This is a genomic window from Pseudomonas sp. R3-56 (assembly GCF_051132075.1).
GTDB lineage: Bacteria > Pseudomonadota > Gammaproteobacteria > Pseudomonadales > Pseudomonadaceae > Aquipseudomonas.
The window spans coordinates 2,445,887-2,676,572 of the sequence record NZ_CP071657.1 but is presented as its reverse complement, the minus strand read 5'-3'; the positions used below and the strand labels follow the sequence as shown (position 1 = coordinate 2,676,572).

Annotated in this window: 190 protein-coding genes, 3 tRNA genes and 3 pseudogenes (1 of these 196 only partly in view); 118 read left to right on the top strand and 78 right to left on the bottom strand. The window is 61.6% G+C overall.

Annotation, left to right across the window (positions count from 1 at the left end; genetic code table 11):
* Positions 1-221 precede the first annotated feature (221 nt).
* Together J3P96_RS12155 and J3P96_RS12150 are read left to right on the top strand one after the other, a co-directional pair.
* Positions 222-5,021 (top strand): dermonecrotic toxin domain-containing protein, encoded by a 4,800-nt coding sequence (locus J3P96_RS12155; RefSeq protein ID WP_434657380.1) that lies wholly within the window; start codon positions 222-224, stop codon positions 5,019-5,021.
* A 179-nt stretch (positions 5,022-5,200) separates the two neighbouring features.
* Positions 5,201-6,202, top strand: a complete 1,002-nt coding sequence (locus J3P96_RS12150) for a FecR family protein (RefSeq protein ID WP_434657377.1) — start codon at positions 5,201-5,203, stop codon at positions 6,200-6,202.
* 49 nt (positions 6,203-6,251) lie between these two features.
* On the opposite strand, the gene pvdQ is transcribed toward J3P96_RS12150, so the two are convergent.
* Positions 6,252-8,600, bottom strand: a complete 2,349-nt coding sequence (pvdQ, locus tag J3P96_RS12145; protein WP_434657375.1) for a bifunctional acylase PvdQ — start codon at positions 8,598-8,600, stop codon at positions 6,252-6,254.
* A gap of 215 nt (positions 8,601-8,815) precedes the next feature.
* Between pvdQ and J3P96_RS12140 the strand changes: the two genes are divergently transcribed.
* On the top strand, positions 8,816-9,196 hold the full coding sequence (locus J3P96_RS12140) for a fe2+ zn2+ uptake regulation protein (protein ID WP_434657373.1): 381 nt from the start codon (positions 8,816-8,818) through the stop codon (positions 9,194-9,196).
* Positions 9,197-9,203: 7 nt separating this feature from the next.
* Here J3P96_RS12140 and J3P96_RS12135 read toward each other — a convergent pair whose 3' ends face one another.
* Positions 9,204-9,392 (bottom strand): hypothetical protein, encoded by a 189-nt coding sequence (locus J3P96_RS12135; RefSeq protein WP_186631798.1) that lies wholly within the window; start codon positions 9,390-9,392, stop codon positions 9,204-9,206.
* Positions 9,393-9,638: 246 nt separating this feature from the next.
* On the opposite strand from J3P96_RS12135, the gene J3P96_RS12130 reads away from it, so the two are divergent.
* The 17 genes and pseudogenes from J3P96_RS12130 to J3P96_RS12050 all read left to right on the top strand — a co-directional run bounded on the left by J3P96_RS12130 (position 9,639) and on the right by J3P96_RS12050 (position 34,597).
* Positions 9,639-11,633, top strand: coding sequence for a methyl-accepting chemotaxis protein (locus J3P96_RS12130; protein WP_305500631.1), 1,995 nt, complete (start codon positions 9,639-9,641; stop codon positions 11,631-11,633).
* Between the two features lie 257 nt (positions 11,634-11,890).
* Complete coding sequence (locus J3P96_RS12125; RefSeq protein WP_434657370.1) at positions 11,891-12,337, top strand: DUF411 domain-containing protein; 447 nt, start codon at positions 11,891-11,893, stop codon at positions 12,335-12,337.
* On the top strand, positions 12,337-12,771 hold the full coding sequence (locus J3P96_RS12120; protein ID WP_434657368.1) for a YqaA family protein: 435 nt from the start codon (positions 12,337-12,339) through the stop codon (positions 12,769-12,771). Before J3P96_RS12125 ends, J3P96_RS12120 begins: the two co-directional genes overlap by 1 nt.
* A gap of 86 nt (positions 12,772-12,857) precedes the next feature.
* Positions 12,858-13,889 (top strand): alpha/beta fold hydrolase, encoded by a 1,032-nt coding sequence (locus J3P96_RS12115; protein ID WP_434657366.1) that lies wholly within the window; start codon positions 12,858-12,860, stop codon positions 13,887-13,889.
* Positions 13,890-13,901: 12 nt separating this feature from the next.
* Positions 13,902-14,864 (top strand): D-2-hydroxyacid dehydrogenase family protein, encoded by a 963-nt coding sequence (locus tag J3P96_RS12110; RefSeq protein WP_434657364.1) that lies wholly within the window; start codon positions 13,902-13,904, stop codon positions 14,862-14,864.
* A gap of 620 nt (positions 14,865-15,484) precedes the next feature.
* The gene (glgA, locus tag J3P96_RS12105) at positions 15,485-17,056 is read left to right on the top strand and encodes a glycogen synthase GlgA (protein ID WP_434657362.1); all 1,572 of its coding nucleotides are present in this window, start codon (positions 15,485-15,487) and stop codon (positions 17,054-17,056) included.
* A gap of 8 nt (positions 17,057-17,064) precedes the next feature.
* Positions 17,065-18,867, top strand: a complete 1,803-nt coding sequence (gene treZ, locus J3P96_RS12100; protein WP_434657360.1) for a malto-oligosyltrehalose trehalohydrolase — start codon at positions 17,065-17,067, stop codon at positions 18,865-18,867.
* The gene (malQ, locus tag J3P96_RS12095; protein ID WP_434573794.1) at positions 18,864-20,942 is read left to right on the top strand and encodes a 4-alpha-glucanotransferase; all 2,079 of its coding nucleotides are present in this window, start codon (positions 18,864-18,866) and stop codon (positions 20,940-20,942) included. The genes treZ and malQ overlap by 4 nt, the downstream gene beginning before the upstream one ends.
* Entirely contained in the window at positions 20,939-23,725 is a 2,787-nt protein-coding gene (locus J3P96_RS12090; RefSeq protein ID WP_434657358.1) for a malto-oligosyltrehalose synthase, read from the top strand. The genes malQ and J3P96_RS12090 overlap by 4 nt, the downstream gene beginning before the upstream one ends.
* Positions 23,726-23,745: 20 nt before the next feature.
* Positions 23,746-24,099, top strand: coding sequence for a DUF2934 domain-containing protein (locus J3P96_RS12085; protein WP_305500620.1), 354 nt, complete (start codon positions 23,746-23,748; stop codon positions 24,097-24,099).
* 146 nt (positions 24,100-24,245) lie between these two features.
* Positions 24,246-26,405 (top strand): glycogen debranching protein GlgX, encoded by a 2,160-nt coding sequence (glgX, locus tag J3P96_RS12080; RefSeq protein ID WP_434657356.1) that lies wholly within the window; start codon positions 24,246-24,248, stop codon positions 26,403-26,405.
* A 245-nt stretch (positions 26,406-26,650) separates the two neighbouring features.
* Complete coding sequence (locus J3P96_RS12075) at positions 26,651-27,415, top strand: PIG-L deacetylase family protein (RefSeq protein ID WP_434657354.1); 765 nt, start codon at positions 26,651-26,653, stop codon at positions 27,413-27,415.
* Positions 27,416-27,683: 268 nt separating this feature from the next.
* A complete protein-coding gene (locus tag J3P96_RS12070) occupies positions 27,684-27,827 on the top strand; it encodes a hypothetical protein (RefSeq protein WP_434657352.1) in 144 nt (47 codons plus the stop codon).
* Between the two features lie 367 nt (positions 27,828-28,194).
* On the top strand, positions 28,195-28,995 hold the full coding sequence (locus J3P96_RS12065) for an endonuclease/exonuclease/phosphatase family protein (protein WP_434657350.1): 801 nt from the start codon (positions 28,195-28,197) through the stop codon (positions 28,993-28,995).
* 165 nt (positions 28,996-29,160) lie between these two features.
* A complete protein-coding gene (locus J3P96_RS12060) occupies positions 29,161-31,584 on the top strand; it encodes an autotransporter outer membrane beta-barrel domain-containing protein (RefSeq protein ID WP_434657348.1) in 2,424 nt (807 codons plus the stop codon).
* Between the two features lie 292 nt (positions 31,585-31,876).
* Positions 31,877-32,776, top strand: a pseudogene (locus J3P96_RS12055) (autotransporter domain-containing protein).
* 195 nt (positions 32,777-32,971) lie between these two features.
* Complete coding sequence (locus J3P96_RS12050) at positions 32,972-34,597, top strand: NADP-dependent glyceraldehyde-3-phosphate dehydrogenase (RefSeq protein WP_434657346.1); 1,626 nt, start codon at positions 32,972-32,974, stop codon at positions 34,595-34,597.
* Between the two features lie 13 nt (positions 34,598-34,610).
* Here the strand turns inward: J3P96_RS12050 and J3P96_RS12045 are convergent, their stop codons facing one another.
* Positions 34,611-35,504 (bottom strand): DMT family transporter, encoded by an 894-nt coding sequence (locus tag J3P96_RS12045; protein ID WP_434573777.1) that lies wholly within the window; start codon positions 35,502-35,504, stop codon positions 34,611-34,613.
* 133 nt (positions 35,505-35,637) lie between these two features.
* On the opposite strand from J3P96_RS12045, the gene J3P96_RS12040 reads away from it, so the two are divergent.
* Entirely contained in the window at positions 35,638-36,075 is a 438-nt protein-coding gene (locus J3P96_RS12040) for an Lrp/AsnC family transcriptional regulator (protein WP_434600994.1), read from the top strand.
* Between the two features lie 213 nt (positions 36,076-36,288).
* On the opposite strand, the gene J3P96_RS12035 is transcribed toward J3P96_RS12040, so the two are convergent.
* Positions 36,289-36,960, bottom strand: a complete 672-nt coding sequence (locus J3P96_RS12035; protein ID WP_186609995.1) for a Bax inhibitor-1/YccA family protein — start codon at positions 36,958-36,960, stop codon at positions 36,289-36,291.
* 124 nt (positions 36,961-37,084) lie between these two features.
* On the opposite strand from J3P96_RS12035, the gene J3P96_RS12030 reads away from it, so the two are divergent.
* The 3 genes from J3P96_RS12030 to J3P96_RS12020 all read left to right on the top strand — a co-directional run bounded on the left by J3P96_RS12030 (position 37,085) and on the right by J3P96_RS12020 (position 40,113).
* Positions 37,085-37,172: transfer RNA gene (locus J3P96_RS12030), tRNA-Ser, on the top strand.
* Positions 37,173-37,294: 122 nt separating this feature from the next.
* A complete protein-coding gene (locus J3P96_RS12025) occupies positions 37,295-38,152 on the top strand; it encodes an SPFH domain-containing protein (RefSeq protein ID WP_305501228.1) in 858 nt (285 codons plus the stop codon).
* Between the two features lie 134 nt (positions 38,153-38,286).
* A complete protein-coding gene (locus J3P96_RS12020) occupies positions 38,287-40,113 on the top strand; it encodes a DAHL domain-containing protein (protein ID WP_434657343.1) in 1,827 nt (608 codons plus the stop codon).
* 58 nt (positions 40,114-40,171) lie between these two features.
* On the opposite strand, the gene J3P96_RS12015 is transcribed toward J3P96_RS12020, so the two are convergent.
* Together J3P96_RS12015 and J3P96_RS12010 are read right to left on the bottom strand one after the other, a co-directional pair.
* The gene (locus J3P96_RS12015) at positions 40,172-40,363 is read right to left on the bottom strand and encodes a DUF2188 domain-containing protein (protein ID WP_305500606.1); all 192 of its coding nucleotides are present in this window, start codon (positions 40,361-40,363) and stop codon (positions 40,172-40,174) included.
* A 102-nt stretch (positions 40,364-40,465) separates the two neighbouring features.
* Positions 40,466-41,365 carry a polysaccharide deacetylase family protein gene (locus tag J3P96_RS12010; protein ID WP_434657341.1) on the bottom strand — a complete coding sequence of 300 codons (900 nt, stop codon included), beginning with the start codon at positions 41,363-41,365 and terminating at the stop codon, positions 40,466-40,468.
* Positions 41,366-41,602: 237 nt separating this feature from the next.
* Between J3P96_RS12010 and J3P96_RS12005 the strand changes: the two genes are divergently transcribed.
* From J3P96_RS12005 to J3P96_RS11995, 3 genes are all read left to right on the top strand, one after another.
* Positions 41,603-41,857 carry a DUF6555 family protein gene (locus J3P96_RS12005; RefSeq protein ID WP_305500602.1) on the top strand — a complete coding sequence of 85 codons (255 nt, stop codon included), beginning with the start codon at positions 41,603-41,605 and terminating at the stop codon, positions 41,855-41,857.
* A 153-nt stretch (positions 41,858-42,010) separates the two neighbouring features.
* On the top strand, positions 42,011-42,241 hold the full coding sequence (locus J3P96_RS12000; protein ID WP_305500600.1) for a hypothetical protein: 231 nt from the start codon (positions 42,011-42,013) through the stop codon (positions 42,239-42,241).
* A 118-nt stretch (positions 42,242-42,359) separates the two neighbouring features.
* Positions 42,360-42,785 carry a hypothetical protein gene (locus tag J3P96_RS11995; RefSeq protein ID WP_434657339.1) on the top strand — a complete coding sequence of 142 codons (426 nt, stop codon included), beginning with the start codon at positions 42,360-42,362 and terminating at the stop codon, positions 42,783-42,785.
* 25 nt (positions 42,786-42,810) lie between these two features.
* On the opposite strand, the gene J3P96_RS11990 is transcribed toward J3P96_RS11995, so the two are convergent.
* Both J3P96_RS11990 and J3P96_RS11985 read right to left on the bottom strand, forming a co-directional pair.
* Positions 42,811-43,038, bottom strand: coding sequence for a PLD nuclease N-terminal domain-containing protein (locus J3P96_RS11990; RefSeq protein WP_434601000.1), 228 nt, complete (start codon positions 43,036-43,038; stop codon positions 42,811-42,813).
* A gap of 93 nt (positions 43,039-43,131) precedes the next feature.
* Complete coding sequence (locus tag J3P96_RS11985; protein ID WP_434630485.1) at positions 43,132-43,317, bottom strand: hypothetical protein; 186 nt, start codon at positions 43,315-43,317, stop codon at positions 43,132-43,134.
* 258 nt (positions 43,318-43,575) lie between these two features.
* Between J3P96_RS11985 and J3P96_RS11980 the strand changes: the two genes are divergently transcribed.
* Positions 43,576-43,938, top strand: a complete 363-nt coding sequence (locus J3P96_RS11980; protein WP_434657337.1) for an NUDIX hydrolase — start codon at positions 43,576-43,578, stop codon at positions 43,936-43,938.
* A gap of 42 nt (positions 43,939-43,980) precedes the next feature.
* Here J3P96_RS11980 and J3P96_RS11975 read toward each other — a convergent pair whose 3' ends face one another.
* The 4 genes from J3P96_RS11975 to J3P96_RS11960 all read right to left on the bottom strand — a co-directional run bounded on the left by J3P96_RS11975 (position 43,981) and on the right by J3P96_RS11960 (position 47,267).
* Positions 43,981-44,196, bottom strand: coding sequence for a hypothetical protein (locus J3P96_RS11975; protein WP_305500591.1), 216 nt, complete (start codon positions 44,194-44,196; stop codon positions 43,981-43,983).
* 930 nt (positions 44,197-45,126) lie between these two features.
* Positions 45,127-45,678, bottom strand: coding sequence for a hypothetical protein (locus J3P96_RS11970; protein ID WP_434657334.1), 552 nt, complete (start codon positions 45,676-45,678; stop codon positions 45,127-45,129).
* A gap of 235 nt (positions 45,679-45,913) precedes the next feature.
* Complete coding sequence (locus J3P96_RS11965; protein WP_434657331.1) at positions 45,914-46,120, bottom strand: hypothetical protein; 207 nt, start codon at positions 46,118-46,120, stop codon at positions 45,914-45,916.
* A gap of 1,060 nt (positions 46,121-47,180) precedes the next feature.
* Positions 47,181-47,267: transfer RNA gene (locus J3P96_RS11960), tRNA-Leu, on the bottom strand.
* Positions 47,268-48,203: 936 nt separating this feature from the next.
* On the opposite strand from J3P96_RS11960, the gene J3P96_RS11955 reads away from it, so the two are divergent.
* Positions 48,204-48,776, top strand: a complete 573-nt coding sequence (locus J3P96_RS11955; protein WP_434657328.1) for a hypothetical protein — start codon at positions 48,204-48,206, stop codon at positions 48,774-48,776.
* 142 nt (positions 48,777-48,918) lie between these two features.
* On the opposite strand, the gene J3P96_RS11950 is transcribed toward J3P96_RS11955, so the two are convergent.
* Positions 48,919-48,992: transfer RNA gene (locus tag J3P96_RS11950), tRNA-Cys, on the bottom strand.
* A gap of 341 nt (positions 48,993-49,333) precedes the next feature.
* Here J3P96_RS11950 and J3P96_RS11945 point away from each other — a divergent pair.
* The 10 genes from J3P96_RS11945 to J3P96_RS11900 all read left to right on the top strand — a co-directional run bounded on the left by J3P96_RS11945 (position 49,334) and on the right by J3P96_RS11900 (position 61,666).
* Positions 49,334-50,173, top strand: a complete 840-nt coding sequence (locus J3P96_RS11945; RefSeq protein ID WP_434657326.1) for an SRPBCC family protein — start codon at positions 49,334-49,336, stop codon at positions 50,171-50,173.
* Positions 50,173-51,345 carry a zinc-dependent alcohol dehydrogenase gene (locus J3P96_RS11940; protein WP_434657323.1) on the top strand — a complete coding sequence of 391 codons (1,173 nt, stop codon included), beginning with the start codon at positions 50,173-50,175 and terminating at the stop codon, positions 51,343-51,345. The genes J3P96_RS11945 and J3P96_RS11940 overlap by 1 nt, the downstream gene beginning before the upstream one ends.
* A gap of 243 nt (positions 51,346-51,588) precedes the next feature.
* Complete coding sequence (locus J3P96_RS11935) at positions 51,589-52,812, top strand: MFS transporter (protein ID WP_434657320.1); 1,224 nt, start codon at positions 51,589-51,591, stop codon at positions 52,810-52,812.
* A gap of 99 nt (positions 52,813-52,911) precedes the next feature.
* Positions 52,912-53,427 (top strand): sigma-70 family RNA polymerase sigma factor, encoded by a 516-nt coding sequence (locus tag J3P96_RS11930; protein WP_434657317.1) that lies wholly within the window; start codon positions 52,912-52,914, stop codon positions 53,425-53,427.
* A complete protein-coding gene (locus J3P96_RS11925; RefSeq protein WP_434657315.1) occupies positions 53,428-54,393 on the top strand; it encodes a FecR domain-containing protein in 966 nt (321 codons plus the stop codon). It begins immediately after the preceding gene.
* An 88-nt stretch (positions 54,394-54,481) separates the two neighbouring features.
* Positions 54,482-56,917, top strand: a complete 2,436-nt coding sequence (locus tag J3P96_RS11920; RefSeq protein ID WP_434657312.1) for a TonB-dependent siderophore receptor — start codon at positions 54,482-54,484, stop codon at positions 56,915-56,917.
* 62 nt (positions 56,918-56,979) lie between these two features.
* Entirely contained in the window at positions 56,980-58,152 is a 1,173-nt protein-coding gene (locus J3P96_RS11915) for an ABC transporter substrate-binding protein (RefSeq protein WP_434657309.1), read from the top strand.
* Positions 58,149-59,207: a FecCD family ABC transporter permease gene (locus J3P96_RS11910; RefSeq protein ID WP_434657306.1), complete on the top strand. Its 1,059-nt coding sequence runs from the start codon at positions 58,149-58,151 to the stop codon at positions 59,205-59,207. The genes J3P96_RS11915 and J3P96_RS11910 overlap by 4 nt, the downstream gene beginning before the upstream one ends.
* Positions 59,201-59,956, top strand: coding sequence for an ABC transporter ATP-binding protein (locus tag J3P96_RS11905; RefSeq protein ID WP_434657303.1), 756 nt, complete (start codon positions 59,201-59,203; stop codon positions 59,954-59,956). Before J3P96_RS11910 ends, J3P96_RS11905 begins: the two co-directional genes overlap by 7 nt.
* A gap of 930 nt (positions 59,957-60,886) precedes the next feature.
* Complete coding sequence (locus J3P96_RS11900) at positions 60,887-61,666, top strand: TSUP family transporter (protein WP_305500574.1); 780 nt, start codon at positions 60,887-60,889, stop codon at positions 61,664-61,666.
* Here J3P96_RS11900 and nudC read toward each other — a convergent pair.
* The 12 genes from nudC to J3P96_RS11840 all read right to left on the bottom strand — a co-directional run bounded on the left by nudC (position 61,634) and on the right by J3P96_RS11840 (position 78,279).
* Positions 61,634-62,464: an NAD(+) diphosphatase gene (nudC, locus tag J3P96_RS11895; protein ID WP_434657300.1), complete on the bottom strand. Its 831-nt coding sequence runs from the start codon at positions 62,462-62,464 to the stop codon at positions 61,634-61,636. The genes J3P96_RS11900 and nudC overlap by 33 nt on opposite strands.
* A gap of 6 nt (positions 62,465-62,470) precedes the next feature.
* The gene (locus J3P96_RS11890) at positions 62,471-63,283 is read right to left on the bottom strand and encodes a crotonase/enoyl-CoA hydratase family protein (protein WP_434601012.1); all 813 of its coding nucleotides are present in this window, start codon (positions 63,281-63,283) and stop codon (positions 62,471-62,473) included.
* Between the two features lie 254 nt (positions 63,284-63,537).
* Positions 63,538-65,019: an efflux transporter outer membrane subunit gene (locus J3P96_RS11885; protein ID WP_434657297.1), complete on the bottom strand. Its 1,482-nt coding sequence runs from the start codon at positions 65,017-65,019 to the stop codon at positions 63,538-63,540.
* On the bottom strand, positions 65,016-68,120 hold the full coding sequence (locus J3P96_RS11880; protein ID WP_434657294.1) for an efflux RND transporter permease subunit: 3,105 nt from the start codon (positions 68,118-68,120) through the stop codon (positions 65,016-65,018). The genes J3P96_RS11885 and J3P96_RS11880 overlap by 4 nt, the downstream gene beginning before the upstream one ends.
* 148 nt (positions 68,121-68,268) lie before the next feature.
* Positions 68,269-71,364: an MdtB/MuxB family multidrug efflux RND transporter permease subunit gene (locus J3P96_RS11875; protein ID WP_434657292.1), complete on the bottom strand. Its 3,096-nt coding sequence runs from the start codon at positions 71,362-71,364 to the stop codon at positions 68,269-68,271.
* On the bottom strand, positions 71,361-72,677 hold the full coding sequence (locus J3P96_RS11870) for an MdtA/MuxA family multidrug efflux RND transporter periplasmic adaptor subunit (protein WP_434657289.1): 1,317 nt from the start codon (positions 72,675-72,677) through the stop codon (positions 71,361-71,363). Before J3P96_RS11870 ends, J3P96_RS11875 begins: the two co-directional genes overlap by 4 nt.
* Before the next feature lie 204 nt (positions 72,678-72,881).
* Positions 72,882-73,382: a thiol peroxidase gene (gene tpx / locus J3P96_RS11865; RefSeq protein ID WP_434657287.1), complete on the bottom strand. Its 501-nt coding sequence runs from the start codon at positions 73,380-73,382 to the stop codon at positions 72,882-72,884.
* Between the two features lie 106 nt (positions 73,383-73,488).
* Positions 73,489-74,160 carry a DUF3313 domain-containing protein gene (locus J3P96_RS11860; RefSeq protein ID WP_305500564.1) on the bottom strand — a complete coding sequence of 224 codons (672 nt, stop codon included), beginning with the start codon at positions 74,158-74,160 and terminating at the stop codon, positions 73,489-73,491.
* A gap of 84 nt (positions 74,161-74,244) precedes the next feature.
* Complete coding sequence (locus tag J3P96_RS11855; protein ID WP_434657284.1) at positions 74,245-74,739, bottom strand: hypothetical protein; 495 nt, start codon at positions 74,737-74,739, stop codon at positions 74,245-74,247.
* Between the two features lie 382 nt (positions 74,740-75,121).
* Positions 75,122-75,919, bottom strand: coding sequence for a transglutaminase family protein (locus J3P96_RS11850; RefSeq protein ID WP_434601019.1), 798 nt, complete (start codon positions 75,917-75,919; stop codon positions 75,122-75,124).
* Positions 75,916-76,866, bottom strand: a complete 951-nt coding sequence (locus J3P96_RS11845) for an alpha-E domain-containing protein (RefSeq protein WP_305500558.1) — start codon at positions 76,864-76,866, stop codon at positions 75,916-75,918. The genes J3P96_RS11850 and J3P96_RS11845 overlap by 4 nt, the downstream gene beginning before the upstream one ends.
* Positions 76,867-76,869: 3 nt before the next feature.
* On the bottom strand, positions 76,870-78,279 hold the full coding sequence (locus J3P96_RS11840) for a circularly permuted type 2 ATP-grasp protein (RefSeq protein WP_434657282.1): 1,410 nt from the start codon (positions 78,277-78,279) through the stop codon (positions 76,870-76,872).
* 684 nt (positions 78,280-78,963) lie between these two features.
* On the opposite strand from J3P96_RS11840, the gene J3P96_RS11835 reads away from it, so the two are divergent.
* The 7 genes from J3P96_RS11835 to J3P96_RS11805 all read left to right on the top strand — a co-directional run bounded on the left by J3P96_RS11835 (position 78,964) and on the right by J3P96_RS11805 (position 84,362).
* Positions 78,964-79,554 carry an amino acid synthesis family protein gene (locus J3P96_RS11835; protein ID WP_305500555.1) on the top strand — a complete coding sequence of 197 codons (591 nt, stop codon included), beginning with the start codon at positions 78,964-78,966 and terminating at the stop codon, positions 79,552-79,554.
* A 45-nt stretch (positions 79,555-79,599) separates the two neighbouring features.
* Positions 79,600-80,433: an alpha/beta fold hydrolase gene (locus J3P96_RS11830; RefSeq protein ID WP_305500553.1), complete on the top strand. Its 834-nt coding sequence runs from the start codon at positions 79,600-79,602 to the stop codon at positions 80,431-80,433.
* Positions 80,430-81,911, top strand: coding sequence for an aldehyde dehydrogenase (locus J3P96_RS11825; protein WP_434657280.1), 1,482 nt, complete (start codon positions 80,430-80,432; stop codon positions 81,909-81,911). The genes J3P96_RS11830 and J3P96_RS11825 overlap by 4 nt, the downstream gene beginning before the upstream one ends.
* A 12-nt stretch (positions 81,912-81,923) precedes the next feature.
* The gene (locus J3P96_RS11820; RefSeq protein WP_305500551.1) at positions 81,924-82,409 is read left to right on the top strand and encodes a flavin reductase family protein; all 486 of its coding nucleotides are present in this window, start codon (positions 81,924-81,926) and stop codon (positions 82,407-82,409) included.
* A 168-nt stretch (positions 82,410-82,577) separates the two neighbouring features.
* Positions 82,578-82,982 carry a carboxymuconolactone decarboxylase family protein gene (locus tag J3P96_RS11815; protein ID WP_434657277.1) on the top strand — a complete coding sequence of 135 codons (405 nt, stop codon included), beginning with the start codon at positions 82,578-82,580 and terminating at the stop codon, positions 82,980-82,982.
* Positions 82,983-83,043: 61 nt separating this feature from the next.
* Positions 83,044-83,796 (top strand): GntR family transcriptional regulator, encoded by a 753-nt coding sequence (locus tag J3P96_RS11810; protein WP_305500548.1) that lies wholly within the window; start codon positions 83,044-83,046, stop codon positions 83,794-83,796.
* 2 nt (positions 83,797-83,798) lie between these two features.
* Entirely contained in the window at positions 83,799-84,362 is a 564-nt protein-coding gene (locus tag J3P96_RS11805; protein WP_434657275.1) for an NUDIX hydrolase, read from the top strand.
* A gap of 9 nt (positions 84,363-84,371) precedes the next feature.
* On the opposite strand, the gene J3P96_RS11800 is transcribed toward J3P96_RS11805, so the two are convergent.
* Positions 84,372-84,665: a DUF1330 domain-containing protein gene (locus J3P96_RS11800; RefSeq protein ID WP_434573716.1), complete on the bottom strand. Its 294-nt coding sequence runs from the start codon at positions 84,663-84,665 to the stop codon at positions 84,372-84,374.
* 82 nt (positions 84,666-84,747) lie between these two features.
* Here J3P96_RS11800 and ribBA point away from each other — a divergent pair, with 82 nt between their 5' ends.
* From ribBA to J3P96_RS11765, 7 genes are all read left to right on the top strand, one after another.
* Complete coding sequence (ribBA, locus tag J3P96_RS11795) at positions 84,748-85,857, top strand: bifunctional 3,4-dihydroxy-2-butanone-4-phosphate synthase/GTP cyclohydrolase II (RefSeq protein WP_434657272.1); 1,110 nt, start codon at positions 84,748-84,750, stop codon at positions 85,855-85,857.
* Positions 85,858-86,177: 320 nt separating this feature from the next.
* Complete coding sequence (locus tag J3P96_RS11790; protein WP_434657270.1) at positions 86,178-87,203, top strand: ABC transporter substrate-binding protein; 1,026 nt, start codon at positions 86,178-86,180, stop codon at positions 87,201-87,203.
* Positions 87,200-88,123 carry an ABC transporter permease gene (locus J3P96_RS11785; protein WP_434658153.1) on the top strand — a complete coding sequence of 308 codons (924 nt, stop codon included), beginning with the start codon at positions 87,200-87,202 and terminating at the stop codon, positions 88,121-88,123. The genes J3P96_RS11790 and J3P96_RS11785 overlap by 4 nt, the downstream gene beginning before the upstream one ends.
* A 6-nt stretch (positions 88,124-88,129) precedes the next feature.
* Positions 88,130-88,939 carry an ABC transporter permease gene (locus J3P96_RS11780; protein ID WP_003182131.1) on the top strand — a complete coding sequence of 270 codons (810 nt, stop codon included), beginning with the start codon at positions 88,130-88,132 and terminating at the stop codon, positions 88,937-88,939.
* Positions 88,940-88,956: 17 nt separating this feature from the next.
* On the top strand, positions 88,957-90,108 hold the full coding sequence (locus J3P96_RS11775; RefSeq protein ID WP_434657266.1) for an ABC transporter ATP-binding protein: 1,152 nt from the start codon (positions 88,957-88,959) through the stop codon (positions 90,106-90,108).
* Between the two features lie 40 nt (positions 90,109-90,148).
* Entirely contained in the window at positions 90,149-90,634 is a 486-nt protein-coding gene (locus J3P96_RS11770; protein WP_434657263.1) for a flavin reductase family protein, read from the top strand.
* Between the two features lie 30 nt (positions 90,635-90,664).
* Positions 90,665-91,708: an LLM class flavin-dependent oxidoreductase gene (locus J3P96_RS11765; RefSeq protein WP_434657260.1), complete on the top strand. Its 1,044-nt coding sequence runs from the start codon at positions 90,665-90,667 to the stop codon at positions 91,706-91,708.
* A 208-nt stretch (positions 91,709-91,916) separates the two neighbouring features.
* Here J3P96_RS11765 and J3P96_RS11760 read toward each other — a convergent pair whose 3' ends face one another.
* On the bottom strand, positions 91,917-93,965 hold the full coding sequence (locus J3P96_RS11760) for a TonB-dependent siderophore receptor (RefSeq protein WP_434657257.1): 2,049 nt from the start codon (positions 93,963-93,965) through the stop codon (positions 91,917-91,919).
* Between the two features lie 384 nt (positions 93,966-94,349).
* On the opposite strand from J3P96_RS11760, the gene J3P96_RS11755 reads away from it, so the two are divergent.
* Complete coding sequence (locus tag J3P96_RS11755) at positions 94,350-96,146, top strand: methyl-accepting chemotaxis protein (protein ID WP_434657255.1); 1,797 nt, start codon at positions 94,350-94,352, stop codon at positions 96,144-96,146.
* Between the two features lie 334 nt (positions 96,147-96,480).
* Here J3P96_RS11755 and J3P96_RS11750 read toward each other — a convergent pair whose 3' ends face one another.
* Together J3P96_RS11750 and J3P96_RS11745 are read right to left on the bottom strand one after the other, a co-directional pair.
* A complete protein-coding gene (locus tag J3P96_RS11750; RefSeq protein ID WP_003182142.1) occupies positions 96,481-96,678 on the bottom strand; it encodes a YbdD/YjiX family protein in 198 nt (65 codons plus the stop codon).
* Between the two features lie 15 nt (positions 96,679-96,693).
* Positions 96,694-98,754, bottom strand: coding sequence for a carbon starvation CstA family protein (locus J3P96_RS11745; RefSeq protein ID WP_434573701.1), 2,061 nt, complete (start codon positions 98,752-98,754; stop codon positions 96,694-96,696).
* A 254-nt stretch (positions 98,755-99,008) separates the two neighbouring features.
* On the opposite strand from J3P96_RS11745, the gene J3P96_RS11740 reads away from it, so the two are divergent.
* Together J3P96_RS11740 and J3P96_RS11735 are read left to right on the top strand one after the other, a co-directional pair.
* On the top strand, positions 99,009-100,370 hold the full coding sequence (locus J3P96_RS11740) for a cache domain-containing protein (protein WP_434601032.1): 1,362 nt from the start codon (positions 99,009-99,011) through the stop codon (positions 100,368-100,370).
* A gap of 31 nt (positions 100,371-100,401) precedes the next feature.
* Positions 100,402-101,034 (top strand): response regulator, encoded by a 633-nt coding sequence (locus J3P96_RS11735; protein WP_305500528.1) that lies wholly within the window; start codon positions 100,402-100,404, stop codon positions 101,032-101,034.
* Here J3P96_RS11735 and J3P96_RS11730 read toward each other — a convergent pair.
* Positions 101,031-102,251, bottom strand: coding sequence for an arabinose transporter (locus tag J3P96_RS11730; protein WP_434657252.1), 1,221 nt, complete (start codon positions 102,249-102,251; stop codon positions 101,031-101,033). The two genes, J3P96_RS11735 and J3P96_RS11730, sit on opposite strands and share 4 nt — an antisense overlap.
* A 141-nt stretch (positions 102,252-102,392) precedes the next feature.
* Between J3P96_RS11730 and J3P96_RS11725 the strand changes: the two genes are divergently transcribed.
* Together J3P96_RS11725 and J3P96_RS11720 are read left to right on the top strand one after the other, a co-directional pair.
* Positions 102,393-103,046 carry a TetR family transcriptional regulator gene (locus J3P96_RS11725; protein ID WP_434657250.1) on the top strand — a complete coding sequence of 218 codons (654 nt, stop codon included), beginning with the start codon at positions 102,393-102,395 and terminating at the stop codon, positions 103,044-103,046.
* An 88-nt stretch (positions 103,047-103,134) separates the two neighbouring features.
* The gene (locus J3P96_RS11720) at positions 103,135-103,926 is read left to right on the top strand and encodes a transporter substrate-binding domain-containing protein (protein WP_434657248.1); all 792 of its coding nucleotides are present in this window, start codon (positions 103,135-103,137) and stop codon (positions 103,924-103,926) included.
* A gap of 404 nt (positions 103,927-104,330) precedes the next feature.
* On the opposite strand, the gene J3P96_RS11715 is transcribed toward J3P96_RS11720, so the two are convergent.
* From J3P96_RS11715 to J3P96_RS11705, 3 genes are read right to left on the bottom strand one after another with little or no spacing between them, the layout of a single operon-like run.
* A complete protein-coding gene (locus J3P96_RS11715) occupies positions 104,331-105,350 on the bottom strand; it encodes a TRAP transporter substrate-binding protein (RefSeq protein ID WP_434657245.1) in 1,020 nt (339 codons plus the stop codon).
* Between the two features lie 56 nt (positions 105,351-105,406).
* Positions 105,407-106,687 (bottom strand): TRAP transporter large permease subunit, encoded by a 1,281-nt coding sequence (locus J3P96_RS11710; RefSeq protein ID WP_434601037.1) that lies wholly within the window; start codon positions 106,685-106,687, stop codon positions 105,407-105,409.
* Entirely contained in the window at positions 106,684-107,229 is a 546-nt protein-coding gene (locus J3P96_RS11705) for a TRAP transporter small permease (protein ID WP_434657242.1), read from the bottom strand. The genes J3P96_RS11710 and J3P96_RS11705 overlap by 4 nt, the downstream gene beginning before the upstream one ends.
* Positions 107,230-107,729: 500 nt before the next feature.
* Here J3P96_RS11705 and J3P96_RS11700 point away from each other — a divergent pair, with 500 nt between their 5' ends.
* Positions 107,730-107,945 (top strand): phage infection protein, encoded by a 216-nt coding sequence (locus tag J3P96_RS11700; RefSeq protein ID WP_434657240.1) that lies wholly within the window; start codon positions 107,730-107,732, stop codon positions 107,943-107,945.
* 169 nt (positions 107,946-108,114) lie between these two features.
* Here the strand turns inward: J3P96_RS11700 and hpaR (J3P96_RS11695) are convergent, their stop codons facing one another.
* A complete protein-coding gene (gene hpaR / locus J3P96_RS11695) occupies positions 108,115-108,537 on the bottom strand; it encodes a homoprotocatechuate degradation operon regulator HpaR (protein ID WP_305500516.1) in 423 nt (140 codons plus the stop codon).
* Between the two features lie 219 nt (positions 108,538-108,756).
* Positions 108,757-109,662 (bottom strand): 4-hydroxyphenylacetate catabolism regulatory protein HpaA, encoded by a 906-nt coding sequence (hpaA, locus tag J3P96_RS11690; protein ID WP_434657238.1) that lies wholly within the window; start codon positions 109,660-109,662, stop codon positions 108,757-108,759.
* A 184-nt stretch (positions 109,663-109,846) separates the two neighbouring features.
* Between hpaA and J3P96_RS11685 the strand changes: the two genes are divergently transcribed.
* The 8 genes from J3P96_RS11685 to hpaI all read left to right on the top strand — a co-directional run bounded on the left by J3P96_RS11685 (position 109,847) and on the right by hpaI (position 117,218).
* Positions 109,847-110,524, top strand: a complete 678-nt coding sequence (locus J3P96_RS11685) for a fumarylacetoacetate hydrolase family protein (RefSeq protein WP_434657235.1) — start codon at positions 109,847-109,849, stop codon at positions 110,522-110,524.
* A complete protein-coding gene (locus J3P96_RS11680; protein ID WP_434630390.1) occupies positions 110,521-111,291 on the top strand; it encodes a fumarylacetoacetate hydrolase family protein in 771 nt (256 codons plus the stop codon). Before J3P96_RS11685 ends, J3P96_RS11680 begins: the two co-directional genes overlap by 4 nt.
* Positions 111,292-111,296: 5 nt before the next feature.
* On the top strand, positions 111,297-112,757 hold the full coding sequence (hpaE, locus tag J3P96_RS11675; protein WP_434601046.1) for a 5-carboxymethyl-2-hydroxymuconate semialdehyde dehydrogenase: 1,461 nt from the start codon (positions 111,297-111,299) through the stop codon (positions 112,755-112,757).
* Positions 112,758-112,963: 206 nt separating this feature from the next.
* Entirely contained in the window at positions 112,964-113,821 is an 858-nt protein-coding gene (gene hpaD, locus J3P96_RS11670) for a 3,4-dihydroxyphenylacetate 2,3-dioxygenase (protein WP_434657232.1), read from the top strand.
* Positions 113,822-113,843: 22 nt separating this feature from the next.
* Complete coding sequence (locus J3P96_RS11665) at positions 113,844-114,236, top strand: 5-carboxymethyl-2-hydroxymuconate isomerase (protein ID WP_434657230.1); 393 nt, start codon at positions 113,844-113,846, stop codon at positions 114,234-114,236.
* Positions 114,237-114,278: 42 nt separating this feature from the next.
* Positions 114,279-115,592, top strand: a complete 1,314-nt coding sequence (locus tag J3P96_RS11660; protein WP_434657227.1) for an MFS transporter — start codon at positions 114,279-114,281, stop codon at positions 115,590-115,592.
* A gap of 11 nt (positions 115,593-115,603) precedes the next feature.
* The gene (gene hpaH, locus J3P96_RS11655; RefSeq protein WP_434657225.1) at positions 115,604-116,407 is read left to right on the top strand and encodes a 2-oxo-hept-4-ene-1,7-dioate hydratase; all 804 of its coding nucleotides are present in this window, start codon (positions 115,604-115,606) and stop codon (positions 116,405-116,407) included.
* A gap of 13 nt (positions 116,408-116,420) precedes the next feature.
* Positions 116,421-117,218: a 4-hydroxy-2-oxoheptanedioate aldolase gene (gene hpaI, locus J3P96_RS11650; RefSeq protein ID WP_434657223.1), complete on the top strand. Its 798-nt coding sequence runs from the start codon at positions 116,421-116,423 to the stop codon at positions 117,216-117,218.
* A 171-nt stretch (positions 117,219-117,389) separates the two neighbouring features.
* Here hpaI and hpaR (J3P96_RS11645) read toward each other — a convergent pair whose 3' ends face one another.
* A complete protein-coding gene (gene hpaR, locus J3P96_RS11645; RefSeq protein ID WP_305500497.1) occupies positions 117,390-117,812 on the bottom strand; it encodes a homoprotocatechuate degradation operon regulator HpaR in 423 nt (140 codons plus the stop codon).
* Between the two features lie 144 nt (positions 117,813-117,956).
* Positions 117,957-122,825: an NAD-glutamate dehydrogenase gene (locus J3P96_RS11640; protein WP_434657220.1), complete on the bottom strand. Its 4,869-nt coding sequence runs from the start codon at positions 122,823-122,825 to the stop codon at positions 117,957-117,959.
* A gap of 431 nt (positions 122,826-123,256) precedes the next feature.
* Here J3P96_RS11640 and J3P96_RS11635 point away from each other — a divergent pair, with 431 nt between their 5' ends.
* Positions 123,257-123,610, top strand: a complete 354-nt coding sequence (locus tag J3P96_RS11635) for a hypothetical protein (RefSeq protein WP_434630368.1) — start codon at positions 123,257-123,259, stop codon at positions 123,608-123,610.
* A 152-nt stretch (positions 123,611-123,762) separates the two neighbouring features.
* On the opposite strand, the gene J3P96_RS11630 is transcribed toward J3P96_RS11635, so the two are convergent.
* Positions 123,763-125,916, bottom strand: a complete 2,154-nt coding sequence (locus J3P96_RS11630) for a WG repeat-containing protein (RefSeq protein ID WP_434657219.1) — start codon at positions 125,914-125,916, stop codon at positions 123,763-123,765.
* 243 nt (positions 125,917-126,159) lie between these two features.
* Between J3P96_RS11630 and J3P96_RS11625 the strand changes: the two genes are divergently transcribed.
* The 16 genes from J3P96_RS11625 to J3P96_RS11550 all read left to right on the top strand — a co-directional run bounded on the left by J3P96_RS11625 (position 126,160) and on the right by J3P96_RS11550 (position 147,768).
* Positions 126,160-127,185, top strand: coding sequence for a LacI family DNA-binding transcriptional regulator (locus J3P96_RS11625; RefSeq protein ID WP_434657216.1), 1,026 nt, complete (start codon positions 126,160-126,162; stop codon positions 127,183-127,185).
* Positions 127,186-127,338: 153 nt separating this feature from the next.
* Complete coding sequence (locus tag J3P96_RS11620) at positions 127,339-128,121, top strand: sugar phosphate isomerase/epimerase family protein (RefSeq protein ID WP_434657212.1); 783 nt, start codon at positions 127,339-127,341, stop codon at positions 128,119-128,121.
* Positions 128,114-129,094 (top strand): sugar kinase, encoded by a 981-nt coding sequence (locus J3P96_RS11615; protein WP_434657209.1) that lies wholly within the window; start codon positions 128,114-128,116, stop codon positions 129,092-129,094. Before J3P96_RS11620 ends, J3P96_RS11615 begins: the two co-directional genes overlap by 8 nt.
* Before the next feature lie 83 nt (positions 129,095-129,177).
* Entirely contained in the window at positions 129,178-130,476 is a 1,299-nt protein-coding gene (locus J3P96_RS11610; protein ID WP_434657206.1) for an MFS transporter, read from the top strand.
* 12 nt (positions 130,477-130,488) lie between these two features.
* Positions 130,489-131,466, top strand: a complete 978-nt coding sequence (locus tag J3P96_RS11605) for a 2-hydroxyacid dehydrogenase (protein WP_434657204.1) — start codon at positions 130,489-130,491, stop codon at positions 131,464-131,466.
* A gap of 553 nt (positions 131,467-132,019) precedes the next feature.
* On the top strand, positions 132,020-133,189 hold the full coding sequence (locus J3P96_RS11600) for a YcaO-like family protein (RefSeq protein ID WP_434657202.1): 1,170 nt from the start codon (positions 132,020-132,022) through the stop codon (positions 133,187-133,189).
* 44 nt (positions 133,190-133,233) lie between these two features.
* Positions 133,234-134,940, top strand: a complete 1,707-nt coding sequence (locus J3P96_RS11595; protein ID WP_434657199.1) for an ATP-binding cassette domain-containing protein — start codon at positions 133,234-133,236, stop codon at positions 134,938-134,940.
* Between the two features lie 332 nt (positions 134,941-135,272).
* Positions 135,273-136,232 carry an AAA family ATPase gene (locus J3P96_RS11590; protein ID WP_039589986.1) on the top strand — a complete coding sequence of 320 codons (960 nt, stop codon included), beginning with the start codon at positions 135,273-135,275 and terminating at the stop codon, positions 136,230-136,232.
* Positions 136,233-136,241: 9 nt separating this feature from the next.
* The gene (locus tag J3P96_RS11585) at positions 136,242-137,186 is read left to right on the top strand and encodes a DUF58 domain-containing protein (RefSeq protein WP_434657197.1); all 945 of its coding nucleotides are present in this window, start codon (positions 136,242-136,244) and stop codon (positions 137,184-137,186) included.
* Positions 137,183-137,677: a DUF4381 domain-containing protein gene (locus tag J3P96_RS11580; protein ID WP_434657195.1), complete on the top strand. Its 495-nt coding sequence runs from the start codon at positions 137,183-137,185 to the stop codon at positions 137,675-137,677. The genes J3P96_RS11585 and J3P96_RS11580 overlap by 4 nt, the downstream gene beginning before the upstream one ends.
* Positions 137,670-138,749 (top strand): vWA domain-containing protein, encoded by a 1,080-nt coding sequence (locus J3P96_RS11575; RefSeq protein WP_434657193.1) that lies wholly within the window; start codon positions 137,670-137,672, stop codon positions 138,747-138,749. The genes J3P96_RS11580 and J3P96_RS11575 overlap by 8 nt, the downstream gene beginning before the upstream one ends.
* The gene (locus J3P96_RS11570; RefSeq protein ID WP_434657191.1) at positions 138,746-140,479 is read left to right on the top strand and encodes a tetratricopeptide repeat protein; all 1,734 of its coding nucleotides are present in this window, start codon (positions 138,746-138,748) and stop codon (positions 140,477-140,479) included. The genes J3P96_RS11575 and J3P96_RS11570 overlap by 4 nt, the downstream gene beginning before the upstream one ends.
* Entirely contained in the window at positions 140,476-142,113 is a 1,638-nt protein-coding gene (locus J3P96_RS11565; protein WP_434657189.1) for a BatD family protein, read from the top strand. The genes J3P96_RS11570 and J3P96_RS11565 overlap by 4 nt, the downstream gene beginning before the upstream one ends.
* Before the next feature lie 173 nt (positions 142,114-142,286).
* Positions 142,287-143,531 (top strand): exonuclease SbcCD subunit D C-terminal domain-containing protein, encoded by a 1,245-nt coding sequence (locus J3P96_RS11560; RefSeq protein ID WP_434657187.1) that lies wholly within the window; start codon positions 142,287-142,289, stop codon positions 143,529-143,531.
* Positions 143,528-147,169 (top strand): AAA family ATPase, encoded by a 3,642-nt coding sequence (locus J3P96_RS11555; protein WP_434657185.1) that lies wholly within the window; start codon positions 143,528-143,530, stop codon positions 147,167-147,169. Before J3P96_RS11560 ends, J3P96_RS11555 begins: the two co-directional genes overlap by 4 nt.
* The gene (locus J3P96_RS11550; RefSeq protein ID WP_434657183.1) at positions 147,166-147,768 is read left to right on the top strand and encodes a glutathione S-transferase; all 603 of its coding nucleotides are present in this window, start codon (positions 147,166-147,168) and stop codon (positions 147,766-147,768) included. Before J3P96_RS11555 ends, J3P96_RS11550 begins: the two co-directional genes overlap by 4 nt.
* A gap of 149 nt (positions 147,769-147,917) precedes the next feature.
* Here the strand turns inward: J3P96_RS11550 and J3P96_RS11545 are convergent, their stop codons facing one another.
* The 9 genes from J3P96_RS11545 to J3P96_RS11505 form a co-directional block, all read right to left on the bottom strand.
* On the bottom strand, positions 147,918-148,175 hold the full coding sequence (locus tag J3P96_RS11545) for a hypothetical protein (RefSeq protein ID WP_434657181.1): 258 nt from the start codon (positions 148,173-148,175) through the stop codon (positions 147,918-147,920).
* Positions 148,172-148,357: a hypothetical protein gene (locus tag J3P96_RS11540; protein WP_434573635.1), complete on the bottom strand. Its 186-nt coding sequence runs from the start codon at positions 148,355-148,357 to the stop codon at positions 148,172-148,174. The genes J3P96_RS11545 and J3P96_RS11540 overlap by 4 nt, the downstream gene beginning before the upstream one ends.
* 114 nt (positions 148,358-148,471) lie before the next feature.
* Positions 148,472-148,597: a hypothetical protein gene (locus tag J3P96_RS11535; RefSeq protein ID WP_305500469.1), complete on the bottom strand. Its 126-nt coding sequence runs from the start codon at positions 148,595-148,597 to the stop codon at positions 148,472-148,474.
* A 169-nt stretch (positions 148,598-148,766) separates the two neighbouring features.
* Positions 148,767-148,946 carry a hypothetical protein gene (locus J3P96_RS11530; RefSeq protein WP_018611529.1) on the bottom strand — a complete coding sequence of 60 codons (180 nt, stop codon included), beginning with the start codon at positions 148,944-148,946 and terminating at the stop codon, positions 148,767-148,769.
* Positions 148,947-149,102: 156 nt separating this feature from the next.
* Positions 149,103-150,278, bottom strand: coding sequence for a lactonase family protein (locus tag J3P96_RS11525; RefSeq protein WP_434657178.1), 1,176 nt, complete (start codon positions 150,276-150,278; stop codon positions 149,103-149,105).
* Positions 150,265-150,561, bottom strand: a complete 297-nt coding sequence (locus J3P96_RS11520) for a DUF5629 family protein (RefSeq protein WP_305500466.1) — start codon at positions 150,559-150,561, stop codon at positions 150,265-150,267. Before J3P96_RS11520 ends, J3P96_RS11525 begins: the two co-directional genes overlap by 14 nt.
* Positions 150,562-150,779: 218 nt before the next feature.
* On the bottom strand, positions 150,780-152,360 hold the full coding sequence (locus J3P96_RS11515; protein ID WP_434657176.1) for an aldehyde dehydrogenase (NADP(+)): 1,581 nt from the start codon (positions 152,358-152,360) through the stop codon (positions 150,780-150,782).
* A 13-nt stretch (positions 152,361-152,373) separates the two neighbouring features.
* Complete coding sequence (gene araD1, locus J3P96_RS11510) at positions 152,374-153,366, bottom strand: AraD1 family protein (RefSeq protein ID WP_434630327.1); 993 nt, start codon at positions 153,364-153,366, stop codon at positions 152,374-152,376.
* A gap of 204 nt (positions 153,367-153,570) precedes the next feature.
* On the bottom strand, positions 153,571-154,893 hold the full coding sequence (locus J3P96_RS11505; RefSeq protein WP_434573625.1) for an MFS transporter: 1,323 nt from the start codon (positions 154,891-154,893) through the stop codon (positions 153,571-153,573).
* A 193-nt stretch (positions 154,894-155,086) separates the two neighbouring features.
* On the opposite strand from J3P96_RS11505, the gene J3P96_RS11500 reads away from it, so the two are divergent.
* The 3 genes from J3P96_RS11500 to J3P96_RS11490 all read left to right on the top strand — a co-directional run bounded on the left by J3P96_RS11500 (position 155,087) and on the right by J3P96_RS11490 (position 162,570).
* The gene (locus tag J3P96_RS11500) at positions 155,087-156,823 is read left to right on the top strand and encodes an IlvD/Edd family dehydratase (RefSeq protein ID WP_181290491.1); all 1,737 of its coding nucleotides are present in this window, start codon (positions 155,087-155,089) and stop codon (positions 156,821-156,823) included.
* 203 nt (positions 156,824-157,026) lie between these two features.
* Positions 157,027-157,746, top strand: coding sequence for a FadR/GntR family transcriptional regulator (locus J3P96_RS11495; protein ID WP_434573623.1), 720 nt, complete (start codon positions 157,027-157,029; stop codon positions 157,744-157,746).
* A 150-nt stretch (positions 157,747-157,896) separates the two neighbouring features.
* The gene (locus tag J3P96_RS11490) at positions 157,897-162,570 is read left to right on the top strand and encodes a dermonecrotic toxin domain-containing protein (protein WP_434657174.1); all 4,674 of its coding nucleotides are present in this window, start codon (positions 157,897-157,899) and stop codon (positions 162,568-162,570) included.
* A gap of 84 nt (positions 162,571-162,654) precedes the next feature.
* On the opposite strand, the gene J3P96_RS11485 is transcribed toward J3P96_RS11490, so the two are convergent.
* From J3P96_RS11485 to J3P96_RS11450, 8 genes are all read right to left on the bottom strand, one after another.
* Positions 162,655-165,030, bottom strand: coding sequence for an efflux RND transporter permease subunit (locus J3P96_RS11485; RefSeq protein WP_434573619.1), 2,376 nt, complete (start codon positions 165,028-165,030; stop codon positions 162,655-162,657).
* A 43-nt stretch (positions 165,031-165,073) separates the two neighbouring features.
* A complete protein-coding gene (locus tag J3P96_RS11480) occupies positions 165,074-166,126 on the bottom strand; it encodes a WD40/YVTN/BNR-like repeat-containing protein (RefSeq protein WP_434657171.1) in 1,053 nt (350 codons plus the stop codon).
* Between the two features lie 358 nt (positions 166,127-166,484).
* Positions 166,485-169,142: an aminopeptidase N gene (pepN, locus tag J3P96_RS11475; protein ID WP_434657169.1), complete on the bottom strand. Its 2,658-nt coding sequence runs from the start codon at positions 169,140-169,142 to the stop codon at positions 166,485-166,487.
* Between the two features lie 13 nt (positions 169,143-169,155).
* Positions 169,156-169,986, bottom strand: a complete 831-nt coding sequence (locus tag J3P96_RS11470) for a DUF2797 domain-containing protein (protein ID WP_434601088.1) — start codon at positions 169,984-169,986, stop codon at positions 169,156-169,158.
* Entirely contained in the window at positions 169,983-170,243 is a 261-nt protein-coding gene (locus J3P96_RS11465; RefSeq protein WP_305500450.1) for a YeaC family protein, read from the bottom strand. The genes J3P96_RS11470 and J3P96_RS11465 overlap by 4 nt, the downstream gene beginning before the upstream one ends.
* A 45-nt stretch (positions 170,244-170,288) precedes the next feature.
* Positions 170,289-171,161 (bottom strand): rhomboid family intramembrane serine protease, encoded by an 873-nt coding sequence (locus tag J3P96_RS11460; RefSeq protein ID WP_434601090.1) that lies wholly within the window; start codon positions 171,159-171,161, stop codon positions 170,289-170,291.
* Entirely contained in the window at positions 171,158-172,132 is a 975-nt protein-coding gene (locus tag J3P96_RS11455; protein WP_434658150.1) for a metallophosphoesterase, read from the bottom strand. Before J3P96_RS11455 ends, J3P96_RS11460 begins: the two co-directional genes overlap by 4 nt.
* On the bottom strand, positions 172,129-173,019 hold the full coding sequence (locus tag J3P96_RS11450; RefSeq protein WP_003180647.1) for an NAD(+) kinase: 891 nt from the start codon (positions 173,017-173,019) through the stop codon (positions 172,129-172,131). Before J3P96_RS11450 ends, J3P96_RS11455 begins: the two co-directional genes overlap by 4 nt.
* A gap of 104 nt (positions 173,020-173,123) precedes the next feature.
* Between J3P96_RS11450 and J3P96_RS11445 the strand changes: the two genes are divergently transcribed.
* Positions 173,124-174,074 (top strand): DUF1853 family protein, encoded by a 951-nt coding sequence (locus J3P96_RS11445; RefSeq protein ID WP_434657166.1) that lies wholly within the window; start codon positions 173,124-173,126, stop codon positions 174,072-174,074.
* 122 nt (positions 174,075-174,196) lie between these two features.
* Here the strand turns inward: J3P96_RS11445 and J3P96_RS11440 are convergent, their stop codons facing one another.
* Both J3P96_RS11440 and J3P96_RS11435 read right to left on the bottom strand, forming a co-directional pair.
* Positions 174,197-175,480, bottom strand: a complete 1,284-nt coding sequence (locus J3P96_RS11440; protein ID WP_434657164.1) for an arsenic transporter — start codon at positions 175,478-175,480, stop codon at positions 174,197-174,199.
* 211 nt (positions 175,481-175,691) lie between these two features.
* The gene (locus J3P96_RS11435; RefSeq protein ID WP_305500446.1) at positions 175,692-176,249 is read right to left on the bottom strand and encodes an NADPH-dependent FMN reductase; all 558 of its coding nucleotides are present in this window, start codon (positions 176,247-176,249) and stop codon (positions 175,692-175,694) included.
* A 186-nt stretch (positions 176,250-176,435) separates the two neighbouring features.
* On the opposite strand from J3P96_RS11435, the gene J3P96_RS11430 reads away from it, so the two are divergent.
* Together J3P96_RS11430 and J3P96_RS11425 are read left to right on the top strand one after the other, a co-directional pair.
* Positions 176,436-176,696, top strand: a complete 261-nt coding sequence (locus J3P96_RS11430; RefSeq protein WP_434657161.1) for a hypothetical protein — start codon at positions 176,436-176,438, stop codon at positions 176,694-176,696.
* A gap of 85 nt (positions 176,697-176,781) precedes the next feature.
* Complete coding sequence (locus tag J3P96_RS11425; RefSeq protein ID WP_434657159.1) at positions 176,782-177,675, top strand: LysR substrate-binding domain-containing protein; 894 nt, start codon at positions 176,782-176,784, stop codon at positions 177,673-177,675.
* On the opposite strand, the gene J3P96_RS11420 is transcribed toward J3P96_RS11425, so the two are convergent.
* The 4 genes from J3P96_RS11420 to J3P96_RS11405 all read right to left on the bottom strand — a co-directional run bounded on the left by J3P96_RS11420 (position 177,641) and on the right by J3P96_RS11405 (position 180,666).
* Positions 177,641-178,255, bottom strand: coding sequence for a GNAT family N-acetyltransferase (locus tag J3P96_RS11420; RefSeq protein WP_434657157.1), 615 nt, complete (start codon positions 178,253-178,255; stop codon positions 177,641-177,643). The two genes, J3P96_RS11425 and J3P96_RS11420, sit on opposite strands and share 35 nt — an antisense overlap.
* Positions 178,256-178,513: 258 nt before the next feature.
* Entirely contained in the window at positions 178,514-179,275 is a 762-nt protein-coding gene (gene dnaQ / locus J3P96_RS11415) for a DNA polymerase III subunit epsilon (protein ID WP_434601099.1), read from the bottom strand.
* A gap of 87 nt (positions 179,276-179,362) precedes the next feature.
* Positions 179,363-179,815, bottom strand: a complete 453-nt coding sequence (gene rnhA, locus J3P96_RS11410) for a ribonuclease HI (RefSeq protein ID WP_030142629.1) — start codon at positions 179,813-179,815, stop codon at positions 179,363-179,365.
* 92 nt (positions 179,816-179,907) lie between these two features.
* Positions 179,908-180,666 (bottom strand): class I SAM-dependent methyltransferase, encoded by a 759-nt coding sequence (locus J3P96_RS11405; RefSeq protein WP_434573601.1) that lies wholly within the window; start codon positions 180,664-180,666, stop codon positions 179,908-179,910.
* A gap of 65 nt (positions 180,667-180,731) precedes the next feature.
* Here J3P96_RS11405 and gloB point away from each other — a divergent pair, with 65 nt between their 5' ends.
* From gloB to fabI, 8 genes are all read left to right on the top strand, one after another.
* Positions 180,732-181,499 carry a hydroxyacylglutathione hydrolase gene (gene gloB, locus J3P96_RS11400; protein WP_434657153.1) on the top strand — a complete coding sequence of 256 codons (768 nt, stop codon included), beginning with the start codon at positions 180,732-180,734 and terminating at the stop codon, positions 181,497-181,499.
* A 99-nt stretch (positions 181,500-181,598) separates the two neighbouring features.
* Positions 181,599-183,056, top strand: coding sequence for a transglycosylase SLT domain-containing protein (locus J3P96_RS11395; protein ID WP_434657150.1), 1,458 nt, complete (start codon positions 181,599-181,601; stop codon positions 183,054-183,056).
* A 279-nt stretch (positions 183,057-183,335) separates the two neighbouring features.
* Positions 183,336-185,168, top strand: coding sequence for an extracellular solute-binding protein (locus J3P96_RS11390; RefSeq protein WP_434657147.1), 1,833 nt, complete (start codon positions 183,336-183,338; stop codon positions 185,166-185,168).
* A complete protein-coding gene (locus tag J3P96_RS11385; RefSeq protein WP_434657144.1) occupies positions 185,165-187,018 on the top strand; it encodes an extracellular solute-binding protein in 1,854 nt (617 codons plus the stop codon). Before J3P96_RS11390 ends, J3P96_RS11385 begins: the two co-directional genes overlap by 4 nt.
* A gap of 4 nt (positions 187,019-187,022) precedes the next feature.
* Entirely contained in the window at positions 187,023-188,096 is a 1,074-nt protein-coding gene (locus J3P96_RS11380) for a microcin C ABC transporter permease YejB (protein WP_434657141.1), read from the top strand.
* A 1-nt stretch (position 188,097) separates the two neighbouring features.
* A complete protein-coding gene (locus tag J3P96_RS11375; RefSeq protein WP_305500432.1) occupies positions 188,098-189,117 on the top strand; it encodes an ABC transporter permease in 1,020 nt (339 codons plus the stop codon).
* 1 nt (position 189,118) lies between these two features.
* Positions 189,119-190,729: an ABC transporter ATP-binding protein gene (locus J3P96_RS11370; protein ID WP_434630296.1), complete on the top strand. Its 1,611-nt coding sequence runs from the start codon at positions 189,119-189,121 to the stop codon at positions 190,727-190,729.
* 19 nt (positions 190,730-190,748) lie between these two features.
* Positions 190,749-191,543, top strand: a complete 795-nt coding sequence (fabI, locus tag J3P96_RS11365; RefSeq protein WP_003202751.1) for an enoyl-ACP reductase FabI — start codon at positions 190,749-190,751, stop codon at positions 191,541-191,543.
* 54 nt (positions 191,544-191,597) lie between these two features.
* Here fabI and J3P96_RS11360 read toward each other — a convergent pair whose 3' ends face one another.
* From J3P96_RS11360 to J3P96_RS11350, 3 genes are all read right to left on the bottom strand, one after another.
* Complete coding sequence (locus J3P96_RS11360; protein WP_434657138.1) at positions 191,598-192,011, bottom strand: hypothetical protein; 414 nt, start codon at positions 192,009-192,011, stop codon at positions 191,598-191,600.
* A 6-nt stretch (positions 192,012-192,017) separates the two neighbouring features.
* The gene (locus tag J3P96_RS11355) at positions 192,018-192,842 is read right to left on the bottom strand and encodes a lipid II-degrading bacteriocin (protein WP_434657135.1); all 825 of its coding nucleotides are present in this window, start codon (positions 192,840-192,842) and stop codon (positions 192,018-192,020) included.
* Between the two features lie 550 nt (positions 192,843-193,392).
* Entirely contained in the window at positions 193,393-194,364 is a 972-nt protein-coding gene (locus tag J3P96_RS11350; RefSeq protein WP_434601111.1) for a sensor domain-containing diguanylate cyclase, read from the bottom strand.
* 119 nt (positions 194,365-194,483) lie between these two features.
* On the opposite strand from J3P96_RS11350, the gene J3P96_RS11345 reads away from it, so the two are divergent.
* Positions 194,484-195,308 (top strand): AraC family transcriptional regulator, encoded by an 825-nt coding sequence (locus J3P96_RS11345; protein WP_434630293.1) that lies wholly within the window; start codon positions 194,484-194,486, stop codon positions 195,306-195,308.
* Positions 195,309-195,355: 47 nt separating this feature from the next.
* Here the strand turns inward: J3P96_RS11345 and J3P96_RS11340 are convergent, their stop codons facing one another.
* Entirely contained in the window at positions 195,356-195,943 is a 588-nt protein-coding gene (locus tag J3P96_RS11340) for a LysE family translocator (RefSeq protein ID WP_434601113.1), read from the bottom strand.
* Positions 195,944-196,119: 176 nt separating this feature from the next.
* Here J3P96_RS11340 and J3P96_RS11335 point away from each other — a divergent pair, with 176 nt between their 5' ends.
* On the top strand, positions 196,120-197,574 hold the full coding sequence (locus tag J3P96_RS11335; RefSeq protein ID WP_434573580.1) for a TrkH family potassium uptake protein: 1,455 nt from the start codon (positions 196,120-196,122) through the stop codon (positions 197,572-197,574).
* Between the two features lie 80 nt (positions 197,575-197,654).
* Here J3P96_RS11335 and J3P96_RS11330 read toward each other — a convergent pair whose 3' ends face one another.
* Entirely contained in the window at positions 197,655-198,146 is a 492-nt protein-coding gene (locus J3P96_RS11330) for a hypothetical protein (RefSeq protein ID WP_434657131.1), read from the bottom strand.
* 144 nt (positions 198,147-198,290) lie between these two features.
* Here J3P96_RS11330 and J3P96_RS11325 point away from each other — a divergent pair, with 144 nt between their 5' ends.
* From J3P96_RS11325 to J3P96_RS11315, 3 genes are all read left to right on the top strand, one after another.
* On the top strand, positions 198,291-199,373 hold the full coding sequence (locus J3P96_RS11325) for a bifunctional transcriptional activator/DNA repair enzyme AdaA (protein ID WP_434657128.1): 1,083 nt from the start codon (positions 198,291-198,293) through the stop codon (positions 199,371-199,373).
* Between the two features lie 3 nt (positions 199,374-199,376).
* Complete coding sequence (locus tag J3P96_RS11320) at positions 199,377-199,991, top strand: DNA-3-methyladenine glycosylase family protein (protein ID WP_434657125.1); 615 nt, start codon at positions 199,377-199,379, stop codon at positions 199,989-199,991.
* 185 nt (positions 199,992-200,176) lie between these two features.
* Complete coding sequence (locus J3P96_RS11315; protein WP_434657123.1) at positions 200,177-200,665, top strand: GFA family protein; 489 nt, start codon at positions 200,177-200,179, stop codon at positions 200,663-200,665.
* 141 nt (positions 200,666-200,806) lie between these two features.
* Here J3P96_RS11315 and J3P96_RS11310 read toward each other — a convergent pair whose 3' ends face one another.
* Positions 200,807-201,412, bottom strand: a complete 606-nt coding sequence (locus J3P96_RS11310; RefSeq protein WP_434657121.1) for a tRNA-(ms[2]io[6]A)-hydroxylase — start codon at positions 201,410-201,412, stop codon at positions 200,807-200,809.
* 159 nt (positions 201,413-201,571) lie between these two features.
* Here J3P96_RS11310 and J3P96_RS11305 point away from each other — a divergent pair, with 159 nt between their 5' ends.
* Positions 201,572-202,435 carry a universal stress protein gene (locus J3P96_RS11305; RefSeq protein ID WP_434573569.1) on the top strand — a complete coding sequence of 288 codons (864 nt, stop codon included), beginning with the start codon at positions 201,572-201,574 and terminating at the stop codon, positions 202,433-202,435.
* Positions 202,436-202,626: 191 nt separating this feature from the next.
* Here the strand turns inward: J3P96_RS11305 and J3P96_RS11300 are convergent, their stop codons facing one another.
* The gene (locus J3P96_RS11300) at positions 202,627-203,097 is read right to left on the bottom strand and encodes a DUF1289 domain-containing protein (protein WP_434573568.1); all 471 of its coding nucleotides are present in this window, start codon (positions 203,095-203,097) and stop codon (positions 202,627-202,629) included.
* 407 nt (positions 203,098-203,504) lie between these two features.
* Between J3P96_RS11300 and acnB the strand changes: the two genes are divergently transcribed.
* Positions 203,505-206,105: a bifunctional aconitate hydratase 2/2-methylisocitrate dehydratase gene (acnB, locus tag J3P96_RS11295; protein ID WP_305501222.1), complete on the top strand. Its 2,601-nt coding sequence runs from the start codon at positions 203,505-203,507 to the stop codon at positions 206,103-206,105.
* Between the two features lie 127 nt (positions 206,106-206,232).
* On the opposite strand, the pseudogene J3P96_RS11290 reads toward acnB, so the two are convergent.
* Positions 206,233-207,510 (bottom strand): annotated as a pseudogene (locus J3P96_RS11290) (serine/threonine transporter); the annotation flags it as partial.
* A 383-nt stretch (positions 207,511-207,893) separates the two neighbouring features.
* Here J3P96_RS11290 and J3P96_RS11285 point away from each other — a divergent pair.
* The 4 genes from J3P96_RS11285 to J3P96_RS11270 all read left to right on the top strand — a co-directional run bounded on the left by J3P96_RS11285 (position 207,894) and on the right by J3P96_RS11270 (position 212,196).
* Positions 207,894-208,847, top strand: a complete 954-nt coding sequence (locus J3P96_RS11285; RefSeq protein WP_434657119.1) for a 2-hydroxyacid dehydrogenase — start codon at positions 207,894-207,896, stop codon at positions 208,845-208,847.
* A gap of 163 nt (positions 208,848-209,010) precedes the next feature.
* Entirely contained in the window at positions 209,011-210,078 is a 1,068-nt protein-coding gene (locus J3P96_RS11280) for a phosphotransferase family protein (protein ID WP_434573537.1), read from the top strand.
* A 24-nt stretch (positions 210,079-210,102) separates the two neighbouring features.
* On the top strand, positions 210,103-210,870 hold the full coding sequence (locus J3P96_RS11275) for an SDR family oxidoreductase (protein WP_003180553.1): 768 nt from the start codon (positions 210,103-210,105) through the stop codon (positions 210,868-210,870).
* Between the two features lie 210 nt (positions 210,871-211,080).
* Positions 211,081-212,196, top strand: coding sequence for a Gfo/Idh/MocA family protein (locus tag J3P96_RS11270; protein ID WP_434657116.1), 1,116 nt, complete (start codon positions 211,081-211,083; stop codon positions 212,194-212,196).
* A 159-nt stretch (positions 212,197-212,355) separates the two neighbouring features.
* Here the strand turns inward: J3P96_RS11270 and J3P96_RS11265 are convergent, their stop codons facing one another.
* Positions 212,356-213,807: an FAD/NAD(P)-binding protein gene (locus J3P96_RS11265; protein WP_434657113.1), complete on the bottom strand. Its 1,452-nt coding sequence runs from the start codon at positions 213,805-213,807 to the stop codon at positions 212,356-212,358.
* A gap of 19 nt (positions 213,808-213,826) precedes the next feature.
* Positions 213,827-214,390: a helix-turn-helix domain-containing protein gene (locus J3P96_RS11260; RefSeq protein ID WP_434657111.1), complete on the bottom strand. Its 564-nt coding sequence runs from the start codon at positions 214,388-214,390 to the stop codon at positions 213,827-213,829.
* Here J3P96_RS11260 and J3P96_RS11255 point away from each other — a divergent pair.
* From J3P96_RS11255 to J3P96_RS11225, 7 genes and pseudogenes are all read left to right on the top strand, one after another.
* Positions 214,385-215,414, top strand: a pseudogene (locus J3P96_RS11255) (DMT family transporter). The gene J3P96_RS11260 and the pseudogene J3P96_RS11255 overlap by 6 nt on opposite strands.
* A 329-nt stretch (positions 215,415-215,743) precedes the next feature.
* A complete protein-coding gene (locus J3P96_RS11250; RefSeq protein ID WP_434657109.1) occupies positions 215,744-218,668 on the top strand; it encodes a monovalent cation/H+ antiporter subunit A in 2,925 nt (974 codons plus the stop codon).
* Positions 218,668-219,012 carry a Na+/H+ antiporter subunit C gene (locus tag J3P96_RS11245; RefSeq protein ID WP_003202835.1) on the top strand — a complete coding sequence of 115 codons (345 nt, stop codon included), beginning with the start codon at positions 218,668-218,670 and terminating at the stop codon, positions 219,010-219,012. The genes J3P96_RS11250 and J3P96_RS11245 overlap by 1 nt, the downstream gene beginning before the upstream one ends.
* Complete coding sequence (locus J3P96_RS11240; protein ID WP_434657106.1) at positions 219,009-220,694, top strand: monovalent cation/H+ antiporter subunit D; 1,686 nt, start codon at positions 219,009-219,011, stop codon at positions 220,692-220,694. The genes J3P96_RS11245 and J3P96_RS11240 overlap by 4 nt, the downstream gene beginning before the upstream one ends.
* Positions 220,691-221,179: a Na+/H+ antiporter subunit E gene (locus J3P96_RS11235; protein ID WP_434657104.1), complete on the top strand. Its 489-nt coding sequence runs from the start codon at positions 220,691-220,693 to the stop codon at positions 221,177-221,179. The genes J3P96_RS11240 and J3P96_RS11235 overlap by 4 nt, the downstream gene beginning before the upstream one ends.
* A complete protein-coding gene (locus tag J3P96_RS11230; protein WP_186615355.1) occupies positions 221,176-221,454 on the top strand; it encodes a K+/H+ antiporter subunit F in 279 nt (92 codons plus the stop codon). The genes J3P96_RS11235 and J3P96_RS11230 overlap by 4 nt, the downstream gene beginning before the upstream one ends.
* Positions 221,451-221,804, top strand: a complete 354-nt coding sequence (locus J3P96_RS11225; protein ID WP_434657102.1) for a Na+/H+ antiporter subunit G — start codon at positions 221,451-221,453, stop codon at positions 221,802-221,804. The genes J3P96_RS11230 and J3P96_RS11225 overlap by 4 nt, the downstream gene beginning before the upstream one ends.
* Positions 221,805-221,966: 162 nt before the next feature.
* Here the strand turns inward: J3P96_RS11225 and J3P96_RS11220 are convergent, their stop codons facing one another.
* From J3P96_RS11220 to J3P96_RS11210, 3 genes are all read right to left on the bottom strand, one after another.
* A complete protein-coding gene (locus tag J3P96_RS11220) occupies positions 221,967-222,404 on the bottom strand; it encodes a DUF3995 domain-containing protein (protein ID WP_305500389.1) in 438 nt (145 codons plus the stop codon).
* Positions 222,405-222,542: 138 nt separating this feature from the next.
* On the bottom strand, positions 222,543-223,559 hold the full coding sequence (locus J3P96_RS11215) for an ABC transporter substrate-binding protein (RefSeq protein ID WP_434657099.1): 1,017 nt from the start codon (positions 223,557-223,559) through the stop codon (positions 222,543-222,545).
* Positions 223,560-223,747: 188 nt separating this feature from the next.
* Entirely contained in the window at positions 223,748-224,197 is a 450-nt protein-coding gene (locus J3P96_RS11210; protein ID WP_305500385.1) for a hypothetical protein, read from the bottom strand.
* Between the two features lie 778 nt (positions 224,198-224,975).
* Between J3P96_RS11210 and J3P96_RS11205 the strand changes: the two genes are divergently transcribed.
* Both J3P96_RS11205 and J3P96_RS11200 read left to right on the top strand, forming a co-directional pair.
* Positions 224,976-225,206: a hypothetical protein gene (locus J3P96_RS11205; protein WP_434630225.1), complete on the top strand. Its 231-nt coding sequence runs from the start codon at positions 224,976-224,978 to the stop codon at positions 225,204-225,206.
* A gap of 90 nt (positions 225,207-225,296) precedes the next feature.
* Positions 225,297-225,533, top strand: coding sequence for a DUF2789 family protein (locus J3P96_RS11200; protein ID WP_434573505.1), 237 nt, complete (start codon positions 225,297-225,299; stop codon positions 225,531-225,533).
* A 145-nt stretch (positions 225,534-225,678) separates the two neighbouring features.
* Here J3P96_RS11200 and J3P96_RS11195 read toward each other — a convergent pair whose 3' ends face one another.
* The 4 genes from J3P96_RS11195 to J3P96_RS11180 form a co-directional block, all read right to left on the bottom strand.
* A complete protein-coding gene (locus J3P96_RS11195; RefSeq protein ID WP_434657096.1) occupies positions 225,679-227,286 on the bottom strand; it encodes a methyl-accepting chemotaxis protein in 1,608 nt (535 codons plus the stop codon).
* A 173-nt stretch (positions 227,287-227,459) separates the two neighbouring features.
* Positions 227,460-227,864: a TraR/DksA family transcriptional regulator gene (locus tag J3P96_RS11190; protein ID WP_434557518.1), complete on the bottom strand. Its 405-nt coding sequence runs from the start codon at positions 227,862-227,864 to the stop codon at positions 227,460-227,462.
* A gap of 370 nt (positions 227,865-228,234) precedes the next feature.
* Positions 228,235-229,257, bottom strand: a complete 1,023-nt coding sequence (locus tag J3P96_RS11185; protein ID WP_003180516.1) for an ABC transporter permease — start codon at positions 229,255-229,257, stop codon at positions 228,235-228,237.
* A gap of 35 nt (positions 229,258-229,292) precedes the next feature.
* Positions 229,293-230,686 carry the 3' portion of a sugar ABC transporter ATP-binding protein gene (locus J3P96_RS11180; RefSeq protein ID WP_434630219.1) on the bottom strand. The gene runs 160 nt beyond the window's last position, so the window shows 1,394 of its 1,554 coding nt (coding positions 161-1,554); its start codon lies off the right edge, out of view — the gene reads right to left on this strand; its stop codon occupies positions 229,293-229,295.

Below are 230,686 nucleotides of genomic sequence, written 5' to 3'. Positions count from 1 at the left end.
GCTCCAGAATGATTATTGGAGGTAGCAACAGCGTGAAGAGGCGAGCTCGCTGATTACCGCTTCATGGCCGCCATGTCAACCGTGCAACGCCCGCGCCATGGTCCGACAGGCCTGCAGCTTGCGTGCGGTAACTATGTACCACCTTCGCCCGTTCTTCGTTGCCTACTCTGGCCCCTCACTGATGGCCGTATCGCCTTGAGGCGCCTGATCGAGAAGCAACGATGACTAGTGCAAACCCGCCCCTGCTATTTCCTGAAATATTCAAAGCCCGGCGCCTGAATGAATTGACCGCGCCCCACCGGTTGACCCAGGCAGATCTTGACTGGCTGCATCACGCTGCCCTGCCCAACTACACGCAACGCGGCGAGCAGTCACCCGCAATGACGATCGAAACAATTACCCTGGATGTCCAGGGCAAACCCTTTATCCCGCTCGCCGGTTGCCTGGTGCTCAGCGCGCAGGGCGATCACCCTGCGTTCCTCTATACACCGTACGGCGGCATTACAAAGTTCGATAGCCCGGAGACCCTCGAGCAAAAGCTTGATGAAATGCTGGCGACACCGCTGGAACGGGATGAGCTGTTTTGCCTCCTTTCGCTCTCCCAGCGCAACGAACTCTATGGAGCATCCTTTCAGAAAACCCGCCGAACAGTCTACGGAGATCCGCTCGAGACACGATTGGCATCGATCAGCAATGCCCAGGAAGTCAACGCCCAGGCAATGGTGCATGAGTTGCTCCAGGTTCCGTCGTTGGCAGCGATGCTTGACCAGATATTGCAGGAGCTGTTGGACAACTTCGATCATAAGCAGGCACGCGTCTCGCTCAGTCTCATCAAGGGCGCGGACGTCCCGTTACAGCAGTGGACCCGGAACATGCCACTGAGTGATGCAGTGCTGGTCTACTTCCATCATCAAGGCTGGCCTGACGGATACGAGGCGGCTTTCACTCACCCCTCCACCGAGGAATCGCCCGCAAACGCCTTGCACTGGCAAACCATGGTAAAGCTCACCGCAAGGAATCTGGTGCGCCACCTCACTGATCGTCTCGAGGCCTACTGGGACGCTGCGAGTGTCCTGAACATTTCACGGCGACAGTTTCTGTCCCGTGTCATCGACGACAAGCTACGGTCAGCGATCGTTATCGAACGCGAAAAAGGCCAACTGACAGAAGCACAAAGCAGCGAGCTGCATCGTCTGTTCCGGCCATCTCGCCACGACGAGAGGCTGATGTTCATCGAAACGATTCGCCTCTGGGAACATGAAACCCATAGCGTCGAACTGGCGGGCTCGTTGATGATCAGCGCGAATGGGCACTACCTTTACACCCCTGGCAAAGGCATTCAGCAAGTTGACCATCATCTGGGCTTCAGGGATACGTTGCTGGGCCCGCCCACCGCGGCCCCGCAAATGGACGCCCTTTATGGACTGCTGAGCCTTGAGGAACGCAACCGTCTTCTGCGCTTCGACGCTCCGCAGGTCTCCGGCAAGGAGGTGAGCTTGCCCGTAGCCGAGTCCCTGGGCCAGGCGATCATTGCCAAACAGCTGGACAATATTTATTTCGCACTGGAAATGTCCCGCCAGGGCGAGGTCGATATCCATGCGCTGTTGGACAAGGCGCTCGATATACGCACCCTGATCGACAACGGCCTGCTCGACCAGAAGGTCGACGGACACTGGGGCGCGCGCGCTGCGTTTTATGGAAACCTGCGCCCCTCCAATTTCATCGCCGATGTGCTGCACAGAAAGCTCAAGACCTATGACAGCGTGCAAAAAGCTTTCGATAGCGAGTTCACAGAGTTACCCCATTCAAGCGAATCGGAGCTCCTCGACAGTGAGCTGAGGAAGCTGCTTCCCAAGCTATGCAGCACTTTTTCCCTGGGCATCCGGGAGGAGGCTGAGCTGCGGCAGCTCAACGGGACGCTGTCGACCGACGCCCACAAGCTCATCAACAGCGTGTTTGCCTTCGACGCAAACTACCCCGACCGCGAACAACGCCCCAGCGTCAAAGGTTTCCGCCCGGACGTATATTCGCTGAAGTTGACCTGCACAACGGAAGGCGCCACGACCGCCGTTTCTCCGGCCAGTTGCTTCCTGCTGACCGAGCGTGGCGGGCTGGATACGCCTTTTTCCGGCATGGCAATCCTGTGGTTCCCCACTTGCGGACTCAAGGTTTTTCCGTCCGTCGCCCTTGCCAGCCAACAGTTGAATCAATACCTGTCCAACTCCCGGTCGCGTTTCGATGTGCTGACCAATCTCACGCCCACGCAACGCAATCCCCATGCCCGCTACCAGCTCGAGGCATTTGAACTGATCGAAGGCAATGTGCTGGTGAATCGGATGACTTCGTTCAGCGAACACTTTGCGGCCGAACACGCGTATTTGCGTGCATTACAGATAGGTGACTGGCGACTGACCGAACCGGCAATGCTCGAAAGCCTGAAAGCACTGTTGGACAAGGGCGCCGCTACCAACCTGCCAGTTGCCGAGCGCATCGCCCATGCCTACCGGTTCCAGCAAAAGCTTCCCGCCTGGTTGGGTGCCGCCTCGCTCGAGGACCAACGACAGCACATCGAACTGCTTGAACAATATCGAAACAGCGTAACCGAGGACAAAGACTACCTGGACGGCATAGAACCTCTACGTAACTACGTCGACAGAACCTTGAAGGCGCTGTTGGAAACACGTTTTCCCGATACGGGCCTTGACCCTGCCACACTGCTGATTTCGCCCCATCTTGCGCTGGCAGGCCCGGCAAGCAGCCTGACCGATTTCGCCCTGAATCATCTCGACAGTCGCCAGCGACCCGGCTTCACGATTTCGTCGGTGCTCTCGCAAAAACTACCCGACCACTTGAACGAAGCCGCTCTCAGGCAAATGTTGCTGTCGTTGGGTACGTCAACCCGCTACAGGGCGCATGTGCTGGACAAGCTGTCCGACAGCGCAGAGGGCATAGAGCAAAGGAAAAGTCGATTTTATCAACAACTACCCTGGCAACTGCTGCAACACGCCCACGCCAGATATCTGCAACAGAATCTCTCTTCGCTTGCCTTCAGCTTGATCAGCCAAGTGTTCGATATGCCGGACAGCATCGCCCGGCTGGAAGCAGACGGGGCCGAGGCAATCATCCGCCCGATGGAACTGATCAAGACGCAAGGCGCCGAAGCCGTCAAGGCTACCGGGCTCTATCTGATCGGGTCGAGTGTCGATGCAAAAGCCCCGCATATCCTGTATTCCCCTTACCACGAAGGGAATGTTTTCACCGAGTTCGAGAACGAAACGAAGGTCATCGCTGCATTCAATGCGCCAGGGGTGCTTCAGGACATGCTGATTCACCGGCTCCCCGAAAGCCAGCAAGCCACGTTCCGAAATCTGTTCGCGTCCACGGCAGGAAAACTCTCGGAGATAACCCTGGCTTCGAACCCGATTGCCAACCTGCTCGGTACGTTGTTCAACGACAACACCTCATTACTGGCAGGCATGCTGAAAACCCACACCGATGGCACACGCCAGTTCGACTGGCAAACCGTGGTGCATTTGTTCAGTACCGGCATCAAGGCCCTTGGCCGGGAACTGCCTGGCAAACTGGCGTTGATCGAGACTCTCAAAGACGCCTATGAGGATTTCAAGGCGTCTTCCGAGGATTTCCAGCAGGGCAATTGGGGGGCAGGCTTGCATGATTTCATCTGTGGCGCAGCGGAAATGGTCTCCCTGGGCTGGCTCAATCGGGACGATACCTTCGGTCTGCTCGATCCGGTGGGTCCCGCCGCCCTGCCTCGCCCCGCGGTAAAAGCATCTCACTGGCGGCATCTGACCAGCGCAGCGCGTACAGACCTGCAGCCATTCGAAGCCCTCAAGGTCAGCCTGGCCGACCTCAAGAAACACCCGTTCGATGGAACCTACGAAGCCCTGGCGTCCGGCAAGCACTACGCACCGGTGTTCGGCAAAGTCTTTCAGGTAGCAAAAGCTGCCCATGACTGGCGCATCACCCATGGCCACGCCGAGGGGCCAGTGCTCAAGCGCTCGTCTGAGTCCGGGCAGTGGTTGATCGATCCAGACTCGCGGCACATTCGCTACGGAAAAGTGATGTCAACCTTGACCGATATGCATAGCGACTTCAATGCGAAGGAAGTCATCAATATTGAAGCACGGGGTATGAAGCAGATACGCCGGATGTCCCCCTCCCGCGCGAACATGATCGAGCAAGCCCTGGAAACGGCACGGCATTACTCCCGCAACGCGCTGCAAAATCTTGAGCAGGTCAAAGGCGGCATGCCTGCCGGGTCCCGACTGGACACCTTCCTGACGACTTTTCTCGGCGTCAGGGTGATCGACGCGCGCCTTGTAGAAAAAATACACACCGCCATCGCCCCGATCTGCCAGACGCTGGCGGATCCGTTGTGGCTTCATAAAAACGGCAGTCGCATCGTTATCGGCATCGCCAAAAGCGCCAACTATGATGCGAGTGCCTTCGTATTCGAGGCCGGCAAGGGCGGCAGGATTTATCTCACCCAGGAGTTTTTCGCCATGGTGCCGCATTGGTACAACAGTGCCGTGCCCGATACATTCAATGTCGACGCGCACGCCCAAGGCTCAACCTTCATTCACGAACTGTCCCATCTGCTGTGCGACACACTGGATATCGTCTACCTGGGCGCCTACTTACCATTCCACGACCTCATTTCAACAGTGACTCAACTGGCACAAAAAAAAGCCGATGAACAAAAGGACCTGCAACTCAACGGTTTTTCGTGGACCACGCCGCGCGCACGCCTGTTCACGGATTGGGACCGTGCAACCCACTCGTTCAAGAGCCTCGACCTCCTGCCCAAGCACAAAGATACCGTCAGAAAAATCCTGCAAATCACCAGCACTGCAAATCTGGAGCAAGCCCGCGACGCATTTCTGGACCTGAACTCAGCGGATCGACGGATCGACGTCATGTTTAAAAATGCCGACTCTATAGCGCTGCTCATTTGTGAGCTGGGGCGACAATTGGATCCGCCTCCGGTGGCTACGCCATAGCATCATCGCTGGAACGCGTTTGATCTTTTTTTCACGCCGTTTGTGCGACGGTACGGCCATACGGGGCAACGCCCGATTTTATCACATGAAAAACAAGGGTATTTGATGCTTAATCGCCATGTCGGTTGTTCTCGGCAGCTGCCGTCGAAGGTTAGAATGCGGCAAACCAGGAACAGCCAATGACCGAACGAATACTCTCGGAAGCCGAATACGACGCCATCAGCGATGCGGCCGCGCATTGGTGCATGCGTTTGCACGCTGATGACTGCACCGATGCCGACCGATTGGCGTTCAAGCAATGGCATGACGCCGACCCTCTGCACGCTTTCGAATACCAGGCCATGCTGGAAATCTGGGGCGTGGCCGAGCATCTGCCGCGTGTCGAATCCGCGCCGACCCTGCCAGCCCGGCGGCCACGGCCGCGCTGGAGCCGTCTGGCTGTCGCCGCCGCGGTGATCGCGCTGGGCTTGCCCTTGGCCGCGATTACCAGTTGGAACATGGGGTGGCTGCCTGACTCGTACCAGCGCCTGGAAGCCGGCGCGAGCGTACGTCATGTCACGCTGGGCGATGGCAGCCAGGTGGAGCTCAATCTTGGCAGCGAACTGGTGTTCGCCAACTACAAGCATGAGCGTCGGGTCACGCTGAAAAAAGGCGAGGCGTTCTTCGATGTGAGTCACGACACCCGGCATCCTTTCGTCGTTCGGGCGGGCCAGGGCCAGGTGCGTGTGACAGGCACCCGTTTCAACGTGTGGATGTATCAGGACCAGGTTCGGGTCACATTGGTGGAAGGCTCGGTATGGGTGACCAGCAACATGAACGCCACTGCGGGCGGCTCGCAACTGTCACCGGGAATGCAGGCAAGCTACAAGGCGGGCGACTACCAGCCGCAGGTACGCGAGATCGAACCCGGCGACAGCTCCCTGGCCTGGCGCAACGGCAAGCTGGTGCTGAATGACCTGGCTCTTTCCGATGCATTGCCATTGATCAATCGCTACCTCGAACGTCCCGTCATGCTCGCCGACTATGCTACCGGCACCCTGCGTGTCGGCGGCATCTACAACCTCAACGAAGTGAAGAACCTCGTGCCCTCGCTGCCCAAGGTCCTGCCGATCTATCTGACCCAGAACCAGGACGGCAACCTGGTCCTCAATTCCATCGGTCATCATCCGGCCAAACATTAAAAAAGCCGCGCCCATTCGGGTCGCGGCTTTTCTTCACGACAAAGCTGCCTTACTGCGTCGCGACCCTGCCCGCCTCATCACGCTCGCGGATGACCTTGGCCTGGTAGTTCGGATCGGCCTTGATCTGCTGCTCGGTAAAGGGCAGCGTGCTCCACTGCCGCTTCGAGAATGCCTGGGTCTGGTCCGCCGAGTAAGGCGAGGCCGGGTCACTGGAAATGGAAAACGCCAGCAGTCCCTGGGCCTGCGGGCCGCTGCCATCGAATGTCACCGTTTGCAGATAGCTGGTGCCGCTGACCACTTCCCGCTTGCCGTTCGCCCCCGGCACACTCTGGATCGCGTTATAGATTCCAAGCTCCGCCGGGCCGCCGTGGATCGGCGTCTGCCGACCGCCCTGGCTGGCAACCTGGATGTCCCGCCAGCGGCTGTCCGCTGCCAGCCCTGCCGATTTCACCGACTCCCGTGAAGCCAGCATGGCCTGGCGCAGCGCCTCGGCCACCGCAGGCCGCTCGATTGCCAGGCCCCGCGGAGTGTGTTGCGGATCCTTCGGATCGAACGCGACGCGCCAGGTATCAGGCACGGCTTGCAGCGCCTTCATGATCTGCTGGAAATGCACGAAGCCGACGCCGCTGTCCAGGCTCGCCGTGCGATCCCAGGCCTTCAGGCGGGTGCATACTTCAGTCAGAGCGGCGGCATCAGCCTTCAGGTCCCCGGCGCAGAAGGCCAGCAGGTCCGGCATCAACTGTTCCGCCAGGTAAACCTGGTCGTCCATGACCATGCGCTGCAACTCATCCACTTGCACCGGCCCGTCTTTGCCCAACTGGCCCAGTCGATCCAGCGCGAAACGTGCGCGCAACCCCAGCGGTTGGTCCTGCTGGCTGATCAGTGGCGAATAACCGGACAAGGGCTGAGCGGGATTGACCATCCAGGCCGAATCGTTGGAGTTCTGCACGTAATCACGACGCGACAATTGCGGCAGTTTGTCGGCGGCATAGATGCCCTTTTGCGCGGCCTTGGGGTCCACGCTCCAGTTGCATTCGCTGCGCGAGCCATCCAGCACGATCAGTTTCAGCCCGGCCCTCGGATCACTGCACCGCGCCAGCTTGGCCGCGTCAACGTTGGGCACCACCGAAACGTTCATGTAGAGACTTTGTCCCTGGTCGTCCACCGCCAGGGTATTGACCCAGGGAATTCCGTGGATCCGCTGGACCGACGCCTGCAGATCCTTGAGCGTGACGGCCTGATTCATGGCGTACCACTGCGCCAGCACCCGATCGTTCTCCAGGTTCGCGTCCCGCAGGCTGTAGGCGAAGCGGTTGTCCCAGTCCAGCTTGCCAGGCCATTGCACAACCGGCCCGAATTGCGAGCCGTACACCACCCGCGAAACCGGCTTGACCTGCCCGTCGGCCTGCTTGACGTCCACCGTGACCACCTGTTGGCTCATCGGCACTGACTTGCCGTCCAGCAGATAGCGGGTCGGGTCCTTCGGGTCGAGCTGCAAGCGGTACAGGGTGAAATGCTTGGAGGTGTCGACGGTATGGGTCCAGGCCAGGTGCTGGCTGAAACCGATATTGATCATCGGCAAGCCGGGCAACGCGGCGCCCATGACATCCAGCTTGCCGGGAATGGTCAGGTGCATCTGATAAAAGCGCATGCCGCCCACCCAGGGAAAATGGGGATTGGCGAGTAACATGCCGCGACCGTTGAACGAACGTTCGCTGCCGATTGCCACGGCGTTGCTGCCGCGGTCGAGGGCGAAGCGCTGCTGGCGGGTCGCGGCGACTTCGAAGCCGGACATCGAGGTGTCGGCCTGTGTGGTCGCCTTGGGCGGCTGCGCGCCCGCCACGGCCTCGGCGAACTGGCCGACGCCACCTTCCACCAACAGGCGCCGGGTCAGTTTGACCAGGTCCAGCTCCGTGATTGGCCGCACCCATTCGCTGGCGCACTGTGCGGGCAGGCCCTGTGCCTTGCGCTCGGCCAGTGCGCGGTTGTAACCGGCCACGTAGCCTTCGACCAGTTGCTGCACCTGGGGCGTCTGGGCCTGCCAGAAACCGGATACGGCCTGAGGCGTGTTGAGCCAGCTGAAGAACAGGTCGCTGGCCCGGTTGGACCGCTGCTCCAGGGTGACCTGTTCGGGGCCGAAGTAACGCGAGCGCTGGCCGTTGACCGTCACGATCTCATTGGCCAGCAGGCAAAGATTATCCTGGGCATACGCGTACCCGATGCCGTAGCCCAATCCACGCTCATCCTGGGCGCGTATGTGCGGCACGCCAAAACTGGTGCGGCGAATCTCGACGGTGGCCTGCTCCACCTCTCCTCGCGCGCTGACAACGGTACTGACACCCAGGGCCATCCCCAGCAACGCACCCGCAAGGCAAAACCTCGATAACTGCCCGGACATTCTCACGCTCACTCCTGATCGAAAACCAATACGCCTCCCTTGGGAACGAACCGGATGAAAAAAATTTAACCGCAGACAGCCGCCTGACTGCGGGGCTTTGCTGATTTCCAGGCATTTTTTTCACATCGCCCCCTTCATGATTCGTCCTCCTCGTTCGTCTTATAGAGGAGAGCATTTCATGACCTTTTCTGATCAGGCTGTTAAGGAGTCTTTACATGCATAACGCACCAATGCCCATGGAGGGCAAGCCAGGATCGGCACGTGTGTCAATGAGCACCAACAACAACGTCTTCGCCAAACCAACGGAACGCGGCGGCAATGAGCACATCAGGCGCCTGCTCAAGAGCTACGGGCTGCGAACGAGCCTGATCCGCCTGAAGGTGATCGATGCACTGCTCAAGGCCGCCGAAGAGAATCGGCAGCTGGGGGTGCGGGGCGTGCATAGCCAGTTGCTGGGGCTGGACATTCCCTTGTCCTTCCTGAGTGTGCGCGAGGTGCTCAAGCGCCTGTGCAGCGAGGGGGTCGTCAGCCTCCATCCGGATAAAAGCTACAGCTTGCACCCGAGTGCGGTGGCCGTGCTCAACGCCAAGCAGTAGCCGAGGCTCAAGGCTTGACCTTGCGCCTCATCACCCCGTTGATCACCACCACGATGACCGCCACGGCAATAGCAATGTATTGAAACAGCTGCTCGCTGATCATGCCTTTACCTTGCATCCATGACAGCCCGAGCATGATTGCCAGGACAACGAGGACCACCAGGATCGAGTATTTCAAACGTTGCGAATGAGTCATTTGCCAATTTCCTGAATGTATTCGTGCTGTTTCCGCGCGCCTGCCAGGCTCTTGCCCGGTGCGATGACGAGGCCGCAAACGGATGCCCATGGTACAGCCGTCGGAGCGTTTTTGGCGCAGTTACGACGGGTCCTGAACCAACAAAGTGCGCCATGGAGTTCAAGACCGCTGGCGATAGGCCGATAAAGACAAGTACGTCCGTTCTACTTGTCTCTAGAAAGCCGCCATCGTGCAAGGAATCTCTACATGCCCGCATTCCGCACCATTCAAGCCCGCTATACGCTGTTCCTGGTTCTGTTCATCCTGGTGCTGTCCATCCTGACGGTGGTCGGTATCAGCTATCTGGTCGCGCCAAAGCTGCGCCAGACCGAGGAACAAGTGGCGCTGAACCGCATCGAAGAGGTCGCGGAACAGATCCAGGGCGAGCTGAACAAGGTGCAGGCGCAGCAGCGGAGCATCACCCAGACCATCCCGCTGCTCGACAGCGACGCCATCGACAAGGTATTGCCTGGCCTGGTGGATCAATACGGCGAATTGAAGGTGTTCGGCGGCGGGATCTGGCCACTGCCCAACCAGCGCGCCGAGGGTCGCAGCAAGTTCAGCACGTTCTGGCACCGCGACGCATCCGGCAAACTGGCGGTCAACACCTTCTGGAACAGCGACGCTGCGCCGAACTATTTCGAACAACCGTGGCACAAGGGCGGCATGGCCACCCCTCCCGGCAAATGCGCCTGGGCCGCTGCCTACAAGGACGACGCCAGCGCCGAGCCACGGACCAACTGCGCCATGGCGATCCAGAAGAACGGCGCGCCTTACGGCGTTTCCACCATTGACGTGACCCTGGGCTTTTTCAACGATCTGATCGCGCGCAAGGAAGCGGAACTGAGCGCCGAGATGCTGATCGTCGAAGCCGACGGCAAGATCATCAGCAACAGCTCGCGTATCAGCGGGCCGATCGTGCTGAAAAACATCAGCGAACTGGCGGCTACCTCGCCGTTCGCCGCCCAGGTCAAGGCAGGCCTGGCCAACCGTGACCAGCCGTTGCAACGACTCGAGTTCGACAACAAGGGTGAGGCCAGCACGTTTTTCATGCGCCCCATCGAAGGCTCCCCATGGTTCCTCGCCACTGCCCTGCCGACCCGCCTGATCACCGCCCAGCGTGACGACGTGTTGAGCACGCTGAGCCTGCTGCAGATTCCGCTGGTGATCCTGTTGGTGCTGATGCAGTTGTACGCCATCCGCCAACTGACCCACCGCATGAAGGTCCTCAAAGGCAATATCGACGCGCTGTCCACTGGTGATGCCGACCTGACCCGACGCATCACCATCCGTGCCGAAGACGAACTGGGCGCCATTGGCCATTCGGTCAACCGGTTCATCGCCTATCTGCAAGACATGATCGGCGAAGTCACCCAGGCCACCGGCGCCATGGCCTCGGGCCTGGACAGCCTGCAGCGGAGTTCGGCCCACACCAGCGAAATCCTGATGCGCCACGCCTCGGAAACCGACCAGACCGTGACAGCCATCACCGAGATGAGCTCCACCGCTGAAAGCGTGGCGCAAAACGCCGCCGAGACGGCAGCATTCACCCAGCGCGCCAATGAGCATGCCGATCGTTCGCGGGTCGTGGTCGGTGAAGCGTCCAACAGCGTCGTGGCGCTGATCGATGAAGTCGCCAGCGCCACGCGCAAAGTCGAAGACATGCAGCAAGACGCGCAACGCATCACCGAGATTCTCGGCGTGATCGGCGCCATCGCCGGGCAGACCAACCTGTTGGCCCTCAACGCCGCCATCGAAGCGGCCCGGGCCGGCGAGCAGGGCCGTGGCTTCGCGGTAGTCGCCGACGAAGTCCGCGCCCTCGCCGCCCGCACCCAGGCCAGCACCTCGGAAATCAATGAGATGCTGACCCGCCTGACCCAGGGCGTAACCTCGTCGGTCGCGGCCATGGAAAACACCCAGGCCAGTTGCCAATCGGCGGCCGACGCCACGTCCCGGGTCAACTCGGGCCTGGATGAAATGGCCGGCTCCGTCAGCCAGATCAACAGCCTGAGCACCCAGATCGCCACCGCCGCCGAACAGCAGAGCGCAGTGACCGAGGAAATCAACCGCAGCATGGTGCAGATCCGCCATATGGTCGAGGAACTGGTGGAAAGCGGCCTGGCCAGCCAGAACAACACCCGCCAGCTGCTGGAAGCCAACAGCCGGGTGAATGCGATCATGGGGCGGTTCAAGGTTCGTTGAATCTATCCCACCGTGGCGAGGGAGCTTGCTCCCGCTGGGCTTGCGCAGCAGCCCCTCTGGGCCTCGCCTCGGTGTGTCAGGCTGATCGAATAAAGCAAATTTGGGGCCGCTTCGCGGCCCAGCGGGAGCAAGCTCCCTCGCCACGAGAGTTGCGTTCCCGAGCTGACAATTCTGTAATCCGCGCCTCAGCCTCGTGTCAGCCGCTCGCCGCTACTCTGTTATCCTCCTTCCAAACTGTTCGCTACGAGACCATACACATGGCCCATCCCCTGCACCTGCTCGCCTTGAGTACCTTGCTCATTTCCGCCCTGGCCCAGGCCGCCGAACCGGCGACCATCGATGTGCACCGCGATGCCAATTGCGGTTGCTGCAAGAAGTGGATATCCCACTTGCAGGAGAACGGTTTCAAGGTCAACGACCATGTCGAGGCCGACATGAGCGCGGTCAAGCAACGCCTTGGCGTCGCGCCCAACCTGCGTTCCTGCCACACCGCCGAAATCAACGGTAAATTCGTCGAGGGCCACGTTCCGGCCGAACAGGTGCTGGCATTGAGCAAACGCGACGACCTGCTTGGCGTGGCCGCGCCCGGCATGCCGATGGGCTCGCCGGGCATGGAAATGGATGGCATGAGCGATGCTTACCAAGTGATCGGGCTGAAAAAAGACGGGACGCAAGCCGTGGTGGCGGACTATCCGGCCCATTGATGGGCGAAGCGTATATCGGGCTGTTCTTTGCAGCGTTTGGCGCGGCGACCCTGCTGCCGTTGCAATCCGAGGCCCTGCTGGTGGGCCTGCTACTCAGCGAACGTTACGCCATCTGGCTGCTGCTGGCGGTGGCAACCCTGGGCAACGTCCTCGGTTCGCTGGTGAACTGGTGGCTGGGCACACGCCTGGAACAGTTCAAGGATCGCCGCTGGTTTCCGGTCAGCCCGTCCCTTCTGGACAAGGCCCGTCGGCACTACCAGCGCTATGGCTACTGGTCGCTGCTGCTCAGTTGGCTGCCCATCATCGGCGATCCGCTGACTTTGGTCGCCGGCGTGATGGGTGAACCCTGGCGGCGCTTCCTGTTGATCGTGACGCTCGCCAAAGGCCTGCGTTATGGCGTGCTCACCTGGGCGACCCTCGGCTGGATGGGTTGAACGTTCCTGCGCTTGGGTTGCCTGTGGTTAATGTCGCCATAATCGAGCCGTTCCAGGATCGGCCGGTTGCCTCAAGGAGATTGCCCATGTCGCGTTTGACCGCCCGCTGGCTGCCCAGCCTGTTCCTCACCGCTGCCTTGCCAATGCTCGCCCAGGCCGCGAACCCACCTGAAGGCCCGGCCTATGGCCCGCAGCTTGAGGGTTTCGAGTACCCCTATACGCTCAAGCATTTTGCCTTGCAGTCCCAGGGTAAATCGCTGCAGATGGGCTATATGGACGTGCCCGCCCAAGGCAAGGCCAACGGCCGGACGGTGATGCTGATGCATGGCAAGAATTTCTGCGCCGCCACCTGGGGCGATTCGATCAAGGCGCTCAGTGACGCCGGTTACCGGGTCATCGCCCCGGACCAGATCGGTTTTTGCACGTCGAGCAAGCCGGACCATTACCAGTACAGTTTCCAGCAGTTGGCGATCAACACCCAGGCCCTGCTCAAGGCCCTCGGCGTACAGAAGGCCATCGTGCTGGGCCACTCCACCGGTGGCATGCTTGCCACCCGCTATGCCTTGCAGTTCCCCGACCAGGTCGAACGCCTGGCGATGGTCAACCCCATCGGTCTGGAGGACTGGAAAGCCCTTGGCGTGCCTTACCGCACCGTGGACCAATGGTACGAGCGCGAGCTGAAACTCAACGCCGAGGGCATTCGCAACTACGAGCGCAACACCTATTACGGCGGGCGCTGGAAACCGGAGTTCGAGCGTTGGGTCGACATGCTCGCCGGCTTGAACAAGGGTCCGGGACATACACAAGTAGCGTGGAATTCGGCGCTGATCTACGACATGATCTTCACCCAGCCGGTCTATTACGAGTTCAAGGACCTGAAGGTCCCCACGCTGCTGTTGATCGGGACCTCCGACACCACCGCCATCGGCAGTGACATTGCCCCACCGGCCGTGAAAGCCCGGCTGGGCCGTTACGAGGTGCTAGGCAAACAGGTCGCCGGACTGATCCCGCAGTCGACCCTGGTGGAATTCCCCAACCTGGGGCATGCGCCGCAAATGGAAGAGCCGGCGCGGTTCCACCAGGCGCTGCTCGGCTGGCTGGACAAACCCATTCCCTGATAGAGGTGTTCCATGGCGGTGCAAATAGCAGTCATCGACGATTGGCAAGACGTCGCCAGGGACGTGGTGGACTGGTCGGTGCTCGATAGCATTGGTGAAGTGACCTTCCTGCACGATTACCCCGCCGACCGCGACACCCTCACCGAGCGCCTGCAACGCTTCGACGTCATCTGCGTGATGCGCGAGCGCACCCGCTTCGACGAAGAACTGCTGCGCCGCCTGCCCAACCTGAAGCTGTTGCTGACCGGCGGCATGCGCAACGCCGCCCTCGACCTCAAGGCTGCCGCGACACTGGGCATCCAGGTCTGCGGCACCGAGAGCTACAAGCACGCTGCGCCGGAACTGACCTGGGCGCTGATCATGGCCCTGAGCCGCAATCTTGTACCGGAAGCCAACGCCCTGCGCGCCGGACTGTGGCAACAGGGCCTGGGCGGTGATTTGTACGGCAAGACCCTGGCGATCCTGGGCCTGGGCAGCATCGGCACGCGCGTGGCTCAGTTCGGCCAGGTGTTCGGCATGCGTGTGATCGCCTGGAGCGAAAACCTGACCGCCGAGCGAGCCGCCGCAGCCGGCGTGCAATACGTGAGCAAACAAGCGCTGTTCGAGCAGGCTGATATCCTCTCGATCCACCTGGTGCTCAGCGAGCGCAGCCGGGGCCTGGTGGACGCCCAGGCCCTGGGCTGGATGAAACCCGAGGCGCTGCTGGTCAATACCGCGCGCGGGCCGATTGTCGACGAGGCGGCCCTCATCGACGCACTCCGGCACAAACGCCTGGCAGGCGCCGCGCTGGACGTATTCGCCGAGGAACCGTTGCCGCCCGAGCACCCGTTCCGGACTCTCGACAACGTGTTGGCCACACCCCACGTGGGTTATGTGAGCCGGCAGAATTATCAGCAGTTCTACGGCCAGATGATCGAGGACCTGCAGGCCTGGGCGGCCGGCAAGCCGATCCGGATACTGACCGCGGCTTCGTGAAATTTTCCTGGTAGCCCCATGTGGGAGCGAGCCTGCTCGCGAAAGCGGTGTGTCAGTCGCGGATTTTGAGTCTGATCCACCGCTTTCGCGAGCAGGCTCGCTCCCACATTTGGGGCCGTCACCGCCATACTGAAGCCATCAAAACGCCTCCATCCAGCCCGCCCCCTTATGGTGCGGAGCGCTGTTGAACCGCGCACGCGATTGAACCATCGCGCCCTTCCTACACCCTGAATGTTTCAAACAACCTGCACTTCGTCGGTTCGTATTCCCCTGCTTCGTGTAAGACATTGCCGACAATCGACGTGATTGTCGGACAATTCGACGAACCGAACCGCAGCGCTCTAGCTTCTGACCTAGACTGCCTTTCCGTGGGGAAAACCGACCGGTCATCCGAAGGAAAAAAAGTCGAAACTTTTCACAACGGCGACAGGTCAGGTTAGAGGAAGGGCAACAACTGCTGGAGCATTCCTTGCAACGGCCCCCTCACCTGATTCGCTTCGCCGCATTGGGCAGCGCTTTGCTCTCCTTGCGTAGCGCTCGTGCGCCTGGCCGCAGGATTCGGCCAATGAAACAACAGCTCTGGCGCTTGCCGGAAACAGATCGAGAAATAGGAGTTATTTATGATCAGTGCTGCCTTGGAACCACAGCAAGTCCGCTCTCAATTACCGCCGGCGGCTGAATCGCCGACGGCACCGGTGCTGGCCACCGGAGGCAAGGCACTGCTCCCTGTCGTTCGACAGAACCCCAACCGCAAGAAGATCCTGTTCGTGACCTCGGAAATCGCCGACCTGGTCAAGACCGGTGGCCTGGGCGACGTTTCTTCCGCCCTGCCCCGGGCCATGGCCGGCCTGCATGATGTCCGGGTGCTGATCCCCGGGTATCCGCAAGTCATGAACAGCGGCAATCCGATCCATATCATCGGCGAACTGGGCGGCCACGCAGCGCTGCCGCCGTGCAAGATCGGCCGCATGGACATGGCCGACGGTCTGGTGATCTACGTCCTGATCTGTCCCGAACTGTATGCCCGCGAAGGCTCGCCCTACGGCGCCAACAATGGCCGCGACTGGCCGGACAACCACATCCGCTTCGCCCGCCTGGGCCTGGCCGCAGCCGACATCGCCGCCAACCTGGCACAGATCCACTGGTGCCCCGACCTGGTCCATGCCCACGACTGGCCGGCCGGCCTGGCCCCCGCCTATATGCACTGGCGCGGCCAACGTACCCCGACCCTGTTCACCATCCACAACCTGGCGTACCAGGGCGTGGTCAGCCTGGCTTCCTGCCCGGAGCTGGGCATCCCGGAGCACGCGCTGCAACAGGAAGGCATGGAGTTCTACGGCAAGCTGTCGTTCCTCAAGGCCGGCATGGCCTATTCCAGCCACATCACCACGGTCAGCGCTACCTACGCCCAGGAAATCACCACCCCGGCGTTCGGCTGCGGGCTTGACGGGTTCCTCGCCGCCAAAACCCAGCAAGGCCTGCTCAGCGGGATCCCCAACGGCATTGACGAAAGCTGGGATTCGGCGACCGACTCTCATCTCCAGCGCCAGTTCTCCATTGGCGACTGGGAAGGCAAGGCGGTCAACGCCGCCCACGTACGCAACCTGTTCGGCCTGGATGACACCACCGGCCCGCTGTTCGCCGTGGTATCTCGTTTGGTGTATCAGAAAGGCCTGGACCTGACCGAGGCCGTCGCCGAATTCATCGTCGAATCCGGCGGACAGATCGCGATCATTGGCCGCGGCGAACCGGAAGAAGAACAGGCCATGCGTGAACTGGCGCTGCGCTTCCCCGGCAAGATCGGCGTGCGCATCGGCTTCAACGAAACCGATGCCCGGCGGATGTTCGCCGGTAGCGATTTCCTGCTGATGCCATCGCGCTACGAACCGTGCGGCTTGAGCCAGATGTACGCCCAGCGCTTCGGCTCGCTGCCGGTGGCGCGCAATACCGGCGGCCTGGCGGACACCATCGAGGACGGCATCACCGGGTTCCTGTTCGACGAATCCACCGTGGAAAGCTACCAGCAGGCCCTGAGCCGGGCTTTCAAGGTATTCGAGTTTCCCGAGCTGCTCAATGCCATGCGTTGCCGGGCGATGTCAGCCCCCTTCAATTGGTCCAAGGCCGTAGAGCCCTATGCCGAACTTTATGAACAACTGGTAGCTAAATCGCTGGGAAAATCGGCCAGACAATGAGGTAACCGATGCCGTCAAGGACGCCTGATACCTGGACCCATGGCGCGGTCTTGCTCGATTCCGAGCACACCCGCTTCGCGCTATGGGCCCCGGATGCCTTTTACGTCAGTGTCGAACTCGACACTGGAGAATCCATACCGATGCTGCCCCAGGCCAACGGCTGGTTCATGATCCAGGCCCGTTGCCCCGCTGGCACTCGTTACCGCTTCAACATCGATGGCGAGCTGGAGGTGCCCGATCCAGCCTCCCGCGCCCAGGACGGTGATATCGATCGCCACAGCGTGGTGGTCGACCCCCACGCCTACCAATGGCGACACACCAACTGGTCCGGTCGCCCCTGGTACGACGCCGTCATTTACGAACTGCACGTTGGCGCCCTCGGAGGTTTCGAAGGCGTCGAACAACAATTGGCACGCCTGGCCGGGCTTGGCGTGACCGCCATCGAACTGATGCCCCTGGCGCAGTTTCCCGGCGATCGCAATTGGGGCTACGACGGTGTATTGCCCTACGCTCCCCATGCCTCCTATGGCACGCCGGACCAGCTCAAGCATCTGATCGACAGCGCCCACGGCCATGGCTTGGCGGTCATTATCGACGTGGTCTACAACCACTTCGGCCCCGATGGCAACTACCTGCACCGCTACGCCAAGGGTTTCTTTCGCGAAGACAAGCACACACCCTGGGGCGCGGCGATCGACTTCCGGCGCCGCGAGGTCCGCGACTTCTTCATCGAAAACGCACTGATGTGGTTGCTCGAATACCGTTTCGACGGCCTGCGCCTGGACGCCGTGCATGCGATCGAAGACCCGGACTTCCTCCAGGAGCTCGCCACCACGGTGCGCCAACAGGTCGACCCGACGCGCTACGTCTGGTTGACCGTCGAGAACGAACACAACCAGGCCAGCCTGCTGGAGCACGGCTACGACGCCCAGTGGAACGATGACGGGCACAACGCCTTGCACGTGCTGCTGACCGGCGAGACCGATGCCTATTACGCCGACTATGCCGAGCAGACCACGGAAAAGCTCGCGCGCTGCCTGAGCCAGGGGTTTGTTTTCCAGGGCCATACCAACCGCCACGGTGAATCCCGCGGCGAGGCCAGCGGTCACCTGCCGCCCAGCGCTTTCGTCTTGTTCCTGCAAAACCACGACCAGATCGGCAACCGGGCCTTGGGCGAGCGCCTGCACCAGCTGGCCCCGCCACAGGCGCTGCAAGCCGCAACCGCCTTGTTGCTGCTGTCACCGATGATCCCGCTGTTGTTCATGGGCGATGAAGTGGTCGCCGAACAACCGTTCCTGTTTTTCACCAGCCACCATGGCGAACTGGCGGAGTTGGTGCGCGAAGGTCGACGCAACGAGTTCAAGGCCTTTGCAGCCTTTGCCGACCCCGAGAAACGCGAACGGATTCCCGACCCGAACGCGGCCGGCACGTTCGACGCTTCACGGCCCAACCTGGAAGCCCATCAACCGGAACAACTGGCCAGCGAAACCCTGTATCGCCAGTTATTGAAGATCCGCCGTGAGGAAATCGTCCCGCGCCTGCCCGCCGCCCATGCCCTGGGCGCGGATGTGCTGGGCCATGGCGCCGTCAGCGCGCGCTGGCAGATGGGCGACGGCAGCGTGTTGCGCATCGACCTGAACCTCAGCGACAAGCCGGTCGAACACAGCGCACCGCAAGATGCGCAGATTCTTTTCGAACATCCACCGCAGGCCATGGGTCTGTTGCAACAAGGGGTGCTCACGCCCCACAGCGCGCTGGTCAGTCTGACGCAAGCGACAACCTTGCCCAATATCACTGGAGAGCGCCTATGAGCGATGCGCAACTGGAAATCCTCGCTGGCCGAGCGGGCCTGGCGGTGGACTGGATCGATGCCAATGGCCGTGCCCAGAAAGTTTCACCCGCGGTGTTGCGCTCGGTCCTCACCGGCCTGGGGCATCCCGCCGGCACTGCCCAGGAAATCGACGCCAGCCTGTTGCAGTTGCAGGAAGACCAACAGAACCACCGCCTGCCGCCGCTGCTTACCGCAGACGCAGGCGTGAATGTCGACCTGAGCCGCTATTTCGAACCCGCGACCCCGTGCGAGATCCAGCTTGAAGACGGCGCGACGCTGAATCTGAAACTTGACGCCGACGCGACGCTCCCGGGGATCGTCCCGGTGGGCTATCAGCAGGTCAGCATCCAGGGCCAGCATTTCACCCTGGCGGTGGCGCCCGCCCGTTGCTACAGCGTGGCGGATGCGGTGGACGACCCGATCCCCAGGGTCTGGGGCCTGAGCGCGCAACTCTATTCCCTGCGCCGCCCTGGCGATGGCGGCTTCGGCGACACCCAGGCCCTGGAAGAACTGGCCCGGGTGGCCGGCGAACGTGGTGCCGACGCCCTGGCCATCAGCCCGATGCATGCCATGTTCAGCAGCGATACCGGGCGCTACAGCCCTTATTCGCCCTCCAGCCGGCTTTTTCTCAACAGCCTGTACGCCGCGCCCGGCACCATCCTCGGCGAGCGTGCGTTGCGCACGGCCATCGACGCCACCGGCTTGACCAACCAGTTGCGCAGCCTCGAAGAGCAGCCGCTGATCGACTGGCCGGTGGCTGCCGAAGCCAAGCAGCGGGTTCTTCGCGCGCTGTACGACGGCTTCAGCCAGGGCGAACATCCGCTGCATGAGGATTTCAGCAGTTTCCGCCACAGCAGCGGCGAGGCCCTGGAAAACCATTGCCGCTTCGAAGCCCTCCAGGCCGATCGCGCCGCTCGGGGCGAAAGCCTTGACTGGCGCCAGTGGCCGCAAGAATGGCGCGATCCGCGCAGCGCCGCGCTGGCCCGTTTCGCCGAAGAGAACGCGGATGAAATCGGCTTCTACGCCTTCTGCCAATGGTTGATTGCCCGCTGCCTGGAGCGCGCCCAGAGCGCGGCGAAGTCCAGTGGCATGGGCATCGGCCTGATCGCCGATCTCGCCGTGGGCGCTGACGGCGCCGGCAGTCAGGCCTGGAGCCGCCAGGATGAATTGCTCGCCTCGCTCACCGTCGGCGCACCGCCGGACATTCTCAACCGCTCCGGACAGGGCTGGGGTATCTCGGCGTTCTCACCAGAGGGGCTGGTACGCAACGGTTTCCGCGCGTTCATAGAAATGTTGCGGGCCAATTTCGCCCACGCCGGCGGCTTGCGCATCGACCACATCATGGGTCTGCAACGATTGTGGGTGATCCCCAACGATGCCCCGCCCACCGATGGCGCCTACCTCTATTACCCGATCGATGATCTGCTGCGGCTGCTGGCCCTGGAATCCCATCGCCACCGGGCCATCGTGCTCGGCGAGGACCTTGGCACCGTGCCCGAAGGCCTGCGGGAAAAACTCGCGGCCCGCGCCATCCTCGGTATGCGCGTGCTGTTGTTCGAACAGGACAATACCCACTTCAAGCCGATCCTCGATTGGCCGGACGACGCCCTGGCCACCACCAGCACGCATGACCTGCCGACGCTGAACGGTTGGTGGCACGGTCACGACATCGACTGGAACGCCCGGCTGGACCTGATCGACTCCCACACCGAGATGGACTGGCGCCGGCACCGCCAACGCGAGCGTGACGGGTTACGCAATGCATTGAACCAGGACCCGCAGAATTTTCGCGAAGAACACCGCGAAACCGACCAGGTGCTGGACGCCAGCGTGCGCTTCCTCGGCCATACCCGCGCGCCGCTGGTGCTGTTGCCCCTGGAAGATGCCCTGGGTATCGATGAACAGGCCAACCTGCCCGGCACCACCGACACTCACCCCAACTGGCGGCGGCGCCTGGCTTTGGAAAGCCGCGCGCTGCTGGATGACCCGGACGCCGCACGGCGTCTGGAAATACTCGCCTGCGCGAGACTTCAGGCGAACGAGCGTGACCGATGAACCAGACACTGATCCAACCGCTGCAGGCCACCTTGCGCCTGCAATTTCATAAAGGCTTCACCCTCGACGATGCCGTAGCGCAAGTGCCGTATTTCGCAGCGCTGGGCATCAGCCACATCTATGCGTCTCCCCTGCTCAAGGCACGGGCCGGATCCATGCACGGCTACGACGTGGTCGACCCGACCCAGGTCAACCCGGAGCTGGGCGGAGAGGCTGCGCTCAAGCGCCTGGTCGCCACCTTGCGCGAGCACCGGATGGGCCTGATTCTCGACATCGTGTCCAACCACATGGCCGTTGGCGGCAACGACAACCCCTGGTGGCTGGACCTGCTGGAGTGGGGACGCTTGAGCCCTTATGGCGAATTCTTCGACATCCAGTGGCATTCCCCCGACCCGCTGATGGAAGGCCAGTTGCTGCTGCCATTCCTGGGCAGCGACTACGGTGTGGCGTTGCAGGAAGGCACGTTGAAACTGCGTTTTGATTCCGCGCAAGGCAGCTTCCATGTCGAGCATTACGAGCACCGCTTCCCCATCTGCCCGATGCAATACGGTGAGCTGCTCAAGCCTGCGGACGCTCTGGAGCCCGAGCAGATCGACGCGCTCAAGGCGCTGGCCGAGCGTTTCACCACGCTGAACTACCAGACCGACGCCCACTCCCTCGCCCGCCCGCTCCAGCAAGAGCTGCGCGATCTGGCCACGCAAACGAGCATCCTCAGCGCCATTGAGGACACCCTGCGCGGCTACGATTCCACCGAGCCCGCGGGTTTCGAGCGCCTGCACCAACTGCTCGAGCGCCAGAGCTACCGGCTCGCCAGCTGGCGCACGGCGGCGGACGATATCAACTGGCGACGCTTCTTTGATGTCAACGAACTGGGCGGCCTGCGGGTCGAGCGGCCGGCGGTGTTCGAGGCGACCCACGCCAAGATCTTCGAGCTGATCGCCGCAGGGCTGGTGGACGGCCTGCGGATCGACCACATCGACGGCCTGGCCGATCCTCGCGGTTACTGCCGCAAGCTGCGCCGTCGCGTCGACTCGCTCTCGCCCTCGCGGCACCTGCCGATTTTCGTCGAGAAAATCCTCGGCGACGGCGAAACCCTGCGCCGCGACTGGAACATCAATGGCAGCACCGGTTACGAATTCATGAACCAGATATCGCTGCTGCAGCACGACCCGGCCGGCGCCGAGCCCCTCGCCGAGTTCTGGAGCCGGCACAGTGAGCGCCCGGCGCACTTCATCGAAGAGGCCCGCCTGGCCCGCCAGCAGATTCTCAACGGCTCTCTTGCCGGAGATTTCGAAAGCGTCGCACAGGCCCTGCTGCAAGTCGCGCGGGACGATGTGATGACCCGCGACTTGACCCTGGGGGCGATTCGTCGGGCGTTGCAGGAGCTGATCGTGCATTTCCCGGTGTATCGCACATACATCAATCCTCTGGGGCGCTCCGCCGAGGACGAAGTGTTCTTCCAGAAAGCCCTGGAAGGCGCCCGGCAAACCCTGAGCGAAGCCGATTGGCCAGTGCTCGACTGCCTCGCCGACTGGCTCGGTGGCATGCCATGGCGCAAGCGGCCTCGCGGCAGTGAGCGCAAACGCCTGCGCCATGCCTGCGTACGCTTCCAGCAACTGACTTCGCCGGCAGCGGCCAAGGCTGTCGAGGACACCGCACTGTATCGCTCGGCGGTACTGCTTTCGCGCAATGACGTGGGCTACAACACCGAGCGCTTCAGTGCCCCGGCCGAGGAATTCCATGAAGCGTGCCGGGAACGGCTCGAACACTTTCCCGACAACCTCGTCACCACCGCGACCCACGACCACAAGCGCGGCGAAGACACCCGAGCCCGGCTGGCAGTGATCAGCGAACGCCCGGACTGGTACACGGCGTGCGTGGAGCAATGGCGCATCCTCTCGCCGTCGCTGCACAGCGACCCGGCGGCCCCATCGGCCGGTGATGAACTGATCCTCTACCAGGCCCTGCTCGGCAGCTGGCCGCTGGACCTCGACCTGCAGGACCCCAAAGCCTTGGCGGACTACAGCGAACGCCTCTGGCAATGGCAACGCAAGGCCCTGCGCGAAGCCAAGCTGCAAAGCAGTTGGGCGGCGGTCAACGATGCCTATGAGCAAGCCACCCAGATGTTCCTTGAGCGGTTGCTGCTGTGCGACGAGGGCCTGCCGTTGCGCAGCGCCATCGCCGAGGCGGTCCAGGCCATCGCTCCGGCGGGCGCCCTCAACAGTCTGGCGCAAACCTTGCTGCGCATGACCGTACCCGGCGTCCCGGACCTGTACCAGGGCAACGAGTTCTGGGATTTCAGCCTGGTGGATCCGGACAACCGTCGCCCGGTGGATTTTAATGCTCGCCGTGAGGCGGTACAGGGCGACAGCTCACCGGCGACGCTGGTACGCGACTGGCGCGACGGTCGGGTCAAGCAGGCACTGATAGCGCGGACGCTGGCCTTGCGCGCCGAATACCCGCAGCTGTTTCGCCAAGGCAGCTATCAACCGCTGCTGGTGCTTGGCGAACACGCCGGGAGGGTGTTGGCGTTCATGCGTGAATACCAGCAGCAGCGGGCGATTGTGGTGGTCCCGGTGCACGCCGCCCGCCTGCTGGAAAACGGTGCCTTGCCCCACGTGGCTGCATCGGACTGGGGCGATACCCGGGTGTCGTTACCGTTCGCCGCCGAGGATGGAAAACTGAAGGGACTTTTTGCAAGCGCAGCAGTCACACCCCAAAGGGAGCTGATGGTCAGCGCCGCGCTGGGGGATTTCCCGGTCAATGTCTTTATTGAATCTTGAGTTTAGTCAGGAGCACTGCGATGAGTACCGACGATAAACGCATTCGTGAATTTGCCTATCAGATCTGGGAGTCCGAGGGTAAGCCCGCCGGGCAGGAAAAACGTCACTGGGAAATGGCGCGCAAACTGGCTGAAGCCGAGGCACTGGCGCCTAGCAAGCCGCCAAAAGCAGCGAGCAAGACCGCCGCCAGCAAGACTGACGGCACCAAGCCGGCACCCGCCAAGAGCGCTGCGACCAAGACCGCTGCGAAGAACACCACACCCAAGGCCAAGCCTGCGGCCAAACCCTCCGCGGCGACTGCCGCAGTGGTCCCGCCCGCCGACAAGGCGGCCGCGAAGAAGCCACGAGCGGTGCGCAAACCACCGGCGGTCTGATCCAGCGAACTCATCGTTCTCAAGCCCGTGCTCCTTCCAGCGAAGGGGCCTGCTTGTGGCATGACGCTTTATCGTCTCGCCACAAGCGCAAGGCACGCAGTCCTGCGTGCGTCGCATCACCGAATCTGTCTTTTGCAGGAGCAACTATGACCCGTCCAAAAAACACCACGCCGCCGCCGGTTATCGAGGCTTCGCGGATTCGTGAAGGGCTGCCGTTTCCGCTTGGCGCGACCTGGGATGGCCTGGGGGTCAATTTTGCGTTGTTCTCAGCCAACGCCACCAAGGTCGAACTGTGTATTTTTGATGACACCGGCGAAGTCGAACTCGAACGCATCGAGTTGCCGGAGTACACCGACGAGATTTACCACGGCTATCTGCCCGATGCCCATCCGGGGCTGATCTACGGCTACCGTGTCTATGGCCCTTACGATCCGGAGAATGGCCACCGCTTCAACCCCAACAAGCTGCTCATCGATCCCTACGCGAAACAGCTGGTGGGAGAGCTGAAATGGTCCGAGGCCTTGTTCGGCTACACCATCGGTCACCCTGACGGCGACCTCAGTTTCGATGAACGCGACAGCGCCCCTTTCGTGCCCAAGTGCAAGGTTATCGACCCGGCCCACACCTGGGGCAACGACCATCGCGTCAGCGTGCCGTGGGACAAGACCATCCTCTACGAGACCCATGTGCGCGGCATCACCATGCGCCATCCCGCGGTGCCTGAGAACCTGCGTGGCACCTTCGGCGGCCTGATGGTCGACGATGTACTCGAACATATCCGCAAGCTGGGGGTTTCTTCGGTCGAACTGATGCCCGTCCATGCGTTCGTCAATGACCAGCACCTGCTGCACAAAGGCATGACCAATTACTGGGGCTACAACAGCATCGCCTTTTTCGCCCCGGACCCGCGTTACCTGGCCAGCGGCAAGATCGCCGAGTTCAAGGAAATGGTCGCGCACATGCACGAGGCCAATCTTGAAGTGATTCTCGACGTGGTCTACAACCACACCGCCGAGGGCAACGAACAGGGCCCGACCCTGTCCATGCGCGGGATCGACAATGCCTCGTACTACCGGCTCATGCCCGACGACAAGCGCTATTACATCAACGACTCGGGCACCGGCAACACCCTCGACCTGAGCCACCCGTGCGTGCTGCAGATGGTCACCGACTCCCTGCGCTACTGGGCCACGGAAATGCACGTCGATGGCTTCCGCTTCGACCTGGCGACGATCCTGGGTCGTTACCATGACGGTTTCGATGAGCGCCACAGCTTCCTCGTCGCCTGTCGCCAGGATCCGGTGCTGCGCCAGGTGAAACTGATCGCCGAGCCTTGGGATTGCGGGCCTGGAGGTTACCAGGTCGGAGGGTTCCCGCCGGGCTGGGTCGAATGGAACGACAAGTTCCGCGATACCGTGCGCGCCTTCTGGAAAGGCGACGACGGCCAACTCGCCGACTTCGCCAGCCGCATGACCGCTTCGGGCGAAATGTTCAACCAGCGCGGTCGACGCCCTTATGCCTCGGTGAACTTCGTCACCGCCCACGACGGTTTTACCTTGCACGACCTGGTGTCGTACAACGACAAGCACAACGAAGCCAACGACGAAAACAACCAGGACGGCAGCAACAACAACCTGTCCTGGAACCATGGCGTCGAAGGTCCGACGGATGATCCCGAGATCAACGCGCTGCGCCACCGGCAGATGCGTAACTTCTTCGCAACGCTGTTGCTCGCCCAAGGCACGCCGATGATCGTCGCGGGCGACGAGTTCGCCCGCACCCAGCATGGCAACAACAATGCCTATTGCCAGGACAGCGAGATCGGCTGGGTCAACTGGGACCTGAGCGAGGATGGCGCGGCGCTGCTCAAGTTCGTCAAGCGTCTGATCAAGCTGCGTCTGACTTACCCGATCCTGCGGCGCGGACGCTTCCTGGTGGGCAATTACAACGAGGACATCGGCGTCAAGGATGTCACCTGGTTGGCCCCGGATGGCAACGAGATGACCATTGAACACTGGCAGGACGGCCAGAACCGCTGCCTGGGCATGCTGATGGACGGGCGCGCCCAGGAAACCGGTATCCGCCGCAAGGGGGCCGACGCTACCTTGTTGCTGGTCGTCAACGCACACCATGACATCGTCAACTTCCGCTTGCCGGAAGTGCCGGAAGGCAGTTTCTGGACGTGCATGGTGGACACCAACCAGCCGACGGTGCGCGGCCAGGAGCGCTTCGATTTTGATGCCGAGTACTCCGTGACCGGCCGCTCGTTGCTGTTGTTCGAGCTGCAACGCGACGAAGAGGAATAAGACGGCAAATCGACAAAACCGCAGGGACGCGGTTTTTCTGGTCGCTCACACGACGCAGTTCGAATAAAAAAAAGCGGATCAGATACGCAATCTGACGCGACGAAACCGCCAGCATAGTCAATACTTCGCGTACGGCGGTTCCAGGACTCGGAGCGCCGCGAATCACAGTCAGCCCTGCGGGGCGACGCCGGGCAGTCGGTCCGGTGCATGACTGAACGATTGAACAGCACAAGGACGTAGCCTCTATGAAACCCGCCTCCCGCTTGCAAGGCCGGCAGCATCCCCAGATATGGAACAGCGCGCCGCAACTGGCCGACATTCCCATCATCAGCACCCAGACACTTATACCCGCCGGCTCCCGCGCGGTCATCCTTGCCCCGCACCCGGGCGACGAGGTCGGTGCCTGCGGCGGACTGCTCCAGTTGTTGAGCAACCTGGACCATCCCATGCTACTGATCTCCGTCACCGACGGCAGCCTCGGCCACCCGGGTTCGCCATTATGGAACGATGAGCGGCTGCGCACGTTCCGCCCCCACCCCCAGGAAAGCGTCGACGCCCTTCATCGCCTGGGTGTGCCGCCCAACGGCCTGCAATGGGTGCGCGGCGGCTTTCCAGAAAAGAGCCTGGCCGAGCACGAGGAGCCACTGGCTGCGTTCATCGGTCATCATCTTCGCCCCGGTGACGTGGTATTCAGCACTTGGCGCCAGGACGGCGACAGCGATCACGACACTGTCGGACGCGCCGGGGCCCAGGCAGTCGAAGCGATCGGCGCGGTGTTCAACGAACTGCCGGTATGGGCATGGCATTGGCACGTCCGCGAACAGAAGAGGATCCCCTGGCATCGAGCTCGCAAACTGCGTCTGGATGTCTGGACCACCGCTCGCAAGCGCCACGCCATGCATGCTTACTCCAGCCAGCTCAACGGTGAACCGGCCAGCGGTATCGCACCGCTGGTACCGCGGGTGATTCTCGACCGCATGGGCATGCCGTACGAAATTGTTTTCATCTGATCAGTTCCCAGTGTTCATGGGTTCGCGGCACACAATCTTGTGGGAGCGAGCTTGCTCGCGATGACGGGCTGACGGTTGGCAGGGATTGTTGGGTACATATCCTTTGCTGCGGTGATGGCCACTTAGGGTTCCGCCCTTACGGCGGCTCACTTTTGGAAGAGCGCCAAAAGTAAGCAAAAACGCTTTGCCCCACCACTCGGCACCTCGCCTGGGCTCGGTGTGCCCTCACTCCGGCATTGCTCCGTGGGCCCGCCGCGAAGGGCCATCCATGGCCCAGCGCGGCTATCCCGGCATCCATGCCGGGATGCCCACTGCGCAATGCCTGCGTTCGGCCAGCGTGGCTAACGGGGCGCCCCAGATCAAGATCAAGATCAAGATCAAGATCAAGGTCAAGGTCAAGGTCAAGGTCTAAAGCGATGCTCCGGATGGCGCAGCTCCACTGTGGGAGCGGGCCTGCCCGCGAAGAGGCCGGTCCATTCAGCATCTTCATCGCCTGAAACACCGCCATCGCGAGCAAGCCCGCTCCCACAGGATTTTGTGTTGTGCCTGGAGCTCCGGATGGCGCAGCTCCACTGTGGGAGCGAGCCTGCTCGCGAAGAGGCCAGTCCATTCAGCATCTTCATCGCCTGAAACACCGCCATCGCGAGCAGGCTCGCTCCCACAGGATTTTGTGTTGTGCCTGGGTGCTCCGGATGGCGCGGACTCCACATTCAACAATTCCGGAACTGCCGCAGCCGCCGTCAGTCGCATGAACACATATGTCTGATTCAGGAGCGAACGTGACTGGCGATTCCAACTGGCAGGCCGAGCAACCCGCGGCGGCGGATGCATCTGCGGCGGTTCATCGGCTGCAGGTCCTGACGGTCAATACGCATAAGGGGTTTACCGCCCTCAACCGCCGCTTCATCCTGCCCGAACTGCGCGAAGCGGTACGCAGCACGGGAGCCGACCTGGTATTTCTCCAGGAAGTGCTGGGTGAACACGACCGCCACGCGTCACGCTATGACAATTGGCCCCAGACCTCGCAGTACGAGTTCCTCGCCGACAGCATGTGGAGCGATTTCGCCTATGGCCGGAACGCGGTCTACCCCGACGGCCACCATGGCAATGCCCTGCTCTCAAAATATCCAATCCGCCAGTTCCGCAATCTCGACGTGTCCATCACCGGCCCGGAGCGGCGCGGGTTGCTGCACTGTGTACTGGACGTGCCAGGGCACGCCGAAGTCCATGGGATCTGCGTTCACCTGAGCCTGCTCGAAAGCCATCGCCAACTGCAGCTTCAATTGCTCTGCAAGCTACTCGATTCGCTGCCCGAAAACGCGCCCGTCATCATTGCGGGGGATTTTAATGACTGGCAGTTGCGCGGCAACATCACCCTCGCCCGCCGCCGCTACCTGCACGAAGCCTTCGAACACCACCATGGCCGCCCGGCCAGGACCTATCCGGCGCGTTTTCCCCTGCTGCGCCTGGACCGCATCTATCTGCGCAACGCCACCAGCCATGCTCCGCAGATTCTCGGCAACCGACCTTGGACACACTTGAGTGACCATTTGCCGCTGTCGGTAGAGGTGCACCTGTAGCCACGGTCACCGACGCTGACCTGTAAGATCTGACAGTAGCGACCCTCATCGTCCGTTGTTAGCGTGCCCCACATACAGCAAGCGTTGCCAGGCCCGTGAGCCTTCTGTAGAGCAACCGAGGCTGGATTGCGGCATGCCACGGATGCCGATGCTGAGGGAAAGCAGATGAGCTTGCGCAATCATGGCGTCAACCGGCTGTTCAATGCCTTGTGGCTGACTACACCGCTGTTGCTGGACGCATCGCCCGTCATGGCGGCATGCACCCTGACGCCGACGGCAGGCAATGACAGTTATGTCTGCGACAGCGGCACCAGCCCCGGATTGAGCGACCTGTCGGGAGATAACCGCCTGACGATGCCGGCCCATGGCAGCGGTGTGATCCAGGGAGACATCACCTTCGGCGCCGGAGCCGATTACGTCGAGGTCAATCCCGACGGCATCGTGGCAGGGGACGTGCGACAAGGCTCGGGCACCGATGATTTTGTCATGCGCGGCGGCAGCATCCAGTCACTGGCCCAGGGCGATGGGCTCGATACGTTCCTGATGACCGGCGGCACCATCGTCGGCGCGTTCGAAGACGGAGACCAAGCGACAATGACCGGCGGCACCATCGGCCGGGTCGACATGAAACTCGACGATAATATTTTCGACATGTCAGGTGGGCAGATTCTTGGCAATCTGGTGACCGGCTTTGGTCGGGACACCATTATAGTTAGTGCGGGACGCATCGGCGGAAACGTCAGTGTCAGTGGCGGTGACGACCGTATTGCCGTGAGCGGGGGCGAGATCGTCGGCGAGGTTCGAGCCAGTTTCGGTAATGACCAGTTGCAGTGGAGCGGCGGCCTCATCCGTTCCGCCATCCTGATGGGCGAAGGCAACGACACGGCGCTGTTGAGCAACCTGGATAAAACCCTGTTCGCCACCACACCCAGCCTGGATGGGGGGTTGGGCCAGGACACACTGGCTTTTGTGGCCAGCACGACCGGCGATGGCGCCCGTTACCTCAACTGGGAATCGGTCAGCCTCACCCAAGGCTCGCGCCTGGACTTGGGCGACACGCTGGTCTTGGGCGACGGTATCACCGGCACCGGCACGCTGAACATCGACGCAAGCAGCCTGTTGACGACCAGCCAGGGCAGCATTCGCCCGTTCACTGCTGGCCAGATGGCGACGCTTGAAAATGCCGGAACCATCGACCTCGGCGCAGGCAACACCCGCACCAGCGACACCCTTACCGTACAAGGCAACTACGTCGGCAATGGCGGCCAGTTGCGCCTGCAGACGCTGCTCGGTGCTGACGACTCGCCGAGCGACAAGCTGATAGTCAACGCCGGCACGCTCGGCGGCAGCACGGCCATCACCGTCACGAACATCGGCGGTGCAGGTGCCTTGACTGCCCGCGACGGCATCGAGCTGGTCCAGGCTCAGGGCGGCGCCGTCAGCGACAGCGGGGCTTTTTCACTGGCGCGTTCGGTGTCGGCCGGCGCGTTTGATTACCGTTTGTTCAAGGGCGGCGTGACCGGTAATGAAAACAGCTGGTATCTGCGCTCGACCGTGGTCGCCGGTCCGATCGCCGTGGCCAGCCCCACGCTGCCGGCCTTGCCCGTCGCCGTGCCGGGCGCAGCGCCCATTGCGCTGTACCGTCCGGAAGTACCCGTCTGGTCGGCGTTGCCTCCCGTCGCCGCCCAACTGACCCTGATGGCCCTGGGCACGTTCCATGATCGCCAGGGCGACCAACGCCTGCTGACGGAAACCGGCGCCTTCGGGGCCGGTTGGGGCCGAGTCTACGGCAAGGACCTCGATCAGACCTGGGCCGGCACGGTGACACCGAGGTTCGACGGCTCCATCAAGGGCTTCCAGGTGGGCAACGACCTTTACAGCGCGCCGGTCTTCGACGGCCAGACCCAGCGCATCGGTTTTTTCGTTGGCCATAGCGAATTGAACGGCAACGTCGACGGCTACAACCTGGGGTTCGAAGGGCGGCGCGCCGGCAAGGTTGAACTCGACGGCGACAGTTATGGCTTGTACTGGACGCTGACCGCTCCCTCCGGTGGTTACATCGACACGGTGGTCATGGGCACCCGGTTGAATGGGGACAACCGCTCCGAACGCGGACTCAAGCTGGATAATCGCGGGCATGCGCTGACCCTTTCGGCGGAAGCCGGCTACCCATTTGCCGTGGGCAGTGGCTGGGTCGTCGAGCCACAGGCACAGATCATCCATCAGAAAATCTCCCTGGACACCCAGGATGATGGGATTTCCAGAGTCGAATTCGATTCCGACAGCGCCTGGACCGGCCGGCTCGGTGCCCGTCTCAAGGGTCGCTACCTGATCAGCGACACGCCGGTAGAGCCGTACCTGAGGGCCAATGTCTGGCACACGTTTTCCGGCACCGACACGGTGACATTCGACGACGCCCAACGGATCGAGACCCAACAACGCAGCTCAACCGCCGACCTGGGCGCGGGCGTCATCGTCAGCCTTGCGCCTACGGTCAGCGCCTACGCCGGGGTGGACTACGGCAATAACCTCGACAGCAACCAGCAACGCAGCGTGGCCGGAAATGTCGGCGTGCGAATCAGTTGGTGATCGAAGATGGCGACTAATTGACGCCTGATAAGAGTCAAAAATAACCAACTGTAATCAGCCATTTACTGGCCACTGATTTCAGCGTGCCACTGGTCGGCCATTTTCTTGACGCACCCGCATCAGTCCTCTTGACTACAACGTACTACCCCCGGAAACACAGTCAGGGGCAGGCCTCTGGAACCCCGTTACGACGGGCTGCCAGAGGCTTGCCCCAACCCATTCGGTCGCCCCTCATTCGGGGTAGGAGAGACGCCCTGAGCGAGAGATACATGCGATTGCAAGGCAGGCCCCCATGAAAACGTCCCAGCGCCCCCAAGCTCTTCAAGCTACCCTCTGCACCGTCTCCACTTCGTTATTGCTGTGCTCCTCCATGGAGCTCCAGGCCGAGCCCGCCGGGCGGCCGGCTTCCCTTTGGTATGACCGAATGCCAGCCGACGGCCAGACGGACAACGACGCCGTAACGGGCAGGAGCCCCGCCCTGCTTACCCTGTGAAACGACAGCGGTCACACCCAACGGATGGGTTTGATCAGCGCTCGACACCAGATCACTGCCAACCATGGCGGACTGCTGGTGACACCGGCCATGAGCGACTCCGGCAAGGATGCGCTGAACCTGCAGGGCCCCAGCCTCGGCGCCTACTGGAGCCTGACCGGTCCGACAGGCTGGCACCTGGATTTGAGCGCGAGCGGCGGACGCGCCAATGGTTACAGCCTGACCGAACAAGGCCAGCGCCAGGCCACCGAGGGCAACGCCGTCACGCTGTCGGTCGAGGGCGGATTTCCCATCGGCATCAGCGATAACTGGATCGTCGAACCCCAGGCCCAACTGATCAACCAGCGCATCACACTCGACACACCGAATGCCGGCAATGGCAACAACAAACTCAACAGCTGGAGCGGCCGCGTCGGCGCCCAACTCAAAGGTACGTACCAGGTCAACGGCCTGGGCGTGGAGCCTTACGTGCGCACGAACCTGTGGCACACGGTCCAGAGCGCCGACACCCTGAGCCTGGACAAGGTCGAAAAAATCAGCAGCAGCCGCAAGGCTTCTACCGTTGAGGTGGGCCTGGGGCTGGTGGCCCGGGTGACGCCGGTGGTAAGCCTTTATGTCAGCGCTGACTACAGCAGCGACGTCGACGACAACGACCTCAATGGCGTCATTGCCAGCCTCGGCGTGCGGATGCGCTGGTAAGTGCTCGCCGTTCAAAGCCGCTCCCTCGTGGCGAGAAACCGGCATCTTCGCCACGCGGGCATTGCGCTCGGCGGAGTGAATGGCATGGCCTCGCGTCCCGGCACACTTAAAAAACACCTCCATTAAGGCGTATAACGCTAAAAGCGATTCATGCCTGCCGCAGCCCATGGCTCATTTCATTGATGGAGTAACGACATGACCACAGCCAACTTCCTCGCCAATCTGTTCCCCGGTGCCGCCGACATCCCGCCAGCCTACCGCCTCGAAGGCCAGGTGGAGCAGCGTGAATACCTGGTCGATGGCGTCCTGAAGACCTGGCAGGGTCCGCTCGCCACGGTGCGCAGCCCGGTGTACCTGGCCGGCGCCGATGGCGATGAGCAGGTCATTCTCGGCAGCACGCCATTGCTGGATGCCGAGACCGCCCTCACGGCCCTTGACGCTGCCGTCCGGGCCTATGATCGCGGCCAGGGCCAATGGCCGACCATGCGCGTCGCTGAACGCATCCGTCATGTCGAGACTTTCCTGGCGCGGATGCGCGAACAGCGTGAGGCGGTGGTCAAGCTGCTGATGTGGGAGATCGGCAAAAACCTCAAGGATTCCCAGAAGGAATTCGACCGCACCTGCGACTACATCGTCGACACCATCAATGCCCTCAAGGAACTGGACCGTCGATCCAGCCGCTTCGAGCTGGAACAGGACACCCTCGGACAGATCCGTCGCGTGCCATTGGGCGTGGCCCTGTGCATGGGCCCTTACAACTATCCGCTGAACGAAACCTTCACCACGCTGATTCCGGCGCTGATCATGGGCAACACGGTGGTGTTCAAGCCGGCCAAGCTTGGCGTACTGCTGGTTCGTCCGCTGCTGGAAGCCTTTCGCGACAGCTTCCCCGCCGGCGTGATCAACGTGATCTACGGCAGCGGCCGGGAAACCGTCAGCGCGCTGATGGCCAGCGGCAAGATCGACATATTCGCCTTCATCGGCACCAACAAGGCCGCCAGCGACCTGAAGAAACTCCATCCGCGCCCGCATCGCCTGCGCGCCGCTCTGGGGCTGGACGCGAAAAATCCCGGCCTGGTGCTGCCCGACGTCGACCTGGACAATGCCGTCAGCGAGGCGCTGACCGGTTCGCTGTCCTTCAACGGCCAGCGCTGCACCGCGTTGAAGATCCTCTTCGTCCACGAAGACATCGCTCCGGCGTTCATCGAGAAATTCAACGCAAAGCTTGCTGCGCTGAAACCCGGCATGCCATGGGAAGACGGCGTCGCACTGACGCCATTGCCCGAAGCGGGCAAGGTCGATTACCTGCATTCGCTGGTAGCCGATGCGATCGCCAAGGGTGCCGGCGTCATGAACCAGCACGGCGGCGAATCCCGGGCTTCGTTTTTCTACCCGGCGGTACTCTATCCAGTAAATACCGCCATGCGGGTCTATCACGAAGAACAGTTCGGCCCGGTCGTACCCATCGTGCCGTACCGCGACGTCAATACCGTAATCGATTACGTCCTCGAGTCCGACTTTGGTCAGCAACTGAGCATTTTCGGCACCCACCCGGCCACAGTCGGCAGGCTGGTGGACACCTTCGCCAACCAGGTCGGACGCATCAATATCAACGCCCAATGCCAGCGTGGCCCGGACACCTTCCCGTTCAACGGCCGGAAAAACTCCGCCGAGGGCACATTGTCGGTTCACGACGCACTGCGGACCTTTTCAATCCGCACGCTGGTCGCGACCAAGTTCCAGGACAACAACAAGGCGCTGATCAGCGACATCATTCGTGAGCGGGATTCGAACTTCCTGACCACCGATTACATCTTCTGATCAGCACCGACCCTCAGCTCAGGGCTGGGCGGCGCGACTTGATGCCCCAGCCCTGTTGCATGCCGGCAGCCGCCAGCAGGATCGCCGCCACACCCAGCCATTGCAGCGGCTCGAGGCGATGGCCGAAGGCAAACCAGTCAACGAAGATCGCCGCGATCGGGTAAATAAAGGATAGAGCGCCCGTCACGGCAGTCGGCAAGCGTTGGATCGCGCTGTACAGCAGTACATACATCACGCCGGTGTGAATCATGCCGAGGGTCAGCAGGCTGGCCCAGGCCTCGGGTTGCTGCGGCAAGGCCGAGAAATTCGCCCATGGTGCCAACAAGAGGATACCGGTGGCGACCTGGATCAACGCGATCAAGTGCGGCGGCGTGCCGGTCAGGCGCTTGATGATCAACGCCGCAACGGCATACAGGAATGCCGCCCCCAGCGCCAGGGCGATGCCCACCAGGTAATCCTCGCCTCCCTGCCCCTGCTCGCCGTGGGCGCTGACAATGGCCAGCATCCCGAGAAACGACACCGCCAGCCAGAACAGCTTCTGCGCAGTGATTTTCTCTCCCAGGAACAGCGCGGCCAGCCCCACCAGCATGAAGGGCTGGACGTTGTACACTGCGGTGCCGATGGCGATCGAAGCGCGGGAGTATGAAGCGAACAACAACACCCAGTTACCGACGATCGCAACACCACTGAGCACCGCCAGCAGGAAGGTCGTGCGGGTCAGGATATCCCGGCGCAGGAAACCGAAACCGGCGCAGATCAGCAACAACGTGCCGGCGCCAAACACGCAGCGCCAGAACACCACATCCAGCACCGGCAGACCGGACACCAGCACGAACCAGCCGATGGTTCCGGAAATCAGCATGGCGGCGGTCATTTCGAGCGAACCACGGCGTAGGGTCTTGTCCATCTTCAGCCTCCTTCAGTGAATGGACACAGTATGCCGACCCGCCTGGGTGCTTCTCCATGGTTTGAAAAAGGCTAGAATGGCTTTCGACCTTTTTTATCAAGGCAACTTCGAGTATTTGCCTAACGGAGCGAAAATGACTGACGACATCGACCAGATCCTCATCAGCGCCTTGATGGAAGACTCACGACGTTCCCTGAAGGCCTTGGCGAGCCTGAGCGGCCTTTCATCCCCCAGCGTTGCCGAACGCCTGCGCCGGCTGGAGGAACGTGGCGTGCTCAAGGGTTACACCGTCGAGGTCGATCCAAAGTGCTTTGGTTATCAACTTCAGGCCATCGTGCGCATCCGTCCGTTACCGGGGCAGTTGCAGGAAGTGGAGCGGCAGATCCAGGCCATAGGCGAATTCACCGAATGCGACAAGGTGACAGGGGAAGACTGTTTCATTGCGCGACTGCACGTGCGCTCGATGGAGCAGTTGGATGTGCTGTTGGACAAGCTGAATGTGCTTGCCGAAACCAATACGGCGATCGTCAAGAAGACACCGGTCAAGCGGCGCTTGCCGCCGATGGAGTGAGGGCTTTTGAAGTGACCGCATTTCTGTGGGAGCGAGCCTGCTCGCGAAAGCAATATCACAGTCGATGAAGATGTTGGATATGCTGGCCTCTTCGCGAGCAGGCTCGCTCCCACAGGGCCGATATCCGAGTACAAAAAAACGGCGCCTTCCCTTTCGGGAAAGCGCCGTTTTTTTAATTGAACAGCTCAGGCCATAACAGCCATCACTGCCCTATCAGTCGTCGCGACCCATCAACCCGAACAGCTGCAGCAGGCTGACAAACAGGTTGTAGATCGATACATACAGGCTGACGGTTGCCATGATGTAGTTGCGCTCGCCGCCGTGGATGATGGCGCTGGTCTGGTAGAGGATGCAAACCGACGAGAACAGCACGAAGCCGGCGCTGATCGCCAGTTGCAGGCCGCTGATCTGGAAGAAGAAGCTGGCCACCACCGCACCCAGCAACACGAAGAAACCGGCGGTGATGAAACCGCTCAGGAAGCTCATGTCCTTGCGCGAGATCAGCACGTAGGCCGACAGACCGCCGAACACCAACGCCGTCATGGCGAAAGCCGAGCTGACCACTTCGGCGCCGCCCTGCATGCCCAGGTAGCGGTTGAGGATCGGGCCGAGCAGGAAGCCCATGAAACCGGTCAGGGCGAAGGCCGAAACCAGGCCCCAGGCCGAATCGCGGAGCTTGTTGGTGAGGAAGAAAAGGCCGTAGAAACCGATCAGCACGACAAAGATGTTCGGGTAACCGACACGCATCTGTTGTGCGACGAAGGCCATCACACCGCTGAAAGCAAGCGTGAGAGCCAGCAAGCCATAAGTGTTGCGCAGGACGCGGCTAACCTCTAGCTGCTCAGCCTGCACGCTGTTGTTCACTGCGTAATCCTGTTCGCGCATGGCGACACTCCTCCGGGTTTGAAACATTCAGTGGCAAGGATAATAACAGACGCTCTGTAACAAGCTACGTAGAGAGTTTGACAGTGTGTTTCATTCGGGTATTATGGCGCCCGCAACGCAGTACGGAGGTGTGGCCGAGTGGTTTAAGGCAACGGTCTTGAAAACCGTCGACTGTAACAGGTCCATGAGTTCGAATCCCATCGCCTCCGCCATCTTCTAACGTTAAAGCCCTGATCATTCAGGGCTTTTTCGTGTCTGGCGTTTGAAAAAACAGTGACGGTCTTCACAAAGGAAACAGTGCATGCCATCCCCTACCCCACTCAAGGAAAGTAAAGTGACCAGTAAAACCATCGGTTCGATCGTCGCGGCAATTATCGGCGTGGTCCTGTTATGCGTGTTCTTTGGCAGCTGGTACACGGTTGATGAAACCGAGCGTGGCGTGCTTTTGCGCAACGGCGCCCTGGTTGGGGTGGTTGAACCGGGCCTGTCGTTCAAGACGCCTTTCATCGAGTCGGTCCGCCTGATCAGCACACAGAGCCAGGTGACGTCCTATGACGACCTGCAGGCGTACAGCAAGGACCAGCAATCGGCCGAGCTCAAGGTGTCCGTGTCCTGGCATATCGCGCCTTCCGATGTGGCGAAGGTCTATACCCAGTTCAAGGACCTGGAAGGCATTCGCGACCGGATGATCAGCCGCCAGGTGCCGACTCAGGTGGAAAACGTGTTCGGCAAGTTCAACGCCGTCGCCGCCGTGCAGAACCGCGTGCAACTGGTCAATGATATTTCGGCGGCGATCAAGGCAACGATCACCGGGCCGGTGATCATCGACAGCGTCCAGGTTGAAAACATCGATTTCAGCGACGCCTACGAAAAAGCCATCGAAGCGCGCATGGCCGCTGAAGTGCAGGTCAAGACTCGTGAGCAGCAGCTCGCCACCGAGCAGGTCCAGGCTCAGATTCGGGTGACCCAGGCCCAGGCGGAAGCCGATTCGCAAGTTGCCCAGGCCAAGGCCGACGCGCTGGCCACCGAGCTGCGCGGCAAGGCCGAAGCCGAGGCGATCAAGGCTCGTGCCCAGGCGCTGGCAAGCAACCAGAACCTGGTGGAGCTGACCAAGGCCGAGCGTTGGAACGGTGAACTGCCCACCACCATGCTGCCCAACACTGCGCTGCCCTTCATCGATCTCAACAAGTAATGCCCCTCGGCGCGGCCAGTCCTGGCCGCGCTTCCTCGCAGCGCAGTGTGCCCGGAGCACATCCGTCCGCCTCGTTGGCGCTACACTCTGCTCACTGACGCATCCGACGTTTGAACGTTAGCAGGGAGCTCGACGTGTACCCAGGCCAAAGCAGCTCGACGAAACACCCCGTCTCCCTTATCAAGAAATACAAATGGCCCGCCCTGTTGGCCACCGCGCTGGTTGTGTTTTCAGCCCTGATATTCTTCCTGATCAAGTCCTACACGGGCGACACCGCGACCTTCTTCGAATCACGCGACTTCATTCGTCAGCTCAAACAAGCCGACGCCAACTGGAACGTGAAGATTCTCAGGAAAAAAATAGGCGTCAGCAACAACCTGTCACTCGCTCCGCCAGCCGACGCGCAAAGCCGATGGGAGCAATTGGAGCAACTGAACAGTTCCGGTCCACTGGCTGCACTTTGGGCGTCGAGACGCAACGGCTACATGGACGCGGTCAGGAACAAGACCCTGTTGGTGGAACAGTTCGAGCAGCACAATGCCAATCTGCGCGCCTCTCTGGATGCACTTCCGACAGTAGAGGATGAAATTCAGACGCTGCTGCAACAGATGAAGGATGACGGAGAAATTGCTCGGCTGACGGCAGCCTCCAACGTTCTCGACCTGGCGCTGACCACACTGGAATACGCGCTTTATGTCACCTCGGACAAAGCCAGCGAACTGCAAGAACAGCTAAGCGAACTCGAACATCGGATCGACCAGTTGCCCTCATCCTATCGGCCGGCTTTCACCTCACTGACCCGGCACGTCAAGACCGTCATCCAGGAACAGCCGGTGGTCAACGATCTGCTGGATCGCATCAGCGTCATTCCCGTCGCCCAGGAACTGGACAGCATCAACGAGCTGCTCAACGAAACGCAGCGCAGGACGGCCGCGACCGATCGCAAATATCATATGTACCTGGCCGTCTGCGCCAGTCTGATGGCGCTCTTGATGATCTACCTCGCCGTACGGCTGGTGCGCAGTTCTTCGCTCATCAACCAGATCAACCATGCGCTGCAAACGTCCAACGACAAGCTGGAGCAACGCGTGCAGGAGCGTACGCGCGAGTTGAAGGAGGCCGAGCGTGAGCTGGTGGACGCCGCGCGCATGGCAGGCATGGCCGAGATCGCCACGAACGTGTTGCACAACGTTGGCAATGTCCTCAACAGCGTCAACATCTCAGCCGAGCTGGTGACGCGCAAGTTGAAGAACAGCAAGACGCAAGGGCTGGGCAAAGCGGTAAGGATGATGAATGAACATGCCATGGACCTGGGTCAGTTCATCACCGAGGATGAAAAAGGCAAGTTGTTGCCCCGGTATTTCAATGAACTGGTGGATTCCATCGCCACCGAACAGGGATTGCTGATTGAAGAACTCGCACAACTGACCAAAAGCATCGACCACATCAAGGAGATCGTCACGACTCAGCAGACCTATGCCGGGGCTGCGCGGCTGATCGAGCCGCTGAATGTGGCCGACCTGTTCGAAGATGCATTGCGCATGAATTCGGGGGCGCTCAGCCGACACCAGGTCAGCGTGATCAAGGATTATCAGGATATTCCGGTGATCATGGGCGACAAACATCGCCTGCTGCTGATCCTGATCAATCTGATCAGCAATGCCAAGGCCGCCATGTCCAACGTCGAGCCGCCACGGGAAATGACCCTGGGGGTCCGCATCGTCGACCAGACAACGCTCTGCGTCAGCGTCAGGGATCGTGGCGAAGGGATCGCGCCTGAAAATCAGGCGAGGATCTTCAACCACGGATTCACCACCCGCAAGGATGGCCACGGTTTTGGCCTGCACAGCTGTGCCTTGGCGGCGGTGGAGATGAACGGTCGCCTGCAGGTTCAAAGCGACGGACCGGGGCAAGGCGCCCTGTTCACTCTGGAAATCCCGCTGGAACTGGCAACTTCATGAGACAGGTTGACTTCGCGGCGAGCGTCTACACTCGCCGCGAAGTCAACGGAACGTCTGGTTACCTGACGTTCGCGGACGCAGCGCTGCGGCGTCTCCTGGCGGGCAACGCGGCGGCATAGGCCAACGCTTCCTCGCGCGATGCAAAGGACCCCAACCGATCCGCCTGGGTGCAGACCCTCCAGGGCCCGCTGTTCACGCTGAGCACGTCATAACCGTTGATGTGCATTTTGGTCAGCATCGCAGTACTCATGGTCGTCACCTCCTCAAGAAAACGGGGTTACCGTGCCTACCTTACTCCCGGTGCGCCCATAAGGGCCAACCGAGCGTCGCCACGCTGGCTCGTCAATGCCCGTCAGTCAGGATCGCGCTTCCATAACCAATCCCACAGACCGGGCAGGCGCACCGACTGGGTGGCGTCCTTGAGGGTCCGGGCCATCGCTGCGCGCTCCAGCGCCTGGCGATCGTCATAGAAAGGTTTCGCGTAAGTCTTCAATCCGGTGGCCTGGGCGCTGTCGATCAGGATTTGCAGATACTCCCGCGCATGACGGGCGGTATAGCGGTTGAGGTCATGGAAGGTCACTACCACCGGAATCACTCCATCCACCACAGGCAACTGCCCGGCGGCGATGCGCTCACGCACCTCCGAGAGCTGGCGTAGCAGGTTTATTCGCCGGCGAGGACTCAGGGTAATGCCCCAGACCTTGCCATCGTTGGCGCTCAGGTCAGTCAGCAAAACATGCATGCCATGCCGTTGGTAGGCGGCGAAGGTGCGCTGGTCATAGCTCCAGAATGGCGGCCGGACCAGGGTCGGTGGTGCGCCGGTAACCGCGGCGATGTCGGCTGCACCGTGGGCAAGCGAAAGCTCCAGCTCATCGGGATCGAGGGATCGATGGTTGGTGTGCCAATGGGTAGCCGTGTGAAAACCCAGGACATGCCCCTCGCGCTGCTCACGCTGCAGCACCGAGCGACCGATGTCGCTGCCACCGGCCCGTGGCGCTCGCGTCTGGACAAAAAACAGCGCCTTGATTCCCGGCTGCACCGGATTGTCTGCAAGGGCGTCGAGCACGTCCAGGCTCGGGTTCCAGAAGGGTGAGGCGCTGGGACCGTCATCGAATGTCAGGAGGAAACGGATCGGCGGCTGGACGCGCAAGCGTTGCTCGGTTTGCGCGGTCAGCTCGATGGGCGGGCCGATGCATCCCGACAGGCCGTTGGCAAGCAGCACCACAAGCAGTGACTTGGCGATTTTATTCATGTCCTGCCTTTCCTCAGTGCCAAACCTGCGTCGCCTTCGATCCCTGGCACCGGTGTTGAAGCCGTCCTTGGAGAAGGTTAACCGGGTTTGGTTCCTCACCATAAGCGCCTTCATTGGCGGCGTGTGACACATCTCACGCGGCAGCCCTGCCCGCCCCGGTTTTGACCGTCCGGAAATTCGATGGAATTTTCCGAACGCCTCCGTATCCATCCGTATAGGATCAATTAGGGAGGATTTATGGGCGGTCCATCGCTTTACATCATCGACTACGTGCTCCATGGCGAGCCCAAGTCTTTCATCATTCGTGCAGAAGTGATGAATAACTCCGAAGCTTGGCACTGGGCCAGTTGCGATGCGGGTGTCGGACGTATACCCAAATTCGGCAGGGAAAAAGTCAAGCGGGTCTCCAAACCCATGGCAGAAAAATATGGCATTACCGATGTGCGCTGGCGAGCTTCCGTCGCGCCGTCCTGGGTCAGGGAGTCAGGCTGAAACAGACATGAACACGTCCGGCGTACCGATTGTCCAGTCGTGCGCCGGATATCGACCGATCAGAAATATCTCAACTACGCTTAACTGCAGCATGGCCCGCCGTCACTGGCGGGTTTTGTGCTGCCCCATCCTGACCTTTAACGGAGGTGTGACATGTCTGAAAAAGAGTCCATCACCACCCTGTTGACCTTACTGGAATCGCGCCAGGCGCGTCTGACAGCCGCCTGCAAGGAAATTGCCGACTGGGTCGACCACCAGGGCGGGCACCCCGCCGCCGTACGAATCCGCGACCGACTCAATGATATCGAGAAGGACGCCCCCACGATCCAGAGCGCACTGTCCTCATTGAAGCCCGCGGAACCGCCCCTGCCGAAGTTCCGTTAGCCGTCGCCCCAGGCAGGCCTCCCCCGTTCCATGGTTGAAAAACAATGGAACGAGCACGTTTTTTGCGCCTCGATATCGTTAGGTATCGGTGCAAAATCGTCTTGAAAGGGAGAACATCATGAATGCCAAGGTCCTGCTTCTGATCGCCTGCGCCAGCCCTGCGACTGTCCTGGCGCAAGGTTGTGACGTCATCACCCGGTCCCAGAGCCAAGCGGTGCCGGAAATCGAAACCCGCAGTTGTTATGAGTACAAGGGTGTTCCTGCCGAAGCCATCGGCTGGTCGTGCAGTAACGAAAGCAAAGGCACGCTCAGCACCGAGAAGAAACCCGTCGAACGCTGCGCCGAGGGTTATGTAGCCACCTGCCAGGCGAGGCTGACCCAAGAGGCCCTGGCCAACCCCCGTTCCACCAGCAAGGACCGCAGTGGCAGCTCGGCGAATCTTCCAGACAATGCCCAGGTCACCCGGTACTACTACGGCGCAGAACAGCTTCAGCAAGCGAAAAAGGACTGCGAAACCACCGGCGGCCACTGGAAAAACCGTTGACCGGGGTGGCCCGCATGTCCCGATGTCAGCCCTTGCTGTGCTCGGGCGACGAAGGCGGATTCTTCATGCCTCGCGGCCCGGCCACACCCCAGATAATCAAGCCCAGCACCGGCAGGATGACCAGCAGCAATGCCCAGCCTGCCTTGGTCCCGGCCGATTTGTCGCTGCGAAAGACGCTGACGATCGCCCACAGATCCAATAGCAACACGATTACCGCAACCGCGATCCAGAAATAACTGGCTAGTTCAGACATGGCCTTATCCTCTTGTCAGTCTATGGATTAGGCATGACCGCTGCGGGACCGTTCAAAGAATCTGCCTGTTACCTGCGGCGAAAGGCGATGCGGCTACGCGCGTTCATTCAGATAGGCGACCCATTGCTCATAGGCCTCATGTTGGCGCCGGACGGCCTCATCCCAGGCAGTCCCGGACATTTGATGGACACAGATCAGCGCCATCATTTCTGAGGTCGCTGTGTCGAGCTCGACTAAAAGTTCGTGGGATTTGATTTTGAAGTCTTCAACGGTGGTCATCTCTTCTCGCTCCCCCATTACCGGGACCGGATCGTCCACCCAACATTGATACGTTTTTCCGGCGCTGATTCATTTTTTGCGATGACCGGTCGATGCCGCGCAACACCGACAGCCATTGGTGAAATAAACGCAGCCTTTCATCGCTGCCCACGGTCCCAGCGGTATGAGCCGAAATACTTTTTGAACGCGCGAATGACGCAAGGCTCAAATATTGCAGTTATATTGCAATTCAATGACAGTCGGTGAGTGGGCAAGGTTATGAAAATTCGAGCGACCGTCATCTGTGAAGAGGAGCGCCACATCCTCCTGGTTCGTAAGCCCAAGAGCCGCTGGGCCTTGCCTGGCGGCACCGTCGAGCGTGGCGAGACGCATGCCGATGCTGCCTTGAGAGAACTGGCGGAAGAAACCGGACTGAGCGCCGAAAACCTGCTCTACCTGATGCGGGTCAGCGATGGCGACACCGAACATCACGTCTTTGAGGCTTCGGTCAACGACTCGAAGGACGCCAGGCCGCAGAATGAAATCAGCGACTGCCTGTGGCATCCCTTGGATGCCCTCGCCCAATTGCAGATGAAAAAGGGCATGCGGGAAATACTCGAGGCGTTTCGGCGCAGGTTGTAAAAACCCGGCACAGCGGCCGGGTCCTGTGAAGCCCTTTGCAAACTACTTCGCCCCGCCATTCTGGCGGTTCGTCTGGGCGTCCTGATCGGAACCGGGGTTTCCCGGCGGCGGATTCCAGTCTTCCGGCCTCTCGCCAGTGCCCTGCTTTGGCTCAGACTCAGCTTGTTCAAGACCGGAATCATGACCTTCGCCAGTCTCAGGCGTCTTTTCATCAGGTCCCGGGTATGGCGCTTCCGGACCGTTGTTGTCGATTACCATGATGTGTCTCCCGTTCTGGAGCGCAGGATCTGCGCCTACCTGTGAGAGGGCCCGCTCGGGCAGGAAGTGCTATGGCGTCGACGAGCGGATGAAAAACGGCTGGTCGGCCTGATGCTGCTCACTCTCAATGGAAACGACAGACCCGTGGCGAGGGAGCTTGCTCCCGCTCGGCTGCGAAGCAGTCGTAAACCAGCGGATGCGGTGTGTCTGATGCTCGTTGTTCAGCAGGTTTTGGGGCCGCTTCGCGGCCCAGCGGGAGCAAGCTCCCTCGCCACGGGATTCGTGGTGAACAGCACTGGCTGATCAGCCGGGCGTCTTTTTACGGTTCCCAGAAACGAAAAAGGGCTTGCCTCAGCTTTCGCTCGTAAACTCTTGATCTTGGTGCCCGAAGCCGAAATCGCCAGAATCAACCAATAAGCGCTGGCCGCGCCTCTACTGCCTGAACGTGATTCTGGGTGCGTCCAGCCAGGACGAGTTGGACGAAACGATGGCGGAACATCATCGGGCATAAGCCGAACCTTATGCCCGAGAGTGTTCGGGATCGCTGCACCACGGCTCATGAATACACTTCCCTCCTGAGCAAGACCACCAAGTATTACCACGACCAGTCAGCAATTTTTAGGTCCTGCTCGCCCGACCTGATCCGGATTTGCGTTTTGGCCGGAGCTACCCGCAGCGGAATGGTACTTGACCTAGTCGGCGGAGCCGAAACCACGAAGGCGTTCGCCATTCAAGTGGGTCGCAAGCCGATCCTCTGCGAATTCAATTCAGAATACGTGCCTATGGCTGAGCGCCGGATCGCAGCGGTCTGGCTCGACGGCGCAGCGTAGATGGACGTATCTCACGACTTCCAAGAAATGATGAATTAAGAAGACGCGCCGCGAGCAATACTATCCCACGGCGCAGGTGAGCAAAGATAAACAATGGTTGTTATGCTGAAAAAATGTCAATCACTTCGGCGATAGTATCTTTTGTCACTGCGAGAGAGCCAGGTTGAAATCCTTTCTGAGTGCAGTCGAACCTGTATCCAATCAGCTTAATATTTGCAATTTCCTCAATCAAGATCGTTAGATCCTGCTCAAGTAGTTGAAGGGCGTCACCACTACGCACAGCTTGCCTGACTGATGTTCCAGTGATATCAGGAACGATGCGCACATGATTTTTTTTGCCGTTAACAATTAAGTCGAATGCATGGTATATCCCGAAGTAGCGCTCCTCCGGGCCAGGTAAAACGAGATTGACTTTTAGATCTTTATATAGGCCTTCTGCACCTGTCGGAGTAGCGTGAACTTGGAAGCCATTTGCTTCTAAGTAGCCACGGAAATTGCTAGTCACTTCTTCATTGATTTTTTTTCGGAAACCATCATGCAGCAACCCCAGCTTTTTCGCCGCCGCATCCACCTGTTCCCTTACCTCTGCCATTTTTTTTTGCTTGCTGTAACGACATGCTCGTTTTCTCCGTGATGAACGCACGCCAATCATGATGGCCTTCTGATTCTGCACCACTCCGTCTCATCAATCTACCCCGCCACCCGGACATGCCCCGGCAAGAACATGCCCATGTCCGCAGAATACAGACAGGCCGAACCGCTGCGCATTGAGCGGTCGACCGTCACGAAGCTGTTCATCATTGGCGCAGAGGCTAGATCCGATGATGATGTTCTGTCGGAGTCCTGGCACCAAGCGGAACGGTAATCTTACAAATTCCGGTAATTCCCTATTGAGGCAAAGAGGTCGGCCAATAAGTAGCAAGAAGCTGAAAGGTAATGGTCAGGGCGGAGGCATACGCCGCCCGTGCGTTCCACTTGGCAGTGACGTGCAGATAACGAGCTAAGGCAATCGATCTCACGCGTGCCGAAACGACCCAGAACATCGCAGAAGCAACACCGCTTACCAATCCAAGTGCCAACCATATGTCTTTCATCTGCTTCTCCTCCTAAGCGACCGGTGATCCTACTTGAGAAAACTTATGATTACAGCGATTGATTTGTCCCCGGTCTCGGCGGATGGTCTTCAGGTGCCAGAGATGCGGGAGTGATCGTATGGAGCTATCGGCCACTGATCGGCCGCCGTTTAATGGCACAGCGCCAACTACCCTGAACCGCAGCATGTCTGCCAGAACCTACATCAGGCTGATTAGTTGAACTGTTCCAGCGCACAGCATTTTGCTTGCTTCGCCCGGCTGCCGAGGCGACTCTAAAGCACGAGAGAAGAAGAAGGCTAGCAACGCCAAGCACGACGCCTCGTGCTCTACAACTGGGCAGTTGCGTCCGCCCCTGAGTACCATCGACCAGAGGTCGCGCTGGTCGAGAATAATGTCAAAGAACTTACGAACTGGACTTTATATCCCGCCTGAGCCGCAGGGATGGTGGCGCTCGGCTACATGCCCGCTCCCGACGTCGTTGATTGCGCTGACATCAGGGCGCTCCAACATCTGGTTTGCACTCGCAGCAACGCGCCACTAAACCTGCAACTCCATCAGCATGCGCCCACCTTGTCGTTCATTTGACTTCGATACTGGAAAGTGGAGCAAGATTGATGAACCCGGTCGCGTCGAGTCACACTGATGCGCGTGAATGGGCGATAGCATTTCGGAGAGCGCTTTATCATGCGCTACGGATCGGGCTCAGGCCTGACGCCGCCGGCATCGAATCAGCCAGTCGATGGTTCGGAAGATCAGTTCGATAACGGTGGCCACGTTGCGCAGGAGATTCGATTTAGCCAGGGAAGCGGCCGGGGGCGCGAAATCTGATGAGGGATCTGGGGGGAAACGCCGGCACCGACAAGGCCGAATCCACCGGTGATATTCTTCAGGCGAGAGATCAACTTGGGCATACGACGGTCGTGATGACCGAACAGTACATTCGCAACCGGATAGGCAAAGGTATCGCCCACCAAGTAATTGCGGACCATCGTCAAAAATTGCGGACCATAAACGCACAAGGGTTTGCATCAGCTTTCGCTCGCAAACCCTTGATCTTGGATGGTGCCCGAAGCCGGAATCGAACCGGCACGCCCTTACGAGCGGGGGATTTTAAGTCCCATGCGTCTACCAGTTTCGCCATTCGGGCGGTAGCGCGGTCAAGCCGTGTGAAACTGGCAAATGTGTATCTGACAGGATCTAGGCTGGTGCAACAGAGCGTGGAATATATACATCCGTCCCCAGCGAAGCAAGGTTGCATTCGTCCTTTTCGAGACAAAATCTTCCTCGTACCGTAAATAAAAAAGCTCTGTAGATCATTGACCTACACAGCGTACCGCCGCCGCGGTAGGCATATCCATCACATGCCACACCGCCCCTGGCTTTAACGAAGCTCCCGAAAGCAGCGTGGGTAGCCATGCTCAACAGAAACAAGCAGCCATCTAGGATGATGGTGAGATGATCCCTGTCGAACTCAACAGCCCTCTATGGGAACCGCTGGGCCACATCGAATGGGCCACCGACGATCTGGAGCCGTTGATGATGTCTGGAATACGGTAATGAAGAGGCTGACCAAGGGTACGAAGACGCTATGAACTAGCCTACTCAGGGGCCAACGCCCCGGCCAAATATTGAAAGCCTCGAATATAGACATCAGTAACAGCTTTTTATGAGAGAGCAGGAAAAGCCAGGAAACCGCTGCGTATCCGGCTGCATGACCTACGGCTCACGTCCTTCTCGATGAACTACTCAACCGCATAGCGGCGGCTATCACGACCTCGAAGAAGGTAGCACATACAACCTCTGCACAAACTGAACCACAGCTTCGCGAGCAGGCTCGCTCCCACATTGGATTTGTGGTGTTGCCGGGTACTGTGACCGCCGCCGATCCCTGTGGGAGCGAGCCTGCTCGCGAAGGCGGCCGCATCCTGATGACGAATAGGAAAGGGCAGCGTATGAGCCACGCCGACTTGGCGAAACAGTAAAACTAAAAAATAATAGCTCCGTGTTCGTCGCGCATAACGCTCAGCAGTCGCGTTAAGCAGGTATGCTGGCGCTCTTTGCCCACTCAATAAATGGATAATTTATGACTCATTCGGACGTTACTACGGTGGACTTGGATATTGATGCACTTTCTCGATCCGACATTTTAATCGCCGCTGCGGAAACTGACGATGAAATCGGCTGCGTATTGCGTATTCACTTAATGGTCGAACAGTTCCTGACGGTTTATGTTAGAGAGAAGCGACAACCAGAACTCAAGGCATTCGTAAGTAGCCCCCGAGAGTTTGGGCAGAAGCTTGCCTATTCGACCGCTTTTGGGTTGCCACTTCCTATTGCGGCGGTCGCTCATCAGATCAACAACATCCGAAACAAAATGGCTCATAACATGGACCAAAGCTTCAATGACGGAGACATTCAACAGCTAGCAAGGCTCGTCAATCAAATGTCAGATGTTGATTTATCGTTCACCCCCGTCGAGAAAAGGACTATTTCGTTATCACTCAAGCGCCCAGGCGAGACGCTGACCTACACAACCGAAGGCAACAGAATCAAATTTCTAATATCGAGCCTCAGCTTTTGGGGGACAGCACTTAGATGGCTCATAGAGGACGCGGCTCGAACCAAGATTGCCCTGGGCCTGGCAAAAACCAAATAAAATCTGGTGAGCTGGGGAATCCCGGCGCGGTTTGCATCTGAACAATGAATTGCGGAACGATTCCAAAAACTTGCGGAACACATCCCCTAGAAACAAGCACAAAAAAACCCCGTAACTCATTGAGCTACGGGGTTTTGGATAGTGGAGGCCGAAGTCGGAATCGAACCGGCGTAGGTGGATTTGCAATCCACTGCATAACCATTTTGCTATTCGGCCTCAAGACGCCTGATGCACTACAACCACATCAACCGCATACAAACTGTATCGGAGCCCAGCTCGCTTACAGCGCGCTATCTCCTTGAAAACATTGAAGTTTTTTTACACTCCGATGCATTCGATGGGCGCAATTATGTACTCATTTGCCCAGGCTGACAACCCCTTGATTTCAAAAAAAATTTACCTGACGGCCAGGCCAGAGCGGCTTTCCACGGGGTAGCGCAACGAGCCGGAATCCTTCTCCTCCTGCTCATCGGGAAACCATCGACTTAAACGGAACAACCTCCTTCACCCTCGGTTCATTCGTTATGTCGTCCTTGAATCAGTAAAGGAGAACCATCATGACTGAACGCCCACAACTGGTGGCGAGCCGGGCTCCGGTGCCCACGCCTTCGCATCCCAATCTCGGCAAGCCGGAGCGCCTGATGTCGCTGGCGGCCGGTTCATTGTTGATCGCCAACGGCCTGCGCCAAGGCGGCCTCAAGGGCTGGCCGCAGGTATTGCTTGGCGCGTGTGCTGCCTGGCGTGCCTATTCCGGCACGTGCCGGGTCAAGCGGGCGCTGACTCATAGTCCGTTCGAGCAAACCTTCGAACAGGATCGTGACTGGGGCGGAAGCAAGGTGATTTCCCGCAGCATCACGGTCGGCAAGCCCAGGGAGGAAGTGTTCGCGTTCTGTCGCGACCCGGCCAATCTGGGTGCGCTGATGCCCTGGATCGACGCCATCGAGCAGACCGGCGAACGCACTTATCGCTGGGTCGCCCATGGCCCGATGGACAAGACGTTGCACTGCGACCTCGAACAGTGCGAGCCCAAGGAAGACCGCAAGCTGCACTGGATCGCCGGGCCGGACACACGATTCAAGCACGATATCCAGATGCATTTCAGCGATGCTCCGGGGGGGCGCGGTACGCAGATCAAAGTCATTGTCGCTTGCCAGACGCCGCTCGGCGCGGCTGGCTACGCGCTGGCGGCGGCGATTTCCCGGTTCTCGGACAAAGCCTTGTTGAATGTGCTGCGCAGCATCAAGCAGCAGCTTGAAACTGGAGAAGTCAGCACGAACAGGATGCGCCCGGAACAGACGCAGGATTTCCTCTTCGTGCACCCCGCCACACACGCGACTCAGGCACCCGCCAATGACTCATCCACTGCAAAATCCGAACTCAATGGAGGAACCGTCTGATGCGCGCATTGACTTGGCAAGGCCCCAACAAGCTTCAGGTCGAGACGGTCGACGACCCCTCCATCCTCAACCCGCGTGACGCCATCGTGCGGGTGATCCTGTCGTCGGTGTGCGGCTCGGATCTGCACCTGCTGGGCGGTTACGTGCCGACCATGCAGGCCGGTGACATCATTGGTCACGAGTTCATGGGCGAGGTGGTGGAGACCGGCTCGGCCGTCACGCAATTCAAAAAGGGCGACCGGGTTGTCACGGTGTCGATTGTCGGCTGTGGAGAATGCGAGCACTGCCAGCGCTCGGACTTTTCCTGCTGTGACAACTCCAATCCGAACCCCACGGCGACAGACATTGCCTACGGCCAACCGGCGTGCGGCATCATCGGCTACAGCCATGCCTTCGGCGGTTATGCCGGCAGTCATGCGACCTATATCCGCGTGCCCTACGCCGACGTCAATCTGTTCAGCATTCCCGAAGGCGTCAGCGATGAGCAGGCAGTGTTTGTCTCCGACGCAGTGCCTACCGGCTATTTCGCCGCCGACAACGCCGACATTCAGCGCGGCGATACGGTAGCGGTCTGGGGCTGCGGCGGGGTCGGTCTGATGGCAATCACCAGCGCCTACCTGCTGGGCGCCGAACGGGTGATCGCCATCGACCGCTTTGCCGATCGCTTGCGCCTGGCCGAGGAAAAAGCCGGGGCCATCACCCTCAACTACGAGACCACCGATGTGCATGCCGCCTTGCTGGAGCTGACCGGCGGCCGTGGTCCGGATCGCTGCATCGATTGCGTCGGCATGGAGGCCCACGGCACCGAAGTCGATTATTTCTACGACAAGACCAAGCAGATGCTGCGCCTGCACACCGAGCGCGGAACCGTGCTGCGCCAGTCGATCCGCGCCTGTCGCAAAGGCGGGACGGTGTCGGTGGTCGGGGTCTATGGCGGCTTGCTGGACAAATTCCCGATGGGCGCGATCGTCAACAAATTCCTGACCCTGCGTTCCGGCCAGCAACCGGGGCAGCGCTACGTGAAGCGCTTGTTCGAACACATCCAGAACGGTGAGCTCGACCCCTCCTACCTGCTGACCCATCCCATGGGGCTTGAGCAGTCGGTGGAAGGCTATGCGATGTTCAAGGAAAAACGCCAGGATTGTATACGGGCGGTATTTCGGCCGGAGTGAAGCTCCTCGTGGCGAGGGAGCTTGCTCCCGCTCGGCTGCGCAGCAGTCGTAGACCGGCGGGCGCGGTTTGCCTGATGCACCGTGTCGGGCAATCTGGGGCCGCTGCGCAGCCCAGCGGGAGCAAGCTCCCTCGCCACGAAAGCGGATGCGCAGCCGCGCGATTTCCTCACGGAGCATTTTCCCCTTGCCCCGATCGACGCACTGGTGGATAAGACACAGCTTTGTCGCCCTGCGAATGTGTCCATGCCCCGTATAGGTCTCCCCCAGGCTTCCAGTGTGCGCCTGCTCGTCTTCCTGCTGTTCTCCATCCAGCTGGTTTCCATGGGCGCGATGGAAATGAGCGGGCCGTTCTGGCCTGTGCATTTGCGCCAACTGACCAGCAACGACGCGCTGTTCAGCTTTGCCAGCACGGCGGTGTACGTCGGCCCGATGCTGGGCATCATTCTGACCAGTGCCTTCTGGGGCCGGATCGGTGATCGTCACGGTCACAAGCTGATGATGATCCGTGCGCTGGCGGGGCTCTCCTTGACCCAGCTCGGGCTGGCATTGAGCAGCGATATCTGGGTAATCCTGCTCCTGCGTTTCCTGCAAGGCGCCTTTGCCGGTTATATCGCGCCGGCCCAGGCCTATGGGGTGAGCATCGAGGCACCGTCGCGGCGGGCCAGGCTGTTTGCGATCCTGCAGATTTCCACCAACGTCGGTTCGTTGCTCGGGGCGGTGGTCGGCGGGCTGATTCTCGATCATGCGACGTTTTTCTGGATCAACATTGTCGCCTCGGGCCTCTGCGCCGTATGTACCGTCGTCGCGGCGCTGGCGTTGCCCAACGTGGCGCCAGTAAAAAAAGCACCGCTGGCAGGCAAGCCTCCCCTGGCGCCCAGGCTGTTGAACCCGGCTATCAGCTGGCTGCTGGGCATCATGGGCCTCCTGCTGCTGGCGCGAATGCTGCCACAGACTTCGTTTTCCTTGTACGTGGGGGCGACCTTCGAGGTCAGCAATGCCATGGTCGGGCTTTGCTACGGCTTGCTAGCCCTGGGCTTCATTCTTTGTGCGACGTCCTGGTCGCGCTACTTCGAACGGCGCAACCCGGCGCAAACGCTGCAGGCCATGGCGAGCATCGTCATCGGCCTGGTCATCGTCACCGCCGTGGCCGGCCTGACGCGCCAGCCGGTCGTCTTCGCCCTCGCCTATTTCATCTGGGGCCTGCTGCTGGGCGCAACCACGCCAGTGCTGACGGCGCTTATCTCCAGAAGCGTCGACAACAGTCGCCAAGGCCAGGTGCTGGGGTTGGCCCAGGGCGTTTCACAGACGGCATCGATCATTGGCATCTCCCTTGGCGCATTGCTCAGCCAGGTGTATGGCCTGGAGCACATTTTCCTTTATGTCTGCCTCGCCTACGCAATCGCACTGGTGCCCTTGATGCTACTGCGCCACAAACCACTCGGAATCGCCGACAGGGCTGGCGAATAGCGACACAAACCGAAAATGCCCGTCTATCAACCTTGCGCGGCACTGAGCGCCTCCACTACTATTGGGAATAATTCTCACTATCAAAAAAATACAACAGCCATGAGCGATCCAGGGTCAGCAGTCAACGATTGTCACCTGCGCACCGTCGCAGACCTCTACAGCGGACACCATGGCTGGTTGTACGCCAGGCTTTATCGAAAACTGGGCAATGCGCTGGACGCCGCCGACCTGGCCCATGACACGTTCATTCGCATCCTCGCCTCGAAGGTGGCGGTGATCGAGGAACCGCGTGCGTACCTGAGCTGCGTCGCCGGGGGCATCCTGGTCAACTGGTTCCAGCGCAAGGCACTCGAACACGCCTACCTCCAGGCACTGGCGACATTGCCCGAGCCCGAGGCGCCATCGCCCGAACGACGCTTGCTGGTGCTCGAGACACTGCATGAAATCGACGCCATGCTCGACACCCTGCCGTCCCTGGTAAAGCGTGCGTTCCTGCTGTCGCAGATCAATGGCCTGAAATATGACGACATCGCCACGCAACTCGGCGTTTCGCTGATCACCGTCAAGCGCTACATGAAACAGGCTTTCCTGCACTGCCTGATGCTGGTGGACTGAATGCCTGCCCATGACCGCCACGCCCTCGACCCGGCCATTCTCAACGAAGCCGCCGATTGGCTGATGCGCCTAAGCGAAGGCAGCGTCAACGACGCCGAACGCCTGGAGTGGGAACGCTGGCGTACCAGCAGCCCGGCCCACCGCCAGGCCTGGGCGCGGGCCGAACTGCTGCTGAGCAAGCTGCAAGGCTTGCCGCCCGCGCTGGCGATGCCGGCGCTGGACCGCCCGAGCAATCCGGCGCGCCGTGCCGCCATGGGCAAGCTGGCCGCTCTGCTCGCCCTGGCGCCATTGGCCTGGGGCAGCTGGAAGCTCAACGACTGGCAACAGTGGACCGCCGATTACCGCGCTCCGGTGGGCGAGCGGCGCGACCTGACCCTGACCGACGGCAGCCGCCTGACGTTGAACACCGACACCGCAATCGATGTGTTTTTCGACGAACATCAGCGCCTGCTGCTGTTGCGCCGAGGCGAAATACTGGTCCAGACCGCAGCGGACCCAGCAGCGCTCGCCCGGCCGTTCCGGGTGCAGACCGACGAAGGCCGGATGCAGGCGCTCGGGACGCGCTTCAGCGTTCGCGAAGACACCGGCCATACTCGCCTCGTCGTGCTGGAAGGCGCGGTGCGCATCGAGGTCAAGGGCATCGGCGAGCAAGTGGTCGGGGCTGGCCAGAGCAGCGGTTTTACTGCCCGGGGCATCGACGCCCTGAAACCTGTCGACAAGTCGGTGCTGGCCTGGACCCAGGGCATGCTGATGGCGGACAACATGCGCCTGGCGGATTTCGTCAACGAACTGAGCCGTTATCGCAACGGCGTCCTGCGTTGCGACCCGGCGATCGCCAACCTACGGATATCCGGCGCCTTTCCCCTGAACGACAGCCGGCAGACCCTGACCATGCTCGCCCGAACCTACCCCATCCGCGTCACATCCCGCCTGGGCGATTACTGGGTCATGCTGGCGCCGGCTTGAGCCCTGAAAAAATAATCGGGCGGGGCTGATACTTTTTTCAATCCTGGCTGGCTTAGAGAGCAAACCCTCTGCATAGGATCACCCCGCCATGCCCGTTGCCCGCCCCCTGCGTTCGGATCGCACGCTGAATCTGGCGATTCGCAGTGCCATGCTCAGCGTTGCACTTTCCACCTTGAGCCCGTGCACTTGGGCGGCACCGGGCGCGCCGCTGGACAACGTTGCCAGCCAGTCCTACAACATCCAGCCAGGTCCTTTGGGTGCCACGTTGTCGGCGTTCGCCGTGCAGGCCGGCATCGCATTATCGTTTGAACCCTCCCTGACCCAAGGCTTGAACAGCCCGGGCCTTTCAGGCCAGTTCACCGCGCGTGAAGCGTTTACCCGATTGCTGGCCGGCAGCGGCCTGGAACTGGTCGCCCGCGACGATGGCAGCTACACCTTGGAAAAATCCGCCGGCGACGGGGGGCTGGCCCTGGCGCCAACCACCATCAATGCCGCCGAGGTGCGCCCCGGGGATTTGCCGGCGGCCTACAGCGGTGGCCAGGTGGCCCGTGGCGGCCGGGTTGGCCTGCTGGGTAACAAGGACCTGATGGACACGCCATTCAGCGTCAGCAACTACACCTCGACCCTGATGAAAGACCAACAGGCCGTAACCGCCGCCGACGTGCTGGAGCGCGACTCCTCGGTGCGCTCCACCGGCCAGACCGGCGGCATCGTCGATTCGTTCTTCATTCGCGGTTTCCCGGTGGGCGAAGGCAACCTGGGTGAGCTGGCGTTCGACGGCGTGTACGGCGTGGCGCCGAACTACCGGGTGTTCACTGAATACGCCGAGCGCATCGAGGTCATCAAGGGCCCGGCTGCGCTGCTGTACGGCATGTCGCCCAACAGCGGCGTCGGTGGCGTGATCAACATCGTGCCCAAGCGCTCGCTGGACCAGGACCTGACTCGCGTTACCGCCAGCTACGCCATGGACACCCAGGCAGGCGGGCATGTCGACATCAGCCGCCGCTTCGGCGAGGAACGCCGCTTCGGTGTGCGCATCAACGGCAGCCTGCAGGGTGGCGACACCGCGATCGACAAGCAGTCCCGGGATGTCGGCATCGGTGCGATCTCCCTGGATTACCAGGGCGACCGGTTCAGGACCAGCCTGGACCTGATCAGCCAGGAAGAACAGTGGGACGCACCCTCCCGGCCGTTTGCCATCGCCAGCGGTGTCGAGGTGCCTTCGGCGGCCAACGGGCGCAGCAACGTGACCCAGGAATGGGGCTGGTCCGAAACCCGCGACAAGTCGGCGCTGCTCAGTGGCGAATATGACCTGAGCGACAACCTGACGGTATTCGGCCACGCCGGGGGCGGCAAGTCCGATGTGGCACGACTGTCGGACCAGACCCCGACGATCCTCAACAGCGCCGGCGACACCCGCTCGATACCGGGCTACTACAAGTTCGAGGTGGAGCGTTACACCGTCGATGCCGGTGCCCGTGCCCGCTTCGAAACCGGTCCGGTCAGCCACAGCGCCACCTTGCAGGCCAGCCGCTATCGCGATGAATTGCGCCGAGGAATCAATTCCGGCGCCCCGGTCTTTTCGAATATCTATCACCCGGTGGCGCGCGACAAACCGTCCATCGCATCGCCCGATGTGGCGAAGGTCTCCGATACCGAACTGTCCGGCGTGGCCCTGGCCGATACTCTGTCGATCCTCGATGAACGGGTCCAGGTAACGCTTGGCCTGCGCAAGCAGAGCATTGAATCAAACAACTACAACACCCTCGGGAATGTCACCAGCGCCTATGACGAAAGCGAAACCACGCCTTTGTTCGGCGCGGTGGTCAAGCCCTGGGAACATGTGTCGTTCTACTACAACTACATCGAAGGCCTGAGCAAGGGCGACACCGCGCCGGCCACTGCGAGCAACTCGGGCGAAATCTTCAAGCCCTACATCTCTCGCCAGCAGGAGGTCGGGGTCAAGGTCGACTACGGCACGTTCACCTCGACCCTGGCGCTGTTCCAGATCAAGAAGCCCGCCGGCGAATTGACCAACGGCACGGCCGGTGGCGTGTATTCGGTCCAGGGCGAGCAGCGCAACCGCGGCATCGAACTGAACATGTTCGGCGAATTGCGCGAGGGCACGCGCCTGCTCGGTGGTGTCACCTTGCTCGACGGCGAACTCACCAAAAGCGGGACCGCCGCCAATCGCGGCAACAAACCGGTGGGCGTGCCCGAAGTGCAGGCCAACCTCTGGGCCGAATGGGACACCCCCTGGGTCCAGGGCCTGACGTTGACCAGTGGAGCGATCTACACCGGCAGCCAATACGTCAACCAGGCCAATACCCAAGAGCTCGATCCGTGGACACGCTTTGATGCCGGCGCCCGCTACAGCACGGTGCTCGATGGCCGGCCGACCACGTTGCGCGCCACGGTGCAGAACGTGTTCGACCGCGAATACTGGTCCGGCGTGGCCTCCTACGGCGCGTTCTCCCAAGGCGCGCCACGCACCCTGTTGCTTTCAGCGACGGTCGACTTCTGATTGCGCCTCGCCCCGACAGCGCGTGCACCGCTGGCGGGGCGATCCCTGACAAGGTTCCAACCATGCAGATTCCACCTCTGACGCGCTCATCGCTCACCGCCTGGCTGCTGGGTGCTGCCACCCTGTTGCTGAGCGGCCTTTGCTTTTCAGGCACATCACCTGTCACCACGACCACCGTCACCGACTTGCTCGGCCGCCAGGTCCAGGTGCGCATTCCGGTGCAACGGGTGATCCTCGGCGAAGGTCGCCAGTTGTACCTCGTCGCGGCACTCGACACCGACAACCCGATCCGCCGCATCGTCGGTTGGCGCAAGGACCTGATCCAGTCCGACCCGGACACCTACGGCGCCTACCTGCGGCGGTATCCGGCAATTGCCCGGATTCCGACCTTCGGCGGTTTCGAAGACGGCACCTTCGACATCGAGCAAGCGATCAGCCAGCAACCGGACGTGATCGTCCTCAACATCGAGGCCCAGCACGCCACCGAAGACGCGCGCTACATCGAGAAACTCGATGCGCTGGGCATTCCGGTGGTCTACGTCGACTTTCGCAACAACCCGATGCAGAACACCGAACCGACCATGCGCCTGTTTGGCCAGCTGTTCGGCGAAGAGGCACGCGCCGAGGCGTTCATCGCCTTTCGCAACCAGCAGATCCGTCGCGTCACCGATGTGATCCAGGCCCGCCAGCCGCCCCGCCCGAAAGTGTTCATCGAACGCATCGGTGGCTACACCGACGATTGCTGCCTGAGTTTCGGCAACGAAAATTTCGGCCGTTTCGTCGAGCTGGCCGGGGGCCGCAACATTGCCAGCGCAATCATTCCCAACACCTTTGGCCAGTTGAACGCGGAACAGGTGATCGTCGCCAACCCGGAACAGGTGGTGGTCACCAGCGCCAACTGGGAGGCCTTTGCGCCGGGTGGGCACTGGGTCGGTGTCGGGCCCGGTGCCGATCTGGCCGAGGCGCGGCGCAAATTGCAGTGGTACACCGCCCGCCCGGCCTATGCCGGAATCAAGGCTCAGCAAACCCAGGGCTTTCATGCTATCTGGCATCAGTTCTACAACAGCCCCTACCAGTTCATCGCCATCCAGCAACTGGCCAAGTGGTTCCATCCGGAGCTGTTCACCGACCTGGACCCCGACGCGACGTTTCGCGAGTTCCACCAGCGCTTCTTGCCCGTGCCCTATGAGCCAGGCTATTTCGTCAGCCTCAAGCCCGCGCAGGCCCAACCATGAATGGCCGTATCGAGGGGATCGCCCTGGGCACGATTTACCGCGAGCAGGTCTGGCGCAAACGCTTGATCCTGATCGGCCTGGCCCTGTTGCTGTTGTTCAGCGTGCTGCTCGACCTGGCCCTCGGCCCGGCCAGCTACAGCCTGGATGAAGTGCTGGGCGCGCTGTTCTCTCCGGATGCCGCGGCGCCGCAAGTGCGGGTGGTGATGTGGGATATCCGCCTACCGGTGGCGCTGATGGCCGTGGCCGTGGGCGCCGCGTTGTCCCTGGCCGGCGCGCAGATGCAGACCATCCTCAACAACCCGCTGGCGAGCCCATTCACCTTGGGCATCTCGGCGGCAGCCAGTTTCGGCGCGGCCCTGGGCTTGGCATTCGGCGTGGCCCTGGTGCCGGTGATCGCCCAATACATGGTGCCGCTCAATGCCTTTGTCATGGCGATGCTCTCGGCGCTGCTGATCCATGTCCTGAGCCTGCGCCGGGGCATGACCAGCGAAACCATCGTGCTGCTCGGTATCGCCCTGGTCTTCACCTTCAATGCACTGTTGGCGCTGGTGCAGTTCTTCGCCACCGAGCAGGCCGTGGCCGCCGTGGTGTTCTGGACGATGGGCAGCCTGACCAAGGCCACCTGGCCGAAACTCGGCGTGATCTGCCTGGTGATCCTGGTCACCTTGCCGATTTTTGCCCGCCGCGCCTGGGCCATGACCGCCCTGCGCCTGGGGGATGAAAAAGCCGCGAGTTTCGGCATCAACGTGCGCAAGTTGCGCTTGCAGACGCTGGTCATGGTCAGCCTGCTGGCCGCGTTTCCAGTGGCATTTGTCGGCACCATCGGCTTCATCGGCCTGGTGGGGCCGCACATCGCCAGGATGCTGATCGGCGAGGACCAGCGTTTCTTCCTGCCGGCCTCACTGCTGACCGGCGCGCTGATCCTGTCGGCCAGTTCGGTGGTGAGCAAGACCCTGATACCCGGGGCGATCTTCCCGATCGGCGTGGTCACGTCGCTGATCGGCGTGCCGTTCTTCATTTCTCTCATTCTGGGCGGCAGGAAACAGTCATGGTGACGATCGAGCTGCAAGGTGTCGGCGCTCGTTATGGTCGTCGGTCGATACTGGACGGGATCACTACGCCGGTGCTCACGGGTGGCGAGGTGGTGGCGGTGGTGGGGCCCAACGCGGCCGGAAAATCGACCCTGTTCAAACGCATCGCCGGCCTCATCGACGGCCCCGGCCATGTTCGCCTGGAAGGCTCGCGCAGGGGCCAGCAGGGCATTTGCTACATGCCGCAGAACCTCAACGCCAACGCCCGGCTGACGGTCTACGAATCGGTGCTGCTCGCGCGCAAACAGCAGGCGCCCGGCTGGACAGTGCAAGCTGATGAGCTGGAAATGGTGGACCGCATCCTCGCGTCCCTGGGCATCAGTGATTTGTCGTTTCGCAACCTCGGTGAACTGAGCGGTGGGCAACAGCAACTGGTGTCCATCGCCCAGACGCTGGTGCGCGAGCCCGAAGTCCTGTTGATGGACGAACCCACCAGCGCCCTGGACATGCACCGCCAGGTCCAGGTACTGAGCTTCATGCGCGCCCTCGCCCGCCAACATTCGATCATCGTGTTCATTGCCATTCACGACCTGAACCAGGCGTTGCGCTTTGCCGACCAGGTGCTGGTCATCGCCGAGGGCACCCTGCAAGGCTGCGGTCGAAGTGAAGAAGTGATCACCGAGCAGATGCTGCGCAACGTGTACCGGGTCCAGGCCCGGATCGAACGCTGTTCAAGGGATGAGCGGCACATCATCGTGGACGACGTGGTTTGAGTGGGTAGCGTGGCGAGGGAGCTTGCTCCCGCTCGGCTGCGCAGCAGTCGTAGACCGGCGGGCGCGGTTTGCCTGATATGCCGTGTGCGGCAATCTGGGGCCGCTGCGCAGCCCAGCGGGAGCAAGCTCCCTCGCCACGAGAGCGGGTGTGCACCCGTGTATCTTCGCAGCTTGCGCCACCGCTGCTTTCTGCAGGATCAAATTCGCTACAGTCGATCCACGCTGGCAAATACAACGCATCACCGTGGCGAGGGAGCTTGCTCCCGCTCGGCTGCGCAGCAGTCGTAGACCGGCGGGCGCGGTTTGCCTGATATGCCGTGTGCGGCAATTGGGGCCGCTGCGCAGCCCAGCGGGAGCAAGCTCCCTCGCCACGAGAGCGGGTGTGCACCGTGTATCTTCGCAGCTTGCGCCGCCGCTGTTTTCTGCGGGGTAAAATTCGCCAGAGTCGATCCACGCTGGCAAATACAACCCATCACCGTGGCGAGGGAGCTTGCTCCCGCTCGGCTGCGCAGCAGTCGTAGACCGGCGGGCGCGGTTTGCCTGATATGCCGTGTGCGGCAATTGGGGCCGCTGCGCAGCCCAGCGGGAGCAAGCTCCCTCGCCACGAGAGCGGGTGTGCACCCGTGTATCTTCGCAGCTTGCGCCGCCGCTGCTTTCTGCAGGATCAAATTCGCTACAGTCGATCCACGCTGGCAAATACAACGCATCACCGTGGCGAGGGAGCTTGCTCCCGCTCGGCTGCGCAGCAGTCGTAGACCGGCGGGTCCGGTTTGCCTGATATGCCGTGTGCGGCAATTGGGGCCGCTGCGCAGCCCAGCGGGAGCAAGCTCCCTCGCCACGATTTGAGGCAGTCGCGGCCCGGCGTTGTTATGGGTAACATAGCGGCCTTTCCCGCAGTCTTTCTGCGCCCTGCCGAATAAGCCCCATTCCATGCCTTTTGAACTCAGCGTCGACCTTTCTACCCTCGCTATCCTTGCCGTCGTCGCGTTCATCGCCGGCTTCATCGACGCCATTGCCGGCGGTGGCGGGCTGCTGACCACGCCAGCCCTGCTCACCGCCGGCCTGCCACCGCACCTGGTGCTGGGCACCAACAAGCTCAGCTCGACCTTCGGCTCAGCCACGGCCAGTTTCACCTTTTACAAGCGCAAGCTGTTTCACCCACGGCAATGGACCCACGCCCTCGTCGGCACGCTGGTCGGTGCCTTGGTCGGCGCCGTCGTTGCTCATTACCTGCCCGCCGAGTGGCTGAACAAGATGCTGCCGGTGATCGTCTTTGCCTGTGGCCTGTACCTGTTGTTCGGCGGCACGCCCAAGGCGCCGCTGGACAGCAATGCGCCGATCAAGAAGACGTGGCAGTCATCCCAGGGTTTCACCTTGGGTTTCTACGACGGCGTGGCCGGCCCGGGCACCGGTGCGTTCTGGACCGTCAGCAGCCTGCTGCTCTACCCCATCGACCTGGTCAAGGCCAGCGGCGTGGCCCGCAGCATGAACTTCGTCAGCAACATCGCGGCGCTGTCGGTGTTCATCTTTTCGGGCCAGGTGGATTGGATCATCGGCCTGAGCATGGGCCTGTCGGTGATGGTCGGCGCGTTCTTCGGCGCGCGCACCGCCATCAGCGGCGGCGCGAAGTTCATCCGCCCGGTGTTCATCACCGTGGTGCTGGGCCTGACCGTGCGCCTAGCCTGGCAGCACTGGTTCAGCGTGGCCTAGACGGCGGGCGACATACAGGTCGATCAGGTAGCGGGCGATGGAGCGCGAGGCCGGCAACGGCGGCAGGTCATGGACGCTGAACCATTGGGCGTCCTCGATCTCGTCTTCCTGGGGCACGATCTCACCGCCGGCATACTCGGCATGAAAACCCAGCATCATCGAATGGGGAAACGGCCAGCACTGGCTGCCCACGTACTGGATGTTCTTCACTTCGATGCTGACCTCCTCGCGCACCTCCCGGATCAGGCAATCCTCGGCCGACTCGCCCGGCTCGGCAAACCCGGCCAGGGTGCTGTAGACACCGGTGACAAAGCGCGGCGAACGCGCCAGCAAGACCTCATCGCCACGGGTAATCAGCACGATCATGCTCGGCGAGATTCGCGGGTAATGCCGCAGATCGCATGCCTCACAGTACATCGCCCGCTCTCGCGGCACCTGGATCATGCGCTGGCCGCAACTGCCACAAAAGCGATGTTCGCGAGCCCAGGTGCCGATCTGCGCCGCATAACCCAGCACCTTGAACAGCGTGTGGTCGTCCTCGAGCATGAAGGCCCGCAGGCCTTTCCAGTTGCAGCCGGGAATCTCCAGCGAGCTATGCAGTTCCAGCAGGTAGACCGGCTCGCCGTCGAGATGGCCAATGCCGTGCTCGGCGAGAATCGACACATCCTGGCGCTTGAGCCACTCGCGGGGAAACAGTGCGCCGTTGTCGTCGTAGAGAAAGCCCTCCGGGCTGCGGGCCACGGCCCAGCCGCCCGCGAGGTCGGTGTCGAGTACTGCGGTGGTCCAGCGTGAAATCATGATCGATCAATCCAGAAATTCGGGTTTCTGTTTGCTCATATGGGCGGCCATGGCCACGCGCAGGTCATTCGATTGCAGCATGGCGGCATTCCACGTGGCGACGTATTCCAGCCCGTCGTCGATGCCGTGATCACGCATGTAGCCAATCATTTCCTTGGTGCCGGCTATGGCGATCGGCGACTTGGCGGCGATTTCCCGGGCGATGCCCATCACTCCGTCAAGCAGGCTGGCGGTATCGCTGTAGACACGATTGACCAGACCAATGCTGCGCGCTTCGTCGGCACCAAAGGTGCGCCCCGTATAAGCGAGTTCACGCAGCATGCCGTCCCCGATGATCCGGGGCAAGCGTTGCAATGTGCCAACATCGGCCGCCATGCCGATGTCGATTTCCTTGATGGAGAACTGCGCATCCTCGGCCGCGTAGCGCATGTCGCAGGCAGAAATCAGGTCGATGGCACCGCCCAGGCAATACCCCTGGATCGCCGCGAGAACCGGCTTGCGGCAATTGTCCACGGCGTTGAACGAGGCTTGCAGTTCGAGGATCTTGCGCCGCAGCACACGGGCATTGCGGCCGACGTCCTTGCCCAGTTCGTTCGCCACGCCGGCCAGCATCATCAGGTCGATGCCGGACGAAAAATGCTTGCCGGCACCGCTCAGGACCACCACCCGCACTTCGTCGGTATCGTCGATCCACTGGAAGATCTCGATGATCTCGCTCCAGAACGCGGCGTTCATGGCATTGATCTTGTCGGGGCGATTGATCTGCACATGGGCGATTTTGTCTGCAAGTTCGACGTGGAACGCTTGGTATTGCGACATAGCAGTGATCCTTTACCGGTTGAAAAGAGGCCTGAACTATACCAAGCCATCGTCAAGGGACGTAGGCAGCGCATCGGCCAAAAGCGGGACTGATGGCCTGCGAATCCCCGTGGCGAGGGAGCTTGCTCCCGCTGGGCTGCGCAGCGGCCCCAAAAAGCTGAACGCTAGCTGACTGACACACCGAGGTGGCAGATCCAGTGGCCGCTGCGCAGCCCAGCGGGAGCAAGCTCCCTCGCCACAAAAGTCTGGCGCGATTATGGTTTGTCGCTCGCCTGCAACTGCCCATCCCACCCGCCGCCCAGCGCCGCGATCAGTTGCACGCTGGCGATCAACCGGCTCTGTTGCAGGCTCAGCATGCTGCGTTCGTTGCTCAGGGCGGTGGCCTGGACGGTCACCACGTCGAGGTAGCCGATCAAGCCGGCCCGGTACTGGTTCTGGGTCAGGCGCAGGGACTCGCGGGCGGCGTCGAGGGCTTCCTGGCGCACGCGGGCTTCGTCTTCGAGCACCTTGAGCTGGATCATGTAGTTCTCGACTTCGCGAAAACCGTCGAGCACGGTCTGCCGATAGGTCGCCACGGTCTGGTCGTACGCCGCGACGCTGCGGTCGACTTCCGCCGAGCGCTGGCCGCCGTCGAACAGCGTCATCGCCAGCTGTGGCCCGACCGACCAGAAGCGGTTCGGCACGCTTATCCAGTTATCGTAGGTACTGCTGCTGTAGCCGCCACTCAGGCTCAGGGTCAGGTCCGGATAATAGGCCGCCTTCGCCACGCCGATGTTGGCGTTGGCGGCCATCACCGAGCGTTCCGCTGAAGCGATGTCCGGACGCCGCTCAAGCAACTGCGAGGGTACCGCCACCGGGACCTGCGGCAGCGCCGGGACGTCCTCGGTTTCGGCCAGGCTGAATTCAGCGGGAGGCAGGCCGATCAGCACGGCGATGGCATTTTCGAACTGCGCCCGCTGCCAGATCAGGTCGATCAGGTCGCCCTGGGTGGTCTTGAGCTGGTTCTGCGCCTGGGCCACCGCGTCCTTGCCCGACACCCCGGCGCGGTACTGGTTTTCGGTCATTTTTAATGAGCGCTGATAGTTATCGACCGTGGTCTGCAACAAGCGCTTCTGTTGGTCGATGACCCGTAACTGCAAGTAGTTCTGCACCAGCTCCGACTGCTGGCTCAGGCGCATCGCCGCCAGGTCGGCAAAGCTGGCTTGCGCGCTGGCTTCATCGGCTTCCAGGGTGCGGCGCAACTTGCCCCAGACATCCGCTTCCCAACTCACCCCGGCCTGGGCGCTGTAGGTGTCGCGAATGCCGCTGGAAGAACTGCTCAGGCTCGAACTGCTGCTGCCGGTGCCTTGGCTGGAGCGGTTCTTGCCAACGGTCAGGTCGACCGTTGGGAAAAAAGCTCCCCGCGCACTGCGCGCCAACGCCTGGGCCTGACGATACTGGGCTTCGGCCTGGGCCACGGTCTGGTTGGATGCGTTGAGCTTTGCCACCAGCTCATTCAGCCGGGCGTCGCTGTACAGCTCCCACCAGGCGCCCCGGGCCAAGGCGTCGCTGGGGTTGGCCTGGCGCCACCCTTGGGCTTCCTTGTACTGCACCGGCGCAGCGGCCTCCGGGCGCTGGTAATCCGGGCCGATCGCGCAAGCACTGAGCAGCGCCACGCACAGCGCCAGGCTCAATACCCGCGAGCCACGGGCGGCTGCCAGCGGTGCGGCAAGGTTGAAAAGCGAACGGTCGGTCATAGCGGAGTTTCCAGGGCAGCATCGGTGCGCACCCCACGCCAGCGGTTGAAGCGGTGGCGCAGGTTATCGAGATAAAGGTAAACCACCGGCGTGGTGTAGAGCGTCAGGACCTGGCTGAACACCAGGCCGCCGATGATGGTCAGGCCCAGCGGCTGGCGCATCTCCGAACCTTCGGCACCGCCGAGCAACAGCGGCAAGGCACCGAGGATCGCCGCCACCGTCGTCATCAGGATCGGCCGCAAGCGCAACAGGCAAGCACTGCGGATCGACTCCAACGGCGTCTGGCCGGCGCGCTCCAGTTGCAGCGCGAGGTCGATCATCAGGATCGCGTTTTTCTTCACCACGCCAATCAGCAGGAATAGCCCCAGCAGCGAGATCAGGCTGAACTCGCTGCCCAACACGTAGATCGACAGCAACGCGCCAACGCCGGCCGAAGGCAACGTGGACAGGATGGTCAACGGGTGGATGTAGCTTTCATACAGCACGCCCAGCACCAGATACACCGCCAGCAGCGCCCCGAGCACCATGAACGGCTGGCTTTTCTGAGTGGCGGCGAAAGCGTCGGCGGTCCCGGCCATTTTCGCGATGACGTCTTCGGGCATCCCCAGCTTGGCGATCGCCCGTTCAATGGCGGCCGTGCCCTGCTCCACGGTTACGCCTTCGGCCATGTCGAAGGAGATGCCCTCGGAAGCGAACTGGCCTTCATGGCTGACCCGGTCGTCTTCCAGGCTGTTCTCGTAATGGGCAATCGCGGACAGCGGGACCCGTGCGCCATCGGCGGTAATCACCTGGACCTGTTCGAGGGTATTGGGGTCCTGGGCGTATTTGGGATTGACCTCCATGACTACCTGATACTGGTTGAGGCTGTCGTAGATGGTTGATATCTGCCGCTGGCTGTAGGCGTTGTTCAATACCGATGTGACCATGTCCATGTCGATGCCCAGGCGCTTGGCCTGGTCGCGGTCCACAATCAGGGTTACCTGCTGTGCCCCGCCACCGTCACGGGCATCGATGGCGGTTAGCTCCGGCAAGGCGCGGAACGCAGCGACGACCTTGGGGTACCACTCGCGCAGCGACGCCAGGTCGGCGCTCTGCAGGATGTAGGAATATTGCGAGGTGGTCTGCTCGCGGCCGCCACCAAATTGCAGGTCCTGGTCGGCCATCAGCATCAACTGGCCGCCGGGCACCTTGGGCATTTCCTTGCGCAGGCGCTCGATGACTTTCTGCGCGGAAATCCCGCGCTCGTTGATCGGCTTGAGGCGCACCAGCATGAAGGCATTGTTGGTGCCGTTGTTGCCGCCGATAAAACCGGCCACGCTCTGTACGGCCTCGTCCTTGAGCACCGCGCGACGGAAGATCTCCATCTTCGGTTGCATCACGTTGAACGACAGCCCGTCGTCACCGCGCACGAAGCCGATCAACTGGCCGGTGTCCTGCTGGGGCATGAAGGTTTTCGGCACCACCACATACAACGCGATGTTCACGCCGATGGTCACCAGCAGACTGAGCAAGGTCAGGCGCCGATGGCGCAGTACCCAGTCCAGCGTGCGCGCATAGCCACGGACCATTCTTTCGTTGGCGCGCTGGCTCCAACGCTGCAAGCGGTTCTCCTGCCCTGGCACGTGAGGCTTGAGCCAGCGCGCACAGAGCATCGGCGTAAGCGTCAGGGACACGATAAGCGAGACGACGATGGCCGCCGCCAGGGTGATGGAAAACTCACGGAACAGGCTCTCGACGATCCCGCCCATGAACAGGATCGACAGGAACACCGCCACCAGCGAGGCGTTCATCGACAGCAGCGTGAAGCCCACCTCCTCCGCTCCCAGGTACGCGGCCTTTAGCGGCGGCACGCCCTCATCGATGTGCCGGGAGATGTTTTCCAGCACCACGATGGCGTCGTCCACCACCAGCCCGGTGGCGAGGATCAACGCCATCAGCGACAGATTGTTGAGCGAGAAACCGTACAGATACATCACCGCGAACGTGCCCACCAGCGACACCGGCACCGCCAGGGTCGGGATCAGCGAGGCGCGGAAATTGCCGAGAAACAGGAACACCACCAGTACCACGAGGGCGACGGCGATCAGCAAGGTCATTTCCGCTTCGTGCAGGGTCGCCTTGATCACCGGCGAGCGATCCATCGCCAGGTTCAGCTTGACGCTGGCGGGCAACACGGCCTGCAAGGCCGGCAACTGGGCCTTGATCTCGTTGACGGTCTCGATGATGTTGGCGCCGGCCTGGCGATTGATCACCAGCAACACGGCGGCATCGTCGTTGAAGAAACCGCTGTTGTAGCGATCCTCGACGCCGTCGCTGACCTTGGCCACGTCCTTGAGCCGCAATACCGAGCCATCCTGGTAGCGGATGATCAGTGTTTCGTAATCCTTGGCCTTTTCCAGCTGGTCGTTGGCCTGGACTTGCCACATCCGCTGGTCGTCCTCGACCGAGCCCTTGGGCCGGCGCACGTTGCTGTTGGCAATCGCCGTTCGCACGTCGTCCAGCGCCACGCCGTACTGATTGAGCAATTGCGGCTCCAGTTCGATGCGCACCGCCGGCAGCGAACTGCCGCCGATCTGTACCTCGCCCACGCCCGACACCTGGGACAGGCTCTGGGACAGGATGGTCGAGGCCAGGTCGTAGAGCTGGCCTTTCTCCAGCACATCCGAGGTCAGCGACAGCACCATGATCGGCGCCTGGGACGGGTTGACCTTCTTGTAGGTCGGCATGCTGCGCATCCCGCTGGGCAGCAGGTTGCGTGAGGCATTGATAGCCGCCTGCACCTCCCGGGCCGCACCGTTGATGTCGCGGTCCAGGTCGAATTGCAGGATCACCCGGGTCGAACCCTGGCTGGACCGACTGCTCATGGTGTTGACCCCGGCGATCGCGCCGAAGGAACGCTCCAGCGGCGTCGCCACGGTAGAAGCCATCACCTCGGGACTCGCCCCCGGCAGGTTGGCCTGGACCACGATCACCGGGAAATCCATCTGCGGCAGCGGCGACACCGGCAGCAAGCCAAAGCACACACCGCCGAGCAGCATGATGGCGAAGCTCAGCAGCATGGTCGCTACCGGGCGGCGGATGAAGGGGCCGGAGAGGTTCACTGGTCGCCGCTCCAGCTTTCAACGAACAGGCTTTTGTGGCGAGGGAGCTTGCTCCCGCTGGGTCGCGCAGCGGCCCCTTTTGTGAGCGCTGCGCACTCAAGCGGGAGCAAGCTCCCTCGCCACGGAAAGCACCCACGGAGTCCGGACGTCATACCCGCACCTCTTTCTCCTCAGGCCGGGCAAACCGTCGGCCCAGACGATCGAAGTACAGGTAGATCACCGGGGTGGTGAACAAGGTCAACACCTGGCTCACCAGCAACCCGCCCACCATCACCAGGCCCAACGGCTGGCGCAACTCGGCGCCGGAGCCAGTGGCGAGCATCAGGGGCACCGCGCCAAACAGCGCCGCCAGCGTGGTCATCAGGATTGGCCGGAAGCGCAGTAACGCGGCCTGGTAGATGGCCGTCTGCGGATCCAGGCCCTGGTTGCGTTCGGCGTCCAGGGCGAAGTCGATCATCATGATCGCGTTTTTCTTGACGATGCCGATCAGCAGGATAATGCCGATGATCGCAATCATGCCCAGGTCATTGCCGGTGAGGATCAACGCCAGCAAAGCGCCGATGGCCGCAGAAGGCAAGGTGGACAGGATGGTGATCGGATGGATGTAACTTTCGTACAAGACCCCCAGCACGATGTACATGGTCACCACCGCAGCCAGGACCAGCAGCAAAGTGCTCGACAACGATGCCTGGAACGCCTGCGCCGCGCCCTGGAACTCGGTTTGCACGCCCACTGGCATGCCGATGTCCTGCTGGACCTTTTCGATCACCTCCACCGCATGCCCGAGGGCCACGCCCGGCGCCAGGTTGAACGACATCATCACCGCCGGGAACTGGCCGATGTGGGCGATTGCCAGTTGCGCCTGACGCTCTTCGACACGGGCCAGGCTCGACAATCGGACCTGGCCGCCGTCAGTGGTCTTGACGTGGATCTGGTCCAGCGCCTGCGGCCCGAGCTTTTCCCCGGCCTGGGCCTGAAGCACCACACGGTATTGGCTGGCCTGGGTATAGATGGTGGAGATCTGCCGCTGGCCGAAAGCGTCGTACAGCGCATCGGTGATGTTCGACACCGACACGCCCAGGCGTGAGGCGGCGTCGCGATCGATGACCAGGTAGACCTGCAAGCCCTTGTCCTGCAGGTCACTGGCGACATCGGTCAGTTCCGGCTGTTGGGCCAGGGCCTCGACCAGGCGACCGCTCCAGAGGCTGAGCAACTCGGCGTCCGGCGATGACAGGCTGAACTGGTACTGGGTGCGGCTGACCCGGTCTTCGATGGTCAGGTCCTGCACCGGCTGCATGAACAGGCGAATGCCCACCAGCCGGTCGAGCTGCGGTTGCAAGCGGGTGATGATCTCGCTGGCGCTGTCGTCCCGCTCGCTGTGGGGCTTGAGGTTGATCAGCAGGCGTCCGCTGTTGAGCGTGGCGTTGTCGCCGTCGACACCGATGTAAGAGGACAGGCTCTGCACCGCCGGGTCGGCGAGGATGACCTTGGCCAGCTGCTGCTGGCGCTCGCTCATGGCGGCGAAGGAAATTGACTGCGGCGCTTCGGAAATGCCCTGGATCACGCCCGTGTCCTGCACCGGGAAAAAGCCCTTGGGCACGGCCAGGTACAACACCACCGTCAGCACCAGGCTGCCCACCGCCACCAGCAGGGTCAGCGGTTGATGCTTGAGCACCCATTGCAACTTGCGCCCGTAGGCAGCGATCAACCAGTCGATCCAGGCACCGCTGGCCCGATAGAAGCGGCCCTGCTCCTGTTCCTTGGGCTCGCGCTTGAGCAAGCGGGCGCACATCATCGGCGTCAGGGTCAGGGACACCACCAAAGAAATCAGGATCGCCACCGCCAGGGTGATGGCGAACTCGCGGAACAATCGGCCGACCACGTCCGCCATGAACAACAGCGGGATCAGCACCGCGATCAACGACAGCGTCAGGGAAATCAGCGTGAAACCGATCTGCCTGGCGCCCTTGAGCGCGGCTTGCATCGGGCTGTCGCCCTCCTCGATGAAGCGCGCAATGTTCTCCAGCATGACGATGGCATCGTCCACCACAAAACCGGTGGCGATGGTTAGCGCCATCAGGGTCAGGTTGTTGACGGAAAACCCGGCCAGGTACATCACGCCGAATGTACCGATCAACGACAGCGGCACGGCCACCGACGGAATGATCGTGGCGCTGACCCGCCGCAGGAACAGGAACGTCACCATCACCACCAGGGCAATCGCGATCAGCAGTTCGTGCTGCACATCGGTGACGGAGGCGCGGATGGTCTGGGTGCGGTCGGTCAGCACGGTCACGTCGAGGCCGGCCGGCAGGTTATCGGTGATGCTCGGCAGCAGGGCCTTGATCCGGTCCACCACCTCGATGACGTTGGCCCCGGGCTGGCGCTGGATGTTCAGTAGCACGGCCTGGTTTTCGTTGGCCCAGGCGGCGAGGCGTTCGTTCTCCGCGCCGTCGACGATCTGTGCCACGTCCTTGAGCCGCAATGGCGCGCCGTTGGCGTAGGCCAGGATCAGTTCGGCGTAGTCCTTGGGCGAGGTCAGCTGATCGTTGGCGTCGAGCATCGAGACCCGCGTCGGGCCGTCGAAGTTGCCCTTGGGCTGGTTGACGTTGGAAGCGCCGATCAGGGTCCGTACATCGGCCAGGTTCAGCCCGGCGGCCGCAAGTGCCTCCGGGTTGACCTTGATCCGCACGGCCTGGCGCTGGCCGCCGGCGATGGTCACCATGCCAACGCCGCTGATCTGGGCGATCTTCTGCGCCATGCGCGTGTCCACCAGGTCATTGAGCTTGGGCAGCAGCATGGTCTTGGAGGTGATCGCCAGCGTCAGCACCGGGGTGTCCGCCGGGTTGACCTTGTTGTACACCGGCGGCGCCGGCAGGTCGGTAGGCAACAGATTGGTCGCGGCATTGATCGCGGCCTGCACTTGCTGCTCGGCGACATCCATGTTGATGTCCAGATTGAAACGCAGGGTGATCACCGACGCACCACCGGAACTGGTGGAAGCCATTTGGGTGAGGCCCGGCATCTGCCCGAACTGCCGCTCCAGGGGCGCGGTCACGGCGCTGGTCATGACATCGGGACTGGCGCCCGGGTACAGCGTCATCACGCGGATGGTCGGGTAGTCGACCTGAGGGAGTGCCGACACCGGCAGCAGCCGATAGGCAATCAGGCCGGCCAGGACAATCGCCAGCATGCTCAACGTGGTGGCGACCGGGCGAAGGATGAACAGCCGCGAAAGATTCATGCGCCGCCCTTTTTCGCCTTGTCGGCCGCGGTCGGCTCAGTCGGGGCCGCGGCCGTCTTGCCTTGCAGGTGTTCGGTCGGCGTGGTCGGCACCTCCTGGCTGTCGTTGACCACTTCCACCTCGCTGCCCTCCTTCAAGCGGTCGGTGCCTTCGAGCACCACCCTGTCGCCGGCGGCCAGGCCCTCGGTGACAATGGTTTTTTCGCCATCGCTGGCACCGATCTTGAGCTTCCTGATGGTGACTTTCCTGTCGCCATCAAGGGCGTAGACGAAGGTGCCGTTGGTGCCGAACTGGATGGCTGCGGTCGGCGCCAGGACCACGCCCTTGAGGGTGTCGGCCAGCAAGCGCACGTTGACGAACTGGTTGGGAAACAGCGACTGGTCGCGGTTTTCGTAGCGCGCCTTGAATTTCAAGGTGCCGGTGGTGATGTCGATCTGGTTGTCCAGGCTTTGCAGAACACCGCTGGCCTGGAGTTTCACATCGCCACGGTCCCAGGCCTCGACCGGTAGTTTCGCTCCGCTGCGATAGCGGGCGAGCACGGTTTCGAGGTTGTTTTCCGGCAGGGTGAACACGACGCTGATGGGCTGGGTCTGGGTGATGACGGCCAGGGCCGTGGTGTCGTTGGCGGCCACCAGGTTGCCGATGTCCAGTTGACGCAAACCTACGCGGCCGCTGATCGGCGCGCGGATCCTGGTGAATTCCAGGTTGAGCTTGGCGTCGTTGACCGCCGCCTGGTTGGTCTTGACCGTACCCTGGTACTGGCCCACCAGCGCAGCGGCGGTATCGAGGGTCTGCTTGGCGATACTGTCTTCGGCGTACAGGCCGCGATAGCGTTCCAGGTCGACCTGGGCATTTTTCAGTTGGGCCTGGTTTTGCAGCAGCGTGCCTTCGGCCTGGAGCAAGGCATTCTGGTAAGGACGTGGGTCGATTTCCGCCAGCAGGTCGCCGGCCTTGACCATCTGCCCTTCTTCAAAGGCGATCTTCACCAACTCGCCGCCGACCCGGCTGCGAACGTTGATCGTATTGAGCGCGGTGACCGTGCCCAGCGCCTTGTAATACAGGGGAAAATCCCCGGTGACCGCTGGCGCCACCCGAACCGGAATCGGCCCCGCCGCACCGCCAAACCCCGGCCGCATGCCGCCCGAGCGCCCCGCATGGCCAGCCGCGGCTTTCTGCTCTGCGCCGTTTTTCGGGTCGGTACTGGCGGGCCAGAACTTCCAGGCCAGCAACGCGATGACCAGTACGACAAACAGGCCGAACAGCCAGCGACGGGATTTGCGGGAAACAGAGGATTGCATGGAGTGGTCAACCATTGGGCGCGTGAGCTTCTTTTACAGGAGGCTGAACGATAAGCACTGGCGGATATTTAGCAAAGCGCCTTTACCGGCAATTTACCTTGGGCTTACATTCCGCCCGGTTAGCTAAAGCCTTGAAACACAAATGAAAACGGCCTGGTCAGGCCAGGCCGTTAACAATTGTAATAAATACTTTATTTCAGAGCAGTTATTTCAAAGCACTTACTTCAGGACAGCCAGCGCCGCGTCGTAGTTCGGCTCTTCGGCGATTTCCTTGACCAGCTCGCTGTGCAGCACGGTGTCGTTTTCATCCAGCACCACCACGGCACGGGCGGTCAGGCCTTTGAGCGGGCCGTCGGCAATGGCAACGCCGTAGTTCTCAATGAACTCGGCACCGCGCAGGGTCGACAGGTTCTGCACGTTTTCCAGGCCTTCGGCACCACAGAAACGGGCCTGGGCGAACGGCAGGTCGGCGGAGATGCACAGCACTACGGTGTTGTTCAGATCGTTGGCCTGGGCGTTGAACTTGCGCACGGAAGTGGCGCAGGTCGGCGTGTCGACGCATGGGAAAATGTTCAGCACTTTGCGCTTGCCGGCGAAATCCTTCAGGGAAACGTCCGACAGATTGCCGGCAACCAGGGAAAAGGCTGGCGCCTTGGAACCGGCTTGGGGCAACTGGCCGTTGACTTGGACAGGGTTGCCTTTGAGAGTGACTTGAGCCATGAACGGATTCCTTCTGACAGGTTTGAAAATGGTGAGGCCGGAGTTAACCATGAAATGGTGCTCCGACCTATGCCTGCACACAAAAAGTCACGAGTGACCGGGCCTGCTATTTAGCCTTGAGCTGCAAATATGACTGATGCAGATCCGCCGCCCAGCCATCGATGACTCCTTTGACATCATCGGGCTTCATGACCTGGGACTCGTTCGACAACGGTTTACCCGTGCCCTTGCGCACCACCTGGGCGATTACCGCATTATTGCCGCCGTCGAGAAACACCGCTTCGGTGCCCAGGGTGGTTTCCTGGTCACGAATGCCGCTGGCGGTACTGACCGCGGCGGCCACCAGGGCGATCGGAATCACTTCGTAGGGTTTCAGGCCCTCGGTCTTGCTGCTGACCGCGGTGATCGCCGCCCGCACCACCAGGACACCCGGGCCAGGGCTGGTCGCCAGCGGCAGGGACTTGCCGGCTTCACGCTTGAGCGCCTGGTCGTAGTAGCTGGTGATGCCGGCCAACGTTGCCGACGGGATTTTCACCGTCGCTTGCGGCTTGGGGTACAGCTGGGTCGGTTCGATATAGATGCGGGAGTACTTCGCCAGATCGATCTTCGGATCGACCCAGCGCATCACCTCGGCCCCCGACGGCGATTTTTCTTCCTTGAGCCGGCTGTAGTCCCCCAGGAACCCGGAATACTCGTCCGGCTGGGTGACTTTGCTGGAGCAGCCCGCGAGCGCGAGCGAGGCGATGCAAACGGTGCCGATCATGGAGGCGAACTTCATGCTGTTACTCCTGTAAGCCACACCCGACGGGGGGCGGAACTACAGGTATAGCCAATGCGCGGGGTTTTGCCCGGCCAAGCGTATTCAGCTTCGCTCGCGCGGTATAAGACTCTGCAACTGCTGGGCGAGGAAATTTGCATCGAAGACGTAGGTGTCCGGATCTTTCAGCCCGTTGGTCCTGCGCCATTGCCACTGCGTTGATGGCGGCTGGCAAACCAGGGAAATGCTGCCGTGGCGAGTGGCGGTCAGGCCGATGATCGACAAGGAAATCAACCCGCCCGCGCCCATCACATCCGGCACAAACTCAACCGGTTTACCGGTAATGGACAACGTCAGTTTCTCCGTCTTGAAAGTCGACGTCTCGGCAGGAACACTCGGCCCATGGGCGACATACGCGCCACGGCTCAACTCCAGCAGGTTCGGCGCCAGGACCGGCGCCAACCATTGCTCGATCTGCCCGTACAACGCCTCGATCCGCTCAGCCCATACTGCCGAGTGGGCCTGGTGCTGCTGCTTCTTGTGCGCTTCGCTGTCGGCGTAGTGACGGAGCATCTCGCCCAATTGCTGTAAATCGTCCATGGCGCTGTTCCTTTATCAAGGGGGTGTTGCGAAGCGCGATGATGACAGGTTCGCACGGCTGCGTACGCAAAAGAACCGTGTCGCCACCTTCGCGAGCAGGCTCGCTCCCACAATGGACCGAAGGCACCGACGATCATGCCCTCCTGCCTCGATTGCCCAGCTTTTGTGGCGAGGGAGCTTGCTCCCGCTGGGTTGCGAAGCAGCCCCAATTGTCGAATGCGTTCTGCCTGATGCACCGAGGTGCTTGGTTTCAGGGCTGCTGCGCAGCCCAGCGGGAGCAAGCTCCCTCGCCACGGTTTTGGGATGGCTGCGCAGTACGTGACTCCGTGTCCCTGTGGGAGCGAGCCTGCTCGCGAAGGGGCCTCAGGCTTTATTGGATCAATTACTGATGCTGCACCTGCACCATTGAGCTCACCTGCACCCGCGCGTGCATCTGCTCCGCCCCGCCGCCCCGGCGCATGCCGCGCACCGGGCAGGCGTCGAGGTAGTCCAGGCCGATCGCCAGTTTCAGGTGGCGATCGGGACGGGTCAGGCGATTGGTTACGTCGAAACTGTACCAGCCATCCCCCAGCCAGGCTTCAGCCCAGGCATGGCTCGCCAGGTGGTTTTCGTCTTCGGTGCACAGATAGCCGGACACATACCGCGCCGGCACGCCCAGGCTGCGGGCACACGCCACGAATGCATGGGCGTGGTCCTGGCAGACGCCGGCACCGCCGGCAAACGCCTCGGCCGCCGTGCTGCTGACCGCAGTGGTGCCCGGAAGGTAGGCCATGCGATCGGCAAGGCCATTCATCAAGTCGGCCAGCGCCGAACGATCACGCCGTGCCCCGCACCGGGCCACGGCGAAAGCGCTGAGGCTCTCATCGGCCTGGCTGAGACGGCTGGTGCGCAGGAACGGCAGCGGTGACTGGCTGTCAGGCTCCATCTCCACGGTCTGGTCGATCTGTACTTCACCGTAAGCGGTCAGTACCAGAGCCCCATGAGGCTCGTCCATGGTCATGACATGCAGGATGTTGCCGTAAGGATCGAGCTGGCTGCGCACCAGGCGTGGCAGCTCCAGGTGCCATTGCAGAATGCGCTGGCGCGGGCTGTCCTTGGGCGTCAGGCGCAGGAACTGGATGCTGGTGCAGACTTCGTCGGCATAGCTGTAGGTCGTGTCGTGGCGAATGGACAATTTCATACCACCTCCAGGTAGGCATCGTGGACGGTCTGGCCCAGGTGGCGGATCTGGCCGATGAGTTCGGTCAGCCATTGATGCAGGCCCGACGCGAGGATCTCGTCGATGCCGGAATAACGCAGGCGCGCATTCAATTCCGCGGCCAGGCGCTGGGCCGGACGACCGTTGTTGCCAGGCAGGCTGGCGAGGATATGGTCCAGTTCTTCGATGCACGCATGCAGCGAGCGCGGCACGTCGGCCCGCAGCAGCAACATCTCCGAGACCTGCTCGGCGTTGGGCGCGTTACGGTAGATCTCGTTGAACGCCTCGAACGAAGACAGCGCCCGCAACAAGGCACTCCATTGGTAATAGCCGCGCGCCGAGTTGTCGCTGACCTCCTCCGACTCCTCGCCGAACATCTCGTAGCGCGCGTCCAGCAGGCGCAAGGTGTTGTCGGCGCGCTCGATGAAGGTTCCCAGGCGAATGAAACTGTAGGCGTCGTTGCGCATGATCGTGCCCGACGTCGCGCCGCGGAACAGGTGCGAACGCTCCTTGACCCATTCGCAGAAATGGCTGATGCCGTAGCGGCCCAGGCCGTTACTGGCGATGTTGCGCATCTCCAGCCAGGTCGCGTTGATGTTTTCCCACATGTCGGCGGTGATGCGTCCGCGCACGGCGTGGGCATTGGTGCGCGCGGCACGCAGGCAGCTATAGATACTGCCGGGGTTGGCTTCATCCAGAGCAAAGAAATGCAGCATGCGCTCGCTGTTGAGCGCGTCATAACGGGCGTTGTAATCGTCCAGCGTACCGGCCGCCAGCAGCGACATCGCCAGCTCGGCATGCCCGTCGCTGCGCCCGGCCTGGGGCATCAACGACAGCGAATAACTGACTTCGAGCATGCGCGCCAGGTTCTCGGCGCGCTCCAGGTAGCGGGACATCCAATAGAGGTCCGAAGCGGTTCTTGAAAGCATGTCTTAGTCCTCCACTACCCAAGTGTCCTTGGTGCCGCCACCCTGGGACGAGTTCACCACCAGCGAGCCTTCGCGCAGCGCCACGCGGGTCAGGCCGCCGGGCACCAGGCGGGTTTCCTTGCCGGACAGCACGAAGGGACGCAGGTCGATGTGGCGCGGGGCGATGCCGCTTTCGACAAAAGTCGGGCACGTGGACAGGCTCAAGGTCGGCTGGGCGATGTAGGCCTCCGGCCGGGCCTTGAGACGGGCACGGAAATCCTCGATTTCCGCTGCGGTGGCGGCCGGCCCCACCAGCATGCCGTAGCCGCCGGAACCCTGGGTTTCCTTGACCACCAGGTCCGGCAGGTTCGCCAGTACATGGGACAGGTCCTGGGGTTTGCGGCACTGCCAGGTGGGCACGTTCTTCAGGATCGGCTCTTCGGTGAGGTAGAAGCGGATCATCTCGTCGACATAGGGGTAGATCGACTTGTCGTCCGCCACGCCAGTGCCGACGGCGTTTGCCAGAACCACGTTGCCGGAACGATAGACCGCGACCAGCCCGGGCACGCCGAGCATCGAATCGGGATTGAACGACAGCGGATCGAGATAGGCGTCGTCAAGGCGACGGTAAATCACATCCACCTGCTGGGGGCCGGCGGTGGTGCGCATATAGACGTGGTCGTCACGCACGAACAAGTCGGCGCCCTCTACCAGCTCCACGCCCATTTCCCGGGCCAGGAACGCATGTTCGAAATAGGCACTGTTGAAACGCCCCGGGGTCAGCACCACGGCAGTAGGGTTGTCGAGTGGACTTGAGCTTTTGAGGGTATCGAGCAGCAGGTTCGGATAGTGGTCGATGGGCGCCACGCGCTGGGCGGCGAACAGCTCGGGGAACAGACGCATCATCATCTTGCGGTCTTCGAGCATGTAGCTCACGCCGCTGGGCGTGCGCAGGTTGTCCTCCAGCACGTAGTAGCTGCCGTCGCCGTCGCGAACCAGGTCGACACCGGCAATGTGCGCGTAGATGCCACGGTGCAGGTCCAGGCCCTGCATTGCGATCTGGTAGCCCTCGTTAGCCAGCACTTGCTCGGCCGGAATGATGCCTTCCTTGAGGATGCGTTGCCCGTGGTAGATATCGGCCAGGAACATGTTCAGGGCCTGGACCCGCTGGATGCAGCCACGCTCGACCGTCTGCCATTCGCTGGCCTTGATGCTGCGGGGGATGATGTCGAAGGGGATCAGGCGCTCGGTGCCCTGCTCGTCGCCGTAGAGGGTGAACGTGATGCCCGCGCGATGGAACAGCAGGTCGGCTTCGCGACGGCGTTGCTCCAACAGCTCCAGCGGCGTTTCCGCCAGCCAGCGCGAGAAGGCTTGGTAATGCGGGCGGCAGTCACCCTGTGCGTCATACATTTCATTGAAAAAAGCGTGGGGCATAGCCAACTCCCAGCCGTGTCGTACACGGCATTTCTTATGACTTCGTCATTTCACCAGTCTGGCCTTGCCTTGTTTGATGAGCCTGTTCCTTGGAGCACCTCTTGGTTCTTGCGTCTTTGAGCCGTAGCAAACGCTGTGCCTAAGCGCGGGGGGCATCCACACAATGCTGGAAAAAACGGCGCGCAACGCTGAAAAAGCGAAATTTCTTTTCTATTTGACGGCAAAAATCGGTTTGCTGGCTGAAACGTTTATTTCAGTGCCCGGCGTCGATACCACAAACGGGTCGAATCGGTGCAGTCGGGCGGGAAGTTGGCCTCGGATGCCCTGAAAAGGGGAAATTTATACCCACCGGCAAAAATGGCCGGGTTTACCCAACGATAGCTCAAGCGCCGAGATTTCGCGGGAAAGCACTTCGTGGCGAGGGAGCTTGCTCCCGCTGGGGCGCGAAGCGGCCCCATCACCGGCAGCCTTCACCTGTTAAACCGAATAGGCTTCTTTGCGGCGACTGCGTCGCCGAGCGGGAGCAAGCTCCCTCGCCACGGGGTTCCCTGGCATCCTCAAGACCTCCTGCCCGCCCCCAGCCTTCCGTCGCCTTCCCTCGCACAAATCCCAAGCCGCCACTTGCACCAACAGTATTATGGTATACCATCATACGCACAGACACTTTCTCCCACGGAGCAGCTCATGAGTTTCGAAATTCGCAAGATCGTCAGCTATGTCGAAGAAACCTTCATCGAAGGAGGCAAGGCCACCGACAAGCCGGTGACCATGGTCGGGCTGGCGGTGGTCATGAAGAACCCTTGGCTGGGCCGTGGTTTTGTCGAAGACCTGAAACCCGAGATCCGCGCCAATTGCTCCGATCTCGGCGCGCTGATGGTCGAGCGCCTGGTGGGCATCATTGGCGGTGCGCAAAAGATCGAAGCCTATGGCAAGGCCGCGGTCGTCGGTGCCGACGGAGAGATCGAGCACGCCTCCGCCGTGATCCATACCCTGCGCTTCGGCAACCATTACCGCGAGGCGGTCAAGGCCAAGAGCTACCTGAGCTTCACCAACAAGCGCGGCGGCCCCGGCACCTCGATCCAGATCCCGATGATGCACAAGGACGACGAAGGCCTGCGCTCGCATTACATCACCCTGGAAATGCAGATCGAAGACGCTCCACGCGCCGACGAAATCGTCGTGGTGCTGGGCTGCGCCGATGGCGGGCGCCTGCATCCACGCATCGGCAATCGTTACATCGACCTGGAAGAGCTGGCCGCCGAACAGGCCCAGTGATCCCACCGGGGCAACCACAATAAAAAAGGCATGCAGGAGCGCTCCATGATTCGGCTCACCGCTGAACTCACCCCGGCCGGCACCAGTTACCTGGCAACCGGCCAAGGCCAGCCCGTGGTCCTGATCCACGGCGTGGGCCTGAACAAAGAAATGTGGGGCGGCCAAGTCGTTGGCCTGGCCACGAAGTATCGCGTCATCGCCTACGACATGCTCGGCCATGGCGCCAGCCCGCGCCCTGCCACTGGCACTGGTCTGCTCGGGTACGCCGATCAGCTGCTGGAGTTGCTGGACCACTTGCAACTGCCCCAGGCCAGCGTCATCGGCTTTTCCATGGGCGGCCTGGTGGCACGCGCCTTCGCCTTGCATTACCCGCAGCGCCTGCAAGGCCTGGTGGTGCTCAACAGCGTATTCAACCGCAGCGCCGAACAACGCGCGGGGGTCATCGCCCGCACCGCCCAGGCCGCCGAGCATGGCCCGGACGCCAACGCCGAAGCCGCGCTGTCGCGCTGGTTCAGCCGCGAATACCAAGCGGCCAATCCGGCGCAGATCGCCGCGCTGCGCCAGACCCTGGCGCAGAACGATCCCCAGGGTTACCTGACCACCTATGAGCTGTTCGCCACCCAGGACATGTACCGCGCCGACGACCTGGGCAGCATCCAGGCGCCGACGTTGATTGCCACCGGCGAACTGGACCCCGGCTCGACCCCGGAAATGGCCCGGCAACTGGCCGAGCGGATTCCCGGCGCCACGGTTGCCGTGCTCGCCGAGCAACGGCATATGATGCCGGTAGAGTCGCCGCGCCTGGTCAACCAGTTGTTGCTGGAATTCCTCGACACGGCCAATACCCGACAAAATCCAATAAAGGGGATCGTTGCATGACACTCGCACGCTTTTCGATGTGCATCGGCGGTGAATGGGTCGATGCGCTGTCCGGCAAGACCTTCGAGAGCCTGAACCCGGCGCTGGCCGAGCCCTGGGCCGAGCTGCCCGATGCCGACGAAGCCGATGTCGATCGCGCCGTACAAGCCGCACAAACGGCTTTTGACAGCCCGGCCTGGCGCGGACTGACCGCCACTGCTCGGGGCAAACTGCTGCGCCGTCTCGGTGACCTGATCGCCGAAAACAAGGAAAAACTGGCCCAGCTCGAAAGCCGCGACAACGGCAAGCTGATCCGTGAAACCCGTGGCCAGGTCGGCTACCTGCCGGAGTTTTTCCACTACACCGCAGGCCTCGCCGACAAGCTCGAGGGCGGCACCCTGCCCCTCGACAAGCCGGACCTGTTCGCCTACACCGTGCACGAAGCCATGGGTGTGGTCGCCGCGATCATCCCCTGGAACAGCCCGCTCTACCTCACCGCCATCAAGCTCGCCCCGGCGCTGGCGGCCGGCAACACCATCGTGATCAAGCCGTCCGAGCACGCCTCGGCGACGATCCTGGAACTCGCCCGCCTGGCCTTGGAGGCTGGGATTCCGCCGGGCGTGGTCAACGTGATTACCGGCTACGGCCCCAGCACCGGCGCCGCCCTCACCCGCCATCCGCTGGTGCGCAAGATCGCCTTCACCGGTGGTGCCGCCACGGCCCGGCATGTGGTGCGCAGCAGCGCCGAGAACTTCGCCAAGCTGTCACTGGAGCTGGGCGGCAAGTCGCCCAACATCATCTTTGCCGACGCCGACCTCGACAGCGCCATCAACGGTGCGATTGCCGGGATCTACGCCGCCTCCGGCCAGAGCTGCGTGTCCGGATCGCGATTGCTGGTACAGGACGAAATCTACGACGAGTTTGTCTCGCGACTGGTGGAGCGCGCCCAGCGCATTCGCATCGGCAATCCTCAGGAAGACGCCAGCGAAATGGGCCCCATGGCCACCGCGCAGCAACTGGCCGTGGTCGAGGGCCTGGTGGCCGACGCGATTGCCGAAGGCGCGCGCCTGCGCCTGGGCGGCAAGCGCCCGCAGAACCTGGGCGCTGGCTGGTTCTACGAGCCGACGCTGTTCGAATGCGATCGCAATTCGATGAAGATCATGCAGGAAGAAGTCTTCGGCCCGGTGGCCTCGGTCATTCGTTTCAAGGACGAAGCCGAAGCCCTGGCGATCGCCAACGACTCGCAGTTCGGCCTCGCCGCCGGCATCTGGACCCGTGACCTGGGCCGCGCCCATCGCCTGGCCCGGGACGTGCGATCCGGGATCATCTGGGTCAACACCTACCGCGCGGTCTCGGCCATGGCGCCGATCGGCGGGTTCAAGAACAGCGGCTACGGACGCGAAAGCGGCATCGATTCAGTGCTGGCCTATACCGAGCTGAAAACGGTGTGGATCAACCTTTCCCAGGCACCCATGCCTGACCCGTTCGTGATGCGCTAGGAGTCCTGAGAAATGATCGAACCCGGCATCTACAAAGAAGTCATGAGCTCCTTCCCGTCCGGCGTCACGGTGGTCACCACCCTGGACCCGGAGGGCAATATCGTCGGCATCACCGCCAGCGCTTTCAGCGCCTTGTCCATCGACCCGGCGCTGGTGCTGTTCTGTCCCAACTATGCCTCCGATACGTACCCGATCCTGCGCGACAGCAAGCAGTTCGCGATCCACTTGCTGTCCGCCGACCAGACCGCCGAAGCCTACGCCTTCGCCGGCAAAGGCAAGGACAAGGCCAAAGGCATCGACTGGCACCTGAGCGACCTGGGCAATCCGTTGCTGGGTAAAGCCACGGCGATCATCGAGTGCGAGCTGTGGCGCGAATACGACGGTGGCGATCACGCGATCATCGTCGGCGCGGTGAAGAACCTGATCCTGCCCGCGCAACCGGTCACGCCGATGATCTACCACAAAGGCAAGCTGGGCCCGCTGCCCGCGCTGGCTTGAGGTTGTACACAGAACCCTGTGGGAGCGAGCTTGCTCGCGATGACGGCTGCACATTCAACATTAATGTGACTGATCCACCGCTATCGCGAGCAAGCTCGCTCCCACAGGTTCAGCACTTTTTTCAGAAGCCGGTATCAGCCCGGTCGACGATTTCGGGAGCACACCGCGATGAGCAACGAAAAATACCAGCAAGGCCTGAAGATCCGCACCCAGGTGCTGGGCCAGGACTACGTCAACCGCGCCATCGAGAACGCCGACGATTTCACCCGGCCGCTGCAGGAAATGGTCACGGAATATTGCTGGGGCCATGTCTGGGGCCGCGAGGGTTTGTCGCTCAAGGAGCGCAGCATGATCAACCTGGCGATGATCTCGGCGCTCAATCGTCCGCACGAACTCAAGCTGCATGTGCGCGGCGCCTTGCGTAACGGACTGAGTCGTGAGCAAATACGCGAAATTCTGCTTCAGGTCGGCATTTATCGCGGCGTCCCCGCTGCCGTAGACAGTTTCCGGCTTGCCCGCGAAGCCTTCGCCGAAGCCGACGCCGAGGCCTCCAGTCAACCCTCGGCTGTTTGAACTGAACGAGCATGGATGTTTGCCCGTTTTGCATGGACAGCCACATCACAGAGCGGACCCCATGAAACGCCTGCCACTCGACGACAGCTTCAAGGTCAATCGCAACCCCGTTACCCTGCGCGAAATCGTGCTGGATAAACTGCGAAGCGCCATCATGAACTTCCAGCTGCTGCCGGGCGATCGCCTGGTTGAACGCGACCTGTGCGACCGCCTGGGCGTGAGCCGTACGTCGGTGCGTGAAGCCCTGCGTCACCTCGAATCCGAAGGCCTGGTGGAGTTCGCCGATGCCAAGGGTCCACGGGTGGCGATCATCACCCTGGCCGACGCCGGTGATATCTATGAGCTGCGGTGCGTGCTCGAAGGCTTGATCGTCCAGTTGTTCACCCTGCGGGCCAAGGCCAAGGACATCAAGGCCCTGGAAAAAGCCCTCGAGGAAAACCGCAAGGCCCTCAAGGACGGCGAGCTGCAGCAGGTGCTGGATTCGGTCCAGGGTTTCTACGACGTACTGCTTGAAGGTTCCGGCAATCATGTTGCCGCCACCCAGTTGCGCCAGTTGCAGGCGCGCATCAGCTACCTGCGGGCGACGTCGGTGTCCCAGGAAAACCGCCGTGGCAGCAGCAACCAGGAAATGGAACGCATGGTCGAGGCGATCAAGAGTGGCGATCCGCTGGTGGCCCACCAGGCCTGCGTCGACCACGTACGCGCCGCCGCCAAGGTCGCGCTGGAATACCTCAAGCGCCAGCAGGAAGAGACCGGCAACATCCCGGAAATCACCGCGCCCATCGCGTTGAAAGAACCGCGCATAGGACGCTGATCATGTTCAGCCCGAGCTTTTGTCCAAAGTGTGGCGGCACTGACTTGAGCCAGCGCCTGCCAGCGGGCGATACCCATGAGCGGCTGATGTGCGGCGGCTGCGGCTACATCCACTACGTGAACCCGAAGATCATCGCCGGCTGCATCATCGAACAGGACGGCAAGTACCTGTTGTGCCAACGCGCCATCCCGCCACGCCTCGGCACCTGGACACTGCCGGCCGGCTTCATGGAAGGCAACGAGACCACCGAGCAGGCGGCCCTGCGCGAAGTCTGGGAAGAGACCGGCGTGCGCGCCGAAATCATCTCGCCCTACTCGATTTTCAGCGTGCCGAAAATCAGCGAGGTGTACATCATCTTCCGCGCCATCGCGCTGGAGATCACCGGCGAGTTCGGCGCGGAAACCCTCGCCTGCCAATTCTTCGCTGCCGAAGACATTCCATGGGACAGCATCTATTACCCGGCCATCCGGCAGATCCTCGAACGTTACATCGAGGAACGCCAGGCCGGGGTCTACGGCATCTACATGGGCAACGACGACAGCGGCAAGATTCACTTCATCCGCTGACACCTGCGGTCAGGGCGCCACGCCCTCGACGATGATCACCTCGGCCCGCGCCACACCTTCACGGTGCTTCTTCGCCTGCTGATACTCCTCGCAGTGATAGCAGGCCAGCGCCTGTTCGTAGGAATCGAATTCGATCACCACGCTGCGCTGCGGCGTGGCCCTGCCTTCCATCGCTTCGCTGCGTCCGCCCCGGGCGAGCATCCGTCCGCCATACAAGGCAAACGCCGCTGGCGCGCGCTGGGTGTATTGGCTGTATTGATCGGGGTCGCTGACATCCACATGAGCAATCCAGTACGCCTTCATAGTGACCTCTGTGTTTGTTTTGTATTATGGTATACCACAAGCTGTTTCCATCCTGCACCCTCCAAAACAAAGAGAGCCCGCCATGGCCTTTAACAGCATTGAGGAAATCATCGAAGACTACCGCCTGGGCAAGATGGTGTTGCTGGTGGATGACGAAGATCGGGAAAACGAAGGCGACTTGCTGCTCGCCGCCGATTGTTGCAATGCCCAGGCGATCAGCTTCATGGCCCGCGAAGCACGCGGGCTGATCTGCCTGACCCTGACCGATGAGCACTGCCAACGCCTGGGCCTCGAACAGATGGTGCCAAGCAACGGCAGTGTGTTCAGCACCGCTTTCACGGTGTCCATCGAGGCCGCCACGGGCGTGACCACCGGTATCTCCGCCGCTGACCGGGCGCGCACCGTCGCCGCCGCTGTTGCTCGTGACGCGGGGCCGGCCGACATTGTGCAACCGGGGCATATCTTCCCGCTACGCGCCAAGGAAGGCGGCGTGCTGACCCGCGCCGGGCATACGGAAGCCGGATGCGACCTGGCGCGCCTGGCAGGCTTCACGCCGGCGTCGGTGATCGTCGAAGTCATGAACGATGACGGCACAATGGCGCGCCGGCCGGACCTGGAAATTTTCGCCCGAAAGCACGGCATCAAGATCGGCACCATCGCCGACCTGATCCATTACCGCCTGAGCACCGAGCACACCGTCGTGCGCATCGGCGAACGGGAACTGCCTACGGTGCATGGTACGTTCCGCCTGTTCACCTTTGAAGATCGCATCGAAGGCGGCGTGCACATGGCGATGGTCATGGGCGACATCCGCCGGGAAGAGCCGACGCTGGTGCGCGTGCATGTGATCGATCCACTGCGGGACCTGGTGGGTGCCGAGTACAACGGGCCCTCCAACTGGACCCTGTGGGCGGCGCTGCAACGGGTCGCCGAGGAAGGTCGTGGCGTGGTGGTGGTGCTGGCCAACCACGAGTCATCCCAGGCGTTGCTCGAGCGTGTGCCGCAGCTCACCCAGCCGCCCCGCCAGTTCAGCCGTTCCCAATCGCGCATCTATTCTGAGGTGGGGACTGGCGCGCAGATTCTGCAGGACCTGGGCGTTGGCAAGCTGCGGCATCTGGGGCCACCGCTCAAGTATGCCGGGTTGACCGGGTATGACCTGGAGGTGGTGGATAGCATTTCTTTTACCGGGTAGGCCTGTGCCCCATTTCCTGTGGGAGCGAGCTTGCTCGCGATGACAATGGACCTGTCGACATCAATGGCGACTGACAAACCGCTATCGCGAGCAAGCTCGCTCCCACAAGGTTCATGGACATAGGAAAAATCCGCGCCAGGCAGATAGCCGGTACGGCAAAACCCTTGCAGAAAGTTTGGAATACCATAATATGATATTCCATCGACCGAACGCTTCTGCCTACCCTGGCGCGGTCACCTGCAAGACCCGCTTGACCCAAAGCTCCCGATAAGTGGGCGAACAGAAGCCCACTCAATAAACACAACAATGAGGGCGTGAACATGGTGTTGAAGAAAAGTGCAGCCGCAATGCTTTTTGCCGGCCTGCTGAGTGTCACCAGCCAGGCGACGATGGCCGCTGAAAGCGTCAACTTCGTCAGTTGGGGCGGCAGCACCCAGGACGCGCAGAAGCAGGCCTGGGCCGATCCGTTCAGCAAGGCCAGCGGCATCACCGTGGTCCAGGATGGCCCGACCGACTACGGCAAACTCAAGGCCATGGTCGAAAGCGGCAACGTGCAATGGGACGTGGTCGATGTCGAGGCCGACTTTGCCCTGCGTGCCGCCGCCGAAGGCCTGCTCGAACCTCTCGATTTCTCGGTCATCCAGCGCGACAAGATCGACCCGCGCTTCGTCTCCGACCACGGTGTCGGCTCGTTCTATTTCTCCTTCGTGCTCGGCTACAACGAAGGCAAGCTCGGTTCGGGCAAGCCAACGGATTGGTCCGCGCTGTTCGACACCAAGACCTACCCCGGCAAACGCGCCCTCTACAAATGGCCAAGCCCTGGCGTGCTGGAACTGGCCCTGCTGGCCGATGGCGTGGCGCAGGACAAGCTCTATCCGCTGGACCTGGACCGCGCCTTCAAGAAACTCGACACCATCAAGAAAGACATCGTCTGGTGGGGCGGCGGCGCCCAGTCCCAGCAATTGCTGGCGTCCGGCGAGGCCAGCATCGGCCAGTTCTGGAACGGTCGGATCTATGCCTTGCAACAGGACGGCGCGCCCGTCGGCGTGAGCTGGAAGCAGAATCTGGTCATGGCCGACATCCTGGTTATCCCGAAAGGTGCGAAAAACAAGGCCGCCGCCATGAAGTTCCTGGCCAACGCCAGCAGCGCCAAGGGCCAGGCCGATTTTTCCAACCTGACCGCCTACGCCCCCGTCAACGTTGACAGCATCGCGCGCCTGGATTCGGTGCTCGCCCCCAACCTGCCGACCGCCTACGCCAAGGATCAGATCACGCTGGATTTTGCGTACTGGGCCAAGAACGGTCAGGACATCGCGACACGGTGGAATGAATGGCTGGTCAAATGAAAATGGCGGCAGCGGCAACCCCTCGCACCGGGAGCGCCGTCGGCGCTGCCGGTTCGGCCGTGGCGCGCAAGCAGACGCCGTCGTTGATGCAACGCTGGCGCGGCGCCGGCAACCTGATTCCTGCGCTGCTGTTCCTCGGCCTGTTCTTCCTGGCGCCACTGATCGGCCTGCTGCTGCGCGGCGTGCTGGAACCCGTGCCGGGCCTGGGCAACTACGAGCAGCTGTTCGCCAACTCGGCTTACGCCCGGGTGCTGTTCAACACCTTTTCGGTGGCCGGGCTGGTGACGTTGTTCAGCCTGCTGCTGGGCTTCCCGCTGGCCTGGGCCATCACCCTGGTGCCCCGTGGCTGGGGCCGCTGGATGCTGAACATCGTGCTGCTGTCGATGTGGACGAGCCTGCTGGCCCGCACCTATTCCTGGCTGGTGCTGTTGCAGGCCTCGGGCGTGGTGAACAAGGCATTGATGGCCCTGGGCATCATCGACCAACCGCTGGAGATGGTGCACAACCTCACCGGCGTGGTGATCGGCATGAGCTACATCATGATCCCGTTCATCGTCCTGCCGTTGCAGGCGACCATGCAGGCCATCGACCCGATGATCCTGCAGGCCGGTTCCATCTGCGGCGCCAGCCCCTGGACCAACTTCTTCCGGGTGTTCCTGCCGCTGTGCCGGCCGGGGCTGTTTTCCGGCGGGCTGATGGTCTTCGTCATGTCTCTCGGTTACTACGTGACCCCGGCGCTGCTGGGCGGCGCGCAGAACATGATGCTGCCGGAATTCATCATCCAGCAGGTGCAGTCGTTCCTCAACTGGGGCCTGGCCAGCGCCGGTGCCGCCTTGTTGGTGGCGATCACCCTGGTGTTGTTCTACTTCTACCTGAAGCTCCAGCCGGAATCCCCGGTGGGCGCCAGCAACGCGAGGTAAGCCGCCATGCTCCTGACTCCCAATGCCATGAGCCGACGCATGCGGTTCGGCCTGTACTTCACCACCGGCCTGATCGCCTTGTTCCTGCTGCTGCCGATCGTGTTCATCGTGCTGTTGTCGTTCGGATCGTCCCAGTGGCTGGTCTTTCCACCACCGGGCTGGACGTTCAAGTGGTACGGCCAGTTCTTTTCCAACCCAGACTGGATGAGCGCGGCGTTGACCAGCCTCAAGGTCGCGGTGCTGACCACCGTCTGCGCCGTGGCCCTGGGCTTGCCCACCGCGTTTGCCCTGGTGCGCGGGCGTTTTCCGGGCCGGGAAATGCTCTACGGCCTGTTCACCCTGCCGATGATCGTGCCGCTGGTGATCATTGCGGTAGCGGTGTATGCACTGTTTCTTAAACTCGGCTACACCGGGACGATGTTTGCCTTCGTGGTCAGCCATGTGATCGTCGCGCTACCGTTCACCATCATCTCGATCATCAACTCGCTCAAGCTGTTCGACCAATCCATCGAGGATGCGGCAGTGATCTGCGGTGCCTCGCGCCTGCAAGCGGTGTTCAAGGTGACGTTTCCGGCGATTCGCCCGGGCATGGTCGCCGGCGCCTTGTTCGCGTTCCTGGTGTCGTGGGACGAGGTGGTGCTGAGCGTGATGATGGCCAGCCCGACCCTGCAGACCTTGCCGGTAAAAATGTGGACCACTTTGCGCCAGGACCTGACGCCTGTGATCGCCGTCGCTTCGACGCTGCTGATCGGTCTCTCGGTGCTGGTAATGGTGATCGCCGCCGCCCTGCGCCGGCGCAACGAAATCAGCGCTTGAGCGCCTAGGAGAACACGATGAGTGCCGTCAAAGACCCCGCACAGCAGAACAACAAGACCCTGGTCAGCCTGCGCAACCTGAACAAGCACTACGGCGACTTTGCCGCCGTGGACGATATATCCCTGGAGATCCAGGACGGTGAATTCCTGACCTTCCTCGGCTCCAGCGGCTCGGGCAAGAGCACCACCCTGTCGATGCTGGCCGGTTTCGAAACCCCCAGCAGCGGCGAGATCCTGGTGGATGGCAAATCCCTGGTCAACGTGCCGCCGCACAAGCGCGACATCGGCATGGTGTTCCAGCGCTATTCGTTGTTCCCTCATCTGTCGGTGCGCGACAACATCGCCTTCCCGCTGGCGATCCGCAAACTGGCCAGCGCCGAGCGCGAGCGCCGGGTCGATGCCATGCTCAAGCTGGTGCAATTGGGAGAGTTCGCCCATCGGCGCCCTTCGCAACTGTCCGGCGGACAACAACAGCGCGTGGCAATTGCCCGGGCGCTGGTCTATGAACCGCGCATCCTGCTGATGGACGAACCTCTCGGCGCGCTGGACAAAAAGCTGCGCGAAGATTTGCAGGACGAACTGCGCCAGTTGCACCGCCGGCTGGGCATCACCATCGTCTACGTCACCCACGACCAGGAAGAAGCCATGCGCCTGTCCCAGCGCATCGCGATCTTCAGCCACGGCAAGATCGTCGGCCTGGGCAGTGGCTACGACCTCTATCAGAACCCGCCGAACGCCTTTGTCGCGTCATTCCTGGGCAACTCCAACTTCCTCAAGCTCAAGGCCCAGGGCAATGCTGCGGCGACGTTCGAAGGCCAATCGCTGTCGATCCGCCTGACCGCCGGCCTGCAATCCGAGCAGGATGTGTTGCTGATGGTGCGTCCGGAAAAAGCCCTGGCCCTGAGTGTCGAGCAGGCGACCCAGGACACCCTGCCCGCCGGCTGGAACGAAGTCTCGGCCAAGGTCGTGGAGGTGCTTTTTCTTGGCGAAAGCCAGACCTGCAGCGTGGTGACGTCCGGCGGCACTCACATGACCGTCAAGGCGCTGTCCGCCGCCGGCATGCCGCTCAAGGCCGGCGACCCGGTGCGGGTGCGCTGGGCCGCCGCCGATGCCTGCGTCTACACCCAATGGGCCGAGAGCGACCTGAACAAGGCCGCCGGCGCCCACTGAGAACACTGCGTCATAACCGCCTGCGAGCGAGGACTGCGAAATGATCGATGCCAACCTCTACAAACAAGTCATGGGTTCGTTCCCGTCCGGGGTGACGGTGATCACCACGCTGGACGATGACGGACAAATCGTCGGGTTGACCGCCAGCGCCTTCAGTTCATTGTCGATGGACCCGGCCCTGGTGCTGTTCTGCCCCAACTACAGCTCCGATTCCTATCCGCTGCTGATCCGGAACAAACGCTTCGCCATCCACGTGCTTTCCGGCGGCCAGCAGAACGAAGCCTACGCGTTCGCCCGCAAAGGCAAGGACAAGGCCCAGGGCATCGAATGGACCTTGAGCGAGCTGGGCAATCCGTTGTTGAGCAACGCCACCGCCATCATCGAATGCGAACTGTGGCGTGAATACGAGGGTGGCGACCACGCCATCATGGTCGGCGCCGTGAAGAACCTGATCGTGCCGCAACACACACCGGGGCCGCTGGTTTATTGCCACGGCAAGATGGGCGCCCTGCCCGTCCTCGCCTGAACCGATCGTCAACAATAAAGAGAAAGCGCCATGAAATTTTCCCTGTTCGTACACATGGAGCGCTGGGACGAAAGCGTCAGCCATCGCCAGTTGTTCGAAGACCTCAGCGAGCTGACGCTGATGGCCGAAGCCGGCGGTTTCAGTACCGTGTGGATCGGCGAACACCACGCCATGGAATACACCATTTCGCCAAGCCCGATGCCGCTGCTGGCGTACCTGGCCGGCAAGACCACGACCATTCACCTCGGCGCCGGCACCATCATCGCGCCGTTCTGGCACCCGCTGCGAGTGGCTGGCGAATGCGCGTTGCTCGACGTTATCAGCAACGGCCGCATGGAAGTCGGGCTGGCCCGGGGTGCCTATCAGGTGGAGTTCGATCGCATGGCCGGTGGCATGCCAGCCTCTTCCGGCGGCCAGGCATTGCGGGAAATGGTCCCGGTGGTGCGCGCCCTGTGGCAAGGCGACTACGCCCACGACGGCGAGATCTGGAAATTCCCCACTTCCACCTGCGTGCCCAAGCCCATCCGCAAGCCTCATCCGCCGATGTGGATCGCCGCCCGCGACCCTGACTCGCACAACTTCGCCGTCGCCAATGGCTGCAACGTGATGGTCACGCCTTTGATGAAAGGCGATGAAGAAGTCCTCGACCTGAAGAACAAATTCCAGGCCGCCCTGGACAACAATCCCGACGTGCCACGTCCGCAATTGATGGTGCTGCGCCACACCCATGTGCACGCCGAGGACGATCCCGAGGGCTGGAAGATCGGTGCCCAGGCAATCTCGAAGTTCTATCGCACCTTCGACGCCTGGTTCGGCAACAAGCAGGTGCCGGTCAACGGTTTCCTGGCGCCAAGCCCGGAAGAAAAATTCGCCGAGCGCCCGGAGTTCCAGCTGGAGAACATCCGCAAGAACACCATGATCGGCACCCCGCAGGAAATCATCGAGCGGATCAAGTACTACCAGGAACTGGGCGTGGACGAGTTCAGTTTCTGGTGCGACAACAGCTTGCCGCATGCCGAGAAGAAAAAATCCCTGGAGTTGTTCATCCAGCAGGTGGTGCCGGCGTTTCGCTGATCCTGTGGGAGCGGGCTTGCTCGCGAAAGCGTAGTGTCAGTCAGTATCAATGTTGAATGTGCCACCGTCTTCGCGAGCAGGCTCGCTCCCACAGGGTCTGGAACACCCGCAGCCTATGTGGGAGCGAGCCTGCTCGCGAAGGCGGATTGAAGCTGAAAAAAAATGCCCGGACATTTGATGCCCGGGCATTTTTATTCAAGCACTGCGATCAAAACGTCACGCTGGCGCTCAATCTGGCAGTACGCGGCTCGCCGACGTTGACCTGCAACTGGCTCCCGGTAGACGACGGGTAGTACTGCTTGTCGAACAGGTTGTCGACGTTCAACTGCAACGAGGTCTTTTGTCCGAACACCGGCGACTCCCAGCGCAAGAACGCGTCGGCGACGGTGTAGCTGCTGAGCCCGAAATCGTTGGCGTTGTTGGCGGCGCGTTCGCCGACATACCGCGCTCCGGCCCCGGCGTGCCAGGCGCCGAATTCGGCCGGCACGTTCAGATGGTGGCTCAGGTACAGGCTGGCGGTGTGCTTGGGAGCATCGGCCAGACGGTGACCTTCGTTTCTTGGATCATCCAGTATTTCGGTGTGGGTGTAGGCGTAGGTGCCGATCAAGTCCCACCGCTCGGCCAAACGTCCGGTGATGTCCAGCTCAACGCCTTGGGAGCCGACCTTGCCGGCGGCTTCGGCGATGTTCTGCCCGCCGATCAGGGTGGTAGTGACCACGTTCTTTTTGACGATATCGAACAACGCCAGATTGATGTTCAGCCCCGGCAACGGATCGTACTTGGCCCCGATTTCGTAACTGCGACCCTCCTCCGGCTTGAAGGTGCTGAGGTTGTCATCCACGGTATCGTTGGGCTTGAACGAATGACTGTAGTTGCCATACAGCGACAGGTCCTCGGTGGCCTTGTAGACCAGGCCCAGGAACGGCACAAAGGCATCGCCGTTGTCGTCGCGAACCGGCACGCTCGTGATCGACCCTTGCTTGCTGAACTGATCGTAGTGTTGATAACGCCCACCAAAGACCAGGATCCAGCGATCATCCAAGTGCCAGTTATCCTTCAGGTACACCGAGCTGGACGTCAGCTGGTTACTCAGGTTGCTCTGGGCGGGGTTGATGACGCTGGGCTGCGCCAAACCTCCGTACACCGGCGCCGTGATATCGAAGCCGCCCCGCACTGGCCCGCGGTAGGTCTTGCCACGGTACTGGTCAGACACCTGATTATCGGCACCGACCAGCAGGTCATGGCGCTGGCCGAACAGCTCCTGCTTGCCGATGAAATCCCAACTGGCGTAACGGGTTTCATCATCGTAGTGAGCGCCGTTGGCGGCTCGCCGCAGGGTATTGCCGACCAGCGAGTTGGGCTGGGCAATCGCAAGACTGTAGCGGTCATTGTTCCAGCCGTAGGTCACCCGGGTTTTCCACGCTTCGCTCAACTCGTACTCGAACCGCGCGGTGGCCGTCTCGCGGATCCCGACGCTCTTGGCCCAAGGCTCGTCCAGGCGCTTGTCATAGTCGATGTCGGCCGGATGCCCATTCTTGAACACCGTGCCACGGTCAAACGGATTGGAATATTCGTTGTACTCATAACTCAGGTTCAACGAAGCACTCTCGCCGGTCCAGGCCAGCGATGGCGCCACCAGCGTGCTCTCGTTGACGCCGTAGTTGCGCCAGTAATCCTCATGGCCGCGTTCGGCGATCAGGCGATAGGCCAACCCGGTGTCGCCCAACGGCCCGGTGGTGTCCAGGGCCATGGTGCCGCCGCCCTCGCTGTAGGCGGAGCCGCTCAGCGTGGTGCTCTGGGTGTATTCGGGCTTCTTGCTGATGACGTTGATCAGGCCACCCGGTTCCAGCGCGCCGTACAACATAGAGGCCGGGCCTTTTAGCACTTCGACTCGCTCAGTGGTGGCGCTGAAGTTGTGGCCCAGGTTCGAACGCACACCATCGCGCAGGATCGAACCGTCATCGTTGGTACCAAAACCGCGCTTGACCAGCGAGTCCCGGGAGCCCCCCAGGGTGTTGCCCTGGCTGACGCCGCTGACGAACTTCATCGCGTCGTCAAGCGAGCGCACCTGGTAGTCCGCCAGGGTCTGCTGGGTCACCACGTTGATCGACTGCGCCTCTTCCTTGATCGGTACATCGCTCTTGCTCGCCGTGCTGGCTTGCGTCGCCGTGTAGCCTTCGTCCTGAATGATCCGACTGCCTTTCACATCCGTGGTGGGCAGTTCAAGGGTGTCCTGGGCCTTCAAGGGGCTTGCCATGAAACAGCAGGACAGCGCAGGTAAAACACATTTGACGAGGGCATTGCGGTAAGCGAGGGGGGTGGAACGATTCAAGACGCTGCACTCATGGGGGGATGTGAATGAGAGCGAATATACTTTGAGAATAATTCCCAGTAAATCTTTTGTATCAAATTGATAGCGCTATCCCCCTGTGGGAGCGAGCTTGCTCGCGATGAGGGCGGTACGTTCACCTTCGATGTAACAGGTCCACCGATATCGCGAGCAAGCTCGCTCCCACAGTTTTTTGCAGTGAGTCAGGTCAAATGGTGGAAAGTGATATCAAATCGCCCTGCTACCCTAAAGCTTTGGCGTCAGCGGTCGAATGTATTCCATTCAGTGATTTTTTTGCCCAGGAGCAGCGGCATGCAGACGTTAAAGGCCTTGTACGAGTCTATCGAGATGCAATTCTTCGATACCCTCACCAAAAAGCTTTCAAGCCTTTTCCTGCTGGTCGTCGTCAGTGGCCTGCTGTACTGGGTCGCCGTCAGTGCCCGGGCCGATATTCTCGTGCAGTTGCGCACGGCCCAACTGGACGCCGCGCTGCTGGGCCAGATCGAAGATCGTCTCGACAGCCTCACCCATGCCCTGCTCTTCGGCGCGCTCCTGACGTTCGGCATGATCAGCTTCATGGTCTGGTATTTCCGCCACCTCATCGTGCGCCCCGTCACTGTGATGACCAAGGCGCTGGAAGAGATCGCCAACGGCGAGGGCGACTTGTCCAAGGACTTGCCGCTGGTCACCCATGACGAGATCCGCACGCTGGCCGCCACCTGCAACCGCTTCCTGGCCAAGCAACGCGAGATCATCAGCAACGTCCAGGCCTTGACGGTGCACATTGCCGTGGAGTCGGCCCGTTCATTGAAGAACATCAGCGACTCCAGCGACAGCGCGACCCACCAGGCGCGCTTCGCCAAGGAAGTGATGGACCAGAGCAACACCGCCGTGGGCCGTATCGAAGAAGTCTCGCGCCAGACCCAGGGCATCTCCAGCACCACCGCGCAGAACCTGAACATGGCCCGCGACTCCTATGCCGAGTTGCTGGAAGTGACCGGCAACATCAGCGAGATTTCCAGCAGCCTGGGTGAATTCGCCACGCTGGTGGACGCGCTGAACCAGCGTTCGTCGAGCATCAAATCCATCGTCGGGCTGATCCAGCAGATTTCCGCCCAGACCAACCTGCTGGCACTCAACGCCGCCATCGAAGCGGCGCGCGCCGGGGAAAGTGGCCGTGGCTTCGCCGTGGTCGCCGATGAAGTGCGCACCCTGGCGCAGAACGTCAGCCGGGCTACCGATGATATTTCGCGCAACATCGACGCGATGCTCCAGGAGGTCAGCTCCACCCACGAGCAGACCACCCAGATCAGCCACAGCGCCCGGGAAACCCAGAAGGTAGTGGAACGCGCCTCTGGCCATTTCGAGAGCATGATCGTCGACTTCGAGTCCACCAACGGCAAACTGGCGGATATCGCCGACCACATCCAGCAGTTCGCCGACTCCAACACCGGTATCAACGAACGCGTCACCCAGATCCATGCCGACAGCCAGTCGATCGACCAGCGCATGCAGCAGTCGGCGACCGCCACCCGCGATCTGTCCGGTGTTGCCGAGAAGGTCCAGACGCTGCTGGGCCGCTTCGTGCTCGGCCACGGCAAGCTGGACGCCGCCATCACCCGCGCCAGCGAATGCCGCGACACGCTGCAGGTTCAGCTGCAGGCGCTACAGGAACAAGGCGTCAACCTGTTCGACCAGAATTACCAGCTGATCCCGGGTACCGATCCCAAGCAATACATGACCAGCTACACCGAACGCTTCGCCCGGGTCTGCCAGGAAGAATGCGACAAGCTGACCCGCAGCACGCCGGGCGGCAAGGTCTCGTTCATCGTCGATACGAAGGGCTATTGCCCGGTCAACAACAGCTGGGTGTCCAAGCAACCCACCGGCGACCGCGCGGTCGACCTGCCGGTGTGCCGCAACAAGCGGATCTTCAACGACCCGATCGGCCTGCGCGCGGCGGGCAATGTCCAGCGCTTCCTGCTCCAGACCTACCTGCGCGACACCGGGGAAATCATGACCGAGATCGACGTACCGTTCTTCTTTGGCGGCCGTCACTGGGGCAACCTGCGGGTGGGGTTTGATGCGGCGGTGTTGCTGGCTGAATGATCAAAGGATCAAGCCAGACAATGTGGCGAGGGAGCTTGCTCCCGCTCGGCTGCGCAGCAGTCGCAAGACGGGCGATGCGGTCAGCCTGAAGAACCGCCGGGGCCTGCTGCGCACGCCAGCGGGAGCAAGCTCCCTCGCCACATTTGCCTTTCTGCGCACATACAATCCTGAGTCTACCCCACAAGGGCATCTGTGGCGTATGCAAATCCTGGGGCCAACCCAAAACAACTGTGGGAGCGAGCCTGCTCGCGAAGGCGTCAGGTCAGTCGACATCATCCTTGACTGACACTCCGCTATCGCGAGCAAGCTCGCTCCCACAGGGGATTACTTCAGTTCAACAGCATTTGGGGCCACCCTTGCCACCGTAGCGGGCTTCCTGGCGTTCTCGGAAGAACGCCTCGTAGTCCATCATCGGTTTGTCGGGGTGCTTGGTTTGCATGTGCTCGACGTAGTTGTCGTAGTCGGGCATGCCGACCATCAGGCGGGCGGCCTGACCGAGGTATTTACCGAGGCGACTCAAGTCATTGAACATCGTTGCAATCCCCTATCAAGCGTCCGGCAGCGCCTGGAAGGGCGCTTCCTTGTCCGTGCGTTCTTTCGTGCCCCAGGCGGCGATGCCGACCTTGAGCGCGTAGAACAGGATGCTGAAGACCACGAACAGGAACAACACCGTCAGCGTCGCGTTGGTGTAGGCGTTGAACACCACGTGCTGCATCTGCTCGATGCTCTTGGCCGGGGCCAGGATCTGGCCGGCGGCCAGGGCATCGTTGTACTTGCGCGCCAGGGCCAGGAAGCCGATCGCCGGGTTGGCGTCGAACAGCTTGATCAGGCCCGCGGTGGTGGTGCAGATCAGCAGCCAGCTGGCCGGCAGCAGCGTGACCCAGACGTAGCGCTGGCGCTTCATCTTGATCAGCACCACGGTGGCGAGCATCAGCGCGATACCGGCCAGCATCTGGTTGGAGATGCCGAACAGCGGCCACAAGGTGTTGATGCCGCCCAGCGGATCGATTACGCCCTGGTACAGCAGGTAACCCCACAGCGCGACGCAGCCCGCGGTGGCGATCAGGTTGGCGGTCCACGATTCGGTGCGCTTGAGGGCCGGCACGAACGAGCCGAGCAGGTCCTGCAGCATGAACCGCCCGGCACGGGTGCCGGCGTCTACCGCGGTGAGGATGAACAGCGCTTCGAACAGGATCGCGAAGTGGTACCAGAACGCCATGGTGTTCTCACCCGGCAGCACCGAGTGGAGGATCTGCGCGATACCCACCGCCAGGGTCGGCGCACCGCCGGCACGGGCCAGGATGGTGGTCTCGCCGATGTCCTTGGCCACCGCTTGCAGCGCGTCGGGGGTGATTGCAAAACCCCAACTGCTGACGGTCTGGGCCACGGCCACCACGTCGGTGCCGACGATCGCCGCCGGGCTGTTCATGGCGAAGTACACGCCCGGCTCGATCACCGAGGCCGCGACCATCGCCATGATCGCCACGAACGACTCCATCAGCATGCCGCCGTAACCGATGTAGCGGGCGTTGGTTTCGTTATCCAGCAGCTTGGGCGTGGTGCCCGAGGAGATCAGCGCGTGGAAACCCGAGACCGCGCCGCAGGCGATGGTGATGAACAGGAACGGGAACAGACCGCCCTTCCACACCGGTCCGGTGCCGTCGGTGAACTGGGTCAGCGCCGGCATTTTCAGCTCGGGCATGGTCACCAGGATGCCGATCGCCAGGGCGATGATGGTGCCGATCTTGAGGAAGGTGGACAGGTAGTCCCGTGGCGCCAGGATCAGCCACACCGGCAGCACCGCGGCGACAAAACCGTAGCCGATCAGCATCCAGGTGATCTGGATCCCGGTGAAGGTGAAGGCCTTGGCCCAGACCGGGTCGGCGGCGATCTGCCCGCCCAGCCAGATCGAACCGAGCAGCAACAGCACGCCGATGAGCGAGATTTCACCGATGCGGCCCGGGCGGATGTAGCGCATGTAGATGCCCATGAACATCGCGATCGGGATGGTCGCCATCACCGTGAAGATGCCCCACGGGCTCTCGGCCAGGGCCTTGACCACGATCAGCGCCAGCACCGCGAGGATGATGATCATGATCAGGAAGCAGCCGAACAGCGCGATGGTGCCGGGGATGCGGCCCATTTCCTCGCGCACCATGTCGCCCAGGGAGCGACCGTTGCGGCGGGTCGACAGGAACAGGACCATGAAGTCCTGCACCGCACCGGCCAGCACCACGCCGGCGATCAGCCAGAGCGTGCCGGGCAGATAGCCCATCTGCGCCGCCAGCACCGGCCCGACCAGCGGCCCCGCGCCGGCAATGGCCGCGAAGTGGTGGCCGAAAAGAATGTGTTTGTTGGTCGGGACGTAGTCCAGGCCATCGTTGTTGAGCACGGCGGGCGTGGCCCGGCGCGCATCGAGTTGCATCACGTTGTTGGCGATGAAGAGGCTGTAGTAGCGGTAGGCGACCAGGTAGATGGCCACGGCCGCGACGACGATCCAGAGGGCGTTGATCGGCTCTCCGCGGCGCAGGGCCACGACGCTCAGCGCACACGCTCCCAGAACAGCCACGGCAAACCAGGCGAGGTGTTTAACCAGACGGGTTGTCATTGCATGTCTCCTGCCGATATCCAATGGATTGCGGCGATTGTTTTTATAGTGTGGCCCCGGCAATTCGGAGCTGGCCCAATATCCCTGCTGGCCGTCAATAAATAAATCCGTAGTACTACGTAGATGCCCCTTCCTCCCTGTGGGAGCGAGCCTGCTCCCACACGGGCTCGCTCCCACAGGTTTTATGTTTCGCCCATGGGTTTGGCATATGATGCCGCCATTCGCCTCCCCGCCGGATCCGGACAGGAGTACAGATGCTGCTCAAACACAAGATCGTCGCTCTCGGGATCCTGCCACTGGTCCTGGCGATTGCCGTTATTGGTGCCTTGGTCATCTCGCTCAATCGCCAGTTGGGTGACCAACAGGCGCAGCTGATCGAAGACAGTATCCTGGCCAGTAAACGCGCCGAGCTGAAGAACTACGTAGAGATGGCGCAGAGCCTGATCGCCCCGTTGTACAACGACGGCCAGGGAGATGCGCGGGCACAACAGCAGGTGCTGGAAGAACTGCGCAAGCTCAGCTTTGGCATCAATGGTTATTTTTTCGTCTACGACCGCCAGGGTCGCAGCCTGATGCATGCCCGCCAGTCGGAGCTGGTGGGGCAATATCTCTGGGACATGAAGGATCCTCAAGGCCTGCCCGTCATCCAGGCCTTGCTCAAGAGCGCCGAATCAGGCGAAGGCTTTCAGCGCTATGCCTGGAACAAGCCCTCCTCCGGCCAGGTAACCGACAAGCTCGCCTACGTCGTGATGCTCGATCGTTGGGGCTGGATGCTGGGCACCGGGATCTACCTGGAAGACGTCGAACGCGCCACCCAGCAGGCTCGCGCCGAAGTGGCCCAGGGCATCCACACCACCATGCAGGCCATCGCCGCCATCGCGTTGGTCGCGGTGCTGCTGGTGTTTGCCGGCGGCATCACCCTCAATGTCAGCGAGCATCGCCTGGCCGACAAGAAACTGCAGCGCTTGAACCAGCGTATAGTCAGCTTGCAGGAGGAAGAGCGCTCACGGGTGTCTCGCGAACTCCACGACGGCATCAGCCAGCTGTTGGTTTCGATCAAGTTCCAGTTCGAACTGGCCAGCCATGTGATCGAGAACGGCCAGGAAAATGGCCTCGGCATCTTGAAGAATGCCACCGATCGACTGGGCGAAGCGATCGGTGAGATCCGCAGTATTTCCCATGATTTGCGTTCCTCGTTGCTCGATACCCTGGGCCTGCCCGCCGCCATCGGCCAGCTCGCGGCCGAATTCGAACAGCGCAGTGGCCTGGAAGTGTCCTACCGAAGCAACGAATTCGACTGTCGCCTGGAAAACGGCGCCCCGGTCTCGCTGTTCCGGATTGCCCAGGAGGCGCTGACCAACATCGAGCGACACGCCGGGGCGAAACGAGTCGCCATCACCCTGTTCGGTTCGGGTCAATCCCTGCGCCTGACCGTGGTGGATGACGGGATGGGCTTCAACGTCCCGCAGGTCGAGCGTGGTCACACCGGCATCGGCCTGCGTAATATCCGCGAACGGGTCGAGCATTTTGGCGGGCGCCTGGAAATGACCTCGGTTCCGGGACGAAGCGAACTGGATATCCTGTTGCCCATGACCCTGTCGGCCACGGAAAGTTGATGCGCGTTCATTTCCACAAGAGCACCTGCCCATGACCCTGCCCCCCGCCATACGCGTCGCCCTGGTCGACGATCACTCGCTGGTTCGTGACGGCATTCGCGCGCTGCTGTCCGTCATGCCCCGCCTGGACGTGGTCGGCGAAGCGGAGAACGGCGCGCAAGCGATCGACATGGTCGGGCGCTGCCAGCCGGACCTGCTGCTGATGGACATCGGCCTGAAGGACATGAACGGCCTCGAGCTGACCCGGCTGCTGGGCAAGCAATACCCCGGCTTGAAGATCCTCATCCTGAGCATGTACGACAATCATGAGTACATCAGTGAATCCGTGCGCGCCGGTGCCAGCGGTTACGTCCTGAAGAATTCACCTTCCAAGGAGATCATTGCCGCCATCGAAGCCATCATCGGCGGCGGCACCTTCTACAGCGCCGAGATCGCCCAGCGCCTCGCCACCGACCCGAACACCGACAGCGAACTGACGCCGCGCGAGAGCCAGGTCCTGGCGAAAATGGTCGAGGGGCTCAACAACAAGGAAATGGCCCGTGAACTGGACATCAGCGTACGTACCGTCGAAACCCACCGCCTGAGCATCCGCCGCAAACTCAATATCGACAAGCCTGCGGCGCTGGTGAAATACGCGATCGATCACGGACTTGTATCCCGCTAGCGAGGGAGCTTGCCTGGCTGCCTTCCGAGCAACACCAAAGCCACTACAAACGACAGCGCCACGGCGATAGCGCCGCCCAGGTAAACCGCACCAATGCCCCAGCCACTCGCCAACAGGCCGGCCAGCGGGCTGGTGATGCCCAAGGCAATATCGAGAAAGGCGACATAGGCGCCCATGGCGAGACCGCGAGCCTGCGGTGGTGCACGCCGCACCGCTTCCACGCCAAAGCCGGGAAACGCCAGGGAATAACCGAAACCGGTGAGTGCCGCCCCCAGGTAGGCGCTGGTCGCGCTGTCGGCGCTCCAGATCAGCAGCAGCCCAACGCTTTCGATCAACACACAGACCAGTGCCACACGGGCGCCACCAATCTTGTCCGGAAGGTGCCCGAACAGCAGCCGCGCACCGATGAACGCCACGCCGAACGCGGTGAACGCCAACGAGGCGTTGCCCCACTCCCGGGCCGCGAACAACAGGGCGATAAACGCCGTGAGAACACCAAAACCGACGCTGCAGAACGCCAACCCCAGGCCGGGAACCCAGACAGCGCCGAGCATCTTGTAGAACGGTGTACGCCGGGTCGCCGTAGGGGCGACGGCGCGCACGCCGGCGACAATCGCCAAGGCCAGCAGCGGCACGAACATCGAGGCCAGGACGATACCCACGAAGCCCCAACCGGCATTCAACGCAACACCGAGCGGCGCACCCAGTGCGTAGGAGCCGTACATGGCGATGCCGTTCCAGGCCATGACCTTGCCGGCATGCTGCGGCCCCACCAGACCGATGCCCCAGCCCATCGCTCCGGTAACGATGAGGCTTTCCCCGATCGCCAGCAGCACGCGGCCGCCCGACAAAAGCCAGACCGACGTAACCGGCGCGGCAACGAACGCCAGGGAAAGCAGGTAGACCAGCCCGGAAACGGCGGCCGTCACCAGACCGGCCATGACCGCGCGCTTGCCGCCACGCAGGTCGGCAAAATTGCCGGCCCAGGCCCGTGACAGCAGCGCCGCGGCGAACTGTGCCCCGACCACTAGGCCAATCACCAGCGTGCCCATGCCCAGCGTGTCATGCAGGTGCAGCGGCAAGACCGGCAATTGCATGCCGATGGTGAGGAAACCGACAAACACGGTCAGTGTGAGCGGCAACAGCTTGAGCGCCGGATTGGCCTCGACGGTTGCCCCGAGCGCCGATGCGGCGCCGTGATGAAGATTTTGAGTCATGACCCTACCCATGGAAAGGAAGCGAAGTGAAGTTGAACGGCGTCTGTGCAGCCGACTAGAATGCGATCAATTAGTCGCATTCAAGATACGAATAATCCGTCGCATTGCCTATTCGCATTCCTTTCGAGGTGCATGAACTTCATGTCCGAACGCCCAAGCCCGCAGATTTCCTCGCGCAAACAGCCGAAACAGGCCCGCTCCACCGAACTCGTGGCGGCCGTCCTGGAGGCGGCTGTTCAGGTTCTGGCAAGCCACGGCGCCCCGCGTTTCACCGTGGCTCGTGTGGCGGAGCGCGCGGGCGTCAGCGTCGGGTCGGTGTATCAATACTTCCCGAACAAGGCGGCGATCCTGTTCCGGTTGCAGAGTGACGAGTGGCAACAAACCACCGCCATGCTGCGGGACATTCTCGAGGACCAGGGCAAGCCGCCTCTGCAGCGATTGAGGGATCTGGTGCAGGCGTTCATCCAGTCCGAATGCGACGAGGCGCAGATACGCATCGCCCTCAATGACGCCGCCCCGCTCTACCGCGATGCCCCCGAACATCAGACGGCGCGAATCTCGGTGCAGCAATCGGTGGACGCTTTCATGCAACAAGTGCTGCCGGAAGCCAGCGCGCAGACCCGCGCCCTGGCCGGTGACCTGATCATCACCACGCTCGGTTCCGTGGGTAAGCGATTTTCGGCAACGCCACGCTCCGGCGAGGAAATCCGGGCCTATGCCGATGCCATGGCCGATATGTTCTGTGCCTATCTGGAGAGTCTGCGGCAGAAAGCCGCCGGGATCGCGCCAGGCTGACTGCTCGTCCCGACGATCCGGTGACAGCCCGCCGACACTTTTACTACACTCGCCCGTCTTGTCCCTCCCTTTGCGAGACGTCCGATCCATGAAAACCATAACAAGCACGATGACGTTCTGTGGCCTGCTGGCGCTCTGCGGCAGCGCCCTGGCCGAGCCAACCCCTTCGCACCTGGACAAGGTCCTGCAACAAGGTGAACTGCGGGTGTGCACGACAGGCGACTACAAGCCCTATACCTACAAGGCCGCATCGGGTGAATACGAGGGCATCGACATCGACATGGCCCGTTCCCTCGCCAGCAGCCTCGGCGTCAAGGTGCAATGGGTCCAGACCACCTGGAAAACCCTGATGCCAGACATGTTGGCCGGCAAATGTGACCTCGGCATGGGCGGGATTTCGGTGACCCTGGAACGGCAGAAAAAAGCCTATTTCAGCAGCACCCTGGACGTTGACGGCAAGATCCCCCTGGTGCGTTGCGAAGACCAGTCGCGCTACCAGACCATCGAGCAGATGAACCAGCCTTCGGTGCGTCTTGTCGAGCCGGCCGGGGGCACCAACGAAGCCTTCGTGCGGGCATTCCTGCCCAAGGGCCAGCTGGCTTTCCATGACAACGTGACCATCTTCCAGGAGCTTCTGGAAAAACGCGCCGACGTAATGATCACCGACGCCTCCGAAGCGCTCTACCAGCAGAAACTCAAGCCGGGCCTGTGCGCCGTCAACCCGACCCAGTACCTGCAATACGGCGAGAAGGCCTACCTGCTGCCGCGCGATGACCACACCTGGAAAATGTACGTCGACCAGTGGCTGCACCTGAGCAAGGCCAATGGCAGCTACCAGAAAGTGATCGGACAGTGGCTGGCCGTCCCCGGCGCCCAGTGATGTATCTGCAAATATAAAACCTGTGGGAGCGAGCCTGCTCGCGAAGGCGTCCGCTCAGTCGACATCTCCATTGACTGACACACCGCTATCGCGAGCAAGCCCGCTCCCACAAGAGCATCTTTCGCGCACGCAGATCCTGAATCCAACCCAAAACCACTGTAGGAGCGAGCCTGCTCGCGATGGCGCCAGGTCAGTCGATATCATCATTGACTGACACCCCGCTTTCGCGAGCAGGCTCGCTCCCACAAGAGCATCTGTGGCGCATGCAGATCCTGAATTCAACCCAAAACCACTGTGGGAGCGAGCCTGCTCGCGAAGGCGCCAGATCAGTCGACATTTCATCAACTGACACTCCGCTATCGCGAGCAAGCTCGCTCCCACAGTTCAGGGTCTCTAAAGGGGTCTCACTGCCCCGCCCGCACCTTGGCGATTTCGGCGTACATCATCTTTACCAGCTCACCGTCCAGGGATCTGGCGAATTTATCGATCACCGGCTGCACGCGTTCGCGGAAACGATCTTTCTCGGCCGGGGTGATTTCGTTGACGGTCATGGCGCCCGCCAGCGTCGCCTTGGCCTTGTCCATGCTCGCCGCGGTGACTTCACGCTGGAACTTCTGCGCCTCGCTCGCGGCCTCGCGGATCAGCGCCTTTTCATCGTCGTTGAGGCGGTTCCAGGTTTTCTGGCTGATGATCAACGACTGCGGATTGAAGATGTGGCCTGTCACCGAAAGGTACTTCTGCACCTCGTAGAATTTGTTGCCTTCGATCACCGTGAACGGGTTTTCCTGACCATCAATAGTGTGTTGCTCCAGGCCGGTATAGACCTCCGGGAAAGCCATCGGCACCGGGTTGGCGCCCAGGGCACTGAAGGTTTCCAGATAGATCGGCGACTGGATGACACGAACCTTCAAGCCCTGCATGTCTTCAAGTTTCGCCACCGGATGCTTGCTGTTGGTCAGGTGACGAAACCCCAGGTCCCAGTAACCCAGGCCGACCAGGCCCTTGCTGTCCAACTGCGCCGCGAGTTTCTGGCCGACCGGCCCGTCGATGACCGCGTGGGCTTCCTCGGCGTTGTTGAACAGGAACGGGAAATCGAGCATGGCGAAATCCGCGGCCTGGGCAGCGAGGATGCCGGAGTTCAGCACCGTGATATCCAGCGTGCCGCCTTGCAGGGCCGAGACGGTCTGCACATCGCCGCCCAGGGTTCCGCCAGGGAACAGACGAACCTTGAGCTTGCCGCCGCTCTTTTCACTGAGCAGGTCGGCAAACTTCTGCGCGCCCTGCCCTTGCGGATGTTCCTTGACGTTCTGGAAGGCAAAACGCAGGGTGCGCTCGCGGATCTCAGCGGCGTGGCCGGCCACGCTGCCGAGCAGCAAGCCTGTTGCGCAGGCCCCGGCCAGCAGGGTTTTCATCAGTTTTTGCATGTCAGTCTCCGATCTTTATTGTTGTTGGTTTCGAGCTGCTACGGATTGCACCGGCATCAACCGGTGAAGAACTTCAACGGTCCCAGGACGAGCTGAGGGAACAGCACCAGCAGGAACAGCACCGCAAATTGCGCAAGCATGAACGGCCACACGCCACGCACGATTTCCTCGAATTCCAGCTTCGCCACGCCGCAGACCACGTTGAGCACCGTGCCCACCGGCGGCGTGATCAGGCCAATCGCGGTGTTGATCAGAAACAGCACGCCGAAGTACACCGGGTCGATGCCCGCCTGGATCACCGCGGGCATCAGCACCGGCGTGAGGATGAGGATGGTCGGGGTCATGTCCATCACCGTGCCGACCAGGATGATCAGCGCCATCATCACCAGCAGCAGGAGGGTCTGGTTGTCCATGAACGGCGCCAGCAGGTCGGCCAACTGGCCCGGCAGGTCGGCGATGGTCACCAGCCACGACGAGACCATCGCGGCCGCCACCAGCAACATCACCACCGAGGTGGTCCTGGCCGATGACAGGATCACTTCGTACAGCTGGCTGATCTTCATTTCCCGGTAGATCACCAACGACACGAACAGCGAATAGACCGCCGCGACCACCGCCGCTTCCGTGGGGGTGAAGATGCCGAACTTGAGGCCGAGGATGATGATCAGCGGCAGGCCCATCGCCCAACTGCCGTCCAGCAATGTGCGCAGTACCTCGGCACGGGAGCGCTTGGGCGCCGTCTCGACATTCTCGCGGCGGGAGATGAACCACCAGGCGATGGCGAGCCCGGCACCGAGCATGAGCCCGGGCACAATTCCGGCCAGGAACAGCTTGGAGATCGATACCCCGGAGGCCACGCCAAAAACGATGAAACCGATGCTCGGCGGAATGACCGGCGCGATGGTGCTGCCAGCGGCGATCAGCCCGGCCGAACGCCCTCGGTTGTGCCCGGCCAGCACCATCATCGGCACCAGCAGCGCTGCCAGTGCCGCGGCATCAGCCACCGCCGAACCGGATAGCGACGCCAACAGGCAGGAGGCGATGATCGCGACATAACCCAGGCCTCCGCGCTTGTGCCCCACCAGCGCCATGGCAATGTTGACGATACGCTTGGACAGGCCGCCGACATTCATGACCTCACCGGCAAGCATGAAGAACGGCACGGCCATCAACGGAAAGCTATCAGCGCCATTGAGCAGGTTCTGCGCGATGATCTGGGCATCGAACAGGTCCAGGTAGAACATCAGCGCGACGCTGACCACCAGCAAGGCAAAGGCAATCGGCATACCCAGCGCCATGCTGCCCATCAACGACCCGAGGAAAATGGCCAAGGTCATGGGCGGCTACCTTTGAGGGTGTCGTGGTTGGTTGCCGAAGGATCGCTGGCTTCGACCATCACCAGCTCGTCATCCGCGAGTTTACCGAACAGCGCCAGGTACAGTTCATACAGCAGAATGACGGTGGCGCTGACGCCGAACACCAGGCCGGCGGCGTAGAACAACGCCATCGACAGACCCGAAGCCGGCGCGACCACGTCCAGGTTGATCACCGCCTGTTGCCAGCTGCCGCTGACGATCAAGCCGCAGATATACAGCATCAGCAGATGGCTGATGACCAGGCAGGCACGCTTGCCGGCGGGCGGCAAGCGCTTGACCAGGCTGTTCATGCCCAGATGGGCGCGGTCCTTGAGCGCCACCAGGGCGCCGAGGAAAATCATCCAGACGAAGAACCAGCGCGACAGTTCTTCCGAAACGCTGATGCCGGAGTTGAACGCATAGCGCAGCACGACGTTGCCAAACACCAGCACGATCATCGCGACCATGCACAGGACAATCAGCAGCTTCAGCAGCTTGAAATACAGATCGACGACTTTTGTCATCTTGAAGACCTCACAGGTTGACCGAGCGCCGACATGCATCCGGCGCGACAGAGCGCAAACGCGTGCGCTATCGGATCGAAACTGAAACGTCCCGGCAGATACCGGAGCTGGAGGCGTGGGACGGGGCGAAAGCCATTGGACGGGAGCGCATGAGGACCTCTGTTTTTTATTATGGCCTTGCCTGGGCATGGCGAGGCTGAGTGCCAGCTAAAATGTACTACCCAGTTAATCCGGTCAATAACCTTGCAACGCCTCAGCACGGATCAAGACGGAACTAGCGTGCGATTATCGATCACTGGTCAGCGGATTACGGGTCTGACCCGCTGGTCACGGCGGGATTTGTATCGCTGTGTATATGGGCAGCGAATTGATACGAATTCGCCGATTTCACGCCTTACCGGCACACATCGCCGATACACCTGCGCGTTTAACTGCACACACCGGACAGCAGCACACAGGCGCTGCCACGGCCCACTCAATAACGCGCAAGGAGAATCACCATGTTCAATTTCTCGAAACTTTCATCCCTCGCAATCGCCCTGACGCTGGTTGGCGGTGTCGGCTTGTCAACGGCGGCCTCGGCCAAGAGCTCCCCTTCCCATGGCCATGCTGCGCAGCAGCTGGCTGAGGGTGGCTCTGATCGTCTGATTCAGAATCGCGTGGCCGAAGGCGGGGCTGATCGGTTGCAGGAGCTGCGTGAACGCAGCACCGCATGAAAGCGCTGTTGTGGCGAGGGAGCTTGCTCCCGCTCGGCTGCGCAGCAGTCGTCAATCTGCCAGCCGGTTTTTCCTGGAGAACCGGGTTGAATGGTTTTGGGGCTGCTGCGCAGCCCAGCGGGAGCAAGCTCCCTCGCCACGAAAAGCTCTAAGGGCAAAGGCTCAAGGTTCAGGGCTTGATGTTTTTCAACTCATTGAGCAAACCCAGCAGCTGCTGCATTTTTTCTTCGCCGAACTGTTCCTCGATCCGCCGGTAGTTGCTTTCCATGCCTTCGCTCATGGACACGAAACACTGCTGGCCGCGCTCGGTCAGGCCAACGAAAACCCGACGCTGGTCCTGGCTGGATTTCTGCCGCCGCACCAGCCCGTCGCGCTCCAGGCGAGTGAGCACGCCGGTCATGCTGGGCTTGAGGATGCAGGCCTGATGGGCGAGCTGGTGGCTCTCCAACTCACCCTGCTGGTGCAGAATGCGGATCACTCGCCACTGCTGCTCCGTAAGATCATGCTGGTTCAGCGCCGGACGAAAAAAAGCCATCGCCGCTTCGCGGGCTTGCAGCAGAGTCAGCGTCAGTGAGGGTCTCGGGTTGGCCATGTTCTAACTGTATGGATGGGCGAGTCGGCAGCTTAGTGTCGCTATCACAGCGCTGCAAGAGCAACCGTGGCGAGGGGATTTAGCGAAACGTCGCACCGCCCCGCTGGGGCGCGAAGCGACCCTAAAGCCTGACAACTCGGTACATCAACAGGAATCAGGGGGGCTGCTTCGCAGCCCAGCGGGGATAAATCCCCTCGCCACGGTTGATGTGAGTTCCCCTCAACGCAATCCCGACTGCCGCTGCCGATACTCCCCCGGTGTCAGCCTGGCGTAACGCTGGAAGAACCGGCTGAAATACGCGGGGTCCTTGAAGCCGAGCTGGTAGCAGATTTCATTGGCAGAGCTGCCGGTGAACAACAGCAGCCGCTTGGCCTCCTGCATCAGGCGCTCCATGATCAAGCGCTTGGAAGGCAGGTCGGCGATTCGTCGACACACGTCGTTGAGGCGCGCCTCGGTCACGCCAATGTCCGCGGCATAACGCGACAGGGGCCAGTGCTGGAAATAATGCGCTTCGATCAACTCATTAAAACGGTGGAAGATCTTCAGGTCTTCATGCCGCGCCGGCCTGGCTTCCAGGGAGTTGGAGCACAGCCGCAGCAGGCTGATCATGATCAGCCGCGTCAAGCCGTCCAGCGCCGCGCTGCGCCCCGGCCGCCCGGCCGTCACCTCTTCGCTCAATTCCTCGAACAGGCAGTCCAGCCGCCGCACCTCCCCCGCCTGTTCCGGCCCCAACTGCGCCAGCGCGACGCAGGACGCCGGCATCTGCACGCCCGCCGGCGCCAGGCTCGGATCGGCATCGATCAATTGCCACACCAGTTGCTGACGCACCGTCAGTACGTGTCCGTCGCTGTCGGCTTCGGTAACAAAAGCGTGGGGAATGGTCGGCGGCGTGAGAAAAAACATCGGCCCTGATTCGACGTATTGCCGATCATCCAGATACACCCGCACGGTGCCGCTCTTGACGTAGTGAACCTGGAAGAACCGGTCATGCCGATGGACCGGCATGTTGCGCCCAAAAAAGCCGGCCAGGTTGGCGAGCCGGTCGTAATGCACTTCGGCATCTCTGTAGCGCTGGTCGTACACCTGGCCAATGTTGATGTTCGGGATCGGCTGCCGGTCGGTCATCACGCATTACTCGTTTTTATTCTGATTCAGGCCACTGCCTGCGCTCATGCTGCGCCGAAATCGGCAGGGCAACCAGTGCCGGAAGATTCTGCCACGCTTGACGATAGTTAACATCTTAATTATAACTGTTAACACGTTAACAATATCCGCAGAGCACTGGTCTCTGCCATCCCAGGAGACAAGCATGAGCCGTGCCCTGCATGACGTCGCGACCGGCACCCTGTTCGGGGTCGCGCTGAACTACCAGGGGCTGCTGAAGCAGCGCCTCGCCGAGTTCGAGCAAGCGCCTTACCAGAAGCCGCCGCTCAAGCCCGTGCTGTTCATCAAGACGCCGAACACCCGCAACCAGCACGAAGCCGAGGTGATTCATCCAGGCCAGGGCGAGCGCCTGCAACCCGGGCCGGCGTTGGGTGTGGTGATGGGCAAGTCCGCCAGCCGCGTCAGCGCCGACGAGGCGCTGAACTACGTGGCCGGCTACACCGTGGTCAATGAATTCAGCCTGCCGGAGGACAGCTACTACCGCCCCGCCGTCAAGGCCAAGTGCCGGGATGGCTTTTGCGCCATCGGTCCCGACCTGGTGCCCAGCGCCGACGTGGCCGACCCCCACAGCCTGGCGGTCACGCTGTACGTCAACGGCGAGGTTCGCCAGCAGAACAACACGGCCAATTTCGTTCGCGACATCCCCCGCTTGATCGCCGAGATCAGCGAGTTCATGACCCTGCATGCCGGCGATGTCTTGATCACCGGCACGCCCGAGGGCCGGGTCGATGTACTGCCCGGCGATCGCGTCGAAGTGGACATCAGCGGCATCGGCCGACTCGTCAATACCATCGTGGCCGAGGAAACAGGAGCCGCCTCATGAAACGCGCACGCATTCACTTTGAAGGCCGGGTCCACGCCGTCACGGTCGAGAACGATAACGCCGTGCGCCTGGCCAACGGTCGGCTGCTGGCCGAGAACCAGGTGCAGTGGCTGCCACCGGCCACCGGCAGCATGTTCGCCCTGGGCCTGAACTATGCCGATCACGCTGCGGAGTTGGCGTTCAAGCCGCCGACCGAACCGCTGGCCTTCATCAAATCCCCCGGCACCTACACCGGCCACAACCAGATCACCTGGCGCCCCGACAACGTTGCCTACATGCACTACGAGTGCGAGCTGGTGGCGGTCATCGGCAAACCGGCGCGCAACGTCAAGCGTGAGGACGCGCTGGACTACCTGGCCGGCTACACCGTCTGCAACGACTACGCGATCCGCGACTACCTGGAAAACTACTACCGCCCCAACCTGCGGGTGAAGAACCGCGACGCCACGACACCGGTCGGCCCATACATCGTCGACGTTGCCGATGTTGCCGACCCCGGCAACCTGACCTTGCGCACCTGGATCAATGGCGAGTTGCGCCAGCAAGGCAGCACCAAGGACATGATCTTCGACATTCCCTACCTCATCGAATACCTGTCCAGCTTCATGACCCTGCAACCCGGCGACATGATCGCCACCGGCACGCCCGAAGGCCTGGCCGATGTGGTGCCGGGCGATGAAGTGGTCGTGGAAGTGGAAGGCGTCGGTCGCCTGGTCAACACAATCGTCAGCGAAGCCGAGTTCTTCGCGTCCCGGAAAGAGGCTTGAGCAGCATGATCAAACACTGGATCGATGGCCGTGAGGTCGAGAGCAAAGACGTCTTCGTCAACTACAACCCCGCCACCGGCGAGGCCATTGGCGAAGTCGCCAGCGGCGGCGCCGAGGAAGTCGCCCAGGCAGTCGCGGCGGCCAAGGCAGCGTTTCCGAAATGGGCCAACACCCCGGCGAAAGAACGGGCCCGGCTGATGCGCAAACTCGGCGAGCTGATCGAACAGAACGTGCCGAAACTGGCCGAACTGGAAACCCTCGACACCGGCTTGCCAATCCACCAGACCAGGAACGTGCTGATCCCAAGGGCTTCTCACAACTTCGATTTCTTCGCCGAAGTCTGCACCCGGATGGACGGTCACACCTACCCGGTCGACGACCAGATGCTCAACTACACCCTGTACCAGCCGGTGGGTGTCTGCGCCTTGGTCTCGCCGTGGAACGTGCCGTTCATGACCGCGACCTGGAAGACCGCGCCGTGCCTGGCACTGGGCAATACCGCCGTGCTGAAAATGTCCGAGCTGTCGCCGCTGACCGCCAACGAACTCGGGCGCCTGGCCGTCGAGGCCGGCATTCCCAACGGGGTGCTCAACGTGATCCAGGGCTACGGCGCCACGGCCGGCGATGCGTTGGTGCGTCACCCGGACGTGCGAGCGATTTCTTTCACCGGCGGCACCGCCACCGGCAAGAAAATCATGCAGACCGCGGGCCTTAAAAAGTACTCGATGGAACTGGGCGGCAAGTCACCGGTACTGATTTTCGAAGACGCCGATCTTGACCGTGCCCTCGACGCGGCACTGTTCACCATCTTCTCGTTGAACGGCGAGCGCTGCACCGCCGGCAGCCGGATCTTCATCCAGGAAAGTGTCTACCCACAATTCGTAGCCGAGTTCGCCGCCCGCGCCAGACGCCTGATCGTCGGCGACCCGCAGGACCCCAAGACCCAGGTCGGCTCGATGATCACCCAGGCCCATTACGACAAGGTCACCGGCTACATCAGGATCGGTCTCGAAGAAGGCGCCACCCTGCTCGCCGGTGGCCTGGAGCGTCCGGCCAACCTGCCGGCGCATCTGAGTCGCGGCCAGTTCATCCAGCCGACGGTGTTCGCCGACGTGAACAACAACATGCGCATCGCCCAGGAAGAAATCTTCGGCCCGGTGGTGTGCCTGATTCCGTTCAAGGACGAGGCCGAAGCCTTGCGGTTGGCCAACGCTACCGAATATGGCCTGGCCTCCTATATTTGGACCCAGGACATCGGCAAGGCCCATCGCCTGGCTCACGGCATCGAGGCCGGCATGGTGTTCATCAACAGCCAGAACGTGCGCGACCTGCGCCAGCCTTTCGGTGGCGTAAAGGGTTCCGGAACCGGCCGCGAAGGCGGACAGTACAGCTTCGAAGTCTTCGCCGAGATCAAGAACGTGTGCATCTCCATGGGCAGCCATCATATTCCGCGGTGGGGGGTGTAGCCCAAGCCTCTTTGGCGACGATGGCCCCGTGGCGAGGGAGCTTGCTCCCGCTCGATTGCGCAGCGATCGCAAAAAAAATGGGGCCGCTTCGCCCGAAGCGTCGGACCGTCCCAGCGGGAGCAAGCTCCCTCGCCACGAGAGCTCATCGGCAAGACCTGATTCAGCATTTTGAAGATTAACAAGAACAATTTTTCAGGAGAATCATCATGGGCGAAGTCGTCCTGGCTGCGAAGATCTGCCACGTTCCCTCGATGTACCTGTCCGAGCTGCCCGGCAAGCATCATGGCTGCCGCGCGGCAGCGATCGCCGGGCACAAGGAAATCGGCCGTCGCGCCCGTAAACTCGGCGCCGATACCGCCGTGGTGTTCGACGTGCACTGGCTGGTCAACAGCGCTTATCACGTCAACAGCGGCGCGCATTTCAAAGGCATCTACACCAGCAACGAACTGCCGCACTTCATCAAGAACATGGAGTACGAATACCCGGGTTGCCCGGAGCTGGGCGAGTTGATCGCCGCCGAAGCCAATGCCGCCGATATCAGGACCCTGGCCCACAACATCCCCAGCCTCGAGCTGGAATACGGCACCTTGGTGCCGATGCGCTACATGCACATGGATGTACCGGCGGAGCAGAAATTCAACGTGGTGTCGATTGCCGCCTGGTGCGCCTGGCACCGCCTGCAGGACAGTTTCGCCTTCGGCGCCGCCGTGCGCCGGGCCATCGAGAAGAGCGACCGCAAGGTCCTGGTCCTGGCCTCCGGCTCGCTGTCCCACCGTTTCTCCGACGACCGCAACGCCGAAGCCAACATCCACAACTGGACGCGGGAATTCGACAAGCAGGTCGATCTGCACGTCGTGAAGTTGTGGCGCGAAGGCCGCTGGAAAGAGTTCTGCGCCATGCTGCCGGACTACGCCGAACATTGCTTCGGCGAAGGCAAGATGCACGACACGGCGATGCTGCTGGGGCTGCTCGGCGGGCCGGATTACGCCAAACCCGCCGAAATCATCACCGAACCCTTCGGCAGCTCCGGCACCGGCCAGATCAACGCGATTTTTCCAGTCTGAACAGTAGCTGCAGGAGGCTCCCATGCCCCATTTCATCGCCGAGTACACCGATAACATCGAGCAGCAGGCCGACCTGCCCGGCCTGTTTGAAAAGGTCCACCTCTTGCTGGGCGACAGCGGCGTGTTTCCCTTGGGCGGCATCCGCAGCCGTGGCGTACGCCTGGACACCTGGCGCATGGCCGACGGCAAGCACGATTACGCCTTTGTCCATATGACGCTCAAGGTCGGCCATGGTCGCGACCTGGCTACCCGGCAAAAGGTCGCGGAAAAACTCTTCGAACTGATCACCACGCACTTCGCCGACTTGCAGGCGCAACGCCTGCTGGCGTTGTCATTCGAGATGATCGAGCTGCACGAGCAGCTCAACTTCAAGGCCAACAACGTCCACGCCTTTCTCAAGGGCCAGCCCAGCTAGCCCGTTCGCCCCATCGGCCTCTCAGACAAAAAGTACAAGATCATGAGCACAGCCAATACTGCCGACACCGCCGACACCGCCGGCACCCTCGCGCACGACCGCACCCATGCCAGCATCACCTGGCGGCTGATGCCGCTGTTGCTGGTCTGCTACCTCTTTGCCCACCTGGACCGCATCAACATCGGCTTCGCCAAGATGCAGATGAGCGCCGACTTGCAGTTCAGCGACACGGTCTATGGCTTCGGCGCCGGCCTGTTCTTCATCGCCTATGCGCTGTTCGGCGTGCCGAGCAACATGGCCCTGGACCGGGTCGGCCCACGTCGCTGGATCGCCACGCTGATGGTGGTCTGGGGCGCGTTGTCGACCGGCATGTTCCTCATCGAAAGCGCCAGCGGATTCTACGTGTTGCGCTTTCTGCTGGGCGTGGCCGAGGCCGGGTTCTTCCCGGGCATCCTGGTCTTTCTCAACCGCTGGTACCCGGCGCGGCGCCGGGCCCAGGTCACGGCGCTGTTTGCCATTGCCGTGCCGATGGCGGGCGTGATCGGCGGGCCGTTGTCGGGCGGCATACTCGAACATTTCCATGACTTCGGCGGCCTGCGCGGCTGGCAATGGATGTTCATCATCGAAGGCTTGCCGGTGATCCTGCTCGGCCTGGTGGTGCTCAAGTGCCTGCCCGACAGCTTCGAGACGGTCAACTGGCTCAGCGTCGACGCCAAGCAGCAACTGCGCGAGCAACTGAGCCACGAAGAACAGCGCAAATCCATTACCTCGTTCTCGGCCATCCTCGGCAACCCGCAAGTCTGGCTGCTGGTGGCGGTGTATTTCGCGGTGATGCTGGCGGTCAACACCCTGGCGTTCTGGATGCCCACCTTGATCCATGGCGCCGGCATCGGCAGCGATGGCAAGGTCGGGCTGCTCAGCGCCGTGCCTTACCTGGCTGGCTGTTTCTTCATGATCGGTTGCGGACGCTCGTCCGATCACCACCGCGAACGCCGCTGGCACCTGTGCGTGCCGCTGTTGATGGCGGCGGCCGGCATTGCCGTCGCCGGGCTTTCCCCGGCCAATCCGACCCTGGTGCTGGGCGGCCTGATCCTCGCCGGCATGGGCGCCAGTGCCGCGTTGCCGATGTTCTGGCAACTGCCACCGGCGTTCCTGTCCAACAGCACCCAGGCCGCCGGCATCGCACTGATCAGTTCCTTCGGCAGCATCGCTTCGTTCTTCGCGCCCTACCTGATCGGCTGGATGCGCGACACCACCCAGAGCGCCAGCCTGGCCCTTTACGTCCTGGCACTGCTCATCGCCCTGGGTGGTCTGTTGGTGCTGCGCACCCGGGCGGCCATCGTCAATCCACAATAGAGACCCTTGTCATGCTCGATCAAAGCCTCATCCAGCAAGCCGCCGCGCGCCTTGACCAAGCCGAACGCTCCCGTGAACAGGTGCGGCAATTTTCCCTCGACCATCCAGGCATCACCATTGATGACGCCTACGCTATCCAGCGCGCCTGGGTCGCGCAAAAAATCAACGACGGGCGCAAGCTGGTCGGCCACAAGATCGGCCTGACTTCCCGCGCGATGCAGATATCGTCGAATATCACCGAACCGGATTATGGCGCGCTGCTGGACGACATGTTTTTCGATGAAGGCAGCGACATTCCGTTCGAGCGCTTCATCGTGCCGCGCGTGGAAGTCGAGCTGGCGTTCATTCTCGGCAAGCCGCTCAAAGGCCCGAACGTGACGCTGTTCGACGTGCTTGGTGCCACCGAATGGGTGATTCCGGCGCTGGAAATCATCGATGCGCGTATCCAGCAGATCGACCCGCAGACCAAGGTCACCCGCAAGGTCTTCGATACCATTTCCGACAACGCCGCCAATGCCGGCGTGGTCATGGGCGGCCGTGCCGTGCGGCCCACCGAGATCGACCTGCGCAAAGTGCCGGCAGTGCTCTATCGCAACGGCGTGATCGAGGAGTCCGGCGTGTCGGCGGCGGTGCTCAATCACCCGGCCAAGGGCGTGGCCTGGCTGGCGAACAAACTGGCGGCCTACGACGTCACGCTGCAGCCGGGCCAGATCATCCTGGGCGGCTCTTTCACCCGCCCGGTGGCGGCCAATCCGGGCGATACCTTCCATGTCGATTACGACATGCTCGGCTCCATCGCCTGCCGTTTCGTCTGACCGGAGACTTCACATGGACATGCCCGTCAATACCTTCAAGCAACGCCTGCGCAGCGGTGAAGCACAAATCGGCCTGTGGCTGGGCCTGGCCGACGCCTACTGCGCGGAGCTGGCAGCCAACGCCGGATTCGATTGGTTGCTGATCGACGGTGAACACGCGCCCAACGATCTGCGCACCCTGCTCGGCCAGCTCCAGGCCATCGCGCCCTACCCCGGCCAACCGGTGATTCGCCCGGTGATCGGCGACACGGCGCTGATCAAGCAACTGCTCGATATCGGCGCGCAAACGCTGCTGGTGCCGATGGTGGAAAGCGCCGCCCAAGCCAGCGAACTGGTGCGCGCCATGCATTACCCGCCCCACGGTGTACGCGGCGTCGGCAGCGCACTGGCCCGGGCCTCGCGCTGGAACAGCATTGCCGGCTACCTCGACCAGGCCGATGAGCAGATGTGCCTGCTGGTGCAGATCGAGAGCTGCGAGGGACTCGCCAACCTGGACGCCATCGCCGCCGTCGAGGGCGTCGACGGGGTGTTCATCGGCCCAGCGGACTTGAGCGCATCGATGGGCCATCGCGGCAATCCCGGCCACCCGCAAGTGCAAGCCGCCATCGAGGACGCCATCGCGCGCATTCGCCAGGCGGGCAAAGCGGCCGGGATCCTCAGCGCCGACGAGACACTCGCCCGACGCTACATCGAACTCGGCGCAGCCTTTGTCGCCGTGGGCGTGGACACGACGGTGCTGATGCGCGGGTTACAAACCTTGGCCGCGACGTTCAAGAACACCCCAAAACCATCGACCGGCGGCGTCTATTGACTCAGCGCTCTCCTGTGGTGAGGGGATTTATCCCCGTTGGGCTGCGCAGCAGCCCTGGATCAGCCATCGGGATGAACCAGACACTCCGAGGTGGCAGTTCGAGGGGACTGCTACGCAGTCCAGCGGGGATAAATCCCCTCACCACAAAAGCCCGCTTGTCTGGAGCGGCTTCTAGCGTTTGATCGTTTTGAGGTCGTTCAGTAACCCCAACAACGTCTGCAATTTCTCCTCCCCCAACCGCCCCTGCAGACGTTGGTAGTTTTCCTCCATGCTCTGGCTCATCGAGTCGAAGCATGCCTGGCCCTGGGGTGCCAGGCGCACCAGCACGCGGCGCTGGTCCTGTTCGGCCTTGCGCCGCACGACCATGCCCGCTGCTTCCATGCGCACCAGTACGCCGGTCATGCTCGGCTTGAGGATGCAGGCCAGTTCGGCCAGGCGATTGATTTCCAGCTCGTCATGCTGGCTGAGGATGCGGATGACCCGCCACTGTTGCTCGGTCAACCCGTGCTGGTTCAGCGATGGACGGAAAAAAGCCATGGCCGCTTCACGGGCCTGCAGCAGGGTCAAGGTCAGGGATTGCCGGGGTTTGGGCATGAAATGTTTTCGCGGAAAATAGTTAATGAGTTAACCAAATCTTATCAGCTTCACGCTGGAACACTCAGCTTTGTGCGAACTGTTTGAAAACCCATAAAAAAGCCCCGCTTCTCTCGAGGCGGGGCTTCTTCATTCAGCGGTGTATCAGTTGGCCGTGACGACCGCCTGACCGCTCAACGCCAGGTCGAGCAGCTCGCGGTTGGCGACTGCGTACATGGCGTAGTCGGTACCACTGGCGGCACGGATGTCCACCAGCATGGCGCGCCAGCGCTCGACCATCTCGCGGTGCTGCTCCAGCCACAGCGCCAGACGGGTTTCCACGTCCTGGCTACCGTCGCCTTCCTGCAGGACCGAGATGGTGATCGCCCGCTGCTGCCAGTCGATGTCATCGCGGAACGCTTCACGGGCCAGGGCCTGCCAGTTGTTTTCAACCGGCAAGGCGCTGATCTGTTGCAGGTACCAAGTGATGTCCAGCGCACTGCCCACGGCGAAGTAGGCCTTGGCCACATCGGCGGCGTTCTGGCCGGTGACGTCGGACGCCTCGATGATCGGCAGCAAGGTGTACAGGTGCGTGGTGCCGGCAACCATGCGCGCCAGCAACTCCGGCACGCCAGCGGCCACGTAGGCCTGGTAGCGGGTCTGCCAGCCTTCGCGGGTCGGGCCTTCCAGCAGTTCGTCGAGCTTGAGGCCCAACGCCGCCAGGTGCGGACCGAAGTGAGCGACGTCACGGGCAGCATTCTGCTCGTTGCGGCGGCTGCGCAGGAACCAGCGCGTGGCGCGACGGCCCAGGCGCATCAGCTCGTCCATCAGCTCCAGTTGCACGTCGGCGGAAACCTGGTGGTCCAAGGCTTCAATCTGACGGAACCAGTGCGGGAGATGGAAGATGTCCCGAACGATTACATAAGCACCGGCCACGTTCGCCGGGCTCATGCCGGTCGACTCTTTCAACCGCTGGACGAACGTGATGCCCATGTGGTTGACCAGGTCGTTGGCGATCTGGGTGCTGACGATCTCGCGCTTCAAGCGATGGCGACGCATCGCTTCGGAGAACTTGCTCACCAGCGTTGGCGGGAAAGCCGTCTCCATGTCGCGGGTCAGGTAGTCATCGTCCGGCACCAGGGAGTTGAGCAGCGCTTCCTTGAGGTCGATCTTGCTGTAGGAGATCAGTACCGAAAGCTCGGCACGGGTCAGGCCCTGGCCTGCCGCGACACGTTCGGCCAGTTGGTCTTCGGTCGGCAGGAACTCGATGGCACGGTCCAGCTTGCCGCGAGCTTCCAGGTCGTTCATCAGACGCTTGTATTCGGCGATCCGCACAAAGGCGCGACGCGCCGCCAGGGACAGGGCCTGGGTCTGCTTGTAGTTGTTGCCCAACACCAGGCCGCCGACTTCGTCGGTCATGCTCGCCAGCAACTGGTTGCGTTGCTTGTCGGTCATGTCGCCGGCCTGCACCACTTCGTTGAGCAGGATCTTGATGTTCACTTCGTGGTCGGAGCAGTCCACGCCACCGGCGTTGTCGATGAAGTCAGTGTTGGTGGCGCCGCCATGCAGGCCGAACTCGACGCGACCGAGCTGGGTCATGCCCAGGTTGCCGCCCTCGCCCACCACCTTGCAGCGCAGCTCGTTACCGTTCACGCGCAGCGCATCGTTGGCCTTGTCGCCGACATCGGCGTGGCTTTCGGTGCTGGCCTTGACGTAGGTGCCGATACCGCCGTTCCACAACAGGTCCACCGGCGCCTTGAGCAAGGCGTTCAGCAGTTCGGTCGGGGTCAGCTTGTCGGCCTTGATGTCGAAGCGCTCTTTCATCTGCGGCGAAATCGCGATGCTCTTCGCGCTACGCGAGAAGATACCGCCACCTTCGGACATGATGCTGGTGTCGTAGTCGGTCCAGGCCGAACGCGGCAGATCGAACAGACGCTTGCGCTCGGCGAAACTGCTGGCCGGCTCCGGGTTCGGGTCGATGAAGATGTGCAGGTGGTTGAAGGCCGCGACCAGTTGCAGCTTGTCGGACATCAGCAAGCCGTTGCCGAACACGTCGCCGGCCATGTCGCCGACGCCCACCACGGTGATGCTGTCTTCCTGCACGTTGATGCCGCGCTCGCGGAAGTGACGCTGTACGCCAACCCACGCGCCTTTGGCGGTGATACCCATTTTCTTGTGGTCGTAGCCGGCCGAACCGCCGGAGGCGAACGCGTCACCCAGCCAGAAGCCGTAGTCGATGGCGATGCCGTTGGCGATGTCGGAGAAGGTCGCGGTGCCTTTGTCCGCCGCCACCACCAGGTACGGGTCATCATCGTCATGCCGCACGACGTTGGCCGGCGGCACCAGGGCGCCGTCCTTCAGGTTGTCGGTGATGTCCAGCAGACCCGAAATGAAGATGCGGTAGCAGGCGATGCCCTCGGCCGCGATCTCGTCCCGGCTGCCACCCAGTGGCAGGCGACGCGGCAGGAAACCGCCCTTGGCGCCCACGGGCACGATCACCGAGTTCTTCACTTGCTGGGCTTTTACCAGGCCGAGCACTTCGGTGCGGTAGTCTTCCTCGCGGTCGGACCAGCGCAGGCCACCGCGAGCGACGTTGCCGAAACGCAAGTGCACGCCTTCGACCCGTGGCGAGTAGACGAAGATCTCGAACTTGGGCACCGGCTTCGGCAGTTCCGGAATCAGGTGCGGGTTGAACTTGAAGCTGAAGTACGACTTGTTATGGCCGTTGGCGTCGGTCTGGTAGAAGTTGGTCCGCAGGGTCGCCTTGATCAGGTCCAGGTAACGACGCAGGATGCGGTCTTCATTGAGCACCTGCACATCGTCGAGGGCCGTGAGGATCGCCTGTTCCAGACGCTGTTGCTTGTCTTCCAGGTCATCGCCGCTGAGCTTGCGCGCCAGGTAGAAACGCGTCTTGAACAACCGGGTCAGCTCGCGCGCGATATCGGTGTGGTTGTTCAGGGTGCTGGCGATGTAGCCGAGGTCGAAGCCCAGGCGGATCTGCTTCAGGTAACGGGCGTAGGCACGCAGCAACGCCACGTCGCGCCATGGCAGGCCGGCAGTCAGCACCAGGCGGTTGAACGCATCGTTCTCGGCATCGCCACGGACGATGTGGACAAAGGCGTCCTGCAGGGTGTCGTTGAGCTGCTGGATGTCGAGGTCGAGGCCTTCGGCGGCGGTGAACGCGAAATCGTGAATCCAGAACTCGCGGCCGTTGGTGTGGCGCAGGCGATACGGGAACTCGCCCAGCACGCGCAGGCCGAGGTTCTCCAGGATCGGCAGCACGTCGGACAGCGCCAGCGGCGTGTCGGCGTGATACAGCTTGCAGTGCAGCTCACGCTGGCCGGACACCTGGCCCAACGGCTGGTAGAAGCTCATCACCAGCGGATTGGTTTCATTCAGGCTCAGCAGGTGTTGCATGTCCACTACGGCCGAGTGCGCGGCAAAACGCTCGCGGTAGCCGGCCGGGAAGCCTTTCGGGAAATCCGACAGCACGTTGGTGCCCTGGGCTTCGCCGAAGCTCTCGATCACCAGGCTGGCGTAGTCGTCCTTCCAGCTGCGGCAGGCCTGCACGACTTCTTTTTCCAGCAGGACCGGGTCGATGTCGAGACGGTTTTTCGGGTCCACGCGCAGGATCAGTTGCACGCGGGCCAGTACGGACTCGGAGAAGAACGTCCAGAACTCGCAGTCCGAGGCCTTCAGGCGATCCATCAGCACTTGCTGGATCTTCTGGCGCACTTCGGTGGAATAGATGTCGCGCGGCACATAGGCCAGGCAGTAGCAGAAACGACCGTACGGGTCCTTGCGCAGGAACACGCGGATCTTGTTGCGTTCCTGGATCTGGACGATGGACATCACCGTGCTGAACAGCTCGTCCACCGGGGTCTGGAACAGGTCGTCACGGGGCAGCACTTCGACCACCTGGGCCAGTTCCTTGCCCAGGTGCGCCTTGGCCTGGAAGCCCGAACGACGTTCGATTTCCTCGACCTTGCGACGGATATACGGAATGACCCGCACGCTTTCGCCGTACACCGAAGAGGTGTACAGGCCCATGAAACGGCATTCCTTGATGACCTTGCCGTTGGCGTCGATTTCACGGATCGACACGTAGTCCGGGTAGGCCGGACGGTGCACGCGGCTTGGGTGCGCGGCCTTGGCGAACGACAACACGGTCGGTTCGCGCAGGTAATTGACCGCGTAGTCTTCGATGCGCAGGTCTTCGGCGGTCAGGCCGGCGCGCAGCAATTTGGTCAGGCCGAGGAACGATTCAGGATCGTATTCGATGTGGCCGCCGTCGGCTTCATCGCGAACCACGAACTCTTCGTAGCCGAGGAAAGTGAAGTGGTTGCCCACCAGCCATTCCAGGAAGCTCTTGATTTCGGCTTTTTCGTCGGCATCGGTGGTGTAGGCGCTGTTGTCCAGGCTCGCGAGGATTTCCCGGACCTTGGCTTTCATCGGCTCGAAATCGGCCACGGCCACGCGCACTTCGCCCAGCACCTGCTCAAGTTCCTTGCTCAGGACATTGAGTTCAGCGGCATTGGCGCAGCGGTCGATCTCCAGGTACATCAACGACTCTTGCAGCACGTCGTCGCCCTGGGTGCCTTTGGGCAGGATTTCCAGCAACTCGCCCTTGCTGCCGCGACGCACGCTCAGGACGGTGGTTTGCAGGGTATGGATGCTGTAGCCGCGACGGTTCAGCTCGGTGCGGACCGAGTCCACCAGGAACGGCAGGTCGTGGTGCAGCACTTCGACGGCGGTGTGGGTCGACTGCCAGCCGTGACGTTCATAATCGGGGTTGTAGACACGCACCTGCGGTTGCGCGTGGTCAAAGCGCTCAAGCAGGCGCCAGGCGGACAGGGTGCAGCCGGCGAGGTCGGACAACCGGCGCTGGGTGAGTTCATCGAGGGAAATGATGCCGAAGAATTGTTCAGCGAACAGCGCCACTTGTGGCAGTGCCTGTTCACTGATGTGCTGCGCCAGTGCCGCTTGCAGTTGGTGCTGGAAGTCGGCTTTGCTGGCTGCGGTGAAGAACGCCATCTGTGGTACTCCGCTTGGGCTTGTTATTGATGGTAGCGTCGCGTGCAACCCCTTTCGGGGCCGTCGGCCATCCTGTTCCTGATTCTCGGGCAGAGGAAACAGGATGACAGGTGGGTGAAGCTGGACGAGACCCGCAGGTCACATCCTTTTCCATGTAATTCCATGTCATGGACACCTGCAAAAAACACCCTCGGGTGGCCTTTGCAGGTGCACATCCGTTGCGCAGCTTAACGAGTGCGACAATGTGCCTGCTTGCAACGCTGCGACATATTCGGTCATCGGCTAGCGTTATGACCGCTCTGCATCGAACAACCCTAGCAGCCTGGAGCCCAAACGGCACCCGAAGGTGGTAATCCTGCAGAAAATCGTCCGGACTGGCAGAATTCCCTTTTTCGCCCCCGCAAGGCTCATCGAGCCAGGAGCCCTCCCCCATGCAAATGACCACCGCCCTGCTGATCGCCAACCCGTGCGACGAAGAAGAGGACAACATGGCCATGCTGTGCTGCCACAGCAACCAGGGCGACATGTTCCTGATGACCCGCTATCCCGACGAAGACGAACTGGAGATCACCCTCGACGGCGAGCCTTCGACGTTGGAAGGCGTCAAGGTCACTCTCAGCCCAACCTTGTTGAAAATCGAAATCGCCGCGGCGGATGCCGATGCACTCAACGGCGATGACGTGCTGGAGATAACCTACGACGCAAACGTGACGGATCTGGCGGAAGTGGAACTGACGTTGCAGAACATTCTCAAGGGAACCGGTACTTACCTCAGCCAGCTCTGAGATCCCCGTGGCGAGGGAGCTTGCTCCCGCTGGGTTGCGCAGCAACCCCAAAACCAGGCACCACAAATCCGGCAGGCAAACCGCGCCGGCCGGTTTGCGACTGCTGCGCAGCCGAGCGGGAGCAAGCTCCCTCGCCACAGGGGGGGGCGGCTTTATTCGCCGTCCTTCACGAGATTGCCATCCGCGTCATACACCAGATATTCATCGCTATCACCCGGTCCCCTTACATAATAACGGGCCTCATTGCCGTTATCCGGCACCTTCATGCTGGTGTAGGAGCCCAGTTTCTTGAACAGTTTGTTGTCTTGGCTGATCAACACCAGGGCAGAACCACCACCGGCCCGGGTGGCGGCTGCGTAGCGGGTCTGGAAGGCGTTGAGCCGGTCATACTCCAGCGGCACCTTCAGCCTGCCGGCCAGGTCGATGGCGCCGTAGCTGCCATCGCGCCCGACCACCGCCATGCCGTTGGAAAACGGCTCCACCTCGTCATAGGGCAACTTGATAGGCAATCGCGCGCCCTGGCGATTGATAAACGCGAACTTCTTGCTTTTAACCTCCTGCACGAGCAGCGGTTGCTGTCCCACGAAGCGACCTGACGTGTTGTATCCCTCGGGGTTGATCCGCTTGCCGTCCAGGTTGTAGACATCCTGCCGGGTCCGATCGGCGGAACTGGCGTAGAGGTAACCCTCGCTGTGCTCGATGCCGGAAAACTGCGCTGGCAGGATTTCCTTACCCTCCAGGGAATAGGCGCCGTACAGGCCTTCCATGAGATCGGTGCGCTTGCCGAGACGGGCAATGAACACCTTGCCGGCCACGGTGGGGTTGACGAATTTCATCGGCAAGATGAAACGATGCTTCCTGGCATCGTAGAGCCCATAAGGGCCGTTGGTTTCTCGCTCCACCAGCAGGAGGCCATCGCTCAATGCCTCGGCGATGTACTCGAATGGCAGATCGACGAGCTTGTTGCTGCCTGCGGGAAAATAGGCGAACTGGCTGCGCAACGCCTGCCCGTCCGACTCCGGGTCGCTGGGCTTAGCCGCTGAAAACAGCGTGTAGGCATCCGCCATCAGGCTGTCCTGTATCTGTACCCAACGGGGCTTGATCAGCCACTGGCCGGCCTCATCGATGAAGCCGTAGCGCTCGGTGTCTCGGTCAAGAGCGATGTAACGCGCCTGTGGCGCAAGGACGTTGTCGACCTGGCCGAACTCAACGCTGTTGTCTTCCAGCGGCTCGAGCACATGAATGACGATACGTTGCGGGGTGGCCTCGAACTGGTACTCGACCTCGGTGTTTTTCAACGGCCCCACCTGGGCGACAAGCGCTTCGGTCAGGCGCTCCAGCTGTTGTTGCACCGCCTGGCCGGTCTTGAGTTGCTTGAGATCATCCTTGGTCTGCTGCAGCGCTTGGTAATAATCCTGCAACGCTGCGATATCGCTCTCGGAGGGAAACGTCCGCGAACTGCTGCCGTTGCTGTAGAGCGCCTTGCCCGTCCCGTCCAGGCCCTGCACGACGAAGGTCGACGACTTCGGCGTGCTCAAGCGCACGGAGGCGCTCGCGTCGCCCAAGGCGGTGAGCTGGAAGGATTGGCCGTCGTCCAGCGTTACTTTCGGCTGATCCTTGTCCAGTTGCACTTTCCTGAACGCCGGATAGCTGCGGTAAGCAACCGTCAGGCCGATACTCGCCAGTGGCTTGTTGACATCGATCCGGAAGGCGTCATGGGACGCGATCATGTCGTCAGACTCGATCTCGGGGGGTGCCTTGAGTTCGGCGAAGGCTTTTTCGCTGCCATCACGAAAGCGCAGGCGTTGCGGCAGGTACCGCTCGGCCACTGGCTCATCCGGGGTGGCGGCGCGCTTCCAGAGCGGATCGAGGCGGCTGGTGTCGAGCCTTGCTTCGGAGCCATCGGCAAACAGCCTCTGGGCAAAACGCAGGCCTTGGATCGTCGCCAGTTCAGCTTTCAGCTGCGCGCTGGTGGACGGGACAAACAGCGGCTCGTATTGCAACGACTGCTCGCCGGCAGACTCGCTCGTTTCGATGGACAAGCTCAGTTGCGCATCACTGACCAACTCCAGGGACCGCAGGGTTTGCCCGGTGTCCTGAAGCAAATAGTTGAGGCGCTTTTCCACCTCGGGCAACGCCAGCGTGCCGATGTCTTCCACGCCCCCTTCGTTGAGTTCCCCGGCGACAAAACCTTCGTCTTGCGGCGCGCCGCTGTGACGAAACAGGGTGTAGGACGTACCGCCTACCACCAATACGATCACACTCAATATCGACAGCAATCTCAAACGAGGCTGGGTAAGGTTCATGGTGGCTTCGGCAGTCAAGGGGCTGGGAACGTCAGGCAGCTAAACACAAGGCCTGGCGCGCTGCAAATCGCCTGCCTGGCCCGGTTCTGACAAGACCTGCCTGAAGCGCAGCCACGGCCCCGCGGCTGCGAAGCACCGTTGGTCGCTCCTGTGACGCGCCGCCCTTGACGCCCGATGAGCTTCTGGTGTTTCCTGAAACCGGTTTCAGAACCGCTAATAAATCCAATAAGCAGGTTTAAATCCGTGACTTCTTTCTCCGCCGCCCAGCGCAGCCGCGTGACCATGCTTGATGTTGCCGAGCGCGCCGGGGTCTCCAAGGCCAGTGTCTCGCGCTTCATTGGCGAAGACCGCGCCCTGCTTTCCGAAGCCATCGCCCGGCGCATCGAGCAGGCGATCGACGAGCTGGGCTACCGGCCCAACCAGATGGCCCGCGGCCTCAAGCGCGGGCGCACCCGCCTGATCGGCATGCTCGTGGCCGATATCCGCAACCCTTATTCGATTGCCGTGATGCATGGCGTGGAAACCGCTTGCCGTCGCCACGGCTACAGCCTGGTGGTGTGCAACACCGACCGTGATGACGAGCAGGAACGCCAGCACCTGGCGCTGTTGCGCGCCTACAACATCGAAGGGCTGATCGTGAACACCCTGGGTCATCACCGCGACGAACTATTCGAGCTGCGCAGCGAAATGCCCATGGTGCTGGTGGATCGCAAGGTCGACCGGCTCGACACCGACCTGGTCGGGCTGGACAATCCGGCGGCCGTCGAGATGGCCCTCGACCACCTTGACCAGCGAGGCTACCGCGACCTGCTGCTGGTGACCGAGCCATTCGATGGCACCAGCTCGCGGATCGAACGGGTCGAGAGTTTCAAGACCGGCATCCAACGGCGTCCAGCCCTGGCCGGGGCCGTGGTGGAAACCGGCGATCAACTCCTCCCGCGCATCAAGACCTTTCTCGCCCAGCCGGACCGGGGCCCCAAGGCGCTGTTCTGCGCCAACGGCATCGCCGCACTGGCCGCCACTGAGGTGCTGCGCGACCTCGGTTGCCATTTGTTCAAGGACATCGGCCTGATCGCCCTGGATGACCTGGATTGGTACCCCTTGGTGGGCAGCGGCATCACCGCCCTCGCCCAACCCACCGCCGAAATCGGCGCCCGTGCATTCGAATGCCTGCTCAAGCGCTTGCGCGGTGACAACGGGCCAGTGCAGACCCTTGATTTTGCGGCGCGGTTGATTGAGCGCGGATCGACACGGGGAAATTTGCGGTGATCGGGCTGGCCCTTTCGCGAGCAGGCTCGCTCCCACACTGGATCGGCGTCGCACTGGTGATCCCTGTGGGAGCGAGCCTGCTCGCGAAAGAGGCCCTAAAGCAAAACCCTTTTTTTGAACAGAACTGAAACCGGTTTCAGAGGTACAACAACAATGACCAGACCACACGTTTCCATCAGCCTATCCAGCTTCGGCGCCGACCTCGTGCGCCAACGCGGCCAAGGCAGCTTCGTCGAACTGCTGGCCGCCGCCGGTGCTTCGCGCATCGAATGGCGCGAGGAACTGTTCACCCACGAACAGCCCGACGAGCTGGCTGCTGGCGCCCGGGCTCAAGGGCTGGCAAGCATCTATTCATCGCCACTCGAACTCTGGCTGCCCGGCCAACCCAGGCCCAATCCCGCTCTGCTGGTCGCCTTACAACGTTGCGAGGCGTTCGGCTCGTCCTGGCTGAAAGTGTCCCTCGGCCACTTCACCGATTCCCATGATCTCTCGGCCCTGGCGCCAATATTGGCGACCAGCCCGGTGCAACTGCTGGTGGAAAACGACCAGACCCTGCAGGGCGGACGGATCGAACCCCTGCAGCGTTTTTTCACGGCAGTTGAAGCACAGGGGTTGCCCGTCGCGATGACCTTCGACATTGGCAACTGGCAGTGGCAGGACCAATCGGCCACCGTGGCGGCGCGCCAGCTCGGACGACATGTGGCGTATGTGCACTGCAAGGCCGTGGCCCGACGTGACGACGGCAAGCTGATCGCCGTGCCTCCGGCGCTGGCAGACCTGCACCTTTGGGAGCAATTGCTCAAGCACATGCCCGTCGGCGTGATGCGCGCCGCCGAGTATCCGCTGCAAGGCGACGACCTGGCGCAACTGACCGCTGAACATGTCGCCACCCTGTCCCGCCTCGGACAATCGCGCCGGGAGAGTGCTCATGCCTGAGTTCGATGTATTGTCGTTCGGCGAAACCATGGCGATGCTGGTGGCCGACCAGAGCGGCGACCTGGCCAGCGTCGACCAGTTTCACAAACGCATCGCCGGGGCCGACAGCAATGTCGCCATCGGCTTGGCGCGGCTGGGTTTCCAGGTGGCCTGGCTCAGCCGGGTCGGCGCCGATTCCCTGGGACGTTTCGTGGTGCAGACGCTGGAGAAAGAAGGCCTGGATTGTCGCCACGTGGCGGTCGATCCGGCGCACCCCACCGGATTCCAGTTCAAGTCCCGCACCGATGACGGCAGCGATCCGCAGGTCGAGTACTTCCGTCGCGGCTCGGCGGCCAGTCACCTGTCGATCGATTCCATCGCACCGCCCCTGCTCCGCGCCCGTCATCTGCACGCTACCGGCATCGTCCCGGCGCTGTCGGACACAGCCCGCGCGATGTCCTTCGAACTGATGAGCCGCATGCGCGAGGCCGGCCGCAGCCTGTCGTTCGACCCCAACCTGCGCCCGAGCCTGTGGGCCAGCGAAGCGTTGATGATCAGCGAGATCAACCGCCATGCCGCCCTCGCCCACTGGGTCTTGCCGGGCCTCGGCGAAGGTCGGTTGCTGACCGGTTTTGACGACCCGGCCGACATTGCTGCCTTTTACCTGGACCAAGGTGCCGAAGTCGTGGTGATCAAGCTTGGCCCGGACGGCGCCTACTACCGCACCCAGCTGGACCAGGGATTTGTCGCCGGCGTGCCGGTGTCCAGAGTAGTGGACACGGTGGGCGCCGGCGATGGCTTTGCCGTCGGCCTGATCAGCGCATTGCTCGAAGGCCGCGACGTCAGCGAGGCGGTACAGCGCGCCAACTGGATCGGCAGCCGCGCGGTGCAGAGCCGCGGGGACATGGAAGGCTTGCCGACACGCCAAGAATTACTGGCCGAATTTGAAACTGCCGATCGCGAGCAGGCTCGCTTCCACAAGGGCCGCCGCTGACCCTGTGGGAGCGAGCCCGCTCGCGAAAAAAGCCACCGCAAACGCACCTGCTGAACAAAAACAACAAGCTCAGGAGTCACAACATGCAAACGCTCAATCTCGCCGCCCGCCGCTGGTGGTACATCATGCCCATCGTGTTCATCACCTACAGCCTGGCCTACCTCGACCGCGCCAACTATGGCTTCGCCGCCGCGTCGGGCATGGCCGAGGACCTAATGATCACCCCGGGGCTGTCCTCGTTGCTCGGCGCACTGTTTTTCCTCGGCTATTTTTTCTTCCAGGTGCCGGGAGCGATCTACGCGCAAAAGCACAGCGTCAAGAAGCTGATCTTCGTCAGCCTGATCCTCTGGGGCTCGCTGGCGACCCTCACCGGGGTGGTGTCCAACGCGTACTGGCTGATCGTGATCCGCTTCATGCTCGGCGTGGTGGAAGCCGCCGTGATGCCGGCGATGCTAGTCTATCTGTGTCACTGGTTCACCCGGGCCGAACGCTCGCGCGCCAACACTTTCCTGATCCTCGGCAACCCGGTGACCATGTTGTGGATGTCAGTGGTCTCAGGCTATCTGGTGGAGCAATTCGACTGGCGCTGGATGTTCATCATCGAGGGACTGCCGGCGGTGCTCTGGGCCTTTGTCTGGTGGCGCCTTGCCGATGATCGCCCGGCCCAGGCCAAGTGGCTCAGCGACCAGGAAAAACAAGACCTGGAAACCGTGCTGGCGGCCGAACAGGTCGGCATCAAGGCAGTGAAAAACTATGCCGAGGCCTTCCGCTCGCCCATGGTGATCATCCTGGCCCTGCAGTTTTTCTGCTGGAGCATCGGCGTCTACGGATTTGTGCTGTGGTTGCCGTCGATCCTCAAGGCCGGCCTGAAAATGAACATGGTCGAGGCCGGGTGGCTGTCATCGCTGCCTTATCTGGCGGCGGTGATCGCCATGCTGATCGTCTCCTGGGCGTCGGACAAGGTGCAGAAGCGCAAGCGTTTTGTCTGGCCGCCGCTGCTGATCGCCTCCATCGCCTTCTACGCCTCCTATTTGCTCGGGGCGGAACATTTCTGGTGGTCCTACGCCTTGCTGGTGCTTGCCGGCGCGTGCATGTACGCGCCCTACGGTCCGTTTTTCGCCATCGTTCCGGAAATCCTCCCGGCCAACGTCGCCGGCGGCGCCATGGCGCTGATCAACAGCATGGGCGCGCTGGGCTCGTTCGGCGGCTCGTATCTGGTGGGTTACCTCAACGGCTCCACCGGCTCCACCGGCATGTCCTTCCTGCTGATGAGTGGCGCGTTGCTGCTATCGGTGGTGCTGACCCTAGCCCTCAAGCCCGGCGCCAGCGACCGGGTCGTGTCCAAAACCGCGACGCCAAACCCGGCGCCAGCACGTTCCTGAATGAGGCTTCCCATGAAAAAACACGTGGTGTTGTACAAAACGCTGTCAGCGCAACTGATGGAGCGCCTGCAAGCGCAGGCCCAGGTCACCCTCATCGAACGCCTCGACGCCCAGGGTCTTGCGCAATTGCGCGAGGCCCTGCCCAGTGCGCATGGCTTGCTGGGCGCGAGCCTGAGGCTCGATGCGCCGCTGCTGGACCTGGCGCCTGACCTTGAGGCCATCGCCAGCGTTTCGGTCGGGGTCGACAATTACGACATCGATTACCTGACCGAACGCCGGATCCTGCTCACCAACACGCCGGATGTACTGACCGAAACCACCGCCGATACCGGGTTCGCCTTGATCCTGGCTACGGCCCGACGCGTCGTCGAACTGGCCAATCTGGTTCGGGCCGGCCAATGGCAGCAAAGCATCGGCCCGCGGCATTTCGGCAGTGATGTCCATGGCAAGACCCTGGGCATCGTCGGCATGGGCCGCATTGGCGAAGCCCTGGCCCAGCGCGGCCACTTCGGCTTTGGCATGCCGGTGCTCTATCACAGTCACTCGCCCAAGCCTGCGGTGGAACAATGTTTTAATGCGCGCTACTGCGACCTCGATACACTGCTGCACGAAGCCGATTTCATCTGCCTGACCTTGCCCCTGACTGCTGAGACCCAAGGGCTTATCGATGCGCAGGCATTTGCACGGATGCGGCCCGAAAGCATCTTCATCAATATTTCCCGGGGCAAGGTCGTGGACGAAGCGGCGATGATCGAAGCCCTGCGCAGCGGGCAGATCCGTGGCGCCGGGCTGGATGTGTTCGAACACGAGCCCTTGAGCCCGGACTCGCCACTGTTGCAGATGGACAACGTGGTCGCGACGCCGCACATGGGCTCGGCGACCCACGAGACACGCGAGGCCATGGCGCGCTGCGCCGTGGACAACCTGCTGGCGGCGTTGGCGGGTGAGCGGCCGATGAATCTGGTGAATCCGGGGGTTTGGAAAGGCTGAGCGGTTTTTTCCACGTGGCGAGGCGCTCGTTTCCTCGCCACCGTTCCACCTATGCCGAATATTGATGACTGACTGGCGTTGCTCAGGCCTAAATCACCTAATTAATCTCGCACCCTCTCCTTTTGAGAATGAGTAAACATCTCAACCCATTGAATTGGACAAGCAAAAAGAACAGTTTCAACAGAAAACCGGTTTCTTACAGGCGCGTCCTACTGCTTACCAAGACCAAACCTACGCAAGCATCGGAAGTTGCACCCTAGCCCATCCATAAGCCTACTGTTATTAATTATGCACTTGCACATAACCGTGCAAGTCAGGTGATCGCGACGCGACACTGAGTCATCAACAGAGGAGTAAAACGATATGGCAGTAAACGCTCTGAAATAAATACCTTTGACGGCCTTCCGCAAGCCATGGGCTTTTCCAAAGGACTTCTGGTAACTGAAGCAAACTTTTTCGCCTCTCTGACCAACTTAAGTCATTGATCGATAAAGTGCCCTAAACAGCGCCGAAAGGCTTATACCTTTCGGCGCTCAGCAAACCAGAGGTTGCCATGTCTGAACGAGAACTAACAGCTCCCGAAGCCTTATTCAACATCATGTCCACCCTTCACGCGCTCGATTTCCGAGCCGAGGCACGATATACAACTCCGTCAAGACTGGTAGCAACAGCGGAGATTTTTGATGGCGACAACAATTTCATTCAGTCAGGCGCGGGCAAAGGGCCGGACTCATTAATAGGCGCGCTGGCTGAAAGCATTGAGCACTTCAGCACCTTTCAAACCAATGAATCAACATGGCACCAGACCGACGATATTGTCACTCAGGAGGCAACTTCACACGACGGGTTCTTTATCGGACTCCCCCGCAGCGAGGAGCCGATAGACTGTTTCACCCTCACCTCACTGGACAGAAAAGAAAAGCTGATCGTTCCAAGTGCTCTGCTATGCCCCGCGGTGGCCCAAAACATCTCCGATCACGCTAGCCCTACCCTACAATTCCTGTCTCGCTACTCATCCAATTCAGGCATTGCTTTCGGTTGTACAGAAAACGAAGCGCTACTGCATGGTATTCAAGAAGTAATCGAACGACATGTGTTATCCCTTTTCTTCATGGCGGTATGCGGAATCGGCCCCGATATGCAACTGTACAATCCGTCGAAGGGTTTGCTGGCCAAGGCGCTGTTAAACAACGCATCCGCCATGGAGTCTGCCGATGAGCTTCAGATTATTATCGTGAAGGACGTATTATCCGTTTACTTTGCCGTTGCATTTCCCAAAGCAGGTCCAGGGGACCAGCACCTTTCGCCAATTGGCTCAGGCTGCTCGCTGGACATTTGCATCGCCATTCAAAGAGCGGTGACAGAACAATTCCAATCCAGCGACCTGTACGACGTTTTTGAAGAATCATCGGATAGAAGAACTTCCAGCATGCTGTCACGCTCAGACAAGCTCAAAAACCTGATTGACTTGGCTCCGGTTAAAACCTTAAAGCTCCCTGAGCTTGATTGCCCGTCACATGACCACACCGACTCCGTCTCAGTACAAATGGAAACCTTACATAAGTTACTATCAAGCTCTGGCAAGAAAATATTCCATAGAACTGTAGCGCGCTACTCAAACAACAGCATCGTCACTCAAGCCTACATCCCAGGATTAGAGCGCTTCAACATCATTCGAAATGGGCGCCTTGTAGTGCCCCAACACATATTGCGCAACTGCTGATCCTCGAACCCTCTAAACAACCCGCAGATGGTCGTACGCACCCTATGCAAACATTTATTAGAACAGCCTGCAAAAAACATACGACACTTCTGTTAACGACCATCGCAACAATAATAACCCTCAAGTTAGTAGCACTCGCCCCGCCCCTGCTTCTAGGGACCATCATCGACACGTTATATGGCAAAAGTGATGCAACGGCGAACACATTGCTCATGCTAACGGCGGGCCTTGTCGCCGCCGGATGCGCCCAAGCGATTATCAGCCCACTGCAAATCCATTTTCTATCAAAACTGGTTCAACAGGCTGTCATGGCCGCGTCTATTGAGTGGCTGACAAACCTGATGCGAAAGGAGTTTGCTCGATTCAACTCATGGCGAATAGGCCACTTCATAAAATCAGTCGAGCGTGGGATTAACGCTCACGAGCAACTATTGACATTTTTTGTCACCGTGGGACTGCCGTTGTGCCTGGAATTCCTGATTGTTGGCGGTGCGTTTTTTTACATGGGTGGCAGTGAAGTTTTTGCGGGAATGACCGGTTTAGGAATCATCTATCTAGCTGCTACCCACAGGATTATCAGATGGCGCAGAAAACACATTGATGCCGTCAACGAGCAGGAAGATGAATTGAGCGCTCATTTGTACAACACCCTCAATGCCGGCAAAGCAATAAAGCTGGAAAATGCCGAGCCCACCGCGATACAACCGTTAAACGAGGCTTTTAAAGGCTACGCCGACGCTGCGGTGGGCGCGGCAACCTCGGGTGGTTTTCTGAGTGCCGCCAAGATTCTGTTCGTTAGCCTCTCCACGGGTGGATTGCTGGGATGGGGGGTTATTGATCAGCTTTCGATCCAGCCCAGTATCAGTGTCGGTCAACTGGTCGCCATTTTTTCAATCGCCGGCAGCTATTTATTGAATATCGCAGCGTTGACGGAGGGCTATCGAGTAACGGATCAGTTTCTTGCCGATCAGCGTCGACTTCAGAGCCTGCTTTCGCTTCCGAACTTTGACCATTGCGATCGGAAATCGGAGGTCTCTTTTCGGGAGTCATCGACACTGACTCTGCTGCCATGCGGACTCACCGAAAACGACGACGTACGCCTGTCGATTACGCAAGCGCTGACTTTCATTCAGAATCAATCAGTGGCAATCATCGGTCAGAGCGGTGCAGGCAAGTCTACGTTATTGGAAGTTCTTGCCGGTCTGGACCTGGAAACGCGAAGTCAGCTCAGTATCGATGGCACCCCGATTTCCCTATTGAACCCTCGCGTTCATTTGAATGCGTTGAGGTACTGCCCTCAACAACCGCGTTTTTTGGAAGGTCGCTTTGAACGCTCCGTTCTATTCGGCGCTAAATCGTCGCCTCGCCTCGACCGGGCAATACGGCGACTGCAGCTTCAAACAATCGTTTCTGACCGGACCATCGGTGAGCACGCATCGAATATTTCCGGAGGTGAAGCCAAGCGTCTGTCGCTGCTGCGTCTTATCAACAAGCCTGGACGATTCAACTTGTTCGACGAGCCTAGTGCATCAATCGAGCCCGGGCTGACCAATGCCTTATGGGACCTGCTGTTTGATATTTTCTCAAAACGCGGGTTGATCTGTGTCACCCATGATCTTGATCATCTGTTGCGCTTTGATCGGGTGATTGTCCTGCACAACGGTGCGATCGTTGACGACGGACACTGGCGGGAGCTGGTCAACAGGCCAGCAATCAAATTGTTGCTTGATGACATCAAGACCGGACCCTAGCCGAAATACGGGAAATAGACCTGAACTCCAGCTTTCTCTAGAAGCTCGGCTCCCTCGTATTAGCGGTGGTTCAGGCGACATGGAGGCTGAATGGTCGGCCGTCTTCGCGAGCAGGCTCGCTCCCACAGTGGGATCGGAGTATGCCGCGACAAACAGGTCGGCTGAATAAACCATCCAGGGCAGTTGTTTCCACACCAGACCGAAGCCGATCACAAATCCGCACGCTCCATCAAAATCCCGTTAGTCGCCACCCCCCGCCATGCATTAAAGTATCGCCCCCAGCCCCGGCGTTATCGGAACGCCTGGGCCACCCTATCCAGGAACAGTCACCGATGGAACATCGTGAAGCGCTGCTGGCGCTGCGAACCTTTCTTTCAACGCAGATCCTCGGCCAGGAAAAACTCATCGAGCGCCTGCTCATCGCCCTGCTCGCCGACGGCCACATGCTGGTGGAAGGCGCGCCCGGGCTGGCCAAGACCAAGGCGATCAAAGAGCTGGCCGAGGGCATCGAAGCGCAGTTCCATCGCATCCAGTTCACCCCCGACCTGTTGCCCGCCGACATCACCGGCACCGAGATCTATCGCCCGGAAACCGGCAGCTTCGTGTTCCAGCAAGGGCCGATCTTCCACAACCTGGTGCTGGCGGACGAAATCAACCGTGCCCCGGCCAAGGTCCAGTCGGCCCTTCTCGAAGCGATGGCCGAGCGGCAGGTCAGCGTCGGGCGCAGTACTTATGAGCTGTCGCCACTGTTCCTGGTGATGGCCACGCAGAACCCGATCGAGCAGGAAGGCACCTACCCGCTGCCCGAAGCCCAGCTCGACCGGTTCCTGATGCACGTCAAGATCGGGTTTCCGGACGCGGCGGTCGAGCGCCGGATCCTGCAGCAGGCACGCGGTGAGGCGTTGAATGGCGAAACCAAGCCTGAACGTCGCGTCAGCCAGCAGGCAATTTTTTCGGCGCGCAAGGAGATCCTCGGGCTGTACATGGCCGACGCCGTGGAGGAGTACCTGGTGCAACTGATCATGGCCACTCGCAACCCGGCCAAGTTCGACCCGGAGATGGCCGAGTGGATCGCCTACGGCGCCAGCCCGCGGGGCTCGATTGCCCTGGACCGCTGCGCCCGGGCCCACGCCTGGCTGGCCGGACGCGACTTCGTCAGCCCGGAAGACATCCAGGCCGTGCTGTTCGACGTGCTGCGCCATCGCATCATCCTGTCGTTCGAAGCCGAAGCCGCCGGCATCGACCAGGACCGGGTCGTGCAGCGGATTCTCGACGTCGTCGCTGTCGCTTGAGCATGAATCATGAATAACCCACTGGCGCCCGTCCCGGGCATCCGCGTCAGCCTCTCGGAGCTGATCGAGATGCGCCATCGCGTGCGCGAAGTGCAGTTGTTCTCCACCCCTGGCCAGCGCAGCCCGCTGATCGGCTTGCACCATTCCAAGCTGCGCGGGCGCGGAGTGGACTTCGATCAGGTGCGGGTCTACCAGGCCGGCGACGACGTGAGGACCATCGACTGGCGCGTCACCGCCCGAACCCAGGAGCCCCACACCAAACTGTTCCATGAAGAACGCGAACGGCCGATCTTCATCATGATCGAGCAAAGCCACCGCCTGTTCTTCGGTTCCGGGCAGGTCTTCAAGTCGGTACTCGCCGCCCAGGCCGCCAGCCTGATCGGCTGGGCCGCGCTGGGGCACAATGACCGGGTCGGCGGCCTGGTGTTCGGCAATAACAGCCACTACGAGGTCAAGCCTCGGCGCAGCAAACAAAGCCTGCTGCAACTGCTCAACCGCCTGGTGCGCGTCAATCAGTCGTTGCACACCGAAGGCGAGTCGGACCGCGATTCCTTCGGTGTCGCCTTGCGCCGGGCCCGGGAAGTCCTGCGGCCCGGCAGCCTGGCGATCGTGATCTGTGACGAGCGCGCCCTCTCCGACGGCGCCGAGCAGCAGTTGAGCCTGCTGTCGCGTCATTGCGACCTGTTGCTGCTGCCGCTGTCCGACCCGCTGGACCACGCCCTGCCCGCCGCCGGCCTGCTGCGGTTTGCCCAGCGCGGTGAGCAATTGGAGCTCGACACGCTGAACCTGGAACTGCGCCAGACCTACCGCGCCCAGGCCGAGGCGCGCCTGGAGCGCTGGGAACTGCTGGCGCAAAAGCTGCGGATCCTGATGCTGCCCTTGAGCACTCAAGGCGACATGGTTGAACAACTGCGCGAGTACCTGAACCCCAAGCGCCCAGGAAAAACCCGATGAGCAGCCTTGATCAGCTGCAACCGCTGATGGCGCCGCCGCCCATCGGTTTCTGGCCGCCCGCGCCGGGCTGGTGGATGTTGTTGGTGTTATTGCCATTGCTGGGCCTGGGCTTGTGGCAGTTGCGCCGTTTCATTCCCGCCAAGCGCACCCACGACCGCGCCGAACAACCCCTGGATCCGGTGCGCCTGGCCGCGCTGGCCGAGCTGGCGTTGTTACCCAAACCCTACGACGGCGCGCCGGCCGGGGCCTGGCTGCAACAACTCAACGGGCTGCTCAAGCGCCTGTGCCGCAACCATTATCCCTACAGCCAGAGCCATACTCTCAACGGGCGCAAATGGCTGGCCTTCCTCGACAACCGCTGCCCGGCCGCCGGTCTGACCCGCTGGATGATCCTTGTAGAAGGTGCCTACAAGCCCGAATGCAAGCTTGACGACAAAGCCATCGCCGGCCTGACGCAAGCGGTCGAGACGTGGATTCGCAAACATGTTTGAGTTCGCCTGGCCGTGGATTTTCATCCTGCTGCCGCTGCCCTGGCTGATGCGCATGGTGCTGCCCGCGGCGGACAGTGGCGAACCGGCACTCAAAGTGAGTTTCCTCGAAGACCTCGAAGGGCTGGTCGGGCGCCGGGCCCGGGCCAATCTGCCGACATGGCGCCAGCAGGCGCCTTTCATCCTGCTTTGGTTGTTGCTGCTGATCGCCGCAGCCCGCCCGCAGTGGCTGGGCGAGCCGTTGCCGATTGCCGCCAGCGGTCGCGACCTGCTGGTGGCGGTGGATGTCTCCGGGTCCATGGATTTTCCTGACATGCAGTGGAAAGACGAGGACATCAGTCGCCTGGCGCTGGTCCAGCACATGCTCGGGGATTTTCTCGAAGGTCGGGAAGGTGACCGGGTCGGCCTGATTCTGTTTGGCAGCCAGGCCTACCTGCAGGCGCCGCTGACCTTCGATCGCCGCACCGTACGCCACTGGCTCGACGAGGCGCGCATCGGCATCGCCGGCAAGAACACGGCGATCGGCGATGCGATTGGCCTGGCCCTCAAACGCCTGCGGCAACGCCCGGCCAACAGCCGCGTGCTGATCCTGGTGACCGATGGCGCCAATAACGGCGGCGAAATCGACCCGCTGACTGCCGCCCAGCTGGCTGCCGACGAAAGCGTGAAAATCTACCCGATCGGCGTGGGTGCCGATCCGGAGCAAAGTGGCACGGCGGGATTTCTCGGCGTCAACCCCAGCCTGGATCTCGACGAAGCGACACTCAGGGAAATCGCTCAGATCACCGGCGGCCGGTATTTCCGCGCCCAGGATGGCGAGCAGTTGCTGGCGATCAAGACCACCCTCGACCAACTCGAACCGGTGACCCAGCAGCCGACCCAGGCCCGTCCCGCCCAGGCGCTTTATCATTGGCCGCTGGCCGTTGCCTTGCTGTTGAGCATGTTGCTGGTGGTTCGTGAGCGCTGGCCGGACAACCCCTTGCAACGCCTGTTCACCCAGCCGCTGTTTCAACCCTCGCAAACCTCTGAATGGCGCCAGCGGCTCAAGCGCCTGCGACTGCGGAGGCGCCGATGATCGCGCTCTGGCCGCATTGGCTGCGTCCCGCTTTTATCTTGCTGCTGCCCCTGTTGGGCTGGCTGCTCTGGCAACTGTGGCACCGACAGAAACGCGTGGGCCGCTGGCAGATGATCCTGCCGCCGGCGTTCCATGCCGTGCTGCTCACCGGTGGCAGTGGTCGCGAAAGCAAGCTGCCGTGGATCGCCCTCGGGCTGGGCTGGCTGCTGGTGGTGCTGGCCTTGCTCGGCCCCAGCTGGACGCGGGTCGAACAGACCAGCCAGAAACCCGCCGATCCGCTGGTGGTTATTCTCGAACTGACGCCAGAGATGCTCGCCACCGACGTCCCGCCCACGCGCCTGGAACAGGCCCGGCGCAAAGTGCTCGACGTGCTGCAGAACCGCAGCGACGCGCAGACCGCAATCATCGTCTATGCCGGCAGCGCTCATACGCTGGTGCCGCTGTCCGACGACCTGGCCACCAGCGCCAACCTGCTCGAAGCCCTGGCGCCATCGATCATGCCGCAAGGCGGCCACCGTGCCGACCTGGCCGTCAACAAGGCCATGGCATTGCTGGACCAGGCCGGGCTCGGCCACGGCCGGATCCTGTTGATCGGTTCATCCCTGAACGAGCAGGAACGCCTTGGCATAAGCCAGAGGCTCGACGGCTCCGCCACACGTTTGCTGATGCTCGGCATCGGTACGCGTGAAGGTGCGCCCGTGGCCCAGGAAGACGGCAGTTACCTGAAGGATGCCCAAGGCGCGATCCTGGTGCCGCGCCTGGACAGCCCAAGCCTCAAGTCATTTCTCGATGAGCTGGACGGCCGTTACCGTCCCGCGCACCTGGACGACAGCGACCTGCGCAGCCTGGGCCTGCTGGACGGTCCGCGCCGCCTGCGCAGCGATGGCCAGAAACTACGCCTGGACACCTGGGCCGACCAGGGTTATTGGCTGCTGTTGCCGCTCCTGCTGCTGGCCGCCTGCGCCGGGCGTAGGGGCTGGCTGTTCTGCCTGCCGCTGCTGTTTGCGCTGCCGCAGACCAGCCATGCCTTCGAATTCGAGGACCTGTGGCTGCGCCCCGATCAACAGGGCCAGCACCTGCTCAAGCAGAAACGCCCGGCCGAGGCCGCCACTCGCTTCGAGGACAGCCAATGGCAAGGTGTCGCCCTCTACGAGGCCGGCCAGTACAGCGAGGCCGCCCGGCGTTTCGCTGAAGGCAACGATGCCCGCGCGCATTACAATCGCGGCAATGCTCTGGCCCGCAGCGGCGAACTGGAGGCCGCGATCGATGCCTATGAGCAAGCGCTGGAATTACAGCCGGACCTGCGCCCGGCGCAGACCAACAAGGCCTTGGTGGAAAGCCTGCTGAAGGAGCAGGCTGCGCCACCGGACACCGCCAAGCCTGACGAAAACCAGGACCCCGCGCCCACCGAGCAATCGCCGGATAGCGATACCCCGAATCAGTCTTCCGAGCCGGGCCAGCCTTCTTCCGAGGCGCCAGCGACGCCGGAGCAGTCCCCGGCGTCCCAGGCGCCACCGACCCGCGCCGAGGACGTGCCCGGCAGCGAACTGCCCGACGAGCAGACCACCACCCCGCCGCTGCGCCCGGCCGCGGGCCAGCGCAATGCCGAAGAACAGCGCCAGGCATTGGAACAATGGCTGCGCCAGATCCCGGACAACCCGGGCGAACTGCTCAGGCGAAAATTCTGGTATGAACAGCAAAGCCACCAGGCTCAGGAAAAACACCAATGACCCGCTTCACCGCCTATCTCCTCGTCTTGCTGCTCTGGGCTGCCGGGTCCCAGGCCGCGCAGCTGACTGCCAGCGTGGACCGCAGTCGCCTGAACTCCGGTGAGACCGTCGAGCTGACGCTGGAGTCCAACGATGCCACGCTGTTCGGCAAACCTGACCTGAGCCCGCTCCAGGCACTGTTTGATGTGCGCGGTACCCGCCAGGTCAACCAGTTGACCACCCTTGACGGCGAAAATCGCGCCACTACCCGCTGGATCGTCACGCTGCTGCCGCGTCAGAGCGGCACGGTGGTGATCCCGCCGCTGCAACTGGGCGAAGTCAGCAGCCAGCCGATCACTTTGCAGGTGATCGAAAGCGAAACCCGCAACGCCTCCGGCACCCTCGCGCCGGTGTTTATCGAAGCCAGCCTCGACCAGCGCGAGGTGTATGTGCAGGCCCAGGCCATCCTGACGCTGCGCATCTACCATTCGGTGTCGCTGTACGACGACAGCAGCCTGACACCGCTGCACATTACCGATGCGCGCACCGAGCAACTGGGCGAATCGCGCACCTACGAAAAAGTCATCAACGATGTGCGCCACGGCGTCATCGAATTGCGTTACGGCATCTACCCGCAGCGCAGCGGCGAACTGGCGATCCCGGCCCAGACCTTCAGCGCCACGCTGGCTGAACCCACGGCCCAGGGCACCGCAGCACCGGGCGCCAAACCCGGCCAGTTGATGCGCGTCAGTTCCACGCAACTGCAACTGACCGTCAAGCCCAAGCCCGCCAGTTACCCGGCCGACCTCCCATGGCTGCCGGCGCGCAGCTTGTCCTTGAGCGAAAGCTGGAGCCCGGAACCGACTCACAGCCAGGTCGGCGATTCGCTCACCCGCAGCCTGACCCTGGAGGCGGAAGGCTTGACCAGCGCCCAGTTACCGCCGCTTCCGCCTACCGAAATCAATGGCCTGCGGCGCTACCCCGACCAGCCGGTGCTGAGCAGCCGCAGCAGCGAGCGCGGCCTGGTTGGCAGCCGCGAAGACCGCGAAGCCCTGGTGCCCAATCGTAGCGGCACCATCGAGCTGCCGCCCGTGGAAGTGGTCTGGTGGAACACCCTGGAAGACCACCTGGACCGCACCAGCCTGCCGGCCCGGACCCTGCAAGTGGCGAACAACCCGAGCCTGATGGTCGATACACCGGCAGGCACCACTCAGATCGTCACCACTGTCGACAGCGAAACCCTTTGGTACTGGCAACTCAGTACTTTAATCCTGGCCTGCACGACGTTGCTCGGCTTCGGCCTGTGGTGGCGCGCGCGCTGGCAACCGGCGATCCTGCGCTCGGCCCAGGCCGGGCCGAGCCCACGCACACTGCTGGATGACCTCAAGCGCGCCTGCCTGGCCAACGACTCGCACGCCACCCGCCAGGCGCTGGATGCCTGGGCTCGACAGCAACCGGAAACCCTGGCCGACATGGCGGCGCGTTTCGTGCCACTGTCCGACGCTCTCGATGGCTTGAACGGCGCGCTCTACAGCGAAACCGGTCAGTATTGGCAAGGCGAAGACCTGTGGCGGGCGATCCGGACCATTCCGCCTCTGGAAGGAACGCCGGACGCTGCCAGTGATTCGAGCCTGCCGCCGCTCTATCCCAAATAACCCGGTTTTGTTGCGCAGGGCTGTTGTGGCAAGGGAGCAAGCTCCCTCGCCACAACAGCCGCGCAGGTCCATCCGACAAAGTTGGGCAGCCCCTGCCCCGCGTTTCCCAGTAAACTCTGCATTTTTGCGCCGCCTCTCCTCCCGCGGCCACCGTCTGTTTTCTGGAGTCTGCCTTGCGTCTGTTTCACACCTCCGACTGGCACCTTGGGCAAAATCTCCACGGCCAGGATCGCGACTTCGAGCACGCCTGTTTCCTTGATTGGCTGCTGCGTCAGCTGGGCAGCGAAAAGCCCGATGTGCTGCTGATCGCTGGCGATATCTTCGACACCGTCAACCCGCCGGTCAAAGCCCAGGAGCGGCTGTACGACTTCATCGTCAGCGCCCACGAACAAAACGCCAACCTGACCATCGTCATGATCGCCGGCAACCACGACTCCGGCTCGCGCATCGAACTGCCGGCACCGTTGATGCGGCGCTTGCGCACCCATGCCCTGGGTCGGGTGCTGTGGCTGGATGATGGACAACTGGACGTCGAGCGCCTGTTGCTGCCACTGCCCGACGCCAAGGGTAAGGTCCGCGCCTGGTGCCTGGCGCTGCCGTTCCTGCGGCCGGCGGAAGTCACCGGCGCGCAGTTGGGGGATGATTACCTGCGCGGCATCGGCCAGGTCCATGAATGGCTGATCGCCGCTGCCAACGACAAACGCAAGAAAGGCCAGGCACTGATCGCCGTCAGCCATGCGCACATGGCCGGCGGCTCGGTATCGGAGGACTCCGAGCGCAGCCTGATCATCGGCAATGCCGAAGCGCTGCCCGCCAGCCTCTTCGGCCCGAGCATCAGCTACGTCGCCCTCGGCCACCTGCACAAGCCGCAGAAGGTCAATGGTGAAGAGCGCATCCGCTACAGCGGCTCGCCGATCCCGCTGTCGTTCTCCGAGATCGGCTATCGGCACCAGATCCTCGACGTCACCCTGGACGGCGAAACCCTGGTGAACGTCGAACCCCGGCTGATTCCCCGCGCCGTCAACCTGCAGCGCCTGGGCCCGGCGCCGCTGGCCGATATTCTGCTGCAACTGAAAGACCTGCCGGACATCGACCTGCTGGCGGACGTGCAGCGCCAGCCCTGGCTGGAGGTTCGAGTGCGCCTCGACGAGCCGCAGCCCGACTTGCGCCATCAAGTGGAGACGGCGCTGCAAGGCAAAGCCGTGCGCCTGGTGCGCATCGCCGCCGAGTACGCCGGCACTGGCGGCTCCAGCGGTGTCGAGGATGGCACCGCGCTGGTCGAACTGGACCAGTTGAGCCCGCAGGAATTGTTCAGCCGTGCCTGGCAGGACACCTACGGCAACGAAGTGGACGAACAGACCCTCAAGGATTTTGCCGTGCTGTTGCAAGACGTGCAGATGGAGAGCGAGCAGCCATGAAGATCCTCGCGATTCGCCTGAAGAACCTCGCCTCCCTCGCCGGGCCGTTTGAAATCGATTTCACCGCCGAGCCGTTGGCCAGCGCCGGCTTGTTCGCCATCACCGGCCCCACCGGCGCCGGCAAGAGCACGCTGCTGGATGCCTTGTGCCTGGCGCTTTTTGGTGCGGTGCCGCGCCTGAACAACACCGGTCGTGACGCCAAGGTGCCGGACGCCGACGGCGAGATCGCCACGGGCGATCCGCGCACGCTGCTGCGCCGTGGCACCGGCGACGGTTATGCCGAAGTGGATTTTCGCGGTATCGACGGGCGCCGCTACCGCGCTCGCTGGGAGGCCAATCGCGCCCGGGAAAAGGCCGGCGGCAAATTGCAGGCCAGCCGCCAGAGCCTGCGCGACCTGGACAATGACCAACTGCTGGCCAGCCAGAAAGGCGAATACAAGACCCAGCTCGAAACCGCCTTGGGCCTGAATTTCGAGCAGTTCACCCGCGCCGTGCTGCTGGCCCAGAGCGAGTTCAGCGCCTTTCTCAAGGCCGACGACAACGACCGCAGCGAGCTGCTGGAAAAGCTCACCGACACGGCCCTGTATACGCGTCTGGGCCGCCGCGCCTTCGACAAGGCCAAGCAGGCCAGGGAAACCCACAAGCAGTTGCAGGACCAGGCCACCGGCGTCACGCCGCTGGCCGCCGAAGCCCGCGCCGAGCTGGACCAACGCTTCAACGACGCCCAGCAACTGCTCAAGACCCAGCAGGCACAGCTCAAGCAATTGGAACAGCAGCACACTTGGCTCAGGGACCTGCGCCAGTTGCAGGACGAACAGGCCAGCGCCGCTGAACAACTGCAACAGGCCCAGGCCGATTGGGCTGCGCTGGCCGACGAGCGCCTGAAACTGACACGCCTGGAACAACTGGCGCCCCAGCGGCACCAGTTCATCCGCCAGGCGGAATTGAACCGCCAGCTGGAGCCGCTGGCAGTCAGGATCCAGCAACTGACCCAGCAGCAAGTCGAATTGCATGAACAACAGGCCGAACTGGAGAAAGGCCTGGGCGTGGCGCAATTGGCCTTGGCCGCCGCCCGCCAGCAGAGCGCCGACAACGCACCGCTGCTACGCCAGGCATTCGATGAACAGAGCAGCCTCGCCCGCCTGGCCAAGGAAACCGGCCAAGGTACCGAACAGTTGCAACAGGTCCAACAGGCTTGCACCGACGGCCAGCGCAGCATCGACACCCTGCTCGAACAGCAACGGCAGGTTGGTGAGCGCCTGCAACGGATCGCCGGCGAACTGGAACAAAGTACCGATCTCGCACCGCTGGGCGACGCCTGGTCCGCCTACCGCGATCGCCTGCAACAGTTGATGTTGATCGGCAACCGGCTGAACAAGGGCCAGGACGAACTCGCGCTGCTGGAACAAAGCGCCACTCGCGCCGCCGATGACCTGGCAACCCGCCAGCAAAACCTCGAAGTGCTCTACAAGGAAGCCGGGGCCGAACCGCAAGCGGTGGCGGAACAGATCCAGTTGCTCGGCAACCTGCTGCAAGACAATCGCAAGCAACTGCGCGCCTTCGAAGAACTGACTCGGCTTTGGGCCAGCCAGCAAGACCTGGACAAACGCAGCGCGGAGCTGGAGCGACGCCAGCAGCAAGCCTTGCAAGAGCGCGACCGGCTGGTGCGCGAAGGCGGCGAAGCCAAGGCCGAGCTGACCATTGCCGAACAGACCCTGACTGTCACCCGTGAACTGCTGGAACGCCAGCGCCTGGCTCGCAGCGAAAGCGTCGAGCAACTGCGCGAACAGTTGCAGGACAACCAGCCGTGCCCGGTCTGCGGCAGCGTCGAACACCCCTACCATCAGCCCGAAGCGCTGCTGCAAAGCCTCGGCCGATTCGATGAAAGCGAAGAGGCCAATGCGCGCAGAGCCGTTGACCTGCTCAATGAAAAAGTCATCGATCTGCGAGCGCAATACAGTGGGGTCATTGCCCAGCTCAAGGAATTCAAACAGCAACAGGAACAACTCGCCGCCCAGCAACAAGGCCTCGCGCCAAGCCTCGAAGCCCATCCATTGTCGGAGCAACTGCTGGGTCAGGCTCCAGGCCAGCGCGACGCCTGGCTGGCCCAGCAAAACAGCCAGTTGAACCTGCGCATCAGCCAGGACGAACAACGCCAGGCCGCCCTGCTCACCCTGCAACAGGACGCCATGCGCCTGGCGCAGCAACTGCGCGAAGCGGAAACCGCCAGCCAGCAGGCGTCACTGCACCTGGGCAACCAGCAACAGGAAATGGCTCGCGACCGCCAGCGCCTGGACGAAGAGCTCGGGCATTTCAGTGCGCTGCTGCCGGCCGATACCTTGCAGGCCCTGCGCAGCGATCCCGCCGCGACGTTCATGCGACTCGACCAGCGGATCACCCAGCGCCTGGCGCAACTGGAACAGCAACGCGAAGAACTTGGCGAACAACTTCAACGCCAGCAGGTCCTGGAGAAAGAGCAGGACCGCCAGCAGACCCGCGTGCAGCAACTCGAAGCGGCGCAGCAGCAATTCAACGCACTGAATGAACAACAGCAGACCTGCCAACAAAAGCTCACGCAACTGCTGGGCGAACATTCCAGTGCCGAACAATGGCAGCAACAGCTCGACCAGGCCCTGGAACAGGCCCGCCATGCCGAGGCAGCGGCCGGTCAGCAGTTACAGGAGTTGCGCAATACCCTTGTGCAACTGGCTGCCGAGCTCCAGGCCCGGCATGAGCAGGCCCAGTCGCTTGAGGCCGAACAGCAGACGCTCGCCGCCGGCATCGCCCAATGGCGCGCTTCTCATCCGGAACTCGACGACACCGCGCTCGATGCCCTGCTCGGCCTCGACGAGCAACAGGTCAGTCAACTGCGGCAACGCCTGCTCACCAGCGAAAAAGCCATCGAGCAGGCCCGCGTACTGCTCACCGAACGCGAGCAGCGCTTGCACAACCACCAGGCCCAACACAACGGCAACCTGCCGCCTGAAGAACTGACCCAAGCCCTGGCGGTACTGCAGGATCAGTTCGCCGCCAGCGAACAGCGCTGCGCCGAGTTGCGGGCCGAACAGGCTGAAGACCAACGTCGGCAGCATGCCAACCAGGCCCTGGCTCGGCAGATCGAGCAGGCCTATACCGAATACCAGCGCTGGGCGCGCCTCGACGCCTTGATTGGCTCGGCCACCGGCGACCGCTTCCGCAAACTGGCCCAGGCGTACAACCTCGACTTGCTGGTCCACCATGCCAACGCCCAGTTGCGCCAACTGGTTCGCCGTTACCGGCTCAAGCGCGGCGGCAGCATGCTTGGCCTGCTGGTGATGGACACGGAAATGGGCGATGAACTGCGCTCGGTGCATTCGTTGTCCGGCGGCGAGACCTTCCTGGTCTCCCTTGCCCTGGCGCTGGGCCTGGCTTCGATGGCGTCCAGCACGCTGAGAATCGAATCGTTGTTCATCGACGAAGGCTTCGGCAGCCTCGACCCCGAATCGCTGCAACTGGCGATGGACGCCCTAGATGGCTTGCAGGCCCAGGGCCGCAAGGTCGCGGTCATCTCCCATGTGCAGGAAATGCACGAGCGGATCCCGGTGCAGATCCAGGTCCGTCGCCAGGGCAATGGGCTTAGCACGCTGGAGGTGAAATGAGCCGCGCCACGCTGTACTCCTTCCGTCGCTGCCCCTATGCCATGCGCGCACGCATGGCGTTGCGTTACAGCGCGGTCGAACTGACGATCATCGAAGTCAGCCTGAAGGCCAAGCCCGCCGAGATGCTTGCGCTCTCGAGCAAAGGCACGGTGCCGGTGTTGCAGGTCGATGGCCGGGTGATCGACGAAAGCCTGGAGATCATCAACTGGGCCTTGGCCCAACACGATCCGCAGGACTGGCAGCTACGGGACGATGCCAAGGCCCAGGCGTTGACGGCAGCGTTGATCGAGGAAAACGACCTGGTATTCAAGCTTCACCTGAACCGCTACAAATACCCGGAGCGGCATCCCGAATACACGCAGGAACACTACCGCAGCGAAGGCGAAGTTTTTCTGCGCAAACTGGAAGGACTGCTTGAAACCCGGCCGTTCCTGGCGGCCGAACATCAGAGCCTGGCCGACGTGGCGGTGATGCCCTTCGTACGCCAGTTCGCCCATGTCGATCGCGACTGGTTTGCCGAGGCGCCCTATCCGCGATTGCAAGGTTGGTTGCAGAAACTCCTGGATTCCGAGCTGTTCGTAGCGATCATGGCCAAGTGAGCTACGTCGCCGTTGTGGCGAGGGGATTTATCCCCGCTGGGCTGCAGAGCAGCCCCCTGAAACCCAGCAACGGTCTTTCGGGTAAATAAAGTCAGATATTTGGGACTGCTTCGCAGTCAGCGGGGATAAATCCCCTCGCCACAAAGACCTCATACTACTGCGCCACAAGCACGCCCCTGATCGCAATCAACCTGAAACGGCCCAAACTCAGCCACCCTCGGCGTCGACGGCGGATTACCCACCAATACGCCCAATGCCCTGGCGGTGAGGATGTTATGGGCGATGTTGTGGTTGCACTCGATCGTCCGCGCCAACGACCCCGCCGACGCCTGCCCCAATCCAAGCAACGAAAACCCGTTGGTGATAAACGCCAGGAAGGCAATCACCCAGAACCTGCATCTGCTCATGCGCCGACAGCCCCTTTGCCTGCGCCGCGTTCGGCGGCGACAGTGGCAACCGACGCATGCAGCGACGAATCAACGAAGCCTTGGTATTGGGCGCCGACGCTGACCACCAGCACCAATGCGACGTACAGGCCGATGGCGATGTAAGCGCCGTGTCTGGCGGAAGAAAGGATTGCGCGGGCCATGGGGTTCTCCGTGGGCATGTTTCGATGCCCACAGAATCAATCAAATAAACCGTTATGAATAGCGACGATTATGCATAGTCACCATCAGGTTTATTGATTGATGAAACCCTGAAATCAGTCGTTGACCAAGCTCAACAATCGCTCGCGAGCCACTTCCAGCTCTCCGGGAATTGGCTGGGCCGCCGAGACAATCGGAGTGGAGTAGAGAAACAGCAGCATCACTGCCAGACGCATCGCCATGGTGTCGATCCTTATTGGTAAGGAGTCAATTAACTAGCGTCAAATTTAAACACATGGCTATGTGATATCACAACGGGATTTTCTGCCCACGCACGAAGCCTGCGATCTTTTCTCTCCGCTGGCATCCAGCAGGAAATGAAAGATCGCAGGCTTCAGGGGTCAGCGTGATTCAGTGTTGGGTCTTGTGATCCAGTGCGGCGTAGAAGTTGGCGCTCTGTTGCAGGTATTTCTCGGTGTAGCTCTGGGTGCGGTTTTTCTTGTCGCTGATTTCGATGCTGGCACTGGCTGGCAATGCCACGGTGGCAGAGATAGCGGAAGCGGCAATAACGGAGAAGAGATTCAGATTCATGGCGGTAGTCCTCGGATTCAGTTTGCTGATTTGCCCGGTGGGGCCGTGAAGCAAACTTACGCGCCGAGGCGTCTCGTCTTGAAATGCTTTGTAATACTAGCGACTATCAGTCTCGTTGATACAACGGCGAAGGCCCCGTGAATCGGGGCCTTCAGCTTATTGACGAACCATGAATTTCAAGTCGCTCGGCGCATCCATCGCCAGCTTCTGGACGGTTTTACCCAGCAGGCCGGTCTTCGGATCACGCTCGATGACGACGATCTGGTTGCTCTTCTGGTTGGCCACCAGGACAAATTTTTCACTCGGGTCGAGGCTGAATTCCCGAGGGTGGTCGCCCTCGACAGAGCGCCGCTGAAGCTCTTTCAGCGTGCCAGCCGCCGGGTCGATGGCAAATACCACCAGTTCGTTGGTGGTGCCCCGATTGCTGACGTACAGGAACTTGCCGTCCCTGGACGCATGCAGCGCTGCCGCCGCTTTACCCGGCTGGGGCTTGCCGACGGCGAGGTCGACCAGTTGACGCTGGGTAAGGCGACCATCCTGGTAATCGAACACCGCAACCTGGGCGGTCATCTCCATGGTCAGCCAGGCGTGCTTGCCATCGTTGCTGAACAGCAGGTGACGCGGCCCGCTGCCCGGCGGCAACTGCACGAATGCCGGATCGGCAGGCGTCAGCGGCAGCTCGGGGTTGGCTTTCGGGTCGTAGCGGTAGACGAATACCTTGTCCGCCCCCAGGTCGTTGGCAAACACATACTTGCCGTCCGGCGAAGGCACCGCCGAATGCACATGCCCCGACTTCTGCCGCTCAGGGTTGACCCGACTCGGCTGATGACTGCCCGACTGCACCACCGGCGCGAGCTTGCCGTCCGCCCCCACTGGCAGCACGACCAAGGTACCGCCCGGGTTCTCCAGAACGGAATAATTACTCACCAGCAGATGCTGGCCGTCATGGCTCAGGCTGGAATGAGTCGGCTCGTTGCCCAGGGACTGGACCTGATTGATCAGGCTCAGTTCATGGGTCTTGGGGTTAACGGCGTAACTGCTGACCTTGCCCACCGGGTCTTTCTGGCCCGGGCCGTTTTCGTTGACCACGAACAGCCGGCTCAGGTCCTTGGAAAGGGTCAACCAAGAGGGGTTGTCCGTCTTGATCACCTGCAGTGGCTTGGCGTCGAGCTGGCCGGTCCGGCTGTCGAACTGCATGCGGTAGATGCCCTGGCTCTGGTCCGCCGTGTAGGAGCCCACCAGCAATTGATAGTGCTCGGTGGTTTCTGCCTGGACGCCCATGGCGCCCACGCTGCCGGCCATCAGCAATGGCCAGAAACTACGCATCTTCATGCTCGGAGTCCTCGTCGTCGTGGCCGCTGGTCGCCTCCACGCATTCCAGATGGTGATCGCCCGAATCACTGGTGATGACCCAATGTTTCGAGGCTGTGTCGAAAGTCGCGGCCTGCATCTGTGCCGGCGTGAAACGCCAATGCTCGAGGGTGCGGCCGTTCATGCATTCGACGTGCAGTTGGTCCTGCTCGTCGAGGGAAAAATCGAAAGCGTGCAGCCCGTCGATGATCAGCATGTCGCAGTGTTCGAGGGCGTGCAGCAGAGTGTCGGTCGGGGCAGTCATAGCGATCAGTCAGTCATTGGGAAAAGCGGCATGATAACCCAATGTCAGAGTGGAGCTTGGGCCATAAGGTTCGAAAGCGGTGCTGGCCGACCTATCGCTTTCGCGAGCAGGCTCGCTCCCACAACGGATTCATACCCACCAGAAATCCCCTGTGGGAGCGAGCCTGCTCGCGAAAAGGCCGGCGCATTCAACATGAATGCAACGGCCTGTTCAGCTCCTCAGAGCGCCTCGCGCCCCGGCACGCCATCTACCAGCCGCAGGATCCCCAGCGGGTTGGCGTTCTTCAACGGCTCTGGCAACAGGTTGTCGGGGTAGTTCTGGAAGCACACCGGACGCAGGAACCGATCGATCGCCAGCGTGCCGACCGAAGTGCCACGCGCATCGGACGTCGCCGGGTAGGGCCCGCCATGGACCATCGAATCGCAGACCTCCACACCAGTTGGATAACCGTTGAGCAAGATGCGGCCGACCTTCTGCTCCAGCAGCGGCGTCAGTTCGCCGAACCGTTCGAAGTCTGCCGGTTCGCCAATGATCGTGGCGGTGAGCTGGCCGTGCAGGCCATGCAGCGCAGCGCTCAATTGCGCCTGGTCCGCCACTTCGACAAATACCGTGGTCGGGCCGAAGACCTCTTCCTGCAACGCCTCGTCACCGTTGATCAACAGGCTGGCGTCAGCCTTGAACAATTGCGGTTGCGCCTGGTTGCCTTGCTGCTCGCGACCGGCCAGGTGTTCGATGCCTGGGTGGGCCAGCAATTTTTGCAGGCCTTTGCCGTAGCTTTGCAGCGTGCCGGCATTGAGCATGGTTTGCGGCGCCTGGTCGCCGATCAGCGCAGCCACCTGCTGGGTGAAGGCAGTGAACTCAGGTGAGCGGATACCGATCACCAGGCCAGGGTTGGTGCAGAACTGACCGCAGCCTTGCACCACCGAGGCGGTCAGGTCGCGAGCGACACTTTCGGCGCGCGCTTGCAACGCTTGCGGGAGGACGATCACCGGGTTGATGCTCGACATCTCGGCGAAGACCGGAATCGGCTGGGGCCGCGCGGCCGCCATGTCGCACAGGGCACGCCCGCCTTTCAGGGAACCGGTGAAGCCGACGGCCTGGATCGCCGGATGCTTGACCAGCCATTCGCCGACGCCACCGCCGTAGATCATGTTGAACACACCGGCCGGCATCGAAGTCTTTTCAGCCGCGCGAATGATCGCATCGGCCACATGCTCGGCGGTGGCCATGTGGCCACTGTGGGCCTTGAATACCACCGGGCAACCGGCGGCCAGCGCGGCAGCGGTGTCACCGCCAGCGGTGGAGAATGCCAATGGGAAGTTGCTGGCGCCAAACACGGCCACCGGACCGAGACCAATGCGGTACTGGCGCAGGTCCGGGCGCGGCAGCGGCGTACGCTCCGGCAAGGCCCGGTCGATGCGCGCGCCGTAGAAATCGCCACGGCGCAAGACCTTGGCGAACAGGCGCATCTGCCCGCTGGTGCGGCCGCGCTCGCCCTGGATCCGTGCGGCTGGCAACGCGGTTTCGCGGCAGACCACGGCGACGAACTCATCACCCAAGGCGTCCAGCTCATCGGCGATGGCATCGAGAAATTCGGCCCGGCGCGCCGCGCTCAGGCTGCGGTAGGCTGGATAAGCCGCCGCGGCGGCCTTGGCGGCGGCGTCGACTTCTTCCGCCGTGGCCTGGACGAAATCATGCGGCAAGGCCTCGCCGGTGCTGGCGTCGAAACTTTGCAGGCGAGTCTGGCCGGCCGCGCTGCGTGCGCCGCCGATGTAGTTGTGGCCAAGGATCTGGTTCATCGCAAGTCTCCTTTTAAAGTGTGCCGATAGTACCTGGGTTGAACACCGCGTCTACCGGAGCAATGCCGTTGATCAGCGGTGCGCCGAATTCGGCCTGGCTGATTTCGAACACGTCCCCCGGCTGGGTGCGGATGCCGTCGGCGAACGACAGCGTCGCGGTGCCGAAGAAGTGAACGTGCACGTCCCCGGGGCGCAGGAACTGACTGTACTTGAAATGGTGGAACTCGAGGTTCTCGAGGCTGTGGCACATGTTCGCCTCGCCGCTGAGGAATTCGTTCTGCCACAGCACTTCGCCGTTGCGCAGGATACGACTGGTCCCGGACAGATGTTGAGGCAGTTCGCCCACGCGAAGTTCCGGGCCGAAGCTGCAACTGCGCAGTTTCGAATGGGCCAGGTACAGATAATTCTTGCGTTCCATGACGTGATCGGAAAATTCGTTGCCCACCGCGAAGCCGAGCCGATATGGCTTGCCGTCGTGACCGATGACATACAGGCCGCTGATTTCCGGCTCCTCGCCAGCGTCTTCGGCAAAGGGCGGCAGCGGGAACGGATGGCCGGGACGGACGACGATGCTGCCGTCGCCCTTGTAGAACCATTCCGGCTGAACGCCAGCCTGCCCGGCGGCGGGTTTGCCGCCCTCCACGCCCCATTTGAAGATGCGCATGGTGTCGGTCATGGCGCTCTCGTCGCCAGCCTGTTGGTGCATCTTGTCCCGGGCCGAGGCGCTGCCCAGGTGAGTCAGGCCGGTACCGCTGACCAGCAGGTGAGCCGGGTCCGGGTGATCCAGCGGCGGCAGGATGCGCAATTCGCTCAGCAGTTGCGCATAGTCATGGCTCGCTCCCAGGCCCAGGCCGTCGACCTGTTGCTCAAGCTTGACGCCCGCCTCGATGGCGGCCAGCGCCAGGTCGCGCACCGTCGTGGCGCCCTGCACTTCGCGCACCTGCTCGCCGTCAACCACACCGACGCGGCGTTCGCCGTTACTCAATTCGAACTGAACTAAACGCATGGGTTTCTCCCTGTAAACAAAACTTGAATATGAACGCCGAATCGCTTTGCAGGCTTTTTGTGGCGAGGGAGCTTGCTCCCGCTGGGGGGCGAAGCCCCCCTACTTTCAGGCGCCGAGTTCATTCAGGCAAAACACATCGCCCATATTGCGACTGCTGCGCAGTCGAGCGGGAGCAAGCTCCCTCGCCACAAAAGCTGCAACAACTCAGCTACGCGTCGCCCCGCGGGCGCTTGCCGCGAACTGGTCAGCCGGCAATACGTGCTTGCGTTCGAGCAAGCGATAGACCACCCCGGTCAATACCAGGCCGAACACCATCACGCACGACAGGAAGTACAGCCCGGACGCCAGGTTACCGGTGTATTCCTTCAAGGCGCCGATCACGAACGGGCCGATATAGCCGCCCAGGTTGCCTACCGAGTTGATCAAGGCAATGCCCGCCGCCGCGCTGGCACCGGCGAAAAACCGCCCCGGCAAGGTCCAGAACACCGCCGTGCAGGAAAACAGTGCAAACGCCACCAGGCACAACGCCGCCAGTTGCAGCACCGGCACGGTCAACCAGGCGCTGAGGAACAGACCGATGGCGCCCAATACATACAACACGGCCAGGTGACCGTAACGGTCGTTCAGGCGGTCGGAGCTGCGAGGAATGATCAGCAGGCCAATGATGCCGAAGATATACGGCACGGAAGAGACAAAGCCGGTCACCAGGTCACTGCCGCCGAACTGCTTGATCAGCGTCGGCAGCCACAGCCCCAGGCCGTAGATGCTCAGGGTCACCGGCAGGTAGAACAGCGCCAGCAGCAGGACGCGCTTGTCCTTGAGCGCATGCAGCGGGTTGCCATGACGGGTCTGGCCGTATTCCTCCAGGTCCTTTTTCAGCTCACCGGTCAGCCAGTCCTTCTCGGACTGGTCCATCCATTTGACCTGTTGCGGGCCGTCCGGCAGATAACGCAGCACCGGCCAGGTCAACAGCACCGCCGGCAGACCGATGACGATGAACAACCACTGCCAGCCGTGCAGGCCGAGGATGCCGTCCATGCCCAGCAAGCCACCGGAAACTGGGCCGGTGATCATCATCGCAATGGGTTGGGAAAGAATGAACAGCCCGAGGATCTTGCCGCGATGGCGCACCGGGAACCACTGGGTGATGTAATACAGCACGCCCGGAAAGAACCCGGCTTCGGCCGCGCCCAGCAGAAAGCGCATCACGTAGAAACTATAGGGCCCCTGCACAAAAGCCATGCCGATGGTGATTGCGCCCCAGGTGATCATGATCCGGGCAAACCAGCGCCGCGCACCGAAGCGCTCCAGCATCAGGTTGCTGGGAATCTCCAGGAGGAAATAACCGATGAAGAACAGGCCCGCGCCGAGGCCGTAGGCGGCGTCGCCGATGCCGATGTCCGCGCCCATGTGCAGCTTGGCGAAGCCCACGGCGGAGCGATCCACGTACGCGATCAGGTAAAGCAGGATCAGGAAGGGAATCAGTTTGAGTGTGATGCGACGTATAAGCCGCAATTCCTGGCTCATGGGACCGGTCTCCGATTGTTGTTGTTATAGAACCTCGGGGGATTTCTCTCGCGAATGACCGCCAGGACAACCCCTCCGTTAAATCGGACTATATAGTAATACTATTTACCCAACAACACTTCCAAACGGCGTAAATTGCGCTTATGTTACGCTTCAGCTCGAACAATATAGTCATACAATAAGAGAATCGATCATGTCTGATAAGAAACCCTCCCTGCGCTCGGCCCAATGGTTTGGCACCGCCGACAAAAACGGCTTCATGTACCGCAGCTGGATGAAAAATCAGGGCATCGCCGACCACCAGTTCCATGGCAAGCCGATCATCGGTATCTGCAACACCTGGTCGGAGCTGACACCGTGCAACGCGCATTTCCGGCAGATCGCCGAGCACGTCAAGCGCGGCGTGATCGAGGCCGGGGGCTTTCCGGTGGAATTCCCGGTGTTTTCCAACGGCGAATCGAACCTGCGCCCCACCGCCATGCTGACCCGCAACCTGGCGAGCATGGACGTGGAAGAGGCGATTCGCGGCAACCCGATTGATGGCGTGGTACTGCTCACCGGTTGCGACAAGACCACTCCGGCCCTGCTGATGGGCGCCGCCAGTTGCGACGTGCCGGCCATCGTCGTCACCGGCGGGCCGATGCTCAACGGCAAGCACAAGGGCCAGGACATCGGCTCGGGCACCGTGGTCTGGCAGCTGAGCGAACAGGTCAAGGCCGGCACCATCACCATCGATGACTTCCTCGCGGCCGAGGGCGGCATGTCCCGCTCGGCCGGTACCTGCAACACCATGGGCACGGCGTCGACCATGGCCTGCATGGCCGAGGCGCTTGGCACTTCGCTGCCCCATAACGCGGCGATCCCGGCGGTGGATGCGCGCCGTTATGTGCTGGCCCACATGTCCGGCATGCGCGCGGTGGAAATGGTCCGCGAAGACCTGAAGCTGTCGAAGATCCTGACCAAGGAAGCTTTCGAAAACGCCATCCGCGTCAACGCCGCCATCGGCGGTTCGACCAACGCGGTGATTCACCTCAAGGCCATCGCCGGGCGCATCGGCGTGCAACTGGACCTGGACGACTGGACCCGCATCGGTCGCGGCATGCCGACCATCGTCGACCTGCAACCGTCCGGACGCTTCCTGATGGAGGAGTTCTACTACGCCGGCGGCCTGCCTGCCGTGCTGCGTCGCCTCGGCGAAGCCAACCTGATCCCCCACCCGAACGCACTGACGGTGAACGGCAAGAGCCTCGGCGAAAACACCAAGGACGCGCCGATCTATGGCCAGGACGAAGTCATTCGCACCCTCGACAACCCGATCCGCGCCGACGGCGGCATCTGCGTACTGCGCGGCAACCTGGCGCCATTGGGCGCAGTGCTCAAGCCGTCCGCGGCCACCGCCGAACTGATGCAGCATCGCGGTCGCGCGGTGGTGTTCGAGAACTTCGACGAGTACAAGGCGCGGATCAACGATCCGGAGCTCGACGTGGATGCCGACTCGATCCTGGTCATGAAGAACTGCGGGCCGAAGGGTTATCCGGGCATGGCCGAAGTCGGCAACATGGGCTTGCCAGCCAAACTGCTGGCCCAGGGCGTGACGGACATGGTGCGTATTTCCGACGCACGCATGAGCGGCACCGCCTACGGCACCGTGGTGCTGCATGTGGCACCGGAAGCGGCGGCCGGTGGGCCTTTGGCCGCGGTGAAAGAAGGTGACTGGATCGAACTCGATTGCGCCAGCGGCCGCCTGCACCTGGACATCCCCGACGCCGAACTTGCCGCGCGCCTGGCCGACCTGGCGCCACCGCAGCAATTGCTGGTCGGTGGCTACCGCCAGCTGTACATCGACCATGTGCTGCAAGCCGACCAGGGTTGCGACTTCGACTTCCTGGTGGGCTGCCGCGGCGCCGAGGTGCCGCGTCACTCCCATTGACGCCCCATCCCCCTGTGGGAGCGAGCTTGCTCGCGATGGCGTCGGATCAGCTGGTATCACTGCTGACTGATCCACCGCTATCGCGAGCAAGCTCGCTCCCACAAGGGGGTTGAGTCTGCATTGAAAATCGCACTAGCGACCCGCCCTCGCCGCGCCTGCTATCATGCGCAGCACCCCTCGCACACAGGATCGCGCCGCTCCCCATGGATTACCGCAAACCCTCCGACCGCAAGAGCATGCACGCGCGCATCGTCCAGGAACTGGGCATGCAGATCGTCTCTGGCCGCTTCAAGCCCGACGACAAACTGCCCGCCGAAGCCTTGCTGTGCGAAGAATATGCCGTCAGCCGCCCGGTGCTGCGCGAAGCCACGCGCGTGCTGGTCGCCAAGGGCCTGGTGTATTCGCGGCCGCGAGTGGGCACGGTGGTCAAGCCGCGTCGGGAATGGCATATGCTCGACCCCGATGTGCTGCACTGGCTGATGCAGAGCAGCCCGCAGAACGAGTTCTTCGGACTGCTCACCAGCGTGCGCAGCATCATTGAGCCGGCCGCCGCCGCCCTCGCCGCGCAATTCGCCACCGACGCCGACATCGCCGCCATCAGCGAAGCCTACCAGCGCATGGAAGCTGCCCCGACCCCGGAAGCCCTCCTGCAACCGGACCTGGACTTTCACAGCCGCATAGCAGACGCCACCCACAACGACCTGCTCGCCAACCTGTGCAACATGCTGTCGGTGGCCATCGCCGAAGCGCTCAAGCACTCCAACCAACGGCCCAACCTGCACGAGCTGGCGATGCCACGGCACAAGGCGATCCTCACCGCCATCGAGAACCGCGATGCCCTCGGCGCCCGCCATGCCACGCTGGTGCAACTGGATGACGCCCGCAGTGCGCTGAATGTCGTGCTGGGCAGCGATCCCGCCTGATTCACCGCCGATTTTACTGAAGCCCTTCACAAACCTGCACGCCTGGCGTTCAAGCGTGCGGTACCTATGTACCGCACACCTGGGACAGTCATGGCGATACTGCGCGAGTCGTCATCCTGACGACCATGGGTTTATGAAAAGGAACTTCACATGGCATCGCCTTCCCCGGCTGACAACGCCAACACACAGGCACAGAACGTCAGCCTGCAATTTGCCGGTCGCCCCACCTTCGAACAGGTTGTGCTGAGCGTATTCGAGCATGCCATTAAAAGCAGATACGGCTGGCGGATGTTAAACCTCAACCTCTCCAAGGTTGTATTGGCAACTCCAGACAAGACCTCTAACGGCTGGACGACCGCCCCCTTCATGACGCTCGTCCTCGATTACCTGGCTACCGGCACGTCCATCGACTTCAAGGAGTGGAGCGAGCGTGGCTGTTTCTTTTCCGAAACGATGCCGCACCGTCTCAAGCTGGACGCGCAGGACATGCTCAAGCTGGAAAAGCTGCTACTTGAACTGCCTTGGACAGTACCGATCGGATTCGAGGATGCGCTGGTCCGCTACTGGAATGCCGACATTGATCCCCATCAAGGCACCAGCCGCTGGAACTGGCTCAGCGGTGCACTGCGAAACCTGTTGCAGACCCGTGGCTTGCAGCAACCAGGGCTCAGCGACCCGGCACGTGAGATGCTCGACCAGATCACCCGCCGGCCTGTCAGCAAGCAACACTTGCGCGCCGACGGTCAGGCCAGCGTCTACGCCTACAGCCTGGAAAGCACCCTCGTTAAAGGCGCTTCCCGTTCGGTCCTATACGGTAGCGAGATCCTACTGACCCGCACCACCGAAGGTGAGACCCTCCTGCTGCTGTGCAGCCCTGGCAGCGCCGTCAAACCCTTTGAATCGCTGGAAGACTTTCACCGTCACTGGAGTGAACTCATCGCCAGCCGGTACCTTGTCGACACCGTCACTTGCACACGCACCGAGATCGCTGGCAACGTGTTCGAGACCCAGGCAGCACTGATCCTGGAGCAACAGCTGGCCGACCTCCGGGCGGTGGAATTGCCTTCCCGCGTCGGCTCACAGCACCTGCGTGCGCTGTATCACGAATTGAGCGACCCGGCCCGCTACCTGCTTGACACCCCATACCCCTCTCCTCAGATGTCGAAGCTCATTGCACCGCTGGTGCCCGAATGGTTGAAGGAAGCGTCCGTTGTCGATCAGACCAGACACCAGCATTACTGCCTGACGTTGGCCAGCGCCAAAAAACGCAGCCCAGGCCAAACCTTCCTCAACGATATCAAGGATATCAAGACATTCACGTCCCAAGCCCTGCTTGAGCGCATGGGTCGAACAAACGATAGCTCGTCGACCAAGGCCCAACCCTCCCGCTACAATCCCGACGACGTGCTACTGACTTTCACCGTGGCGGCAGGCCTCCCCGGTACGATCGGGATTGTCGAGAAAAAATCGATGAAACTGAGCGAACTGGCCATCCGCAATCTCGTCGCCCGCCCCAGTGGAGACCCGATCCTCAGCCATCGCCTGGGCCTGACCCTGCCCGAATGGTTGACCCCGGACTACATCACCCGCCAGGGCGGGCTGATTGAACAGGTCGACATCGGCACCGCCTACCCCCGATATCTGCAGCACAAGCTGTTTGACGATTTGCCTACCCTGCGTCAACAGAGATTCGCCGACCAGGTCCCGACAGAGCTGCTTCTCGAAGCGCTCAAGCAAAAGCTCGACCACCAGAACAGCATGACCCGTCAAGGCCTGGACCTTCTCGAAGCCGCCCTTCAAGCCGATGTCGAGGAACAACAGATCGACGGTCGTCCGGTGGTGATTCGTCCCCTGGCCTTTCTGCGTAAGCCGAAGGCCCGACCGGATGTTGTGACGAATATGTTCATCATCGAACCGCAAGCCGTCGAAACGGGACCACACCTGCTGTATCGCCCGCTTCACTCGCCATCGTTGATTGAGTTCCCGACACGCCAGGCGCTGTTGACTGCCATTGGCCTGGACGGCGAACTGCAGACCAGCGTCTTGACCTGGTTATCGGATACCGCGCGTCCGGTGTACGCCAATGGGGGGTTCCTGGAGCCACACATCGTGCGCTTTCTTCCAGGCGATGAATTCGCCCCTTTCGAAAAGCCGACCCCGGCGACACTCGCAATCGAGGGTGACAACGACGAGTTGTTGCAATTCCTGCACAACGGCAAGCTGATGGAGTATCTCTACGGCAGTAACGCCCGAGCCCTGGTCGCGCAGGCCGACAGGGATTCGGTGTCCAACGCCGAGAGCCGCTGGGCTACCCTTCTCGAGGGTGGCGGACTGCTGTTCAACACACTGTTGGTGCCTATCCTGCGTGGCCCGCTGATAAGCGTCGCCTGGTTATGGAACGTGATCGCTGTTGCCGGTCAAGATATCCCGGCCATGCAGAGCGAGGATCCGACCACACGGGAGCTCGCTACCGTCGACTTTCTCTTGAACTTCGCCATGCTCGGACATCAGGCGTTGTCCCTCGACGAGCCTGTTCGCAAGCCACTGCCCCACGAACTGGAAGACCAGGCGATGCGTGCGCCTGCGCCGCGCATCGTTCCCGAGCAATGGCCCAAGCCGGCCCTGCCAGACGTCATCGAAGGCCCCGTCTACCTGCCCGGGGAACACGCCCAAGCTGCTTTTGAGCACCTCGACTTCAGTTTCGCCAGCGCCCGTCGGCGCCTGACGCTGGAGCAACGCACCCGCTTGCAGCGCCTGACAGTGCAGCGTCCCGCAGTGATGCCCGCTGCCCTTCCCTCTGGCCCTTATACCGGCCTTTATCTGATCAATAAAAAATGGCATGCCGTGGTTGAGGGCGAGTTGTATCAAGTCGACACATGGGACAGCACCGTACAGATCGTCGACCCGCACGACCCGGCACGCAGGGGGCCGGCGCTGCTATCGGACGGCCACGGCAACTGGTCCTTGGACCTGGGCCTGGGCCTGCGTGGCGGGATGCCGCCCAAGCGCGTGGAGGAACAACGTCGCTTCAACGAAAAAAGAAAAGCGGAAATCGCGGCGGAAACCAGGGAGTTCTTCGAAAAAAGTGCCGAGCGGAAAAAGAAGCTGGATATCACACACGACCTGCTGAGCTTATTGGAGATCGGTACGCCCCCTGATGAGAAGCGGATGGCCCCCATACGTAAAAGCTTTCATGAACAGTTAAAGGAGCAGGCCGAAGCCGATCTGAAGATACTGGGGAACGAGCTCGAATCCATCAAGCTGAATAGCCCAATTTCCCCCGGGAATATTTCCCAGATCACTGAATCGTTGATCGAATGTTGTCGTACAGCCATTGCCGTTGTCGTAAAGGATATACAAGCTCTGAATGCTGCCCATTCCTCATTCGTGGGACCGTCTGCGTCTGACATTCTGGAGGCAGTTGAACATGATCCGCAGGGCTATTTGAGGTTCGCCGCGCAGTTATTTGAGCTCAATGAGCGCTCGATCCATTGGCTGGAGCTTGAACACCGCACGCTTGATACGTTATTGAACCGGGGCAGCAAGGGCCGGGAAATGTTCGATCGCCTGACCCATGACCGACCGGTGGCGAAAACCGCTTCGTTGGCTGGCCAAGAGCTCCAGACGACGTTGGCCACAGTGCTCGCTTCGCGCGGCGAGAGCGAGTCGAGGGAGCACCTGCGAACCATCAGCAAGCCGCTAAAGGAACAAATACAATCTCACGCTACGTTGTGGACGTACGACTTCTCGGAACGGCTCGAGGTATTGGAGAGCTTGTCCGAACACTATGGCAAGGCGCTGGATGCCCTACAGATCGTGAAAGTACTTCACGCCGATGAGATGGACCTGCCTTATTTCGACAAGCTGGTCACCTTGGTCGAAGAATTGTATGAGGAGGTCTCCCAGGAACTGGCCACGGAAATAAAACCCGAACCGAAACCGCGCGCGCGCGCTTCCAAACGCACCGGAACATCCGCCGGACGCCCTCAGAAAAAAGTGATCCGAACCCGCCACAATGGTGTATTGGTTGGCGATCTGAGACCTGCCGGTACAACCTTGGAGATTGATGTCGTCGAGCTGCGCTCCGAAAACGATAACCAGTTGCTAGGCACCTATTCCCGTCATGAAGACGCCTGGGACCTCGTCAAGGAAGAGCGACCGGCCGCGCCGCTGAAAACGAGACCTGTCAGTGAAATCAAAGGCGCCGCACGAAAACTGCTCGGGCAACTGGAAAGACTTCTGAAAAGGGCAAAAAGCTATAAAGCCCAGTGCCGTTACCCGCAGGAAATCGAGGAGGTCATGAACAACGAGGCGGATCGTTTTCGCAAAATTGCCGAGGAGCTTGAACAAGCCGTCAAGGCTTCCCCAACAGAGCCCGGCCCGCGAGACCAGACCTTAATCGAGGAACTGACAAAGGCCGCCACCCGCCTTGCAGCACAGGGCGGCTACCTGCGCACCGAGCTGAGCCTGAAACTGCCACCCACCGACGGCAATCTCCGCTATCTGTTTGCAAAAGAATTAATCCAGGTCAGCAAGTACGGCGACCGCACAGCCATGAGCGGAGTCCGCAAGGACTTCATTCAGGAATATGCAATCAACGACCGTAACGGCTTCCCCCTCTGGTATGCCCATTTTCACTATGAAAAGGCCGACACCCCGAAAGCCGACTACAGCGTTGCACACGTGAAAACCAAGGAACAACGGAAGGAAAGCTACTATTCAATGCTGTCCAAAGCTGAAGGCCCCTACGCCGTCGTGAACGTGCATCGCGGCCAGATCGGCAAACCTCTGGCGCAACGCTGGTTCTTGCCCCTGGACCAATAATCGCTGAGCTATCGGCACGCTTGTCCGAAGCCGGATGCAAAAAGCCGCAACCTCAGGTTGCGGCTTTTTCGGTCCAGCGTCCGGTCAGTGAGCAAACAACGAATTACCCTTCTGCCCCGCCAGCTTTTCCGGCTTGATCAGGAAACGCGCCAGTGCGGGCAGCAGCCACAGCGCACCGAACATGTTCCACAACAACATGAACGTCAGCATCAGGCCCATGTCCGCCTGGAACTTGATCGCCGAGAAGATCCAGGTGCAGACGCCGATGGCCAGGCACAAGCCGGTAAACAGCACCGCCTTGCCAGTGGATTTCAGCGTCTGGTAATACGCCTCCTGCAACGGCAACCCGGCCCGCAGGAAACTTTCCAGGCGGCTGTAGATGTAGATGCCGTAGTCCACGCCGATCCCTACGCCGAGGGCTACCACCGGCAATGTCGCGACTTTCACGCCGATGCCCATGAACGCCATCAGCGCGTTGCCCAGCACCGAGGTCAGCACCAGTGGCAGCACGATGCACAGCGTCGCTGCCCAGGAACGGAAGGTGATCATGCACATCGTCGCCACGCAGATATACACGAGGATCAGGATGGTCAGTTCCGACTCCTTGATCACCTCGTTGGTGGCCGCCTCGATCCCGGCGTTACCGGCGGCGAGGATGAACTCCAGGCCATCGCGGTTGTGCTCCTTGGCGAAGTCCTGCACCGCCGTCACGGCGCGGTCGAGCGTCTCGGCCTTGTGGTCGTTGAGGAACACCAGCACCGGCGCCAGGGAACAGCTGTTGTTGTACAGGCCGTCGGCCCGGGCAATGGAGCTGTTCAGTACATCAGGGTTGCGCGACAGGGTTTCCCATTTCAGGTTGCCCTCGTTCATGCCCTTGATCATCTGCTTGGACACAGTCACCAGGGAAATCGCCGACTGCACGCCCTCGGTGTTCTGCATCTTCCACATCAGCTCGTCGATGGGCGCCATGGCTTCGTAGCGCGAACAGCCTTCGGCCTTGGTCTTGACCATCACTACCAGCACATCGGAGCTGGTGGAATAGTTGCTGATGATGAAGTTGTTGTCCTGGTTGTAGCGCGAGTCCGGACGCAGTTCCGGGGCACCCTGGTCGAGGTCGCCGATCTTCAGGTTCTGGCTGTACCAGAGGCCGCCGCCAAACGCGAGCACGGCCAGGGCAATCGATACCGGCGCGACCTTGGCGCTGGCAAAGTTCGACAGCAGGCGCCAGAACGGATGTTCGCGGGTCGCGTCTTTCTTGCTGCGCTCGACCGCGCGCTTGCTGATACCGACGTAGGAAATCGCCACCGGCAGCAGGATCAGGTTGGTGAACACAATCACCGCCACGCCGATGGACGCGCCGATGGCCAGTTCGCGAATCACGCCGATGTCGATGATCAGCAAGGTAATGAAGCCGACGGCATCGGCCAGGATCGCGATCATCCCCGGCAGGAATAACTGGCGGAAGGTCCGCCGCGCCGCCGTCAAGGCGTTGTCCGCCTCGCTGGACTGCAAGGCGATGCCGTTGATTTTCTGTACGCCGTGGGAAATGCCGATGGCGAAGATCAGGAACGGCACCAGCATCGAATACGGATCCAGGCCGAAACCGGCCGCGTGCATCAACCCCAGCTGCCAGACCACCGCCACCAGGGTGGTGCTCAATACCGCAACGGTGCTGCGCATGCAGTTGGTGAACCAGTACAGCAGGATCAGGGTGATGACGAAGGCGACGCCGAAGAACAGCACCACCATGACCAGGCCATCGATCAGGTCGCCGACCTTCTTGGCGAAGCCGACGATGTGAATCTGCACATTCGGGTTCTGCGCTTCGAACTTGTTGCGGATCTTGTCTTCAAGCTCGTGGGAAAACTTCCGATAATCGAGGGCGAGCAATTTGCCTTGGTCTTGTGGGTCGGGATAGGACTCCAGCAGCGGGATATCGATGATGCTCGATTTGAAATCGTTCGCCACCAGGCGCCCGACCTGGCCGGACTTGAGCACGTTGTTGCGCAGCAGGTCGAGGCTGTCGGCCGAACCGTTGTAACTCTGCGGGATCACCTCGCCACCGGCGAAGCCCTCCTCCGTCACTTCGGTCCAGCGCACGCTCGGGCTCCACAGCGACTTCAGGCCGGAGCGGTCGACGCCGGAGATGTAGAAGACCTCGTCGTGGATCTGGCGCAGGGTCTCCATGTACTCCTTGGAGAAAATGTCGCCGTTGGTAGCTTCCACGGAAATCCGTACCGTGTTGCCCAGGTTCGCCAAGTCATTGCGGTGTTCGAGCATCTTCTCGATGAACGGATGCTCGAGGGGAATCATTTTTTCGAAACTGGTGGACGGTCGGATCAGCGTGGCCTGCCAGAACAGGAAAATGCTGACCAGCAGGCAAATGATGATCACTGCCGGGCGGTTGTTGAAAATCAGGCGTTCGAGGAACGTCGCCTTGTCTTGGTGATGACTGCTCATGGGGTCCGCCTTCTTGTTATTGTGCCCGTCTGACAGGCCCGGCTCATTTGCTCAGTTCGGCGCCAGTGGGCGTGGTAGCGCGTACGCCACCCTGTCCCGCCAGGATCAGGTTGCCGTTGCCCGCCGCCGTGACGGCCGCCACGGAAATGCGATCCGGACGGTTGAACACGCTGAAGGTCACGCCATCATCGGTGCTGCGAATCACGCTGCCGCCGTTGCCGACGATCACGATCGAGCCATCCGGCAACAGCGTCGCCCCCGACAAGCCGAATTCCAGCGCGCCACGGGCCGCCTTCAGCTCGACCTGCTCCCAGCTGTCGCCGAAATCCGTGGAGCGATAGAGATTGCCGCGCAGGCCGTAGGCCAACAGGGTCGAAGGCTGGGCGGTGCCGATGGCGCCGAACAGCGAGCCTTCGTACGGACCTTCGAGTTTTTCCCAGGTCTGCCCCCAGTCGGCGGAGCGGAACATGCTGCCTGCCTCGCCGACGATGAACAGCCCGGCGTCTTTTACCGCGGTGATAGCGTTGAGGTGATATTGGTCTTCATTCTCGAGCCGGTCGCTGGCCTGCTCCCAGTGCTTGCCGCCATCGGTGGTCGCGTACAGCGCACCGTAGGCGCCCACGGCCAGGCCATTGCTGGCGTCCTTGAACCAGACGTCGAGCAGCGGTGCTTCACGGGTGAGGTCTTCGAACTGCTTGGTCCAGGTGGTGCCGCCGTCCTCGCTGGCGAGGATCTGCGCGTCGTGCCCCACGGCCCAACCGTGCTTGTCATCGACAAAGAAGACCGCAGTGAGCAGTTGGCGGGTCGGCACCTTGGCCTGGGTCCAGGATTTGCCCTGGTCATCGGAAAAGACGATATGCCCACGGTCGCCGACCGCGACCAGGCGCTGGCCGGCATGGACCACATCGAGCATGAGGGTTTTGCTGGCCTTGGCCGATTCGACGGAATAGATGACATCGGCCGTCGACGCTGCAACCGCCAGCACCGGCGCCGACAAAACGGCAGAGCCCAGCAGCGAGAGCGCCGAGACCAGCAGCGCAACTCTGCGCAGCACTGGCGGGCGGCAGCGGCCCACAGCCATGACAGGCTCACTCATAGACCTTTCCCCCATTTATTATTGTTATGGCTTGGTACGTTGCAGTCCTGAAGCATAGTCCTGAAACCTGCAATCTAGAGCCACTTCGCAAGCTGGACCTATCCTATCGGGCTTTCGAAAGGTCTGACAATCGACGCCACGTTATCTTTTGTTAACCGGGGGGATATCGGCCAAGGGTGAATCAGAAGACATTCGCGAGGGTGATGGATGTGGCGAGGGAGCTTGCTCCCGCTGGCCTGCGAAGCAGGCCTGATCTTGATTCGTTTCGCCAGTGAAGGCAGGTAAACCAAGAAAAGGGAGTCCTTCGGCCTCCAGCGGGAGCAAGCTCCCTCGCCACAAAAGGCAATGCGAAGCCTGGTCAAGCCAGGCTCTTGCTCACCACTTCAAACACATCGGCCGACAGCCCACCGGACGCCAGGATGCGCTCCAGCTCGCCCTTCATCAGAGCCTGGCGGGCGCTGTCGTATTTGCGCCAGCGGGTCAGTGGCGCCAGCTGCCGCGAGGCGATCTGCGGGTTGAAGGCGTTGAGCTGGATCACCAGGTCCGCCAGGAAGCGATAACCGGAACCGTCGGCGGCGTGGAAGTTGATCAGGTTCTGCCCGGCGAACGCGCCGACCAGTGCCCGCACCTTGTTCGGGTTCTTGATGTTGAACGCCGGGTGCTCCATCAACGCCTTGACCCGCGCCAGCCCGCCCGGCAGCGGGCTACCGGCCTGGACGCTGAACCATTGGTCCATGACCAGCGGGTTGCCCTTGAAGTTCTCCGCGAACACTTCCAGGGCCTTGGCCTTTTCGGTCTCGAACGGCGAGTTGACCAGCACCGCCAGCGCCGTGAGGCGCTCGGTCATGTTGTCGGCGGTGTCGAACTGCTCAAGGGTGGCGCTCAGCACTTCGGGTTTGTCGGTCAGCATCAGGTAGGACAGCGCGATGTTCTGCAACGCACGCCGCGCGAAGTGCTCGGCCTCGGCCACGTACGGCGTGCGCCGGGACAGGTCGCGGTTGGCCTCGTAGCGCAGCCACAGGGCTTCGAACAGGTTTTCGGCCAACTGCCGACGAGCGAATTCGCGGGCGGCGTGGATCGCCTCGACGTCCGCCACTTCGCTGATTTCGGTCAGGTAGGCTTCGCTTGGCAGCGAGAGCATTTCCGCGACCATCGCCTGATCCAGGGATTCATCCGACAGCACGCTGCGCAACGCGCTGACCAGCCGAGGGTCAAGCACCAGGCTTTCGCCTTTCTGGTGCTGGCCGATCAGTTCCTGCAAGACCTGCACCGACAATTGCTGGCCGGCATCCCAACGGTTGAAGCCGTCGCTGTCGTGTTGCATGAGGAACATCAGTTGATCACGGTCGTACGGGAAGCTCAGCTTCACCGGCGCCGAGAAGCCGCGCAGCAACGAAGGCAGGGGCTTTTCAGCGATATCGACGAAGGTGAAGGTCTGCTCGGCCTCGGTCACCGAGATCACCCGGGTCGTGCCACTCGCCGCCGCTTCGCCGCTCAGGCGCAGTGGATTTTCGGCGCCATTGCTGTCCAGCAGGCCCAACTCGACCGGAATCACGAAGGGCAGTTTCTCGGCCTTGTCCGGCGTCGGCGGGCAGCTCTGGCGGAACGTCAGGCTGTAAGTCTTCGCCGCAGCGTCGTAGGACTCGCTCAACGCCAGCCGTGGCGTACCGGCCTGGCTGTACCAGCGTTTGAACTGGCTCAGGTCGACGCCATTGGCATCCTCCATGGCCTTGATGAAATCGTCGCAGGTCACGGCCTGGCCATCGTGGCGCTCGAAGTACAGGTCGCTGCCCTTGCGGAAGCCTTCGGCGCCCAACAGGGTATGGATCATGCCGACGACTTCCGAGCCCTTTTCGTACACGGTCAGGGTGTAGAAGTTGGAAATCTCGATGAAGCTGTCCGGGCGCACCGGGTGAGCCATTGGGCCGGCGTCTTCAGCGAACTGGTGGGTACGCAGGTACGCCACGTCCTGGATGCGCTTGACCGTGGCCGAGTTCATGTCCGCCGAGAACCCAGCGTCGCGGAACACCGTGAAACCTTCCTTGAGCGACAGCTGGAACCAGTCGCGGCAGGTCACGCGGTTGCCCGACCAGTTATGGAAGTATTCGTGGGCGACGATCGCCTCGACTCGCTGGTGCGCGGCGTCGGTGGCGGTTTCGGCGCGGGCCAGTACGGCGCTGGAGTTGAAGATGTTGAGACCCTTGTTCTCCATCGCGCCCATGTTGAAATCGTTGACCGCGACAATCATGAAGATGTCCAGGTCGTATTCGCGCCCGTACACCTCTTCGTCCCAGCGCATCGACTTCTTCAGGCTGGTCATGGCGTGCTGGCACTTATCGATATTTTCCGGCTCGACGTAGATGCGCAGCGCCACGGTGCGCTCGGTCATGGTGGTGAAGGTGTCTTCGACGCACCACAGGTCACCGGCGACCAGGGCGAACAGGTAGGCCGGCTTCTTGAACGGGTCTTCCCAGGTCGCCCAGTGCCGGCCGTCTTCCCCAGGGCCGCTGGCAATCGGGTTGCCGTTGGAGAGCAGCACCGGGTAGCTGTGCTGTTCGGCGACCACGGTGGTGGTGAACTTGCTCATCACGTCGGGGCGGTCGAGGTAATAGGTGATCTTGCGAAAGCCTTCGGCCTCGCACTGGGTGCAGAACATGCTGCCGGATTTGTACAGGCCTTCCAGGGCCGTGTTGGTTTCCGGATGGATGCGCACGGTGGTATCGACGGTGAACACCTGGGCCTTGGGCTGCAAGGTCAGGTGGCTGTCATCCAGTTGGTAGTCGCCCTGCCCCAGGTCGGCGTCGTCGAGCTTGATCGAGAGCAATTCCAGCTGCTGGCCATCGAGCACCAGCGGCGGCAATCCGGCGCCGCGCTCGGGGTTGCGGCGCATCACCAGTTGCGCATGGACCAGGCTGTGGTCCTCGAACAACTCGAAGGTCAGGTGCGTCTCGTCGATCAGGTATTCGGGAGCCTGATAGTCCTTCAGGTAGATCATCTTCGGTTGTTCGGTGCGCATGGGTCGAATCCTTCTACTGATGCACGGCGAGCTGGTAGGCCGTGTATTTACGAATATTGATCACGCCGGTGTCGAAAATCAGGTACTGGCCCTTGATTCCCAGCAGCGTGCCTTCGGCGATCGGGTCCTTGTCCAGATTGAAGCTGACGATCTTCGCCGGGTACTGCTGCACCGGGTAACGGATCTCGATCGGTTCGACGTCCGCTATGGTCTGGATCGCCTGCAAGCCGAATCGTTCCTGCAAACCCTGCAGGCCCTGGGCGCAGCTTTCAAACAGTGAATCACGGATCTGCCGCAAGTCCACCGCCGCAGCGTCGCCCTTGAGCAAGGCGCGCCAGTTGGTCTTGTCCGCCACCTGGCTGCGGAACAGGTCCTCGACGAAACCCGACTGCTGCCGGGTGGCGACCCGCAGGATCGGCAGCGCCTGGCTCGCGCCCTGGTCGAGCCAGCGGGTCGGCAGTTGCGTGGCGCGGGTGATGCCGACTTTCACGCCCGATGAGTTGGCCAGGTAGACCACATGATCGGTCATGCAGAACTGCTCGCCCCAGGCCGGGTCGCGACAGGTACCCGCCTCGAAATGGCAACGCTCGGGGCTCATGATGCAGAGGTCGCATTGGGCCAGTCTGGTCATGCACGGGTAGCAATAACCCTGGCTGAAACTGGTCTTGGTTCGCCGTCCGCAATGGGTACAGTGGATCGCACCGAGGTATTCCAGGCGGATCCTGCTGCCGATCAACGGATTGACCGGCACCTCGACATCGCCCAGGCGAAAGGCGTATTGAACGGTCGGCCCGTCAAGGCGTGCCGACATCTTGCTGATTGCACCGCGGCCAATCTCGATCAATGGATGGCGTCCGACTTGAACAGGATATTCGGCACGACGGTGGCTTTCGACTGGCATTCCTGCGGGCCCATATAGCCGGTGCGCTCTTCTTCGGGCAGGTTCTGGATTTCCCAGGCGATCATCGCTTGCAGCGACAGCTCGCGCTGCTCGGCGGTGAGCTTGTTGCCGTCGGCCCATTTACCGATTTCCACGGCCAGTTTCAGGCTGCGGTAGATGTCTGGGGTGATGTTGTTGATCATTTCGTTGAAGGAAGACATGGGTTCTCCGCGCAATTGCGCATTCTCAAAAGGCACAGGCGCCGGTCAAAGGGCCATTTTACGGCGAGCGAACAGCCCGCCCAACAAGCCCGTGAAGCAGCCGACGAGCAGCCCGCCGACGTGGGCTGCGTTGGCGATCTCGCCGAAACCGATCAGCGAAACCAGCCCGGACAGGCACAGCAGCAACCACACCAGCATCATCACCAGCACCCCACGGGGCAAGTGATAGGCCGGGTTCGGCGCGAGCAACTGGTAGATCCAGCAATGGCCCAGCAGGCCGTACAGCACTCCGGATAGCCCGCCGAACAGGGTCGCGCCGCTGAACAGGTACTGGGCGAAATTGGACACGAGGCTGAACAGCAGCGTCAGCCCCAGCAGGTTGATCCCGCCCTGGCGCGCTTCGATCCGGCGTCCCAGTTCCCAGTACCACATGCCATTCATGGCGATGTGCAGGAAGCCGAAGTGAACCAGCATTGGCGTCACCAGCCGCCACCACTGCCCCGCCGCGAGGCTGTCGGCCAACGGCGTGAACTGGATGTAGTCGCCGACGACGCGAAACTCGAGGAAGGTCAACCAGCGCAGGGTTTGAAGATTTTCCCCCAGCAGCGTCACGGCACTGACGATCAGGCTCAGCAGCAATATCAGGGCCGTCACCGGACTGCGGGCCAGTTGCTGGACGAACCCTGCCCGCCGGGACGTGCTGCCGGTGTCAGGCAGTTCCAGCTGTTGCTCGGGATCGCCGGCGGGAAAACGCTCGTACAACGAACGCACGTTTTCGCTGATTTCATCCGGCACCCAGAGCACCTGCTCGCCCGCCTCTTCGCTGACGCGATGAGGCACCTGCATGCGCTGCAGCAGCTTGACGAAACCGCTCAGGTCCACTGCCAGGGGCAGGCGCAGGACGGCGACGACGCTCATCGCCCCATCTCCGGCCGCTCGACATCGACCCAGACGAACTTGTGCGGGTCCAGACGGGTTTCCTGGTCGAGCCGATAGGCGACCAGCTTGCCGTAGAGCACCGCGCTGTAGTCCAGGCAGGCCAGGTTCGGGCGGATCGGCGCCGGTTTGCCGCTGCGCCAATAGTGGCCGACGAACAACATCGGCTCATCGACGCCATACCGCAGCAGATTGTTTTTTTCGTCCGGTGACAACGGTGTGCGGGCCACCGGCTCCGGCAATGCGTCGGGCTGGAAGACGATATCGCCGTAGGTCTGCGGGTTGTCTTCCCAGAATTTGGTGCGGAAGAACGCGCGGGTCAGGCCGTCGCCACCCGTCAGGGTCATGCCATGGGGCAGGCGCATGTCGGTGCCGCGCAACAGGCGATCGAACACTGTGCAGGCAAAACTGCCCGATTCGGCCGAAGCCTGGAGAAAATGCTCGTCGATGCAGCCTTCCGGGAACAAGCCGCGCAATGGCTCGATCAGGCCCGCGTCCCAGCAGGCGTGGACGACCCGGAAGCGCCCGGCGTCGATAAACAGCGGCAGCTCGTAGAACCACTTGAGGAAATCACGCCATTCAACCGGGTGCTGATCGAACTGGGTCAGGGTTTCGTTGAGCAAGCGGGCATGGCGCGGCGTGTGTTCGCGCACGTAGCGCTGGCCGCTGCCCGGCAATGCCGGGGTGCTCCAACCCAAGGCATTGAATTCGTGGTTGCCCATGATGCACAGCGCCTGGCCGGCCACGACCATGTCGTGGACGATGTGCAGCGCCTCGCGAATCCGCGGGCCCCGGTCGATGATGTCGCCGAGGAATACCGCCATGCGCGAAGGATGTCGCCAGACCCCGGCCTGCTTGCGGTAACCGAGTCGGTCGAGCAGGTGTTCCAGGGTCAAGGCGCATCCGTGCACATCGCCGATCAGATCGTAACTGCGCGCGGGATCGAGCATCAGTCGCCTCCACCCCCCAAACGACTGCCCCAGCCGAGCTTGGTCCGGCAGACTTCGTAGTAGTTGTGATCCAGCGGATGGATCAGGCGCAGCTTTTGCGCCTTCTTGCTGACGGTGATGGTGTCGCCCGGCGCGCAGGTGAAATGGTTCTGGCCGTCACAGGACACTTGCGGGTAGATCTGCATATCCTTGGACACGACGATTTTCAGCTCACTGTTGCCATCGACCACGATGGGTCGCCCAGACAAGGTATGGGGGTACATGGGCACAATCACAATAGCGTCGAGCTTGGGATGCATGATCGGGCCACCGGCCGACAGCGCGTAGGCGGTGGAACCGGTCGGGGTGGCGACGATCAGGCCGTCGGCCTTTTGGCTGCAGACAAACTGGCCGTCGATGTACAGCTCGAATTCGATCATGCGCGTGGATTTGCCAGGGTGCAGCACCACGTCATTGAGCGCATCGCCCTGGCCGATGGCCTCGGCGTGACGGCGCACCTCGGCTTGCAGCAGGAAGCGGTTTTCCACCAGGTAATGGCCGTCCAGCACCTCGGCGACCTTGATCTCCAGCTCGTCAGGGCGGATATCGGTGAGGAAGCCCAGGCTGCCACGGTTGATCCCCAGCACCGGGATGTTGTGCCGCGCCAGGGCCCGGGCGGCGCCCAGCAGGCTGCCGTCGCCACCGACCACGATGACCATGTCGCAGACTTCGCCGAGCATCTTGCGCGACGACGTCTGCAGGCCGTGGCCCGGCAGCACTTCGGCGATGGTATCTTCGAGGATCACGTGCAGGTGCCGCTCCAGGAGGAAGCGCTTGAGACGGCGAACGGTGTCCAACACCTGGGAACTGCCCAGGCGACCGATGATGCCGATATTGCGAAATTGCTCCATGAGGCTCCTGCGAGGTCTGCGACGGGCGAAAAACCCGATTATGGGCGAAACCGCGCCGTAGACAAAATCCTTTAAGCCTTCAGCGCAACGGCTATGCTCGCAACATGATCCTGTTTCCCGAATTGCTCGACCTGCCCCGCCGCCTGCGCCATCCCGAAGTACGGGACCTGGCGTGGGTGATCGTCGCCCCGCCGATGCTCATCGACACGCCTTGGCCCCAGCGTCATCCGCTGGCGGGCAGCGGCTGGGTGCAGCAGCCCCATCGCCTGGAACACTGGTTGCGCGAACTGGACCGCGACAGCTATCCGTTGTTGCAGTGCCTGTCCCAGGGGCGCACGCGGCGCCTGGGACTGTATTACGAAAGGCTCTGGCAGTTTGCCGTGCAGCATGCGCCGGGCATCGAACTGATCGCGGCGAACCTGCCGATCCGGCGCGACGGCCATACGCTGGGCGAATTGGACCTGCTGCTACGCGATAATGAAGGCGTGCATCACCTGGAGCTGGCGATCAAGTTGTACCTGGGCCCGCAGCAAGGCAACGGGCGAGATACCGCGCAATGGCTTGGGCCCGGCTGCCATGACCGACTCGACCGCAAGCTGACGCATCTGCGTGAGCACCAACTGCCGATCTCGGCACGCCCGGAAAGTCGCGAGGCCTTGGCAGCGCTGGGCATCGAGTCGTTTCGCTCGCACCTTTGGCTCGGCGGCTATCTGCTCTATCCCTGGCCGGGCGAGGCCGAACCGCCGAGCGGTGCGCACCCCCGGCATTTACGCGGCCGCTGGTTGCACCAGCGGGACTGGCCCGGATTCGTCACCCAGCGCCCGCCGGGGCGCTGGCAGCCCCTGCCCCGCGCGGCCTGGCTGGCCCCGGCCCATTACCCGGTTGACCAGGTCTGGACTGCCGGACAACTGGAGGCCTGGCGAACCGCCCTTGATCCCATGGCACCGGCGCAACTGATGGTGCGCCTGACCGAAAATGCCGAGGGCGAATGGGAAGAAGCCGAGCGGGCGTTCCTGGTGGCGGATCTTTGGCCGGATGTGCCGGGTAATGGTTGAGGTTTGGGGGGCTGTCAGGGCCCCTTCGCGAGCAGGCTCGCTCCCACATCTGGAATGCAGTGCCCTTGGAGGAATCAATTCCCCTGTGGGAGCGAGCCTGCTCGCGAAGGCGTCGCCACGGCCTAGAGCGACAACCGCACCGCCAGCGCCGCCAACGTCACCAGCAACACCGGCACCGTCAGCACAATCCCGACCTTGAAGTAATAACCCCAACCGATGCGGATATCCTTGCGCGCCAGCACATGCAGCCAAAGCAAGGTTGCCAGGCTGCCGATCGGCGTGATTTTCGGCCCGAGGTCACTGCCGATGACGTTGGCGTAGATCATCGCCTCCTTGACCACGCCAGTGGCCTGGCTGGCATCGATGGACAAAGCGCCGATCAGCACCGTCGGCAGATTGTTCATCACCGATGAAAGCAGCGCGGTCAACAGCCCGGTCCCCATGGCCGCGCCCCACACCCCATAACCGGCGAAGCCATCGAGCCAGGCGGCGAGGTAGCCGGTGAGGCCGGCGTTGCGCAGGCCATAGACCACCAGGTACATGCCGAGGGAAAAGATCACGATCTGCCAGGGCGCTTCTTTCATCGCCTTGCGCGTGGAGATCTTGTGCCCTCGAGCCGCCACCGCCAACAGCAGTGCAGCGCAGACCGCCGAAATCGCGCTGATGGGAATGCCCAGCGGCTCCAGGGCAAAGCAGCCCAGCAAAAGGATCGCCAACACCACCCAACCGGCATAAAAAGTTGCCGTATCGTGGATGGCGCTTGCCGGGTCGTCCAGCTGCTGCGGGTCATAGTCGCGCGGGATATCGCGACGAAACATCCACAGCAGTATCGCCAGGCTGGCCGCAACGCTGACCAGGTTCACCGGCACCATGACCGAAGCGTAGCGGTTGAAGCCGATGCCGAAGAAATCCGCGGAAACGATGTTCACCAGGTTCGATACCACCAGAGGCAGGCTGGCGGTATCGGCGATGAAACCGGCGCCCATCACGAACGCCAGGGTCGCCGCCGGCGAGAACCGCAGGGCCAGCAACATGGAAATCACGATAGGCGTCAGGATCAGCGCCGCTCCGTCGTTGGCGAACAATGCCGAGACCAGCGCCCCGAGCAACACCATGAACGCAAACAGCTTGCGGCCGCTGCCTCGCCCCCAACGGGCCACATGCAACGCGGCCCAGGCAAAGAACCCGGCCTCGTCCAGCAACAGGCTGATGATGATCAACGCGACGAACGTACCGGTGGCATTCCAGATGATCTGCCACACCAGGGCAATGTCCCCGACCTGTACCACGCCGCTCAGCAAGGCCAACAGTGCACCAAGGGTGGCACTCCAGCCGACGCCCAACCCCTTGGGCTGCCAGATCACCAGCGTTATGGTCAGCAGGAAAATCAATGACGCGGTGAGCATGCGTTACAGCCTTAAAAGGAAAAGAAAAAACCAGCAGCAGGACGCCACGGCGCCAGCGAACGGCGAACGGCGAACGGCGAACGGCGAACGGCGAACGGCGAAGATAGGGAGTTTCGGATATTCGGTAAAGCAGGAATTGAACGGCTTATGCGGTCATGGATGCACTTGTGGCGAGGGAGCAAGCTCCCTGGCCACGGGTTTCACGGAGATATCAAACCTTCTTGTGCTGCTCCACCCACTTGCCATAGGCATCGATGAACTTCTGCAAAAACGGCCGCACCGATTCCGACAGGTTGCCCGCCTCGTCGAACGCCGTTCCCGCACCGCTCAGGTAGGCTTCCGGTTGTTGCATGCAAGGCACGTCGAGAAAAACCAGGGATTGGCGCAAATGGTGGTTGGCGCCAAAACCGCCGATGGCACCGGGTGAGGCGCTGATCACTGCGCCCGGCTTGCCGCTCAGGCAACTCTGACCGTAGGGGCGCGAGCCGACATCAATGGCATTCTTCAGCGGGGCCGGCACCGAGCGGTTGTATTCCGGTGTCACGAACAACAACGCATCCGCCGCGCCGACCTTCTGGCGAAACGCGGTATAGGCCGCCGGCGGCGAGACGTCGATGTCTTCGTTATAGAGTGGCAACTCGCCGATTTCGACGATTTCCAGTTTCAGGTTGGACGGCGCCAGGTCCGCCAGGGCCAACGCGACCTTTCGGTTGATCGAGGCTTTGCGCAGGCTGCCCACTAAAACCGCCACTGTGTAGACATTACTCATGAGAGGCTTCTCGACTATCGGCTCAAAGGGAGCCTGTAGTTATAGATGATCGGCACCACAATTGGACCAGTGGATCACCTAAAACCTGCCAACCGGACTATTTTTTTACTGTAGGAAAACTTACCGCGCTTGACCAAGGTCTACAGAACCGCAAATCGAGTGATCTATTTTCAGAGGTTCCAAGCAATGGCAGCAGTACTTGTCGGACAATTTCATGCACGGGACGCCGAAGGTCGCGTCTATTCGGTGCATGAATTCCAAGAATCAGACCCGTCGCAGGACGGCATTGGCAAGGATGTCATCACTTATAAGCTGGCCATTGGAGATCGGGTCAACAAAGTCGACGAGGACACGTTCCTCCTGGTGCAATCCGGCATCCACCTGACCCGCGAACCTGAAACGCCACGGCAGCCTCAGGCGCAAGTCGAAACGCAGATCGCTCTGTAACTGTTTGCATGAGCAGAAGTCGCACCCGTAATTGGGTTAGGATTCAGCCACTCAATGGCTTACCTGCCTAATACGGACCTCTTGCATGCGTTTACGCCACATCGAAGTGATCCAGGCGCTGCTGCAGACTGGCCACCTGGGTACCGCGGCCGAATGGCTGCAATTGCCGGTGGCCGAAGTCGAGTCGATCCTGCGCGATGCGGAGGCCCAGCTCGGTTTCATGCTGTTCGCCAGCGTGCGCGGACGCTTGCAGGCGACGCGGGAAACCCTGGAATTACGCGAAGGCATCACGCGGCTGTACGACACCCTCGAACCGATACAGCGAATGGCCGCCAGCCTGAAACATTATCAGGCGCCGCCCCTGCGCATCATCTGCACCCCACCACTGGCCCAACAGCTATTACCCCTGAGCATTGCCGCCCTGCGTCGGCGCCATCCGGATGCGCCGTGCACTCTGCTCAGCCAGCCGACCCGGGAAATCGTCAGAAGCCTGCTGCTGCGTGAAAGCGACTTGGGCCTGAGCCTGCACGATCCAGAACACCCCGACATCGATTGCCAGATGATCGCCCAAGGCAAACTGCAACTGCTGGCGCCCCATGGCTGGCTGCAACCACGACAGAAATACGTGTCGGTTCAGGATCTGGCGGGCCAGTCGCTGGTCGGGCTGGAGGGGCATGATCCGCTGAGCCCGGCGTTCGACCACAAGCTTGGCGCACTGCGCCCGGCGCCGGTGGTGCAGATACGCGTGCAGACTCATCAGATGATGCGGGCAATGGTCGAGGCCGGCGAAGGCCTGGCGATTGTCGACCCGTTTACCGCCTCGGGGGCCAGGGGCGGCGACCTGGACATCTGTCCGGTATCGCCGGCCGTGCCCATCTGCCTCTATGCATTGAGCCTGAACGGTGCCACGCCTTCACCGGCGGTCCAGTCGTTGCTGGAACGGATCACGGAACAAGCCGAGGCGTTGCTGAACCACTGACCGTCATGCCCAGCGGATCGTCGAACAACCGGTACCAGAACAGCGCCACCTCGGCGGTGTGCCGGTCAATGCCGCGATAGCGCAGGTGATCGATGCCGCCGAGCACATAGCCGCAGCGCTCGTAAAGCCGGCAGGCGCCCAGGTTGTTGTTCTGGGTTTCCAGCATGATGCCCGGCAGTTTTTTCTTGCGGCTCCAGAACTGGGCCACGTCGAGCAAGGCCTTGGCCACCCCATGCCGGCGAGCCGGTGCATGCACCGCCAGCTCGTCGATATGGGCATACCCGTTCCAATTGGTGCTGACGACCAGATGGCCGACCGGTTGATCGTCCAGGTAGGCCATGAAGATTTCGCTGTCCGGGGCATCGCGAAAACTGCCGAACTCTTCAGGGTCGATGCCGTAGCACTTGCGGTAGGGAAGGATCGGCGTCACCGGCCACTGGCTCACCGGCCGGCCGATCTGCGCCGCGCCATAGACGCTGACTTCGAAACTGAAATCGCTGCCCCAGATATAAGCGGCGAAGCCGTCATCGGCGACGCGCACCGACAGGCCGGGGTGCTTGGGATTCATGACCGGTTGCATACTGGGGAAGGTCCTCATTCCTTGAGACAACCAACGGCGCGAAGCCATCCATTGCCCTTGCTTGTCGAATCTTCACACGTCACGCGGATAACCATGGCCTGCCTTTACTTTAAATTGGAAAGTATTGGCGATTGCGCCGAAAACTGCATGAGGAAAGCTCTTGTGGGAGCGAGCCTGCTCGCGAAGGCGTAGGCACATTCGACAGTTGCCAATTGACCCAGCGCTTTCGCGAGCAGGCTCGCTCCCACAGATATCTCATCAACTCGCGGCAGCCTGCGCCTCGACCAATTGCGTCCACAATGCCGGGGCACCGGCGGACTTGGCGATGGCTTCCAGACGCGCGGCATGTTCGGCCAGGTCGCTTTCGCTGGCGCGGATGATCCGGGCCGGCTTGCGGTCTGCCGGCAAACGCCGGATCTCGCTCGCCTGGTTACCCGAACCTTCGCCGGTGCCATTGCCGTCAGACGCATTGCCGGCCAGGGACAGACTGGTCTGACCGCCAGTCATGGTCAGGTAGACGTCGGCGAGGATCTCGGAGTCGAGCAAGGCGCCGTGCAGCTCACGACCGGAGTTGTCGACCCCGTAGCGCTTGCACAAGGCATCAAGGCTGTTGCGCTGGCCCGGATGCCGCTCCCGCGCCATCATCAAGGTATCGAGGATAGTGCAATGCCGGGTGATGTCGGCCCGGTCGTGCTGGCCCATCAGGGCGAATTCATTGTTGATGAACCCGACGTCGAACGCCGCGTTATGGATGATCAACTGCGCGCCCTGGATGAATTCGAAGAACTCATCGGCTACCTCGGCGAAACGCGGCTTGCCTACCAGGAATTCGTTGGTGATGCCGTGCACGCCAATGGCACCCTCGTCGCTTTCGCGGTCCGGTTGCAGGTAAACGTGGAAATGACGACCGGTCAGGCGTCGACCGATCAGCTCGACACAGCCGATTTCGATAATCCGGTGACCGTCGGTCACCGGCATGCCGGTGGTTTCGGTATCCAGTACTACAGATCTGTTGGCCATCAGTGTTCAGCTCTCAAACGGGCAGTCTTGCAAAAGCGCGAATGTTAGCACGCTATTCGGTGGGATAAGCCCGGGACCGCTTTTGGATCAAGCCTGCTTATACCCCCGTACCTCATCGACCCCACGATTGGCCAACTGGTCGGCCCGCTCGTTGCCGTGGTGGCCGATGTGCCCGCGCACCCATTTCCAGGTGACGTTGTGGCGGTTGACCTGCTCGTCCAGCAGCTTCCAGAGATCAGCGTTCTTGACCGGTTCCTTCGCCGCCGTTTTCCAGCCGCGCTTCTTCCAGTTGGCCATCCACTCGTTGATGCCTTTCATTACATATTGCGAGTCGGTCACCAGCAGCACATCGCATGGCCGCTTGAGTTCTTCCAGGCCGCGAATGGCGCCCATCAGCTCCATGCGATTGTTGGTGGTATTGGCTTCGCCGCCCCAGAGCTCCTTTTCCACGCCCTTGCACACCAGCAACGCACCCCAGCCACCCGGGCCCGGATTGCCCTTGCAGGCGCCATCAGTGAAAAGTTCTACGCTATCGCTCATGCCAATCTATCCAGAAAAAATGCAAAGGCCCACCGGCCGGGACCGCTCGACGCCCGAAACCGAATGCCGGCCAGAACCATTGGAAATAAAAGTTACGGCTCGATGTGACGTCGATTGACCTTGGCCATCGGCAAGGGAATCAGCTTGCCCACCGGCTCGCGCCGCGCCTGGCGTACCGGGCGCAAGCCGACCACGATCTTGCGCGCCACCAACAGATAGAAGCCGCCGCCGGACAATTGCCAGTCACTGGCCTTGCGCTCCCAGCCGGCCAGACGGGCCTGCCACTTGGGCGACGCAAGCGGCGGACGATAGCACCCGAAGCGGCGTTTCTCCAGCGCGAAGCCCAGCAGGTTAAGCCAGTCGCCCACTCGCGAAGCCGAGATGCAACGGGCCTGGCGCAGCGCGTCGCCGGCGAATACATGACGCAGCCCCCAGCTGCTCCAGGGGTTGATGCCGATAATCAACAAATGGCCACCGGGACGCACGCTGCTGGCGGCTTCGCGCAACAGGCCATGGGGCGACAGGCAGAAATCCAGGCCGTGCTGCATGACCACCACGTCGGCGGCATGCTCGCTCAACGGCCAGGCCTGCTCCTCGCAGACGATCTCCACGCCAGGCAACGGCGCGCCCAGGCGTACGTTGCGCTGCACCTGCGGCGCCGACGGTGGGGTCTGCGCCGAGGGGCCGTAATGCACCAGGTAGCCGCCGAAGAACCGGCCCAACTCGTCTTCGAGCATGCGCCGTTCTTCTTCCAGCAGGAATTGCCCGACAGGGCCGGACAGCCATTCACGGGCGGAACTGATCAATGCCAGCCATTCAGGATCAGCCTGAGCGAACGCTTCATCGGTCATTGCATTCTCCAACGCGCCAGGAAGTTCTAAGATGCGCCTTTGTTTTGAGCTTGGCGAATTCAGCGATGATACAGATCAGTGCCCTGCCCGCGTTTACCGATAACTACATCTGGTTGTTACAGGATCACTCGACCCAGCGCTGCGCCGTGGTCGACCCGGGCGACGCCGCCCCCGTACGGGCCTGGCTCGACGCCCATCCGGGCTGGGTCCTGAGCGACATCCTGGTCACTCATCACCACCATGACCATGTCGGCGGTGTCGCGGCGCTGAAAAGCGCGACGAACGCCACCGTCTACGGGCCGGCCAGCGAAAACATCCCGGCGCGGGACATCGCGCTGGAGGACAACGCCAAGGTCAACGTGCTGGGCCTGGACTTCGATATTCACGCCGTGCCCGGACACACCCTTGGGCATATCGCCTACTACCATCGCGGCCTGCTGTTCTGCGGCGACACGCTGTTCGCCGCCGGTTGCGGCCGGCTCTTCGAGGGCACGCCCGAACAGATGCACCACTCCTTGAGCCGCCTCGCCGCACTGCCCGACGATACGCTCGTCTACTGCACCCATGAATATACTCTGAGCAACCTGAAGTTTGCCGTCGCGGTCGAGCCGACCAACCCGGACATTGCCGCGCGCCTGGAGAAAGTCACCGAGCAGCGCAGCCAGGGTGTCATCACCCTGCCGTCGACCCTGGCCCTGGAAAAGCTCACCAACCCGTTTTTGCGCACCTCTGAAACATCCGTTAAAGAAAAAGCAGACGAACGGAACGGCCAGCGTAACCAGACGGCGAGTGAGGTTTTTGCGGCCTTGAGGGCCTGGAAAGATAAGTTCTAAGCCAGCTACCAATTGATACAAAAATTCTGAATGGTTGACCTGTTGGGGTGCGCTTCCTAGAATCGGCCGACATTTTTGCCCGGAACTTACTTCCAGCCAATGTCGTCATCTATTCGCAGGTCCGTCCAGTCAGACACATTGACCCGCTTGGCTCAAGCCATCGCGGTGGCTGTGTCCGCCACGCTGGCCGGCTGCCAGAGCACCAGCCAGGTGCCGCAGGCCGATGTCGCGCATACGCCGAATATCGCCGCGCGAGCCAAGCAAAAACCCGTCTGGCTGACGGAAAAACCCAGCCCGCAAGTGCCCCAGGACGTCTGGGAACGCATGCGCCAGGGCTTCCAGCTGCAGGAAACCGCCGGGGTCAACCCGCGCATCGAGCAGCAGCGCCTGTGGTTCGCCAGCAATCCGTCCTTCCTGGAAAACGCCGGCGAGCGCGGCAGCCTGTACATCCACTACATCGTCGAGCGCCTGGAAGAGCGCAACATGCCGCTGGAGCTGGCGCTGTTGCCGGTGATCGAAAGCGCCTACAACCCGATGGCCTATTCCCGCGCCAACGCGGTGGGCCTGTGGCAGTTCATCCCCTCCACCGGGCGTTATTTCAACCTGCGCCAGACGCGTTTCTACGACGGACGTCGCGACATCACTGCGTCGACCACGGCCGCCATGGATTACCTGACGCGCCTGCATGACATGTTCAATGGCGACTGGCTGCTGGCGCTGGCGGCGTACAACGCCGGTGAAGGCACGGTCAGCCGGGCCATCGAGCGCAACGAAAAGCTCGGCCTGCCCACCGACTACTGGAACCTGCCTCTACCCAGCGAAACCCAGGCCTACGTGCCGAAGCTGTTGGCGCTGTCCCAAGTGGTACTGGCCCCCGATGCCTACGGCGTGAACCTCAACCCGATCGCCAACGAACCCTATTTCCAGGTCGTCGAGATCAACCAGCGCATGGACCTCTCCAAGGTCGCAGCGGTGGCGAACATCGACGAAGACGAGCTGTTCCAGCTCAACCCGGCGTTCAAGCAGCGCACCACCATCGACGGCCCGCAACACTTGCTGGTCCCGACCTCCAAGGCACAGTTGCTGACCGCCAGCCTGTCGACCATGCGCCCGGAAGAACTGATCAGCCCGCGCTCACTCAAGCCGGTCTTCGAAAACGCCGATGACAGCGAAGTGGAAGGCGTACGGCGCAGCTACCGGGTCAAGCGCGGCGACAACCTGGCCCAGATCGCCAAGGCCAACAACGTCCAGACCAAGGACCTGCAACGCTGGAACAAGCTCAGCGGCAACAAGCTCAAGGTCGGCCAGACCCTGGTCATGCAAGACGTCAAGGCCACCAAGGCAACCAAGGCCAGCGGCAAACGCATCAACACTGTCGTAGCCGCCAAGAGCAACGAACAGAAGAAGCAGACCCAATACAAGGTCAAGCAAGGCGACTCGCTTTACGTCGTTGCCAAGCGCTTCAACGTCGAAATGCAGCACCTCAAGCGCTGGAACCCGCGCATGGGCAAGGCGCTCAAGCCTGGACAGATGCTGACGGTCTATTCCCCACACTGACACCGGGGCTCCGGCGAGGAGCTTGTTGTGGCGAGGGAGCTTGCTCCCGCTGGGCTGCACAGCAGCCCCAAAAGCAGCGACTCAATTCACCTGTCACACCGAGGTGCCAGGTTCACGGGTTGCTTCGCAACCCAGCGGGAGCAAGCTCCCTCGCCACAAAGGCACTCTCGCCATGGATCCAGGTAATCCAGCGCTTTGAGCCCCCGCCTTTTTCCTGCCGATACAAGCTGTTACTGTACAGGCCATAAAAGCCCAAGCCGCCTGGATCGGATCTCAGACTTGATACGTCCCCTCCTCCTGTTCCTGATCAGCCTGGCCTTGAGCTCCCCCGCCGGCGCCACCATCAGCGAAAGCCATGGCTATGCGCAGTTCGGCACGCTCAAGTACCCGGCCAGATTCACCCACTTCGACTGGGTCAACCCGCAAGCGCCCAAGGGCGGCACCTTGCGGGTCATGGCATTTGGCACCTTCGACACACTCAATCCGTATACCTTCAAGGGCAGCAGCCCGGTTTCAACGGCAAATTTCCTGCAATACGGCATCAATGAATTGAACGAGCCGTTGATGGTTGGCACCGGCCAGTACGCACCGTCCGGCGACGAACCGACGTCGAGCTACGGCTTGATCGCCCGATCCGTGGAATACAGCGAGGACCGTAGCTGGGTGGTGTTCAACCTGCGGCCGGAGGCGCGGTTCCATGACGACGTGCCGATCACCGCTTATGACGTGGCGTTTTCCTACAGGACGCTGCTCAAGGAAGGTCATCCGCAATACCGCACCAACCTGCAGGAAGTGCTGCGGGTCGATATCCTCAATCCGCTGAAAATCCGCTTTGTCTTCAAGCGTGCGGGCAATCCCTTGCTGATCCTGCGCCTGGGGGAACTGCCGGTGCTGCCCCAGCACTACTGGAAAGACCGCGACTTCAAGGCGACCACCTTCGAGCCTCCCCTGGGCAGCGGTCCTTACCGCATCACCAAGGTGCAGCCCGGTCGTCAGCTGGTCTTCGAACGGGTCAAGGACTACTGGGGCAAGGACCTGCCGGTCAATCGCGGCAAATACAACTACGACCGCATGGTCGTGGAGTTCTACCGCGACAGCGAGGTGGCTTTCGAAGCATTCAAGGCCGGTGAATTCGATATCTACATCGAACACCAGGCCAAGAACTGGGCCAACGGCTACAACTTCCCGGCGATCAACCGTGGCGATGTGATCAAGGCGCAGATTCCCCATCAGATTCCGACCCAGACCCAGGGCCTGTTCATGAACACCCGGCGCAGCACCTTCGCCGAGGTCAGGGTGCGCGAAGCCCTGGGATTGATGTTCGATTTCGAATGGACCAACCGCACGCTGTTCAGCGGTGCCTACAAACGCACACTCAGCTATTACCCCAACAGTGAGTTTTCGGCCACGGGCCTGCCCGTGGGCCACGAATGGCTGCTGCTCAAGCCCTATCGTGAACAATTGCCGCCCCGGTTGCTGACCGAACCCTTCAGCCTGCCTCGCACCGACGGTCGCGGCGTTCCGCGCGAGACACTGCGCAAGGCCCTGGGTCTGTTGAAAGAAGCCGGATGGACCCTCCACGGCCAGCACTTGCTGAACGCCGACAAGCAGCCCTTGCGCTTCGAAATCCTGTTGGTGAATCCGAACCTGGAGCGCATCCTCCAGCCCTACGTCGAGAACCTCGCCAGCATCGGCGTCCAGGCCCGTCTACGCACGGTGGACCGCGCCCAGTACAAGCAGCGCCTGGACCAGTTCGATTTCGACATGATCCTGCTGACCCTGAGCCAGACCCTCAGCCCAGGCCTTGAGCAATGGCAGTATTTCCACTCCAGCCAGGTCGGGATCAAGGGCAGTAAAAACTATGCGGGCATCGCCAACCCCGTGGTCGACCACCTGCTGGAGAAGCTGCTCGCCGCCCAGACTCGCGACGAACAGGTCGCCGCCGGCAAGGCCCTGGATCGCGTGCTGCTATGGCAGCATTACTGCATTCCCAACTGGTATCTCAATTATCATCGCCTGGCGTACCGCAACCGGTTCGCCTTCGTCACTACGCCGCCCTACACCCTGGGCCTGAGCGCATGGTGGCTGAAATCTTCGGAGAAAGATCAATGAAGCCTTTACGCGCCCTGCTCCTGCAGGCCAGCGGCCTGTTATTCGCCGGGCTGGCCTGTGCCGCGCCGCAACACGCCTTGACGTTGTATAACGAGCCGCCGAAGTACCCGGCCGACTTCAAGCATTTCGACTACGTGAACCCGGATGCCCCCAAGGGCGGGATATTCCGTCAGGGCGGGTTTGGCGGCTTCGACAGCCTCAACCCGTTTATCAGCAAGGGCGTACCGGCCGAGGACATCGGCCTGATCTACGACACCCTGGCCAAGCAAGGCCTCGACGAGCCCTTTACCGAGTACGGCCTGATCGCCGAAAAGATCGAGAAGGCCCCGGACAATGGCTGGGTGCGCTTCTACCTGCGCCCCGAAGCCCGCTTCAACGACGGCCATCCGGTGCGCGCCGAAGACGTCGTGTTCAGCTTCGAGACCCTGACCAGGGACGGCGCACCGATGTTTCGCGGTTATTACAACGACGTCGCCGAAGTCGTCGCCGAGATGCCACTCAAGGTCCTGTTCAAGTTCAAGCACACCAATAACCGCGAGCTGCCGCTGATCCTCGGCCAATTGCCGGTATTGCCCAAGCACTGGTGGGCCAACCGCGACTTCAACAAGGGCAACCTGGAGATCCCCCTCGGCAGTGGCCCCTACCGGGTCACCGAAGTGAAGGCGGGGCGCTCGATCCGCTACGAGCGCGTCAAGGACTACTGGGGCAAGGACCTGGCGGTCAACCGCGGCTTCTACAATTTCGACGTACTGACCACCGATTACTACCGCGACAACACCGTGGCGGTAGAGGCGTTGAAAGCCGGGCAATTCGATTTCTGGCTGGAGATGGCTGCCAAGAACTGGGCCAACGCCTACAACATTCCCGCCGTCAGCGAAGGCCGCCTGATCAAGGAACAGATCCCCAACGGCAACCCCACCGGCATGCAGGGTTTTGTCTTCAACCTGCGCCGCCCGATCTTCCAGGACGTGCGGGTGCGCCAGGCGTTGAGCCTGTTGCTGGACTTCGAATGGACCAACAAGCAGTTGTTCCACGGTGCCTACGCCCGCACCCGCAGCTATTTCGAGAACTCGGAAATGGCCGCGACCGGCCTGCCCGGCGAAGACGAAATGAAGATTCTCGAACCGCTGCGCGGCAAGGTTCCGGAACAGGTCTTCAGCGAAACCTTCCAGCCGACGGTCTGCGACGGCAGCGGCATGATCCGCGACCAGCAGCGCAAGGCCTACCAATTGCTACAGGAGGCCGGCTGGCGCATCGTCGACGACAAGATGGTCGACGCCCAGGGCAAACCGGTGGTGCTGGAATTCCTCCTGGCCCAGACCGAATTCGAGCGGGTGCTGCTGCCCTTCAAGCGCAACCTGAGCGACCTCGGCATCGAGCTGGTGATTCGCCGCGTCGACGTGTCCCAGTACATCAACCGCGTGCGCTCCCGGGACTTCGATCTGGTGGTGGGCAGCTTCCCGCAGTCCAGCTCGCCGGGTAACGAGCAGCGCGAGTTCTGGATGTCGGCTGCCGCGGACAAGCCTGGCAGCCGCAATACCATGGGCCTGAAGGACCCGGCCGTCGACCAGTTGGTGGAACAGTTGATCAACGCCGATTCGCGCAAAAGCCTGGTAGCCCATGCCCGGGCGCTGGACCGGGTGTTGCAGTGGGGCTACTACGTGATCCCCAACTGGCACATCAAGACCTGGCGCGTGGCTTACTGGAACCACATCGGCCACCCTGAAATCACCCCGACCTACGACATCGGCACTACCACGTGGTGGGTCAAACCGGACATCAAGCCGGCCGAAGAAGTGGAAAAACAAGTGATCGAGCAGCAAGTCGCCGCCCCTGTGAGCGTGGAGTAACCCGATGCTGGCTTATATTTTTCGGCGCCTGCTGCTCATCATCCCGACCCTGTTCGGCATCCTGTTGATCAACTTCGTGATCATCCAGGCCGCGCCCGGTGGGCCGGTGGAACAGATGATCGCCAAGCTCGAAGGTTTCGAAGGCGCTACCAGCCGCATCGCCGGCGGCGGCGCGGAAGTGTCGGTGGCCGGCTCCTCCTACCGCGGCGCCCAAGGCCTGGATCCGGCACTGGTCAAGGAAATCGAGCGCATGTACGGGTTCGACAAGTCGGCTCCCGAACGCCTGTGGATCATGATCAAGAACTACGCCCGCCTGGACTTTGGCGACAGCTTTTTCCGCGACGCCAAGGTCATCGACCTGATCAAGGAAAAGATGCCGGTGTCGATCTCCCTCGGGTTGTGGAGCACGCTGATCATGTACCTTGTGTCAATCCCACTGGGAATTGCCAAGGCCACGCGGCACGGCAGCCATTTCGACGTGTGGACCAGCTCGGCGATCATCATCGGCTACGCGATCCCATCGTTCCTGTTCGCCATCCTGCTGATCGTGGTGTTTGCCGGCGGCAGCTATTTCGACTGGTTTCCATTACGGGGCCTGACATCGAACAATTTCGAGGAGCTGAGCCCGGGCGGCAAGATCCTCGATTATTTCTGGCACCTGGCCTTGCCCGTCACCGCCCTGGTGATCGGCAACTTTGCCACCATGACGCTGCTGACCAAGAACAGTTTCCTCGATGAAATCAACAAGCAGTACGTGGTCACCGCCAAGGCCAAGGGGCTGACGCGCAACCGGGTGCTCTACGGGCATGTATTTCGCAACGCCATGCTGCTGGTGATTGCCGGTTTCCCTTCGGCGTTCATCGGGATCTTCTTTACCGGCTCGCTGCTGGTGGAAGTGATCTTCTCCCTCGACGGCCTTGGCTTGATGAGCTTCGAAGCCGCCATCAACCGTGATTATCCAGTGGTCTTCGGCACACTGTTCATCTTTACCCTGCTGGGGCTGGTAGTGAAACTGATCGGCGACCTGACCTATACCTTCGTCGATCCGCGTATCGACTTCGAAAGCCGGGAGCATTGAGATGAACCTCTCCCCTCTCAATCGTCGCCGTTTCGAACTGTTCAAGGCCAACAAGCGTGGCTGGTGGTCGTTGTGGCTGTTTCTGTTCTTGTTCGTGCTCAGCCTGGGCGCCGAGCTTATTGCCAACGACAAGCCACTGGTGGTGCACTACGACGACGGCTGGTACTTCCCGGCCCTGAAGCGTTACCCGGAAACGACGTTCGGCGGCGAATTCCCGTTGGAGGCCAACTACAAGAGCCCATATATCCGCGAGTTGCTCGCCGCCAAGGACGCCTGGGTCGTGTGGGCACCGATTCCATTCAGCTACCAGAGCATCAACTACGACTTGAAGGTCCCGGCCCCGGCACCGCCCTCGTCGGTGAACTGGCTGGGCACCGATGACCAGGGCCGCGACGTGCTGGCGCGGGTCATCTATGGCTTTCGCATCTCGGTGCTGTTCGCGCTCACGCTGACGGTGCTCAGCTCGATCATCGGGGTGATCGCCGGTGCGTTGCAGGGCTTCTATGGCGGCTGGGTAGACCTGGCCGGCCAGCGTTTCCTGGAAATCTGGTCCGGGCTGCCGGTGCTCTATCTGCTGATCATTCTCGCCAGCTTCGTCCAGCCGAACTTCTGGTGGCTGCTGGGCATCATGTTGCTGTTTTCCTGGATGAGCCTGGTGGATGTAGTGCGCGCCGAGTTCCTGCGCGGGCGCAACCTCGAATACGTGCGCGCCGCGCGAGCGCTGGGCATGCAAAATGGCGCGATCATGTTCCGCCACATCCTGCCCAACGCCATGGTCTCGACCATGACCTTCATGCCGTTCATCCTCACCGGCGCCATCGGCACCCTCACCGCCCTGGATTTTCTCGGTTTCGGCCTCCCGGCCGGAGCACCATCCCTCGGCGAGCTGGTGGCCCAGGGCAAGTCCAATCTGCAGGCGCCCTGGCTGGGCATCAGCGCATTCGCCGTGCTGGCGATCATGCTGAGCCTGTTGGTGTTCATCGGCGAGTCCGCTCGCGATGCCTTCGATCCGAGGAAGTGAAATGAACCAGGACAATCTGATCGAAGTACGCGACCTGGCGGTGGAATTCATCGTTGGCGAACGCCGCCAGCGCGTGGTAGAGGGTGTCAGCTTCGACATCAAGCGCGGCGAAACCCTCGCGCTGGTGGGTGAAAGCGGCTCGGGCAAGTCGGTGACGGCCCATTCGATCCTGCGCTTGCTGCCCTACCCGCTGGCCCACCACCCGACCGGGACCATCCAGTACGCCGGCCAGAATCTGCTGGGCCTCAAGGAAAAGACCATCCGCCATATCCGTGGCAACCGGATCGCGATGATTTTCCAGGAGCCGATGACTTCCCTGAACCCGCTGCACTGCATTGAAAAACAGCTCAATGAAGTGCTCGGCATCCACAAGGGCCTGACCGGCAAGGTCGCCACCCGTCGCTCCCTCGAGCTGCTGGAACTGGTCGGCATCCCCGAACCACACAAACGGCTCAAGGCGTTGCCCCACGAACTGTCCGGTGGCCAGCGTCAGCGGGTAATGATCGCCATGGCCCTGGCCAACGAGCCGGAACTGCTGATAGCCGACGAACCGACCACCGCGCTGGACGTCACCGTGCAGTTGAAAATCCTCGATCTGCTCAAGGATTTGCAGGCGCGCCTGGGCATGTCGCTGCTGCTGATCAGCCACGATTTGAACCTGGTGCGAAGAATTGCGCATCGCGTATGTGTCATGCAGCGCGGTTGCATCGTCGAACAGGCATCGTGCGCAGAGTTGTTCCGCGCGCCGCAACATCCGTACACTCGGGAATTGCTGGCCGCCGAGCCCAGCGGCAACCCGGCGACCAACGTGGTCGGCCCGCCGCTGCTGGAGGTCGAGGACCTGAAAGTCTGGTTCCCGATCAAGAAAGGCCTGTTCAAGCGCACGACGGATTACATCAAGGCGGTGGACGGAATCCGCTTCAGCCTGCCCCAGGGCCAGACCTTGGGCATCGTCGGCGAGAGCGGTTCCGGCAAGTCCACGCTGGGGCTGGCGATCTTGCGGTTGATCGGCAGCCAGGGCGGGATCCGCTTCGAGGGCAAGCAGCTCGACAGCCTGTCGCAGCAGCAGGTCCGGCCGTTGCGCCGGGAGATGCAAGTGGTGTTTCAGGACCCGTTCGGCAGCCTGAGCCCGCGGATGTGTGTGAGCCAGATCGTCGGCGAAGGACTGCGGATCCACAAGATCGGCACCGAAGCCGAACAGGAACAAGCGATAATCGCGGCATTGAAGGAGGTAGGCCTGGACCCGGAAACCCGGAACCGCTACCCCCACGAATTTTCCGGAGGGCAACGGCAGCGCATCGCCATTGCCCGGGCCCTGGTGCTCAAGCCGGCGTTGATTCTGCTGGACGAACCAACGTCGGCCCTGGACCGTACCGTGCAACGCCAGGTGGTGGAGCTGTTGCGGTCATTGCAAACCAAGTACAACCTGACGTACCTGTTTATCAGCCATGACCTGGCTGTCGTCAAAGCGCTGAGCCACCAGTTGATGGTGGTCAAGCATGGCCAAGTGGTCGAACAAGGTGATGCCCGCAGCATATTCGCCGCGCCGCAACACCCCTATACACAGCAGTTGCTGGAGGCCGCTTTCCTGGCCCCGACAACTGCCGAATAACCTGAAAGAGGAGCAACACATGGGTTTTCTCGCCGGTAAGCGCGTACTGATCGTCGGTGTCGCCAGCAAGCTGTCCATCGCATCCGGCATCGCTGCCGCCATGCATCGCGAGGGCGCTGAGCTTGCCTTCACTTATCAGAACGACAAACTCAAGGGTCGTGTCGAAGAGTTCGCGCAAGGCTGGGGTTCGAGCCCTGAGCTGTGCTTCCCGTGCGACGTCGCCAGCGATGAAGAAATCGCCAAGGTCTTCGAAGAACTGAGCAAGAAGTGGGATGGCCTCGACTGCATCGTGCACTCCGTGGGCTTCGCCCCGGGCGACCAACTGGATGGCGACTTCACCGAAGCCACCACCCGTGAAGGTTTCCGCATTGCCCACGACATCAGCGCCTACAGCTTCGTGGCCCTGGCCAAGGCTGGTCGCGAGATGATGAAAGGCCGCAACGGCAGCCTGCTGACCCTGTCGTACCTGGGCGCCGAGCGGACCATGCCGAACTACAACGTCATGGGCATGGCCAAGGCCTCCCTGGAAGCTGGCGTTCGCTACCTGGCCGGCTCCCTGGGCCCGGACGGCACCCGCGTGAACTGCGTATCGGCCGGCCCGATCCGCACCCTCGCCGCTTCCGGCATCAAGAACTTCCGCAAGATGCTGGCCGCCAACGAAGCGCAAACCCCGCTGCGTCGCAACGTCACCATCGAAGAAGTCGGCAACGCCGGCGCCTTCCTGTGCTCGGACCTCGCGTCGGGCATCAGCGGTGAAATCATGTACGTGGATGGCGGCTTCAACACCACCGCCATGGGCAACATCGAAGAGTAAATCTTCACGTTGCAATAAAACGCCGCTTGCCCTGGAAAGGCCAAGCGGCGTTTTTTATTGCGGCTTTGGGGGGATGGCCAACAACACGAAGGCAAAGGCGAGCAGGAACAACAACGCCGCTATTAATCCGGACACGGCGTCATACAGGTAGACCAAGGAGACCAACACCCCCAGGAGCGACGTTAAAACAAGGGGAATATTGGCAAGCACATACACGCTGATACGCAGTCTGAAAGACCGGCGCCTGAGAAACCGCTGGGCGATACTGCCTATTCCGGTCAGGGCCAATGATGCCGAGGTCAATATGATCAACAAGACCAGGTAGATCGAAACAGCGGGCACACCCCGGGTGTCGTTGAGATCTCCGGGATTCTCCACCACGCTGTCTACGGGAAAGAAAAACAGCAGTGCACAGGCCGCCAATAGGCAAAGGATAGCGGCGCCCAGTCTTTTCTCGCTGCGTATCATGGTGGGTCACCTTGAAAAATTGATCGGAAGCTCGCCGGTAATTCGTATTTCATAGTCCTGCGCTCGGGCAACGCGCCCCACTTGATGCAGTGCCGTGGTCGCTTTTTCATCAAATACCGAACGATGATTGCTGGCATTTGCATCATAACGATCCGAAAAAGCCTTGGCAGTCCCTGTAAACGACAGGCTACCTGAGGTGTTACGGATCACCTGACCGGTTATTTGAAGCGTGATGTTTCCAAGGTAGATCCTTGCGATATTCGAATCCTGAGCCGTGGAATAGGGAACCCTCATATTGACACTGGTTACCCCTACTCCCGCGGTATTGATAATCGCCATCAGGTCGGGAATCTTGTTCGGTGCTGGGCTGATTCCAATTCTGTCGAGTCGAACGCTTGCAGGTTTGCCCTTGCCAAGTAACCAATGACCGATAGCTTTGAAGGGTGTGAATACGCCTCCGGAAAACTCCTGCTCGACCGCCAGCTGTTCAATGGCAGTTATCTTGGTTCCTTCTTTAACTCCCAGCTTCCAAGCGTCTGCAGTGCCAAGCCCGGGATTCTTCAGCATTAACAGATCAGAACCATGGGCAACCTTCAAATCACCAATGATGAAGCCGTCCAAGCCATAACGAACCGGTCGATTATTGCGCATGGCTACGAGATGACGTCCAAGCATCTGAGGCCAATGACCCCGTTCGTAAGCCACGTTGCGCTCTTGGATCATTTTTCCAATCATCGCCAGCGGCGCAGGGAATGGGAGCCCCCTTCCACTTCCGCGTGACGTGCCAAATTCTTCGGGATAAACAAATGTCAGGGGCAATTCGTTATTCATAAGGGGTACCAGTCAGATGGAGGTAAGGCTGCGGTCATGGGTCTGCAAACATGATGCAAAGCTCATTCTGCGTACCTCCGCTCCCCCTTGTGCGGTACATATATATAGCGTCGCGTCGGCTACCTGCATCACTGCTGAATGCATCCAAAGTGGAGCTGGACCATTCATCCCACAATGCATTTGCGCCATCCGAAGCATCCAGGAAAAACACAAAATCCTGTGGGAGCGAGCCTGCTCGCGAAGGCAGTTTTTCAGTCGCCATAGATGCTGAATGGGCTGGCCTCTTCGCGAGCAAGCTCGCTCCCACAATGGAGCTGCGCCACTAGGAGCATCCAGGCACAACACAAAATCCTGTGGGAGTGGGCTTGCTCACGAAAGCGGTGGATCAGTCGACGGGGATGCTGGATGGGCTGGCCTCTTCGCGGGCAAGCCCGCTCCCACAGTGGTTCTGCGCCATCCGGAGTGTCAGGCACAACTCGAGACCGTGTGGGAGCGAGCTTGCTCGCGAAGACGGTGGGTCAGTTGAGGGTGATGTCGAGGGGCAGCTCAATCAGTTTGGGCTATTGCGCCGTCCCTGCTTCTGCGCATACATCGCCGCATCCGCCTCTGCCAGCAGGCTGTCGATCGACTCATGCCGCTCGGGGTCGTATTCGATCTGGCCCACGCTGAAATCGATGTCGTAGCCGCGCTGCAACGTTATGTTGCGCTCGTCGAGCATTTCCCTGAGCCGTGCCATGATCGCCGTCGTCTCGACATGGGAAGCGCCGGTGAGCAAGGCGACGAACTCGTCTCCGCCCATGCGACCGATCACGTCGCTTTCACGAAAGGCAATACGCAATACGTCGGCGAATGTCTTCAGCGCGCCGTCGCCTTCCGCATGCCCGAAGCGATCGTTGATCGGCTTGAAGTCGTTGAGATCGAAAAACAGCAGTGTCGCCGGCCGCGAAAGACGGCTGCAGACACTCAGCGCGTGCTGGGCGAGCGTCATGAAGCCGCGCCGATTGGACAGCAGCGTCAATTCATCCATGCTGGCCATCTGCACGGCAACCAGCTCCTGCTCGGCCATGCTCGCCAGATCGCGCAGCAGCTCGCGTTCGTCGTCGTTGAGGGTGCGCGGCCGGGTGTCCAACAAGCACAGGGTGCCCATCTTGCTGCCATCATCCAGCCCCAGCGGATGGCCGGCATAGAAGCGGATGCCAGGTTGGCCCTTGACCAACGGATTATCGTGGAACCGCACGTCCTGTTCCGCGTCGCAAATCTCCAGGATCTCGTCCTGCAAGATCGCATGCCCGCAGAACGACACCTCGCGCGGGGTCTCACTGGCTTCCAGGCCGGCGCTTGACTTGAACCATTGCCGATTGGCGTCCACCAGCGACACCAAGGCGATCGGCACGTTGAACAGACGCCGGGCAAGACGGGTCAGGCGGTCAAACCGCTCCTCGGGTGGGGTATCGAGCAGCTTGAGCGACTGCAATTGTTTGAGGCGAACGGCTTCGTTGTCAGGTTTGCCTGGCGCAAGCATCGGTAACTCCGTTGGCGGAACTCATCAGAGTCTAGCGCAGACCGGAGCAAACTCGAACGGGCATTTTCCGGCACGGACGCATACACTCAGGCACAGCCAATAAAACAGGACATTGCCTGATGAAGCCCGCCAACCACGACGCCGCCCCACGCTTCTGGCGCGACGCGGCGCTGCCTTTCATCGAGGCCCGGGCCATCGCCGATGGGCGCAAGGTCTGTTATTCGCGGCATTCCCATGATCACTTTTCCATCGGCGCGATCACCGCCGGACGCAGCACCTACCTGCACGAACAATCGCGGTTCCAGGTCCAGAGCGGCACGGTAGTGCTGATGAATCCCGGCGACGTCCATGCTTGCAATCCGATCGACGATCAGCCCTGGTCTTATGTGATGCTGTATGTCGACACCCAATGGCTGCGGGATCTGCAACGCCGTATCGGCTTTGACCCCTCGCTGGACTTCCAGGCATTCGGCACAACCCATAGCCGTGATGTCGCGCTTTTCTCCGGCCTGTGCGGGCTCTACGAAACGCTGGTGGCTGAACATATCGATACCAGTGGCAAGCAAGTCGCCGCCGAAGTGTTTTTCACCGATCTCCAGCATCGACTCAACCCGGCCGGACGCCCGGAGCGTGGCAGCCACCCGGCGCTGATGCGGGCGGCGCAGTTCATTCACGACCATTGCACCGAAGCCCTCAAGCTTGAGGATATCTGCGCCTTCGCGCAGCTTTCGCCATCCTATTTGAGCCGGGCTTTCAAGCGTCACTACGGCATGACACCGCATGCCTTCCTGATCAACCGGCGCATCCAGTTCGCCCGCCGTCAACTGCGCGAGGGCAAGCTGATTGCCGATGTGGCGCTGGACAGCGGGTTTGCCGATCAGGCGCACTTCCAACGGGCGTTCAAGCAACACCTGGCGGCTACCCCCGGGCAATACCGCGGCTGATAAGGCCCCTCGCCACAACAGCGCTCCAACCGCAAGGACGGGTTGACTCAAGGCAACAACAGATACACCGCGCTCGCCACCAACAACGCCGCCATCAGTCGATTGAACAGGCGCATGGTCGCCGGGTTACCCAGCCACGTGCGCAGAAAGCTGCCCGCATAGGCCCAGCAACCCACCGAGACATAGCAGATGACCAGGTAGATCGCCGCAAACTGCCACACCAGCCGCGCCTCGCCGTCGGCCACGAAGGCGCCCATCCCCGCCACGCAAGCCAGCCACGCCTTGGGGTTGAGCCACTGCATCAACGCGCCATGGAACATCGAAGGCGCGCGCCCCTCGTCCCGGTCACCCAGCTCGCCGTTGTCCACCGCCAGTTTCCAGGCCATGTACAACAGGAACGCCACGCCAGCCAGTTGCACCACACGCGTGAGCCCAGGCCAGCGCTGCAATACTTCATGCAACCCCAATCCCATCAAGACCAGCAGCAGGACGAACCCGAGGGTGGCGCCGGCGACATGGCGCAAGGTTGCGCGAAATCCATATCGGGCACCGGAGCTGAGGGCGACGATATTGACCGGGCCCGGAGTAATGGAAGCCACCAGGGCAAAGGTGGCCATGGAAAATATCAAGCTCATCACATATCTTCTTCAGTTCAGGAAAGAGGCCCCAAGGTAATGGGGTCGCCTGCTCGGGTATTGAAGAAAACTGCCTTGGTCGTCGAGCACTTCCGCTTCATTTTTTTACGCAAATTTTACGCGGTAAGCGATTCACCGAATCGATACTGGGCAGCTCTTTGAATCAGGCGTCATCCATGTCTATAGCGGTTCTGCGTCTCATCGGTTTCATCCTCGGGATTTTCCTGATCACCCTTGCGATCAGCATGGCGATTCCGCTGTTTACGCTGATGTTCTACGAGCGCAACGATGACTTGTCGGCGTTTCTATGGTCGAGCCTGATCACCTTCGTCTGCGGTGTGGCACTGGTGGCCCGTGGAAGGCCGGACCACGTCCAGATGCGTCCCAGGGAAATGTACCTGCTCACCACCGCCAGTTGGGTAATTGTCTGCGCATTCGCCGCCCTGCCGATGGTATTCATCCAGCACATTAGCTACACCGATGCATTTTTCGAGACCATGTCGGGCATCACCACAACCGGCTCGACCATCCTGACCGGGTTGGATAGCGCATCGCCCGGCCTGTTGATCTGGCGGTCGATGTTGCACTGGCTCGGCGGAATCGGCTTTATCGGCATGGCCGTGGCGGTCCTGCCGCTGCTGCGGGTCGGCGGCATGCGGCTGTTCCAGACCGAATCTTCGGACTGGTCGGAGAAAGTCACGCCGCGCTCTCACGTCGCGGCCAATTACATCCTGTGGATCTACATCGGCTTGACCGCCCTCTCGACGTTGGGGCTGTGGCTTGCGGGAATGACGCCTTTCGAGGCGATCAACCATGCGATGTCGCTGATTTCCACCGGAGGCTTTTCCACCTCCGATTCATCCCTGGCGCACTGGCCGCAACCGGCGGTTCATTGGGTGTCAGTGGTCGTCATGATGGCCGGATCGCTGCCCTTCACGCTGTATGTCGCGACATTGCGGGGCCATCGGCGCGCCCTGCTCAAGGACCAGCAGGTCAGGGGCTTCATCGGCTTCCTGGTCGTTACATGGCTGCTGGTGGGTACCTGGCTGAGCCTTAACAGCGATCACGCGTGGTGGGACGCGGTCCGTATCGTGGCGGTCAACGTCACTTCAGTCGTCACGACCACTGGCGTGGCGCTGGGTGACTACACGCTGTGGGGCAGCTTTGCCCTGTTGCTGTTCTTTTACCTCACGTTCGTCGGCGGCTGTTCGGGATCCACGGCCGGGGGCCTGAAGATTTTTCGCTTTCAAGTCGCCAGGGTGCTGCTGATGGGCAGTTTGAAGCAGCTGATCCATCCCCGGGCGGTGATCCAGAAGAAATACAACAACCATCCCATCGACGAGGAAATCGTTCGCTCGCTGCTGACGTTCTCGTTCTTCTTCACCATCACGATCGGCGCCATCGCCCTGGGTCTGGCCCTGATCGGCCTGGACTGGACGACCGCCTTGACCGGTGCCGCCACTGCCGTCTGCAACGTGGGTCCGGGCTTGGGCAACATCATCGGCCCGGCCGGCAACTTCTCGACCTTGCCGGATGCGGCAAAATGGCTGCTGACCATCGGCATGCTGCTGGGACGGCTGGAAATCCTGACGGTGCTGGTGCTGTTCACGCCGGTGTTCTGGAAGTACTGACTCGTCGAACAGGACTGAACGCCAGACGAAAAAAAAAATCGCGAGGCCCGGAAACAGGCCTCGCGATTTCATTCAAGCAATCAGCGGTCGTTCTTCATCGATGAACGGGTCGCGTTGCTCAAGGCCTTGGTGTTATGGGTGCCCGGCGTAGCGGCGGAAATCGCCGAGGCCTTGGTCAAGCCGCGAGTATCACGGTCCTTGGCAATGGCGGACGTCGCCGACGCCTTGCTGGTGCGATCGGTGCGGGTGGCGCCGGTGTGCTTGCCGCTCAGGCCATGATCGCGAGTCCGGGTACCGGCGTGATCACTGGCCAGTCCTTTGCCGTGGCCGCTGGAGTCGCTGGACTTGCCACCGTTGCCATTGCCTTGCCCGCCGCCCACGCCGCCACCGTGGCCGCCGCCATTCCCTCCGCCATTGCCGCCACCGCCTCCATTACCGCCGCCACCGCCGTTGCCACCGCCCGCGGCATAGCTCGAACCGATAGGTGACAGGTCGGCAGGCAACAAAGCCGAGGCGCCGAACGCCAAGGCACAGACAGCTACGGCGATGAGGGATTTCTTGTGTTTGGACATGATGTCTCCGAAAGACAAAAACAGCGGGTGAACCTCTAAGACTTGAAGGTTCAATTTTTGTTCGCGGGCATCCGACCAAATGATCATGAATTCATTGTCGATTTTTCGGTGGAGTCGTCCCGGCCACGGTTCTATGCTCTGCCCATGAACCTACATCACTCGCTGCTTCCGCCTCACGCCGAGATGGTCCGCGCCATGCTTGAACGAGACACCACCTACGAGGGGGTCTTCTTCACCGCGGTCAAGACCACCGGTATTTTCTGTCGCCCCAGCTGCACGGCACGCAAGCCAAAGCCGGAGAACGTCGAGTTCTTTGCCCACGCCGACGAGGCGATGTCGGCCGGTTATCGGGCCTGCCTGCGTTGCAAGCCGCTGGATGCCGCCGCCATTGCCCCGGACTGGATCCAGGCATTGCTCAAAGCCGTCGACGCCGAACCAGACCTGCGCTGGACCGACGCCCTGCTGCTGGAACAAGGCATCGAACCGCTGAAACTGCGCCGCTGGTTCAAACAGCATTTCGGCATGACCTTCCACGCCTACCTTCGCACCCGGCGCCTGGGCATCGCCCTGGGCGGAATCAAGGAAGGCGCCTCGATCGACAATGCGGCGTTCGACTCCGGCTATGAATCGCTGAGCGGGTTTCGTGATGCCTTCGTCAAATCCTTCCACATCACCCCCGGCCGCGCCGGCCTCAGCGAACCCTTGCTGTTTACTCGCCTGACCACGCCATTGGGGCCGATGCTGGCCATGGCCGAACGTCGCGGCCTGGTATTGCTGGAGTTTCTCGATCGCCCGGCCTTGACCAGGGAGCTGGAGGAACTGCAGCAACGCTACGGCTACACGGTTGCGCCGGGCCACAATGCGCATCTGCAACAGATCGAAAGCGAGCTGGCCGACTATTTCGCCGGCAAGCTCACGGTTTTCAACGTCCCGTTGCACATGCCTGGCAGCGCCTTCGCGGCCAGGGTCTGGGCCGAGCTGCAGAAAATCCCCTACGGCGAAACCCGCAGCTACGGCGCCGTCGCCAACATACTGGGCAGCCCTGGCGCCAGCCGCGCCGTGGGCCTGGCCAATGGACAGAACCGCCTGGCCATCGTCATCCCTTGTCACCGGGTGATTGGGGCGGATGGCTCCTTGACCGGCTATGGCGGCGGTCAGCCGCGCAAGGCGTTTCTATTACGGTTGGAGCGAGCCGCGGTGCAGGTTTCGTTGCCTTTGGCGTTTTGACTGATGGCGGCGCCTTATCAGCAAGCGAGCACTTTCCTGGCAGGCCTGGACGAAGACTGGCGGCGCCATATCGAGTCGATCGGTCCTTGCCTTCTGCAACCCAAACCGGCCCGGGATCCGTATGAGGCGCTGATGCGGGCGATTGCCTATCAGCAACTGCACGCCAAGGCCGGGGATGCGATCATTGGCCGGCTGCTCGGGCTGTACCCATCGGGGACGTTTCCCGGGCCTGAGCAAATACTGGCAACTGATGCAGCGCAATTGCGCGGTTGTGGATTTTCAGCCAGCAAGATCGCCACTCTCCAGGGTATCGCCCAGGCCACGCTGGACGGCATCGTGCCGGATTACGCCACGGCGCAGGCCATGGACGATGAGGCACTGATCAAGCGCCTGGTCACCCTGCGCGGCGTCGGACACTGGACCGTGGAGATGCTATTGATCTATAGCCTGGAACGGCCGGATATCCTGCCTGCGGATGATTTTGGGGTTCGCGAGGGTTATCGGCGGCTCAAAGGGCAGGAAATCCAACCGAGCTCCAGACAGATGAGCGAAATCGGCCGGGCCTGGAGCCCTTATCGGACGGTGGCGGCGTGGTACCTGTGGCGGGTGCCCAAGTGATGTTGGCTTGCAGGGATGCTTTCGCGAGCAGGCTCGCTCCCACAGGGGATTTGTGGACTTCCCGATTCCAATGTGGGAGCGAGCTTGCTCGCGAAGGCGTCCGCACATTCAACATAAATCCAACCGGCAAAAAACGCCGACCGTCTAGGCTGTACTGAACCATTTCCAATCCACCGGAGGTTCCCATGCACCTCGAAGGATCCTGCCACTGCGGCGCCGTATCGTTCAGCCTGGACAGCAGTCACCCCCACCCTTACCAACGTTGCTATTGCTCGATCTGCCGCAAGACCCAGGGCGGCGGTGGTTTTGCGATCAACCTGGGGGGAGACGCCACGAGCCTGAAGGTGCAGGGTCGCAAGCACATCTCGATCTACCATGCGCGGCTCAAGGACGAGGGCGACAAACGCGCCCACCGCAGCAGCGCCGAGCGGCATTTCTGCTCGCTGTGCGGCTCGGGATTATGGTTGTTCAGCCCTGAATGGCCGGAATTGATCCACCCATTTGCTTCCGCCATCGATACGCCGCTGCCGGTGCCGCCGGAACACACCCATCTAATGCTGGGCTCCAAGGCGCCATGGGTAGAGGTCGAGGCGCGCTCGGGCGACCAGCAGTTCGACGTGTATCCCGAAGAATCGATTGCCCAGTGGCATGAACGCCTGGGTTTGACCCGTTGAGATGCAGCGCGGCTTTGGGCCCTATCGCGAGCAAGCTCGCTCCCACAGGGGATTCGGGATGGACTCAGGATTTGTGTTCAAAGAGAGTCCAATGTGGGAGCGAGCTTGCTCGCGATGGCGCCGTCATGAACACCACAGTTCCTAAAGCGCAGGCACACCACTGTGGAACCGAAACTCCACATCCACTGATTCGATCAACTCGCGCTCCGCCTCGCGGACCTTCTCAATGACCTGGGCAATATCCTTGGCGTCGCCATACTGGTAGGCCAGTTTCAGGTAACCCTGAAAATGCCGGGCCTCGCTTTTCAGCAGGCCGAAATAGAACTTGCCCAGCTCCTCGTCCAGATGCGGCACCAGGGCCTCGAAACGCTCACAACTGCGGGCTTCGATAAAAGCGCCGACCACCAGGGTGTCCACCAGTTTCACCGGTTCGTGGCTGCGCACCACTTTACGCAGGCCCGAAGCGTAGCGCCCGGCAGAGAGCTGGCGCAGGGCGACCTTGCGTTTTTTCATCAGGCGCATGACCTGCTCGTGATGCACCAGTTCTTCCCGGGCCAGGCGCGACATCATATTGATCAGGTCGACATGGGAGTGATATTTGGCAATCAGGCTCAAGGCAGTGCTGGCGGCCTTGAATTCACAGTTCTTGTGGTCGATCAGCAACGTTTCCTGGTCGGCCAGCGCCGCCTGGACCCAGGCATCGGGGGTGCGGCAGCCGAGGAATTCGTGGATTTCGGGAAGGATCATGAGACTCACGGGCAAAGGTAGTCGAGCGAAGGGCGCCGATTATACCGGCCTGCCCCCAGACCACCAGCCACCGGCGTTGATATGCATCAAGTCGACGGGTCGTCCAGAACAACTATAGTTGAGCAACGCCGTGCCTTTTCATTGCTGGAGACGCCGATCATGCAAGCCATTCGCAGCATCCTCGTGGTCATCGAACCCGAACATTCGGAAAGCCTGGCACTCAAGCGCGCCAAACTGATCGCCGGCGTGACCCAGGCCCATTTGCACTTGCTGGTCTGCGACAAACACCATGACCATGCCGGGATGCTCAGCGTCCTGAAGGCCGCGCTGGCGGCCGACGGCTACAGCGTGACCACCGAGCAGGCCTGGAACGAAAGTCTCTACGAAACCATCATCGACGTGCAGCAGGCCGAAGGCTGTGGCCTGGTCATCAAGCAGCACTTCCCCGACAGCCCCTTGAAGAAAGCCCTGCTGACCCCGGCCGACTGGAAACTGCTGCGCCATTGCCCGACTCCGGTGCTGCTGGTCAAGACATCGGGGTCCTGGAAAGACCGGGTGATCCTGGCCGCCGTCGACGTGGGCAATGCCGATGGCGAGCACCGCCACTTGCACTCGACGATTATCGACCATGGCTACGACATCGCCCTCCTCGCCAAGGCGCACCTGCATGTCATCAGCGCCCACCCGTCGCCGATGCTCTCGTCCGCCGACCCGACCTACCAGCTCAAGGAAACCATCGAGGCGCGCTACCGTGAGCAATGCCGGGCGTTCCAGGCCGAATTCGACATTGATGACGAGCACCTGCATATCCAGGAAGGCCCGGCGGACGTCTTGATTCCATACATGGCCCACAAGCTCCAGGCCGCTGTCACCGTGATCGGCACCGTGGCCCGCTCGGGTTTGTCAGGAGTGCTGATCGGCAACACCGCCGAAGCCGTGCTCGATACGCTGGAAAGCGATGTGCTGGTGCTCAAGCCGCAGGAGGTGGAGGACCATCTGGTGGAGATGGCGGCAAAAGAATAAAAAGGCTTGGGCGATCAAGCTCTTGTGGCGAGGGAGCTTGCTCCCGCTCGGCTGCGCAGCAGACGCCTGGGTTTTTCAGGTTCAAAAATTATTCGGATCAAGAGCGAGGGTCGCTTCGCAACCCAGCGGGAGCAAGCTCCCTCGCCACAAGAGCTACTGGGTACAAAGCAACTTGCCACACATAGGGCCTGTCAGCCGCCAATCGCATCCTTCAAGAACCCCGGCGCGATGTAGCGCTGGTAATGCGCTTCGGACAGGAGGAAAAATTCCCGATCAATGGCATCGCGCAGGTCGGGCAGTTCCCAGTCGCGAAATTCCGGCAGCAGCACCATTCCGTACGCTTCCAGGTTATTGATCACCCGTGCGCCCCGGGCGATCAACTGATAGGCCCAGCAATATTCCGACTGGTGCGGCACGAAGCGGATCTTGCGCGATTCCAGTTGCTGGCGCAGCAGCTGCGGGTCGAAAACCTCCAGCTTGGCCACCATCACCTGCACCAGCAGCTGCTCGAGCCGCAACCACACCGCGCGCTTTTCCTCTTCGTTGTAGCCGTTCCAGTGAATCACTTCATGGTGGAACCGCTTGCAGCCACGGCACACCAGGTCACCGTAGACAGTGGAACAGAGGCCGACGCAGGGGGTCTTGATGAGCTGGTTGGGCATAAGGCAACGCACACGCAAAAACAGGACAGGCCGGCATGTTAGCCCTTTGTCTAAGATTGATCACCCCTCAAACTTCCAGGCTCAACTTACCTTTAATTTTTTTTTCCCGTAGAATCAGCCAGCCTTTTAAGGCGCCAATGTCCGTTAGAAGCTGTTTTCAAAGCGTCACGAGCACAGTCGTTCCTTCAGAGCGGTGTTGGCGAAGGGTCTTTCCAGCGGGGAAAGCCCAACGCCAACCCTCATCAGCTCCCGTTCTGCAGGCGTAAAACTTTGAAAGCAGCTTCTGTGAGGAACTCCGGCAATTCTGGCGTGGAGGCCCAAAAAGCCCCCTGACGCGCATGAGTGCCGTGAGTTTCTGGATGAGCGTCCCGGACACCCATTTGGGACCACTGATGAGGGTAATAACTGTGCTTGAAGCCTACCGCAAACATATCGAAGAGCGCGCAGCACTGGGTATCGTTCCCCAGCCGCTTAACGCCGAACAAACCGCAGGCCTGATCGAGCTGCTGAAGAATCCCCCGGCTGGCGAAGAAGCTTTCCTCGTTGACCTGATCACCAATCGCGTTCCGCCTGGAGTCGACGAAGCCGCCTACGTCAAGGCCGGTTTCCTGTCCGCCCTGGCCAAGGGCGAAGCCCAATCCCCTCTGATCGACAAGAAGCGCGCTGTAGAACTGCTCGGCACCATGCAGGGCGGCTACAACATCGTGACCCTGGTAGACCTGCTGGACGACGCCGAGCTGGCTCCGGTCGCCGCCGAAGAACTCAAGCACACGCTGCTGATGTTCGATGCCTTCCACGATGTGGCGGAAAAAGCCAAGAACGGCAACGTCCACGCCAAGGCCGTCCTGCAATCCTGGGCCGACGGCGAGTGGTTCAAGAACCGCCCGGTGCTGGCCGACAAGATCAGCCTGCGGGTCTTCAAGGTCACCGGCGAAACCAACACCGACGACCTGTCCCCTGCCCCTGACGCCTGGTCCCGCCCGGACATCCCGCTGCACGCCCTGGCCATGCTGAAAATGGCTCGCGACGGCATCGTGCCCGATGAGCAAGGCAAGACCGGCCCGATGAAGCAGATCGAAGAGATGCGTGGCCAAGGTTTCCCGATCGCCTACGTCGGTGACGTGGTCGGTACCGGTTCCTCGCGTAAATCCGCCACCAACTCGGTGCTGTGGTTCTTCGGCGACGACGTCCCGTATGTTCCGAACAAGCGCGCCGGTGGTTTCTGCTTCGGCAGCAAGATCGCGCCGATTTTCTACAACACCATGGAAGACGCCGGCGCCCTGCCGATCGAATTCGATGTGTCGAACATGCACATGGGCGACGTGATCGACCTGTACCCGCATGCCGGCAAAGTCTGCAAGCACGGCACCGATGAAGTCCTGACCACCTTCGAAATGAAGACGCCGGTCCTGCTTGACGAAGTCCGTGCCGGCGGTCGTATTCCGCTGATCATCGGCCGTGGCCTGACCGAAAAAGCCCGCGCCGAGCTGGGCCTGCCGCCTTCGGACCTGTTCAAGAAGCCTGAAGCGCCGGCCGAAAGCACCAAGGGCTTCACCCTGGCGCAGAAAATGGTCGGCAAGGCCTGTGGCGTGACCGGCGTTCGCCCGGGCACCTACTGCGAGCCGAAGATGACCACCGTCGGCTCCCAGGACACCACCGGTCCGATGACCCGTGACGAACTGAAAGACCTGGCGTGCCTGGGCTTCTCGACCGACCTGGTGATGCAGTCCTTCTGCCACACCGCGGCGTATCCGAAGCCGATCGACGTCACCACCCACCACACCCTGCCAGACTTCATCATGACCCGTGGCGGCGTGTCCCTGCGTCCGGGCGACGGCATCATCCACAGCTGGCTGAACCGCATGCTGCTGCCGGACACCGTCGGCACCGGTGGTGACTCCCACACCCGTTTCCCGATCGGCATCTCGTTCCCGGCCGGTTCCGGCCTGGTCGCCTTCGCCGCCGCCACCGGCGTGATGCCGCTGGACATGCCCGAGTCGATCCTGGTGCGTTTCAAGGGCAAGCTGCAACCGGGCGTCACCCTGCGTGACCTGGTTCATGCGATCCCTTACTACGCGATCCAGAAAGGCTTGTTGACTGTCGAGAAGAAAGGCAAGAAAAACGCCTTCTCCGGCCGCATCCTGGAAATCGAAGGCCTGGAAACCCTGACCGTCGAGCAGGCTTTCGAACTGTCCGATGCCTCGGCAGAACGTTCGGCCGCAGGTTGCACCATCAAGCTGTCCAAGGAATCGATTGCCGAGTACCTGAAGTCGAACATCACCCTGCTGCGCTGGATGATCGGCGAAGGCTACGGCGATGCCCGCACCCTGGAGCGTCGTGCCCAGGCGATGGAAGCCTGGCTGGCCAACCCGGAACTGCTGGAAGCCGACAAGGACGCCGAGTACGCGGAAATCATCGAAATCGACCTGGCCGACGTCAAGGAGCCTGTGCTCTGCGCGCCGAACGACCCGGACGACGCCCGCCTGCTCTCCAGCGTTGCTGGCGAGAAGATCGACGAAGTGTTCATCGGTTCCTGCATGACCAACATCGGTCACTTCCGCGCTGCCGGCAAGTTGCTCGATCAGGTCAAGGGTCAGCTGCCAACCCGTCTGTGGCTGTCGCCGCCGACCAAGATGGACGCTCACCAGCTCACCGAAGAAGGCTACTACGGCATCTACGGCAAGGCCGGTGCACGGATGGAAATGCCGGGCTGCTCGCTGTGCATGGGTAACCAGGCACGCGTGGAACCGAACTCCACCGTGGTCTCCACTTCGACCCGTAACTTCCCGAACCGTCTGGGTGACGGCGCGAATGTCTACCTGGCTTCGGCTGAGCTGGCATCCGTGGCGTCGATCCTGGGTCGCCTGCCGACCGTCGAGGAGTACATGGAATACGCCGGCAAGATCGACAGCATGGCAGCGGACGTGTACCGCTACCTGAGCTTCGACCAGATCGCCGAGTTCCGTGAAGCGGCTGCCAACGCCAACATCCCGGTCGTTCAAGCGTAAAGCTTAAAACGCCCGACAAAAAACGCCGCCCTTCTTGCGAGGGGCGGCGTTTTTTTATGCCTGGATCTTGATACAAGCTGACAGACCGCTTTCGCGAGCAGGCTCGCTCCCACATAAACGCAGGCCAGGCCATGAGGGAATAGACCAACGCAGTGATCGCCACCAAGCCCACCGACACCACAAAGACATTCGACGCCGGACCACGATAGCGGGCCATGGCCGGGACTTTGCGGATGGCGTACATCGGCATCAGGAACAGGATGGCCGCGATGACCGGACCGCCCAGGGTTTCGATCATGCCAAGGATGCTCGGGTTGAGGGTGGCGACGATCCAGCACACCACCAGCATGAACGCTGCGGTCAGCCGATCGAGGGTCTTGGGTGCCGGGCGGCGGCCGCTCTTGACGACCAGGCCCTTGAGGCCCTCGCTGGCGCCGATGTAGTGCCCCAGGAACGACTTGGAGATCGCCACGAAGGCAATCAGCGGTGCCGCGAAGGCGATGGTCGGGTTGCTGAAATGGTTCGCCAGGTACGACAGGATCGACAGGTTCTGCGCCTTGGCCTCGGCCAGTTGCGCCGGGGACAGGGTCAGCACGCAACTGAACACGAAGAACAGCACCATCACCACCATCAGCACATGGGCACGCGACAGGATCTGCGCGCTGCGTTCCTCGGCGTTGGCACCGTAGCGACGCTTCTGGTCCACCGCGAATGCCGAGATGATCGGCGAATGGTTGAACGAGAAGACCATCACCGGAATCGCCAGCCACAAGGTGTGCAGCAGGGCCGAAGGTTCAGGCACCGTGGACGCCGTGGTGAGGATGCCGCCGTTCCAGTGCGGGATCAGGAATACCGCCAGGAACAGCAGCGCCACGATGAACGGGTAGACCATCAGGCTCATGGCCTTGACGATCGCTTGTTCGCCGCAGCGCACCACTGCCAGCAGACCGAGGATCAGCACCAGTGACAACACGGCCCGGGGCGGCGGCTGGATCTGCAACTGATGCTCCAGGAAACTGCCCACCGTATTGGTCAACGCCACGCTGTAGATCAGCAGGATCGGAAAAATGGCGAAGAAGTACAACAGCGTGATCAACGCGCCGGCCTTGATACCGAAATGCTCTTCCACGACCTCGGTAATGTCCGCGCCGTCACGGCCGGACAACACGAAGCGGGTCAGTCCACGATGGGCGTAGAAGGTCATGGGAAACGCCAGCACAGCCAGGATCAGCAGCGGCCAGAAACCACCGAGGCCGGCATTGATCGGCAGGAACAACGTGCCGGCACCGATGGCGGTGCCAAACAGGCCCAGCATCCAGGTCGTGTCATGGCGACTCCATTCGCCGAGGGTGGCGGGGGCTGTCGTTTCAAAGCGCTCTTCAACGCTGTTGGCCTGATCATTCATCCGGTCGGATCTCCGCATTCCGGTCATATGCACCCGGCCGGGACGAGTCGGAAAAATCCGACAGGCAGCGCCCCTGGCCGAAACAGGGGCGCGATTGTCCGGGATTCATGAACAGAAGCAAAGACTTAGCTGAGGAATGGTTATCCGGAGCAGATCATGGACAAAAAAATTGTCCCCCACATTCCTTGTGGGAGCGAGCCTGCTCGCGAAGAGGCCCCTTCCTGTGAAACCTCACTGCCTGAACCAGCGTCTTCGCGAGCAGGCTCGCTCCCACAGGGAATGTGCCAGCCAAAAATGAAATACAAAAAGCCCAAGCTACACCTCCCTGCGGCCCCTACAATCAGGTTGAATATCAAAATCGCCCGCGCCCACAGGAGCACAGCATGACTGCAACCGTTCTGGTACTGGTTGAAACCGTTAACGAATACCTGCCGATCCTGGAGCGCCAAGGCTATCACTTGGAACTCGCGCCCACGCCCGCCGAACGCAAGGCAGCGGTTTTCGAACACGGTGAACGGTTCAGCGCGGTGTTGACCCGCGGCCCCTTGGGCTTGACTGCCGAGGAAATGGCCGCCCTGCCCAACCTGAAGATCATCTGCGTGATCGGCGCCGGTTATGAACAAGTGGACCTGCAAGCCGCCAGCGACCGAGGCATCGTCGTCACCAACGGTGCCGGGGTCAACGCTTCATCTGTGGCCGACCATGCCATGGCGCTGCTGCTGGCGCTGGTGCGGGACGTGCCTCGGTCCGACGCCGCCCTGCGCCGTGGCGAGTGGCCGCGCCAGATGCGTCCCTCCCTGGCGGGCAAGCACCTGGGCGTGCTGGGACTCGGCGCCGTGGGCATGGCGATCGCCAAGCGTGCCGCCCTGGGTTTCGACATGAGCATCAGCTACCACAATCGGCGGGTTCGCAGCGATGTCCCGTATACCTTTTGCGCCACGCCAACGGAATTGGCCCGGGTCTCGGACTTCCTCATCGTTGCCACGCCTGGCGGCCTGGACACTCGGCAATTGATCACCCGACAAGTCCTCGATGCCCTCGGTCCCAATGGCTATCTGGTCAACATCGCCCGGGCCAGCGTAGTCGCCACCGCCGATCTCGTCAGCGCCCTTGAACAGCGGCGAATTGCCGGGGCGGCACTCGATGTGTTCGACCACGAACCGGAGGTGCCCGATGCCTTGAAAAGCCTGCCAAACGTGGTCCTGACGCCGCATGTGGCCGGGTTGTCGCCGGAAGCGAACCGGGCGATGGTGGAGCTAGTGGGCCAGAACCTGACCGCGTTCTTTGCCGGCGAACCGGTATTGACCCCGGTGCCACTGCCTGACAGGCAACGTTGACTCGACCGATACGAACCCCGCATCCACGGCGGCAGCTCATCAGGTCCGCTGATTACCCAGCAACACGCTAACCTATAAGACCCCGGCGTGCTTGTGACGCCTCCCACGCGCCATTAGATTAGCCAATGATCGATGGCCTCCAAAATAAGCAGAAGGGATAAGCATGGCAGTGACTGATCAGTCCACCCGCGTGCGCGACGGTGAAGAACTCGATGCCAACCTGATCGACCCGTACCTCAAGGCCCACATCCCTGGCTTGACCGGCACGCCGGTGATCAGCCAGTTTCCCGGTGGCGCGTCGAACCTGACGTACCTGCTGGAATATCCCGAGCAGGAGTTCGTCCTGCGGCGTCCGCCGTTCGGCCACAAGGCCAAGTCGGCCCACGACATGGGCCGTGAGTTCCGCATCCTCAATCAGTTGCGCGAAGGTTTCCCGTACTGCCCGAAAGCCTACGTGCATTGCACCGACGAGGCGGTGATGGGTGCCGAGTTCTACGTGATGGAACGGGTCAAGGGCATTATCCTGCGCGCCGAGCTGCCACCGGAACTGGGCTTCGACGCCGCCCGCACCGAAGCACTGTGCAAGAGCTTCATCGACCGGCTCGTCGAGCTGCACCGCGTCGATTATAACGCTTGCGGCCTGGCCGACCTGGGCAAACCCGAAGGCTACGTGGCGCGGCAGATCCGTGGTTGGAGCGAGCGCTACGAAAAAGCCCTGACCCCGGATGCGCCCAAGTGGGAGACGGTCAAGGCCTGGCTCAACGACAAGATGCCTGCCGACCATCCAACGTCGAGCATCGTCCACAACGACTACCGCTTCGACAACGTGATCCTCGACCCGGACAACCCGATGCAGATCATCGGGGTGCTGGATTGGGAGCTGACCACCCTTGGCGACCCGTTGATGGATTTGGGCAACAGCCTCGCCTACTGGATCGAGGCCGGCGATCCGGCACCGGTGCAATTGATGCGCCGTCAGCCAAGCCACGCGCCGGGCATGCTGACTCGCCGCGAATTCGTCGATTACTACGCCGAGCGCGCCGGGATCCGCATCGACAACTTCGACTTCTATTACACCTATGGGCTGTTCCGCCTGGCCGGTATCGTCCAGCAGATCTACTACCGCTTCTTCCATGGCCAGACCCAGGACAAACGCTTCGCGCAGTTCGTTCAGATGAACAAGCTGCTGGAGCAGATGAGCCTGCAAGTCATCAGCAAATCCACGCTCTGAGCGCACCTATAACAAGGAAACAGCATGTCCAAGACCCAGTTGTTCGACCTCGACGGTAAGATCGCTTTCGTTTCCGGCGCCAGCCGCGGCATCGGCGAAGCCATCGCCAAACTGCTGGCCCAGCAAGGCGCGCATGTGATCGTTTCGAGCCGCAAGCTCGACGGCTGCCAGCACGTCGCCGATGCGATCATCGCCGCTGGCGGCAAGGCCACCGCGATCGCTTGCCACATCGGCGAAATGGAGCAGATCAGCCAGGTGTTCGCCGGGATTCGCGAGCAGTTCGGGCGCCTGGACATCCTGGTGAACAATGCGGCCACCAACCCGCAGTTCTGCAATGTGCTGGATACTGACCTGGGCGCGTTCCAGAAAACCGTCGATGTGAACATCCGCGGCTATTTCTTCATGTCGGTGGAAGCCGGCAAGCTGATGCGCGAGAACGGCGGCGGCAGCATCATCAACGTGGCGTCGATCAACGGCATCTCGCCGGGCATTTTCCAGGGCATCTATTCGGTGACCAAGGCCGCGGTGATCAACATGACCAAGGTCTTTGCCAAGGAGTGCGCGCAGTTCGGCATCCGTTGCAATGCCCTGTTGCCGGGCCTGACCGACACCAAGTTCGCCTCGGCGCTGGTCAAGAACGACGCCATCCTGAAGACCGCCCTGGCGCAGATCCCCCTCAAGCGCGTGGCCGACCCGAGCGAAATGGCCGGCGCGGTGTTGTACCTGGCCAGCGATGCGTCGAGCTACACCACGGGTGTGGCGTTGAATGTGGATGGTGGGTTCTTGTCCTGAGGATATTTCCCTTGTGGGAGCGAGCCTGCTCGCGAAGGCGTCAGGTCAGTCGACCTCGATGTTGACTGAACTATTGTCTTCGCGAGCAGGCTCGCTCCCACAGGAATCAGTACCGAGAATAAAATGAATATTTATTCCAGTATTTGCAATTAGAGAATATTTATTCCATAAAGAGTCTTCTGAAAATAACAATTCAAAGGGCTCTTTCTCATGCGCGAACTCGGCATCGGTCTGATTGGCACCGGCTTCATGGGCCGTGCCCATGCTTTGGCATTCCATAACGCCAAGGCGGTGTTCGACCTTCCCCTGAACTTGAAACTGGCGGCCCTGGCCGACGCCGATCCGCTACGTGCGCGCCAATGTGCACAGAGTTGGGGCTTCGAGACGGCTCACAGCGACTGGCAACAACTGATCGACAACCCGAACGTCCAGTTGATCGCCATTACCACGCCCAACCATCTGCACTTTCCGATGGCCATGGCCGCGTTGGCGGCGGGCAAACCGGTCTATTGCGAAAAACCGCTGGCGGTCTCCCTGGAACAGGCCGAGCGGATGCGCCAGGCCGCCAAGGCGGCCGGGGTGGTGACACGCGTCGGCTACAACTATCAGCACAACCCGATCATCCGGTTGGCGCGGGAAATGATCCAGCGCGGCGAGCTGGGGCAGATCGTCAGCTTCCAAGGCGAATTCAGCGAGGACTTCATGGCCGACCCGACCTCCCCATGGTCCTGGCGCTGCGAAGCCGAGCATGCCGGCGGCGCCCTGGCTGACCTGGGCAGTCATTTGCTGGCCATGGCTCGCTACCTGCTGGGCGCTGTCGATTCGGTGTGTGCCGACAGCCAGACCGTCCACAACCGGCGTCCGGCCAGCGCCGGCGCGATTGAACAACGGGTCATTGCGGTTGACGATCAGGTCCAGGCGCTGCTGCGCTTCACCAGCGGCGCCCGGGGCACGGTGAGCAGCAGTTGGCTCAAGCACGGCTACAAGAACCACTTGAGCTTCGAGATCAGCGGCACCCTCGGGACGCTGGCCTTCGATCAGGAACGACTGAATGAATTGCACCTGTGCCGCGCCGGCCAGGCAGGTTTCCAGAGACTATTGGCCGGCCCCGACCTGCCGGGCTACGCCGCCTTCAGCCCGGCGGCCGGGCACCAGCTGGGGTACAACGAATTGAAGACATTGGAAGTCCAGGAGCTGGTCATGGCCCTCTCTGGCGATGGCGGCAACGGGACGGATTTCGAAGAAGCCTGGGAAGTCGAGCGCTTGGCGGCAGCGATCCGCGTGGCGGCGCGGGAGGAGCGCTGGGTGAAGGTCAGGGAGCTCTAATCATCGACTTCCACACCTTGGAAATACTCTGTGGCGAGGGGATTCATCCCCGCTGGGGTGCGAAGCGCCCCTGAAACTGACGCCTCGGTGTGTCAGGAGATCCTTTGGGGCCGCTACGCGGCCCAACGGGGATGAATCCCCTCGCCACAGGGGGTATGTTCAGTCTGAATTTTTTTGGGTTTGTAACTCAACCAAGCGCGCCGCCAACGCCTTGGCCTGGCTCGCCACATCCCTCACTGCAGTGCTTTCCCACCACATCCCGCGCAATGGCGGGCCCATGGCGAACAGGCGGGTGGCCGGCTCGCCATGGACGTCCAGCACCGCGCCGTCGGCACGCGCGGCGATACCCAGCGCCAAGGGACCGGGCTGGACCAGACCTCGGGCCAGCAACTGTTGCGGCAGGGCGAGCGCGACACGGCGCCAGTCATATTCGATGCCGCTGGAGTTGATCAATGCGGCACCCTGCACCACTGTCAAGGCGGTCTCGCCGCGGCGGCGGATGCTGATGCCTACCGATCCTCCGGAAGCCGGAACAAGCCCCTTGAACGACGCAGCCTGGATTCGCAGTCGCCCTTCCCCGTGCAGACGCGCCACCAACTGGGCACTCAACGGTGGCGAACGATGGTGGTGGCTTTCCCACCACGGCCGCACATGCCGGACGAACTGTCGACGTTGCACGTCGCTGGCCTGGTTCCACAAACGACCGATGTGCGCGCGCACGGTATCCAGTGGCGCCTGCCAATCAATCCCCTGGGCTTGCGCCTGACGGCATTGCTCGCGCAGCGCCCGCATCAGCTGCAATGGCGAACGCAGGTCATGATCTTCGGCCAGGAAATCCACCCAGGCCGGAGGTTGCCGGCGCACATGGGGTAACAGCCCATGGCGTGAGAACACCTCGATGGGCCCACGATGCCCGGCCTGCTCCAGCGACACCACGGCATCAACCATGGTCAGCCCGGAACCGATGATCAGCACCGTGGACTGCGGATCGAGTTGGCGCATGGCCGTCACGTCCCAAGGATCCAGCGCCGTAGCGTTCACGCCGCTGGATTCGGTCTGCGGAGTGCGCGCCGCGGCAAACATGCCCGTGGCCAGCACCGCGAAACGGCCCTGCAAGACCCGACCATCCGCCAGCGTCACTCGCACGCTGTCGTCGCGGGTCTGAACGTCGACGGCCTCCCCGCGAACATGCTCCGCCACGGACCCATCCCGGGCTCCCGCCGCCCGTGCCTCGGCCAGGCGTTGTTGCACATAGAGGCCAAACATCCCTCGCGGAGGAAACAGCTCACTGACCGGCACATGCTGCCGGTCCGACTCGGGCCAGCCGCCGGCCTCGATGAACTCGGCAAGCCATTGCGTGAGGTCATCGGCGTTATCCGGATCAACGCTCATGCGCGCCGCGTTGCCGTTAAGGGTGTGGCCCAGCTCTACGGCGCTGTAGGCCTCGCCCCGGCCCAACTCGCTACGCGGTTCGACAACCAGGACTTCGCGCCGGCCAGGCAGGCGCATCAATTGCGCCGCGAGAATGGCGCCGCTCAAGCCGCCGCCAATGACTACAATGTCGGCCTCGCGGATGGTGCCGCTCACAGGTTGATCCAGCGCTGCATCCATACCGCTCTCCACTCCATAATCAAATCACCACATTGCGTACGAATCGCGCGGCTACCAGGCCGTCATTGCGATAGCCATGGGGTTGGTTGCTGGCAAACATGAAAAATTCCCCGGCCCCGACTCGACGCTCTTCGCTGCCCAGCAGCAGCGTCAGGCAGCCTTCGAAGACATAAAGCTGTTCGCTCCAACCGTCGGCGTCGGGCTCCGAATGGTAATGCTCGCCGGGCTCAAGGCGCCACTCCCAAAGCTCCACCTCGCGGCTGGCGGTGGCTTTGGCCAGCAACACCGCTTTGCTGCCGGCAATCGCACCGGCCCAGGCCAGCTCATTGATACGGCTCGGATCGCGCGCGTCGGGGGCTTGAATAAGATCGCTGAAGGCCACGTCCAACGCTTCGGCGACGCGGTCCAGGGTGGTCAGGCTGACATTTTTCTCCCCGGCCTCGATGGCCACCAGCATCCGCCGGCTGACCCCGGACAGCTCGGCCAGCGCCGTCTGGCTGAGCTGCGCCGCATGCCTCAGACGGCGGACGTTCTGGCTGACGTGTTGCAGGACGGAGGCCCGCTGGCCATTATCTTTGTGCACTATATTGCTCATCTGCCGGGGTTGCGCATTATACTGCCCAACTTATTCGTTCGGGCGCATTGTGCGTCCACCTCAAGTGGCGCGCAAGATCATGGCATTGGTGAACTCCCCGCAAGCTTCCTCCCGTTTCTCACGGTTCAGCAAGGCCGAATGCGTGCTGGTGCTGATCACCATGATCTGGGGCGGGACATTCCTGCTGGTCCAGCACGCGATGACCGTCAGCGGACCGATGTTTTTCGTCGGCCTGCGCTTTGCCGCTGCGGCGGCATTCGTTGCGCTGTTCTCCTGGCGGCACCTGCGCGACCTGACCTGGTTCGAACTCAAGGCCGGAGCCTTCATCGGTGTGGCGATCATGCTCGGCTATGGCCTGCAGACGGTCGGCCTGCAAACCATCCCCAGCAGCCAATCGGCCTTCATCACCGCCCTCTACGTACCCTTCGTGCCGTTGTTGCAATGGCTGGTGCTGGGCCGCCGGCCAGGGTTGATGCCGAGCATCGGGATCATGCTCGCGTTCACCGGGCTGATGCTGGTGTCCGGCCCGGCCGGCGCGTCACTGAATTTCAGTCCGGGGGAAATCGCCACCCTGATCAGCGCCATCGCGATCGCCGCCGAGATCATCCTGATCAGCGCCTATGCCGGCCAGGTGGATGTGCGCCGGGTGACCGTGGTGCAACTGGCAAGCACGGCGGTGCTGGCATTTTTGCTGGTGGTGCCGACCCGGGAAGTGATGCCCGGCTTTTCCTGGCTGCTGCTGATCAGTGCAGTCGGCCTGGGCGCCGCCAGCGCGGCGATCCAGGTGGCAATGAACTGGGCCCAGAAAAGCGTCTCGCCGACCCGCGCCACGCTGATCTATGCCGGCGAGCCGGTGTGGGCGGGTATTGCCGGGCGCCTGGCCGGCGAACGGTTGCCGGCGATCGCCCTGGTGGGCGCCGGGTTGATTGTGGCGGCGGTGATCGTCAGTGAGCTGAAGACTCGAAACAAAGGTGTTGTCGAGGTGGACAAGCTGTTTGAGCGGGAGCAGTGAGCCTTCGTAGCTTTTACCGGTCACAAGCGTGTGATGCCGGTCAACAACAAATATCGGCGAGCAAAAAACTCTGTGGCGAGGGGATTTATCCCCGCTGGTCTGCGCAGCAGACCCAAAGCAGGAGACTCCATTGACCTGACACACCACGTCGGCAGATTTCGGGGCCGCTACGCGACCCAGCGGGGATAAATCCCCTCGCCACAGGTTATAGGTAGAGCTAAAAAGTCAGGAAAATCCACCTACCTTGTAGGATTCTGCGACACCCTGGCGGTTGGTGATCCGGAATACGCCACGTATGATCCCGGACATCCCTTGCCGAATAGAAGCCTATGTCACTGATAGTTCTATTGCTTTTGCCCTTTATCGGCAGCTGTGTCGCGGCGCTGTTACCTCATAACGCCCGTAACGCCGAATCGCTGCTGGCCGGCCTCGTAGCCCTGGCCGGCACTGTTCAGGTGGCCTTGTGGTACCCGCAGATCGCCGATGGCGGCGTAATCCGTGAACAATATGATTGGCTGCCGAGCCTGGGCCTGAATTTCGTGCTGCGCCTGGATGGCTTTGCCTGGCTGTTTTCGTTATTGGTGCTGGGCATCGGCACGCTGGTGTCGTTGTACGCCCGCTATTACATGTCGCCGGACGATCCGGTGCCACGTTTCTTCGCATTTTTCCTGGCGTTCATGGGCGCGATGCTCGGGCTGGTGATCTCCGGCAACCTGATCCAGATGGTGTTCTTCTGGGAACTGACCAGTCTGTTCTCGTTCTTGCTGATCGGCTATTGGCATCACCGCGCCGACGCCCGACGCGGCGCCTACATGGCGTTGATGGTGACCGGTGCCGGCGGGCTGTGCCTGTTGGCCGGGGTGATGCTGCTCGGCCATGTGGTGGGCAGCTATGACCTGGACAGGGTCCTGGCCGCCGGCAACCTGATTCGTGACCACGCCCTCTACCCGATCCTGCTGCCGCTGATCCTGATCGGCGCCTTGAGCAAAAGTGCTCAGTTCCCCTTCCACTTCTGGCTTCCCCACGCCATGGCCGCACCCACACCAGTGTCGGCGTACCTGCACTCGGCAACCATGGTCAAGGCCGGTGTCTTCCTGTTGGCGCGGCTGTGGCCGTCATTGTCGGGCAGCGAGCAATGGTTCTATATCGTCGGCGGCGCGGGGGCCTGCACCCTGGTGCTGGGCGCCTACTGCGCGATGTTCCAGAACGACCTCAAGGGCCTGCTCGCCTACTCGACCATCAGCCACCTCGGGCTGATCACCCTGCTGCTGGGTCTCAACAGTCCGCTGGCGGCGGTGGCGGCGGTGTTTCATATCCTCAACCACGCCACGTTCAAGGCCTCGCTGTTCATGGCCGCCGGAATCATCGACCACGAAAGCGGCACCCGGGATATCCGCAGGCTCAGCGGCCTGGTGCGACTGATTCCGTTCACCGCCACCCTGGCGATGGTCGCCAGCGCGGCGATGGCCGGGGTGCCGTTGCTCAATGGTTTCCTGTCCAAGGAGATGTTCTTCGCCGAGACGGTGTTTATCTCGGCCACCGCCTGGGTCGAACTGGCGTTGCCGATCATCGCGACCATCGCCGGCACCTTCAGCGTCGCCTACTCCCTGCGCTTTACCGTGGACGTGTTCTTCGGCCCCACCGCCACCGACCTGCCTCACACGCCCCATGAACCGCCACGCTGGATGCGCGCGCCGGTCGAGCTGCTGGTATTCACCTGCCTGCTGGTGGGGATTTTCCCGGCCCAGGTGGTCGGCTCGTTGCTGGCCGCCGCCGCACTCCCCGTGGTGGGCGGCCCGCTGCCCGAATACAGCCTGGCAATCTGGCACGGGCTGAACGCGCCCATGCTCATGAGCCTGGTGGCGATGGCCGCGGGCATCGTCCTGTACCTGCTGCTGCGCAAGCAATTCAAGCAAGGCCAAATCAAGCATCCGCCGCTGATCGGCCGCCTCAGCGGCAAGCGACTGTTCGAACGCTGCCTGGTGCTGATGATGCGCCACGGCCGCCGGCTGGAGCGCAAGATCAGCACTCGGCGCCTGCAGGCGCAATTGTTCCTGCTGGTACTGGCGGCGCTCCTGGCCGGGTTGATCCCGATGTTGCACAGCACACTGGTCTGGGGCGACCGGCCGAAGATTCCCGGCTCCGCGGTGTTCGTCACCCTGTGGGTACTGGCAATCGCCTGCGCCCTGGGCGCGGCCTGGCAAGCCAAGTATCACCGTCTCGCGGCGCTGACGATGGTCAGTGTCTGCGGCCTGATGACCTGCGTGACCTTCGTCTGGTTCTCGGCACCGGACCTGGCCTTGACGCAACTGGTGGTGGAGGTGGTCACCACGGTGCTGATCCTGCTAGGGCTGCGCTGGTTGCCCCGACGGATCGAGGACGTATCGCCCCGGCCCAACAGCGAGCGGCGCGCGCGCATCCGGCGCCTGCGGGACCTGCTGCTGTCCGGCGCGGTGGGCGGCGGCATGGCGCTGCTGTCCTATGCCATGCTGACGCGCCAGACCCCCAACGACATTTCCTCGTTCTACCTCAGCCGCGCGCTGCCTGAAGGCGGCGGCAGCAATGTGGTGAACGTCATGCTGGTGGACTTCCGCGGCTTCGACACCCTGGGGGAAATCACCGTGCTCGCGGCGGTGGCCCTGGCGGTGTTCGCCCTGCTGCGGCGCTTCCGTCCACCGAAGGAAAGCATGCAACTGCCGGCGCAACAACGCCTGCTGGCGCCGGACGTGGTCACCGACCTGGTCAACCCGCGCCACGCCAGCGATACCGCGCTGGGCTTCATGATGGTGCCGTCGGTGCTGGTTCGCCTGTTGCTGCCGATTGCCCTGGTGGTGTCGTTCTATCTGTTCATGCGCGGCCACAATCAACCCGGCGGCGGCTTCGTGGCCGGGCTGGTGATGTCGGTGGCGTTCATCCTGCAATACATGGTCGCCGGCACCCAGTGGGTCGAGGCGCAAATGAGCCTGCGGCCGCTGCGCTGGATGGGCACCGGGCTGCTGTTCGCTAGCGCCACGGGGTTGGGCGCGCTGGCGGCGGGTTATCCGTTCCTGACCACGCACACCTGGCATTTCGAATTGCCGCTGCTGGGGGACATTCACCTGGCCAGCGCGCTGTTCTTCGACATCGGCGTCTATGCCGTGGTGGTCGGTTCGACCCTGCTGATTCTCACTGCCCTGGCCCACCAGTCGGTGCGCGCCCACAAGCCGGGCCTGCACGCCAAACCCGTCGCCCCTCTCAAAGGAGCCAACGCCTGATGGAAGAAGTCATCGCAATCGCAATCGGCGTATTGGCCGCCTCCGGTGTCTGGCTGGTGCTACGGCCGCGGACCTTTCAAGTGGTCATGGGCCTGTGCCTGCTGTCATATGGCGTCAACCTGTTCATCTTCAGCATGGGCAGCCTGTTCATCGGCAAGGAGCCGATCATCAAGGACGGCGTACCCCAGGACCTGCTGCACTACACCGATCCGTTGCCCCAGGCCCTGGTGCTGACCGCCATTGTGATCAGCTTCGCCATGACTGCGTTGTTCCTGGTAGTCCTGCTCGCGTCCCGGGGCCTGACCGGCACCGACCATGTGGACGGTCGGGAGCCGAAGGAATGACGTTGACGCCACACTTGATCGCCGCGCCCATCCTGCTTCCGTTGCTGACCGCCGCGGTGATGCTGATGCTCGGCGAGAAGCACCGCCCGCTCAAGGCGCGGATCAATCTGTTCTCCAGCCTACTGGGCCTGGGCATTGCCGTGCTGTTGTTGCACTGGACCCAGGAGCAGGCGCTGCCCGCTTCCATTGGCGTCTATCTGCCCGGTAACTGGCAGGCACCGTTCGGCATCGTGCTGGTGGTCGATCGCCTGTCGGCGCTGATGCTGGTGCTGACCGGGATCATCGGCGTCTGCGCGCTGCTGTTCGCCATGGCCCGTTGGGACCGGGCCGGGGCGAGCTTCCATGCGTTGTTCCAGATCCAGCTGATGGGGCTTTATGGGGCCTTCCTCACGGCGGACCTGTTCAACCTGTTCGTGTTTTTCGAGGTGCTGCTGGCGGCGTCCTACGGCCTGATGTTGCATGGATCGGGCCGGGCGCGGGTGTCGTCGGGGCTGCACTACATTTCCATCAACCTGCTGGCCTCGTCCCTGTTCCTGATTGGCGCGGCCCTGATCTACGGCGTTACAGGGACCCTGAATATGGCCGACCTGGCCCTGAAGGTGCCCCTCGTGCCGGAAGCCGACCGCGGCCTGCTGCACGCCGGCGCGGCGATCCTGGCGGTGGCGTTCCTGGCCAAGGCCGGCATGTGGCCGCTGAATTTCTGGCTGGTGCCGGCCTACAGTGCAGCCAGTGCGCCGGTGGCGGCACTGTTTGCGATCATGACCAAGGTTGGCGTCTACACCATCCTGCGGCTGTGGACCTTGCTGTTTTCCGGGCAGGCCGGCGCCTCGGCCTATTTTGGCGCTGACTGGCTGGTCTACGGCGGCCTGGCGACTATCGCCTGCGCGGCCATCGCCATCCTCGCGGCCCAACGCCTGGAGCGCATGGCCAGCCTGAGTATCCTGGTCTCGGCCGGCATCCTGCTGTCAGCCATCGGCTTTGCCCAGCCAAACCTGGTGGGGGCTGCGCTGTTTTACCTGGTGAGCTCGACCCTGGCGCTGTGCGCGCTGTTCTTGCTGGCCGAGTTGATCGAGCGTTCACGCTCGGCCAATGATCTGCCGCTGGAAGACGATCTCGACAGCCTTCCGCGCCCACTGGAATCGCTGCAGCCGCCCAAAGGCATCAACCTCGACGACGAACAGAAAGCCGTAGTCGGCCAAGTGATCCCCTGGACCATGGCCTTCCTCGGCCTGAGCTTCATCGCCTGTGCGCTGCTGATTATCGGCATGCCACCGCTTTCGGGCTTCATCGCAAAACTCGGGCTGCTCAACGCGTTGCTCAACCCCCAAGGACTCGGAGCAAGTACCGACACGCCCGTCTCTGCCGCCGCCTGGGGCCTGTTGGCGCTCTTGATCCTGTCCGGGCTCGCCGCGCTGATCGCCTTCTCGCGCCTGGGCATCCAGCGCTTCTGGACGCCACAGGAGCGGCCGTCGCCACTGTTGCGGCCGTTCGAATGCGTGCCGATCATCGCGCTGCTCGGCCTCGGAATCGCCCTGACCTTCAAGGCCGAGCCGCTGCTGCGCTACACCCAGTCCGCCGCCGATGCGCTGAACACACCTGAACATTATGTGATGGCGGTGCTTGCCACCCGCGCGGTCCCCAATCCCCAAGTCGACACCGCAGTGCAGGCGGTGCAACCATGAAGCGCCTGTTTCCCGCACCCTGGTTGTCGCTGGCGTTGTGGCTGCTCTGGCTGCTGTTGAACCTGTCCGCCAGCGCCGGCCATCTGCTGCTGGGCGCGGCGCTGGGCTTCCTGGCGCCATTGATGATGCGTCCACTGCGGCCGCGGCCCATTCGCATCCGCCGGCCCTGGGTCATGCTGCGGCTGTTCCTGCTGGTGGGGCGCGATGTGCTGGTGTCCAACCTGGCCGTCGCCTGGGGCGTACTGAATGCCGGACGCCGCCCGCCTCGCTCGCTTTTCGTCAAGGTGCCGCTGGACCTGCACGATGCCAATGGCCTGGCGGTGCTGTCTATGATCACCACGGTGATTCCCGGGACGGTCTGGTCGGAGCTGGCGCTGGACCGCAGCATCCTGTTGATGCACGTGTTCGATCTGGAGGACGAAGGCGCATTCATAGCGCACTTCAAGGCCACCTACGAGCGCCCGTTGATGGAGATTTTCGAATGAGCCCGTTGCTGTCCAATGCCATCCTGCTGAGCCTGTTCCTGTTCTCCCTGACCATGGTCCTGACCCTGGTGCGCCTGTTCAAAGGCCCCTCGGCGCAGGACCGGGTCCTGGCCCTCGACTACCTGTACATCGTCGCGATGCTGATGATGCTGGTGCTGGGCATCCGTTATGCCAGTGACACCTACTTCGAGGCCGCGCTGCTGATCGCCCTGTTCGGCTTTGTCGGCTCGTTTGCCCTGGCCAAGTTCCTTTTGCGTGGCGAGGTGATCGAATGAACATCGAGCTGTCGATGTGGGTGGAAATCTCAGTGGCGATCTTGCTGGTGGCCAGCAGCGTGTTCGCCCTGCTCGGGGCAATCGGGCTCGTACGGTTGAAGGATTATTTCCAGCGCATGCACCCCCCTGCCCTGGCGTCGACGCTGGGCGCCTGGTGCGTTGCCCTTGCCTCGATCATCTACTTTTCCGCGATCAAGTCCGGGCCGGTGCTACATGCGTGGTTGATACCAATCCTGCTGTCCATCACGGTGCCGGTGACCACCCTGCTGCTGGCCCGGGCGGCGTTGTTCCGCAAGCGTATGGCCGGCGATGACGTGCCGGCGGAGGTAAGTAGTCGCAAGAACGACTGACAAACCGGCTTTCGTGGCGAGGGAGCTTGCTCCCGCTGGGGTGCGCAGCAGCCCCTGGATCTATCACCTCGGTGAGTCAGGCTGATTGGTGTTCAGTCTTTTTTGGGGCTGCTGCGCACCCCAGCGGGAGCAAGCTCCCTCGCCACGGGGTTGTGGTTGTATTCAAGCCCACGCCACCGTCAGCAACCCCGCCCCCAGCACGACACACAACGGCGAATAGACCCAGGTGTCGAGCCGGGCAAACGTCGAGCCCTTGACCTCCTTGAAGAAGCCCACCAGGTTCGACTCGCCAATGGCCCGGGCGAACATCAGCAAGGCAATCGCACTGATCAGCCATTGCAAGGCGCGATGAGTGACGGGCGGCGAAATCAGCCCGACCCGCAGGCACACCAGCAGCGCAATCATCAACAGCGCCAGGGCCACCAGCAGCGTCAGCCATCCCGACGGGTTGAACGCCGGTCGCAGCGTGTCGCCCTGCTTCACCGGAACCTGCGGTACCACCGCCAGGGCTGCCCAGCGCCCACCCAGGGCCCAATACAAATGAAACAAGCTGATGGTCGCAAACACTGCGACCAGCGACCGAGCCAATAAAAGCGTCATTCGCCAGCCTCCTGAAAAAGGTTGAACAATCATCCTAGCTTGAATCTGACATTTCGCTGGACGGGCTCAGGTTGCCAGGTTCCAGCGAATGACGATTTGTCCGGGATCAACTGTTCAACAGGCTGGCATCACAAAGTTCTACAGCCCCGCCGCGACTTTATCGGCGACGTCCTTGGGCAACCAGGCCTGCCAGACCTGTGGGTGGGCCTTGAGGAACGCCTCGGCGGCTTCGCGGGGCGGCGTGCGTTTCTCGCTCATGTCGGCCAGGGCCTTGTTCAGCGGCTCGATGGGCAGGTCGACCTTGCCGAAGAACTCGGCGATGTCCGAATGCTGCTTCTGGAACGGCACGGACACACCGATCGACAGCTTCGAGGCCAGGGAGCGAGTCGGTTTCGGATTCGGATTGTCGGCGTCGGTCAGAGTCTTCCAGGCCTCGGCATCGAATGGCGGTTCTTGCAGTTGCACCAGTTTGAAACGCCCCAGCAACGGCGTGGGCGACCAGTAGTAAAACAGGATCGGCTTGCCACGGCGGATCGAAGAAGTAATTTCCGCATCAAGCGCGGCCCCGGAACCGCTGCGGAAATTCACGTAGCCGTCGGAAAGACCATAAGCCTTGAGTTTCTGCTTGTTGACGACTTCAGACGTCCAGCCGATGGGGCTGTTGAGGAAGCGCCCCTTGTCGGGGCTTTCAGGATCCTTGAACACATGCTTGTAGCGCGTCAGGTCCTCGACGCTGCGCAGGTCCGGCGCCAGCGGCTTGATCCCCTTGGCCGGGTCGCCCTTGATGACGTATTCCGGCACCCACCAACCTTCGGTCGCGCCCTTGACCGTATCGCCCAGGGCAACCACCTTGCCCTCGGCCTCGGCCTTGACCCACACCGGGCTGCGCCCCGCCCACTCTTCACCGATCACCTGAATATCGTTGTTGGCCAGGGCGGTTTCCAGGGTAATGGTGGTGCCCGGTAACGTGTCGGTCGATAACCCGTAGCCTTTTTCGACGATGATCCGCAGGATGTCGGTGATCAGGCTGCCACTTTCCCAGTTCAGGTCGGCAAAGTGGATCGGCGCCGAAGCAGCAGCGGATGCCGGAAGTGGCGAAACCAACACAGCGAGGGTGGTGGCGCAGGCAGCCAGCCACTGTCGAACTCGTTTCATGCTTGATACCTCATGCCGGACACAGCAATAACCGAACGGCGTTGCGAAGCGAACGCAAGCCTGTGAATAGTTCAGTCATTTGACTGTAGCCAAGGTTCCAGCAACAGCCTTTTAAAAAACTGTTAAAGGTATGAGGAGGCCGAAAAAGATTCAGACCCATGCGCCATTTCCCAATGGGCGCGGACTGACTATTCGCTGGCCTTGAACGTCACGAGTTCGCCCTTGCGCCATTTGGCGGCCTTGGCGGTGACCGCTTTCAGCGTCTTGGTCAAACCTTCCTGCAACTGTTCGTGGGCCGCGAAGACGGTCAACACGCTGTGGCCTTCCTTGAACAGAATTGCATGGCCATCGGCAGTCGTGACGAAGGCATAGTCACCGAGGCCATAGACCGTCAACTTGATTTCACGAAAACGGATTTCAAACTTGCCACCCTCGCGACTTGGCAATACCGCCGCGCGAAAATGATCACCGACCTTGAGTTCAAGCCGAGGTTTGTCATCAACCACCAGCGCCGATTCCGTATCGAGTTCGGCAACATAGATGCCTTCGGCGGTTTGTTCGGTGATATAGACAAAACGTGACTGGAATTGCTTGACCAGCTTTGCCCGAAGGTCACCCAGTACAAATAACGCGTGCATGTCGAGATTACTTACTGCCAAGGAAACATCCCCATCTTTGAATGACCCGCCCTGAAAGACGGACCACGAGAACCCGCAAGGTCGCAATGACCTGTAGTTGAATTCGAATTGAACGACGCGCCCAGACCCGAGCGAGAGAAGACTAATGGATTGCCACTCTCGCTGCCTTTCCCCGCGATCGTCAGAGGCTGAAGGAAAACGCCACTCTGCGCATCGGAAAAGGTGGGACTACTAACTTTAGGGAAATTTCTCAGTTAAAAAAGCATTTTTCTGACATCGAGGGCAAAAAAAATTGCTTTAGATAGGCACAGCCGTCCACACGGCGCCGTCGATTCTAGAGCAGCCGATGGCGCGCAGACTACTCGAAACAACCGGCAATTCGTCGGTAAACCATGAAAAGGAATTCCCATGGGTACTTCCCCAACGTTGCTCCGCCCCCTTGATTCGCGTATTGCCCAAGCATATGAGCGCCCTGGTGCCGAGAACCACCTCGCAACGGCCCTGATCCTGCCGCGATACCGAGTCGTCCTGGCCGGGACGTGTTTTTTCCATATCGAAGAAACGGCGACTGGACGTGTAAGAGGTTTCCGCGCCGATCATAACGAAGCCTGCTACCTGGCCAGACGCCTCGAACAGAGCGCTTGCGTTTTATCCGCACCCCGTCCATGACTTAACTCAGCCGCCGACCGGCAACTGCTGCCATACTGGCCGCCCAGCGCAGGCCGCCATCGATTGGCGGCCTGCGCACAATAAAATGACTTTGAAGGGAAGGCGCGACGTGACGGAATTGGATATCGGCGAATTTTTCATCCGGGGCGAAGCCAGAGAGGTCGAAGGCGAGTTCCAGGCCGTCATTGTGATGCGCGCCAAATCACCTTCCAACGCTGTCACTTACCACCAGGTGGAGAAGGATCGCTGGTTCAAGACTACGGAGATTGCTGCCGAAGCCGCCAGGGATGCGGCAAAGGCATTGAAGCTCGCCGTGGATGAAGGTGCGTTGAAAGCTTGAAATCGATCGAACTCCTGACGACTGCCTGGCCTCAGATAAGGGAAGCAACCGAGGCGCCATGACGGCGGCAGTCCAGAGGAGTCCTGCAACATGGAACAACCATCACACGAACTCAAAACCTTGTTTGATCAATTGGGCCTGCCTTCGGAAGGCAGTGCCATCGACGACTTCATCATGGCACACCCGCTGGATCCGAACACCAAATTGGTCGATGCGCCTTTCTGGTCGGACCAGCAAAGAGACCTGCTGCGCGAATGGCTACTCGCCGACGGTGAGGAAGCAGTGCTGGTGGATCAACTGAATGTGCGCTTGCACGACGGTAAATAACCCAAGAACATCGCCAGACCGCTCTCGTGGCGAGGGAGCTTGCTCCCGCTGGCCTGCGCAGCAGGCCCTGATTTGCGACTGCTGCGCAGCCGAGCGGGAGCAAGCTCCCTCGCCACAACAGCTCTTCGCACCGTTGCGTCGAGGCTCAGCGCGGCTTCTCAGGCTTGTAACCCAACCGCAATCCCCCCCAGTGACGCCCCTTGAGCATGATCGGCACCGACAGGTCATGCATCAGTTCCCCGGTGTCACGCGTATAGGTTTGCAGCAACACCGGCTGTTGGTGGCTGCCGCAGCGAATCCCGGTTCGATCGGAAAACTTGCGCTTGGTGCGGTTGCTCAGCGTGTCCACCTGGGGATCGCCGGTCAGCGGCTGGCAGAAGGCGTTGTTGTGGGTCGGCACATAGCCTTGCTGGGTACAGGCAATCGCAAACACCAGGCCTTCATGCCGGGCGAGTAGCGGTTCTTGGATGACCGGCAGTACCTGATCGGTGTAGCGGTCAAAACGGGTCTGGAACTTGGCCGGGTGGGTATTGGGGATGGGCTGGTAGTTGCGGTCGAACAGGTCTTCGAGGCTGATACGGCCCTGATCGACATCCGCTTCGAACTGCGCGGCAATCCGGCTGGCGCCTTCGCGGGCCAGGTCATAGACCCGCTGGTGGTAATCATCGAGGCCCACCTCGGCCAAACGCTCGCTGATGGTTTCGGCCTGGCCTTCCATCTGTACGGCCGCCTCGGCCAGGCGCTGGGTCTGTTGATCGCTGATCGCCAGATCGCTGCGCATCTGCTCGATGGCATGGAACAGACTGTCGAGTTGCTCGCGGTTGGTATCGGTGCCTTGGGCGATAGCGCTGACCTGGGTTTCGACACCCGCGGCGAGCCGGGCAATGTTTTCCAGGTGCTGGCCGGTGTGCTCGACTTGCTGCACGCCGCTGTCCAGGTCGCCAGCCAGTTGCCGGATCTGTTCAACCACCTGCGCAGTGCGCTGCTGGATGTCCGCCACCATCACCCCGACCTCACCGGTTGCCGCGGCCGTGCGCCCGGCCAGGCCGCGGACCTCGTCGGCCACTACCGCGAATCCGCGGCCATGCTCACCGGCCCGGGCCGCTTCGATGGCGGCATTGAGCGCCAACAGGTTGGTCTGGCTGGCGATCGATTGAATCACCAGGCTCACGCGCTGGATTTCGTCGCTGCGCACGCTCAGCGCTTCGATCAACTCACGGCTGTCATTGGCGCGTTGGCTGAGCTGATGCATGCGGCTGATGGATTCCACCAGTTCGCTGCGCCCGGCGACACTGCTGCGATGGGCCTCGCTGGCCGCGCCCAGCGCCTGCTGGCTGAGCTGCGAGGTGGCCTGCTCGGTCGCGATCATCGCCTCGGCATTGCTGACGATCTGCGCCGCGGCGCCCAGCTGCGACTGGACCTTGCCGGCCAATTGCTTGACCGAATAGGCCACCCCCGCCGCCGACAGAGCGTTATGGCTGGTGGTGTAGGAAAGATCGCGGGTCAGCTCGGCCAGGCTGTCGCTCGCCGCCGGCGCGGGAGTACTGGCCAGGCGCGAGCGCAGACGTGGCAACCAGACGATGAGCAGCGCCAGCGGCAGGCCCAGATACAACGACCAACCGCCCAATGTCATGCCGCAAAGCAGCAAAACCAGCGCGACGCTTTGCAAAGTCGGCGCAACCCAGCGCGCCGTGCCACCCGCCGCGGGCACCGAGGCCGACGCTGTCGCCGCCAGAGATCCGTCTGTCGCCATGTTTGTCACCCACATTTCTCATTGTTATGCACGCATTAAACGCCACTACAAGGCCATTATCCATGGTCCATTAGTCGTGTTTTTTGCATCAGCTCAATGAGCATAGGCGAACAGGCGAAAGCAAAAAGATCGCAGCCTCCGAAAGAAGGCTGCGATCTTTTTCTGGAACGGAATCAGGCCTGACGCTGGTGCTTGTCGATCTGTTCGTGACGTTCCTGGGCTTCGATGCAGTACTTGGTGGTCGGGCTGATCAGCAGGCGCTTGAGGCCGATCGGCTCGCCGCTGTCGTCGCACCAGCCGAAGCTTTGGTCGTTGATGCGGTCCAGGGCCTGCTCCAGTTGCGGCAGCATGCGTTGGTCGCGATCGATGGCGTTGACCAGCCAGGTGCGCTCTTCTTCCACGGAAGCGGCGTCCGCCGGGTCGGCCGGGGTGTCCAGGCTCTCAATGGCGATTCGGTTCTGTTCGATGCGCTCGTGGGTTTCGACCTTCATGTTCTGCAACAGCTTGGTGAAGTAAGCCAGTTGCTCGGCATTCATGTAGTCATCCGCCGGCATGGCCAGCAACTTTTCCTTTGTCATTGATATCTCTATAAAAAAACGTGCATTAAGGCGAATTATGGAGCGTCCCGCACCGGACTTGGTACGAAAGGCGCCTGCGTGACTTCTCGTACCCGTCCTGAGCCGCCACGCTCATCGGGAAGGCGCCGTTTATTCCAAGCGCCACCCGGCACTCAATTTACGAGGGGCGGCAGTCTAAGGCCGAGTTGGGGCGTCAGCAACCGAAAACATGGGGAAAATGTCCGACAACCGCTTCAAATGCTGCCTCGACAGGCTTCTACCGGCCATCGGAGTGCGTTTATAACAAGAAATTCGCTGCAATGGCTGTATTTAGAAGACAAATGGCAACGCCACGCGGTCAGGCGTGGCGCTTTGTCGCATCGGCAGTGACCTAGCGCTTGAGTTTGCGCTTGTTGCGGTATTGGTCGATGACCACAGCGACCACGATGATCAGCCCCTTGATGATGTCCTGGATATAGGCGTCGACACCGACAAAGGTAAAGCCGCTGGCCATCACCCCGAGGATCAGCGCGCCGATCACCGTCCCGGTGATGCGCCCCACCCCGCCGGCCAGGCTGGTGCCGCCGATCACCGCCGCGGCAATCGCGTCCAGCTCATAAGACATGCCCATGCCCGCCTGTCCGGTCGCCGCACGCGCCGAAGCCACCACGCCGGCGAGTCCCGCCAGCAGCCCGGCGATGCTGTAGACGATCACCAGATGACGCTTGACGTTGATGCCCGAGGTCCGTGCCGCCTGCATGTTGCCGCCGATGGCATAGGTGTATTTGCCGTACTTGGTGTAGCGCAAGGCGATGTGGAAGATCACCGCCACCACCAGGAAGATGATCACCGGCATCGCGCCATGACCGATGGCCGTATAGGAATCAGACAGCATGCTCACCGGCTGGCCTTCAGTGTAGTACCGCGCCAGGCCTCGCGCCGAGACCATCATGCCGAGGGTGGCGATGAACGGCGGGATGCCGGTAAGGGCGATGATGCTGCCGTTGATTGCGCCGGCCAGCAAACCGACCCCCAGCCCCGCCACCACCGGGATCCACACCGGCAAGTCGGTCAGCGAGGGAAACACCGCCCGGGCGAAATCCGAGGTCTGGGCCAGGCTGGCGGCAATCATCGCCGACAGCGCCAGTACCGAGCCGGATGACAGGTCGATGCCAGTGGTGATGATCACCTGGGTCACGCCGATGGCCAGCAGGCCGATGATCGACACCTGCAGGATCATCAGCACCAGGCGCTGCGAATTCATCAGGAAACTCTGGTCGCGCATGATCCAGCCGAACATCTCGAACACCAGCCCGATGCCGATCAGCACCAGGAAAATGCTCAGTTCCGTCGGCAACCGTCGACGCGTCCTGGCCGGTGCGGCCGCGGGTTTGTTTTCCAGTATCGCGTTCATAGCCATTTACCTTCGTTATCTGGGCGGACGGGCAATCAGGACAGGCCCGACGCCAGTTGCATGACTCGTTCCTGGGTCGCTTCGCTACGGTCGAGGGTGCCCATCAGGTCACCTTCGTGCATCACCATGACCCGGTCGCTCATGCCCAGCACTTCGGGCAGTTCCGAGGAAATCATGATGACCGCCATGCCTTCGCTGGCGAGGTAGGAAATGAGTCGGTAGATTTCCGCCTTGGCGCCAACATCGATGCCGCGGGTCGGCTCGTCGAGGATCAGGATGCGCGGGTTGGTCATCAGCCAGCGGGCCAGCAACGCTTTCTGCTGGTTGCCGCCGGACAAGGTGTCGATGCACTGCTCGAGGGACGGCGTCTTGACCCGCAGTTTCTTGCACATTTCTTCGCACAGCGCGCGCAGGGCTTTTTGCTGGATGAAGCCGTTGCCGACGTAATGGGGCAACACCGCCATCTCCATGTTTTCCAGCACCGACAGGCAGGGAAACAGGCCGCTGAGCTTGCGGTCTTCGGTCAACAGGGCGAAGCCCTTCTCGATCGCCATGTGCGGATCGGTGATGCGCACCGGCTCGCCGTCCAGCAGGATCTCGCCACCGGTGGCCGGGGTCACGCCAAAGATGGCCTCGGCGACATTGGTCCGGCCCGAGCCCATCAACCCGGCGATGCCGAGGATTTCGCCGGCATGCAGGTCGAACGACACGCCTTTGAAGATACCGTCCAGGCTCAGGTCGCGTACCGACAGCACCTGATCGCCGATGGGCTTGTCCCGCTCGGGAAACAACTGGCTCAACTCGCGCCCGACCATCATCGAAATAAGGCTGTCGCCGTCCATGCTGTCGGCCCGTTGCAGACCGATGTAGGCACCGTCACGGAACACCGCCACCTCATCGGCGATGGCGAACACTTCATTCATCTTGTGGGTGATATAGATGATGCCCTTACCCTGGGCCTTGAGGTCGGCGATGATCGAAAACAGATGCGCGACTTCCGTCTCGGTGATGGCCGAGGTCGGTTCGTCCATGATCAGGATGTCCGAGTCATACGAAACGGCCTTGGCGATCTCCACCATCTGCCGTTCGGCGATGCTCAGGTTACCCACCTGCTCCTCGGGGTCGAGCTTGATTCGCAGGCGCTCCAGCAAGCGCGCGGTGCAGCGGTGCATCTCACCGTGGTCGATCATGTGCAGGCCGTTGAGCTGCTCACGGCCGATCCAGATGTTCTCGGCGATGCTCATGTGCGGCATCAGGTTCAGTTCCTGGTGGATCATCGCGATCCCGGCCTGCAAGGCCGCCAGCGGGGTGTCGAACGTGATCGGCTTGCCGCGCAGGCGTAGCTCACCGGCATCCGGCTGGTAGATGCCGGCGATGATTTTCATCAGCGTGGATTTGCCTGCGCCGTTTTCGCCCATCAAGGCCAGCA

Excerpts from the sequence above, each read along its gene's own strand:
- J3P96_RS11665 (WP_434657230.1), top strand. The coding sequence starts at position 113,844 with ATGCCCCATTTCATCGCCGAGTACACCGATAACATCGAGCAGCAGGCC.
- hpaH (WP_434657225.1), top strand. The coding sequence starts at position 115,604 with ATGCTCGATCAAAGCCTCATCCAGCAAGCCGCCGCGCGCCTTGACCAA.
- J3P96_RS11700 (WP_434657240.1), top strand. The coding sequence starts at position 107,730 with ATGTTCAATTTCTCGAAACTTTCATCCCTCGCAATCGCCCTGACGCTG.
- J3P96_RS11995 (WP_434657339.1), top strand. The coding sequence starts at position 42,360 with ATGAATGCCAAGGTCCTGCTTCTGATCGCCTGCGCCAGCCCTGCGACT.
- J3P96_RS11835 (WP_305500555.1), top strand. The coding sequence starts at position 78,964 with ATGAGTTTCGAAATTCGCAAGATCGTCAGCTATGTCGAAGAAACCTTC.
- J3P96_RS11495 (WP_434573623.1), top strand. The coding sequence starts at position 157,027 with ATGGATTACCGCAAACCCTCCGACCGCAAGAGCATGCACGCGCGCATC.
- ribBA (WP_434657272.1), top strand. The coding sequence starts at position 84,748 with ATGGCCTTTAACAGCATTGAGGAAATCATCGAAGACTACCGCCTGGGC.
- hpaI (WP_434657223.1), top strand. The coding sequence starts at position 116,421 with ATGGACATGCCCGTCAATACCTTCAAGCAACGCCTGCGCAGCGGTGAA.
- J3P96_RS11900 (WP_305500574.1), top strand. The coding sequence starts at position 60,887 with ATGCCTTTTGAACTCAGCGTCGACCTTTCTACCCTCGCTATCCTTGCC.
- J3P96_RS12035 (WP_186609995.1), bottom strand. The coding sequence starts at position 36,960 with ATGCGCGAACAGGATTACGCAGTGAACAACAGCGTGCAGGCTGAGCAG.
- J3P96_RS11685 (WP_434657235.1), top strand. The coding sequence starts at position 109,847 with ATGAGCCGTGCCCTGCATGACGTCGCGACCGGCACCCTGTTCGGGGTC.
- J3P96_RS12130 (WP_305500631.1), top strand. The coding sequence starts at position 9,639 with ATGCCCGCATTCCGCACCATTCAAGCCCGCTATACGCTGTTCCTGGTT.
- J3P96_RS11575 (WP_434657193.1), top strand. The coding sequence starts at position 137,670 with ATGTTTGAGTTCGCCTGGCCGTGGATTTTCATCCTGCTGCCGCTGCCC.
- J3P96_RS11430 (WP_434657161.1), top strand. The coding sequence starts at position 176,436 with ATGGCAGCAGTACTTGTCGGACAATTTCATGCACGGGACGCCGAAGGT.
- J3P96_RS11275 (WP_003180553.1), top strand. The coding sequence starts at position 210,103 with ATGTCCAAGACCCAGTTGTTCGACCTCGACGGTAAGATCGCTTTCGTT.
- J3P96_RS11515 (WP_434657176.1), bottom strand. The coding sequence starts at position 152,360 with ATGAACCAGATCCTTGGCCACAACTACATCGGCGGCGCACGCAGCGCG.
- J3P96_RS11565 (WP_434657189.1), top strand. The coding sequence starts at position 140,476 with ATGACCCGCTTCACCGCCTATCTCCTCGTCTTGCTGCTCTGGGCTGCC.
- J3P96_RS12120 (WP_434657368.1), top strand. The coding sequence starts at position 12,337 with ATGGGCGAAGCGTATATCGGGCTGTTCTTTGCAGCGTTTGGCGCGGCG.
- J3P96_RS11270 (WP_434657116.1), top strand. The coding sequence starts at position 211,081 with ATGCGCGAACTCGGCATCGGTCTGATTGGCACCGGCTTCATGGGCCGT.
- J3P96_RS11850 (WP_434601019.1), bottom strand. The coding sequence starts at position 75,919 with ATGAAATTGTCCATTCGCCACGACACGACCTACAGCTATGCCGACGAA.
- J3P96_RS11955 (WP_434657328.1), top strand. The coding sequence starts at position 48,204 with ATGACTCATTCGGACGTTACTACGGTGGACTTGGATATTGATGCACTT.
- nudC (WP_434657300.1), bottom strand. The coding sequence starts at position 62,464 with ATGATTTCACGCTGGACCACCGCAGTACTCGACACCGACCTCGCGGGC.
- J3P96_RS12045 (WP_434573777.1), bottom strand. The coding sequence starts at position 35,504 with ATGGACAAGACCCTACGCCGTGGTTCGCTCGAAATGACCGCCGCCATG.
- J3P96_RS11725 (WP_434657250.1), top strand. The coding sequence starts at position 102,393 with ATGTCCGAACGCCCAAGCCCGCAGATTTCCTCGCGCAAACAGCCGAAA.
- J3P96_RS11525 (WP_434657178.1), bottom strand. The coding sequence starts at position 150,278 with ATGAAGATGCGTAGTTTCTGGCCATTGCTGATGGCCGGCAGCGTGGGC.
- J3P96_RS12110 (WP_434657364.1), top strand. The coding sequence starts at position 13,902 with ATGGCGGTGCAAATAGCAGTCATCGACGATTGGCAAGACGTCGCCAGG.
- fabI (WP_003202751.1), top strand. The coding sequence starts at position 190,749 with ATGGGTTTTCTCGCCGGTAAGCGCGTACTGATCGTCGGTGTCGCCAGC.
- J3P96_RS12085 (WP_305500620.1), top strand. The coding sequence starts at position 23,746 with ATGAGTACCGACGATAAACGCATTCGTGAATTTGCCTATCAGATCTGG.
- J3P96_RS11580 (WP_434657195.1), top strand. The coding sequence starts at position 137,183 with ATGAGCAGCCTTGATCAGCTGCAACCGCTGATGGCGCCGCCGCCCATC.
- J3P96_RS11210 (WP_305500385.1), bottom strand. The coding sequence starts at position 224,197 with ATGCACGCGTTATTTGTACTGGGTGACCTTCGGGCAAAGCTGGTCAAG.
- J3P96_RS11890 (WP_434601012.1), bottom strand. The coding sequence starts at position 63,283 with ATGTCGCAATACCAAGCGTTCCACGTCGAACTTGCAGACAAAATCGCC.
- J3P96_RS11790 (WP_434657270.1), top strand. The coding sequence starts at position 86,178 with ATGGTGTTGAAGAAAAGTGCAGCCGCAATGCTTTTTGCCGGCCTGCTG.
- J3P96_RS11975 (WP_305500591.1), bottom strand. The coding sequence starts at position 44,196 with ATGGTAATCGACAACAACGGTCCGGAAGCGCCATACCCGGGACCTGAT.
- J3P96_RS11775 (WP_434657266.1), top strand. The coding sequence starts at position 88,957 with ATGAGTGCCGTCAAAGACCCCGCACAGCAGAACAACAAGACCCTGGTC.
- dnaQ (WP_434601099.1), bottom strand. The coding sequence starts at position 179,275 with ATGGCCAACAGATCTGTAGTACTGGATACCGAAACCACCGGCATGCCG.
- J3P96_RS11965 (WP_434657331.1), bottom strand. The coding sequence starts at position 46,120 with ATGAAAGACATATGGTTGGCACTTGGATTGGTAAGCGGTGTTGCTTCT.
- J3P96_RS11765 (WP_434657260.1), top strand. The coding sequence starts at position 90,665 with ATGAAATTTTCCCTGTTCGTACACATGGAGCGCTGGGACGAAAGCGTC.
- J3P96_RS11245 (WP_003202835.1), top strand. The coding sequence starts at position 218,668 with ATGGAAGAAGTCATCGCAATCGCAATCGGCGTATTGGCCGCCTCCGGT.
- J3P96_RS12090 (WP_434657358.1), top strand. The coding sequence starts at position 20,939 with ATGAACCAGACACTGATCCAACCGCTGCAGGCCACCTTGCGCCTGCAA.
- pvdQ (WP_434657375.1), bottom strand. The coding sequence starts at position 8,600 with ATGTCCGGGCAGTTATCGAGGTTTTGCCTTGCGGGTGCGTTGCTGGGG.
- J3P96_RS11500 (WP_181290491.1), top strand. The coding sequence starts at position 155,087 with ATGTCTGATAAGAAACCCTCCCTGCGCTCGGCCCAATGGTTTGGCACC.
- J3P96_RS11435 (WP_305500446.1), bottom strand. The coding sequence starts at position 176,249 with ATGAGTAATGTCTACACAGTGGCGGTTTTAGTGGGCAGCCTGCGCAAA.
- J3P96_RS11830 (WP_305500553.1), top strand. The coding sequence starts at position 79,600 with ATGATTCGGCTCACCGCTGAACTCACCCCGGCCGGCACCAGTTACCTG.
- J3P96_RS11445 (WP_434657166.1), top strand. The coding sequence starts at position 173,124 with ATGATCCTGTTTCCCGAATTGCTCGACCTGCCCCGCCGCCTGCGCCAT.
- J3P96_RS11970 (WP_434657334.1), bottom strand. The coding sequence starts at position 45,678 with ATGATTGGCGTGCGTTCATCACGGAGAAAACGAGCATGTCGTTACAGC.
- J3P96_RS11310 (WP_434657121.1), bottom strand. The coding sequence starts at position 201,412 with ATGATCCTTCCCGAAATCCACGAATTCCTCGGCTGCCGCACCCCCGAT.
- J3P96_RS11980 (WP_434657337.1), top strand. The coding sequence starts at position 43,576 with ATGAAAATTCGAGCGACCGTCATCTGTGAAGAGGAGCGCCACATCCTC.
- J3P96_RS11305 (WP_434573569.1), top strand. The coding sequence starts at position 201,572 with ATGCAAGCCATTCGCAGCATCCTCGTGGTCATCGAACCCGAACATTCG.
- pepN (WP_434657169.1), bottom strand. The coding sequence starts at position 169,142 with ATGCGCACCGAACAACCGAAGATGATCTACCTGAAGGACTATCAGGCT.
- J3P96_RS11760 (WP_434657257.1), bottom strand. The coding sequence starts at position 93,965 with ATGGCAAGCCCCTTGAAGGCCCAGGACACCCTTGAACTGCCCACCACG.
- J3P96_RS11915 (WP_434657309.1), top strand. The coding sequence starts at position 56,980 with ATGCAGATTCCACCTCTGACGCGCTCATCGCTCACCGCCTGGCTGCTG.
- J3P96_RS11360 (WP_434657138.1), bottom strand. The coding sequence starts at position 192,011 with ATGATACGCAGCGAGAAAAGACTGGGCGCCGCTATCCTTTGCCTATTG.
- J3P96_RS11345 (WP_434630293.1), top strand. The coding sequence starts at position 194,484 with ATGAAGCCCGCCAACCACGACGCCGCCCCACGCTTCTGGCGCGACGCG.
- treZ (WP_434657360.1), top strand. The coding sequence starts at position 17,065 with ATGCCGTCAAGGACGCCTGATACCTGGACCCATGGCGCGGTCTTGCTC.
- J3P96_RS11330 (WP_434657131.1), bottom strand. The coding sequence starts at position 198,146 with ATGTCCAAACACAAGAAATCCCTCATCGCCGTAGCTGTCTGTGCCTTG.
- J3P96_RS11810 (WP_305500548.1), top strand. The coding sequence starts at position 83,044 with ATGAAACGCCTGCCACTCGACGACAGCTTCAAGGTCAATCGCAACCCC.
- J3P96_RS11855 (WP_434657284.1), bottom strand. The coding sequence starts at position 74,739 with ATGGACGATTTACAGCAATTGGGCGAGATGCTCCGTCACTACGCCGAC.
- J3P96_RS12115 (WP_434657366.1), top strand. The coding sequence starts at position 12,858 with ATGTCGCGTTTGACCGCCCGCTGGCTGCCCAGCCTGTTCCTCACCGCT.
- J3P96_RS11720 (WP_434657248.1), top strand. The coding sequence starts at position 103,135 with ATGAAAACCATAACAAGCACGATGACGTTCTGTGGCCTGCTGGCGCTC.
- J3P96_RS11800 (WP_434573716.1), bottom strand. The coding sequence starts at position 84,665 with ATGAAGGCGTACTGGATTGCTCATGTGGATGTCAGCGACCCCGATCAA.
- J3P96_RS11250 (WP_434657109.1), top strand. The coding sequence starts at position 215,744 with ATGTCACTGATAGTTCTATTGCTTTTGCCCTTTATCGGCAGCTGTGTC.
- J3P96_RS11300 (WP_434573568.1), bottom strand. The coding sequence starts at position 203,097 with ATGCCCAACCAGCTCATCAAGACCCCCTGCGTCGGCCTCTGTTCCACT.
- J3P96_RS11355 (WP_434657135.1), bottom strand. The coding sequence starts at position 192,842 with ATGAATAACGAATTGCCCCTGACATTTGTTTATCCCGAAGAATTTGGC.
- tpx (WP_434657287.1), bottom strand. The coding sequence starts at position 73,382 with ATGGCTCAAGTCACTCTCAAAGGCAACCCTGTCCAAGTCAACGGCCAG.
- J3P96_RS12070 (WP_434657352.1), top strand. The coding sequence starts at position 27,684 with ATGGCCCAGCGCGGCTATCCCGGCATCCATGCCGGGATGCCCACTGCG.
- J3P96_RS12135 (WP_186631798.1), bottom strand. The coding sequence starts at position 9,392 with ATGACTCATTCGCAACGTTTGAAATACTCGATCCTGGTGGTCCTCGTT.
- J3P96_RS11945 (WP_434657326.1), top strand. The coding sequence starts at position 49,334 with ATGACTGAACGCCCACAACTGGTGGCGAGCCGGGCTCCGGTGCCCACG.
- J3P96_RS11395 (WP_434657150.1), top strand. The coding sequence starts at position 181,599 with ATGTCGTCATCTATTCGCAGGTCCGTCCAGTCAGACACATTGACCCGC.
- J3P96_RS11605 (WP_434657204.1), top strand. The coding sequence starts at position 130,489 with ATGAAAAAACACGTGGTGTTGTACAAAACGCTGTCAGCGCAACTGATG.
- malQ (WP_434573794.1), top strand. The coding sequence starts at position 18,864 with ATGAGCGATGCGCAACTGGAAATCCTCGCTGGCCGAGCGGGCCTGGCG.
- J3P96_RS11860 (WP_305500564.1), bottom strand. The coding sequence starts at position 74,160 with ATGAAGTTCGCCTCCATGATCGGCACCGTTTGCATCGCCTCGCTCGCG.
- J3P96_RS11200 (WP_434573505.1), top strand. The coding sequence starts at position 225,297 with ATGGAACAACCATCACACGAACTCAAAACCTTGTTTGATCAATTGGGC.
- J3P96_RS11840 (WP_434657282.1), bottom strand. The coding sequence starts at position 78,279 with ATGCCCCACGCTTTTTTCAATGAAATGTATGACGCACAGGGTGACTGC.
- J3P96_RS11325 (WP_434657128.1), top strand. The coding sequence starts at position 198,291 with ATGAACCTACATCACTCGCTGCTTCCGCCTCACGCCGAGATGGTCCGC.
- J3P96_RS11465 (WP_305500450.1), bottom strand. The coding sequence starts at position 170,243 with ATGTCTTCCTTCAACGAAATGATCAACAACATCACCCCAGACATCTAC.
- J3P96_RS11190 (WP_434557518.1), bottom strand. The coding sequence starts at position 227,864 with ATGACAAAGGAAAAGTTGCTGGCCATGCCGGCGGATGACTACATGAAT.
- J3P96_RS11660 (WP_434657227.1), top strand. The coding sequence starts at position 114,279 with ATGAGCACAGCCAATACTGCCGACACCGCCGACACCGCCGGCACCCTC.
- J3P96_RS11450 (WP_003180647.1), bottom strand. The coding sequence starts at position 173,019 with ATGGAGCAATTTCGCAATATCGGCATCATCGGTCGCCTGGGCAGTTCC.
- J3P96_RS11845 (WP_305500558.1), bottom strand. The coding sequence starts at position 76,866 with ATGCTTTCAAGAACCGCTTCGGACCTCTATTGGATGTCCCGCTACCTG.
- J3P96_RS12005 (WP_305500602.1), top strand. The coding sequence starts at position 41,603 with ATGGGCGGTCCATCGCTTTACATCATCGACTACGTGCTCCATGGCGAG.
- J3P96_RS12125 (WP_434657370.1), top strand. The coding sequence starts at position 11,891 with ATGGCCCATCCCCTGCACCTGCTCGCCTTGAGTACCTTGCTCATTTCC.
- J3P96_RS11545 (WP_434657181.1), bottom strand. The coding sequence starts at position 148,175 with ATGAGCAGATGCAGGTTCTGGGTGATTGCCTTCCTGGCGTTTATCACC.
- J3P96_RS12000 (WP_305500600.1), top strand. The coding sequence starts at position 42,011 with ATGTCTGAAAAAGAGTCCATCACCACCCTGTTGACCTTACTGGAATCG.
- hpaD (WP_434657232.1), top strand. The coding sequence starts at position 112,964 with ATGGGCGAAGTCGTCCTGGCTGCGAAGATCTGCCACGTTCCCTCGATG.
- J3P96_RS11610 (WP_434657206.1), top strand. The coding sequence starts at position 129,178 with ATGCAAACGCTCAATCTCGCCGCCCGCCGCTGGTGGTACATCATGCCC.
- J3P96_RS11405 (WP_434573601.1), bottom strand. The coding sequence starts at position 180,666 with ATGACCGATGAAGCGTTCGCTCAGGCTGATCCTGAATGGCTGGCATTG.
- J3P96_RS11815 (WP_434657277.1), top strand. The coding sequence starts at position 82,578 with ATGAGCAACGAAAAATACCAGCAAGGCCTGAAGATCCGCACCCAGGTG.
- J3P96_RS11920 (WP_434657312.1), top strand. The coding sequence starts at position 54,482 with ATGCCCGTTGCCCGCCCCCTGCGTTCGGATCGCACGCTGAATCTGGCG.
- J3P96_RS11715 (WP_434657245.1), bottom strand. The coding sequence starts at position 105,350 with ATGCAAAAACTGATGAAAACCCTGCTGGCCGGGGCCTGCGCAACAGGC.
- J3P96_RS11530 (WP_018611529.1), bottom strand. The coding sequence starts at position 148,946 with ATGAATCTGAATCTCTTCTCCGTTATTGCCGCTTCCGCTATCTCTGCC.
- J3P96_RS12040 (WP_434600994.1), top strand. The coding sequence starts at position 35,638 with ATGACTGACGACATCGACCAGATCCTCATCAGCGCCTTGATGGAAGAC.
- J3P96_RS11905 (WP_434657303.1), top strand. The coding sequence starts at position 59,201 with ATGGTGACGATCGAGCTGCAAGGTGTCGGCGCTCGTTATGGTCGTCGG.
- J3P96_RS11380 (WP_434657141.1), top strand. The coding sequence starts at position 187,023 with ATGCTGGCTTATATTTTTCGGCGCCTGCTGCTCATCATCCCGACCCTG.
- J3P96_RS11485 (WP_434573619.1), bottom strand. The coding sequence starts at position 165,030 with ATGAGCAGTCATCACCAAGACAAGGCGACGTTCCTCGAACGCCTGATT.
- J3P96_RS11885 (WP_434657297.1), bottom strand. The coding sequence starts at position 65,019 with ATGACCGACCGTTCGCTTTTCAACCTTGCCGCACCGCTGGCAGCCGCC.
- J3P96_RS11265 (WP_434657113.1), bottom strand. The coding sequence starts at position 213,807 with ATGGATGCAGCGCTGGATCAACCTGTGAGCGGCACCATCCGCGAGGCC.
- hpaA (WP_434657238.1), bottom strand. The coding sequence starts at position 109,662 with ATGACCGACCGGCAGCCGATCCCGAACATCAACATTGGCCAGGTGTAC.
- J3P96_RS11520 (WP_305500466.1), bottom strand. The coding sequence starts at position 150,561 with ATGACTGCCCCGACCGACACTCTGCTGCACGCCCTCGAACACTGCGAC.
- J3P96_RS11680 (WP_434630390.1), top strand. The coding sequence starts at position 110,521 with ATGAAACGCGCACGCATTCACTTTGAAGGCCGGGTCCACGCCGTCACG.
- J3P96_RS11930 (WP_434657317.1), top strand. The coding sequence starts at position 52,912 with ATGAGCGATCCAGGGTCAGCAGTCAACGATTGTCACCTGCGCACCGTC.
- J3P96_RS11910 (WP_434657306.1), top strand. The coding sequence starts at position 58,149 with ATGAATGGCCGTATCGAGGGGATCGCCCTGGGCACGATTTACCGCGAG.
- J3P96_RS12150 (WP_434657377.1), top strand. The coding sequence starts at position 5,201 with ATGACCGAACGAATACTCTCGGAAGCCGAATACGACGCCATCAGCGAT.
- J3P96_RS11630 (WP_434657219.1), bottom strand. The coding sequence starts at position 125,916 with ATGAACCTTACCCAGCCTCGTTTGAGATTGCTGTCGATATTGAGTGTG.
- J3P96_RS11550 (WP_434657183.1), top strand. The coding sequence starts at position 147,166 with ATGAGCCGCGCCACGCTGTACTCCTTCCGTCGCTGCCCCTATGCCATG.
- J3P96_RS11805 (WP_434657275.1), top strand. The coding sequence starts at position 83,799 with ATGTTCAGCCCGAGCTTTTGTCCAAAGTGTGGCGGCACTGACTTGAGC.
- J3P96_RS11770 (WP_434657263.1), top strand. The coding sequence starts at position 90,149 with ATGATCGATGCCAACCTCTACAAACAAGTCATGGGTTCGTTCCCGTCC.
- J3P96_RS12010 (WP_434657341.1), bottom strand. The coding sequence starts at position 41,365 with ATGAATAAAATCGCCAAGTCACTGCTTGTGGTGCTGCTTGCCAACGGC.
- J3P96_RS11600 (WP_434657202.1), top strand. The coding sequence starts at position 132,020 with ATGTCTGAACGAGAACTAACAGCTCCCGAAGCCTTATTCAACATCATG.
- J3P96_RS11350 (WP_434601111.1), bottom strand. The coding sequence starts at position 194,364 with ATGCTTGCGCCAGGCAAACCTGACAACGAAGCCGTTCGCCTCAAACAA.
- J3P96_RS12155 (WP_434657380.1), top strand. The coding sequence starts at position 222 with ATGACTAGTGCAAACCCGCCCCTGCTATTTCCTGAAATATTCAAAGCC.
- J3P96_RS12075 (WP_434657354.1), top strand. The coding sequence starts at position 26,651 with ATGAAACCCGCCTCCCGCTTGCAAGGCCGGCAGCATCCCCAGATATGG.
- J3P96_RS11595 (WP_434657199.1), top strand. The coding sequence starts at position 133,234 with ATGCAAACATTTATTAGAACAGCCTGCAAAAAACATACGACACTTCTG.
- J3P96_RS11710 (WP_434601037.1), bottom strand. The coding sequence starts at position 106,687 with ATGACCTTGGCCATTTTCCTCGGGTCGTTGATGGGCAGCATGGCGCTG.
- J3P96_RS11425 (WP_434657159.1), top strand. The coding sequence starts at position 176,782 with ATGCGTTTACGCCACATCGAAGTGATCCAGGCGCTGCTGCAGACTGGC.
- J3P96_RS11615 (WP_434657209.1), top strand. The coding sequence starts at position 128,114 with ATGCCTGAGTTCGATGTATTGTCGTTCGGCGAAACCATGGCGATGCTG.
- J3P96_RS11555 (WP_434657185.1), top strand. The coding sequence starts at position 143,528 with ATGAAGATCCTCGCGATTCGCCTGAAGAACCTCGCCTCCCTCGCCGGG.
- J3P96_RS12015 (WP_305500606.1), bottom strand. The coding sequence starts at position 40,363 with ATGAGTACTGCGATGCTGACCAAAATGCACATCAACGGTTATGACGTG.
- J3P96_RS11730 (WP_434657252.1), bottom strand. The coding sequence starts at position 102,251 with ATGACTCAAAATCTTCATCACGGCGCCGCATCGGCGCTCGGGGCAACC.
- J3P96_RS11745 (WP_434573701.1), bottom strand. The coding sequence starts at position 98,754 with ATGACAACCCGTCTGGTTAAACACCTCGCCTGGTTTGCCGTGGCTGTT.
- J3P96_RS12140 (WP_434657373.1), top strand. The coding sequence starts at position 8,816 with ATGCATAACGCACCAATGCCCATGGAGGGCAAGCCAGGATCGGCACGT.
- J3P96_RS11185 (WP_003180516.1), bottom strand. The coding sequence starts at position 229,257 with ATGAACGCGATACTGGAAAACAAACCCGCGGCCGCACCGGCCAGGACG.
- J3P96_RS11375 (WP_305500432.1), top strand. The coding sequence starts at position 188,098 with ATGAACCTCTCCCCTCTCAATCGTCGCCGTTTCGAACTGTTCAAGGCC.
- J3P96_RS11385 (WP_434657144.1), top strand. The coding sequence starts at position 185,165 with ATGAAGCCTTTACGCGCCCTGCTCCTGCAGGCCAGCGGCCTGTTATTC.
- J3P96_RS11640 (WP_434657220.1), bottom strand. The coding sequence starts at position 122,825 with ATGGCGTTCTTCACCGCAGCCAGCAAAGCCGACTTCCAGCACCAACTG.
- J3P96_RS11240 (WP_434657106.1), top strand. The coding sequence starts at position 219,009 with ATGACGTTGACGCCACACTTGATCGCCGCGCCCATCCTGCTTCCGTTG.
- J3P96_RS11230 (WP_186615355.1), top strand. The coding sequence starts at position 221,176 with ATGAGCCCGTTGCTGTCCAATGCCATCCTGCTGAGCCTGTTCCTGTTC.
- J3P96_RS12050 (WP_434657346.1), top strand. The coding sequence starts at position 32,972 with ATGACCACAGCCAACTTCCTCGCCAATCTGTTCCCCGGTGCCGCCGAC.
- J3P96_RS11460 (WP_434601090.1), bottom strand. The coding sequence starts at position 171,161 with ATGAGCGTCGTCGCCGTCCTGCGCCTGCCCCTGGCAGTGGACCTGAGC.
- J3P96_RS11340 (WP_434601113.1), bottom strand. The coding sequence starts at position 195,943 with ATGAGCTTGATATTTTCCATGGCCACCTTTGCCCTGGTGGCTTCCATT.
- J3P96_RS11935 (WP_434657320.1), top strand. The coding sequence starts at position 51,589 with ATGCCCCGTATAGGTCTCCCCCAGGCTTCCAGTGTGCGCCTGCTCGTC.
- J3P96_RS11825 (WP_434657280.1), top strand. The coding sequence starts at position 80,430 with ATGACACTCGCACGCTTTTCGATGTGCATCGGCGGTGAATGGGTCGAT.
- J3P96_RS11590 (WP_039589986.1), top strand. The coding sequence starts at position 135,273 with ATGGAACATCGTGAAGCGCTGCTGGCGCTGCGAACCTTTCTTTCAACG.
- J3P96_RS11505 (WP_434573625.1), bottom strand. The coding sequence starts at position 154,893 with ATGAGCCAGGAATTGCGGCTTATACGTCGCATCACACTCAAACTGATT.
- J3P96_RS11480 (WP_434657171.1), bottom strand. The coding sequence starts at position 166,126 with ATGAGTGAGCCTGTCATGGCTGTGGGCCGCTGCCGCCCGCCAGTGCTG.
- J3P96_RS11320 (WP_434657125.1), top strand. The coding sequence starts at position 199,377 with ATGGCGGCGCCTTATCAGCAAGCGAGCACTTTCCTGGCAGGCCTGGAC.
- J3P96_RS11735 (WP_305500528.1), top strand. The coding sequence starts at position 100,402 with ATGACCCTGCCCCCCGCCATACGCGTCGCCCTGGTCGACGATCACTCG.
- J3P96_RS11225 (WP_434657102.1), top strand. The coding sequence starts at position 221,451 with ATGAACATCGAGCTGTCGATGTGGGTGGAAATCTCAGTGGCGATCTTG.
- J3P96_RS11215 (WP_434657099.1), bottom strand. The coding sequence starts at position 223,559 with ATGAAACGAGTTCGACAGTGGCTGGCTGCCTGCGCCACCACCCTCGCT.
- J3P96_RS11785 (WP_434658153.1), top strand. The coding sequence starts at position 87,200 with ATGAAAATGGCGGCAGCGGCAACCCCTCGCACCGGGAGCGCCGTCGGC.
- J3P96_RS11535 (WP_305500469.1), bottom strand. The coding sequence starts at position 148,597 with ATGGCGATGCGTCTGGCAGTGATGCTGCTGTTTCTCTACTCCACTCCG.
- J3P96_RS11990 (WP_434601000.1), bottom strand. The coding sequence starts at position 43,038 with ATGTCTGAACTAGCCAGTTATTTCTGGATCGCGGTTGCGGTAATCGTG.
- J3P96_RS11620 (WP_434657212.1), top strand. The coding sequence starts at position 127,339 with ATGACCAGACCACACGTTTCCATCAGCCTATCCAGCTTCGGCGCCGAC.
- J3P96_RS11490 (WP_434657174.1), top strand. The coding sequence starts at position 157,897 with ATGGCATCGCCTTCCCCGGCTGACAACGCCAACACACAGGCACAGAAC.
- J3P96_RS11335 (WP_434573580.1), top strand. The coding sequence starts at position 196,120 with ATGTCTATAGCGGTTCTGCGTCTCATCGGTTTCATCCTCGGGATTTTC.
- J3P96_RS11315 (WP_434657123.1), top strand. The coding sequence starts at position 200,177 with ATGCACCTCGAAGGATCCTGCCACTGCGGCGCCGTATCGTTCAGCCTG.
- J3P96_RS11985 (WP_434630485.1), bottom strand. The coding sequence starts at position 43,317 with ATGACCACCGTTGAAGACTTCAAAATCAAATCCCACGAACTTTTAGTC.
- J3P96_RS11940 (WP_434657323.1), top strand. The coding sequence starts at position 50,173 with ATGCGCGCATTGACTTGGCAAGGCCCCAACAAGCTTCAGGTCGAGACG.
- hpaR (WP_305500516.1), bottom strand. The coding sequence starts at position 108,537 with ATGGCCAACCCGAGACCCTCACTGACGCTGACTCTGCTGCAAGCCCGC.
- J3P96_RS11925 (WP_434657315.1), top strand. The coding sequence starts at position 53,428 with ATGCCTGCCCATGACCGCCACGCCCTCGACCCGGCCATTCTCAACGAA.
- J3P96_RS11220 (WP_305500389.1), bottom strand. The coding sequence starts at position 222,404 with ATGACGCTTTTATTGGCTCGGTCGCTGGTCGCAGTGTTTGCGACCATC.
- J3P96_RS11585 (WP_434657197.1), top strand. The coding sequence starts at position 136,242 with ATGAATAACCCACTGGCGCCCGTCCCGGGCATCCGCGTCAGCCTCTCG.
- J3P96_RS11195 (WP_434657096.1), bottom strand. The coding sequence starts at position 227,286 with ATGGCGACAGACGGATCTCTGGCGGCGACAGCGTCGGCCTCGGTGCCC.
- J3P96_RS11635 (WP_434630368.1), top strand. The coding sequence starts at position 123,257 with ATGCAAATGACCACCGCCCTGCTGATCGCCAACCCGTGCGACGAAGAA.
- J3P96_RS11740 (WP_434601032.1), top strand. The coding sequence starts at position 99,009 with ATGCTGCTCAAACACAAGATCGTCGCTCTCGGGATCCTGCCACTGGTC.
- J3P96_RS11280 (WP_434573537.1), top strand. The coding sequence starts at position 209,011 with ATGGCAGTGACTGATCAGTCCACCCGCGTGCGCGACGGTGAAGAACTC.
- J3P96_RS11705 (WP_434657242.1), bottom strand. The coding sequence starts at position 107,229 with ATGACAAAAGTCGTCGATCTGTATTTCAAGCTGCTGAAGCTGCTGATT.
- glgX (WP_434657356.1), top strand. The coding sequence starts at position 24,246 with ATGACCCGTCCAAAAAACACCACGCCGCCGCCGGTTATCGAGGCTTCG.
- J3P96_RS11875 (WP_434657292.1), bottom strand. The coding sequence starts at position 71,364 with ATGAATCTTTCGCGGCTGTTCATCCTTCGCCCGGTCGCCACCACGTTG.
- rnhA (WP_030142629.1), bottom strand. The coding sequence starts at position 179,815 with ATGAGCGATAGCGTAGAACTTTTCACTGATGGCGCCTGCAAGGGCAAT.
- J3P96_RS11370 (WP_434630296.1), top strand. The coding sequence starts at position 189,119 with ATGAACCAGGACAATCTGATCGAAGTACGCGACCTGGCGGTGGAATTC.
- J3P96_RS11780 (WP_003182131.1), top strand. The coding sequence starts at position 88,130 with ATGCTCCTGACTCCCAATGCCATGAGCCGACGCATGCGGTTCGGCCTG.
- J3P96_RS11440 (WP_434657164.1), bottom strand. The coding sequence starts at position 175,480 with ATGCTCACCGCGTCATTGATTTTCCTGCTGACCATAACGCTGGTGATC.
- gloB (WP_434657153.1), top strand. The coding sequence starts at position 180,732 with ATGATACAGATCAGTGCCCTGCCCGCGTTTACCGATAACTACATCTGG.
- J3P96_RS11755 (WP_434657255.1), top strand. The coding sequence starts at position 94,350 with ATGCAGACGTTAAAGGCCTTGTACGAGTCTATCGAGATGCAATTCTTC.
- J3P96_RS11235 (WP_434657104.1), top strand. The coding sequence starts at position 220,691 with ATGAAGCGCCTGTTTCCCGCACCCTGGTTGTCGCTGGCGTTGTGGCTG.
- glgA (WP_434657362.1), top strand. The coding sequence starts at position 15,485 with ATGATCAGTGCTGCCTTGGAACCACAGCAAGTCCGCTCTCAATTACCG.
- J3P96_RS11570 (WP_434657191.1), top strand. The coding sequence starts at position 138,746 with ATGATCGCGCTCTGGCCGCATTGGCTGCGTCCCGCTTTTATCTTGCTG.
- J3P96_RS11420 (WP_434657157.1), bottom strand. The coding sequence starts at position 178,255 with ATGCAACCGGTCATGAATCCCAAGCACCCCGGCCTGTCGGTGCGCGTC.
- J3P96_RS11540 (WP_434573635.1), bottom strand. The coding sequence starts at position 148,357 with ATGGCCCGCGCAATCCTTTCTTCCGCCAGACACGGCGCTTACATCGCC.
- hpaE (WP_434601046.1), top strand. The coding sequence starts at position 111,297 with ATGATCAAACACTGGATCGATGGCCGTGAGGTCGAGAGCAAAGACGTC.
- J3P96_RS11820 (WP_305500551.1), top strand. The coding sequence starts at position 81,924 with ATGATCGAACCCGGCATCTACAAAGAAGTCATGAGCTCCTTCCCGTCC.
- araD1 (WP_434630327.1), bottom strand. The coding sequence starts at position 153,366 with ATGCGTTTAGTTCAGTTCGAATTGAGTAACGGCGAACGCCGCGTCGGT.
- hpaR (WP_305500497.1), bottom strand. The coding sequence starts at position 117,812 with ATGCCCAAACCCCGGCAATCCCTGACCTTGACCCTGCTGCAGGCCCGT.
- J3P96_RS11285 (WP_434657119.1), top strand. The coding sequence starts at position 207,894 with ATGACTGCAACCGTTCTGGTACTGGTTGAAACCGTTAACGAATACCTG.
- J3P96_RS11870 (WP_434657289.1), bottom strand. The coding sequence starts at position 72,677 with ATGGTTGACCACTCCATGCAATCCTCTGTTTCCCGCAAATCCCGTCGC.
- J3P96_RS12060 (WP_434657348.1), top strand. The coding sequence starts at position 29,161 with ATGAGCTTGCGCAATCATGGCGTCAACCGGCTGTTCAATGCCTTGTGG.
- J3P96_RS11750 (WP_003182142.1), bottom strand. The coding sequence starts at position 96,678 with ATGTTCAATGACTTGAGTCGCCTCGGTAAATACCTCGGTCAGGCCGCC.